This is a genomic window from Cytobacillus oceanisediminis, assembly GCF_022811925.1.
In the GTDB taxonomy this organism is placed as follows: Bacteria; Bacillota; Bacilli; order Bacillales; family Cytobacillaceae; genus Cytobacillus; species Cytobacillus oceanisediminis_D.
Window position 1 is genome coordinate 1,890,932 of the sequence record NZ_CP065511.1, and the last position, 230,686, is coordinate 2,121,617.

Sequence of the window (230,686 nt, forward strand, 5' to 3'; positions counted from 1 at the left end):
GCGGTTGTAGAGATTCCTTCCCCAGTTAAAGGTAAAGTTGAAGAAATCCTTGTTGAAGAAGGTACAGTAGCAACTGTAGGTCAAGTATTGATTACTTTTGATGCTCCAGGATATGAAGACCTTAAATTCAAGGGAGACCATGAAGATGAGGCTCCTAAAGAAGAAAAAACAGAAGCGCAAGTACAGGCAACTGCTGAAGCTGGCCAGGATGTGAAGAAGGAAGAAGCTCCTGCACAAGATGCACCAAAAGAAGGAGTAGTTATTTCCGAGACGGATGTAGATCCTAACCGCCGCATTATTGCTATGCCTTCTGTTAGAAAATACGCTCGTGACAAAGGTGTAGATATTCGCCAGGTAGCTGGAAGCGGCAAAAATGGACGCATCCAGAAAGATGATATTGATGCATTCCAGAATGGCGGAGCAAAAGCTGCTGAAGCCACTGCTAAAGAAGACGCACCAAAAGCTGAAGCAAAAGAAACTGCACCGGCAGCTGCACAGGCGATTCCTGCTGGACAATATCCAGAAACTCGCGAGAAAATGAGCGGAATCCGTAAAGCAATTGCAAAAGCTATGGTAAACTCTAAGCATACAGCTCCACACGTAACATTAATGGATGAAATTGATGTTACGAAACTTGTTGCACACCGCAAGAAGTTTAAAGAAGTTGCAGCTAACAAAGGAATTAAGCTTACATTCCTTCCTTATGTGGTAAAAGCTTTAACAAGTGCATTGCGTGAATTCCCAGCACTTAACACTTCAATCGATGATGCAGCGGGTGAAATCATCCAGAAGCATTACTACAACATCGGTATTGCAGCGGATACTGAAAAAGGTCTTCTTGTACCAGTTGTTAAGGATGCAGACCGCAAGTCTACATTTGCCATTTCAAATGAAATCAATGAGCTAGCTGGTAAAGCGCGTGATGGCAAGCTTGCTCCAGATGAAATGAAGGGTGCTTCATGCACAATTACAAATATCGGTTCTGCCGGCGGTCAATGGTTTACTCCGGTTATCAATCATCCTGAAGTTGCCATTCTTGGAATTGGCCGCATTGCTGAAAAGCCAGTAGTGAAGGATGGAGAAATTGTTGCTGCTCCAGTATTGGCATTGTCACTAAGCTTTGACCACAGAATTATTGATGGAGCAACTGCACAAAATGCATTAAATCACATCAAGCGTTTACTGAACGATCCAGAACTATTGTTAATGGAGGCGTAATAACAAATGGTAGTAGGAGATTTCCCAATCGAAACAGATACTATAGTCATTGGTGCGGGTCCTGGTGGATATGTTGCAGCGATTCGTGCAGCACAGCTTGGACAAAAAGTTACAATCGTAGAAAAAGCTAATATGGGCGGAGTTTGCTTAAACGTTGGATGTATTCCTTCAAAAGCTTTAATCGCAGCAGGCCACCGCTACGAAAATGCAAAGCACTCGGATGTAATGGGTATTACAGCTGAAAACGTAAAAGTTGACTTCACAAAAGTACAAGAATTTAAATCCGGTGTAGTAAAGAAGCTTACTGGTGGAGTAGAAGGTCTTTTAAAGGGCAATAAAGTTGACATCGTACGCGGTGAAGCTTACTTTGTTGATGCGAATACCCTTCGTGTAATGGATGATAATTCCGCACAAACTTATACGTTTAAAAATGCGATCATTGCTACAGGATCTCGTCCAATTGAATTGCCAACGTTTAAATTCTCTAAACGTGTTCTTGATTCAACAGGTGCCCTTGCACTTCAAGAGATTCCAGAGAAAATCGTCGTTATTGGCGGCGGTGTTATTGGAATTGAACTTGGAGGAGCTTATGCGAACTTTGGTTCCCAAGTAACGATTCTTGAAGGTGCAGATGATATCCTTATCGGCTTTGAGAAGCAGATGTCATCTCTTGTCAAACGGAACTTAAAGAAAAAAGGCGTTGAATTCATTACGAAGGCACTTGCTAAAGGTGTTGAAGAGAATGAAAATGGAGTTACCGTTAAGTTTGAAGAAAAAGGCGAAGAGAAATCTCTTGATGCAGATTATGTGTTTGTAATGGTTGGAAGACGTCCAAATACAGACGAACTGGGCTTAGAGCAAGCCGGCATTAAGATGACTGAACGCGGTGTTATTGAAATCGATAAACAATGCCGTACGAATGTAAGCAACATTTATGCTATTGGTGATATTGTTGCAGGTCCTCAATTGGCTCATAAAGCTTCTTACGAAGGTAAGATTGCTGCAGAAGCAATTGCAGGCCATAACGCAGAAATTGATTACTTAGCTATCCCAGCTGTGGTATTCTCAGAGCCTGAATTGGCTTCTGTAGGATATACCGAGCAGCAGGCTAAAGAAGAAGGAATCGAAGTAATGGCAGCGAAGTTCCCATTCGCAGCCAATGGCCGTGCCCTTGCACTTGATTCTACTGACGGTTTTTTAAAGCTAGTGACACGCAAAGAGGATGGCCTTGTAATCGGTGCGCAAATCGCTGGTGCAAGTGCATCTGATATGATTGCTGAGCTTGGATTGGCTATTGAAGCAGGCATGACTGCAGAAGATCTTGCCATGACTATTCATGCTCATCCAACATTGGGCGAAATCACAATGGAAGCAGCAGAAGTTGCTATTGGAAGCCCAATTCATATAGTAAAATAATTAAAAAAATCCTTCCTTGCCAGGGAGGATTTTTTTTGTATATGATGACTACTTTTTGTCCTTTTCATCCATTGCATCGGCAAGCGGATTAATAATCTTCTCTTTAGGTACAGTGCCTTTAATTTCTACAATCACTTTATCTTGATATACCAGCAGCATGGCAGGGCAGTTTTCTACATTATAATTGCTTATATGGCTGGATTCTGATGCTGTTATGACTTTCATATTCTTGATCAGATCCGGATAGCTTCTCTTTAATTCGATGATGGCATCATAATAGGATATTTCCTGTTCATATTGTTTATTATCCGTGAAAAAAATGAGCTGTTTAACACTATCGTCTATCTTCAGCTCTTTTTTTACTTCCTTATGATTGCATGAAGAGGTCACAAACAAGAGTGCAGTAATTAATATCAGCGGCAGACCTTTCATCATTTTGCCCTCACTTTATTATAAATTCCACCGTATGACATAAGATCGTTTTATCTGAAGTAGTATAGAAGTCTCGGTAATTTGCCAGTCTTCTAACAGTTAGTGAGCAATTCATAATAAGCACCTAATATTTATGAGTATTTTATCATATAGTGAAAGAAAATTTTGGCTTGTCATTCAAATGTTACAGAAATGAAAAATAAGAATATCCTTTTCAACATATATTACATACACAAGTGTTTCTTCTATTAAAATAAAGGGTAAGGATTAAAAAATTTGGTGGTGGAGTGCATGAAGATTTATACAGCTCTTTTGCTGCAGATGTTAATTTGGAGCGGATATACTTTCATTGAATGGCTGTCAAAATATGACCAGCTCATATATAAAGTCATTATGTTTTTTGTTTTTTTCTATTTGGCAATAAACATTGGAAATTGGGTAATTAAGTCTGCTAAAAAAACATTTATGGTAACTGTTATGAGCTTAAGCTTATATGCATCTTTCCATTTTGCAATGTCCTACTTGTCTCATTGGTAAAGTTACGAGAAAATATAAAGAATCGGCACCTTTTGCAGGTGCCGATTTTTATTAGGCTTTATCAGCTGTTTTTTTCGGGGTGACTTCTTCTTTAAACGATTTAGCCAGCGATACCACAATTAGAAGCATAATGACGGTAAAAGGAAGTGCAGCTATAATGGAAGCCCTTTGGAGTGCTTCCAGACCTCCAGTCCATAAAAGGATGGCTGCAGATGCTGATTGAATAATGCCCCAGACAAATTTCACTTTACCCGGAGGGTTCAGGCTTCCGTTTGTCGTCTGCATCCCTAGAACAAAAGTAGCTGAGTCTGCAGAAGTAATAAAGAATGTACTGATTAAGAAAATAGCCAATGAGCTAAGAACAGTGCTGAAAGGGAAGTTATCGAACACAGTAAACAGTGCTACTTCCATTCCCTGCTGCTCGATTGTTTCCATGATAGGCTTAGCCTCGAAGAATTCAAGGTATATACCTGTTCCTCCAAAAACAGAGAACCAAAGGGCTCCAAATAGAGTTGGAACAGCAAGCACACCAATGACGAATTCTCTTATTGTCCTTCCACGGGATATTCTGGCTATGAACGTACCGACAAACGGCGCCCAGGCAATCCACCATGCCCAATAAAAAATGGTCCAATCCTGAAACCATGTCAGCTCCTGATCAAAAGGGCTGAGCCTAAAGCTCATGGATGGAAGATTTTGAAGATAAGAGCCAATCGTCGTTGTGAACAGATCCATAATAAAGTTAGACGGACCAACAAACAGCAGAAATAACAATAAAGATATTGCTAAGATAATATTTAAATTACTTAAATATTTTATTCCCTTGTTTAAACCGGTTTGTGCTGAAAACATAAACAAGATCGTTACAACGACAATAATAATTAATTGAGTGGTGAAATTATTACCGATACTGTCGAATATTCCAGAAAGTCCTCCTGAAATCTGAATGGCACCGAGGCCTAATGATGTCGCAACCCCGAAAACAGTTGCAAAGACGGCAATAAAATCAATTAATACACCCAGAGGCCCGTCCACTTTGCTCCCTAAAATTGGCCTCAAAATGGAGCTGATAACTCCCGGTGCTCCTTTTCTGAACTGGAAATAAGCGAGTGCAAGTCCAATGACAGCATAAATAGCCCAAGGGTGAAGACCCCAATGGAAAAAGGAGTATCTCATGGCAGCTCTTGCTGCTTCTGGTGTCTGTCCTTCCAGAAAGGGAGGTGCATAAAAGTGATACATAGGTTCCGACACTCCCCAAAAAACCAGGCCAATTCCCATCCCGGCACTGAAAAGCATGGCAAACCAAGTTAAGTAGCTATATTCAGGCCTATCTGAATCCTTACCCAGACGAATATTCCCATATTTGCTGAATGCTAATAGGATTGAAAAAATTAAAAAGATAGAAGCTGATAAAAGGTAAAACCAGCCGAACTTCTCCAATATGAATCCTTGAACAGTTGCTGTAACAGAATCAAGGTTGCCTTTTGGCAGTATGGTCTCCGGGACAAGTCCCCATAAAATAAATATTGCTGTGAATATGACTGATACCGTAAAAACGGGTGTCAGTTTCTTCATCAAATCCCTCCAATTCTTAATAAAATGAACCTAAATAAAATAATTCTGTAAAACTCCCGATCCTAAAAATGCAGGAAAATAAGTATCCCGCTTTCCTGACAGTTATAGTTTGATTTTTTAAAGCATTTTGAAGCTCAGCAGGGGAGAGCAGCTTCCCGAAAAAGATCGCCTATGTAAAATCCAAAGGATGTATAGATCCAAACTGAATTCTAAATTTTACTTTTGAATGTTCAAAACGGACCTATTTCGGGTAAAATCAGTAGATAATGGTAAGGTGTCAAAAAGGGGAACAACTCTTTTAAAAAGGCCATTTTACATACTAACACTTATTGGGGTGAGTTTAAAGGAATATGCACTAGAGGAGGCCGATATGAGAATAACAGGACTTATAATAGGTGTTTTTTTCTTACTAATTCTGGCTGCATGTACGGATTTTATTGCGGTTGAAAGTAAGCAATCTGAATTGGAAAAAGAAGAGAATAAGCAAGAAAAAAATAATTCGGATGATCATTCTAAAGTTCATGAATCCAAATCGGAGAAGAACAAAGGCGAAGCCGAAGAAGAGCCGAAAGAAGAAGCAGTAACCTTATCAAAGCCGCAATACAAGATAAATTCAAATAATTGGACAATAGAACCAGTGAATCAGGCCAACCCAAAAGTTGTATTACTGACCATTGACGATGCTCCGGATAAAAATGCATTGGAGATGGCCAGGATCTTAAAAAAACTTTCAACGCCGGCCATCTTTTTTGTTAATGGGCATTTCATTGATACTCCGGAAGAAGCAAAAGTTTTGAAGGATATTCATGAACTTGGTTTTGCTATTGGTAATCACACATATAGCCACCCCAACCTGAAAACCTTATCCGAGGCACAGCAATATAAAGAGATTGTTGGTCTTAATGATCGAGTTGAAGAGATTATTGGAGAGAGGCCAAAATTCTTCCGGGCACCATTCGGATCCATTACAGATTACAGCAGAGAGGTTGCTAAAGATGAAAACATGCTCCTTATGAATTGGACATACGGGTATGACTGGGAAAAGGAATATCAATCAAAAGAAGCTTTAGCAGAAATAATGATTAATTCACCTTATTTAGTGAATGGTGCAAATTTATTAATGCATGATAGGCAATGGACAAAAGAAGCATTAGAGGATATTGTGAAAGGGCTGCAGAATAAAGGATTTACGCCAGTCGATCCCGCTCGGATCAGCCAGGAAATAGAATGAGAACAGCAGCTGCTGTTCTCAACGTTTTTTGAAATCAATTATTTTCTGTTATAAAAGTACATGATTCTTCCATTGAAGAGATGTAATTCACCTTGCAGCTTTTTAGCGAGAAATTTGCATAATTCATTTGCTTTACCTTTATCTCCAAATGTTGCACCTTCCGGCAATGTAACCTGTATGTACGCCTGTTCCCGTTCAGAACCGTCATCCTCTCTAACTAATTCTTTATTAATGCCAAGCAATATGGCGTTATATCGGTCATGTTCTGAATTTAGGTAAAACCAGGTTCCTTTTGCTTCAGGCTTCTCTTTAATCTCATAAGGAAAAGCAGCATCATTATATTCCCATTTAATCTGGCTGCCTGTTTTGCCTGTAATATCCTTATAATATAAAAAAAGTTCTTTTAGCTCTTCTGTTGATATATTTTCCTTAACTGATGAAGGAACCAGCTTGATAAAAGAATTAGCTGCCAACTTCTTTCCCCCCATTATCCCCATAATTATGGTAATGAACATTCTCCTTCATTCTAGCATTAGATAAAATCTTATGACAACTTAAAATAGTAAGGTAAATTTAAATTACTTGTCAAAGCGCCTATTTTGAATTATAATAATATTCTAAATACTTATTTAAAAGGAGGAATTTTATGGATTATTTTGAGAAGCTCTATGATGAGCATGAAAACGTGAATGTCCGTTTTGTTGGCTTTACGACCGAGTCAACACGTTATGATTTTGGAATTGTTTATACAAACCTCTTCTTCTCTAAGCCTCTGGTTATTTGTATGCAGACCGGCCGCTCAACTCTCCTCGACCCTAAAGATCTCGAAGACATCGAATACTTGCAAAAGGCATTTAAGCTTGATTTATATGAACAGGCGGCTGATTTAAGCGAGTTTTTCATAGAAGCAATCCCTGGTGCGCGTTTCGAAGAACAATACGATTAAACAATAAAAAAACAGGCCGAATTGGTCTGTTTTTTTTATTATGTCATACTATTAATAAATGTCTATAAATGCTATTAACGTAAATACCAATAAAAAACAATAATTATGTTATACAATTAGGCTTGATAATTTAATAATGTTATATTATTATTGATTTATAGATAAAGCGCTTTCAATTACCACTAAAACTCATTGAAAAGGAGAATGAAAAGATGGGTACAATCGTATGCCAGGCTTGCAATTCAACTATTGATCACTTTGAGGATGAAAAAGTAACTGTATTATATTCAAAAAAATGCAATTGCTGTGACGGAGAAAAAACAGAGAATACTAAAAATAGCCGCTAATAATAAAAAGAGCCTTTCCTAAAAATGGAAGGCTCTTTTGCATTTTTATCTGATGGCCCGGTGCTCTTCAATAACGCGAAGATATTTGAAGTCGTAATCTTCCGGTCCTTGTACTGGAAGTCCCGCTTCCATATTCGTTTTTATATAACGCAGGTTTTCCTTAGTAATGATTTCTCCTGGAATAAATATAGGTATTCCGGGTGGATAAACCATGATGAATTCGGCGATAATTCTTCCTTCTGACTCGTCAAATGGAACCAGTTCTGTATCAGCATAAAATGCGTCACGAGGTGTAAGCGATAAAACGGGAATATCAGGCAGCAGCACTTGAGTTTCAAGCTTTTCAGTATTCCCTTTGCGCTCATTAGCGAGTTCGGCAAGAGCGGAAACTAAAATATCAGCTTCTCTTTCAGTGTCGCCTGGGGTAACGATGCAAAGAATATTATATAAATCGGACATTTCTACTTCAATATTATGATGTTCCCGAAGCCAATTTTCCACATCGAAACCATTCATGCCAAGTTCTTTGACAGAAATAATCAATTTGGTCGGATCGTAGTCATGCGCCGCTTTTGTTTCCAGTATTTCTTCACCGACACAATATAGCCGGTCAATTTCATTGATGCGGCGGCGAATGGATTGGGCCAAATCAATAGTCTTTTGAATAAGTTCCTTTCCTTCAGTGGCAAGACGTTTTCTGGCAACATCCAAGGAGGCAAGCAATAAATAAGAAGTGGAAGTTGTTGTCAGCATGCTTAAAATGGATTGTACCCTTTTGGCCGAAACAAGATTCCCTTTCATATTTAAGATTGAACTTTGTGTCATGGACCCGCCCAGTTTGTGGACTGATGTTGCTGCTAAATCAGCGCCGGCTTGCATGGCTGATAATGGAAGCTCGTCATGGAAGTGAATATGCACACCATGGGCTTCATCCACAAGTACAGGCACATTGTATGAATGGGCTATTTCTACAATTTTTTTTAGATCGGCAGAAATACCGAAATAAGTAGGATTAATCACTAAAACCCCTTTGGCATCCGGATGAAGTTCCAGGGCTTTAGAGACTGATTCAGTTGTTATACCGTGAGATATACCCAAGTTTTCATCAATTTCAGGGTGTATAAAAATAGGGGTTGCCCCTGAAAACACAATTGCAGACATGACGGATTTATGAACATTCCTCGGAACAATGATTTTATCCCCGGGCCCGCAGACAGCCATAACCATGGTCATGATGGCTCCGCTCGTTCCTTGTACAGAGAAGAATGTTTTATCTGCCCCAAAGGCCTCTGCTGCAAGATCCTGTGCTTCTTTTATAATGCCTTTGGGCTGATGAAGATCATCAAGGGGACCAATGTTGATCAGGTCAATAGCGAGTGCATTATCACCAATATATTCCCTGAATTCCGGATCAATCCCGGCACCTTTTTTGTGGCCAGGTATATGAAACTGTACCGGATCCTTTTTTGCGTGTGCAAGCAAACCGCTGAACAGCGGTGTTTTGTATTGAGACAACTTATTCCCACACCTCTTTAATAATAATATTTCAATATGCTCATGTTGTTATAAAACATTTGCATTATAGCATTATTCAATCCCTTTGCATAGAAAGTTTTATTGCATATTCATTCTGTTAAAGCCTGTCTAGTTACCGCTCCTAGGGGCGAAGGACTTGCCAATCCCTTCCAGAAGGAAAGAACACCTCCTTGCAGGGCTCGTCTTATGCTTGTCGTCCCTGGGCAGTCGCCTCCATATTTCGGTTTGCCATTAGTTTTAGAAGTTAACAGGAATTTAAACCTTATAAATAGAAATAAAAAGTTAGGAAGAAATGGAGGGTATATAAATGAACTGGAACACACGTGTGACAGAATTATTAAAAATTAAATATCCAATTATACAGGGCGGCCTTGCCCATCTTGCCTATTCAGATTTGGCTGCAGCTGTTTCAAATGCAGGAGGATTAGGGCAGGTTACCGCAATGTCTCTCAGCAGCCCGGAAAAATTAAGAGACGAGATCCAAAAGGTTAAGAAATTGACAGATAAGCCATTTGGGGTTAATTTTGCTATTGGACAGCATGGAAGGCTATTTTCTCACTACCTGGATGTTGCAATTGAAGAAGAAGTTCCTGTTATTTCTATGACAGGGGGTAATCCTGCGCCTATTTTTGATCAATTAAAGGGTGTAAATGTTAAGAAACTTGTACTTGTGGCGGCAAAACGGCAGGCAGTAAAGGCAGAGGAACTTGGGGCCGATGCTGTGATGGTTGTCGGGCAGGAAGGCGGCGGACATTTAGGCAGGGATGATATTGGAACCTTCGTTCTAGTTCCTCAGGTGGCTGATGCTGTATCCATTCCTGTGATTGCCTCAGGAGGAATCGGAGACGGCAGGGGCCTGATGGCAGCATTAAGTCTTGGAGCAGAGGGCATTGAGATGGGGACAAGATTTGTTGCGACTAAGGAATGCGTCCATGCTTCTGAATTATATAAAAATCGTTTAGTCGAAGGAACAGAAAATGACACAGTAGTAATAAAAAGAACTATAGGTGCACCTGCAAGGGTTATCGCTAACTCATGGTCGGAAAAAATACTCGAAATCGAAAAACAAAACGGCGGCTATGAGCAGTTAAAAGACTACATTAGCGGGAATGCTAATAAAAAATATATATATGAAGGGAACGACCGTGAAGGATTTGCATGGGCTGGACAAGTTATGGGATTAATTAAGGATATCCCCTCTGTTGAAGAACTATTCCAGCGGATCATTACAGAAGGAGAATCAATTAGGGGGAGATGGGTTAAATATTGATAAAATAATGTGAAAATGCATCATGATTATCATAAATGAGGTGAAGTGAAATGGAATATCAGTACCCGATTGACCAGGATTGGTCAACAGAAGAAATAGTTGACGTTATTAAATACTTTGAAAGCATTGAAATGGCATACGAAAAAGGAATTGAGCGGGAACAATTCATGAATGCATATAGACGCTTTAAGGAAATCGTTCCGGGAAAAGCCCAGGAGAAAAACATCTGTGATGAATTTGAAGAACAAAGCGGCTATTCCTCTTACCGGACAGTTAAATTGGCCAAAGAACGTTCAGCAGGGGATAAAGTAAGAATGCAGAAATAGACTTAGTAAAAAAACAAAACCTTCATATTGAAGGTTTTGTTTTTTTGAACTGCCTAATCCACGTTATGCGAAACATGTTTATGCCATTTTGTATAGGGGTAATAAATTTCTAAATACAGATTCAGCTTTTTCAATAAACTGATCAGGTGACAAATGAACGGCATCTTCTCGTGAAATATGATAGCCGCAAAGAATTTCAGCTTTTTTTACATTTTGCAGGCGCTGAAACATGGATTTCAATTCTTCTTTTGACATTTGATTATGCGGAACAGCATCTGGTTTTGTGTGATCGCCGGACCAGACATAATCTTTGGGTATTTCTTTATAAAATTTATCCAGGCTGTTCTCAAAAGACTTGCCTGCAGCAGCTTTATTCGGTGCTTCATAGATGATGGCAAACCAGATGAAGACATGCGTTTCCCATAAACCTATCTGGAAATGAGGAAGCATTTTGTATCCCCTTGCATTGCTTGCAAATGCGACCCAAGTATCATTTGGCGGATTCTTTGTTCTTCTCGCATGCTTAGCAACATGAGGAAACATTTCATCTCCGGACAGGTTTGAGAGAGAGGGTGCAAAATGGCGTCCCAACTCTTCTAACTTTGGCCTAATAACAGATTTTAACCTGTCCATTCTTTCATCAAGTCCATCTATTTTAAAGACATCGAAATCATCGTTTGTAAAACCAGAAAAAGACATAAGCTAACCTCCTATATGCTTTGTCAAATATTGTAGCATAACCTCGAACAATCCAAAAATTTTAAGCACTAATGAAGAGACTAAATAAAGTTTTAGGTTATCGCACAAATTAGTTGCAACTGAGAATTGTCCTTCATATGATAATAGTAAAAATAATCAGAAAATTAAACACTATTGGAAGGGGTGTACTGTCTAATGAAACAACTTATGAATACAGTGAAAAAGAAAAATGGTGATAGGGAAAGAACAGCGGTCTTAAGGCTGGAAATGGATTATGAGTTAGCTACTTTGTTTGATGCCATGTCAGAAAAAAATGAAGATCTCCAGAAGCAATCAAAACTAAAGCTTGAAAAAATCAGGCAGGAACTTCTTAGATTAAAAGCACTTTAAGATGAATTGTGAATAAAGGAGAAAAGGCAGAAAAAATGCAAATGAAAAGAAAGAATAATTAGAAACGGACTCCCTGATTACATGAGGAGTTCGTTTATTATTTTGGCAATTATTTTTAACTGCAAATGATAACCCTCATCATAGGAAAGTATATAACTTGAAGAACCTTGCTAATTCATTTAAGCTAGTTATATTTTAATGATATACCAAGCGGAGGGCGGACCAATGACAAATTGGAGTGAAATTCATACATATGCCAAAGCCTTGATTAGAGAGGCCGGCGAGAATATTAAAAATTCTTTCAGCAAAACTTTGACCATCACCACCAAGTCAAATGCAAACGATTTAGTGACAGATATAGATCAGGAAACAGAACAATTCTTCATAAAAAATATTAATGAAAAATATCCTGGCCATCGAATCCTTGGTGAAGAGGGTTTCGGTGATAAGTTAAGCGATATGGAAGGGATTGTCTGGATTATTGATCCAATTGACGGAACAATGAATTTTGTCCATCAGCAGAGAAACTTTGCGATATCAGTAGGCGTCTATGAAAATGGAAAGGGGAAAATTGGATTAATTTATGATGTAGTCCATGATGAGTTATATCATTGCATGAAGGGGCAGGGTGTTTTCATGAATGAATTGAAACTTCCGCCATTAAAGGAAACGGATGTATCAAAGGCAATAATCGGATTGAATGCTACGTGGGTTACGGAAAATAGAAGAATTGATCCATCACTCCTGGCTCCCCTCGTAAGAAATGCAAGAGGAACCCGATCCTATGGTTCAGCAGCAATTGAAATGGCATATATTGCATCCGGGAGGGTTGATGCATACATAACAATGCGTCTGGCTCCATGGGATTTCGCCGCTGGTGTCATCATGATTGAGGAATTGGGAGGAATTGCAACAACCGTTAAAGGTGATCCGCTGAACTATCTTGAAAACAATTCTGTTTTTGTCTCTAAGCCAGGGTTACATCAGGAAATTATGAAAGAATACTTAAAAAATGGCAATTGGTAATATATCAAGCAGCAGGTTCACAGATGAAGACTTGCCATTTTTTTTAGAGGTCATCAAGGATAGTGCTGCTTGGGAAGAAGAAGAAAAAAGCGGGCATAACCTAAGGGATTATATGGCCAGGTATCAGGAACTGAATGGGGAGTGGAGAATTTGGAGGCTTGATGGAGAACGGATAGCCGTCACATTCCATGTGAATTCATCTCCTTCTAACCGGAAACCATGGCTGGGTACCATTCTGGTTAAGAACAATATTCGCAGGAAAGGTATCGGCACTAAGGTTATCGAGCTGTTAGCCGCAGAATTAAAGGAAAAAGGAGAAAAGTCTTTCTTTGCGGGTGTTCCTGAAAACCGGCACAATTGGATATATTTTTTAGCTGATGCCGGTTTTGAGCAATTCAAAATGGAGGCTTATCCCGATGGAAAAGACTTCTTAATAATGGTCTGTCCATTAATCTGAAAAAGCTGCAGCGCAGAGCTGCAGCTTTTAAGCCGTTTCTATAATAAACCGTCTTCCCTCATTTTCTTCTTTGTTTTGAAACCGTATCCCATTACAAAAATTAAAGCAATGATGGCAAAGATCATCCCTATAATGCTTCTTTCAGCTATAGCAACGCCTATGCCCATCATGCATAGAGCTGCCCCAATCGCAAAGGCTAATAAAGGCCACTTGATTTTGTTCATAAATTTTTTACACTCCCAAGCGGATTATTTTAAGTAAATACTGGCGAAAAATATGTAAAGAGAAAAAAAAAAACAGCAAACATCAGAAATAAATCCTTTTCTACATTATTTTACACAAAAAGCATTTAGGTTTCTATAGTAATTGTGATATAATGTATCAGTTGTGAAAAATGTTGAAAAGTGATTCAGTTTTTATAAATAGGAGGAAATCTTTTGAAATTAAGAGAAGATATTCGAAATATTGCAATTATAGCCCACGTTGACCATGGTAAAACAACATTGGTTGACGAGCTTTTAAAACAGTCCGGGACTTTCCGTTCTAATGAGCACGTGGAAGAGCGCGCGATGGATTCAAATGATCTGGAAAGAGAACGCGGTATTACGATTTTAGCTAAAAACACTGCAGTTAAATATAAAGATACAAGAATTAACATTCTGGATACGCCTGGACACGCAGATTTCGGCGGTGAAGTGGAACGTATCATGAAAATGGTTGATGGTGTTTTATTGGTAGTTGATGCATATGAAGGCTGTATGCCTCAAACACGTTTCGTACTCAAAAAGGCTTTGGAGCAAAAATTAACACCAATCGTAGTAGTAAATAAAATTGACAAAGAATCTGCCCGCCCAACAGAAGTTGTTGATGAGGTTATCGATTTATTTATCGAACTTGGTGCAGACGAAGACCAGCTTGAATTTCCGGTTATTTATGCTTCTGCTATTGCTGGGACTGCAAGTACAACTCCTGATAAACAGGATGATGATATGCATTCGGTTTATGAAGCAATTATTGACCATATACCAGCACCTACTGATAATCGTGAAGAGCCGCTCCAATTCCAGGTTGCCCTTTTAGATTACAATGATTATGTGGGAAGAATCGGAATTGGCCGTGTATTCCGGGGAACAATCAAGGTCGGCCAGCAAGTTGCCTTAATGAAGCTTGATGGTTCGGTCAAGCAATTCCGGGTTACAAAAATCTTTGGCTTCTTCGGCCTTAAGCGCGAGGAAATTCAAGAAGCGTTTCCTGGAGATTTGATCGCTGTTTCCGGAATGGAAGACATCAACGTCGGGGAAACAATCTGCCCTGTCGAGCATCAGGAAGCACTTCCTGTTCTAAGAATAGATGAGCCAACATTGCAAATGACTTTCGTTGTAAATAACAGCCCATTCGCAGGAAGAGAAGGCAAGTATATTACAGCCAGAAAAGTTGAAGAAAGATTGCGTGCCCAGCTTGAGACAGATGTGAGTCTTCGTGTCGAAAATACTGATTCACCTGACGCTTGGGTTGTATCTGGACGTGGAGAACTTCATTTATCAATACTCATTGAAAATATGCGCCGTGAAGGTTTTGAATTGCAGGTTTCCAAGCCGGAAGTAATTATTAGAGAAATTGATGGTGTTCGCTGTGAACCGGTAGAACGTGTTCAAATTGATGTGCCAGAGGATAATACCGGCTCAATCATTGAATCAATGGGTACACGTAAAGGTGAAATGCTTGATATGGTCAATAACGGAAATGGCCAAGTGCGACTAACATTCAACGTCCCAGCCCGCGGACTAATTGGCTACTCCACAGAATTTATGACGCTTACTCGCGGATATGGTATTATCAATCACACATTTGACAGCTACCAGCCTGAAATTAAAGGACAAATCGGAGGCAGAAGCAAAGGTGTGCTTGTGTCCATGGAAAGCGGAAAGTCATCCACATATGGTATTATGCAAGTAGAGGATAGAGGTACCATTTTCGTTGAACCAGGTACTGAAATCTATGAAGGAATGATTGTTGGAGAGCATACTCGCGAAAATGACCTTACTGTCAATATCACAAAAGTGAAGCATGCAACCAACATCCGTTCTGCTAATAAGGATCAAACGAATGTAATTAAAAAGCCGCGTATTTTGACACTTGAAGAAGCGCTGGAATACTTGAATGATGATGAGCTACTTGAAGTAACACCTGAGTCAATCAGACTACGCAAGAAAATTCTTGATAAAAATGAACGTGAAAGAATGGCCAAGAAGAAGAAATACGCTGAAACTAACTAAGGCTAAGAAGGGGAGGAGAGAAGGATATGGATGTTTCACAGCGCCTGTCTTTTTTCGCTGCTTTGTTCAAAGTCCATGAGAATCCCACAACTGGAATGTGGCTTCTATATATAACAATTGTTCTACTGTCCATACTGGTTTTTAAATTGGGGTTTGCCAAGAAACTTCCTATAATAAAATCAGCTGTTATATATACCTTCTTGATTTTAGGATGTACCGTGTTGACATTTCTTGGGGTATTCCTTCCTGTAGCAGAAGGCCTTGTTGTTGCTGCGTTAATTTTGATTATCTATAAAATCCGCCTTCACCAGGAAAAGAAGGAACAGGCAAAGGCGGAATAACCGGGAGAGGCTGAGATGAAATCTTTGCAGGATTCACTGTATAACTGGTTAACGATAAAAATTGTCTGTGATGAACGTCCGGATGATACAGCAGCAGCAGACACAGAAAGAGTGTTTTTTAACATTCTAGCAGAAGAGCATAAGATTTCTGATATCGAAGTTGAAAAAGATGATGTCATGTACTTTGTGCATTATACTAAGGATGAAGAACGGAAGAAGAGCCGTTTTTCCCGTGAATTAATAGAAGTGATGCTTAATCAGATTCAAAATGAACCTGAAAAGTATATGAATTATCCAAAGGATTAAGAAAAGCCGTCCCTAAATGATGTTAGGGACGGCTTTTTTATGCTCTTCGTCTGATTTACCATTCTTCCTCCTGGACTTTGCTTCGATAGAGGTTAAAGTTTCCGGTATCTGCTCTTTTTTGTGTTTTTTCTGTAATTCTTGATTCGCATGGTTTGCACATATATGTGTGAATTGGGCGGTTTCGAAGGCGTTTAGCCTGTAAGGACTCGTTTTCAATTGATTCGATTTTATCACAAAGTACACATTTTACTCGCATAGGACACCTCTTATTGTTTAGCTGTTGTTAATACCATTATAGTATAAGTTAAGGATTGATTCGAATGCTTTGCGGCAAATTAAATTTTTTAGGGTCAGGCCGTATTGGGTTTATTGTGTTAGTTCATATTAGTATAGAAAGCGCAAAGGCTTCAAACAGACTTGAGGAAAAGGATGTTATTGGTTGAAAGAAAAGCGTTATCATACTATGATGAAATTAATAAAGGAGGGAAAAGAATGGCAAATCAGGTAGAACCGAAATTAATTAAACCATTATATGACGAACTGCAAAAGGAACGTTTTGTTACACTTGCCACTGTTGATTTTGAAACCGGCGGACCTAATGTCAATGCGATTTCATGGGTATTGGCAAAAAATGAGGAAACATTGTATTTTGCAGTCGATAACCGTTCCAGGATTGTTCAAAACATAAATAGCAATAACAAGGTTGTTCTGAATATTATTGCGAATGAATCTACATACTCCATCGCTGGTGAAGCTTCGGTTAAGGCAGAAAAGATGGAGGGAGTACCTCTTAAGCTTGCACTTATGGAAATCACTGTGAAAGAAGTCCGTGATGTCATGTTTTACGGGTCTAAAATCACTGTAGAGCCGCAATATGACAAAACATATGATAAAGACGCAGCAGCCCGTTTGGACAAACAGGTTATGGAAGCGATGAAAAATGCTTAGTTCCCCCCTGGGAACTAAGTTTTTTTTGGCTAAAAAAGCGGCAGGCACCTATGCCGCTTAGCTGAAATGGCATAGGTGCCTGTTACCCTTTTATTTATGATAATTCGAATGTTCTTCCTGTTTTTGTTCAAGCTGTTTTTCCTGATTATTGTCGAGCTTTTTCTTGGGATCTTCGGTTGCGTTTTTCTCATTTTTCTTTTTTGGATCAACTAAGTCGGCGGGAACTTCAGGCATAAGCCGGCCCGCGATATCTGCCAGTTCATTCATGATTCCTTGCAAGGGCTCACCGTTTTGAATGTCTTCAGCTATTTCTCGCAGCCTTGCGTTAATATCCGGATCAGCCACTACAATGGCTCTTGCACCATGAGGATCATTTTTGAGGCTTTCGGCAACTGAATATTTAATTGTTCCAACCTCAGAACGGTCGAGGTTTTTGTTCACATCTACTCCGACTATAGCAAAGCGTCCAAGGACAACAGCAGTCGCATCATTCACATTAGGAACTCGGGTAGCCAAGTTGACAAGATGCCTGGAAACTTGCTGTCCAGTTTCCCTGTCAACTTCCTGTATTGTACTATTTTTAACATTTATGGTGTTGGTATTTTGCTGTTCCTGATGGTCTAGCGCCTGATTGTCGTTCATACCGCACCCTGTTAATAGTAATCCTGTCATGCATATCAGCAGCCATCTATTCATATTTGACACCTCCGGCCCATCAAAATTTTCCTTGAAATTGAAAGTGGTCACTTGACTTTTTCAGGTTCAGGAATAATGAGGATTATTTAATGTTATTGTGCAAAATTTCTTCTATCTTTATTCGGCATTACATATATTTTTACCAAGATAGATTTGTCCACTTCATAAGAAAGCCTTTATTCGTATTTATCAACATCTTTAAAAGAATGAATAATATAAACAACAGGATAATATTCCATCAAGATTGAAGGTGATTCTTTCATGAAGCTGCAAATCCGCAAGCAGGGGACCTCGCTTTTGTAATTTGCTTTATAAAGACACAAGAGGAGCAGGAGGCATCATATTGAGTAAAATTTACGTATTAGATACCAATGTCTTGTTGCAGGATCCTAATTCCATATTTTCATTCGAAGAAAATGAAGTAGTCATTCCGGCTGTAGTCCTGGAAGAAGTTGATTCTAAGAAAAGGTATATGGATGAAATTGGGAGGAACGCAAGGCAAGTATCCCGGCTGATTGACAGCATGAGGGAGACGGGTAAGCTGCATGAGAAAATACCTCTTGAAAATGGCGGAAGCCTGCGAATTGAGTTAAATCATAGATCATTTCATGAACTTCAAGAGATCTTTGTTGAAAAAACAAATGATAATCGGATTTTGGCAGTTGCAAAAAACTTATCACTTGAGGAAGAGACAAAAGAAAATGGACGAACAGTAATTCTTGTAAGCAAAGATGCCCTTGTCAGAGTTAAAGCGGATGCTATCGGGCTAATTTCAGAAGACTTCTTAAGTGACCGGGTAGTTGAAAATGATCATTTATATCCTGGGTTTCTGGAAGTCTATATCGGCCTCGATATTATGAACCGCTTTTATGAAAAAGGAGAACTCCCGCTATCAGAGATTGCGAACCATCCTTTCTACCCTAATCAGTTTCTGGTGATGAAAGATGCGCTGGGTTCATCTTCGTCTGCACTTGGTATTGTGGACAAAAGTGGAAAGAAAGTGAAAAAGCTCATTTTTGACCATGATCATATCTGGGGGATCAAGCCCAGGAACGTCCAGCAGACAATGGCCCTCGAGCTCTTGCTGAGAAATGATCTGCCGCTTGTTACGCTTATCGGAAAGGCGGGGACTGGGAAAACTCTTCTGGCGCTGGCATCCGGCTTAATGCAGACAGAAGATTATGGCCAGTACAAAAAATTGCTGGTGGCTCGCCCCATTGTGCCTGTAGGAAAGGATTTGGGATTCCTTCCCGGAGAAAAAGAGGAGAAGTTAAGGCCGTGGATGCAGCCGATTTTTGATAATTTGGAGTACTTGTTTAATGTCAAAAAGCCAGGTGAATTGGATGCAATATTGGCTGGTATGGGCTCTATTGAGGTAGAAGCTCTGACTTATATCAGGGGCAGAAGCATACCAGATCAATTTATCATTATAGACGAAGCGCAGAACCTGACAAAACATGAAGTAAAAACCATTTTAACCAGGGTGGGGGAAGGAAGTAAAATTGTCCTGATGGGAGACCCTGAGCAAATTGATCATCCCTACTTGGATGCTTATAACAACGGTCTCACCTATGTCGTTGAAAGATTCAAAGATCAGGTTATCTCAGGCCATGTCAAGCTTGTTAAAGGTGAGAGATCAGGTCTTGCCCAGCTTGCTGCTGACCTATTATAGCCAGCATGAAGAAGCTTTGAAATCTGCAGACTTTATGCCGGGGGAGGTCTATGTCCGTCTGGCTCCCAAAATAAAAAGGGCGATGCACAATCGCCCTCTCCGGTCATTCCACTCTAAATGCCTTCACTCTTTTTATGGGGGAGTTTTGATTGCTTCCATCTCCATAATAGACATGAACTGGCCCATCTTCTTTTAAAGGCTTTCCATCCTTTGAGAACCCCAATATTAATTCCTCGGCTTGAGGCAGAGTTAATCGGGCCTCCCCATCTTCGCTTTCAATGATAACGATTTCTGCATTCTCCTTCGGTTCTGCATTCATAAGGAATGGTTTAAAAGGGATACCGAATGTCCCTGTAAGAACCTTTTCTTTTTCAAATTTCTTTTCTGTTTTAAGTGTTGGAGGAAATACTGCACCTTCCATGATTTCTCTATCCCAATGCTTTGAGACTGCTTTGGTATATTCCTCAAGTTCATTTTTCCTGTTATATTCTTGAGTAAAGTATGTTGTCAAATCGATTCTTCGATCATCGAATATCCAGACTCCTGGATCTAAGGTGATTTGGTATTTAACGTTTCCTTTAAAGGCAATTATATTCTCCATATTGAACCTCCTGCAGCTCCATGTATGCAATAAGTATGTATGTTTAAGTATACAGATTTTTAAGCTGCTTGTCAGTCGCTCATTTGGTTAAGACGATATTAATGAACTGAACGAATCCTGGAGTGCGCTGATGACATGCCATAATAGCGGTATTCTGCAGAAAAACCAGAATCATTTCTCTTTGGAATCCCTTATTATCCTTGCTTTTTTCCAAGCTTAAGTATAAAATTTATAGATAGGATAATCGCTCGGAAATGGAGGGATTGAAAGTTGGCTTCTGACATGATTATTGATCACAAAGAAAAAGCAAATGCTCTATTAAAGGCGGATGCTGCTAAAATATTAAAATTAATTAAGGTGCAAATGGATAACCTGACTATGCCTCAATGTCCTCTATATGAGGAGGTTCTTGATACCCAGATGTTTGGCTTATCCAGAGAAATAGATTTTGCTGTCCGTCTTGGATTAATTGAAGAGGCTGAAGGCAAGGCTATTTTAGATGAATTGGAAAGGGAGCTATCCATGCTCCACGAAGCCTCAGTAAAAAAATAAAAAAAAACTCAAACATCTTTTAAAGATTGTTTGAGTTTTTTTATAACCGGATGAACTTTTAAAAGGATTGAAATAGTATATCCATAAGGAAAGAATAGTTAAATTTGTATAACTTAATTTAAAATTAGTATGACATAAATATAGAATTTTTTTCATTGCTGTGTTACATTTAAATTAACTTTTCTTTTCTTCAAAGCAGGATATTCAATACTATAGTAGAATAAGTAATAAACTTAGAAGATAAGGGAAGAGGGCTGGATGTTTAAAAAAATATTAAAATCATATGATTATACCCTGATTATTGCAGTAGCCCTGTTATCTGTTTTTGGACTCATTATGGTTTTCAGTGCAAGCATGGTAACAGCTGTGCAGATCTATGGTCAGGAAAGCGACTTTTTTTATAATAAGCAAAAAATGCATTTAATTATCTCAGCAATTGTTTTTATTATTGTCGCTCTATTTCCTTACAAAGCTATGCAAAGCAATAAATTTCTTGTTCCGATGGTGTTCATTTCGTTATTCGGCCTGATTGCGCTATTCATCTTTGGAAAAGTAGCCGGAGGAGCGATGAGCTGGTTTGAAATCGGGAGCAGAAGCCTTCAGCCTGCAGAATTTGTCAAGCTTTCAGTCATTATATATTTAGCAGCTGTCTATGCAAAAAAGCAGCCCTATATTAATGAGTTTAATAAAGGGGTTCTTCCCCCGCTTGCTTATCTGATTCTAGCCGCTTTGCTTGTTGCAGTTCAGCCTGACTTTGGTTCGGCGATGATTATTTTTTTGGTAGCTGCTGCCGTAATTTTTACTTCAGGCATGAATTTCAAAAACATATTTAGACTTGGACTATTCGGAGTTTTGTTAGCTGCGCCTTTTATCCTTCTGTTAAAAGATAAGATATTCGCACCTTATCGAATGGGCAGGGTCGAAGCATTTAGAGATCCTTTTGGTTCAGAATTTGGGTATCAGCTTTCGAATTCCTATATTGCCCTTGGTGCAGGGGGATTAAAAGGGCTGGGCCTTGGTGAAAGTATACAAAAGCTTGGTTATCTTCCTGAAGCGCATACAGACTTCATTATGGCTGTAATTGCTGAAGAGCTTGGGGCATTTGGAGTAGGTTTTGTGATTTTGCTTCTCGGGTATATTGTCCTGAGGGGAATCTTTATTAGTTTAAAGTGTAAAGATGCTTTTGGCAGCTTATTGGCTATTGGCATATCCGCCATGATAGGTATTCAGGCATTCATCAATCTTGCAGGGATTTCCGGTGTTATGCCGCTGACTGGTGTCACACTACCTTTTATCAGCTATGGAGGTTCATCTCTGCTTCAGCTTTCGATTGCAATGGGGATTTTAGTAAATGTATCTATGTTTGTAAATTATGAACAAAAATACAAAAATAACAATGAGCAGACAAAACCGGAATCCATGGAACTGGCTTCTGAAAAATCATTTTCCATTCGTAAATAAGCACAGAAAACTTTTCAGTGCTTTATTTATATATCAATCAGCAGAAGCTGATTACATAATTACTTCCATCTGGGAGCAGTCAATCAAAGTTATTTAGGCCGGCTAGCGGGAAACCCACCCGGCCTCAACTTGAATTTGGCAGAATATTGCCAAAAAATACATAAAGACGGGGTGTTTTGTTTGAGCCGAAGAATTAACAAGGTATTAGTAGCCAACAGAGGAGAAATTGCCATTCGTGTGTTCCGTGCCTGCACAGAGCTGGATATTCGCACGGTAGCCATCTATTCTAAAGAGGACTCCGGATCCTATCATCGCTATAAAGCAGATGAAGCTTATCTGGTAGGGGAGGGTAAAAAACCGATTGATGCCTATCTTGATATTGAAGGAATCATTGATATTGCGAAAAGCAGTGATGTTGATGCCATTCATCCAGGATACGGATTCCTGTCTGAAAATATAGAATTCGCAAAACGCTGCGAGGAAGAGGGCATCATATTCATCGGTCCTGCTTCTAAGCATCTGGACATGTTTGGAGATAAAGTTAAAGCAAGAACGCAAGCACAGCTTGCTGAAATTCCGGTTATTCCAGGCAGTGATGGCCCTGCAGAAAGCCTGGATGAAGTGATTAGCTTTGGCAAAAATCATGGATTCCCGATTATCATTAAAGCTTCACTTGGCGGCGGCGGAAGAGGCATGCGCATCGTAAGGAGCCTGGAAGAAGTAAAGGAATCATATGAGCGTGCAAAGTCGGAAGCTAAAGCAGCTTTTGGCAATGATGAAGTTTATGTTGAAAGATTCATAGAAAGGCCAAAACATATAGAGGTTCAAATCATTGGTGACCATGAAGGAAATATTGTCCACCTATATGAAAGAGATTGTTCAGTCCAGAGGCGTCACCAAAAGGTTGTAGAAGTTGCACCTTGCGTATCCCTTTCTGAAAAATTAAGAGATGATATATGCCAGGCTGCTGTCAATCTTATGAAGAATGTAGACTATATTAATGCAGGAACTGTGGAATTCCTGGTATCAGGTGATCAGTTTTATTTCATTGAAGTAAATCCGCGTGTGCAAGTTGAGCATACGATCACCGAAATGGTAACAGGAGTTGATATTGTACAAACACAAATTTTAGTGGCTGAAGGATACGCGCTGCACAGCAAAGAAGTGGGTGTTCCTGAACAGGAAAATATTCATATTCATGGATTTGCCATTCAATCACGTGTTACAACAGAAGATCCTTTAAATAACTTCATGCCTGATACTGGCCGGTTAATGGCTTACAGATCGGGCGGCGGTTTCGGTGTGCGGCTTGATGCGGGGAACGGGTTCCAGGGGGCAGTGATCACACCATATTATGATTCACTGCTTGTTAAACTCTCAACGCACGCTATGACTTTCCGGCAGGCAGCATCAAAAATGGTGCGGAACCTGCAGGAGTTCCGAATCAGGGGCATTAAAACAAATATTCCTTTCCTTGAGAATGTAGTAAAACACGAGAAATTCTTAAGAGGAGAATATGATACATCATTTATTGATGAAACTCCTGAACTATTCCTGTTCCCGAAAAGGAAAGACCGCGGGACGAAGATGCTGAATTATATAGGGAATGTAACTGTTAATGGATTCCCGGGAATTGAAAAGAAAAAACGTCCGGTATTTGATGAGCCACGGGTGCCAAAATTAAAATACAGCACAGATTACCAGGACGGCACAAAACAAATTTTAGACAATCATGGTCCTGAAGGGCTTGTTAAATGGATTAAAGACCAAAAAGAAGTTTTAATTACTGATACGACCTTCCGTGACGCCCATCAATCATTGCTGGCGACAAGAGTAAGGACAAATGACTTGAAGCATATCGCAGAACCGACAGCAAAATTGCTTCCGGATATGTTTTCCTTTGAAATGTGGGGCGGTGCAACTTTTGATGTTGCGTATAGATTCCTGAAAGAAGATCCTTGGGGAAGGCTGCTGACATTGCGCGAAAAAATGCCAAATGTTTTATTCCAGATGCTTCTTCGTGCTTCAAATGCAGTTGGATATAAAAACTATCCGGATAATGTAATTAGAGAGTTTGTTGAAAAATCAGCCTACGCTGGCATCGATGTCTTCCGGATTTTCGATAGCCTTAACTGGGTTAAAGGGATGGAAGTCGCAATTGACGCTGTCCGCCAGACAGGAAAAATTGCAGAAGCCTCCATGTGTTATACAGGTGATATTTTGGATCCTGCCAGAACAAAGTACAATCTTAAATACTATAAAGATCTGGCAAAAGAGTTAGAGAATCAGGGAGCTCATATACTGGCCATCAAAGATATGGCTGGTTTATTGAAGCCGCAATCAGCCTACACCCTTATTTCTGAATTGAAAGAGACTGTTGACATTCCGATCCATCTTCATACTCATGATACGAGCGGAAATGGAATTTTCACATATGCAAAGGCTATTGAAGCTGGAGTGGATATTGTGGATACGGCTCTAAGCACAATGGCAGGCTTAACATCCCAGCCAAGTGCTAATTCTTTATATTACGCACTGCAGGGGAATAACAGACAGCCAAAAATTGATATCCAGGCGCTTGAGCAGTTATCTTACTATTGGGAGGATGTGCGCAAATACTACCAGGACTTCGAAAGCGGCATGAAGGCTCCTCATTCAGAAGTCTATCAGCATGAGATGCCCGGCGGACAATACAGTAATCTTCAGCAGCAGGCTAAAGCTGTTGGCCTTGGAGATAAGTGGGATGAAGTTAAGGACATGTATTCCCGTGTGAATCAAATGTTTGGTGATATCGTTAAAGTTACACCTTCTTCCAAGGTAGTTGGTGATATGGCGTTATTTATGGTCCAGAATCAGCTGACAGAGCAGGATGTTTTGAATAAAGGCAAATCTCTGGATTTTCCTGACTCAGTTGTAGAATTGTTTGAAGGGTACTTAGGGCAGCCATATGGAGGATTCCCGGCAGAACTGCAAAAGGTCATATTGAAGGACAGGGAGCCAATCACTGTCCGCCCGGGGGAACTTCTTGAAGATGTGGACTTCGATGCTTTAAAAGAAAAACTCTTTAAAGAATTGGGCAGGCAGGTTACAAGCTTTGATGCGATTGCTTATGCACTGTATCCAAAAGTATTTATGGACTATATTAAGACCTGTGAACAGTTTGGTGATATTTCTGTCCTTGACACCCCAACATTCCTATATGGTTTAAGACTGGGTGAGGAAGTGGAAATAGAAATTGAGACAGGTAAAACATTGATAGTTAAATTAGTTTCTATTGGCCAGCCTCAAGCTGATGGCACAAGAATTGTGTATTTTGAGCTAAATGGCCAGCCTCGTGAAGTAAGCATAAAAGATGAAAGCATTAAAGCAACTGTAGCCTCCAAGGCAAAAGCTGATCCGCATAATGAAAGTCATATTGCTGCCAGCATGCCGGGAACTGTAATCAAGGTGCTTGCGGAAAAAGGTGAAAAAGTCGAAAAAGGCGATCACTTAATGATTACAGAAGCTATGAAAATGGAAACAACTGTACAGGCGCCATTCTCTGGAACAGTTAAAGACATCCACGTCTCGAACGGTGAAGCAATTCAAACTGGAGACTTATTGCTGGAGCTGTCAAAATAAAGTGAAACTTCAATCAGTGGGGGTTCTTATCCCCGCTGATTGTTAGTTGAGGCCCACAGGACAAAGAAGGCTTCGTCAGCATGATCTTCGTACGACCAAAAGCGACAGCTTTTGGGAGGAAGTGGGTCACAAAGACGTTGCCACAGGACGTGGCGTTCTTAGTCTTTGTTCTTCTTTTCGGCCTTTACGGGCAGTAAGACTGCGATAAATATAACAAAAGAGCTTCGGCAATTTGCCGAAGCTCTTTTGTTTAAAGCAATTATGGAATGGAAGTAATGGTCGGGATAGCTGATTCATCATTTTTCTCTTTTTCCCTAACAGCTGAAACAGCAAGCTCATTCTTCCTGCTCCGTGAGGATAGAAGGATAAAATAGCTTAATACTCCAAATAAGCAGGAAATAAAGAAAGCGTGGGCAAGAGCTATATACAAATTAAGTCTGGTTAAAACAACTAATGCACCAGCAGCAACCTGCAGCGATACTAAGATAAATGAAATGATCCAGCCCCAATAAACAACTTTCTGTTCCTTGTAATGATTTATTGCAAGATAAGTAATGTAACCGATCCATATAAAAATTAATCCGGCAGCAGCTCGGTGGCCCATTTGCACCCATTCGTACATATTGTCCGGAAGAGCGAAAGAACCGTTAAAGCAAAGCGGCCAGTCTCGGCAGACAAGACTTGCATTAACATGGCGCACAAGAGCGCCAGTGTACACAACTGCATAGCTGTATATAGAAACTCCAATAATATGTTTCCTCATTCTTTTATCAATTATGAGCTTCTCGGCCTCGAATTTCTTATCTACTTCAAAAATAAGCAAAGTCAGAAGCAGTACTGCAGCAAATGATATTAAAGAAATCCCGAAATGAAGGGCAAGTACAAAATCAGATTGCCCCCATACTACTGCGGCCGCTCCAATTAAAGCCTGCAGGACAAGGAAGAAGAACGAAGTGAGTGATAAAAACTTTGTTTCTCTTATATGTCCCATTTTTCTCCATGTCCAAATCGATAATATCAGGACCATGAAACCAACTGAGCCTGAAACAAGTCTGTGCGCCAGTTCGATAACCAATTCAGGAGTAATGTCGCTTGGAACAAATTCGCCATTGCAAAGCGGCCAGGATTTCCCGCATCCCATTCCTGATTCAGTTTTCGTTACCAGGGCACCGCCGAGCAAAATTAAAAGCATGCCGATAGTTGTAAGAACGGCAAACCATTTTAAAGATCGTTGCAAAGCCTTTCACCTTCTTTAAATATTCTATGTCTATCAATGGGGAAACAATTGAATTACTAAGTATTTGTCCGTTATCTATCTTATCAAAGATTCTATAAAAAGCCATATAGTAATGTGCGTCATTTTACTTTTTCGATAGTACAGGAATAAAGCTTTTTTTACAACAGTAATAAAATTTATAAAGTTAATTATAGTAAAAAGGTTGAAACTTGTAATGGAGTTTGCTAGAAATATAAAGGGGTATAAAATGGATAACCCCTGTCGCGGAAAGTATCACAAAATACATAAAAGTGAGTATATTTTTTCTTCTGTAGTTTTCTGAAGCAGTTTTATTATCTCAAAAAACAACCATTCTTTAAGTGAATTTAATTTTTGACACAAATTAGTCATAAATTATTCTAAAAAATTCACAAAGAGTTTTAAAGTGTGATTTAATATACAGAGAAATGGTTTAGTTTCATTTAGATAATAAACAGTTTGAATACATTATTAATGGTAGAAAACTATTAGGATTATTATTCATCCAGGGTTTACCCCTCGTTTTTTATCGCGAACATAGCTTTGCAGGCATTTATGCTTTATAGTAGGTGTAGTGCAAAGAAAGCTTTTATCTGCGATAAGAGATAAAGGAGGAAAAGATATGTCTAACTCACGGGCTTTGAGTGATGCTGCTATTGAGGACAGTGAGCGAAGCCTTCAAAAAGATATACCTGAGACCACAGTTTGGAAGGATTTCCTTGCCCTCATCAAAATAGGGATTGTAAATTCCAATCTGATTACAACCTTCACCGGTCTTTGGCTTGCACTGCATTTTTCCGGAAAGGGATTTTTCAATAATCTTGATCTGGTTCTTTATACAGTCATTGGCTCTTCATTGATTATTGCAGGCTCCTGCAGCTTAAATAATTATATTGACCGCGACATTGATCCATTAATGGAAAGAACAAAAGGGAGGCCAACTGTTACTGGGAAAGTAAACCCGGGCAAGGTTGCACTTTTGAGCTTTCTGCTTATTGGCCTTGGTACGGCCTTTTTAATGTTTACAACAGCAGCGGCAGTTGTAATTGGATTAATTGGCGTTATCAGCTATGTTGTTTTATATACAATGTGGACGAAACGCAGATTTGTATCCAATACGATTGTAGGCAGCATTTCAGGAGCAGTACCCCCGCTGATCGGGTGGGCAGCTGCCGATGGCAATCTCGACCCCATGGCTTGGGTGCTGTTCGCTATCGTTTTTATCTGGCAGCCTCCTCATTTTTATGCTTTAGCAATGAGAAGGGTGGAGGAATACCGGGCTGCGGGAATTCCCATGCTTCCAGTTGTAAAAGGGTTTAAAACTACCAAAAGGCATATTTACATATGGGTTGCAGCATTATTGCCGCTGCCATTTCTTATGCCATCACTTGGATTGCCTTTTTTAATCCTTGCCACAGTTTTGAACATTGGATGGTTATTGACGGGATTATATGCTAGGAAATTTAACAATGATATAAAATGGGCTACATTAATGTTTGTATACTCCCTGCAATATCTGACCATCATGTTTGTAGCTATGGTGATCATCACACTTATCTAACTTAGTTAGGAAATTCTTTCTTTCGCTAGTAACGAGAGAGGATTTATCCATATTTTTTGATCAAACAATTCAAAAAATGAAATTTTTACGAAAGAGGGGTTTGATTAAGCTATGAAAAGGCTTGCAAAGTGGCGTCTTTTTTCTCTGTTTGCAATGATGGCGCTCATTCTTTCCGCTTGCTCCGGCAAACCGTATTTATCTACGCTGAATCCTGCCGGCGAAGTGGCGCAAACACAATTTGATTTGATGGTGTTAAGTACTGCAATAATGGTAGGAGTAATTGTGGTCGTAACAGTAATCTTCTTTATTGTTGTTTTTAAATTCCGCCGCAAGGACGACAGAATTCCAAAACAAGTTGAAGGAAGCCACAAACTGGAAATCATTTGGACTGTTATTCCTATTCTTTTGCTTCTAATTCTTGCTGTACCGACAGTTTCTGCTACCTTTAAGCTTGCAGATGTAAGCCCAATGGAAAAGAAGAATGAAGAAGGTAAAACAGATGCACTTGTTGTTAATGTGCGTGCAAACTTATACTGGTGGGAATTCGAATATCCAAACCAGGAAATTATCACTGGCCAGGAATTAGTTGTGCCAACGGATGAAAAAGTTTATTTCAATCTGATTGCTTCAGATGTAAAGCACTCCTTCTGGATCCCTGCTGTAGGCGGTAAGCTGGATACGAACACTGACAATGTGAACAAATTCTGGCTGAAATTTGATGGTGAAAAGGCTGCTGAGGCTGATAATTTCTTCTATGGAAAATGTGCTGAGCTTTGTGGTCCTTCCCACGCTCTAATGGATTTCAAAGTTAAAGCGGTTCCACGTGATCAATTCGATCAATGGGTAACAGCCATGCAGGACGTTAAAGAACCTAAAAAGGCAGAGACAGATCTTGCTCAAGCTGGTCAGGAAGTCTTCAACAACAGCTGTATCGGCTGTCATGCTGTAACACCGGCTAACACTGCTCCTGAAGCAGCTCGTCTAGCTCCTAACTTAACGAACTTCGGTGATCGTGACCGTATTGCTGGTATCCTGGACCATACTGAGGAAGATCTTAAGGATTGGTTAAGAGATCCAGAGACATTCAAGCCTGGAAATAAAATGACAGGTACGTATGGCGAATTGACTGAAGAACAGCTTGATGCCCTTACAGAATACTTAATGGGCTTGAAAGTTACCGAACAATAGGGGATTTTTGAAAAGGGAGGTAAAATTGTGAGTACCTTAGCACAAAAAAAAGGTTTCGGAGCGGTTTTATGGGATTACTTAACAACAGTTGACCATAAAAAAATCGCAATCCTTTATCTTATAGCTGGCGGATTTTTCTTCTTGCTTGGCGGATTGGAAGCCATGTTCATCCGTATCCAGCTTGCAGTACCAAATAATGACTTTGTAAGTGCCGGATTGTATAATGAGATATTAACAATGCACGGTACAACGATGATCTTCTTGGCGGCTATGCCACTAATTTTTGCTTTTATGAATGCAGTTATGCCACTTCAGATCGGTGCGCGTGACGTTGCGTTTCCATTCTTGAATTCTTTAGGATTCTGGCTGTTTTTCTTTGGCGGAGTTTTCTTGAACCTATCATGGTTCTTAGGCGGAGCTCCAGATGCCGGATGGACTTCTTATGCTTCTTTATCAATTGCTTCTGAAGGGCATGGGATCGACTTCTATGCACTTGGGCTGCAGATATCAGGTGCTGGTACGTTAATCGGGGGTATCAACTTCCTTGTTACCATCATTAATATGCGTGCTCCTGGTATGACATACATGCGTATGCCAATGTTCACTTGGGCAACTTTTGTTACATCTGCATTGATTTTGTTTGCATTCCCTGCTTTAACAGTAGGATTATTCCTGTTAATTTTCGACCGTATGTTTGGATCTAATTTCTTTGATCCGGCAATGGGGGGTAATACAATTATCTGGGAGCACTTCTTTTGGATTTTTGGTCACCCTGAAGTTTACATCTTGGTATTGCCGGCTTTCGGTATTTTCTCTGAGATATTTGCAATTTTCTCAAGAAAGCGCCTTTTCGGATACTCTTCCATGGTATTCGCAACGGTTCTTATTGGATTCTTAGGATTCATGGTATGGGCTCACCATATGTTTACAACTGGTATGGGGCCGATTGCTAACGCAATTTTTGCCGTTGCCACTATGGCGATTGCAGTACCGACTGGTATTAAGATCTTTAACTGGCTATTTACAATGTGGGGCGGAAGCATAACGTTCACAACTCCGATGCTTTGGGCTGTTGCCTTTATTCCTTCATTCGTAGCCGGCGGTGTAACTGGTGTAATGCTTGCATCTGCTGCACAGGATTATCAATACCATGACAGCTACTTTGTAGTTGCTCACTTCCATTATGTTATTGTCGGCGGTGTTGTGTTTGCACTATTTGCAGGTGCACATCTATACTGGCCAAAGATGTTCGGAACAATGCTAAACGAGTTCCTTGGGAAAATTACATTCGTATTATTCTTTATTGGCTTCCATTTAACATTCTTTATCCAGCATTTCCTCGGCCTTTGGGGAATGCCTCGCCGTATCTTCACTTTCCTTCCTGGACAGGGACTTGAAACGGCAAATATGGTTAGTACTGTCGGTGCCTTCTTCATGGCAGCTGCAGTAATCATAATGTTAATTAATATTGTCATTACAAGTGTTAAAAATGAAAAAGTTGGCAATGACCCTTGGGGAGATGGCCGTACTTTAGAATGGGCCATTCCATCACCGCCTCCATTCTACAACTTCAAGCAGCTTCCGCTGGTTCGCGGTCTTGATGCATATTGGCTTGAAAAAATGGAAGGCAAACAAGGCATGTCACCTGCTGAGCCGCTGGGTGATATCCATATGCCAAACAACTCTTTCATTCCATTTGTAATTTCTTTAGGACTATTTGTTGCTGCATTTGGTGCAATGTACCGTGCGGAGCATAGCTGGGGTATTCCAGTATTGATCGTTGGTATGCTTATTACTTTAGGTTCAATGTTTGTTCGTTCTGTTAAGGATGACCATGGATACCACATTCATAAAGAAGATTTGGAAGATAATAATGATAAGGGGGTTAAGGCATAATGGCTGCTGAACAAAAAATGACTTACGAAACATGGCCGGCTTCGCCTGAAAAACAAACCCTCGAAGCCAAGAACAAATTCTTAGGTTTCTGGTTTTTCCTTGGGGGAGAGACGGTTCTATTCGCATCCCTCTTCGCAACATATCTTGCTTTAAAAGACAAAGTGCCTAGCAGTGATATGGCTCTTGCAAAAGATTTGTTTGAAATTCCATTGGCATTCATTATGACAATGCTATTATTAACAAGCTCTTTAACAAGTGTTTACGCAATGTACCATATGAAGAATTTTAACTTCAAAAAGATGCAGCTATGGCTCGGAATTACTGTTTTGCTTGGGCTTGGATTCCTTGGTTTGGAAATTTACGAGTTCAATCACTATGTACATGAATTCCATCATAGCTTCACTAGCAGTGCTTTTGGTTCAGCCTTTTACACTTTAGTCGGCTTCCATGGTGCTCACGTGGCTTTCGGTTTATTATGGATCACTACTTTAATGATCCGAAACAGCAAAAGAGGATTGAGCCTTTACAATGCTCCTAAGTTCTATGTTGCCAGCCTATACTGGCACTTCATTGACGTTGTTTGGGTATTCATCTTCACAGTAGTATATTTAATGGGAATGGTGGGATAAACTGATGGCAAATCAACAACCAAACTCAGGTAACCCAAGAGTAGACATTGAATATAGACGCAAAAAAAGTGCAGAAGAGATGAAACATCAAGTTATCACGTTTGCGCTTATGATCTTCCTGACAATTGTTGCTTTCGTAGCGGCAGGCTATGAAGGATTCTCTGGATGGTTTATTGTACCTTTCATCCTGATTCTTGCGCTCGTGCAAGTAGTTTTCCAATTATATTATTTCATGCATATGAGCCATAAAGGTCATGAAGCACCATCTTTGTTTTTATATTCCGGAGCGTTTGTCGGGTTTATTACAATTATTGCTTTCTTGACAGTTATTTGGTGGTAATTATAAGAGAAAATCGGCTGAAGGCCGATTTTCTTTTTATGTAACGCCAGCTATAGCATTAGCTGAGCAGTTCCCCGATTATTGAGAATGCAGGCAGAAAAGAGTATAATAATACTTGTCAATATCGAAGGCAGATTAAGCATGGCAGGATGCGTTTATGGCAGTTTGAGCAATATTGAATGAGGTGAAAGCATGTCTTTAGAAATATTCGGTTTTCGTGCACTTTGGAGTCCATATTTCTTTTTATTTGTACTATTGATACTTGCTGGTTACTATATGCTAACAATAAAGTACCGCGGAAAGTTCAAAAATAGCGAGCCGTTAACTAGAAGGCAGGGAGTGTATTTTACAGTCGCGATGATCGTGTTATATGCCATTAAGGGCTCCCCGGTTGATCTGATGGGACATTTAATGTTTTATGCTCATATGATTCAGATGGCAATACTGTATCTAGTTGTTCCTCCCCTTGTAGTTATGGGAATCCCTCAGTGGGTGTGGAGAGCAGTGATTAATCACAAAGCTATTAAACCGGTATTCCGTCTTTTTACAAAGCCATTAGTAGCAATAATCCTGTTTAATGGAGTATTTTCCCTGTACCACATACCAGATGTTTTTGATGTGGTAAAAACGGATATGATGCTGCATACTGTGTATACATCTGCTCTGTTCCTGCTTGCAATCTTTATGTGGTGGCCAACGATTAACGAGCTTCCTGAAATGGAGTCCCTTGATGGCCTGAAAAAGGTGGGATATGTTTTTGCCAATGGTGTTTTATTGACACCTGCGTGTGCACTGATCATATTTGCAGATACTCCAATGTACAACACATATTCTGATCCGAATGCCTGGGCGCAGGCCCTTCAGTTGTGTGTTCCTTCTGCGACACTGGCAAGCCTGAACCTCAGCGGACCGGAAATGTTTAATTCAATGTCACTTATACACGACCAGCAGCTTGGCGGGGTAATTATGAAGATCATCCAGGAAATTGTCTATGGCATCATCCTTGCACAAATCTTCTATGCATGGTACAAAAAAGAACAGGAAATTACGCCTTCAGAGGAAGAAACAATGCTAAATCCGCATTTAGTAAAATAAATGGAAGCTCCAGTCAAAGGCTGGAGTTTTTTTTATAAAAATTACTGATTTTGCCTTTTTCTTAACTATGCAATGAAATCTATCACTTACTAATTGATAAATATTGAACATTTAAGGAACTTTTATTAAAAGCCCTTACAGTTTGTTGAAAAAAACAGTGCACTCTACTAAAATTAACTTTGTAATAATCAACAGCATACTACTGAATTTCAAACCGATATTGGAGAGAGGAAGAATTTATGGAATACTCATTGCCTATACTGCCTACCATCAGCACGACTTTTATTGTACTCAGTGCAATCACTGTTGCGATTGGGTGGGTCCAAATTAGCAAAAAGAAGCTTGAAGCTCATAAAAAAACAATGACTTTGGCTGCTGTGTTTGCTGTTATTTTCTTTATCATATATGCCAGCAGAACAGTCTTTATAGGAAATACTGCTTTTGGGGGCCCTGATGATATAAAAATTTATTATACAATTTTCTTAATTTTCCATATTACGCTTGCAACTGTAGGAGCAGTATTAGGAATTATCTCATTATATACAGGCTATAAAAATAAATTGGCAGCACATAGAAAATTAGGCCCGGTTACTAGTGTGGTCTGGTTTTTTACTGGCATAACAGGTGTTGCAGTCTATTTGCTGCTGTATGTTTTCTATCATGGGGGAGAAACAACCTCTGTCATTAAAGCGATTTTGGGTACGTAACAGGTTAAAAAATGCCGCTATCTATTTAGCGGTATTTTTTATGCTCATAATAATGTCCATTCCTATTTAAAAAGGACTTATTAAGTTTATGGCGAATATTTATAATGATATTTAATTGGGAGTGAATTTTGTGTCGGTGAGAAAATTATCAGAGAATGAATATATAGATGCCATGAAGCTTTCCATGTATGCCTTTCAGTACAATGTGCCTGAAGCTGACATCCCAGCCGGGAAGGAACGATTAAAAAATCATTCCATTTTTGGTATCTGGGAAGAGGAAAGTCTGGCTGCCAAGCTACACATTATCCCCCTTAAAGTTCATATTAATGGATTTGAATGGGACATGGGAGGTGTTGCAGGTGTGGCAACATATCCTGAATTCAGGAGAAAAGGGTATGTAAGCAGCCTGATAAAGCACGCTTTGGCCGAGATGGACAAAAAGGGTCAGCTATTTTCGTTTTTACATCCTTTTAATATTTCTTTCTATCGGAAATACGGATGGGAGATATTCACTGAATATAAGAAAACACTTATTAACAAAATAGATTTAGAAATGGCCGGAAAATCTTCAGGGACCATTAAACGATATATCAAGAACCAGCACATAAAAACCATCGAAAAGATTTATAAAGAATATATGCTGCGGTATTCAGGCGGGCTTGTGAGAGACACATATTGGTGGGAGAACTTTGTTTATTCTGACTACCAGATTGCGGTGTACTTTGACGAAGCAGGTGAAGGACAGGGCTATATTTTATTCAAAGTAAAAGACAATAAAATGGATGTCGAAGAATTTGCGGCTTTAAATCAGGAAGCCAGAGTGAATTTATGGAATTTTATCTGTCAGCATGATTCGATGGTTGAGGAAGTAAAGATCATTACATCAGTACACGATCCATTTCCTTATTACCTGAATCAGCCTAATTTAAAAATGGAGGTTTTCCCGTACTTTATGGGGAGAATCGTCAATGCTGAAAAGTGTCTCGGCCAATATTCATTCAATGAAAATAGTGAAAATGTCTTTCTGCATATTGAGGATCACCATGCACCATGGAATAATGGAAGCTACTTAATTGCTGACGAAGGTGTCAGGGTGTTTAAAGAGAAAGAAGGAAGCCAATGCACAAACCCTCCAGCACGAGGTCTGCATATGTCTATCAATGCCCTTTCAGCGATTATAATTGGCTATAAGAGGCCAATGGAGTTATATGATCTAGGTGAAATTAAAGGTCCAAGAAATGATGCAGAAATACTTGAAAGAAAAATTCCTGTGCAAAAATCCTTTTTCTATGACTTTTTTTAAGAAAACTCAGTTGAGATGTATAGATGTATATAGGAAAGAAAAAGCGTCCTAGCGGACGCTTTTTTACTTATTTATAAAGTTTATATTTTGAAATTCATTTTAATAAGTCCTGCTTCTTTTGCGGAATTAAAGGCAATGACCAGTAATGGGCCAATGATGAAGCCCAGTATTCCAATGAGTTTCAGGCCCAGATACATGGCTATTAGCGTAGCAAGCGGAGATAGCCCTATATGGGTGCCCATTACCTTTGGCTCAACTGTCCTGCGGATAATTAAGAGGATGGCTGCAAGAATTGCCAATTGTGTCCCCATAGCTAAATCTCCTGTCAGCAGATGAAACAATGCCCATGGGCCAAGAATGACAATGGAGCCAATAATAGGGATAAAGTCAATAATCCAAATGATTATAGACATGATCAATGCCATTTCTGGATTGATGAATAATAATCCAATCAGGGAAACGATAAAGATAATCACACTTACAAGGAATTGAGCCTTGAAAAAGCCAAATCCGACATAAGAGAGCCGTGAAGTCATAAACTTGACTTTATCTGCTGTTTTTTCTGTAAGGTGATTATACAAGCCTTTCCTTAATCGCGGAAGATCTATTAAAAACAAAAATAAGGCAATCAAGTATACGATGAAACTGACAAGATAATTCGGGATGTTTGTCAGAAGTGCTTTTAAGCTATCAATATTTACGTAAGCGACAAGGTCATTCTTCGTTTTATTCAAGAAGGATTGAATCTGGTTGCTTATTTCATCAACAAGGTCTTTAGGAAGGTCTTTGGCGGCATTGGAAAAGTCCGCTTCTGCCCTGAGCCATGCTTTTGTAATTTCATTAATGTACATAGGAGCATTTTCAACAAGTTTAATGGCTTCAGTAATCACTTTTGTCGTAATAAAGTAGCCTGATAAGCCAATGAAGAGGACAAATCCCAGAAAAGTAATCAGCACGGATACTCTTCGGCTTATTTTTATTTTATTTTGCAGCAGTTTCACAACTGGCTCCAGGATTAATGCTGTAATAAATGCAACAATCAGCGGAACAGAAACAGGCAAAATGAAATAAAAAAGGACAGTTATAAGAATTACAGCAATTAATATTAATAAAAAACGTTTTGTGAATATCGCAGACAAAATAAGTCCCCTTTCCCCATTTTGTTAATCATCAAAAGACCGTAACATTTTGATTATAGTATGCATTAAATATTATAAAAACTAAAAAATAATTGGTTTAAAACTGAGAGATTATTGCCCGGTATATAATAAATCGTACAGAAAGAAGTGAAATAAAGATGCATAATGATCATCTTGACTTCGAGACGATTCAGGCAGCCAGTGATATAATCTCTGCAATCGTAGAATCCAGCCTGCAGGAAAGAGAAAGCGTCATTCCTCTTTATCATGAAAGATTCACATTCTTTAAGAAAATAAAAGACCCGATCTCCATATCTTTTAGGAATACTGAAGTATATTTGAAGATTAAGCTTAACTTAATAAAGGGAAAAAATATTTTGGAGGAAACTCTCCAGATTCAGAAAGAAATCAAAGATGAAATTGTTCATTTAACCGGACTGGAAGTTAAAAGAGTTGATCTCTCAATTCAAAAAATTATACCTGCCGGAAACAGTCTTCCGGAACACTGATTGCTGAATTTTGAAGGTCATACAGCTAATGTAAAAAGACGCATGATGTTCATGCGTCTTTTCCATGCAGAAAATACATTCATTAATCATAATGAAAAAGCAAAAATTACTCAGCGAATTGGTCAATCTCTGCTTTGATCTCACTTAGAATTTTCTCGCATTGACTTACTAATGATTTAGGGAAGCTTTCACCTTCACCGTATTCTATCCCATGCGGATAATAATGCTTGCCAAGCAGGGGAGTCATAAGCTGGATAGTTGCTCTATGTGCTCCTACATCACCTTCAGCAGCATATCCAAACACACGAAGGTAAAAAACACCCTCTTTTAATTCGAATTTACGGTCATATGTAACTCTTTCATAATCCCATTGCCCTTCACGGACCAGACCGTGTGAAAGCATTACTTCATCTAAGCGGGTTAAGTCTGCTTTTTTATTTTCCAGACCTGTGTTTTCAAATTTCATAATTGTCCCTCCTGAAAACAATCCATGGTTCAGATGAACGATCCATGCATAATTTTAACAAGTTTATCTCAAATTTAATAATAGTAGAAAAAAGCGTAACTTGCAACGGATTCATGCAAGAAAACATCCATCTCTCAAAGAACGTTAGTTGAAATGGCATAATTTAAGGACTGGCTGCCTTATCATAAGCAAATAGAAACTTGGAGCTGCCAAACTGTGAAAGGGGAAGCGTCAATTGCAGAAATTCAAAACCATAATTATCTTCTTATTTCTTATATTTTTAACAGCAGATCCTGCGGGCGCTGCAACAGATTACAGGGTTGAGCAAAAGGACACTCTTTGGGAAATTGCGCTAAGATTCCAGCAGGATCTACAAGATATTATTAATAGCAATCCCCAGATAGAAAACCCTGATTTAATTTTTCCTGGTGAAATTATTATCATTCCTGGCCATGGAAGGAAAATTGCCATTCCCAAAATGGATGTGAATGAATATGAGCTTATGGAGCTTGCCAACCAAAAACGAAAAGAATTAAGGCTTAAACCATTATCTGTAGATTTGCATCTGAATGGTGCAGCCAAGAAAAAGTCTTTTGACATGATGAAATTAGAATATGTTTCACATAATTCTCCTACATATGGAAATCCTACAGAAATGTTAAGGAATCAGCAGATTTCTTTTCTGGCCGTAAAGGAGAATATAGGGGCGGGCTATAAAACAGCTGATGAAATGTTTGCTGCCTGGATGAACTCCTCAGTCCACCGGGAAAATATTCTAAGCAAAAAGGCAACACATATTGGTGCTGGATATATTCAAGGAGGCTTGCACGGTCACTATTGGACCATATTCATTGTTGAGAAAAATGAAGGAGGATAAAAAATGGAAAAGATTCGTGATATTATGACCAGCCATGTTGAAAGCTGTTCTCTATTGGACAATGTGTATGAAGTGGCAGTTAAGATGAAAGAATTAAACGTAGGGGCTATCCCGATTGTGGATAATGAAAAGCTAGTAGGAATGATTACTGACCGGGATATCGTTCTTCGCTGTGTGGCAGAAAAACACCCTGCTTCATCCAAAGTAGAAGATATTATGAGCAGCCATTTAGTAACCGTTACCACGGATACAGAGGCTCGGGAAGCTGCACGCTTGATGGCTGAACATCAAATTCGCAGGCTTCCTGTTGTGGAAGGTGACAAGCTTGTTGGAATAGTATCACTCGGTGACTTTGCCGTCCGTCATTTAACAGATGACCAGGCTGGAGAAGCGCTTACTGATATTTCAAAACACGAAAGTGAAGCACAGCATTAAGAGGACACCATTAGGGTGTTCTTTTTTTTAGTAAAACATTACATACAAGACGTTGTGAAAAGAATAGATAAACAATACACCTAATGGTATGATTAATAGTATATACTGCAGAATTTTATTCAGATTCCATTACTCAGTACACCATGCATGTTATACTTTTAAATACATTAAATACAATGAATGAGAGAAGGGAGGGACGGTTCTCTGCGGGCACTTTTTCGAATATTAGTTTTGATTTCCATTTTTCTGGCAGCTGGCTTTTACATTGATATTGGCCGTAATGAGAAAGGGGAAATACTTGTCAATCAGGAAAATACACAGCCTGGTGCAGTTAAGGATATAAATAACAATGACAATAGTTTATCTTCCAATACAGGGTTCCCTGAAAAAGGCTTGGCATCGCTTATGGGAAAATCCGCCGCGGGGCTAAAAGAAAGTTTAGGAGCACCGTCCAGAATAGATCCTTCTTTTTATGGTTACGATTGGTGGATTTATAATAAAAGCAGCACTGAGTATATTCAGGCTGGGGTAAGCAAAAATAAAGTGGTTAGTTTGTTTGCGACAGGTGAAGATGCAGACATTTATCCTTTCAAAATAGGTCAGCCCATTGGTGAATTATATGCATCCGTCTTTTTTGAAACAGATTTCAACCTTAAAGTAAAAGATAGCTCATACCGTTTCGAATTGTCTGAAGATGACCTCAATACAAGGCCGTTGGTTATGGTTGGAGAGTATTTCGCACAGCTGAATATAGATAGATTTACAGGGACGCTCTCCAGTGTGAGGGTAATGGATGCAGCCACCTTAATTAAGCTTCGCCCGTATGAAATGGTTTACCGTGGTGAATTGTTGGAGCCCCCCTTGCCTTCTCCTGCCTTTGAGGAAGATGTAGAGAGAGCGAAAGAAAAGCAAATTCTTGACCTTACAAATGTTATAAGGGTTAGACATCATTTACAGCCGTTGATATGGGATGATATGACTGCAGCTGCAGCTTTTGGCCATAGTAAAGATATGTATGAAAGCAATGACTTTTCGCATACTTCTAAAACTTATGGCGATTTGGCGGACCGGCTTGAAGCTGGAGGAGTCTCATTTGAGGCTGCAGGGGAAAACATAGCTGCAAATTATACGGATGCCCCCGCTGTCGTTGAAGGATGGCTTAACAGCAAAGGCCATCGGGATAGTCTGCTGAACGAAGAATTTACACATCTTGGAGTTGGAGTTTATAAAAAGCATTATACGCAAAATTTCATAAAAAAAGCTGATGGAGAAAGCTAAAATTGAAAAAGAGCCTAAGTATGAGGCTCTTTTTTAGTTTTAGCATTTTGAATACGGCCAACCTGAAAGAAGTCATCCTCCCAATTGCCATATAGGTGAACGGAATCGCCAATTTTTACAGAAGGGATTCTGATATTTTTCATTAAAGGGGTGATTTTTTTAATATTGGAATGCCTGTTGCTCTTTGTTTGGATGGTCAGCTCAAGAACATGTACATAGCGGCTGTAACTATAGCGCTGCCTGTTCTCGCTGATCTGGACGACTTCGCCCGATATTATGGCCTCTTCAGGAACATTTTTTAAGCTTGCCCACTTCTCATAACCCTCACGCATTTCCTTTTTTGTCAGCCAAAAAAAATAAAGGCAAATTATTGGTATAACGATAGCGGTGACCATCTTCCCACCTGCTTTTAATTATTAACGTTTTTCTTTTCGATGATAAAAAAGCTGCCTGTTGCCTGTGCAATTTTTCTTCCATCCGAACGGAGTACATCTGCAGATAATACCATGCTTCTTGTGCCCTTATGGTCAATCGTCGCTCTGCATGTCACGTATTCCCCTTTACCAACTGCAAGATAATGAATGTTTAACTGTGTCGTAACAGCCCCAAAGCCTTCAGGAAGCAGTGAAGCTGCAAGTGTTCCCATGGCAGAGTCAATAATGGTTGCGGTTATACCCCCATGGAGAATGCCGAGCGGATTATTGACTATCTGACTTAAAGGAACAGTCAGAATGCATTCATCCTCAGTTATTTGCCGTTCCATATGAAGAAGTCCGCCGATATAGGAGCTGTTTTGACCGGTCTGTCTTTTATGAAAACCTAAAAGCAGGGACTCTAAAGCGTTTAATTCTTCCTCAGTGGCATTCTTGGTGCACTGTTCAAATAATTCCATAAGATCTCTATTCATTATACTTCACCTTTCGATAACTTTCTGCATTCATATTATCATTAATGGCAGAATTTTTGAATTTATATTAATGACTGAATAGAGCAGGCATTTCATTCACCTTTTCCATTCCTATTCATATGTTATTATAGGCATTTGCATCAGAACGAGGTGATATGGCATGACCAAAACGAAACTTCATCCCTCCGTCGATAAGTTTAAAGAGTTTGTTAAACAGAATCCGCGAATCATCAAGGAAGTCAGGGCTGGAAATACAACGTGGCAGGAATTATATGAGGATTGGTATTTGCTTGGGGAAGAAGATTCAAGGTGGGATTCCTATAGAGAAAACAAAGATGAAGCACAAAAGCCAGAAGAGAAAAAAAGTGACTGGATGGGCAGTATTATGGGTACTCTTAAGCAAATGGATGCGAATCAAATGCAGGGGTACATCAGTAATCTCAGCCAGGCGCTTTCAGCAGTGCAGGGGGTTATTTCCCAATTCCAAGGCGGCGGCCAGAAACCATCAGGAGGCTCAAAGCCAAGTGTGTCTAAACCAAGCAGCCCTTTTACATTTAAAAAGGATTAAGGGGTTAAACAGATGAGAAAAGATATTGTCGAGTATCTTGAACAAAAAAAGGAACTAAAGCAATTTATCCGTGAGCAGCCTCATTGGTATAGAACACTGAGCAGAAATCCAAATGAAATTCAATCTCTTGAAGTGGCCGCGCTGCATTATTACAAAAAAACGATTCCCCACCAAGTTGAAAAGTTTACTAATGGAGTGCAAATGGCTTCCATGATGATGAGCATGTTCCAGGCTATGAATTCTCAATCCAGTTAGGAAGCTTTCTCGTACCCGAGAGAGCTTTTTATTTGTTCTGTCTAGCTCCAAGCCCCTGACTTCTCGAGGTGTCAGCGGTGGGCAAAGCGCTTTCCCTTTTATAATAAAGAGTAAAAATAAGCTGCGGGGCAAACACTATCTTTATGAAATGGTTACGTATGACATCATTAAGGAGTGTAAAATAATGAAAAGGCAAAAATGCATCTTTTTATTGCTGGTTATTTTTGTACTTGCAGCATGCCAGAAAGATATACCAGAACCAGAAACAAAAATGGAAGCCAGTCCCGTAAAAGAAGTTGAAGCAGCATCGATTATGCCTCTTTCAGGCGTGAAAAGCACAACCAAAGATCCTTTTTTTGTCAGGCACCAGGTGAAAGGAAGAGACATTTTCGTTGAATGCATTGTTCAGGACGTTTCCTTTAGGAAACAAAGCAGCAAAGAAAAGGGCAAAATTCTGCTGTATGTAAACGGAAAGAAGAAGGATGAAATCCATTCAGCTGCTTTTATAGTCAAAGGACTTCCATCAGGCAAACATCGAATTGGACTGGAGCTCATAAAAGGCAACAGTGCTGAAGCATCTTCAAAAAGAGAGTTTATTGTGGTGATCCCATAGTTTACTTGCTTTAGCTTTAAACCGTTTCATGATAAAATAAGAAACGGAGGTGAGCTGTTTTGCTTGCTACATTAGAAAGAATGGCTATTTTGGACAAAGCTGACGAAATTGCAGCGATGATTACAGAATCTGAAGAAGCGGAACATTACCGCAAAAGTTTATATAAATTAAAGAACAGCCGTGAAACACAAAGGAAGATACAGGACTTTGTCAAAATGAAAGAACTGTATGAAGAAGTTCAGCGATTTGGCAAATATCATCCCGAATACAAAAGAGTGATGATGTCCATAAGGGAGCTAAAGCGCGACATGGATATGGATGCCCATGTGGCAGAATTCAGAAGAGCCGAAACGGGCCTGCAAAACCTGCTGGATGAGGTAAGCATGCTGATAGGGCGTTCTGTTTCTGAACATATTAAAGTTCCTGCCGGTAATCCCTTCTTTGAATCAAGCTGCGGAGGCGGCTGCGGTTCTGGAGGCAGCTGTGGGTGTTCTGCTTAAAAAAACCAGCATATGCTGGTTTTTGTTTTGGATTAGTACACAGTTTGAACCTTCCCATTGAAAACTGTCATTTTTCTATGCTAGACTAAATAAAACAAACGATCGCTGAAGGGGAAAACTATATGCTTGGTCAAAGGCAAGGAATAATTGTATGGCTTTATTCATTAAAACAGGCGAAAATGTTAAGAAGATTTGGGAATGTGCATTATGTTTCAAAACGGCTGAAATATGTAGTGCTATATTGTGATCTTGCCGATACGGAAACAATTATGGAGAAGATAAATTCCTATTCTTTTGTTAAAAAAGTGGAGCCATCCTATAAGCCGTTCCTTAAAACGGAATTTGAAAATTCCAAACCGGACAAGGCTAAAGAATATGATTATAAGATGGGAATCTAAAAAGGCGTGAGCATAAGCTCATGCCTTTTTGTGAAATTTTTTATTGCAGCGGTGCAATATAGTGATTAAGCCTTAAAATCCCAATCAAATACTGAAAATATAATTCCTTTTCATTAAAAATAACAGAAGGCTTTACTGTCAGCTGAATAATTTCCTTATTCAGGTCTTCCGCAGCATTCGCGAATAATTCATATCGTTTATTTGGTGCTGCCTTTGGATTCGGTATCCCTTCCCGGCAAATATATAAGGGCTGAAATCCGCCAGGGTCTGTTGGCTTCAGGATGACTGCCAGGGAGGTCACTTCTTTATGATCAATGCTCGTATGGAAAGCAGCCATGTGGGACAAACGATGCTTATTTGCCCGGGCGATTTCAATTAATTCATAAATATCAGAGTATCCTTCACCAATTTCTATAAAACGCTGTATCAAAATTAGAACCCCCTTAAAACTCTTAGCATTCACTTCTTAAAAATAAAATGCCTTTTGTCCATCCATACTTTATCATTTCCAGCATAAAAATAGAAGTAGCACCTAAAAAGCAGAGGGGAGAGTGGATGAATGCTTTACCTTTTTCTTTCGATGACATTTCTTCTATGGGCAGCATACTTAGTAAAGTCGGATATTTCTGCAATTGAAAAAAGGCATATTCATCATATGAATGGTTTTGTTGTGGTCTCCATCATCGCAGCACTCAGTGCAAAAGGGATGCTGGCAGCAGCTAATAATATGGATGTCTTTTCCCTGACCCTTGGCGAACTTGAAGAATTTATATCGTCACAAGGTATATCGTTTAATGATTGGGCATTTACCTGCGTAAGTATTGGGGATGTGAACGGTATTTCAGATCATGGTATGGACTATGATATTGCATAAAATGAACTGAGGAATGTGGCGGAGAAATTTTATGATCCTTACTATCACCTGTATTTCCTGAAAAACTCTTTCGGGGCATATAAGATGAAATTTCATACAAATTATACAAAATAAATGTGACGGATGACCTTCCCTTTGGTATTGTTAGGTTAAAAGAAAATTGATTAAGAGGGCATAGCAATGTGGAAGGCATCTTTATTTATTTTTTTAATTTTGTCTGGAATCATTTCAGGCATGCTGTTTTGGCAGTGGCAGGCTTATTCTGAGCATGCGATTGCCTTGGAGAGTTCCGGGGCTATTACACAGGAAATCACAGTTGAAACACGTCTAAAAGAACTTAAAATCACCCAAAAGATACACGGACTCATGGAACAAGAAGAATATAGGCTTGTTATCCCCGACACTCTATTTAAATGGAAATGCAAGAATGGAACCGGAGAAGCCTGTGATTCAGCAGACGAAAATCCTTTTACCTTTTTTTCTTCTGATGATCAGATGACATTTGAGTATGCTGTACCGATAAATGAAAGAAATAAAGCATTATTGTTAACTGATTGGTTTGTGAAAATTCCCGGCAAAAAGGCTGAAGGCTTGTCCATAACTATTTCGGATTCTTTCAAAAGAGAGGGTTCGTGGGCTGCGGGAATCCGGCTAAAAGCCCGAAAGAAATTAGATCATATCGATTATTATTATTTCGAGGGCAAAGGGAATGTTCCAATACTTTACTGGCAGCAAAAACCGCTGTTGAAGAAAGCTATTAACAACGCAGAGGTATACTCAGAAGATATCCAGGCAGCCAGCTTCAATTTCAAGAAACTAAATGAGATTGGAGATTTTCCATTCTTGACGATTATCTTTACTGATCAATACCCTGAATATAAGGATGAAAATATCCTTATTACCTCTCCTCGCACTAAGGTTGCACAGGTGGAAAAAAATCTTATTACTATGCTGTTTCAAAGAAAGTTTTCAGAGGACTCTCAAACCTGGGTAATTGATGTTTTCACAGCAGGCTTATTAGATATGAAACCCAGTTCATCGAAAGGAAGCGCAGTCCTGCAGGAACTGCAGGGCGAGTTAACCGAAGATGAGCTGAAAGCCTTTCTTAGGAAAGTAATAAACGTGAATTCTCTGAATGCAGAAAAGCTAGACAAGCTCTTAAGTGATGTGAAAGGCCTTAACACACATTTTTTCACGATGAATACCAAAAGCGATGCTCCGTTTGTTCCTCTGTATTTCCAGAAAGAAAAAAAGCTATTGGTATCTGGTGCTGAGAAAGCAAGCATTGATTTAATCTATAGGGATGGAAAGAGGCTTCTTCCATTTACAGCGACGATGAAGGCATTAGGATATGAAATTAAGATCCTATCCGGTGAGGAAACGATGCTTTTGTCAAAAGGGAATAACAGTTATCGGTTTTACTTAAATAAAAATGTTTTCATTTATAATGAAGAAGACTATGGACTGCTTGAAAATCCATTAACCAATCAAAACGGAACCGTATTTATGGAAATCCAATGGTTTAAATCACTCTTCGGAGTTACTGCTGAAGAAAGAGAAGGCGAGATTTACCTGACGTCCGATCCAGTCTAAATGAATCCAAAATAAAAAGCCCTGCAGAAAACTGCAGGGTCCTTCTATATCCTTTTCAGGATAGAAGGCAAAGGGAGAGGAGAAACCGGAGGAAGAACTTATGGGGAAACGTAAGTCTTCTCCGCGGTTGGCAACAACATCCTCGAATAGATGCTGTTAATTACATTATTTCCACAATCCTCACGGATATACACTTCATGCTATATTTTTTTTCAGCTGATGATTCCGCTTACAATTTGCCGGGTGGCTACCAATTGTAAGATATGGTAGGATAGGATAGAAAAAAGCAGTTTTCCCATCTCAGCAGTCAGGAAAATTGAAATTTTGCAGGTTAGCGGTGATAGTATGCGAGTGGTATCAGGAACAAGAAAAGGGAAGATATTGAAAGCTGTTCCGGGCAGTTCAACCCGTCCGACTACTGATAAAGTAAAAGAAGCTATTTTTAATATAATTGGGCCGTATTTCGACGGGGGCCTTGGGCTTGATCTATTTGCTGGCAGCGGCGGTCTTGGCATTGAAGCCCTCAGCAGAGGAGCTGACAAGGTCATTTTTGTGGATAGGGATGGAAAGGCCATCCAAACCATCCATGAAAATATTCGGACATGCGGTTTTGAAGAAAAGGTGGAGGTATATCGAAATGATGCGGATCGTGCCATTAAGGCAATATTAAAAAGAGATCTGGTTTTCGATTATATATTTCTCGATCCGCCTTACCGCAAGCAGCAGCTTCTTAAGCTTCTGAAGGTAATTGATGAGAATGATTTGCTTTCGGGTCAGGGAACGATTCTATGCGAACATGGTTCTGATGTGGAGCTCCCTGATACAGTCGGAAGACTGGTTCAGCGGAAACATGAAAATTACGGTATAATTTCTATCTCAATCTACAGCTGGGCTGAATAATACATACTTAGAATGCTAATGGAAAACGATACATAATAAGAACATGACAGGGGGATATCAATGGGAGGCATCGCGGTTTGTCCAGGCAGCTTCGATCCAATAACTTATGGCCATCTGGATATTATTAAGAGGGCTGCAAAGGTATTTGAACAGGTTTATGTAGTTGTATTGAATAACTCTTCAAAAAAACCTCTTTTTACTGTTGAAGAAAGAATTCAGCTGATAGAAGAAGTCACAAAGGATCTTAAAAATGTTAAAGTAGATTCGTTTCAGGGGCTTCTGATGGATTATGCAAAATCGGTTAATGCGAATGCTGTCATTCGGGGCTTGCGGGCTGTTTCTGATTTTGAATATGAAATGCAGATAACATCCATGAACAGAGTCTTGAATGATGAAGTGGAAACCTTTTTTATCATGACTAATAATCAGTATTCGTTCTTAAGTTCAAGCATTGTGAAAGAAGTGGCAAAATATAACGGGGACATATCAGAACTCGTTCCTGACACTGTAGAAAAGGCTCTTAAGAACAAGTTTAGATAATCAATTAGCGGGGTGTCTTTCCCCCTGATTGCACTGGAAAAATATAAAACGGGTGCCCGATTGATAGGTACCCGTTTTTTGTTACCTCTTATCCAAGCGCCTGGCGAGCATAAAGGTATAAACAGAAAGTGCTAGTATGGTTATTAGCGGTCCTGAAGCGGCTATTCCATCTAATAACTTGCCGAAAAATGTATATTTCTCAAAAAATCCGACCGGAATGGCATTGGATGGCTGCTCCGTATTGTAAAAACGTTCATAAATAGGCTGCCAAAGGATGAATGCATAAAAGGCAGCTGCAAAGCCATGAACGATTCTTGCGAAAAAGAATGGCTTGAAATTAATATCAGTTTGGGCCAGGATGCTTGCTACCTGGGCCTGCACGCTAAATCCGCTGAATGCGAGTATGAAGCTGACAATAATGACCTGCTGCATTAATGTTGCCTGCTGAACCTGGCTTGTCATCTGGCTGCCAAGTGTTATTTCAAATAAGCCTGAAATGAATGGGATGCTCATTTCTGCTGGCAGACTAACTATTGACAATACAGCTTCTAAGCCTTTAGCAAGGAATGCCGTGATTCCAAGATGGAATAGAAGTTTGTTAATTACAGAGAATAATATGATAAATCCGCCAATCATCAAAAGTGTTTGGATGGATGACATGACTGCATCTCCAAGAAGCTTGCCTATCGGGCGATTATCTTTTATTCTTGTCCGATGAAGAGCTGATAAGGCTGCCCGTAAAGATGGTTTTGACCTCTTTTCACCAGGGGGAGGCTGCCTGGTTTTTTTTCCGTAGAACCTCATTAATAAACCGACGGTAATATTGCCGAGATAATGAGCCAGGGCCAATATCACACCAAGCTTGGCGTTATTAAAAAAACCAACCGATACAGCACCGAAGATAAACAAAGGGTTTGAACAATTTGTAAAAGAAACCAGGCGCTCTGCTTCTGTTTTTGAGAGCTGTCCTTCCTGCCGCAGTCTTGCGGTCAGTTTGGCACCGGCTGGATAGCCTGAAGCCATCCCCATTGCCCAAACAAACCCTCCAACTCCAGGTACTCTGAATAAAGGCCTCATCAAAGGTTCAAGGAGTACCCCTATAAATTTTACTACACCGAAGCCGATCAGCATTTCTGATACAATGAAGAAGGGCAGCAATGAGGGAAATACAATTTCCCACCACATATTTAATCCCCTGATTGATGCATCAACCGATTCCTGGGGAAAGGAAATTAATGAGATGGCCATTAAGGTTACAGAGAGTGCAAGAGTAACCGTTTTTAATTTGGAACGAAACACGGACAAGCCTCCCTCAAGTTGTACTGACTGTGCAATGATTTTAAACAATGGTAAAATTAAGAAGGGTTTGAATATATATTTTCTCTGGCCTTTTTCATTTAATATCACTTGAATGAACGAAATAAAGGTATACAAGGATCAAATTTTAGTTGTCAAGTCTTGTCCCCATATAACTCAATATACTCATAGAACTTTAAAATAGACCATAGAATTAGGTACAAGCATATGTGAATTTTCATTTGAAGATTTTTATTGTATGCTTCTTTTGGAAATAAAAAGAATAGAATAACTTGAAGGCAAAAGTTCTAATCGGCCATTGGCGTTTTAAGGGGGGAGTCTTTTGCAACGACCGAAAATAGGTTTGGCACTTGGTTCGGGAGGAGCTCGGGGATTCGCCCACCTGGGTGCCATTAAGGTCTTGAAGGAAGCCGGCATACCGATTGATTATATTGCCGGCAGCAGCATGGGTGCCATGGTAGGCTGCTTTTATGGGGCTGGGCTTGATGCTGATCGTTTATATAAGCTTTCAAAAGCATTTAAAAGGAAGTATTATTTAGATTTCACGGTGCCTAAAATGGGTTTTGTTGCAGGTAAACGAGTAAAGGAACTGATCCGTATATTTACCCATGGAAAAAATCTTGAAGATCTCGATATTCCGGTCAATGTTGTGGCTACTGATTTAATGACTGGAGAAAAGGTTGTTTTTAAAAGCGGTCCCATTTCCGATGCTGTAAGGGCGAGCATATCCATCCCAGGCATATTTGTGCCTGAAAGATTAAATGGGCGTCTTTTAGTGGACGGAGGAGTAGTGGACAGGGTTCCTGTGTCTGTTGTTAAAGAAATGGGGGCTGATATTATCATCGCCATCGATGTCTCACATGTAAAATCGAATGCGGAAATCACTTCAATCTATGACGTAATCATGCAAAGTCTGGATATCATGCAGATGGAGCTGGTTACTCACCGGGAAATTGCTTCCGATTTTATGATCAGGCCCCGGGTGGAAATGTATAGTTCCCGAGCATTTACCAATATTGAAGAAATCATCAAAATCGGCGAAGAGGAAACAAAAAAGCATATTGACAGCATTCATCATTACATAACTAAATGGAAGGAGCATCCTGATAGATGAGAAGCAAGTTTTATACCCGTTCCTTCTTGGCTTTGGCAGTTATTCTTCTGGTCAGTTCGTTTTATTATCTGCCTTATTATGTATCAAAGCCAGGTATGGCGAAAGAACTGGAGCCAATTATTGAGGTCGAAAACGGGAATGAAGAACAAGGCACCTTCATGCTGACAACCGTAAAAATGGGCCGGGCTAACATATATGCATACGTTGCTGCTAAATTCAGCAAGTATCAGGAACTATACCCTGTAGAAGAAATACGTTCCGAAAATGAAACAGAAGAAGAATATAATGTACGGCAGCTGCATCTCATGGCAACATCCAAATTGGCTGCTATTGAAACGGCTTATAAAAAAGCGGGCATACCTATTCATTATCATTATAATGGCGTATATATCCTTAATGTGCTGCCTGATATGCCTGCTCACGGCAAACTGCAGGCTGGTGACCGCATCTTTAAAGTGGATGGTAAGGAGTTCAAGTCCTCTGATGAATTTATCAGCATGGTCTCCAATAAGCAGGAGGGCAGTGAAATAACATTAACCTTTGAACGCCAGGATAAGACTAAGGAAACCTCGATTCCTTTAAAGAAACTTAAAGAAACAGGAAAGCCGGGCGTGGGAATCACCCTGGTTGATGACAAAGAAATAGAGGTCGAACCAGCCGTGAATATTGACAGTGAAGAAATTGGCGGCCCATCAGCCGGGCTGATGTTTTCACTTGAGATTTACAATCAGCTTATAAAGGAAGATTTGACTGGAGGCTATAAAATAGCTGGAACCGGAACAATTAATTCGGAAGGGTCAGTCGGAAGAATAGGAGGCATCGAGCAAAAAATAGTGGCCGCTGACAAAGCCGGAGCAGAAATCTTCCTTGCCCCTAATGAAAAAGGAGCAGAAGACTCCAATTATAAAGCCGCTGTTGCAACAGCCAGGGATATCAAGACTGATATGAAAATTATTCCTGTGGACACCTTTGATGATGCGGTTGAATATTTAAGGAGCCTGGATTAAAAGGAGCATGCACCACGCAATGAAAAGCCAGCGGCAATTAAGAAATGCCGCTGGCTTTTCATTTTTATCTGCTGACAAACTATGCTGTCAGTTTATAAAATTAAATAGTTCATGATTTAATCAACCATAATAGGAGGCTGATTAAATTCCTTCTGCATTAGAGTTTGGTCCCGAGCACCCTCTATACCCATTGCATATACCCGGGAAGCTTTGATATCCAAATGCAGCTGATGTGCATTATGTGAAGAAATTCTTGAAATCAGCGGCAGTTTTAAGTCGGATTTATGCATGTTTAAATACTTCCTGCCGTTCTTGGACATCCCCAGAAGATGCAGATATTTTGCTTTTAATGGTTTATTGGGCATCTCTGTTTTTTCTGTATTCGTGAGAATATGCACACAAGCCCGCTGAAGCCTTGTCCAGGTGTACCTCTTCGTTTTAATCTTTTCCATAAACTGCTGAAAACTCTCTGCCTGGAGTGCTGCTGTTAGAAATCTATGCTCCAGGCCTTCCTCCATTTCATAAATGCCCCTTAACTTTTCTGGCTGAAGATGAACCAGACGGAATTTTAAGAAAGGCCAGTATTGTTCCCATTGATGAAATCCGCCAAACTCTTTTTTATAGTGGAGTAAACCTTGATATGTAGTTTCCGGAACATATTGGCGAATGCATTCAATCTCTCCATTCTCGGAAAAAAGTGCTTTTCTGATGCTTGTCGCACTTGCTATGGAATCAGAAGCAAATTGTTCGTCATGGTATCCTGCGCTTTTTCTTGCAACTGTAAAAAGTTCCATCGATGAATATTGTCTGCGGGCTGACTTTAAATACTGAAAGCCAAGAATATTATTTGGTTTTGAAAGGTCAACCAATTCACCTTCGGGATTCAGATCCAGGAATGCCATGGATGTTGCTTTTGGATAGCTGAAGCCGGCATTCAGATGCACTCTGACCTTTTCTTGATAGTCGGTATTATGTTCTTCCAGAAATAATAAAGTTTGGTGGAAGCTTTCCATATTGCCGGATTCGCTTCCGAAGCATAGGCTCCTGCAGCCGGCTGCTTCTAAAATGGATACAGCTCCGCTAGCAAAAATATCTGCCTGCTGAACTGCAAACTGGTATGGAAGCTCAAATACAATATCTGCACCAGCTCTTAGCGCCATTTCTGCACGCTTCCATTTGGAAACTAATGCAGGTTCTCCCCTCTGCAGAAAGTTGCCGCTCATGACAGCAATGATGGTTTCTGCACCTGAGATTTTTTTTGCCTGCTCCAAATGAAAGGCATGGCCATTATGAAAAGGATTATATTCTACAATTACACCTGTTGCATTCATATTGACATACTCCTCGAAAAGGTTTAAAAAGAAATGTATTGGAAAAAGTATTAAGAAACAAAATCTTTAAATCCTGCAAAAACTTTTTTACAAAGAAGCCTTCAATAGTATGATATTAGCTACATTATAGTGTAAAGAAAAAATATTGACAAATAATTATAGGAAGGCTATAATTACCTTTGTTGCCTTGGGGTGATTCGTATGAAATGGACTTTAAGTCAGTTACAAAAATATCGAAGCAAGGATTTTCCCATTGATGAAACTGTCAATGTTGATGAGGTCATGAAATTGAATCCGGAAATACGCGGTGCATCACCAATGCATGTGACGGGCCGTGCGGATATCGATTCTGCCAAAGTGACTTTTCATTTAAATATAAAGGGTCATTTAATACTGCCTTGTTCTCGTACTTTAGTTGACGTAAATTATCCAATTAATGTTGAAACAACCGAAACTTTCCTCTTAAAAGGTCTTGATTATGAGACTGAAGAGGAGGTTCACCAGGTAAAAGGAGATGTGATTGATTTAAATCCGATCCTTCATGAGATCCTTTTACTCGAAGTCCCAATGCAAGTTTTCTGCGAAGACAGCAGTGAAGAAGGAGCTCCTCAATCCGGTAAGGATTGGGAGGTCATTCAGGAGCAGGATAAACAGGATAAAGTAGATCCTCGTCTTGCCGGACTTGCTCAATTTTTTGATCACAATGATCCTTCTTCCGATTCATAACGGAAGAAAAAACAAGAAGCACTTGAAGACACCAGCTTGCTCTGGCCTTCATAACTTTCTTAATGGGTGTGTCCAATTCCTATGGACATCCTCTAATACTCTTTAAGGAGGTGGGAAGAATGGCTGTACCTTTTAGAAGAACATCTAAAACTGCGAAGAGAAAACGTCGTACCCATTTTAAATTACAGGTTCCTGGTATGGTAGAATGCCCAAACTGTGGTGAAATGAAACTTGCTCACCGCGTTTGCAAAGCTTGCGGAACTTACAAAGGAAAAGAAGTAGTTAACGACTAATCCTTTAGATATAAAGCACAAGAACATAGTTCTTGTGCTTTTGTCGTTTTTTAGCATTGGTTTGGCTCATCAAAAAGTACAAGTCTATGTATATTTTTGCTAATATTAAAAATAGTTTAACCAAATACAAGGAGGCAGCCATGAATCCTTACATAATTGAAGAATTCGAGAATGGACTTTTAGTATTTAAGATTAACAGGCCTGAAAAAAGAAATGCCATAAGCTATGAAGTTATGGATGGTCTGGAGATCGCACTTCATAAGGCAGGTGAGAAATCAGTTAAGGCACTTGCGATTACCGGTGAGGGAGACCATGCTTTTTGCTCAGGAGGTGATCTATCTTCCTTTCACAGCTTAAAGACAGAAGATGAAGCATTTGAAATGCTAAGCAGAATGGCTGGTCTTTTAAAAAAAATACTATTCTTGCCAAAACCAACTATTGCCATATTGAATGGAACAGCTGTCGGCGGCGGCTGTGAGCTGGCTGCTGCCTGTGATTACCGGATTGCCAATGCAGGAATAAAAGCCGGTTTTATCCAGGGAACTTTAGCCATAACAACCGGCTGGGGCGGCGGTTCCATCATTATGGAAAAGATGCTTCCTGCCAATGCCATGAGAATGCTGATGGAAGCAAAATTATATTCTGATGAAGAATTAAAAGAATTAGGTTTCATCCATTCTGTCTTTGAAGGGGAACCAATCGACGGGTGCAAGTGCTTTCTGGAAAGAATGCTCAGGCTTGAGAGTGAGGTTTTGGTAGCTTATAAAGACCTTCTTGTAAAAAAGTGGGCTGCAGCTGGCTTAGAAGAGAGAATTGATCAAGAAGTGCGTCGCTGTTCGGTTTTATGGGAGGGAGAAGCGCACCATAATAAAGTTGACAGTTTCCTGAATAAGCATTAAGCATATTCTTCCGTTATAAGCAAAAAACCATTAATTTCCTGGGGATGAATAAAGTTACACTTTATAATATGATATCAGTCTATCTTTTCTAGCATTGGCATATGTATAAAGAAAAACACTAGGAGGGATAAACTGATGTCTTCAACCCGTCAGGATGCTTGGTCTCAAGATGAAGATTTACTGCTTGCAGAAGTTGTGCTCCGTCAAATACGTGAAGGAGGAACTCAGCTTCAGGCATTTGAAGAAGTTGGCAAACAGTTAAGCAGAACCGCGGCTGCCTGCGGATTTCGCTGGAATTCCTATGTAAGAAAACAATATAAATCAGGAATTGAACTGGCAAAAAAACAGAGAAAAGAAATGAAGAAAAACCCGCAGGCTGCCCAAAGGGAACATGAGCTTCCTGCTGTTCCAGAGGAAAAGGAGGAAAAAAGAAATGAAAACTCAGTTCAGGCAAATAAAAGGACTATCGAGTTTGAGGAATTAGTCTCTTTCCTGAAAGAGTTATATGAAAATGCTCAGAAGCCTGCTGTCTCAGAAGATCCTTATCCTAAAAAACGCATTCAGGAGCTTGAGAAGCAAATGTACTACCTGGCAGCTCAAAATGAGAAATTAATTAAAGAATTAAATACGATGGAGCAGGATTACAAAGCACTGGTAGAAATTATGGAAAGTGCAAGAAAGCTTGTCGGTCTTAAAGACGGCACCCGCCACAAAAACTTGAATTTTACTGTGAATCCCGATATAAAGCCTGAGAAGGTGGAGAAATAGATGAACCGTAAATAAATAGAAATAAGCGGACAAAATTAGTCCGCTTATTTAATGCCTTAATTTTAGTAGACAGCAGCTTAATGGGTTTGTTCTTTAACCCCTGCCGGGAACCAGGCCAGCGGATTCTCTCCCAGGTCGCGTTCCATATCATAATGGACGGGTTCGAATCCCATTTTTTCCCAGAAATCTTTCGATTTTACGCGTGGATTTGTTTTAATAGGAAGTCCAATTCCTTTGGCAAATTCTACAAGTGTCTGGCCATAGCCTTTGTTTTGATAGTCAGGCAAGACTTCAAGCTTCCATAACTCCAAATAATCCTGTGCAGGTTCGAAATATCGGTCGAATCTTGCTTCTATCTGGTAAAGGCTCATGCGAGCTACAAGTTTATCCCCAAAATAAATGCCGTAGAAAGGCGACCCGCTGTCATTTTCAATAATATTAGCTTCAAGGTCTTCAAGCATGGAAAGCTCCTGCAGTCCATACTCTTTAAATTTCTTAAACTCTTCCAGTGTTTTATAATTTACTTTTAATTTTTCAACTTTATAGTTCATAAAATCTCCCCCTTAGCCATCGGTGTATAGGACTTCTGCAGATGTAACCGCTTTATAATGCCTTCCTAATAGTTGAAAGGTTTTTTCTATGTCTATTATTATATAACAAGTAAACGAAAAATTCTGCACATATGAAAAACTTAATATATTTTTAGTTTTTTTATAAAAATCAGAAAGCGTTTACAAAATCAGCAGGAAATAGGCAGAAGATTGTAGAAATATATATTATTGCAGGATTACTACAATGAGAAAGGGGACCGAATTGTGCGAAAAATTCTGATTGCCAACAGGGGAGAAATTGCTTTAAGGATAATAAAAACCTGCCGTGAAATGGAAATTGAGACTGTTGCCATATATTCTGATGCAGACAAAGACCTGCCATTTGTTAAAGAAGCTACATATGCTTTCCGTATAGGTGAACCGCCTGTTAATAAATCTTATTTAAAGACAGAAGCCATTCTGGAAATTGCAAAGAGTGAAAATGTGGATGGAATTCATCCTGGATATGGATTTTTATCAGAAAACTCCGGCTTTGCAAGAGCTGTAATTGATGCGGGGATTGCTTTTATTGGGCCAGATCCTGAAACCATTGAATTGATGGGGGATAAAATTGTATCCCGCAAAACCATGAAGGAAGCGGGAGTACCGGTTGTCCCAGGAAGCGGAGAGGGAACATCCACACTTGAGGAAGCATGCGGACTTGCAGATTCTATGGGCTATCCAGTCATGCTGAAGGCCAGTGGCGGAGGCGGAGGAATTGGAATGATGCGCTGTGAAAATGAGCAAGCGCTCGCTAAGTCTTTCGACTCCACAAAAGCCCGTGCCAAAGCCTATTTTGGTTCTGATGAAGTATTTGTCGAAAAATATATAGAGAATGCCAGACATGTCGAAATACAGGTGTTTGGTGATCATCATGGGAATATCGTACATTTATTTGAAAGAGATTGCTCTATTCAGAGGAGACATCAGAAAGTAGTGGAGGAATCACCATCACCTTTCCTTTCAGAGCAAACAAAACAAAAAATGTATGATACGGCTTTGACTGCTGCCAAAGCAGTCAATTATAAAAATGCCGGAACAATAGAATTTATTGTGGATGAGCAGGAGAACTTTTATTTTCTTGAAATGAACACAAGACTTCAGGTTGAACATCCCGTAACTGAACAAGTAACTGGGCTGGATCTTGTAGAGTGGCAGCTGCTTGCAGCAAGAGGTGAAAAGCTGCCGCTGCAGCAAAATAGTATTAAGCAGGTTGGCCATTCAATTGAATTTAGGCTGTATGCTGAGGATCCCGTAAGCTTTATGCCTTCACCTGGCAAATTGTCTAAATTTGAATGGACAGATTCCCCGGGAATACGTGTTGATTATGGATATGCTTCAAATACGGCAGTCAGCCCATTTTATGATCCAATGATCGCAAAATGCATTATATATGGCCAATCAAGGGATGAAGCGATAGAAAATGCCTTACAATTCTTTGATGGACTGAAAATTGAAGGCATTAAAACGAATGCACCATTATTTAAAGAATTATTAAAAGACGAAGATTTCCGTAAAGGGAATTATTCTACATCATTTCTAGCGCAGAAGGCTTTTGCCGTTAACTAAAAGGAGGAAATTACAATGAAAGAAATTACATCATCAATGGCAGGTACTGTATTGAATGTTTTGGTCGAAGCGGGTCAGGAGGTTAATGCAGGCCAGGAAGTATTAATGCTTGAATCAATGAAAATGGAGATTCCGGTTGAAAGCGAAGCTGCTGGAAAAGTAGCTGAAGTGAAGGTAAGCATAGGAGATTTTGTTAATGAAGGCGATGTGCTAATCGTATTTGAATAAGAAGGCTGGGACACGGATATCCAGTGACAGGGGGGCTGGCGCTGAGCCCCGTCTGCTCCGTGCAGCAATAAGCAAGTTTAACGAAGTATGGAAAATTCATATTTTAGGAGGATGGGAATGACCACTGCAAAGACATTAACTGAGACGCTGCAGGAAAGAAGCAGGGTAATAGAAGCTGGCGGACATCCAAAATATCATGAAAAGAATGAATCCCAAAACAAACTCTTTGTCAGAAGACGGCTTGAACTCCTGTTTGATGACGGATTCTACGAGGAAGATGGCAAGTTTGCGAACTGCCAGGAAAGTGATCTTCCGGCAGATGGGGTTGTAACAGCAGTTGGAAGGATAAATGGCCAGACCGTTTGCGTAATGGCTAATGACTCCACAGTAAAAGCCGGTTCCTGGGGTGCGAGGACGGTTGAAAAGATCATCCGTATACAGGAAACGGCAGAGAAGTTAAAGGTTCCGATTCTTTACCTGGTAGACTCTGCCGGTGCCCGTATTACGGATCAGCTTGAGATGTTCCCGAATAGACGCGGAGCAGGAAGAATTTTTTATAACCAGGTAAAACTTTCGGGCATGGTACCGCAGATTTGTCTGCTTTTTGGACCTTCTGCTGCAGGCGGAGCTTATATCCCTGCGTTTTGTGATATCGTTGTTATGGTAGATCAAAATGCATCTATGTATCTGGGTTCGCCAAGGATGGCGGAAAAGGTTATAGGGGAGAAGGTCACCCTTGAAGAAATGGGCGGCGCCCGCATGCATTGTTCTGTCAGCGGCTGTGGTGATGTGCTTGCATATAGTGAAGAAGAGGCTATTGAATCAGCAAGAAAATATTTGGCGTACTTCCCTGCAAGCTTCAAAGAAAAACCAGTGAAGCTCGAGGCGGTAATGCCCAAATCCGGCCGCAGCCTTGAAGAAATTATCCCTAAAAATCAAAATGCCCCATTTGATATGTATGAGTGTATTGATTCCGTAATTGATGAAGGCAGCTTTTTTGAAATTAAGAAACTTTTTGCTGCGGAACTTATTACGGGACTTGCCCGGATAGGGGGGAGACCTGTAGGGATTATTGCCAACCAGCCAAAAGTTAAAGGTGGGGTCTTATTTGTAGATTCTGCTGATAAAGCAGCGAAATTTATTCAGCTTTGTGATGCTTTCCATATTCCGCTATTATTCCTTGCAGATGTTCCTGGATTTATGATTGGGACTAAGGTTGAAAGAGCGGGGATTATCCGACATGGTGCAAAGCTTATTGCTGCGATGAGTTCTGCAACAGTGCCGAAAATTTCAGTTGTCGTCAGAAAGGCATATGGAGCCGGATTGTATGCAATGGCTGGGCCAGCGTTTGAACCTGATTGCTGTATAGCCCTGCCTACAGCACAAATCGCTGTAATGGGTCCTGAAGCAGCAGTAAATGCTGTTTATTCCAATAAAATCAATGCGATTGAAGACCCGAAAGAAAAGGTTAAATATGTACAGGAAAAACAGCAGGAATATAAAGAAACAATTGATATCTATAAGCTTGCCTCTGAATTAATTGTTGACGATATTGTAGCGCCTTCAGAATTAAGAAATGTTTTAATTAACCGTTTTAATCTGTATGAGACTAAAGAATTGACATTCAGCGTCCGCAAACATCCAGTTTATCCAGTTTAATACTTTATCCTTTAAAAAAATCCCTTTTTCGATTTTCGAAAAAGGGATTTTTTTAAAGGATTTAGCTGATGAAAAATGGAATTAAGAAAATAAATATTGGAATTATCGATTAAAACATTCCATTTTACCCATGAATTTATCTTATTTTGTTAAAATATGCTTAAAAAGTAAAAATGGTGGAGTCTGTTATGAGAATAGCTATTATCGGAGGAGGCGCCATTGGCCTTCTGTTTGCCCATTATTTGAATGAAAATCATGAAGTGCGTGTTTATATTAGAAACAATAGTCAATTGCTGAAGCTGCGCATAAATGGACTTACATTTGAGAGAAAAGGCATTTGCAGCAATGCCCCCGTCAAGGCATGCCATTTCAAAGAATGGACGGGGGAAGAGGATTTAACAATCATTGCGGTTAAGCAGTACAGCATTCCTGAAGTTGTAAAGGACTTATTGGAAATGAATACTAGCCAGTCTGGATCATTTTTGTTTTTGCAAAATGGCATGGGGCATTTGAAGTGGGCTGAAATGCTTGAAGCGGATAATCTTTATGTGGGCAGTGTAGAGCATGGTGCTTTAAAGTCAGAGCCTGACACAGTGCTGCATACTGGGATTGGGGTCACCAAAGTGGCTGCTTTAAAGGGAAATCTGGAACTTTTATCGAAAATATCCGATTCGGCATCTTGTTATTTTCCTTTTAAATTTGTCGGGAATCACAAAGAAATGCTAATTGAAAAATTAATCGTAAACTGTGTTATAAATCCGCTCACTGCAGTTCTCCGTGTGAGAAATGGTGAGCTCTTAGCAAATAAATATTATTATCAGCTATTTTTGAAGTTATTTGACGAGGTAAGTACCATATTAGATGTTCCTGATAAAACAGGTGCATTAACCCATGTAAAAAGTGTCTGTGAGGAAACCGGGATGAACAGATCCTCGATGCTTAAGGATATCGAAGAAGGCAGAGAAACAGAGATAGATGCTATTTTAGGCTATATCCTGGAGGAAGCTGAAAAGAAGAAGATGTCTGCTCCATATTCTGAAAGTCTTTATTGTCAGATCAAAGGCAGGGAGTAAAAAGGGGGAAATGAGTTGAACACTGTGTTCTCAAGCTTAATTGCAACATTGGTGACCATACCGCTGCTCGGATATCTGGCTGTTTTTATTATCAGCAAACAAATTACTAAAAAACACAAAAGATCTGTACATATTGCCCTGGATGTCAGCACATTATTATTTATTTTGGCGGTTCACTATTTAATTATCGTAATCTGGGATAAATCCTATTTATGGATGATAGTCCTATCCCTGCTGATTACAGCGGTCACTTTTATTATCATGCATTGGAGAATTAAGCAGGAGATCAATCTGCGTGTCTTATTCAAAGGGTTCTGGAGATTCAATTTTTTACTCTATTTCACCGCTTATATAGTTCTGATGTTAATTGGGCTTGTTCAAAGGGTAACTTCTGTTGTCTTTATTCCATAGTAAGCAGGTCTGAGAACATAATTATTTTACATTTAGAGTTAAAGCATTTAGGTAAGCAAAGTTTTTTTCTTTTCATTTAAGACAATGCTATACTCATAAGATGAAAATAAATTGATCAGCTATGAGAAAGGAAGTTCATTAATGGAGATTCTTAATCTCTCATTGCCGGCAACAAACCGGTTTGCAACAGATTATATTGCACAAACAGAAGAAATTATGCAGTTTTTTCACTATCGTTATAATTCCGACTCTGATTATAAAGCACGGTTAGCTGAACTGAGAGGCCGGTCGTTTATGAGAAATGAACTTTCTCAATATATTGGAGAGTTTATGGATCGATTTCCTTCTTCCCCGGCTGTTCATGACTCACTTAAGAAGCTGAAGCAAGAAAATAGTGCAGTGATTATCGGAGGGCAGCAAGCAGGAATTTTGACGGGACCTCTTTACACTATACATAAAATCATCTCAATCATAAATCTTGCAAAACAGCAGGAAAATGAGCTGGGAATCCCTGTTGTTCCTGTATTCTGGATTGCGGGGGAAGATCATGACTATCAGGAAGTAAATCATATTTTCATCGAGAAGAATAATAAAATGGAAAAAATGACATATCCTGAAAAAGTTTTAGAGAAGAAGATGGTTTCAAATATCCCTTTGAACCGAGAAAAGTGCAGGGCATGGGTGGAAGACATCATTGAGACTTTCGGAGAGACGAAACATACAAAAGATCTCCTTCTGACTTTAGAAGAAATTATTTTGCATTCACAAACCTATGTGGAGTTCTTTGCCGGCATTATCATGCATTTATTTAAAGAAACAGGGCTTCTTCTGGTTGATTCCGGTGACCAAAAGCTTCGCAGACTTGAAAGCAGCATTTTTGGCAAACAGATCAAAGGGTTTGAAGATATTACAAAACGTGTGAAAAGCCAGCAGCAAAATTTAGAGAATGCCGGGTTTCCAAATGCCATTGACTTAAGTGAAAATGCTGCCAACCTATTTTATTATGACGAAAAGCATAAAGAAAGAATACTTTTGGAGTTCAATCAGGAGAAAAAGGTATTTACGGGTAAGGAACACACTCACGAGTTCACAATGAATGAGCTTCTGGAGATTGCAGAAAATCATCCCGAACGACTGAGCAATAATGTGGTGACGAGGCCCATCACCCAGGAATGCCTGTTTCCGGTTCTTTCCTTTATAGCCGGGCCTGGCGAAATTGCCTATTGGGCTGAACTAAAAATGGCATTTGAATGGTTTGGAATGAAAATGCCTCCAATTATGCCCCGTTTAAATATCACTATCTTAGAACGTTCTGTGGAAAGTGATTTGCGAGAATTAGGACTTGATTTGCAGGGCGTGCTTGTATCTGGCACGGAATCAGAGAAAGATGAGTATCTGAGGAGTATTAAAAATGAAAGCATAGAAGCCCAATTCCGAAAAACAAAAGCTCAAGTAAAACAAAACTATGAGCTAATCGAAGAGCTTACAATGAATGAGGTTCACGCCCTTCTACCTATGTTAAAGAAAAATGAAGATCTTTTATTAAGGCAGATAGATTTCATGGAGAATAAAATCCAGAAATCCATCCAGCAAAAACATGAAGTAATTATTATGAAATATGAAAAAGCTGAAAACTCCCTGAGGCCGGGTGGAGTTCCTCAGGAGAGAGTTTGGAATCTTCTCTATTACCTTAATAAATATGGGATGGATTTCCTTGAAGAATTTATTGATTACTCCTTTAATTTTGATGGGACACACAAAGTCATAAAAATTTAATATTCGCCATTATTCTTCGGACCTTTTCCATGCGGATGAGGTCTTTTTTTTGATGAAAAAAGGGTGAATTCCCTTTATCTCCTGACTATTCCACCACATGAAAATCTGTGAAAAAACAGTAAAGACTTTAAAGAAAATGTAATAAAAAGACGAACGGAAAATGGGGGAATACCTTATGGGAAGCAGGATTTTATATGAGGTGGTAGAATAATTAAAAACATGTGGAGGAAAGTGGGGGATTGTGGTACATTTGAGTTAGAAAGTGGGTGCAGTGGGTATGTTCATGGGTGAGTTCCATCACAACGTTGATAATAAAGGCCGTCTCATCGTGCCAGCCAAGTTTCGTGATAACTTGGGTGAAACATTTGTTTTGACACGCGGACTTGATCAATGTTTGTTTGGCTACCCCATGGATGAGTGGAGGCAGCTTGAAGAAAAATTAAAGGGCCTTCCGCTTACCAAAAAAGATGCCCGTGCATTTACCCGTTTTTTCTTTTCAGGTGCCACTGAATGTGAAATTGACAAACAAGGAAGAATAAATATTGCTTCCCCGCTTCTGCAATATGCAAAATTGGAAAAAGAATGTGTAGTGCTGGGCGTTTCCAATCGGATCGAGATATGGGGCAAAAATCTTTGGGAAGATTATTTTGCAGAATCAGAGGAATCTTTTGCTGATATTGCGGAAAACATGATTGGGTTTGATATATAATGGGAATGTTTTAGTAATATAATTTCCCATGATACAAAGATATTTGTTTAGCTCCAGATGCCTATAATGCGTCTCGTGCTTCTCGGATTGGAAAGGTGGATTCATACAACAATGTTTGAACATACAACAGTGCTATTAAAAGAAACAGTAGAAGGCTTAAATATCCATCCTGATGGAGTGTATGTGGATTGTACACTGGGCGGCGCAGGCCACAGTGAATTAATTCTTTCCCAGCTGTCTGAAAAGGGAAAGCTGTACGCATTTGACCAGGATGACACAGCAATTGCTCACGCAAAAGAAAAACTGGCTGAATATGGTGACAGAATTACGATCATCAAAAGTAATTTCAAGTATCTTCAGGAAGAGCTTGCAAACCTTGGTGTTTCAAAAGTAGATGGTGTTTTATATGATCTTGGCGTTTCATCACCTCAATTGGATACACCTGAAAGAGGTTTCAGCTATCATAATGATGCCCCGCTTGATATGAGAATGGATACAGGTGCTGACATTTCCGCTTATGATGTGGTAAACAGCTGGGAATATGGTGAACTTGTGAAAATCTTCTTCAGATATGGAGAAGAGAAATTCTCGAAGCAAATTGCGAGGAAGATTGAAGCAGCCAGGGAAGTTTCCCCGATAGAAACAACAGGCCAGCTGGTTGAACTGATTAAAGAGGCAATACCTGCTCCTGCCAGACGAAAAGGCGGGCATCCCGCCAAACGTGTATTTCAGGCCATCAGAATAGCTGTTAATGATGAACTCGGTGTATTTGAGGACTCTTTGCACCAGGCTATTGACATATTAAATCCCAATGGAAGAATCAGCGTGATTACGTTTCATTCACTGGAGGACCGGATTTGCAAAGCTGCCTTTAAAAAAGCCAGTGAAACACCAAATCTGCCTCCCGGCCTGCCGATTATTCCAGATGAATATAAACCAACCTTAAAGCTTATTAACAGAAAGCCGATTCTGCCTTCAGAAGACGAGCTGGAACACAATAATCGTGCAAGGTCCGCTAAACTGAGAATAGCAGAGAAGCTTTAAGTGAATACGAATACCACAGTAGAGAATAAATAAAAAATTTACAGGAGGGGAATTATGAGCAATTTAGCCCGAAAAATTCAGGAAGAAAAACAATTTGATGTGCAAACCCAGCCCGTCCAGGCTCCCAGGAAATTAAAATCAAAAAAGTCATGGCTTTCCCCCGGGGAAAAAATACTGGGACTTGCTTTCACTGGCATTGTTTGTTTTGGTGCAGTGCAAATGGTTTCAAACCAGGCAGCCATTTACGAAGTGAATAAAGAAATTCAGCAAACAGAGGAAGCAATCCAAACGCAGAATAAAGTGAATACAGATCTGAAAATGCAAGTGAGCGAATTAAGTACATACGAGCGCATTAAAGCAAAAGCTGAGGAAATGGGACTTAAATTCAGCGGAAATAATGTCAAGGTCGTGGAAGATTAATGAAGAAACAGCCAAATATCAATTTTGGAGCAGCGATATTATTTTTAATATTCAGCCTGCTCTTTTTTGTATTAATTTTCCGCTTTGTTTCCATTCAGGTTACAGGTGAAGCAGCGGGACATGCACTTGCAGCAAAAGCTCAGCAAAAATATGAACGTGAAAAGACAATTCAAGCCAAAAGGGGTACTATTTATGACCGCAATGGTGAAGTCATTGCCGAGGATACTATTTCCTACAAGCTTGTAGCAATCCTCGATAAAAGCATGAAGCCGGATTATGTGAAAGACCCTGAAGAAACAGCAGCGGCACTTTCAAAAGCTATTGATCTGGAAGAGTCGGATATATATAGGATCCTAACGAAGAAAACAAAAGATGGGGAAACGCCATTCCAGGTGGAATTTGGTAAAGAGGGGCGCGATCTTCCGTTAAAGACAAAAAGAGAAATTGAAGATATGAAATTACCGGGGATTACATTCATAACTGATTCCAAACGGTTCTACCCAAATGGGGTCTTCGCCTCACATTTAGTCGGATATGTAGAAAAGAAAAAATCGAAGACGAATAAAACCGATACAGTAGGGATGCTGGGCCTTGAACAGAGTTTGAATGATGTGCTCACAGGAAAAGATGGAAAGTTCAGCTATGAAAGCGATATATGGGGCTATCTCCTCCCAAATGGAGATCAAAAAATCCAGCCGGCTCAAAATGGTAAAGATGTGTATTTGACAATCGATAAAAAGATCCAGACTTTCCTCGAAGATTCCATGAATAAAGTAGACGAAGAGTATAAGCCGAAAAAGATGGTTGCTGTAGTCGCGGATGCCAAAACGGGTGAGATTTTGGCAATGGGACAGAGGCCATCCTTTCATCCGAAAACAAAGGAAGGCATTGAAGAGACGTGGCATAATGAAGTGATCGAAAACTCATTTGAGCCCGGCTCCACTATGAAGATCTTTACCTTGGCTGCAGCCATTGAGGAGGGAGAATTTGATCCGAATGAATGGTATAAATCAGGAAGTTATAAAGTAACAGAAAACTCACCTGCTATACGCGACCATAACCAGGGACGGGGCTGGGGCTCCATTACTTATCTTGAAGGCGTTCAGCGTTCGTCGAACGTGGCTTTTGCTAAAATAGTTAAAGAGAAGCTTGGTTATGAAAAATACAGGGAATATATAACAAAGTTTGGATTTGAAAATCCAACTGGAATTGACCTGCCGAATGAAACAGGCGGAAAAATCGCTTACGAGTGGCCGCTTGATAAGGTAACGACCGGATTCGGACAAGGTTCTGCCATTACGCCAATTCAGCAGGTACAGGCAGCTACTGCCATTGCAAATGACGGAAAAATGATGCAGCCTCATGTGATCAGCAGTATTTTTGATGGTGATAAAAATGAAGTCTTAAAAAAAACAAAGCCGGAAGTGAAGGGGAATCCAATCTCAGCAGAAACGGCCAAGAAAACCAGGGATATCCTGGAAACGGTTGTGTCTTCTGAAAACGGAACGGGCTACAAAAGGTATAATATTGAGGGCTACGAGGTTGCCGGAAAAACGGGGACTGCCCAAATCCCTGACCCAAATGGCGGGGGATATTTAACGGGACATGAAAATTTTATCTTCTCCTTTTTAGGCATGGCGCCAAAAGATGATCCTGAACTGATCATCTATGTAGCGGTCCAGCAGCCGGATATTGATCTCAGTACAAACGGTGCTGAGCCGGTTGCCAAGATTTTTACACCGGTTATGAAAAGCAGTCTTCAATATTTAAATATCGAGCCGGCAAAGGAACTAAAGGCAAACTCTGAACAAGCACCTGAAGTGGAAGGGAAAACAGTTCAGGAAGCAAAGGCAGAATTGAAAAAGTCCGGTTTCGAAGCTATTGTACTGGGAAAGGGAAGCAAGGTTGAAAGACAGGTCCCTGGAAATATGTACAATTTGCTGGAAGGAGAACGAGTAATCTTAAAGACGGAAGGCGAGTTAACGGTGCCTGATATGAATGGATGGTCGCTAAGGGACGTTATGAAGGTGGCAAAGCTTGCTGACTTAAAGCTGAATACTGTAGGAAGCGGATATGTGGTGAAGCAAAATCTGAAGGCTGGTTCTGCACTCAGGGAAGGTGACTATTTAATCGTCGAACTTGAGCCGCCTGCAGAGAAATATAATGAGGAAAACCTGGAATCAGAAGAGCAGCAGGAAGAAGAGGAAGCAGTGCTGGATTAAATTAGAACGTACTGCCGGATGAGCGGCAGTGCGTTCTATTCATTTATGTACAAGCATATATTGGAACGAGCCATAATCTAAGGAGGTTCGTCCGTACATGCGTGTTTCAAATGTAACCGTTCGAAAACGGCTGACTGTAGCGTTGTTTGTTGGTATTCTCGTTTTTTTTATTATTGATTTGCGTCTTGGATATGTTCAATTCTTTCTGGGGAATTTGCTTACAGATGGCGCAAAGGAACTATGGAGCAGAGACATCCCTTTTGAACCGGAAAGAGGAGAAATCGTCGACCGCAACGGTGTTCCGCTGGCTACGAATGTCAGTGCCCCAACTGTTTATGTTGTACCCAGGCAAATAAAAGATCCTGCTGATGCTGCAGAGAAATTGGGTGCAGTGCTGAATATGTCAAAAGAAAAAGCTTACCAGCTTATCACAAAAAGAGAATCAAGTGTTAAAATTCCTGAAGGCCGAAAAATTTCCCATGAAAAAGCGAAAGAAATCCGTGCTCTGGAAATTGAAGGCATCTACATTGGAGAAGATTCAAAACGCCATTATCCTTTCGGGAATTATCTCTCGCATGTTTTGGGGTTTTCGGGAATTGATAATCAGGGTCTTATGGGTCTTGAATTATATTATGATGAAGAACTAAAAGGAAAAAAAGGGTCAGTTAAGTTTTATGCGAATGCAAAGGGAGAACGGATGAACGATATGGCGGATGACTACAAGCCGCCGGTTGATGGAATGGATTTAAAGCTCACTATCGATTCAAAGATTCAGACAATCGTAGAAAGGGAACTTGATATTGCCCAGGCTGAATACAACCCTGATGGAATAATAGCAATTGCCATGAATCCGAATAACGGGGAAGTTCTTGCCATGGCCAGCAGGCCCGATTTTGACCCTGCGAATTTCAGGAATGTACCCCCGGAAATTTACAACCGCAACCTGCCAATCTGGAGTACATACGAGCCTGGTTCCACATTCAAAATCATCACTCTGGCAGCTGCGTTAGAAGAAGGCAAAGTAGACTTGGAAAGGGATCATTTCCATGACCCGGGATCTGTTGAAGTTGGCGGTGCCAGACTAAGATGCTGGAAAAAGGGCGGCCATGGCAGCCAGACTTATCTGGAAGTAGTCCAGAATTCCTGTAACCCTGGTTTTGTAGAGCTGGGTGAGCGATTAGGCAAAGAAAAACTGTTTAAATATATCCGTGACTTTGGGTTCGGAGAAAAGACCGGCATCGATCTGCAGGGAGAAGGGAAAGGGATTCTATTTAATCTCGATCGGGTTGGCCCTGTTGAGCAGGCAACTACTGCTTTTGGACAGGGAGTTTCCGTGACCCCAATTCAGCAGGTAGCAGCCATTTCGGCTGCCGTTAATGGCGGAACATTATATACCCCTTATATAGCCAAAGAACTAATTAATCCGGCTACCGGAGAAATACTGATGAAAAAATCACCTGATGCAAAGAGAAAAGTAATCTCAAAGGAAACATCAGATGAAATTCGAAAAGCGCTTGAATCAGTTGTGGCAAAAGGATCAGGAAAAAAGGCATTTGTCGACGGGTACCGTGTAGGCGGTAAAACTGGGACTGCACAAAAAGCGCAAAATGGCCGGTACCTGGAAAATAACCATATAGTATCATTTATAGGATTTGCACCTGCTGATGATCCGCAGCTTGTTGTTTATGTGGCTGTGGATAATCCAAAAGGAACGATTCAATTTGGCGGCGTAGTTGCTGCACCGATTGTAGGGGAGATCATGGGGGACAGCTTGCGGGCCATGGGAGTAAAGCCGCGGAAAAATCAAATTGAAAAAGAGCTGACATGGATGGATTCCCCAATGATAGAAGTTCCTGATATGGTCGGCCTGACAAAGAAGGATCTGGGGGAGCTCTATCTTAACCTGAAAATTGATGCGAGCGGCACAGGAAATACAGTGGTCAAGCAAACGCCTCAGCCTGGCATCAAGCTAAAAGAAGGGTCAACGATCCGGCTGTATTTTGACGACAAATAAGAATAGAACTGAGGGCGGCATCATCCTGCGCCGCCTGAATTTTTTTGTTTGTAAGGAAACCGCAACATACTTTCTGGGTTTGGGTTCTATATATTAAATAGCTAAAAAAGCAATTATCATGTACAATATATATCGCCATCATTTAGAATGTTAGTTTAAGAATTTAAAAATGAATATGACCAGAGGCATTAAAAAAGGATTAGATTGTTCTGTTTAACACGAGAGGATTGGTAGACATGGAATTACATAAATTGCTGCGATTTTTGCAGCCTTATATGACTTATAAAGGGGAAAACCCGGAAATCACAGCGATTGTTAACGATAACCGGAAAGTTACACCTGGAAGTCTGTTTGTTTGTATTGAGGGGTATACGGTGGATGGCCATGACTTTGCAGCTTCTGCTGCTGAAAAAGGTGCAGCAGCTGTCATTGCCCAAAAAGAATTGAATTTGGATATCCCAGTTATAGTGGTAAAGAATACAAAACGGGCCATGGCCGTGCTGGCTGATGCTTTTTATGGACAGCCGAGCAAGCAGCTTCATTTAATTGGCATAACAGGCACTAATGGCAAAACAACAACAAGCCATTTAATAGAGAAAATCCTTGCCGATGCAGGAAGGAAGACGGGCTTAATTGGCACGATGTATACGAAGATTGCCGATGAAACCTTTGAAGTGAAAAATACCACTCCTGAAAGTTTGACTCTGCAAAGTACATTTAGAAAAATGGCAGATGCAGGTGTAGATTCAGCCGTAATGGAAGTGTCTTCGCATGCACTTGATGAAGGGCGCGTTCATGGCTGTGATTTTAATATAGCCGTATTTACAAACCTGACTCAGGATCATCTGGATTATCACAAAACAATGGATGAATACAGGAGAGCAAAAGGGCTGCTTTTTGCCCAGCTCGGAAGCGCCTATAATCATGGAGAGCCGAAGTATGCCATTTTAAATTCAGATGACTCTGCTTCTGCAGAATATGAAAAATCGACGGCTGCTCATGTCATTTCCTATGGGATTGATCAGGAAGCTGACATTCGGGCAATTAATATTCAGATGACTGCTGGCGGTACGGAATTTGACTTAATCTCTCCATTCGGGAAGCATAAGATTTCTCTGAAAATGATAGGCAAGTTTAGCATCTATAATGTTCTTGCCAGTATAGGTGCAGGAATCGCTTCAGGAATATCAATCTCGCAAATCATCAAATCTGCTGAAGAAGTTAAAGGTGTAGCAGGCAGATTTGAAACCGTAGATGCAGGTCAGGATTTTTCTGTGATTGTTGATTATTCACACACTCCGGACAGCCTGAAAAATGCTTTGGAAACGGTAAAGCAATTTGCCCTGAACCGCATTTTTGCCATCGTGGGATGCGGAGGAGACAGAGACAGGTCCAAGCGGCCGCTAATGGCTGAAATTGCATGCCAGTACAGTACAGACCCGATCTTTACTTCTGATAATCCCCGAAGTGAAGACCCGATCCAAATCCTGAGGGATATGGAAGAGGGAGTAAAAGGTGAAAGTTATAAAACAATCGCCGATCGAAAAGAGGCCATTCACTATGCGGTGAAAAATGCCAGTAAAGGAGACGTTATTTTAATAGCTGGCAAGGGTCATGAGACATATCAGCAGGTAGGGAACCAGGTTTTCGACTTTGATGACCGCCTTGTCGCAAAAGAGGCTATAGAGGAGCGATAAAATGTATTTGACGTATCGGGATTTAGCGGAACTGTTTCCGGCCGTAAAAGGGATAAAGGATAATGAGCTGGAATTTCATACGGTCGCTTCGTCCTCTTCCGCCCTGCAGCCAAAAGGAATTTATATTCCTTTTGGAGAGGCCGAAAACCTGAAAGAAGCTATTGAAAAAGGGGCTGTTGCTGCTCTCTGGCATGAGAATGCCAAGACGCCGGCATATACCCCGAATCATTTCCCTATTTTTTATACAAACGACTTAACGAAAGGCTTAAAGGACATCATGAAATTATATATAGAAAAATTAAGCAAATCAGAAGAAAACATGAACACAACTAATTTCCTTATTTCAGGTGAAAAAAGTCTTAAAGAAAACGAAGCAACATATGATATTGCTGTGATGGCTGAAAGATTAGCGGAAGCTGCAGGAAATGACAAGCAGGAAAGGAGGGGATAAGTATGATGGAGCAAGTTATTTTTTTCACAATATTGGCAGGTTTTTTAATTACTGTTTTGCTGTCTCCCATTTTTATTCCCTTCCTGAGAAGATTGAAATTCGGGCAAAGCATCCGTGAAGAAGGCCCAAAATCCCATCAGAAAAAGACGGGTACACCGACAATGGGCGGAGTCATGATTCTTCTTTCAGTCACGGTGACCACGTTGCTTATGACCGGGAAATTTTCAGAACCTACTGTAGAAACATATTTGCTGCTGCTGGTTACACTGGGCTTTGGACTTCTCGGTTTTCTTGATGACTTTATTAAAGTAGTATTAAAGCGCAACTTAGGTCTGACTTCAAAGCAAAAGCTGCTGGGCCAGATTATTATTTCTGTTATTTTTTATTTTGTTTTCAAGCAAAATGATTTTTCAACAGAAGTGCATATTCCGCTGACAGACATTTCGATTGATTTGGGCTGGGGATATGTTTTATTTATTATTTTCTGGCTTGTCGGATTCTCGAATGCTGTCAATCTGACAGATGGACTTGATGGACTTGTCTCTGGGACTGCTGCAATCGCTTTTGGAGCATTTGCGGTATTGGCTTGGAATCAATCCCAATTTGAAGTATCCATTTTTTCTGTAGCTGTTGTGGGAGCGGTATTGGGTTTCCTTGTCTTTAATGCCCATCCTGCAAAGGTGTTCATGGGAGACACAGGATCACTGGCTCTGGGTGGAGCTATTGCGACTATAGCCATCCTGACAAAACTTGAAATCATCCTGATTATTATCGGCGGTGTTTTTGTTATTGAAACTTTATCTGTTATTTTACAGGTGGCATCTTTTAAGACCACTGGGAAACGGATCTTCCGTATGAGCCCGCTCCATCATCATTATGAATTGGTGGGCTGGTCAGAATGGCGGGTTGTCGTTACATTCTGGACCGTTGGCCTATTGTTTGCAATCTTAGGAATCTATATTGAGGTGTGGGTGTAAGTGAAAGAAGTCAATCGCTATCGACATAAAAAAATATTAGTGCTGGGTCTGGCGAAAAGCGGAGTGAGTGCAGCTTCCCTTTTACATAAGCTTGGAGCATTTGTGACTGTTAACGATTATAAGCCTCTTGCTGAAAATCCTGAAGCTCAAGGACTGCTTGAGCAGGGGATTACGGTCATTTGCGGGGGTCATCCAATTGAACTTCTGGAAGAGGGATTTGAGCTGATTGTAAAAAACCCGGGTATTCCTTATCATAATCCAATGATAAAAGGAGCCCTTGAAAAGGGCATACCAGTCATTACAGAAGTGGAGCTTGCCTACCAGGTCTCTGAAGCTCCTTTTATTGCAATTACAGGCACAAATGGAAAAACCACTACAACTACTCTTGTGTTTGACATGCTTCAGGCAGGGAGCAAAATGCCGCTGATAGCAGGAAATATTGGAACAGTAGCTTCAGAGGTCGCCCAGAATGCTGCAGAAGAAAATAATATCGTGATTGAGCTTTCATCGTTTCAGCTGATGGGTATTCAGGATTTCAGGCCGAGAATCGCCATTTTAACAAATTTATATGATGCCCATTTGGATTATCATGGCACAAGAGAAGAGTATCATGCAGCCAAAGCAAATATTACGATGAATCAGACTGAAAAGGATTATTTCATAGTCAATGCCGATCAAAATAAAGTAATGGAAGCCGCTGCACGGTCAGCGGCAAAAATAATTCCTTTTTCAACTTCCAGAGAGCTGTCTGAAGGGGCATATGTCAAAGATGGCTGGATTTACTTTAATGATGAACAAGTGATGGAAAGAAAAGATGTTTCACTGCCAGGAGAGCACAACCTTGAGAATATCCTATCCTCAGTGGCTGCTGCCAAGCTGACGGGAGTCGGGAATGAAGCCATCAGCCAAGTTCTAAGTTCGTTTACAGGAGTAAAGCATCGTCTGCAGTATGTAGGTGAATACCAAAGCAGGAAATTTTATAATGATTCTAAAGCAACGAACATTTTAGCAACGAAGAATGCAGTAGCAGCATTTGATCAGCCTGTCATTCTTCTTGCAGGCGGTCTTGACCGCGGAAATGGCTTTGATGAACTCATCCCATCTCTCAAAAAGGTAAAAGCTCTTGTAACCTTTGGGCAAACAGCTGAAAAGATTGAAAATGCAGCATTGGAAGCAGGAATAAAAACAATTGAGCGTGTCGATAATGTGGAAAAAGCCGTACCTGCTGCCTTTAAGCTTTCAGAGCCAGGAGATGTGATTCTGCTTTCTCCTGCTTGTGCAAGCTGGGACCAATATAAAACTTTTGAGGTTCGGGGAGACATGTTTATAGATGCGGTGCATAAGCTTAATTAAGGGCTTGTCTGCGGGACTATGGAAACGACAGCAAAGGCATACATCTGCTTCGCGTGACATTTAGAGCTTTAATAAGGAACGTATTAAGACTGCCGAAAAACAGGTAAGTTTATTTGCTGCAGGAAATAGGTTCCTTGATAGCCCTAAAACTTGCATTCGAGGTGTTTTCGTTGCCGACCAAAAAAACCACTCCCGATTTTATATTAATGATCGTCACTTTTATGCTGCTTGCTGTAGGATTGACTATGGTATATAGTGCAAGTGCAATTTGGGCAGATTATAAATTTGATGATTCTTTCTTTTTTGCGAAAAGGCAAATGCTTTTTGCCGGAGTTGGAATTATTGCGATGTTTTTTATCATGAATGTGGATTATTGGACCTGGAGAACTTGGGCAAAGGTCTTAATTATTGTCTGTTTTGTGCTTTTGCTCATGGTGCTGATTCCAGGTATTGGAAATGTGCGAAATGGGTCGCGGAGCTGGATTGGCGTTGGAGCATTTTCTATTCAGCCTTCGGAGTTTATGAAGCTTGCCATGATTGTATTTATGGCAAAATTCCTCTCCGAAAAACAAAAGCTGATTACCTCTTTCAGAAAAGGTCTTGTTCCATCTTTAGGGCTTGTATTTTTAGCATTTGGATTAATAATGCTGCAGCCTGATTTAGGCACTGGAACTGTAATGGTGGGTACTTGTGTTGTCATGATTTTTATCGCAGGAGCGAGGATCAGCCACTTTGTCTGGTTTGGCGCTGCAGGCTTGGCCGGATTTGTGGCACTTGTTCTGTCGGCCCCTTACAGGATAAAGCGGATTACTTCATTTCTAGACCCCTGGGAAGATCCTCTGGGCAGCGGATTCCAGATTATCCAGTCCTTATATGCAATAGGGCCTGGAGGATTGTTTGGCCTTGGACTGGGACAGAGCAGACAGAAGTTTTTTTATCTTCCTGAGCCGCAGACAGATTTTATTTTTGCTATTTTAGCTGAGGAACTTGGATTTATAGGCGGATCTTTTGTCATTTTATTATTTGCACTTCTTTTATGGCGAGGCATCCGCATAGCGCTTGGCGCCCCTGATTTATATGGGAGCTTCTTGGCTGTTGGGATCATAGCAATGGTCGCTATTCAGGTAATGATAAATATCGGAGTAGTAACAGGGCTGATGCCTGTTACTGGCATCACACTTCCGTTTCTGAGCTACGGGGGATCGTCATTGACACTGATGCTCATGGCTATAGGGGTTCTGCTTAATATAAGCAGATATGCAAGGTACTAGCGCATTTTATAACATGCATTTTGGAAACCCTGTGAAGCAGGGTTTCTTTTTTGCAGAATAAGAAAGTATAAAATTTTGAACGTCGATAACTGTCTAGCGCAAGCAGCCTACCCCCTTGAGGTGTCGGGGTTGGGCAAGGGCTTCCGCTTTTCTTGGAAGAAACAATATATCCAGCATTGAAGAATTATCAAACTTCTTTGCAATTTTGCACATTATTACATTTCTTTAACATTATGATGTACGTTCCTATCTATTTGTTTTGAATATAGTAGAATAGGGAATAGAGGGGGAGTGTTTTCCGCTCTAACGCTGGATGACCTTCACAAAATCAGAAAGCTTTATATTTGATCAATGGCAGAAAAAATAAAGCTTTCTTTGATAATAGATTCTTTTTTGAGGTGAAAGAATGAAAATTGCTGTTAGCGGCGGAGGAACTGGCGGACATATATATCCGGCACTTGCGCTTATAAGACAAATTCAGAAAGAACATAAAGATGCCGAATTTCTATATATTGGAACTGAAAAAGGACTTGAAAATACGATTGTCAATCGTGAAAATATCCCTTTTAAATCAATACATATAACTGGTTTTAAAAGAAAAATTTCTTTGGAAAATGTTAAAACTGTTTTAAGGTTCCTGAAAGGCGTTCGTGAAAGTAAAAAGATGCTTAAGGAATTTAATGCGGATGTCGTAATCGGCACGGGCGGATATGTTTGTGGTCCTGTTGTATATGCCGCTTCAAAGCTTGGCATACCAACCATTATACATGAGCAAAACAGCGTCCCGGGATTAACCAATAAGTTTTTAAGCAGATATGTTGATAAAATCGCAGTCTGTTTTGAAGAAGCAAAGGCTTTTTTTCCGGAAACTAAAACAGTCATGACAGGGAATCCGCGCGCATCAGAGGTTCTGGGACAGGATGGGATCAGGGGAAGACTATCAGCAGGATTAAAAACCGGTGTCCCTGCTGTGTTAATTTTTGGAGGCAGCAGAGGGGCAAGGCCAATCAATGATGCAGTTCTAAAATCTCTGGCTGAGCTTGGTGAAAAGCCTTATCAGGTTCTATATATCACAGGGGACGTCCATTATGAGGATGTACAAAAAGAAATAGAACTGGTCGGAAGCCCTGAAAATGTAATGATTAAACCATTTATTCACAATATGCCAGAAGTGCTGGCCGGAGCAGACCTGGTCGTATCACGTGCGGGAGCCACCACTTTGGCAGAGATCACTTCTTTAGGAATTCCGAGCATTTTAATCCCAAGCCCATATGTAACAAATAACCACCAGGAGAAAAATGCAAGAGCGCTAAGCGACCATGGTGCTGCAGAACTATTGCTTGAAAAAAAGTTAACAGGGAAAAAGCTTATTGACAGCATCGACCGAATCATCCTCGATAAAGATAAGATGAGTAACATGAAGGAAGCTTCGAAAAAACTTGGAATCCGTGATGCATCAAATAGGCTTTACAAATTAATGGCCGAATTGGTTTCAAATAATGGGAAGTAGCCCTGAATAGAAAATTTGCATAGAATAAATAAATTTAGGCATAGATCAATAGAAAGGGAGGTAAATATGGACGAATTTATCAGCAAGCTTAGAGAATTAAACATCGGTACAGTTAAAGAAAATGAGCCGATGGCTAATCATACAACAATGAAAATTGGCGGACCCGCCGATTTGTTTATTGAGCCTTCTTCCATAGAAAACCTGGCAAAAGCGATGGAATTGATCCATCGCTATGAACTGAAATGGAGAGCAATTGGAAGAGGATCAAATTTGCTCGTATCTGATGGAGGCATTGAAGGTGTGGTTATTAAATTGGGCCGCGGCATGGATCACCTGGATCTTAATGAAACGGAGCTAAGAGCAGGCGGCGGTTATTCATTGGTTGCCCTCTCCACAATTATCAGCAAAAAAGGCTTGTCAGGTCTCGAATTTGCCAGCGGGATTCCCGGGTCTGTAGGCGGAGCAGTTTATATGAACGCTGGTGCTCACGGTTCTGATATTTCACAAATTCTGACCAAAGCACATGTTCTTTTTGAGGATGGAAATATGGAATGGCTCACGAACGAAGAAATGGAATTTTCTTATAGAACATCCGTCCTTCAAACGAAACGTCCAGGGATTGTTCTTGAGGCCGTTTTCCGGCTTACAGAGGGCGACAGGGAAAAAATTTCCTCTGCAATGCAAAAGAATAAGGATTACAGGAAGGAAACCCAGCCCTGGAACTTCCCATGTGCAGGCAGTATTTTCCGTAACCCGCTTCCTGAATATGCTGGCCAGCTGATAGAAAAAGCCGGCATGAAAGGCCATACCATCGGCGGTGCGCAAATTTCCAATATGCATGGGAATTTCATCGTGAATGCAGGAGATGCCAAAGCGGAAGATGTACTTGCATTAATTCAGCATATTAAAGATACAATATTTGATTTGTATGGAGTTAAAATGGAGACAGAAGTGGAAATAATCGGTCGAAAGTAACGGGGAATAATACCTTACGGATACCATTTATTGTGATATAATAATTTATTAGATAACAGTAAATGTAGTAAAAACGGCATGGCTCACATGCCGTTCTCTTCCCTAATTTAGTAATTGCATAAATTGTGCTGGACAAGCTGCTTGATTGTTTTAATTTATTGTCCATGCGCTTTTCTGAAAATATATGAAGGTATGCTCTAAATTTCGATAATTGTCTAGCTCCAGCGCCTGCCCCCTCGAGGTGTCGGGGGTGGGCAAGGCGCTTGCGTTTTTCTTAATGGGGTGATAAAAAGTGGAGAAAAGTAAGGTTGTCTCGCTAGAGGATCGAATACCGAAGCTTAAACAGCAAAGAAAAAAGAAAGCGAACAGAAGACTGATCTTTTTGCTGCTGCTTTTTTTCTCGCTGATTGTTTTAGTTATTTACTTTCAATCGCCCTTAAGCCATATTAAACAAATCAAGGTATCCGGCAATTCAATTTATGATAAAGAAGAAATTATTCAAATCAGCGGTGTTACTGAAAAAACAAATATTTGGAAGGTTGACGAAGAGGGCATTGAGGGTAAGCTTAAAGAGCTGCCTGAAATAAAATCTTCAACTGTTAAAGTTCAGCTGCCAAGCACAATTAATATTAAGGTAGATGAACTGAAGCGCATTGCCTACATAGCTAAAGAGAAGCACTACCTTCCTGTTATGGAGAATGGGAGCATATTAAAGGATGAAAAAGTTGCGGAGATCCCTGTCAACGCTCCTATCCTCAATGACTTTTCTGAGGGTGACATCCTTGATATGATGATTGGGGAGCTTGAATCACTGCCTGAAGAGGTGTTAAATTCGATTTCCGAAATCCATCATTCTCCTAAAAAGACAGATTCCAACCATATTACTTTGTATATGAATGATGGTTTTGAAGTCAGTGCTACTTTAAGAAGTTTCTCAGAAAAAATGGCACACTACCCTTCTATCATAAGCCAGCTGGATCCCGAGAAAAAAGGAATCATCGACTTGGAAGTAGGCTCATATTTTAAAGCTTATGAAACAGAGGGAGCTGAAGAAGTTGAAAAAGAAAATGAAGGTGAAGGGTAATCATGTAATATTCTCCCTGGTGTTTCTAGTACTGGGTTACATGATGGCATTTTCCTATCACCTTACACAGGGAGAAGAAGAAAAGCCGGCATTAAGCGGAAAACAGTGGGAAAGAGATTTGGAACTTCGTAATCAGCTTGTTGAACTGGAGGAAAAAAACAGAGCTCTTCAAAAAGAATTAAATACAAAACAGGAAAACGTTCTTGATATTGAAAAAGAGCTTTCACAGGAAGCCCAGGTTTATTTTAATCTTGCCGAGGATGCTGAGAAGTACAGGATGCATCTTGGCAAAGTAAAAGTAAAGGGCTCAGGGGTGGAAGTAACTCTGGCAGATGGTGATTACGATCCGGATGAAGATAATATTAACAATTATATCGTCCATGAACACCATGTCTTTAAGGTGATTAATGAACTCTATATTTCTGGTGCTTCCGCAGTTGCCATAAATGGCCAAAGACTATCACACAGTTCCTATATTGTTTGCAATGGACCTGTAATAGAAGTTGACGGCTACCAGCATCCTGCCCCTTTTGTCATCACTGCCATTGGTGATGCCGAAGTGCTTTCCTCTGCTCTGAACCTGACAGGCGGAGTAAAAGACACATTGGTAGATGAAAACATCCAATTCACATTAGAGAAAAAGGGCGAAATCATCATGGAACCATTACTGGGTTCGTAAAGCCAAACCAGCATTCGTAAGTAGAAAATTTGTCCACAGAATAATTTATTCGGGAAAGCAAGGTGGAATTAAAGTGGACAGCAAAAAGAAATTCAGCTTTACCTTTATAACAGTTGTAATTGGCTTTATGATTGCCATACAGTTTCAAACAGTTAAGGAACCGGCTGTCCGCGATACAAGGGATACCTGGCAGCTTAGAGCTGATATCCTTAAAGAAAAGGAACTGCAATTAAAACTTTTGCGTGAAATCAGTTCAAATGAAGAAAAAATTGCCCAATATGAAACAAAGCGCAAACAAAGCAAAGAGCAAGTGCTTCGCGATACGCTGGAGGAATTAAAAATGGAAGCCGGATTAAGTGAAGTGACGGGACCAGGCATAATCATAAGCATTGAACCGGTACATGAGGAGCTTCTTCTCGGCAAGCAGGCTGATTCTGTTTCCCCGGATTTGCTCAAGCGGCTTGTAAATGAGTTAAATATGTATGATGCCCAGCACATTTCCATTGGAGGCAGAAGGATCATCAACACTACTGTCATAAGGGATATTAACAGAGAGACCATGATAGACGGATATGCCTTAAATCGCCTGCCTATTGAAGTGAAAGTATTAACAGAGAATGCCCAATCTGCCGAGAAGCTTTTTAATCGCATGCAAGTATCAAATTCTGCCGAAGAATTTTTCATTGACAATCTGCGGGTTAAGGTGGAAAAGTCTGCAGAGCTTATCACGATTCCTGCATATGACGAGGCATTGAGAATCAGATATATGGAGCCTGTGATACCTGACGAAGGAGGCAAATCATAATGTGGCTTCCCGTTTTAGGATTGATCATAGGTGTGATACTTGGACTTATGACAGATATAAAAGTGCCGGATGAATACTCGAATTATCTTTCCATTGCTGTTCTTGCTGCATTGGATACTCTATTCGGAGGGATCAGGGCGCAGCTTCAAAATATTTATGATGAAAAAGTTTTCGTTTCCGGTTTCTTTTTTAACATCCTGCTGGCAGCAAGTTTAGCTTTTCTGGGTGTCCATCTTGGTGTAGACTTGTACTTAGCAGCAGTATTTGCTTTTGGAGTCAGGCTATTCCAAAATATAGCGGTCATCAGAAGAATTTTAATCGCAAAATGGTCCCAAAACAGAGAAAAAACAGAAAAAAATGATATTTAAAAAAGGGAAAATATTAGTTTTGACGAATAATTTTATAGATAAACTAACTTATTAAATCAGACAACAGCAAAAAATGATTGTTGTTCAATAATCGTAATTGTAAAAAAAAGGAGGTGCCAGAGAATGAACAGCAATGAAATATATGTTAGTCTTGACATCGGTACATCCAGTGTAAAAGTAATCATTGGGGAAATGGTCAATGACTCTTTAAATATTATTGGTGTTGGCAATGTACAGTCAGAAGGGTTACGCAAGGGGTCCATTGTTGATATAGACGAAACGGTTCATTCTATTAAAAAGGCAATCGAACAGGCTGAGAGAATGATAGGAATGGAGATAAAAAATGTGATTGTAGGAATTACCGGCAATCATGTTATGCTTCAGCCATCCCATGGTGTTGTTGCAGTCTCGAGTGAAAATAGGGAAATTACAGACGAAGATGTTGCTAGAGTCATAGACGCGGCACAAGTTGTATCAATCCCGCCGGAAAGAGACATCATTGATGTTATTCCAAAACAGTTTATCGTTGACGGATTGGACGAGATCAGTGATCCCCGCGGAATGATTGGTGTGCGGCTGGAAATGGAAGGCACCATTATTACAGGATCGAAAACGATTTTACATAACACCCTGCGCTGTGTTGAACGCGCTGGCCTTGAAATCATGGATATTACACTTCAGCCACTGGCAGCAGGTGCATTTGCTTTATCAAAGGATGAGAAAAGTCTAGGAGTTGCACTTGTTGATATTGGCGGCGGCTCCACAACCATTGCCATATTTGAAAATGGATCTTTAAAGGCAACCAGTGTTCTACCTGTAGGGGGAGACCATATCACAAAAGACTTATCTATCGGACTCCGCACATCTACAGAAGATGCAGAAAATATCAAAACAAAGTATGGCTATGCGTTCTATGACCATGCATCTGAAGATGAGGTATTCAGTGTTCCCATCATCGGAAGCGATCAGCATCAGCAATTTAATCAGCTGGAAATATCAGATATTATAGAAGCGCGGATGGAAGAGATTTTTGATCTTATCCAGCACGAAGTGAAACGTCTTGGAGCAAAAGATCTTCCAGGGGGCTATGTATTATCTGGAGGCGTAGCGAATACACAGGGAATCCTTGAACTGGCACAGGATGTTTTCCAAAATAGAGTCCGCATCGCAATTCCTGATTATATTGGCGTGAGGGAACCGCAGTATACGACTGCTGTTGGATTGATTAAGTTCGCGTATAAAAATGCTAAAATACAGGGCAGAAAAATGGAACAGCCAGTGACTGTCCCTGAAGCAAAAGAAAAACGAGTGCAAAAACCGCAACCGCAACCGAAAACAAAGCCGGAAAAACAGCCGGAAGAAAAAATCACATCAAGAGTTAAAAAGTTCCTCGGATACTTTTTCGAATAACTTGATTTGATTCGCAAGGGTTAGGGAAACGGAATCAAAAGCCATTCGGCGGATAGAAAAAAGCACTGAAAAGCCATTTTGGGAGTGCGTATAAAAAAGCGAATCAAAAAAGGTGTTCTTAGGAATATCGACGAATTAGGAGGATTAGTCATGTTGGAATTTGATACAAATTTGGATTCATTAGCAACTATAAAAGTCATCGGCGTTGGAGGCGGCGGTAACAATGCAGTAAACAGAATGATTGAACATGGTGTTCAAGGCGTTGAGTTTATTGCTGTTAACACGGATGCTCAGGCGCTGAATTTATCAAAAGCAGAAGTGAAAATGCAAATCGGAGGAAAACTTACAAGGGGACTTGGAGCAGGTGCCAACCCTGAAGTAGGTAAAAAAGCTGCAGAAGAAAGTAAAGAGCAGGTAGAAGAAGCATTGAAAGGTGCGGATATGGTATTCGTCACAGCTGGAATGGGAGGAGGGACTGGAACAGGTGCGGCTCCAGTCATCGCCCAGATTGCACGAGATTTAGGAGCTCTTACTGTTGGTGTTGTTACGCGCCCATTCACTTTTGAAGGCCGCAAGCGTTCCACTCAGGCAGCCGGCGGTATTGCTGCTATGAAGGAAGCGGTTGATACGCTGATCGTCATTCCTAATGACAGGCTATTGGAAATCGTTGATAAAAGCACTCCAATGCTTGAAGCTTTCCGTGAAGCGGATAATGTTCTGCGCCAGGGTGTGCAGGGTATTTCCGACTTGATTGCTGTTCCGGGATTAATTAACCTCGACTTTGCAGATGTGAAGACAATCATGTCCAATAAAGGTTCTGCCTTAATGGGTATTGGTGTCGCTGCAGGAGAAAACCGTGCAGCTGAAGCGGCGAAAAAGGCGATTTCATCACCTTTGCTTGAAACATCAATTGATGGTGCACAAGGCGTCTTAATGAATATCACTGGCGGTTCTAATCTAAGCCTGTATGAAGTACAGGAAGCAGCTGACATTGTTGCTTCTGCTTCAGATCAGGACGTGAATATGATCTTCGGTTCCGTCATTAATGAAAACCTTAAAGATGAGATTGTTGTAACGGTCATTGCAACTGGATTTAATGAAGAAGTGATCCAGCCTAAGCCTATGAGGCCAACATTCGGACAGCCTAAATCTTCTCCAGGGATGGGAACGTCTATGAAGCGTGAACCAAAGAGAGAGGAAGCTCCACAAGAATCTGTAAGAAGCAGCCAATCTCAACAGCCGGAAGAAACTTTGGATATCCCGACGTTCCTCCGCAACCGTAACCGCAGAAGATAATATTTGATTGATAAAACCCGTGGAATCAACTCGATTCCACGGGTTTTATCAATTGTTTTGAAGGTTTTTACATAAATAAGCATGGCTTAGAAATATGAGCCATGCTTATTTATATTTATACAGTCTGAGTTTCCTTTAATTGCATAGAAGGCCCAAAGAATTCGTAGCGGATATTATCCTTCTGGAAGCCTGCCTCAAGCAATGCCTCGTACATTGCCTGCATAAAAGGAACAGGCCCGCACATATAAACTATACTATCTTTATTAGGCACTATTGTGTTTAACCAGTCTGAAGTAATATAGCCTTCTTTGCTGAAGGTTTTTTCGGCCTTATCTTTTTCTGTTGGACTTTCATAGCAGAAATATGTTTTTACCAATGGATTCCTTTTTTCAATTTCCTGAACTTCCTCTGAAAATGCATGTACATTTCCGTTGAGTGCAGCATGAACAAAAATAGTCTCATGCTTTACTCCTGTTGCATCGAGATGACACAGCATGCTGTGCATTGGTGTAATACCTACCCCGCCGCTAAGCAGAACGAGAGGATTATCTATTTTATCTAGAACAAATTCTCCAGCAGGAGCACTTATCTCTATACGGTCGCCTTCTTTCAGGTCATTGTGAAGATAGCTGGAAACCTTTCCGTCCGGCTTTTCAGAATTACCTTCTTCTTTCTTTACAGAAATTCGGTAATAAGATTTTTCCGGAGAGTCGGATAGGCTGTATTGGCGGATATGTGTGTATTCCTCTCCTGGAATTATTAATTTCACACTAATGTACTGGCCCGGAAGATAGCTGGAAATATTTCCTCCATCATCAGGGGTAAAATAGAAGGAAGTAATTACATCACTTTCTTTCACCTTTTTTGCAACAGTGAATGTTCTGAAGTCATCCCAGCCTCCTGGCTTATCAGCGGCATCCTCATAAAGGCTCTTTTCTAATCCGATGAATGCATCCGCAATCACACCATATGCTTTAATCCAGGCATCAATAATTTCTTCAGTAGCAGCCTCTTTTAGCACTTCCTTGATTGCAAGAATTAAGTGCTCTCCAACAATAGGATAATGTTCAGGCTTAATGCCTAAAGATCGGTGCTTATGAGCGATTTGTGTGACAACCGGGAGTATAGCTTCCAGGTTATCGATATATTTTGCAGCAGCATATACTGAGTTTGCCAGTGCTTTTTGCTGACGGCCCTGTTTCTGATTAGCATGATTAAAGATGTTCAGCAGTTCAGGGTGATTTGTAAACATTAACTTATAAAAGGTTTTCGTAATATCTTCGCCATGTTTTTCAAGTACAGGTACAGTACTTTTAATAATTTCAATTGTTTTTGTGTCTAGCATATCAGCAAAACTCCTTCTTATTATTTTCACTGTCATTATAGTTGATATTGAAAACAAAAAATGTGATATAAATCACACCCAGCGAAAAAATGAAGGAGCAATAAATAGAAATATAATGACAAAATCCGTTGCGAATAGGGAAAATTTCTATCTTTTTGCATACAGAAAGCGACACACTTCCTTTATTGAAATGCGCTATACTTTTTTCTAACAGAATCATAGCACTTTAAATATACGAGAGAATTTGACCGCTAAAGTCAATCTATCAGATGCTGATTTTATAAAGGGGGAAGATAATTGACGGTCTATTTGGATATTATCTGGGCGTTAAATTTTATGTTTGACAGCCTTCTCCTTTATTTAACAGCCATAATACTAAAACGAGAAATCAGGCTTTGGAGGATTTTTGCAGGCGGCTTAATAGGATCGATCATCATTTTATTAGTATTTACACCATTTAATGAATATTCAAGTCATCCTGTCACTAAATTATTATTCTCGGTTGCAATGGTATTGGCTGTTTTTGGCTTTAAGCGTTTGCGCTACTTTGTAAAAGGGCTCATGACTTTTTATTTTGCTACTTTTTTAGTTGGAGGCTCCTTAATAGGCATTCATTATTTTATTAATTTTGATTTTCAGCTTTCTTCATCCGTCATGCTGGCCAGTGTTAAAGGCTTTGGTGATCCAGTCAGCTGGCTGTTTGTACTTCTTGGGTTTCCTATTGCCTGGCATTTCTCAAAGAGAAACGTTGAAGGAATTGAGATGACAAAAATTCAGTATGACTCTTTAATTATGGTGCGTGTTGTCATCAATGAAACAGAATTCCGTTTCAAAGGCCTGATTGACAGCGGCAATCAGTTATACGATCCCATTTCGAAAATGCCGGTGATGTTTATATCCATTAAAGACAGGCTTGATGAGTACCCGCCTGAAATTATTAAAATCGCAGGGAACCCGGAAGATATCATCATGGGCAGTGATTCAATTGGCGGGGATTGGGAGCATAAAATGAGGGTTATTCCATGTAAGGTTGTTGGACAAGAACACCAGTTGATTATAGGATTCAAGCCTGACCGCATTCTCCTTGAAAAAGAGAATGAAATAATAGAAGCGGAGCGTGGATTAGTTTCCTTTTCCATGCAGCAGCTTTCTGCCGACGATGCGTTTCAGTGCATCGTTCACCCTAAGATGCTCACAGGTACAAGTACAACGAAGCAGGATGCAAAAGTAAGTTAATATACTATACTCTGCAAAAACATAATTTAGAAGGAGGACAAATCATGAAAAAGTTAAAACTTCGCTTATCCTACTATTGGTATAAATTATTGATTAAGCTGGGGATCAAAACAGATGAAGTATATTATATAGGCGGCAGCGAAGCACTACCTCCTCCACTCAGTAAGGAAGAAGAAGAATTGCTCCTGATCAAGCTTCCAAAAGGAGATAAAGCTGCAAGGTCCATTTTAATTGAAAGAAATCTGCGTCTTGTTGTATATATTGCCAGGAAGTTTGAAAATACAGGCATCAATATAGAGGACTTAATCAGCATTGGAACCATTGGGCTTATTAAAGCTGTAAATACATTTAATCCAGAGAAAAAAATCAAGCTGGCTACATATGCATCCCGCTGTATTGAGAATGAAATTCTAATGTATTTAAGAAGGAACAATAAAATCCGTTCTGAAGTTTCCTTTGATGAACCCCTAAATATCGATTGGGATGGCAATGAACTGCTTCTATCCGATGTGCTTGGCACCGAGGATGACATTATCACCAAAGATCTCGAAGCAAATGTTGATAAAAAGCTGCTGTTAAAGGCATTGCATCAGCTTTCGGATCGGGAAAAACAGATAATGGAACTTAGATTTGGCCTCGGATCGGGTGAAGAAAAAACCCAGAAGGACGTGGCAGATATGCTGGGTATTTCCCAGTCCTACATTTCACGTCTGGAAAAACGAATAATAAAAAGACTAAAAAAAGAATTTAATAAGATGGTTTAGAAATTTAAACAGGAATATTTTTTTACAAAATTTTGCAAGGAGAAAACCTAGTGTTTATGATGCTTTGACCGTTTCCCCATCCGGCAGTTGGATTAGCCGGTGCATATTTTTCCTTTCCAAGGAGATACTGTTTTTTGTACAGCAGCTCCTGTGAGGAGGGAAATGGATTGACTCGAAATAAAGTAGAAATTTGCGGTGTTGATACTTCAAAGCTTCCAGTATTAAAAAACGAAGAAATGAGAGAGCTCTTCAAGCAAATGCATAAGGGGGATATAACCGCACGGGAAAAACTCGTCAACGGCAATTTGCGTCTCGTATTAAGTGTGATTCAGCGTTTTAATAACAGAGGCGAATTTGTTGATGACCTTTTCCAGGTCGGCTGTATCGGTCTAATGAAATCTATTGATAATTTTGATCTAAGTCAAAACGTTAAGTTTTCCACCTATGCAGTTCCGATGATCATTGGGGAAATACGCAGGTATCTGCGTGATAATAACCCGATCCGCGTATCACGTTCATTAAGGGACATTGCTTATAAAGCACTGCAAGTAAGAGAACGCTTAATGAGCAAAACATCCAGAGAGCCTACAGCGGAAGAAATAGCAAAAGAGCTGGATGTGCCTCATGAAGAAATCGTTTTTGCATTGGATGCAATTCAGGATCCTGTCTCCTTATTTGAACCGATTTATAATGATGGCGGGGATCCGATCTATGTGATGGATCAGCTGAGCGATGAACGGAACAAAGATATTCAATGGATTGAAGAGATAGCGCTAAAAGAGGGTATGAGAAGACTGAATGAACGGGAAAAACTGATTCTTAGAAAACGCTTCTTCCAGGGCAAAACTCAAATGGAAGTGGCCGAGGAAATCGGCATTTCCCAGGCTCAAGTTTCACGGCTTGAAAAAGCGGCAATCAAACAAATGAATAAAAATATTCAAAGCTAGCAGCCAATTTGGCTGCTTTTTATATTTACCAAACATTTTTCCTATAGGGGCAAACATATATTGAATAAGAACATAAATTGGGAGTGAAGTGTCGATGGTGAAAATATCTGAATTTCAAATGAAGGATGTTGTAAATGTAGCTGACGGCAAAAAGCTTGGAAATATTGGGGATATAGATATTAATATAAATACAGGGAAAATTGAAGCCGTCATTATCGGAGGAGCGGGGAAAGTGTTAGGCTTTTTTGGGAGAGATGCTGATATTGTCATACCGTGGAAAAATATTATAAAAATTGGTGAAGATGTCATACTGGTCCGCTATCAGGATGCGATTGAGCCAAAATATATTGAGGAGGAAGCATAAGAGTTGTTAATGGTGTCATCACTGCCTGCCTTGTGGTAAACTATAGAAAAATATGATGGGGTTAATCGCATGGAACCATTTTCTTTAAAAATGGAAGAGTATTTTGTCATAAAAGAGTGGGCGGATCGTTTTCCTAATATTACGGCCGGTTTTACAACTAAAAATGGCGGCTGCAGCCGTAATGAATACAAAACGCTTAATGTAGGATTGCATGTGAACGACAGCTATGAAGCAGTCAGCCGAAATCGGCAGCATGTGGCTGACTTGCTTGGATTTTCTCATGAAAAGTGGGTTGGTGCTGAACAAACTCATGAAATAAATATAAAAAAAGTTACGAGAAATGATAAAGGTATAGGTGCACTTATTTACGAGGATTCCTTTTCTGGTACTGACGGCTTTTTCACTTATTCTAAAGGTGTCATGCTGACCCTCTGTTATGCGGATTGTGTTCCGCTTTACTTTTTGCATGTAAAGACAGGAGCCATAGGTTTGGCACATGCAGGCTGGAAAGGTACTGTCGGGGGGATTGGCAGGAAGATGGCCGAGCTATTTGCCAAAGAAGGCATGGACTTAAGTGAGGTCCAAGCCGTGATTGGCCCTTCCATTTGCGGAAATTGTTATATAGTTGATGATCGTGTTATTTCAAAAGTGCAAAAAATACTAGAAGATGTCGATATAAAGCCATATAATCAAATTAGTGACAATCAATTCCAGCTTGATTTAAAAGAACTAAACCGGACAATTCTGATAAATGCAGGGATTCCTCATGAAAATATCATGATTACTGATTATTGCACAAGCTGTCATGAAAACTATTTTTTCTCCCACAGAAGAGATAGGGGAAAGACAGGCAGAATGATGAGCTTTATTGGCTGGAAGGAGGAAGTCGGAAGCTAAATGAGAGTAGAAGAAAATTTAAAGCAAATTGAGTCAGCTATACAGGAAGCGTGCATAAAGGCCAACCGTAAGCCAGAAGAAATTACCCTCATTGCTGTTACTAAGTACGTTTCAGCGGAAAGGGCGCAAGAAGCCCTTGAAGCAGGTATTGTTCATTTAGGTGAAAATAGGGATGAAGGACTGCTTGCCAAGTGGGATGTATTAAAGGACAAGCCAACCTGGCATTTTATAGGAACGCTGCAAACGCGTAAAGTGAAAAACATAATTGATAAAGTCGATTTTATACATTCACTGGACAGGCTTTCCCTCGCAAAGGAAATCGACAAGCGGGCGGATCGAAAGATAAATTGTTTTGTTCAGGTTAATGTCTCAGGCGAAGAGTCGAAACAGGGAATAAATCCTGAAGAAGTAGCTGACTTTATTTCATGCCTGGCTGATTATAAAAATCTCAATATCATCGGACTTATGACAATGGCTCCTCTTTCAACAGACGAGGAATTGCTTCGCTCCTGTTTCCGGAAGCTTAAGAACCTGCAAGCAAAGGTAAAAGATCTGGGATTTGATTTTGCTCCTTGTACTGAGCTTTCAATGGGCATGTCCAATGATTTTTCCCTGGCAATTGAAGAAGGTGCCACAATGGTGAGGATTGGTACTGCTTTAGTAGGCCAAAAGAGTCAGGAGGTTTGATAAAATGAGTATAAAATCAAAATTTAAAACATTTTTCTTCCTGGATGATGAATATGACTATAAGGAAGAGGAAATCATCGAAGAAGAAAGAGAGCCGGTGAAGCAGGTGCAGAAGCAGCAGCCAGTTCAAAAACAGAACATCGTCAGCCTCCAAAGTGTGCAGAAATCTTCTAAAGTAGTTCTTGTTGAACCGCGTGTATATGCAGAAGCACAGGATATTGCGGATCAGCTGAAAAACAGAAGAGCTGTCGTTGTCAATCTGCAGAGAATAGAAAAGGATCAGGCAAAGCGGATTGTTGACTTCCTAAGCGGAACCGTTTATGCCATCGGCGGAGATATTCAAAAGATCGGAACTGATATTTTTCTATGTACACCTGACAATGTTGAGGTATCAGGAAACATCTCTCAGCTGATGAAAGAACAAGAATTAGAAAATACGAGGTGGTAGCATTTAATGGAATTAGTATTTGGGATATTGTCATCTGCAATTTATTATTACTCGTGGGCACTGATTATTTATATTTTGCTGTCCTGGTTCCCTAATGCCAGGGAATCAGCTTTTGGGCAGTTTCTTGCAAGGATTTGTGAACCGTACCTTGAGCCTTTCCGCAAAATCATTCCTCCGCTTGGAATGATTGATATTTCTCCAATTGTGGCTATCTTAGTTTTGAGATTTGCCACTGGAGGTTTGCAGCAGCTTTTTTATTGGATTTCATAAGATTACAAACAGGGCTATCAAAATGGCCCTTTTTTATTTGCCTAAAATGGAGGTTCACTTAAATATGACCATTTATCAGCACTTCCGGCCGGAAGAAAAAGAATTTATTGATCAGGTTCTTAACTGGAAGGACCTTGTGGAAAATACATATGCACCAAAGCTTACTGATTTTCTTGATCCAAGGGAGCAGCAAATCCTTAAAAGCGTCATAGGACAGCATTCCGGAATCTTATTTGCTTTATTTGGCGGAACTCCAGATGCTGAGAGAAAGAGAGCCCTGATATTTCCGGATTACTATGAAAGCGATGAGGATGATTTTCAAATTCGGCTCTTTGAACTGGAATATCCAAAAAAGTTTGTAACCATTGAACACCCGCAAGTCCTGGGCAGTCTAATGTCTTTGGGGCTAAAAAGAGGGAAGTTCGGTGATATCCTTTTTGAAGATGACAGAATCCAGTTTTTTGCAGCACAAGAAATTGAAGATTACATCAGCCTGCAGCTGCAGTCAATTGGCAGAGCTTCCGTGTCGCTGAAAAAACAGCCCTTTTCAGAGGCAATCCAATCAGCAGAAGTGTGGAAAGAAAGCTCTATCACCTCTTCATCCTTGAGATTGGACACAGTCATCTCAGCCATCTACAATATCTCCAGGCAAAAATCCCAGCTATATATACAGCAGGGACTAGTAAAAATCAATTGGACGCAAATTGAAAACCCTTCATTTGAATGCCAGCAAAGCGACATCATCTCAGTCAGGGGACATGGCCGTTCCAAAATCATAGAAATAGATGGGAAAACAAAGAAAGACAAATGGAGGATTATTGCTGGGAGGCAGAGATAGCTATTTATTTTTTATAAAATTGAAGGAATTTGAAACAACCTGTCGAATAAATAATCAAAAGGCAACGGAGTCTGCTATAATTAAATGGAACCAGCAGGCTCAAATCAATTTACATAAGATCAACAGACCTGGGAGGTGGCACACATGCCATTAACACCGTTAGATATTCATAACAAGGAATTCAGTAAAGGATTCCGCGGTTATGACGAAGATGAAGTGAACGAATTCCTTGACCAGATCATAAAGGACTACGAAATCCTGATCAGGGAAAAAAAAGAGCTTGAAGAAAAGCTCAATGATACGAACGAACGCATTGGCCACTTTACCACAATTGAAGAAACACTTAATAAATCTATTGTGGTTGCACAGGAAGCAGCAGAGGAAGTAAAGCGCAATGCCCATAAAGAAGCGAAGCTAATCATTAAAGAAGCTGAAAAGAATGCTGACAGAATTGTGAACGAATCCCTATCCAAAGCGAGAAAAATCGCGCTGGATATTGAAGATTTAAAGAAACAGTCCAAAGTATTCCGGACACGTTTCAAAATGCTTGTTGAAGCACAGCTGGATATGCTGAACAACGATGATTGGGATCATTTAATGGAATATAAGCTGGATTCCACTGAACTTAAATCATTAAGAGAAGAAGAATCACTGGCTTGACGAATGCTGGAAATATCGCATATAATTTTAAAACAAAGTAAAATACGATGTTTATCAACAATGAGAGGGACAGTACAGTCTTTTCAGGAGCTTATGTACAGAATGGCATACTCACTCTGTAAGCGAGCCGGGGATGGTGGAAGCCCGGGTATAAGCAAAAGCTGGAAAATCACCCTTGAGTTCCTTGCCGAACGTACAACCATCAGTAGGCCAAGGCGGATCATTCACGTTAAGAATTCTTTGAGCGGATGAAATTTAATCATATTTCATCTACAAGGGTGGTACCGCGGGAGAATATAACCTTCTCGTCCCTTTTTGGGATGAGAAGGTTTTTTGTATTTAACTGTGGTTTTTCTCAGCTCTCATTGGCTATCATGGTATTTAATGAGTTATAAACAGGAGGCAAAGGAATGGATTACAAAGAAAGTTTATTAATGCCAAAAACCGAATTCCCAATGCGCGGCAATCTTCCAAAGCGCGAACCTGAAATTCAGGCAAAATGGGAAGAGATGAATATTTATGAAAAGGTCCAGGAACGGACAGCAGGCCGTCCGATGTTTGTTCTGCATGATGGTCCTCCATATGCAAATGGCGACATCCACATCGGCCATGCGCTGAACAAAATCTTAAAGGATTTCATCGTACGTTCTAAGTCGATGACTGGCTATAATGCTCCATATGTTCCTGGCTGGGATACACATGGTCTGCCAATTGAGCAAGCGTTGACAAACAAAGGCGTAAAGCGTAAAGAAATGAGTGTTGCGGAGTTCCGCAAGCTTTGTGAAGAGTATGCATATGAGCAGATTGACAGCCAGCGCGGTCAATTTAAGCGCTTAGGCGTCCGCGGTGACTGGGAGAATCCTTACATCACTCTAAAGCCTGAGTACGAAGCCCAGCAAATTAAAGTATTTGGGGAAATGGCGAAAAAAGGCTATATCTATAAAGGCAAAAAGCCTGTTTATTGGTCTCCGTCATCTGAATCTGCTCTGGCTGAAGCTGAAATTGAATACAAAGATAAGCGTTCGCCATCCATCTATGTAGCATTTAAAGTGAAGGATGGTAAAAATGTATTGGATCAAGACACTCATATTGTCATCTGGACTACAACTCCATGGACCATTCCGGCAAACCTCGGAATTTCAGTTCATCCGGACCTTACCTATAGTGTAGTTGAGGCAAACGGCAAAAAATTTATGGTTGCTGAAGATTTATTGGCTGCTGTGGCTAAAGAGTTTGAATGGGAAGATTATAAAGTTGTCCAATCGGTAAAAGGGACCGACCTTGAGAATGTAGTTGCCGAGCATCCCCTGTATGGCCGTGATTCCCTTGTCATGCTGGGTGAGCATGTAACAACTGATGCTGGTACTGGATGTGTTCATACTGCTCCTGGCCATGGAGAAGACGATTTCCATGTCGGCATGAAGTACGGGTTAGACGTATTATGCCCGGTTGATGATAAAGGAAACATGACTAGTGAAGCTCCTGGCTTTGAAGGTTTATTCTATGATGCAGCCAATAAGCCAATTACTGAAAAACTAGAGGAAGCTGGCGCTTTATTAAAACTTACTTTTATTACTCACTCTTATCCGCATGACTGGAGAACGAAAAAGCCAGTTATATTCCGTGCTACTGCCCAATGGTTTGCATCCATTAAAGATTTCCGCAATGAACTTTTGGAAGCTGTTAAGGAAACAAATTGGTATCCTGCATGGGGTGAGACCAGACTATTTAACATGGTCCGGGACCGCGGTGATTGGTGTATCTCCCGCCAGCGTGTATGGGGCGTGCCAATTCCTGTCTTTTATGCGGAAAATGGGGAAGAGATTATCACAGATGAAACCATTGAACATGTATCAAATCTTTTCCGTGAACATGGTTCGAACATCTGGTTCGAGAGAGAAGCGAAAGAACTGCTGCCTGAAGGATTTACACATCCGGGAAGCCCGAAAGGGCAGTTTACAAAAGAAACGGATATCATGGACGTTTGGTTCGATTCCGGTTCTTCCCATCAGGCAGTTCTTCTAGAGCGCGACGATTTACAGCGTCCTGCAGATTTATACCTTGAAGGCTCTGATCAATACCGAGGCTGGTTTAACTCTTCACTTTCAACTTCAGTAGCAGTAACAGGAAAAGCACCTTATAAAGGTGTGCTGAGCCACGGATTCACACTTGATGGCGAAGGAAGAAAAATGAGTAAATCCATCGGTAACGTAGTTGTTCCGGCAAAAGTCATGAACCAGCTTGGTGCTGACATTCTGCGTTTATGGGTGGCGTCAGTTGATTATCAGGCTGATGTCCGGGTATCTGATGCTATTCTTAAGCAGGTTGCAGAAGTATATAGAAAGATCCGCAATACGTTCCGCTTTTTGCTTGGAAATCTGGATGATTTTAACCCGGCAACAGACTCGGTTTCATTTGAAAACCTGCGAGAAGTTGACCAGTTTATGCTGGTTAAGCTGAATAAACTGATCAAGAATGTTCGCGAGTCTTATGATCGCTATGAATTTGCCAGCATCTACCATGCTGTCAATAATTTCTGTACATTGGACCTTAGTGCATTCTATCTTGATTTTGCAAAAGATGTCCTTTACATTGAAGCGAGAGATAATGCAGAACGCCGTGCTATTCAAACTGTTCTATATGAGAGCCTCATTGCCCTGACAAAACTTGTTGCACCTATCCTTTCCCATACTTCAGATGAAGTTTGGAGCTTTATTCCGAATGTGAAGGAAGTAAGTGTACAATTGACGGATATGCCTGAATATCAAGAGCTTCCAAACGCGAAGCAGCTGGAAGAAAAGTGGACTGCATTCATGAAGCTTCGCAATGATGTTCTTAAAGCATTGGAAGAAGCGCGTAATGAAAAGGTGATCGGCAAATCTCTGACTGCTAAAGTAACCCTTTATGTAAACGATCAAGCTAAGAGCCTTCTGGATTCAATTCAGGAAAATCTTCAGCAGATCTTTATCGTTTCTGGATTTGAGGTAGCAGGCAGCCTGTCAGATGCACCTGATAATGCTGTGAAATTTGAAAACACAGCAATTGTTGTTTCCAAAGCTGAAGGCGAAACATGTGACCGCTGCTGGACAGTTACTCCAGAAGTCGGCCAGACAGAAGGCTATGATACTCTCTGCCCTCGCTGTGCTGAGGTTGTAAAAAATAATTATAGCCACTTGGCTTAAATATTGGCAGTCCCTCAAATATTTGGGGGACTGTTTTTTTGACAAATGGAGTTCTTTTTTTATCATAATCATAAAGGGGCTTCGGAATTCCTTTTTATAAATAATTCCACCTTCACTAAATGTTGTGCCGTTTGCTAAAAGTTTGCCCGTGTCTGAAATCCGTTCCGAGAAAATAATAAAGTAAACATCACAGAACGGAGGAAACGGCATGGATGCAAAGGCAGAAGGGCTATATACAGAACTCCGTAATACAAGACAGGAAATATTGGAAAGGCTAATGGAAGGCAATAGTTCCGCTTTGATAAAACCTATTTTATTGGAAGAGCTGCATGATATTGAACAAACACTCAGCAAAATTGAATCTGGAAGTTTTGGCAAATGTGAAATTTCAGGTGAGCTGCTTCCGGCAGATTTGCTGCAGGTGATCCCTACTTTAAAAACAATGGAGGACTGCAGCAGGCTGGGGAAATTCTACAGAAAATCTATTTTCCACTGAGTTTAGGCGTGTGCTGTGTTTTTTATTCAGTTTGTGCTAAAATGCAAAGGTAATGATATGAGATATGGGGGTTGCCTTTGTGTTTTATTACATAATTGCATTGTTCGTAATTGCACTTGATCAGTTTACGAAATGGCTGATCGTAAAGAACTTTGAATTAGGGGAAAGTGTTAAAGTTATTGAGGACTTTCTTTATATTACATCGCACCGCAACCGTGGCGCTGCCTGGGGCATCCTGCAGGGGCAAATGTGGTTTTTCTACGTAATAACCGTTATTGTCATAATTGGTATCATTTATTACATTCAAAAAGCAGCCAAAGGCAAATTGCTTCTTGGAGTCTCTTTGGGCCTGATGCTGGGCGGAGCGATTGGAAACTTTATTGACAGGGTATATCGAAAAGAAGTGGTGGATTTCGTAAACACTTATATTTTTGGCTATGACTTCCCCGTTTTCAATATTGCTGACTCGGCGCTGGTCATTGGTGTAGGGTTATTGATGATTCAGATGCTGCTTGAAGAGAGAGAAGCAAAGAAGAAGGAGAAATCTTATGGAGAAAATGGAACACATCATTCCTGATGAACAGGCAGGAGAAAGAATAGATAAAGTGTTATCCACATTGAATGCGGATTGGTCAAGAACGCAGGTTCAGCAATGGATCAAAGGCGGCAATGTTCTTGTAAATGGGCAGAAGCCGAAAACCAATTACAAATGTACGGCAAATGATAAAATTGAAATATCAATTCCTGAACCTGAAGAATTGGATGTCGTGCCAGAAAAAATGGATCTGGATATTTATTATGAAGATAAAGATGTCCTGGTGGTAAATAAACCAAAAGGAATGGTGGTCCATCCGGCAGCCGGGCATGGCACTGGCACTCTTGTAAATGGACTTATGGCACATTGTACAGATCTTTCAGGAATTAATGGGGTCATGAGGCCAGGAATTGTTCACAGAATCGATAAAGATACATCGGGACTTCTTATGGTTGCAAAGAATGATATGGCACATGAAAGTCTTGTGAACCAGCTGATGAATAAAACCGTTACACGTAAGTACCGTGCCATTGTCCATGGAATTATTCCCCACGATTATGGAACAATTGATGCCCCTATTGCCCGCGATCCCAAAGACCGTCAAAGCATGACCGTTGTTGACAATGGAAAACATGCGGTTACGCATTTTCAGGTCCTTGAGCGTTTCAGGGATTTTACACTGGTGGAATGCCAGCTTGAAACGGGAAGAACCCATCAAATCCGTGTTCATATGAAATACATTGGCTATCCTCTGGCAGGAGATCCTAAATACGGTCCAAGAAAGACTCTTGATCTTGGCGGACAAGCACTGCATGCAGGTGTTCTTGGATTTGATCATCCAAGATCAGGTGATTACCTGGAATTTGAAGCACCTATGCCTGCTTATTTCGAGGAGCTATTAGGTAAACTGGCAAATAATCGTTGACAACTGTCCAATTGTGCTATAAGATGACTATAGTTGAATAAGTCCTTTAAAACAGTCCCGTGAGGCTGGGAAGGAAACGGATTGAATAAGGAGAATTGTATCCTTATTCTGCAGCAGCAGAATCGTTTACCCTCTCGCCAGATCGGTGAGAGGGTTTTTTGTATATAACATTAACTGAAGAGAATCAGATAATAGAGGTGATCAGAATGCCGCAGCAAAAAGCAATTGTTTTGGATGACCAGGCAATCAGGAGAGCGCTGACAAGGATTGCTCATGAAATCATAGAGAAAAATAAAGGGATCGAAAATTGCATCCTGATTGGAATCCGTACCAGGGGGATTTACCTTGCGAACCGCCTGGCCGAGCGGATCGAACAAATCGAAGGTGCCAAAATTGATGTAGGCGAACTTGATATCACTCTCTATAGAGATGATCTTACGAAAAAGACCGAAAATCAGGAGCCGCTTGTCAAAGGCTCGGATGTTCCAAAAGATATAAATGATCAGAAAGTGATCCTGGTCGATGATGTTCTTTATACAGGAAGAACAGTTAGAGCCGCCCTTGATGCGCTGATTGACATCGGACGGCCATCTCAGATTCAGCTGGCAGTCCTCGTTGACCGGGGCCATAGAGAGCTTCCTATAAGAGCTGATTATGTTGGGAAAAACATACCAACCTCCAGTTCGGAGAAAATTGTTGTCGAGCTGAAGGAAGTGGATGAAAACGATCAAGTAAGCATTTTTGAAAATTAAATAGCCCTTTTAAATGCAGTCCAGAGAGGCTGGCAAAGGGGAACTCAGCAGAATCAGTCTGTCTTTTGCTGTGCTCTTTTACCCTCTTTGCGACTCTGGCAAAGAGGGTTTTTTAATAAGAATGTATAAATTCTGAAGTTAGATAACTGTCTAGCTCCAGCGCATACCCTCTCGAGGTTACAAGCCAAACCTCCCAAAAAGGCAAAGAACACCTTTCCGTGAGGCTCGTCTTGTGATTGTCGGGGGTGGGCAAGGCGCTTGCGCTTTTCTTAATAAAAAGCAGAGGAGAGATCGGAATGAATAAGCCTATTCTAGATATAAAAGACGTTCCAAACCCAGCCCACTGGCTGACATTAAGTATACAGCACTTATTCGCAATGTTTGGAGCTACCATACTTGTACCTTACTTAGTTGGATTGAATCCTGCCATAGCTTTAATCTCAAGCGGACTTGCAACGATAGCTTTTCTCATCATTACTAAATGGCAGGTACCGGCATACTTAGGATCCTCCTTCGCATTCATTGCCCCGATCATCGCTGCCAAAGCTGCTGGCGGCCCGGGTGCTGCCATGATCGGCAGCTTCATGGCTGGACTTGTGTATGGAGCTGTAGCCTTGATTATTAAAAAAGCAGGCTATCGCTGGATTATGAATCTGCTTCCGCCAATTGTGGTAGGCCCTGTGATCATAGTAATCGGATTGGCATTAGCAGGTACAGCAGTCGGAATGGCTATGAACAACCCTGAAACAGGTGAATACAGCATGCTGCATTTCTCAGCAGCGCTCATCACTTTAGGTGCAACAATCATCTTCTCCATCTATGCAAAAGGAATGCTCAGCATGGTGCCGATTCTTGCAGGTATCATCATCGGCTATGTATACTCACTGGCAGTGGGCCTGATAGACTTCTCGCTTGTACAGCAGGCATCCTGGTTCGAAATGCCGGAATTCTTAATCCCGTTCGCTGATTATGAAGTTAGGGTAACCCTTGATCTGGCACTTCTAATGATTCCGGTGGCTGTTGTGACAATCTCTGAACATATCGGCCATCAGCTTGTCCTTGGAAAAGTAGTTGGGAGAGATTACATTAAAGAACCGGGACTTCACCGCTCCATCCTTGCTGATGGAACAGGAACAATGATCTCGGCATTAATCGGGGGTCCGCCAAAGACAACTTACGGTGAAAACATTGGCGTACTGGCCATCACGAAAATTTACAGTGTCTATGTACTAGCAGGTGCTGCAGTCATCGCCATCATCTTCGGATTCATTGGCAAGGTAACAGCACTCATCAGCTCGATCCCTACTCCAGTTATGGGCGGCGTGTCGATCCTGCTGTTCGGGATCATCGCATCATCAGGATTAAGAATGCTTGTTGACAGCAAAGTGGATTTTGGAAACAACCGTAACCTGGTAATCGCCTCAGTCATCCTTGTACTCGGAATTGGCGGAGCTCATATTGAAATTTGGGCATTCAAACTGGAAGGAATGGCACTGGCAGCAATCAGCGGCGTTCTCCTGAACCTGATTCTCCCTGGCAGAGAAGAGGCTAAGGAAGATATGTTTGAAGCTGAAAACGAAAAAAAAAATAATGTAGCTTAACGCTTTTTAACAAAGTCCAGAGAGGCTTAAAAGGGTGTTGGCGGCAAACTGGCTATACGGTATCTCAGTTTATCCGTATATCTGGCTGCCTCAACTTTGCAGCACCCTGACCAAATCGGCAGGGTGCTTTTTTTGAAGAGGAGGAATAACATGAAACATTTGCTCACTACCTCAGAGTTAGAAATTAAAGAAATCAATACAATACTTGAAGATGCGCAACACTTTTTAAACGGCGGAACATGGACTCCTGAACAAAAGGTTTTTGTCGCCAACCTCTTTTTTGAGAATAGCACAAGAACAAAATGCAGCTTTGAAGTGGCGGAAAGGCGGCTTGGACTGGACATAATCCCATTTGAAGTCAGCACGTCAAGTGTATCCAAGGGTGAGTCACTATACGATACGGTAAAAACGCTTGAAGCAATCGGTGTGCATGCAGTCGTCATCCGCCATAGCCAGGATCGCTTCTTTGACGAATTGGCAGATAAAAGCGGTGTTTCCATCCTGAATGCAGGGGACGGCTGCGGCCACCATCCAACACAATCACTGCTTGACCTGCTGACAATTAAACAGGAATTCGGTTCCTTTGAAGGATTAAAAGTAGCCATCATCGGTGATATTGCACATAGCCGTGTCGCAAGATCTAATGCAGATGCACTTGTCCGGCTCGGTGCGAAGGTTGTTTTCTCAGGTCCAAAAGAATGGTTCAATGAAGAATTGCTTGATAATGGCATGTATGAAGATGTTGACACAGCTATTGAAACTTCTGATGTTGTCATGCTGCTGAGAATCCAGCATGAGCGGCATGAGTCGAAAGCCAATCAAACGGCTGAAGAATACCACCTGGCATATGGCCTTACAGAAGAACGTGAAAGAACTATGAAGCCAAACAGCATTATCATGCATCCGGCGCCAGTAAATCGGGGTGTAGAAATAGCAGATTGCTTGGTGGAATGCGATCGTTCCAGAATTTTCAAACAAATGCAAAATGGTGTGTACATCCGAATGGCTGTATTAAAAAGATCAATTGAACATATTGAAGGGGGAGCTAATCATGTCAACATTAATCAAAAATGGCCAGTTGCTTACTAAGGAAGGGAACTTTGAAAAAACCGACATTTTCATAGAGTCAGGAAAAATCGCCGGGATAGGTGCAGGTATCGAGAAAAAGGCACAGGAAGTGATTGATGCAGAAGGCCTATTGATTGCACCAGGCTTTATAGATCTGCATGTACACTTGCGTGAGCCTGGCGGTGAAAAGAAAGAGACTATTGAAACTGGTACAAAGGCAGCAGCCAAAGGCGGTTTCACAACGGTTGCGGCGATGCCGAATACCCGGCCTGTACCTGATACGAAAGAACAGCTTGAAAAATTGAACAACCGTATTGAGGAGACTGCGTCGGTCAAGGTTCTGCCGTATGCATCAATTACAATCCGTGAGCTTGGCCAGGAATTAACAGATTTTAAAGCACTGAAAGAAGCTGGAGCGTTTGCTTTTACAGATGATGGAGTTGGGGTGCAATCAGCTGCCATGATGCTGCAGGCAATGAGGAACGCCGCAGAGATAAGAATGCCGATTGTTGCGCACTGCGAAGAAAATACCCTCATTAACAAAGGTTCCGTACATGATGGAGTTTTTGCTAAAGAGAATAGTTTAAATGGTATTCCTTCCGTCTGTGAATCAGTGCAAATCGCAAGGGATGTACTCCTTGCCGAAGCTGCTGGCTGCCACTATCATGTCTGCCATATCAGCACTAAAGAGTCCGTCAGGGTGGTAAGAGATGCAAAGCGGGCAGGCATCATGGTAACGGCCGAAGTGACACCTCATCATCTCCTTCTAAGTGAAGAGGATATCCCAGGTCTGGATGCAAACTTTAAAATGAATCCCCCACTAAGAGGTGCAGATGACAGAGCAGCCTTAATAGAAGGATTACTGGACGGCACGATTGATTTTATCGCGACCGACCATGCACCTCATACAGCAGCAGAAAAAGAAGAGGGGATGGAGCTGGCGCCGTTTGGAATTGTTGGACTAGAAACAGCCTTTCCGCTCCTTTACACCCACTTCGTCGAGAAGGGGATATTCACGCTAAAACAGCTGATTGATTTTTTAACAATCAAGCCAGCAGAGGCATTCGGCTTACAATCAGGAAGAGTGGAAGCAGGTAATATCGCAGATCTTGTCCTGCTTGATCTAAACCGCCAGGAAAAAATTGACCCTGCCCAGTTCTTATCAAAAGGGAAAAACACGCCATTTACTGGCTGGGATTGTAAAGGATGGCCGGTTATGACAATAGCAGGCGGAAAAATTGTTTGGAACAGAGGGAGTGTAAGAGCATGAAAAAACAGCTGATTCTGGAAGACGGAACAATTTTTATTGGAAAAGGATTTGGAAGCGATACGAATTCTATTGGAGAGGTAGTATTCAATACAGGAATGACGGGTTATCAGGAAATCCTCTCTGACCCTTCCTACTGCGGACAAATTGTAACATTGACATATCCTTTAATCGGAAATTATGGAATTAATCGAGATGATTTTGAATCAATTTCCCCTGCAATTTCCGGGTTCATTGTTAAAGAAGCAAGCGAGTTTCCTTCAAACTGGAGAAATGAACAATCAATTGATGAATACTTTAAGATGAAAAACATCCCCGGAATTGCTGGGATTGATACTAGGAAATTAACAAGAATTATCAGGCAGCATGGTACGCTGAAAGGTGCTATTTGCAGCATAAGTGAAAGCCCGGAATTAATCATTGAAAAACTGCGTGCAACAAAGCTTCGGAACGATCAGGTTAAGCAAGTTTCCACTCAGACACCTTATCCAAGCCCCGGCCGCGGCAGAAGGGTAGTCCTTGTGGATTTCGGCATGAAACACGGTATCTTAAGAGAATTGAACAAACGGGATTGTGATGTGATTGTTGTGCCTTATAATACAACAGCTGAAGAAATTCTCAGCATGAGCCCGGATGGGGTTATGCTTTCAAATGGACCTGGAGACCCGAAAGATGTTCCGGAAGCCATCATAATGATTAAAGGTCTGTTAGGAAACGTGCCTATTTTTGGGATTTGCCTGGGACATCAGCTTTTTGCCCTTGCATGCGGTGCCAATACAGAAAAAATGAAATTCGGCCATCGCGGTTCAAACCATCCGGTTAAAGATCTGCAAACCGGAAAAGTAGCTTTAACATCTCAAAACCATGGATATTCAGTGGAAGAAAACTCAGTTTCGGGTACTCCTTTGGAAGTAACACATATTGCATTAAACGATGGAACGATTGAAGGCTTAAAACATAAAGAAGTCCCTGCGTTCACTGTGCAATATCATCCTGAGGCTTCACCGGGACCAGAGGATGCAAATGGATTATTTGAACAATTCCTGCAAATGATTGAATCACATAAAGAGGAAGGTGCTGCAGCATGCCAAAGCGTACAGATATAAAAAGCATTTTAGTAATCGGATCAGGACCAATTGTCATCGGACAGGCAGCAGAGTTTGATTATGCCGGAACACAGGCCTGCCTTGCATTGAAAGAGGAAGGTTATCGCGTCATCCTTGTAAACTCAAATCCTGCTACCATCATGACAGATACTGAAATTGCTGACGCAGTATATATAGAGCCGCTTACGCTGGAATTCGTCAGCCGCATCATCCGAAAAGAACGCCCTGATGCCCTTGTACCTACTCTTGGGGGACAGACAGGATTAAACCTGGCAGTAGAGCTTGCTGAATCAGGTGTTTTGGAAGAATGTGGGGTTGAAATCCTCGGTACAAAATTATCTGCTATTCAAAAAGCGGAAGACCGGGATCTTTTCAGAAATCTGATGAATGAACTTGGCGAGCCGGTGCCTGAAAGTGAAATTATCCATAACCTGGAGGAAGCATATAAGTTTGTAAATAGGATTGGCTATCCGGTCATCGTACGCCCTGCTTTCACATTAGGGGGAACAGGCGGGGGAATCTGCCACGATGAAGAGGAGTTAATCGAAATTGTGACAAGCGGCTTGAAGAACAGCCCTGTAACACAGTGCCTGCTTGAAAAGAGCATTGCGGGCTTCAAAGAAATTGAGTATGAAGTGATGCGAGACTCCAATGACAATGCGATTGTTGTCTGCAATATGGAAAACTTCGATCCTGTAGGTGTCCACACAGGTGATTCCATTGTTGTAGCTCCAAGCCAAACTTTGAGTGATCGTGAGTATCAGCTGCTAAGAAACACTTCATTAAAAATTATCCGCGCCCTCGAGATTGAAGGAGGATGCAATGTCCAGCTGGCACTTGATCCGGATAGCTTCAATTATTACATCATCGAAGTTAACCCGCGTGTCAGCCGTTCATCAGCACTTGCATCAAAGGCAACAGGTTATCCGATTGCCAAACTGGCAGCCAAGATAGCGGTGGGGCTGACACTCGATGAAATGATGAATCCTGTCACAGGAAAAACATACGCCTGCTTTGAACCGGCATTGGATTATATTGTCTCAAAAATCCCGCGTTGGCCGTTTGATAAATTCGAATCGGCGAACCGTTCGCTTGGAACCCAAATGAAGGCTACAGGTGAAGTAATGGCGATAGGGCGCACATTTGAAGAATCTCTTCTGAAAGCAGTCCGTTCACTTGAAGCAAACGTTTATCATCTTGAGCTGAAGGACGCTGACCAAATTTCTAATGAATTGATCGAAAAGCGGATTCGAAAAGCCGGCGATGAACGTTTGTTTTATATCGGAGAAGCCATCAGAAGGGGAGTCACCATCGAGACGATCCATGAATGGAGCAGGATTGATCTATTCTTCCTTCATAAGATTAAGAAAATCGTAGATTTTGAGAGTGTATTAACAGAAAATCCTTTTGACCCTGAAACAGGGAAAGCTGCAAAGGAAATGGGATTTGCCGATCTGGTAATTGCCAGGCTGTGGGATTCAAGTGAAATGGCAGTATACAGCTGGAGAAAAGAACATGATATTGTACCGGTTTATAAAATGGTTGATACATGTGCAGCAGAATTTGAATCTGAAACACCGTATTTCTATGGAACATACGAAGATGAGAACGAATCGGATGTAACTGGCCGTAAAAGTGTTGTTGTTCTGGGCTCAGGTCCAATCCGGATTGGCCAGGGAGTAGAGTTTGACTACTCAACTGTCCACGCAGTATGGGCAATCAAGGAAGCAGGCTATGAAGCAATCATCATTAATAATAATCCGGAAACTGTCTCTACGGACTTTAGCATCTCCGATAAGCTTTATTTTGAGCCGCTTACGATTGAAGATGTTATGCACATCATTGACCTTGAGAAGCCAGAAGGTGTAGTTGTGCAATTTGGCGGACAAACGGCTATTAATCTTGCAGCAGATCTGGTAAAGAGAGGAGTGAAAATTCTCGGAACTTCTCTTGAAAACTTAGACCGGGCAGAAGACCGTGATAAATTTGAGCATGCCCTTGCAGAGCTGGGCATTCCTATGCCAAAAGGAAAGACTGCCCTATCTGTGGAGCAGGCAGTAGCGATTGCCGGTGAAATCGGTTATCCCGTGGTTGTCCGTCCATCATATGTACTTGGCGGAAGAGCCATGGAGATAGTTTATAAAGAAGCAGAGCTTCTACATTATATGGAAAACGCTGTAAAAGTGAATCCGGAGCACCCAGTATTAATCGACCGGTATCTGACTGGGAAGGAGATTGAAGTGGACGCCATTTCGGATGGGGAAAATGTGCTCATCCCGGGCATCATGGAGCATATTGAAAGAGCTGGAGTACACTCAGGAGATTCCATTGCAGTCTATCCCCCGCAAAACATTTCAGAGGCAATCAAAGACAAGCTTGTTGAGTATACCGAGAAGATGGCTAGGGGCCTTGGCATTATAGGACTCCTGAATATCCAGTATGTAGTGGCAAAAGGGGAAGTATATGTCCTTGAAGTCAATCCGCGTTCAAGCCGGACCGTTCCTTTCTTGAGCAAGATTACAAATGTGCCAATGGCCAAAATCGCCACGAAGGTTATCATGGGGCAAACTTTGGCTCAGCAGGGCTGCGGATCCGGCCTTCTGCCGGAGAGAAAAGGCGTGTTTGTAAAAGTGCCGGTGTTCTCATTTGCGAAATTAAGAAGAGTAGACATCACTTTAGGGCCTGAAATGAAGTCAACTGGAGAAGTTATGGGAAAAGATTCAACGCTTGAAAAAGCCCTTTATAAAGGCCTTGTTGCTTCCGGCATGAAAATCCAGCCGTTTGGAACGGTACTAATGACTGTCGCAGACAAGGATAAGGAAGAAGCTCTGCAGCTGGCAAAGAGATTTGTATCCATCGGCTACAGGCTAATGGCGACAAGCGGGACAGCTTTATTCCTTAAAACTGCCGGCATTCCTGTAAAAGTAACTGGAAAAATCGGGTCAGAAGGGCCAAACCTTCTGGATGTCATTAGAAATGGCGAAGCCCAATTTGTTATAAATACTCTAACAAAAGGAAAACAGCCTGCCAGAGATGGCTTCCGCATCCGCCGTGAATCGGTGGAAAATGGCGTGCCATGCCTTACTTCTCTAGATACGGCAGAAGCAATCCTTCAAGTAATCGAATCAATGAATTTCTCAGCAGATGCGATGGATAAACCAGAACAAGTCCGGGAGGCGGTTTTATCTTGATCAGACAGGAACAATGCACTGTAATATCGCAAAATAAACTTGCCGAAAACATTTATGAGCTCACCCTTCAAGGTGAGCTTGTTCATGAAATGAAAGAGCCCGGGCAATTTGTGCATTTGAAAATTTCCGGGGGTTTTGACCCGATGCTAAGAAGGCCGATCAGCATTGCTGAGATTTTACCAGATGAAAGCCAGTTTAAGATGATATACCGTGCTGAAGGCAGGGGAACGATCATGCTTTCAGAAAAAAAACATGGCGATTACGCAGATGTATTGGGGCCGCTGGGAAATGGGTTTCCAATCAGTGAAGCTGGCCGAGGGGATACAGCACTTCTTGTGGGAGGAGGAATCGGAGTACCCCCTCTATATGAGTTGTCCAAACAGCTTGTAAGCCGTGGTGTTAAGGTGATTCATGTCCTTGGCTTTCAGTCAGCAAGTGCCGTTTTTTATGAAGAAAAGTTTGCTCAGCTGGGCGAGACCTATCTGGCTACAGCTGATGGAAGCGCAGGAACAAAAGGCTTTGTTACAGATGTTATTAAAAGATTTAATATTAATTTCGATGTTTTATATTCCTGCGGCCCGACGCCGATGCTGAAGGCGCTTGAAAATCAATACTCTCATAAAAACGTATACCTGTCATTGGAAGAACGGATGGGCTGCGGCATCGGGGCGTGCTTTGCATGCGTCTGCCATACAGGGGATGACCCTGATGGATACAGTTATAAAAAAGTCTGCAGTGACGGACCGGTCTTTAAAGCAGGGGAGGTAGTTCTATGAACTCATTAAATGTCAGTCTGCCTGGACTGGAATTAAAAAATCCAATCATGCCTGCTTCAGGATGCTTTGGCTTCGGCAGAGAATTCAGCCAGCTGTATGATTTGAGTCAATTGGGTGCGATCATGATCAAGGCGACAACCTTTGAGCCCCGTTTTGGAAATCCAACACCAAGAGTGGCTGAGACCTCTGCAGGGATGCTGAATGCAATTGGGCTGCAGAATCCCGGACTGGAAAAAGTAGTGAATGAAGAACTGGTCTGGCTTGAACAATTTGATGTACCGATCATTGCCAATGTAGCCGGTTCGCAGGAAGAGGATTATGTTGCGGTTGCCAAAAAAATTTCTGCAAGCCGGAATGTACATGCGCTTGAACTCAATATCTCCTGTCCGAATGTAAAAACAGGCGGAATTGCATTTGGCACTATTCCTGAAATTGCTAAAAACCTAACGAAAAAAGTAAAAGAGGTTTCAGAGGTACCTGTCTATGTGAAGCTTTCACCAAATGTCACAAATATTGTAGAAATGGCAAAAGCAGTGGAAGATGGAGGAGCTGACGGCTTAACGATGATCAACACGCTTGTTGGCATGAGAATCGATCTAAAAACAGGCAAACCGATTTTGGCAAATAAAACTGGGGGACTTTCAGGGCCAGCCATTAAGCCTGTCGCGCTCCGGATGATATATGAAGTGAGCCAGCAGGTGTCCCTTCCGATTATCGGAATGGGGGGCATTGAATCAGCAGAGGATGTCATTGAATACTTCTATGCAGGTGCAAGTGCAGTAGCGATTGGAACAGCTAATTTCGTTGATCCTTTTGTGTGTCCGAAAATTATCGATAGGCTGCCGGAACTTATTGAAAAGCTAGGATATGAACATATTTCAGAATGTGTTGGAAGGAGCTGGAAGAAACATGAAAAAGCCGCTCATTATTGCTCTTGATTTTCCAGGAAAATTGGAAGTTAATCATTTTCTGAAGAACTTTGAAAATGAAAAATTATTTCTAAAGGTCGGCATGGAGTTATTTTACCAGGAGGGGCCTTCTATCGTTCACGATTTAAAAGAACAAGGGCATGAGATTTTCCTTGATCTCAAGCTTCATGATATTCCTAATACCGTTAAAAGTGCCATGAAGCGACTTGCGGGGCTTGGCTGCGATATGGTTAATGTACATGCCGCAGGAGGGAAAGCCATGATGGAAGCAGCACGTGAAGGACTTGAAGCCGGGAGTTCAGGGAAAAGGCCATTTTGTATTGCTGTGACGCAGCTGACAAGCACATCCGAACAGCAAATGAAATCAGAGCAATTAATTCCTGCTTCATTAAACGAATCTGTTCTTCATTATGCCAATCTTGCCAAAGAAGCAGGACTTGATGGCGTAGTATGTTCAAGTCTTGAGGCAAGGGAGATAAGTTCGCGAATAGGATCTTCCTTTTTGACTGTAACACCGGGAATACGCCTTTCATCTGACGACTCCGGAGATCAGAAGAGAGTTGCCACACCTGAATTCGCCAGAAAGGAAGGGGCTTCCGCAATTGTAGTAGGCCGCTCGATTACCAGAGCGGAAAATCCATTTGAAAAGTATATTCAATGCAAGCATTCTTGGGAGGGCGTTCTAAATGAAGCGTAAAATAGCAGAAAAATTATTAGATATAAAAGCAGTTGCATTAAACCCAAACGATCCATTTACATGGTCTTCAGGATTGCGTGCTCCGATCTATTGCGATAACCGTCTGACATTGTCTTATCCTGAAGTTAGAAAAGAAATTGCTGCCGGCCTTCAGGCAATCATTCTGGATAAATTTCCTGACGCAGAACTAATTGCAGGTACAGCAACAGCGGGCATTCCGCATGCTGCCTGGGTAAGTGACATTATGGAACTGCCAATGTGCTATGTCCGCTCCAAGGCTAAAGGCCATGGGAAAGGCAAGCAAATTGAAGGAAAAGCTGACAAAGGCCAGAAGGTTGTTGTTGTTGAAGATCTAATTTCAACAGGAGGAAGTGCCATTACTGCTGTCAAGGCTTTAAGAGAAGCAGGCTGTGAAGTGCTGGGTGTTGCGGCTATTTTTACATACCAGCTGGAAAAAGGAAATGAAATGCTGGCCGAAGAGAAAATCGAAGCATATACTTTGACCGATATTGAAGCTTTGACAGAAGTAGCCGTTGAAAATGGCTATATCCAGGAAAAGGATATGAAGAAGCTGATTGAATGGCGAAAAGATCCTGCTGAGTGGGGAAAAGTAACACAATAAAGCAGTCTTTGACAAATGAAAAAAGCAAGCATCTGAGCTTGCTTTTTTCATTTGTTTACAGACTTTGTTTTAATGACAGAACAGTTTCTTCATCTGGCGTAACGTAAACTGTCTGCTGATGGTCATATATGACAAATCCAGGTTTCGCTCCACTTGGTTTTTTCACATGACGGACTTGGGTGAAGTCAACGGGTACTGAACTGGAATTGCGGGCTTTGCTGAAGTATGCTGCTAGGGATGCAGCTTCAAGAATTGTATTTTCTGCTGGTTCCTTGCTTCGGATAACCACATGTGAACCGGGGATATCCTTTGTATGCAGCCATATCTCATCCCTTGCGGCCAATTTGTTCGTTAAATAATCATTCTGCTTATTGTTTTTTCCAACCAGTATTTCCGTTCCGTCTGAGGCGGAATAGCGGTCTAGAACAGGCTTAAGGTTCTGCTGTTTCTTGTTGCCCCGTTTTTGCCTTTCTCTAATATAACTGCCTTCAACAAGCTCCTCTCTTATTTCAGCAATGTCTCTTGTTGATGCAGTTTCTACTTGCTGCAGAAGAGATTCAAAGTATGACGCTTCCTCTTCTGCTTTCTTAATTTGCTCTTTTACTGCAATTACGGCATTTTTTGCTTTTTGGTATCTTGTAAAATATTTTTGTGCATTCTCTGATGGGGTCTTCTGGGGATCTAACGGAATGATAACTGTCCCGCCATTTTCATCGTAATAATTGAGGACTTCAGCTTCCTTCATCCCCTTTTGAATCGCATAAATATTGGCTGTGATCAATTCTCCATACAATTGATGTTTATCGGCATTTTCTGCTTCATGCAGGGTTCTTTTCAGCTTCTCAATTTTTTTCTCATTCTTTTCTTTCTCATTTACTATAAAACGTTCAAGGTCATTGGATTGCTGTTTGACCCGGTCTCTTTCCGCTTTTCCAAAATAAAAGCGGTCCAGCATTTCGCTCAAGGAATTAAAATCCCGGCTTTCCCCATTTATATGCTGGAGAGGCAATAAATAAAAGCTTTCTTTTTGTTCGCCTGCTGTAATGGCCGGCCTTATGGAATGGTCTTTTAAGAAGCTTACTAATTGCTGGAAGCTATTTGGAACAGTTGTCCTGTTTACAAGACCAGCTTGGTGTATAACTTCTTTTGCAAAAAGCGGTGAGATTCCAGCGAAGTTTGCTACAAGCTGTTTATCAACTTTCCCGCTGTTAAAGTCTATCTTTCGCAGTAAATCATCTTTATCTGCCTCGAAAGGATTCATTTTATCCTGGGACGGAGGGAGAATGTACTCCTGTCCGGGCAAAATTGCACGATGGCTATTAACTGCATAAGATACATGTTTGATGCTGTCGAGAATAATATTGCGGGATTTATCCACCAGTGTAATATTGCTGTGTCTGCCCATAATCTCAACAATGAGCTGTTTATAGGATGTATCACCAATCTCATTCCTGCCTTTAACTTCAAACACGATTATACGGTCAAGCCCGATTTGATGGACATCTTCAAGTATGTAGCCTTCCAGATGCTTTCTTAAAAGCATGCAGAACATCGGGGGCTCTGATGGGTTTTCGTGTGCTTCATTGGTAAGCTGGACTCTCGCATAGCTTGGATGGGCTGACAGCAAAAGCCTGTGATTCCTCCCATTTGCCCGCACAACTAAAATAATTTCATTCTTATAAGGCTGCTGAATCTTATTGATTCTGCCGCCCTTTAAAGTATCTATAAGCTCTTTCGTCATAGCTCTTGTAAACAAACCATCAAATGACATATTGGAACATCCTCTTCTATTAAAAATAACAGCCTATTACATTCTTCAGATATACATTATTCTTTCATTTAAATAATAAAAATCAAGTTTTAAGGCTTGGTTTATTGTCTTCACAAGGCGCTTCCGCTTTTCTAATAATAATAGCATTTTTTTTGACAGGGCTGAATATGCTTTCTTTAGAGTGAGATTGGACAACTCTGCTTCACTTGATTTAGCAGAAGAAGCAGGACGGTCTGCCATCTGGCGGATTCTCTTAAAGTCTGGCTGTGAGTGCTGATGAATTTCTTTACTATTGTATCCCTTCTCCATGCAGCTCATGGCTTTTCTCAAACCACAAAGGAGGAAGTGTGATGTCCGGATGAAGTTCCATGAAATGAATGAAAGGGAGGTTGAGCAAGCCTTAAATACAGATATTAAGGCGGGCTTAACAGAGGATGATGTAAAAAAACGGCATAAACAATATGGGTATAACGAGTTGAAAGAGGGAGAAAAGCAGTCGGCTTTACTCTTATTTTTTAGTCAATTTAAAGATTTCATGGTTCTTGTCCTATTAGCAGCAACCTTAATATCGGGGCTGCTTGGTGAATATATTGATGCAATTGCCATTATTGCGATTGTAGTCATAAATGGCTTTTTGGGCTTCTTTCAGGAGAGAAAAGCGGAAAAGTCTTTACACGCTCTTAAGGAATTATCAGCTCCTCAAGTTATTGCTTTACGTGATGGACAATGGAAAAAGATCCCCTCCAAAGAAGTGGTGGCAGGGGACCTGTTGAAAGTTGCAACAGGAGACAGAATCGGAGCAGATATGAGAATCGTAGAGTCCAATAGCCTGGAAATTGAGGAATCCGCTTTGACGGGAGAATCTCTGCCTGTCCAAAAGAGAACCGGTTCCTTGAAAACTGCTAATCTGGCTATTGGGGATATGGAGAACATGGCTTTCATGGGAACTATGGTAACACGTGGCAATGGGCTGGGTGTAGTTGTCGGAACAGGGATGAATACTGCCATGGGACAGATTGCTGATCTTCTGCAGAATGCGGAAACCATGACCACTCCGCTTCAGCGAAGATTGGAACAGCTGGGCAAAATCCTCATTACGGCAGCGATTTTACTGACTGTTCTTGTCGTTGTGGCTGGTGTGGCGCAGGGGCAGGAATTATATACAATGTTCCTTGCTGGCGTTTCCTTGGCAGTGGCAGCCATTCCAGAAGGACTTCCGGCCATCGTAACGGTAGCTCTGTCGCTTGGGGTACAAAGAATGATAAGAAAAAAAGCAATCGTCCGGAAGCTTCCAGCGGTTGAAACACTGGGCTGTGCATCTGTGATATGCTCAGACAAAACTGGCACTATGACTCAAAACAAAATGACTGTCACGCATCTCTGGAGCGGCGGGAAAGAGTGGAGAGTAGATGGTATCGGCTATGAGCCGCAAGGCCATTTTTATAGAAATGAGAATCAAATTGAACCGAAAAGTGATAAAGCACTCCAGCAAATGCTGATGTTTGGCATGTTATGCAACCATGCTGAAATACAGCAGAAAAATAATGAGTTTGTGATTGATGGAGATCCGACAGAAGGGGCTCTGCTGGTAGCGGCCATGAAGGCGGGCTATAACCGGAGCAGTCTATTAAGCCAATTCCAAATTATCAATGAGTTTCCGTTTGACTCTGCCCGAAAAATGATGAGTGTTGTGGTAAAGGATCATAACGGAAGACAATTCATTGTAACTAAAGGAGCACCCGATGTATTAGTCGGTAAAAGTGAATCGGTTCTTTGGGAGGGAAGGCGGCAGATTCTTTCGAGGGAGCTCTCAGGTGAAATTCAGGGAGCGATAGAAGATCTAGCTTCTCAAGCCTTGAGAACAATAGCGATTGGCTATAAGGAAATCCCCTCAAAAAATGTCATTCTTGATGAAAAAGAGGCGGAGAAGGGATTAACATTTATCGGGCTGCAGGGGATGATTGATCCGCCAAGGCCTGAGGTTAGGGAAGCAGTCAAGGAATGCAAGGAAGCAGGAATTAAAACGATCATGATCACAGGAGATCATGTGATTACAGCCCAGGCTATTGCCAAGCAGTTAGGCATTTTAACACAAGGCTCTAAAGTCCTTCAGGGCAAAGACCTGGCAGAGATGACGGTTGAAGATCTTGAAGATGTGGTTGAGGATGTCGCAGTATTTGCCAGAGTATCGCCTGAGCATAAATTAAAAATTGTAAAGGCTCTCCAGAATAGAGGTCATATTGTTGCCATGACAGGTGATGGAGTCAATGATGCCCCGGCCATTAAAGCGGCAGATATCGGAATATCAATGGGCATTACAGGGACCGATGTTGCGAAAGAGGCATCGGCTCTAGTACTGCTCGATGATAATTTTGCTACCATAAAAGCCGCAATAAAAGAAGGAAGAAATATTTACGAGAATATACGAAAGTTTATCAGATATTTGCTTGCATCAAATGTTGGTGAAATTCTGGTTATGCTGTTTGCCATGCTTCTTGCCCTACCGCTGCCCTTAGTGCCAATCCAGATTCTCTGGGTGAACCTAGTAACGGATGGACTTCCAGCAATGGCTCTCGGCCTTGACCAGCCAGAGGAAAATGTTATGAGGCGAAAGCCAAGGAGCCCTAAGGAAGGTGTGTTTTCGAGAGGGCTTGGCTGGAAAGTGGTTTCCAGAGGATTTTTAATTGGACTTGTGACATTACTGGCATTCATTTTTGCCTATAGAGCAAATCCTGATCATCTTGCGTATGCACAGACAGTAGCATTTGCCACTTTGGTAATGGCACAGCTGATTCATGTATTTGATTGCCGCAGTGAAAAATCCGTGTTCTCGAGAAATCCTTTCGGCAATAAATATTTAGTCTGGGCAGTCATCTCGTCCCTTGCTTTAGTGCTGGTTGTCATATACTATCCGCCGCTTCAGCCAATTTTCCACACCGTCCCTATTGAATTGCGCGACTGGTTTATGATCACAGGACTCTCAGCCATTCCAACATTTTTACTGGCAGGCACATTTTTGGCAAGAAAAACAAAATGAAATATGTTATAATCCTTTAGGTAGTAGAGAAGAACTCTATTACCTTTCTTTTTTGCGCATACATATAAATCTTCGTCATTACTTGATTTTTATACATAGACTGCACAGGCATCTTGCCGCTAACTGAAAGTAATAGTGCTTTTTATAAGCTGTGCTTTTCCCCAAAAGGAAGTGTGAGAAATGGCAGTAAGCATGACTGGTTATGGCAGAAGCAAGAAAGATTCCGGGCAATGTTCCATTACGGTTGAAATAAAGACTGTAAACCATCGTTTTTCCGAGTTTCAGATCAGAATGCCCAGACAGCTGATGCATATAGAAGACAAGATAAAGAAAAAGCTTAACGGGCATATCAAAAGAGGCAGAATCGAGGTTTATATCACCATTGACGGCGATGGCCTGTCCAGCAGGAAAGTTAATGTTGACTGGGAACTATTGGATGAATATTATCAATACATAACTGCAATTCAAACAAAGTACCAAATTTCAACGGATCTATCCATCGGGAATGTCATACGCGAAGAATTGATTGGCATAGAAGAAAAGGAGTCCGGCAATGAGGAATTGAGCCAGCTGGTCCTTTCTGCTGCTGAAGAGGCATGCCTGCAGTTAACGGAGATGAGGAGGCATGAGGGGGATGAGCTGGAAAAAGATCTCCGAAGTCATCTTAGTCTTTTAAGCAACAGGGTCCTCAAGCTGAGAGAGTATGCCCCAAAGGTCGTGCAGCTTTACCGGGAGAGATTGGAAAAGCGTATGAAAGAATTTCTTGACGGCCAGCTGGATGAACCGAGAATTTTAACAGAGGTAGCGATGTTCGCTGATAAAGCGGATATTAGTGAAGAACTGACAAGACTTCAAAGTCATATTAGCCAATTTGAAAAGACACTTCAGCTTTCAGAACCGGCTGGAAGAAAACTTGACTTTATTCTGCAGGAAATGAACCGGGAGGCCAATACAATTGGCTCCAAGGCAAACAGTGCAGATATAGCTGCCGAAGTGGTTGAAATAAAGAGTTTATTGGAAAAAATGAAGGAACAAGTTCAAAATATTGAATAGCAGTTGTTTAGATTCCGGCTCTAGGGGTCAAAATAAATAACTGATGATTGGAGGACCCAAATGTCAATTAAACTGATCAATATCGGATTTGGCAATATTGTTTCTGCCAACCGAATAATATCAATAGTCAGTCCAGAATCTGCCCCGATTAAACGGATCATTCAGGACGCACGTGACCGGGGCTCTTTAATAGATGCTACTTATGGCAGGCGCACACGGGCTGTTATCGTTATGGACAGTGACCATGTCATTTTGTCTGCGGTCCAACCGGAAACTGTTGCGCACCGATTAAATGACCGTGATGAAATTGTTGAGGAAGGGTAGGATTTTATAAATGAAAGAAAAAGGGTTATTGATAGTTCTATCCGGACCCTCAGGTGTAGGAAAAGGAACAGTAAGAAAAGAGATATTTGCTCAGCCTGATACTGCATTTGAATACTCTATTTCTATGACAACGAGATCTCCGAGAGCGGGAGAAATCAATGGAGTTGATTATTTTTTCAAAACGCGTGAGGAGTTTGAAGAGCTGATCAGGCAGGATAAGCTGCTTGAATATGCAGAGTTTGTCGGGAACTACTACGGAACGCCAGTTGATTATGTAAGAGAAACACTGGACCGGGGCAAAGATGTTTTTCTTGAAATTGAAGTTCAGGGTGCACGCCAGGTACGCGAGAAATTCCCGGACGGCTTGTTCATCTTCCTGGTTCCCCCTAGTTTATCAGAGCTTAAGAACCGTATCGTCACCAGAGGGACAGAGACAGAAGATATAATTAACAATCGCATGAGTGCAGCGAAAGAAGAGATTGAAATGATGAACTTATATGATTATGTTGTAGAGAATGATCAAATCGATCTTGCCTGTGAAAGAATAAAATCCATTGTGGTAGCAGAACACTGCCGCAGGGAACGTGTAGAACCTAAATACAAAAAGATGCTGGAGGTAGAATAAATATGCTTTATCCTTCTATTGATTCACTAATGACAAAGATTGATTCTAAATATTCACTTGTTTCTGTTGCTGCCAAGCGTGCCCGCAAGCTTCAGCTCAATGCCAGACCGCAGCTTGAGAGCTATAAATCACATAAAAATGTGGGAAAAGCACTTGAGGAAATTCATGCAGACCAGCTTCATTACCGACTGGGCGAAAAGACGGCCAATGAATCATACGAGTAAAATCGCTGAATAACAACCTTTTAAAAGGTTGTTATTTTTGTTTGAGGTTTTATTAGATGAAAATTCACTGCTCTTCTTGCATAATAAAACTATCATGAAAGCTAATAGCCATTAATGGCCAGTGCTGCTTATAGAAATAATAGTCAGGCCGTTTTTCATAGAGAAGAATTATTTTTTGAGATTGGTGGGGTCATATAATGCTGACTGGAAAGAAAATATTATTATGTGTAACCGGTGGAATTGCTGTTTATAAAGCTGCAGCCTTAACGAGCAAGCTTACGCAGGCCGGAGCGCAGGTGAAAGTTATCCTAAGTGAATCGGCCGCTAAATTTGTTGCACCATTAACTTTTCAGGCGCTATCGAAACATGATGTTTACACCGACACTTTCGATGAAAAAGACTCGAAGGTTATTGCTCATATCGACCTGGCTGATTGGGCCGATTTGATTCTTGTTGCTCCGGCTACAGCAAATGTAATCGGAAAGCTGGCCAATGGAATTGCAGACAATATGATCACAACAACCCTTTTGGCGGCATCATCACCGATCTGGATTGCGCCTGCAATGAATGTACATATGTACAGCCATCCTGCTGTCCAGAAAAATATTGAAACCTTATATCGTTTTGGATGCAGATTCATAGAGCCTTCAGAAGGGTATCTTGCATGCGGCTATGTTGGAAAAGGCAGGCTGGAAGAACCAGAGAAAATTACAGAAACAATTGGAGAATTTTTTAAGCCTTCCAGGTTGGAGCTAACTGGCCGGAAAGTGGTCATAACTGCCGGCCCAACAAGGGAAAAAATTGATCCTGTCCGTTATATTACAAACCATTCTTCGGGTAAAATGGGCTATGCAATTGCGGAAGCAGCTGTATCTGCAGGAGCTGAAGTTGTATTGATATCCGGTCCGGTTACAATTAATGCTCCTGCTGGCTTAAAACTGATAAAGGTAGAATCTGCTGAGGAAATGTATCAAGCGGCAATAAGCGAATTTCATCGTGCGGATGTTGTCATTAAGACCGCTGCAGTCTCCGATTATCGTCCAAAGGTGACTTCTGAGCAAAAAATGAAAAAACAGCCTGGGGATGAAGTATTGGAGCTTGAAAGAACAAAAGATATATTATTCGAACTGGGACAAAAAAAGAAGAAGCAAATCCTTATAGGGTTTGCGGCTGAAACCGAACAGGTTGATGAGTATGCACAAGGCAAACTAAAGAGGAAAAATGCCGATCTGATCGTTGCCAATAATGTAACTTCTGAAGGCGCAGGCTTTGGAACAGACACTAATATTGTTACATTTTTTAAAAAAGATGGGTCTTCGGAAAAGCTTCCGCTTATGTCAAAAAAGGATGTTGCTGTAAAAATTCTTGAAGAAGCTGCGATTTTGCTAAAGGATGAGCATGAATGAATATTGCGAGTGTAATTGTCGATGTACCTGCCAAACAGACTGACCGGGCATTTGACTACAAAATACCCTCTCATCTGAAAGGTGTCATTCTCCCCGGCATGAGGGTTGTTGTTCCATTTGGACCAAGGAAGATCCAGGGGTTTGTAACAGCATTAAAAGCAGAGTCGGATTTTCAGCAGCTAAAATCCATTTCAGAGCCGATGGACTTAAATCCAGTCCTTAACCAAGAGCTTTTAACTCTTGGTGAATGGCTTACAGAAAAAACATTATGCTATAAAATCTCTGCCTTTCAGGCAATGCTGCCTGCAGCATTGAAGGCAAAATACGAAAAGAAGCTTGTAATGGCAAAAAATGCATATAGTAAAGTGCTTCCTGAAAAAGTATGTACTCTCTTCCAGAAAACTGAAGAAATTACATGGGATGATGCAGTTAAGAGCGGAGCTTTGTCGCTTCTTCAAAGGGAAGCATCCCAAGGAAATATCGAAATTATATACCAAGTAAAAGAACGAGTGAAAAAGAAAAAAATAAAGCAGGTATTCGCAGCGGCGGCCCCTAATAATCTTGCTGATTACCTTCAACAGCTTCCAGGCAACGCAACCAAACAGAAAGAAGTGATTGAGTATTTTCTTCATGAGGAGGGACCGGTCGATCAGAAAGAGTTATTTTCCTTGCTTGGAATAACCTCGTCCACCATAAAAGGGCTTATGCAAAAAGGGCTGCTTGGCCAGAGGGACGTGGAAATTTACCGAAACCCATTTGGAGACCGTGAATTCGAAAGAACTGAACCGCTCTCATTGACCGATGGACAGAGAAAGGCCATAATCCCCATCCTTAATTCTATTGAAGATAACAGGCATGAAACTTTTTTGCTTTATGGGGTAACAGGAAGCGGAAAAACTGAGGTGTATCTGCAATCCATTCAGCGAGTGCTTGAGGATGGCAAAGAAGCCATTGTCCTTGTTCCTGAGATTTCCTTAACTCCTCAGATGGTCAAACGCTTTAAGGGCAGGTTTGGCAATCAGGTTGCCGTAATGCACAGCGGCCTTTCAGCGGGAGAAAAGTATGATGAATGGAGAAAGATTCAGCGGAAGGAAGTCAAGGTTGTTGTTGGAGCGCGGTCGGCTATCTTTGCCCCTTTTGAAAACCTCGGAATCATTATCATTGATGAAGAGCACGAAACCAGCTATAAGCAGGAAGAAAACCCAAGATACCATGCAAGGGATGTCGCCATCGAAAGAGCGGGAAATCATAAATGTCCTGTGGTGCTTGGCAGTGCAACTCCCTCATTGGAATCTTTTGCACGAGCACACAAAGGAGTTTACCGTCTCCTCACTCTCGAAAATAGAATGAACAATCAGGCTCTCCCTTCCGTTGATATCATCGATATGCGGGAAGAGCTGCGTGAAGGAAACCGCTCGATGTTCTCAAGGAAGCTCCTCGAAAAAGTTAAAGACCGTCTCGGGAAAAAAGAGCAGATCGTATTATTTTTAAATAAAAGAGGGCATTCCTCATTTGTTATGTGCAGGGACTGCGGATATGTTATTAATTGTCCTCATTGTGATATATCTTTGACTTATCATCGGTATAACCAGCAGATGAAATGCCATTACTGCGGCTATGAGGCACCCGTTCCGAATGCATGCCCGGAATGTGAAAGTGAGCATATCCGTTATTTTGGAACCGGCACTCAGAAAGTGGAAGAGGAATTGGCAAAAATTCTACCGGAAGCGAAGGTAATCCGGATGGATGTCGACACAACCAGCAGGAAGGGAGCACATGAAAAGCTCCTTGATCAATTCCAGGAAGGGCATGCAGATATTCTTCTTGGGACTCAAATGATTGCTAAAGGCCTTGATTTCCCCAATATTACCTTAGTAGGCGTGCTCTCGGCAGACACGATGCTGCACCTGCCTGATTTCCGCTCTTCTGAAAAAACCTTTCAGCTTCTGACTCAGGTAAGCGGGCGTGCTGGGAGGCATGAATTGGAGGGGGAGGTAATTATTCAGACCTACACTCCTGAACATTATAGTATTGAGCTGGCGGGGGAGCAGGATTACGATAAATTTTATGAAAGAGAAATGATGGTCCGCAAAATTCATAGATATCCCCCTTTCTACTATATATCCCTTGTTACCGTCAGCCACGAGGAATTAATGAAGGCTGTTTCGGTAACTGAGAAGATCACGCAGTACATTCAGTCAAAATTATCTGCAGAGAGCATAGTCCTTGGTCCGGTTGCATCGCCGATACCGCGGATCAATAATAGATATCGGTATCAATGTCTGATAAAATACAAGCGGGAGCCGGAACTTGGCCAAGCGCTGAAGAAAATCCTGGATAATTATCAGCAGGATATTTCAACTGGGGGCCTATCCGTCTCCATTGACCTGAATCCATATATTTTAATGTAGTTTCTTAAAGCTGAATAAGATTAGTTTGTTTGAACTTTGAGAACTGTTGGCCCCGCAAGGAACGCTTCGACAGCTTCATATCGCACGACTAAAAGCGTCAGCTTTTTAGGAGGAGCGGCTCAAGAGCTTCCGCTTTTGTGGTTATGAATAAACCCAAATTGGTTGAAAATAGATAAAAATGGAGGAAATGTTTTGGCGGTAAAAAAAATTGTAACTTATCCGGCTGAGATTCTGGAGGCAGAATGCGAACCCGTTAAGGTGTTTGATAAGAAGCTGGGCAAATTGTTAAATGATATGTATGATACGATGATCGAATTCGATGGTGTCGGGCTTGCTGCTCCGCAAATCGGGATTAGCAGGCAAATTGCCATTGTTGATATAGATGATGATTTTGGAACAATTGAAATGATTAATCCGAAAATCCTTGAAACGAATGGGGAACAGACAGGCCCTGAAGGGTGCCTTAGCTTTCCTGGGTTATATGGTGAAGTAACAAGGCCTGAATATGTAAAAATCAAGGCGCAGGATCGCAAAGGGAAATATTTTACCTTCGAGGCTGAGGATTTCCTGGCAAGAGCGATCCTCCATGAAATTGATCATTTGCATGGGGTGCTATTTACTTCAAAAGTTACAAGATACTTGAACGAAGAAGAGTTGGAAGGATTGGAAGCTGAATGACAAAAATCGTATTTATGGGCACACCCGATTTCTCAGTGCCTGTACTGAAGCAAATAATAGAGGACGGATATGAAGTAATCGGAGTGGTTACTCAGCCTGACAGGCCTGTTGGAAGAAAAAAAGTCCTTACTCCTCCGCCTGTAAAAGTCGAAGCTGAAAAACAGGGCATTCCTGTGTATCAGCCCGAAAAAATCCGCCAGCCAGAAGAACTGGAGAAAGTTCTTGCTCTTAAGCCTGACCTGGTTGTCACGGCTGCGTTTGGTCAAATTTTGCCGAAGGAGCTTTTGGATGCACCCAAGTTCGGATGCATAAATGTACATGCATCATTGCTTCCTGAATTGCGCGGCGGTGCACCCATTCATTACTCCATTCTGCAGGGGAAAGAAAAAACAGGAATCACCATTATGTATATGGCAGAGAAGCTTGATGCCGGCGATATTTTAACACAAGTGGAAGTGCCGATTATGGAAAGAGATACAGTTGGCACTCTTCACGATAAACTTAGCGCTGCTGGGTCAAAGCTTCTATCTGAAACACTGCCAAAGCTCCTGAATGGTGAACTCACTCCCATCAGGCAAAATGATGAAGAAGCCACTTTTGCTTATAACATTAAAAGAGAACAGGAAAAAATCGACTGGGGCAAAACTGGAGAAGAAATCTATAACCACATTAGAGGGTTAAACCCATGGCCGGTTGCTTATACAACTTTTGACGGCAAAGTGATTAAAATCTGGAATTCGGAGAAGGTCAAATCTGCTGAAAGCAAAGAACCGGGAACAATTATCACGCTTGAGGAAGATGGAATCGTTGTGGCAGCAGGGAATGAGACAGCCATTAAAATTACTGAACTGCAGCCTTCCGGAAAGAAAAAGATGCCAGCAGAACAATTTTTAAGAGGCTCAGGGTCCCATCTAACTGCCGGCGGCCGTTTGGGAGACACCGAATGAAAAAGCTAAAAAAGAAAAATGTAAGAGAAACTGCACTGGAACTTCTTGAAGCCATTGAAAAAAATCAGTCCTACAGCAATCTTTTACTGAATAACGCCATAAAAAAGAACGAAATTGACCAGAAGGATATCGGGCTTCTTACTGAGCTGACTTATGGTACCCTTCAGCGCCGGATGACACTCGATTTTTACCTGCAGCCGTTTTTGGCAGGCAATAAAAAAATTGAAAGCTGGGTAAACCAGCTCTTAAGACTGACTCTGTATCAGATGGTTTTTCTTGATAAAATTCCCGACCGCGCAGCTATTTTCGAGGCAGTAGAAATAGCAAAACGATGGGGGCATAAAGGAATTTCCGGCATGGTCAACGGCGTGCTCAGGAACGTTCAAAGAAAGGGGCTTCCTGATCTTGAACAAATTGAAGACAGTGTTGAACGCCTTTCCATAGAGACCAGCCATCCCGCGTGGCTGATAAAAAGATGGACCGATCAGCTTGGGTTTGAAGAAACAAAGAAAATGTGTGAAATTAACTTGACTGCTCCACTTCAGACTGCAAGGGTAAATGAGGTAAAGGCTTCCAGGGAAGAATGCCTGTTACTTCTAAAGGAAGAAGGATTTGAAGTGGAACCAAGTCCGTTTATACCAATTGCCATTAAATGTTTAAGAGGCAACCTGGCCAATTCCCGTGTCTTCAAAGATGGCCTGATTACTATCCAGGACGAAAGCTCCATGCTTGCTGCTTATGCCCTTGGAGGAAATCCAAATGAAAAGATCCTGGATGCCTGCGCAGCTCCCGGAGGAAAAACCACTCATATAGCAGAAAAACTGCAAAATACAGGACAGGTCATTTCACTGGATCTTCACGAACATAAAGTAAAGCTGATTAATGATAATGCCGATAGACTGGGACTATCAAATATTAAGACAAATGCCCTTGACAGCAGAAAAGTCCAGGAGCATTATGAAAAAGAATCTTTTGACCGCATTTTAGTGGATGCCCCATGTTCAGGCCTTGGAGTTATGAGAAGAAAGCCGGATATGAAATACACAAAAAAAGAAGATGATTTATATCATCTCCATAAGATTCAAAGAAATCTTTTGGATGCCGTTTCACCTTTGCTGAAAAAAGGTGGTATTCTTGTTTATAGTACGTGTACAGTGGACAAGGAAGAAAATCAGCACGTTGTCCAGTCGTTTTTAAAGGATAATGCGGAATTTGAGGGAGATGTATCTGTTCGTGAGCGAATGCCTAACGCAATTGCTCCGTTTATAGAGGGTTTTGAACTGCAGATTTTACCGCAGGATATTGGTTCGGACGGGTTTTATATTGCCTGTCTGAGAAAGAAGGTGCAATAAATGGAACAAAAAGCAGCAGAGAAAATAACAGCAGCCGAACAAAAACCATCCATTTATACTTTACAGCTGCATGAGCTGAAAGATTGGCTTAAAGAAAATAATGAGAAAGCTTTCAGGGCTGAGCAAATTTTTGATTGGCTATACACAAAAAGAGTCACATCATTTGAAGATATGACGAACCTGTCAAAAGGGTTAAGAGATACGTTATCAGCAAATTTTTCGCTGACAACTCTTAAAACGATCATTCAGCAGGAGTCAGCTGATGGGACAATAAAATTTTTATTTGAACTTCATGATGGCTATTCGATTGAAACTGTACTGATGAGGCATGACTATGGTAATTCGGTATGTGTAACTACTCAGGTGGGCTGCCGAATCGGCTGTACATTCTGTGCTTCAACTTTAGGAGGATTAAAACGTAATCTTGAAGCAGGAGAAATCGTTGCTCAGGTCGTAAAAGTACAACAGGCACTGGATGAGACAGATGAACGGGTCAGCTCGGTTGTTATTATGGGGATCGGTGAGCCATTTGATAATTATGACAGTATGCTGTCATTCCTTAAAATTATCAACCATGATAAAGGGCTGAATATCGGTGCACGCCATATCACTGTTTCGACAAGCGGAATCATCCCAAAAATCTATAAATTTGCAGATGAAAATATGCAGATCAATTTCGCGATTTCATTACATGCTCCAAACACCGAAATCAGAAGCCGCCTGATGCCAATAAACAGAGCTTATAAGCTGCCGGACCTTATGGATTCAATCAGGTATTATATAAATAAGACAGGCAGACGGGTGAGTTTCGAATATGGCTTATTCGGAGGGGTCAATGACCAGGTGGAACATGCTGAAGAGCTGGCAAAGTTAATAAAAAATGTAAAGTGCCATGTTAACCTGATCCCAGTAAACTATGTGCCTGAACGAGATTATGTGAGGACACCCAAGGATCAAATTTTTGCTTTTGAAAAGGCACTGAAGAACCACGGCATTAATGTAACCATTCGCAGGGAGCACGGTCATGATATAGATGCAGCATGCGGACAACTTCGTGCAAAGGAGCGAAAAGAGGAGACGAGGTGACAGAATGAAAGCTGTTTTTATGACAGATCAAGGCAAAGTCAGGCAGCATAATGAAGATAATGGCGGCATCTATGTGAACAGCAAGGGGCAGCGCCTTGCCATCGTAGCAGATGGCATGGGCGGCCACCGTGCTGGCGATGTGGCAAGCGAAATGACGTTAACAAGTTTAAAAGGATTCTGGGACCAGACAGATGACTTTCAGACTGCCGGAGAGGCGGAAGGATGGCTGCGGAAGCACATTGCAGAGGTCAACACCATTCTTTATGAACATTCAAAAGAAAATGAACAATGTGAAGGCATGGGAACAACTGTTGTTGCTGCAATATGTACCGATCGTTTTGCCACAATTGCCAATATCGGCGACAGCAGATGTTATATCTTGAATGAATCGGGTTTTCAGCAGCTGACGGAAGACCATTCCCTGGTGAATGAACTTGTAAGGTCCGGCCAGATTACCAAGGAAGATGCTGAGCATCATCCAAGAAAAAATGTGCTCCTCCGGGCATTGGGAACTGAAGCAGCGGTTGAGATGGATATCAAAACCATTACGTTTGAAGAAGGCGATTTATTATTATTGTGCTCTGACGGTTTGTCCAACAAGGTAGCTGTGGCTGAAATGAGTGAAATCCTCAAAAGCGGACGAACACTGGAGGAAAAAGCCGCAGTGCTGATTGAACAGGCCAATAATAATGGCGGCGAAGACAATATAACGCTCGTGATTGCTGAGTATGATGAAAGCAATGAGAGCGGGATGATAAATGATGATTAAGGGAAGAAGATTAAGCGGCCGCTATAAGATTCTTGATATGATTGGCGGAGGCGGCATGGCAAATGTCTACCTGGCCCATGATATGATTCTAGATCGAGATGTAGCCGTGAAAGTGCTTCGGATGGACTTTGCCGAAGATGAAGAATTTATCCGCCGTTTTCATCGTGAAGCCCAGTCAGCTACCAGCTTAGCCCACCCGAACATCGTCAATATCTATGATGTTGGCGAAGAGGATTCAATTTATTATATTGTGATGGAATATGTAGATGGACAAACGTTAAAGCAATACATACAGCAAAATAGCCCAATTCGCATAGATGATGCGCTGGAAATAATGAAACAGCTGACCTCTGCCATATCTCATGCACATCAAAACCATATCATACACCGGGATATTAAACCGCATAATATTCTGATAGATAGGCATGGTAATGTTAAAATTACTGATTTCGGAATTGCCATGGCATTAAGCGCTACCAGTATAACACAGACCAATTCTGTTTTAGGTTCTGTTCATTATCTTTCTCCGGAACAGGCCAGGGGGGGGATGGCCAACAGAAAGTCTGATATCTATTCCCTTGGCATTGTTATGTTTGAGCTTTTGACAGGCAGGCTTCCTTTCTCAGGTGAATCCGCTGTATCAATAGCTCTCAAACATCTGCAGTCAGAGACACCTTCCCTTAAGAGATGGAATCCCTCCATACCGCAAAGTGTTGAAAATATCGTTTTGAAAGCGACAGCTAAAGATCCTTTTCACAGGTATGATTCCGTTGAAGAAGTGGAAGAGGATATCAGAACAGCTCTTGAGCCCGAAAGGCTTCATGAAGAAAAGTTTATGGTCCCAATTGACGATGATGCTACAAAGGCAATCCCTGTTATTACAGATGACCGCCCATATCAAAGCATGGACGAAACACTTGTACATGCAAAGGATCCAAAGGGAGACACGCAGCCTGTGGCAAAACCTCTCCCTGAAAAGAAGAAGAAGGAAAAAAAGAAGAAAAAGAAATGGCCAATTATTCTGGTGTCAGTCTTTTTGTTTATGGCTGTATTAGGCGTCCTGGCCATAACTGTGTTCCCCGATCTTATTGAGCCCAAGGATATCCAGGTACCTGATGTGTCAGGTAAAGAGGTGGAAGATGCAGTAGCAGAGCTTATTGCCGCAGGGTTTACGGTTAGGGATACAAAGCCGATAAGTGACCCTGATGTGGAAGAAGGTCTGGTAGTTAAAACAGATCCGAAAGCAGGCAGAAACGTAAAAGAAGGAACTTCCATTGATATCTATGAAAGTACTGGCAAGGAAAAATTTGAATTAGCCGATTACCAGGGCAGGCAATATGATGATGCAGTCCGCTTGCTTGAGAGCAAAAATTTTAAAAGCATTGAAAAAACAGAAGAAAATAATGAGAGTGAGCCAGCTGGGACAATCCTGGACCAAAACTTCTCAGAAGGCGATCTTGTCGTTCCTGAAGATACGGTATTGATTTTCACTGTCAGCAAAGGCCCGGCACCACTTGCCTTAAAAGATCTGCGCGGCTATAACGAAAAGGGGCTGGAGGAGTACGAAGAATCGTCCGGATTAAAAGTAGAATATGGTGAAGAAGAATTTCATGAGGAAGTCCCTGAAGGACTAGTCATCAAACAGGACCCGGCACCAGGCACAAACCTGACAAGGGGGCAGAAAGTGACGGTGGTTCTTTCAAAAGGGAAAAAAGAACTTCTTCCTAAAACAGAAAATATTGAGATCAGCGTTCCATATGAGCCTGCAGCCGAAGGTGAGCCAAATGAAGTTCAGATAATCATCAAGGATATGAATAATCCTGGTTCTGAACCAGTTCATACAGAGCTTATTTATGAAGATACTGTAATACCAATTGATATAACGATTGCTCCTGGACAGAATGCCACTTACAAGGTTCTGCGGGATGGCCAGGTTTTTGAAGAAAAGGAAATCCCTTATCCGGAAGAAGAATCATAAGTAAGGAGTGTTGCTATGCCTGAGGGCAAAATTATTAAAGCCTTAGCCGGGTTTTATTATGTTTTAAGCGGAGATGAAACCATTCAGTGCCGAGGCCGCGGAGTTTTCCGGAAAAATAAGGTTAACCCGCTAGTCGGTGATGAAGTTGTGTTTCAGGCAGAAAGTATTACAGAAGGATACATCTTAGAAGTAAAAGAACGGAAAAATGAGCTGATCCGTCCCCCAATTGCAAATGTTGATCAGGCCATTCTTGTGTTTTCAGCTGTTGAACCAGGCTTCAGCACCTCTCTATTAGATCGTTTCCTGGTGCTGGTTGAATTCAATCATATAAAGCCAATCATCTGCATTACTAAAATAGACCTGACAGACGAAGATGAGTATAAGGAAATTCAGCAATATGCATCAGATTACCGCAAAGCCGGCTATGATGTTTTGCTGACTTCCTCCGAAACAGAAGAAGGCGTTAAAGACTTAATGCCATATCTGGAAGGCGAGATATCCGTATTTGCAGGACAGTCAGGTGTGGGGAAATCTTCTTTATTAAATGTGTTAAGACCAGACTTAGAGCTGAAAACAAATGATATTTCTTCACATTTGGGCAGAGGAAAGCATACAACCAGGCATGTAGAGCTGATAGAGGTTGGAAAAGGGCTTGTTGCTGATACCCCGGGATTCAGCTCCCTTGAATTTACAGATATTGAATTGGAGGATCTCAATTATTGCTTTCCAGAAATTCAGGAGAAAAGCGACCTATGCAAATTTAGAGGCTGCCTGCACATGGCAGAACCGAAATGCGCTGTAAAGGCCGCCAGTGAAAACGGTGAAATTCCTTCCTACAGATATGAGCATTACAAAACCTTTCTGCAGGAAATAAAAGATAGAAAGCCGAGGTATTAATTCATGGTAAAAATCGCACCTTCTATTTTATCGGCAGACTTTTCTAAATTGGGAGAAGAGATTAAAGATGTAGAGCGCGGCGGCGCTGATTATATTCATGTCGATGTAATGGACGGCCATTTTGTACCGAATATTACAATTGGTCCATTAATTGTTGATGCAATCCGTCCTGTGACAAAACTGCCCCTGGATGTTCATTTGATGATAGAAGATCCGGATAACTACATTGAGGCATTTGCTAATGCGGGGGCAGATTATATCACTGTACATGCAGAAGCTTGCAAACACCTTCACAGAACAATTCATTTTATTAAATCTTTTGGCGTCAAGGCAGGAGTGGTTCTTAACCCGGCTACACCAGTTAATATGATAGAGCATGTTATTGATGATATTGATATGGTATTGCTTATGTCTGTTAATCCTGGTTTTGGAGGACAAGAATTCATCCATGGCGTTCTTCCTAAGATTGAGGCCGTTAAGAAAATGGCTGACGCAAAAGGTCTAAATATTGAAATTGAAGTGGACGGCGGAGTGAATGAAGAAACAGCACAATTGTGCATTGAAGCTGGAGCCAATGTGCTTGTTGCCGGGTCGGCAATTTATAATCAGAAAGACAGAGCCGGGGCGATTGCTGCTTTAAAAGGTTCGAAATAAAAAAGGGCCAGCTGGAATACAGCTGGCTTTTTGACAAAATAAGTTAATATAATATTTTGAAGGTCGATAACTGTCTAGCTCCACCGCCTACCCCCTCGAGGTCACAAGCCAATCCTCCCATAAAGGCAAAGAACGCCTTTCCGTGAGGCTCGTCTTGTGCTTGTCGGGGGTGAGCAAGGCGCTTCCGCTTTTCTATATCATGAATGGAGCAATGTGAAATGATTATAAATATTTTAGCTGGCGGCCCTGAGGATTTGCTGCCTGAACTGTCTTCGTTCAGTGTTGCTGCTGACATTTGGGTCGGGGTAGATAGAGGAGTGCTTACACTCATTCAAAATGGCATACAGCCGACAATGGCATTTGGCGATTTTGATTCTGTTTCAAATGAAGAACTATTAATCATTGAAGAAAAAGTAAAAGAGCTGAACAGGTTCAAGCCGGAGAAAGACGAAACCGACATGGAGCTTGCCCTGAATTGGGCACTGGGCCAAAATCCTGAAAAAATCCGATTGTTTGGCGCCACAGGCGGCCGGCTTGACCACTTATTTGCAAATATTCAGCTGTTAATAAAGCCTGTACTTGCAAAAAACCTTGTTTCTGTCGAAATTATTGACAAAAAGAATAAGATTTATATTAAAGGTCCAGGTGAATACATCATAAAGCAAAATCCAAAATTCAAATACATTTCTTTTGTCCCGATCACAATGGAAATTAAAGGCCTCACATTAAGAAATTTCAAGTATCCGCTCACGGATCGAACTGTCCCTGCCGGCTCTACTCTTTGTATCAGCAATGAACTTATTGATGATTGTGGTACTTTTTCTTTTACTGAAGGCATATTAATGGTTGTAAGAAGCAAGGATTAAGCGCCGGGCCTGTGCTGCCCTGCAAGGTGCTGGGGAGCAGGATATAAGTCTTAGCATGAATTGCTTTCTGATCATTTTTTGTATTCATGAGTACTCATCTTTCATTATTTGAATAAGATGGTAAAGACGATTTAAGGACAGAATGGATGCGTAAGATCGTGAGGAGGGACACGAGTAATGAGATTTTATACAATCAAACTTCCTAAATTTTTAGGGGGCATTGTGCGTGCCATGTTAGGGACCTTCAAAAAGGGGTAAACACCCATAAATGAAAAAGAAAATAGCATCAAAACTGGGCACCTCTCTGGGGTGCTTTTATTTTTTGACTGAATGGGGGAGAATGATAGTGGATTATAAAAAGGAAAATAAAAAGGACATCCTAAAAGGATGTCCCTGAGCAGATTAAACTCGCTCAACTTTACCTGATTTAAGTGCTCTTGCAGAAACCCAAACACGTTTAGGTTTACCGTCTACAAGAATACGTACCTTTTGAAGGTTAGCACCCCAAGTACGCTTGTTAGCGTTCATCGCGTGAGAACGTGCGTTACCTGAAGTTGTTTTTTTACCAGTTACAACACATTTGCGTGGCATGTATGTTTCCCTCCTTACTAAAAGCATAAGCTGAAACTATTTTTCAATGCTTTCATTTGCAATTGTCAGATTCATCCATCTGAATTAATGAGGAATTCCTTTTCGGATTTCGACATTAAAAGATACTTTAATAATTTATCATACAACCCTTCTGATTGCAATAGTTTGCTTTCAAGAAAATTTCCTTGACATAGGGGCATGGAACATGAGCTATAATAGAGATGGGGAAGTATGACTTTCAATATTACAGCCCATATAGTAAAATATCATAAGGTATGCATAAAGCTTTGGAGTTAGAAAAATCGCTGCCCTGCTGAAAAGGATGCATTCTCCTTTAACAGCAAGCTTGCCTCCATTTTAAAATTTAGGGGGAACGCCAGCGCTTTCGTAAATCGAGAACGCTTGAAGAAGCTTTTATTAAAAGCAATTTCCAAAGGGGGAACGAACCATGTCCATCGAATTAAAAACGAATTTCGGGCAAATTGATATCTCTAATGACGTAATTGCAACAATAGCAGGCGGAGCAGCAGTTGACTGCTACGGCATCGTAGGGATGGCCTCTAAAAATCAAATTAAAGATGGCCTTACAGATATACTTCGAAAAGAGAATTTTACCCGCGGTGTAATTGTCCGCCAGGAAGAAGATGAAGTACATATCGATATGTATATTATTGTAAGTTACGGAACGAAAATTTCCGAGGTTGCCCACAATGTGCAATCTAAAGTGAAATACACCCTTGATAAAACAGTTGGGCTTAGCACGGACTCGGTTAATATTTACGTTCAGGGAGTTCGTGTAACGAACCCGTAGTGAGGAGGAAAGACTTGTGTCAAAAAGAGATTTAGATGGGAAGCTTTTTGCCGAAATGGTCATACAAGGAGCGAACCATTTATCTGCTAATGCAAAATTAGTGGATGCGTTAAATGTTTTCCCTGTTCCTGATGGAGACACAGGAACGAACATGAATTTGTCAATGACTTCCGGTGCAAAGGAAGTAAAAGCTAATATTCAGGAACATATTGGGAAGGTGGGCTCTGCTCTTTCTAAAGGTTTGCTGATGGGGGCCCGCGGGAACTCTGGAGTAATTCTCTCCCAGCTGTTCCGAGGCTTCTCGAAATACATTGAACAGAAATCATCCATCAATGGTAAAGAGTTTGCTGATGCCTTGAATTCAGGTGTAGAGACTGCTTATAAAGCAGTGATGAAGCCAGTTGAAGGAACAATCTTAACCGTTGCTAAAGATTCCGCTAAAAAAGCGGTGCAGGCTGCAAAAAATGAAGATGATATCATAGTGATTATGGAGGAAGTTTTAAAAGAAGCAAGGGCTTCTTTAAACCGCACTCCGGATCTTCTTCCAGTCTTAAAAGAAGTTGGGGTTGTAGACAGCGGCGGCCAGGGTCTTGTTTTTGTATATGAAGGATTCCTTGCCGAGCTCAAGGGCGAAAAACTTCCTGATACACCAGCAGCCCTTCCCAAGATGGATGACCTGGTTAGCGCAGAACACCATAAAAATGTTCATAGTTTTATGAACACTGAAGATATTGAATTTGGTTATTGCACTGAGTTTATGGTCAAGTTCGAAACTGAAAAGCTATCTGCTAATCCTTTCTCAGAAGACAAGTTCCGCCAGGACTTAAGCAAATATGGCGACTCGCTTCTTGTGATTGCGGATGAACAGCTTGTAAAAGTACATATCCACTCTGAACAGCCGGGGGATTGCCTGACATACGGACAGCGCTACGGCAGCTTAATCAATATGAAGATTGAAAACATGCGCCAGCAGCACACCAATTTGATCGAAGACGTCCCTACTCCTTTGGCAGCTGAAGCTAAGCCAAAGGAAAAGCAGGAGTACGGAATCGTGACAGTATCAATGGGAAGCGGGATTGCAGGTCTTTTCCGAAGTATTGGGGCACACGCAGTCATTGAGGGCGGCCAGACGATGAATCCCAGTACGAAAGATATCGTAAAGGCCATCAAAGAAGTGAATGCCAAGAAAGTAATCATTTTGCCTAACAATAAAAATATCATCATGGCTGCACAGCAGGCTGCAGAAGTGACTGAAGAAGAAGCAGTGGTTGTTCCTTCCAAGACCGTTCCTCAGGGAATGGCAGCCCTGCTTGCTTTTAACCCAAGTGCCGGTCTTGCAGAAAATGAAGAAGGCATGACAGACGCCCTTCAGCATGTGAAGACAGGCCAAATTACATTTGCTGTCCGTGATACAAGCATCGATGGCCTTGAAATTGAAAAAGATGATTTCATGGGCATCGCAGATGGGAAAATTGTTGTCAAGAACAAGGATAGAGTTCAGGCTGCCAAAGATCTTCTCGATGGAATGATTGATGAAGACTCTGAGATCCTAACCGTATTAAAAGGTGAAGATGCGGCAGAAGAGGAAGTGGAGGCACTTATCAGCTATATTGAAGATAAGTATGAAGATGTTGAAGTCGAAGTCCATGATGGCAAACAGCCGCTGTACTCTTTTATTTTCTCAATTGAATAACCAATAAACAAAGCGAGGGCCCAGCCTTCGCTTTTGTCCATTTTAAACGTTTATATTTTAGTGAGCTTCGGAAATATTAATTTATTTGGTTAAAGATTACTTACTTGCATATTTAAATTGTAATGTGCTAGGTATAAAGCAGGCGTTACATAAGCCTGCAGTTAAAAGTAATTGAGCAGGGAGGGGTGGCGGACTGCCTTAAGAAATTATATTTGGCAGCCGTTCAATAAACGTGAATCCAAATTATAACCAGTCTGTTACAGCTGTTAAAGGCATTGGAGAGGAAACAGCAGAATCACTTGCTGAAATGAATATAATCACTGTAAAAGACTTGCTTGAATATTTTCCATATAGATATGAGGATTACAGGCTCAAGGACCTGGAAGAGATTAAGCATGATGAAAGAGTAACTGTGGAAGGAAAGGTCCATAGTGAACCTTCACTCGCCTATTATGGAAGGAAACGGTCCAGGCTGACTGTGAGAGTTCTTGTAGGCAGATATCTGATACAAGTGGTCATGTTTAATCAGCCATATTTAAAGAACAAAATTACATTGAACGAAACTGTTACAGTGACAGGCAAATGGGACCAGCACCGCCAGATCATTACAGCCAATGAATTAAAAATAGGAAATGCCTCCAATAACAAGGATTTTGAGCCGGTTTACGCTGTGAAAGGAAATATCACTGTCAAGGGAATAAGACGTTATATTAAACTGGCTTTTTCACAGTATGGGAATGAGATATCAGAAACTTTGCCTGAAAAATATCTTTTGCAATATAGGCTTTTAAATAGGCGAGATGCTATGAGATCGCTTCATTTTCCTGCCAATGATCAGGAACTTAAACAGGGGAGACGGCGTTTTGTTTATGAAGAATTCTTCTATTTTCAATTAAAAATGCAGGCATTAAGAAAGATTGAAAGAGAGCAGTCTAAAGGGATTGCGCAAGCTTATGATCTTTCGAGGCTGATGGGATTTATAGACTCCCTGCCATTTGCATTAACCAGCGCCCAGAAAAGGGTAGTTAATGAGATCCTGTCTGATATGAAATCGCCTTATCGGATGAACAGGCTACTGCAGGGGGATGTTGGTTCCGGCAAAACGGCTGTTGCGGCGATCGCACTATTTGCCAGCAGGACAGCAGACTTCCAGGGAGCTTTAATGGTTCCGACCGAAATCCTGGCAGAGCAGCATGCGGAATCTTTAAAGACGATGCTTGAGCCATTTGGCTTGCGATGTGAACTCCTGACAAGCTCCGTCAAAGGAAAGCGCAGAAGAGAAATTCTTCAGCATCTTAAGGATGGAGAAATTGATGTTCTTATAGGCACACATGCACTTATCCAGGAAGAAGTGGAATTTAATAAACTGGGACTTGTTATTACTGATGAACAGCATAGATTTGGTGTCGGGCAGCGGCGCATCCTCAGGGAAAAAGGCGAAAATCCAGATGTTCTGTTTATGACTGCCACGCCAATCCCGAGAACATTGGCCATTACTGTTTTTGGGGAAATGGATGTTTCCATTATTGATGAAATGCCGGCAGGGCGAAAAGCGATTGAAACCTATTGGGCAAAACCTGAAATGCTTGATAGGGTACTTGGCTTTATGGAAAAGGAGCTTTCAGCAGGCCAGCAAGTATATGTGATCTGTCCCCTAATTGAGGAGTCGGACAAACTGGATGTTCAAAACGCTATAGATGTCCATGCAACATTGATGCATCATTTTCATGGCCGCTATGATGTCGGCCTCATGCATGGCAGGCTTCATCCAGATGAAAAAGAAAATGTCATGAAGGCTTTTAGCCGAAATGAAACTCAAATTCTTGTTTCTACTACGGTTGTCGAGGTGGGTGTAAATGTCCCAAATGCAACGATGATGGTGATCTATGATGCCGAGCGGTTTGGACTTGCACAGCTGCACCAATTAAGGGGCAGGGTAGGAAGAGGAGATAAACAATCTTATTGTGTTCTTTTAGCTGACCCCAAATCGGAAGTTGGAAAAGAACGCATGAAAATCATGACAGAAACCAATGACGGATTCGCTCTAAGTGAAAAGGACCTGGAGCTGAGAGGGCCTGGGGACTTTTTCGGAAAAAAACAAAGCGGGCTCCCGGAATTTAAAGTCGCCGATATGGTCCATGATTACCGCGCTCTCGAAACCGCCAGAAACGATGCAGCTTCTCTTGTTGAATCCCCTGAATTCTGGTATTCAGATGAGTACCTTCCTTTGAAAAATTATTTAAAGGAAACAGGAGTGCTGGAAGGGGAAAAACTGGACTAGGATTAAGGGTAAACAAGCAGATTGCAGAAAAGTTCTTTCTTGCAATCTGCTTTTTTTGATTATATACTACTATTAGTACCTAGTCTTAATATCTCGGACGGTGGGATTTTTAATGAAAAGAAATAAAAAAGAACGCCAGCATTTATTAACGGACACAATAAAAGAAAATCCATTTGTCACGGACGAGGAACTTGCAGAAAAGTTCTCTGTAAGCGTCCAGACAATCAGGCTCGACCGCTTGGAATTATCTATTCCGGAATTGCGGGAGCGAATCAAGCATGTTGCTGAAAAAACTTTCGAGGATGAAGTCCGATCTTTACCCATAGAAGAAATAATCGGTGAAATAATAGATATAGAATTGGATAAAACGGCAATATCCATTTTTGATGTGAAAAATGAACATGTTTTCAAGCGAAATGGAATAGCCCGGGGTCATCACTTGTTTGCACAGGCCAACTCACTGGCGGTTGCTGTTATAAATGATGAACTGGCATTGACTGCAAAAGCCAATATTCAATTTACAAGGCCAGTGCGATTAAGTGAACGTGTAATAGCAAAAGCCAAGGTCCTTACAATTGATATTGACAGCGGAAGGACGATTGTTGAAGTCAATAGCTTTGTGAATAACGAACAGGTATTTAAGGGAGAATTCGACATGTTCAGAAAAAAATAATCACTAAAGGATGAAGCATCATGAAAATTTCCATAGACGCAATGGGAGGCGACAATGCACCAAAGGAAATTGTCCTTGGCGCAATGAAAGCTGCCGCAGAGTTTAAGGATATATACATTACCCTTGTTGGCGATGAGTCAAAAATAAAGGAATACCTTACTTCAAACGAGCGTATTGAGATTTTACATACAGATGAAGTCATCTTGCCGGATGATGAACCAGTGAGAGCTGTACGCAGAAAGAAAAATGCATCAATGGTGCTTGCAGCACAGCTTGTCTCAGACGGTAAAGCTGATGCATGCATTTCTGCAGGAAACACGGGTGCTCTTATGGCAGCAGGCCTTTTTGTGGTAGGAAGGATTGAAGGCATTGAACGGCCGGCATTATCACCTACGCTTCCAACGATAGGCGGGGAAGGGTTCCTTTTGCTGGATGTAGGGGCGAATGTAGACGCGAAACCTGAGCATCTTCTTCAATATGCGATTATGGGATCCATATATACAGAAAAGGTCCGGGGTGTTTCCAATCCGAGAGTGGGCCTTCTTAATATCGGAACTGAAGAGAAAAAAGGCAATGAGCTGGCGAAAAATACATTTGACCTTCTGAAGAATGCTGATATCAATTTTATCGGCAATGTGGAAGCGCGCGATTTGCTTGAGGGAGCTGCAGATGTTGTAGTGACAGATGGCTTTACCGGCAATATGGTGCTAAAGACAATTGAGGGTACTGCTCTATCTGTATTTAAAATGCTAAAAACAGCTCTGACCAGCAGCTTTAAAACGAAATTGGCAGCAGCTGCCTTAAAGCCTGATTTATACCAGCTTAAATCCAAGATGGATTATTCGGAATACGGCGGTGCTGGATTATTTGGATTAAAGGCGCCGGTTATTAAGGCTCATGGTTCCTCAGATGCAACAGCTTTATTCAGTGCAGTCAGACAGACCAGGAATATGGTAGAAAACAATGTCGCTCAAACGATTAAGGAAGCAGTTGAAAAAGAATCAGAAAAAACAGCCATTAAATAAACTTATTTTACTTAGGGGGAAGCACGATGGGTAAAATCGCCTTTTTATTTCCTGGCCAGGGATCGCAGGCTGCAGGAATGGGAAAAGCACTAGCCGAACAGGATGAGAAAGTAAAATCATTTTTCGAAAGTGCTGATCAAAAACTTGGCTATCCACTATCAGAACTTATTTTTGAAGGGCCTCAGGAAAAATTAACGCTAACAACAAATGCCCAGCCGGCATTGTTGACTACTAGCATTGCCATCCTTGACTACTTTAAAAGATCGGGTGTAACACCTGATTTTGTTGCTGGCCACAGCCTTGGAGAGTATACTGCACTCGTTTCAGCTGAAGCTATATCCTTTGAGGACGGTGTTTATGCAGTCCGTAAAAGAGGAGAGTTCATGGAAGAAGCAGTTCCTAATGGCGAGGGAACAATGGCAGCGGTACTGGGACTTGACAGGGACAAGCTTACTGCAGTCACAGAAGAGGTTACTGCAGGCGGCAATCCGGTTCAGCTCGCAAATTTAAACTGTCCTGGACAGATTGTGATTTCAGGTTCAAGGGCGGGTGTTGAACTAGCTTCTGCAAAGGCTAAAGAAGAAGGTGCCAAGCGTGTGCTTCCACTGGAAGTAAGCGGTCCTTTCCATTCTGAATTAATGAAGCCTGCTGCGGAGAAGTTCAGGCAAATCCTGGACGAGATTGAGATCAAAGATGCAGCTGTTCCTGTCATTGCAAATGTTACGGCTTCTGAAATGACTTCCGCTTCAGAAATAAACAGCAGATTGATTGAACAGCTGTATTCTCCTGTACTCTGGGAGGATTCAATCCGCAAAATGATAGAGCTTGGAGTAGATACATTTATTGAAATAGGACCTGGAAAAGTACTGTCAGGCTTAGTGAAAAAGGTTGATCGTTCCCTCAAAACGTATGCCGTTTCCGATGCTGAATCCTGGCAGGCAGTTACAGAATCCTTGAAGGAGGAATTGAGATGAAGCTAGAGGGAAAAGCCGCTTTAGTAACGGGAGCTTCCCGCGGAATCGGAAGAGAAATCGCTTTGGGTCTTGCTAAGCAAGGAGCAGATATCGCGGTTAACTATTCCGGAAGTGAGGCGAGGGCGAACGAAGTCGTTGATGAAATAAAAGCATTAGGCAGAAATGCATTTGCTGTCCAATGCGATGTGTCCAGCAGTGATTCCGTGGCAAGCATGGTAAAAGAAACAGTAGAAAAGTTTGGCAAGCTTGATATTCTGATTAATAATGCTGGGATTACGAAGGATAACCTGATTATGAGAATGAAGGAAGACGAATGGGATGATGTAATTAACATTAACCTGAAAGGTGTGTTCCTTTGTACAAAAGCTGTTACAAGGCAGATGATGAAACAGCGCAGCGGGCGCATTATCAATATTTCTTCGATTGTTGGAGTCAGCGGCAATCCTGGTCAGGCTAATTATGTCGCTGCCAAATCAGGTGTTATTGGCCTGACAAAGACCTCTGCAAAGGAACTTGCATCAAGAGGCATAACGGTCAACGCCATTGCACCAGGTTTTATCACAACTGATATGACTGATAAGCTGAACGTGGATGTAAAAGAGCAGATGCTTAAGCAAATTCCTTTGGCGCGTTTTGGCGACCCTGCAGATATTGCGAATGTTGCAGTGTTTCTTGCTTCCGAGGACAGCCGCTATATGACAGGACAAACCCTTCATGTTGATGGCGGAATGGTCATGTAATTTGTAACAGGCTTGTAATGCAAAATTTTTTATAAAACCTTTCAATAAAGGCTTAAAATAATCTATAATACTTGAGGGGAGGTGAACGAGCATGGCAGAAGTATTAGAACGTGTAACAAAGATCATCGTGGACCGTCTTGGTGTTGAAGAGTCTGAAGTAAAATTGGAAGCTTCTTTCAAAGATGATCTAGGTGCTGATTCCCTTGATGTAGTAGAATTAGTAATGGAATTAGAAGACGAGTTCGACATGGAAATTTCTGACGATGATGCTGAGAAAATCGCAACAGTCGGTGACGCTGTAAATTACATAAAGGCTAGCCAATAATCGTTAGGTGAAACACTCTGCAGTGAGGGCATCCCCCTCGCTGCAGCAATTTTTTATCAGCAGATGTTTACTGTCCGGTGTTACCTGTGGGATAGAAGGCAGCATGAGAAAAATCTGCAGCCCGGAAGCAGGTGGCTGTGGACAGTAAATATGTAAGGCAAAAGCTCCGTTGAATAACGGGGCTTTCTTCTGTGAAGATGGCTGTACCCATATGAAACTAAAATTGCTTGTAAATAGAAGTTTTTTTGCGTTTTTCATCTTTATTACGTAAACTTAGGGAAGACCATTTAAGCTTTTTGCTTAAGCAGAATATTAATTTTTAGCAAGGTGGATGCATTATGCGCAGCAATAAGGATAAGGAAAGAAAATCATTTCGCGCAATCGAAAAACAATTTAAAGAATTCCAAACGGAAATCGGAATTCAATTTGAAAATGAAAAATTATTAAAACAAGCTTTTACCCATTCATCTTATGTGAATGAGCATCGGAGAAAGCCCTATGAAGACAATGAAAGGCTGGAATTTTTGGGGGACGCTGTCCTGGAACTGACTGTTTCAAAGTTCCTTTACCTAAAATATCCTATGATGAGCGAGGGGGAATTAACAAAGCTGAGGGCTGCGGTTGTCTGCGAACCATCCCTGGTTTCATTTGCCCACGAATTGTCATTCGGCAGCCTTGTACTGCTTGGAAAAGGGGAGGAAATGACAGGAGGAAGAACCCGTCCGGCCCTGCTTGCAGACGTATTTGAAGCCTTTATAGGTGCACTATACCTGGATAAAGGATTAGATACGGTTGTCGGTTTTTTGGAAAAAGTTGTTTTTCCGAAGATTGATTCAGGTGCTTTTTCGCATGTGATGGATTTCAAGAGCCAGCTGCAGGAACTTGTACAGCGGGATGGTGCAGGTGCAATTGAATATAAAATCCTTCAGGAAAAAGGGCCTGCCCACAATCGTGAATTTGTTTCCACTGTTTCACTAAATGGCAGGGAGCTTGGGACAGGCACTGGCCGATCAAAGAAAGAAGCGGAACAGCATGCAGCCCAAATGGCCCTTGAAGTATTAAAGAATCATATCAAGTGACATCAAAGAATAGAAACTTGGAGGAGACAGAGGGGGAGCAAGGTTGTTTTTAAAAAGGCTTGATGTTATTGGATTTAAGTCATTTGCTGAACGGATAACGGTTGATTTTGTTCCTGGCGTCACGGCAGTTGTAGGTCCAAATGGAAGCGGAAAAAGCAATATTACAGATGCAATACGCTGGGTATTGGGTGAACAATCAGCTAAGTCCCTTCGCGGCTCGAAAATGGAGGATGTCATTTTTGCTGGAAGTGATTCCCGGAGAGCGCAGAATTTTGCTGAGGTGACGCTGACCCTTGATAACGGAGATCAGGGTCTGCCGATCGAATACAGCGAAGTCAGTGTTACAAGAAGGGTCTACCGATCTGGAGACAGTGAATACCTAATCAATAAGCAAACATGCAGACTTAAAGATATCGTAGATTTATTTATGGATTCAGGCCTTGGCAGGGAAGCTTTTTCAATCATAAGCCAGGGCAGGGTTGAAGAAATTCTAAACAGCAAAGCTGAAGAACGCAGGACCATATTCGAAGAAGCGGCAGGCGTACTTAAATATAAGACAAGAAAGAAAAAAGCGGAAGGCAAACTTTCTGAAACCCAGGATAATTTAAACAGGGTGAATGATATTCTTCATGAACTGGAAAGCCAGGTAGAGCCTTTGAAAATTCAGGCTTCGATTGCGAAAGATTATCTGCATCAGAAGGAAGAGCTGGAGAAAATAGAAGTTGCCCTTACAGTTTATGAGATAGAGGAACTGCATTCAAAATGGGAGCAGCTTTCACGTCAGCTTGAACAGCATACTGAAGATGAAATGAAGCTATCGGCAGTTATCCAGAACAAAGAAGCGAAAATGGAAGAGTTAAAGGATCATATTTCCGCAATTGATGAATCAGTAAATGATTTGCAGGACGTCCTCCTTCATGCCAGTGAAGAGCTGGAAAAACTGGAAGGCAGAAAAGAAGTCCTAAAAGAGCGAAAAAAAAATGCCAGCCAGAATAAAGACCAGCTTCATAGAAACATGGAAGAACTTTCTATGAAGATAACTGAGTTAAAAGAGCAGGAAGAAAAGCAGTCGGCTCTAAAGGGGAAAGTGAAGACAGAAGCAGTTAAGCTTCAGAAAGCATTAAAGGAAAAGCAGGATCAGCTCAAACTCTTCAGTGAAAATACGGAAGAAAAAATTGAATCGCTGAAAAGTGATTATATTGAAGTGTTAAATAGCCAGGCGGCTTCAAGAAACGAACTGCAGAATATTGATCAGCAGCTGAGCCAGCAGGGTCAGCGCAGCTCTAAGCTTGAAATGGATAACGAAAAGTATATTGCCGACCGCAAGAAAAACGAAGAGAAAAAACAAAAGATACAATCAGACCTTGAAAGCCTGCAAAAGGAATTAGAGAGTCAGGTACATGTATTCCGAACTGAAGACCGCAAGCTTGAATCATTAAAGAATAATTATCAAAAGCAGGAAAAAACATTGTATCAGGCTTATCAGTATTTGCAGCAGGCAAAGTCCAGGCAGGAAATGCTTGAAGAAATGGAAGAAGACTTTTCGGGCTTTTTCCAAGGGGTAAAGGAAGTATTGAAAGCAAGGGGCAGCAAGCTGCAGGGAATTGAAGGAGCGGTAGCGGAATTAATTCAGGTGCCAAAAGAATACGAAACGGCGATTGAAACTGCTCTTGGCGGTGCCATGCAGCATATCATCGTACAGAATGAGCAGGATGGGAGAAGTGCCATCCAATTCCTGAAAAAGAATTCATACGGCAGAGCAACTTTCCTGCCGTTAAGCGTAGTGAAGGGGAAAAAGCTTAACACCGGGCAACTGCAATCGGTTCAAGGCCACCCCGCCTTTATTGGTGAAGCTGCTTCACTGATCCAGTTTGAAGGAAGGCATCAGTCCGCTATTGAAAACTTGCTTGGCAATGTGATTATTTCCCGGGACCTTAAAGGAGCCAATGAACTGGCGAAGCTGCTTCAATACCGTGTGAGACTCGTTACAATTGATGGAGATGTGGTGAATCCCGGCGGATCCATGACCGGCGGAGCTGTGAAACAGAAAAGCACTTCAATCCTTTCACGTAAAGGTGAACTTGAAGAGCTGAAATCCCGAATTGTGGATATGGAATCCAAAACAGCTAATCTTGAAAAACAAGTGAAACTGCAAAAAAGCGAAATTCAAAAACAGGAAACACGAATTGAACAGCTTAGAAAAACTGGTGAAGAGCTTCGTTTGATGGAACAGAAGGTAAAAGGAGAGCTTCTAGAAGTAGAGTTTGAGGAGAAAAGCATTAATGAGCGCCTATCTCTTTATGATATGGACAAAGCACAGTTTTCGGAAGATAGAGAAAGACTGCTGATCAGAAAGAGTGAGCTGGCAGATCTATTGGAGCAGCAGCAAAAACAAATAGCTGATCTTGATAATGAGATTAAAGCATTAACAGAAAGAAAAAACACCCAGCAGACGTCAAAGGAAACTGTGGTATCTGAAATAAATGAGCTGAAAATCAGCTTCGCTTCCAAGAGTGAGCAGTTGAATCATGCTGAGGACAAGCTAGCCGCAATAAATTCAGAGCTTGCTGTTAACAGGGAAAAGCTGAAGACAGTAAAAGAAGATTTAGAATTGCTCTCATCCGAAATGACGAATAGCTCTTCAGGTGAGCAGCATCTGGAAGAGGCAGCACAGCAAAAATTAAAGGAAAAGAATGAAACGCTTGAATTAATTGCTTCAAGAAGGGATGAGCGCTTAAAGCTCCAAACATCTTTAGAGGACCTGGAACTTGAGGCAAAAGAATTAAAACGCCAGCATAAAGGTCTGGTAGAAGTTTTGAAAGATGAGGAAGTTAAGCAGAACCGGCTGGATGTTGAGCTGGAAAATAGGCTGAATCATTTAAGGGAAGAATACTTGCTGTCTTTTGAAGGTGCTAAAGAAGAATACCCGCTGCAGATTGAGATTGACGAAGCACGAAAAAAAGTAAAACTCATAAAGCTGGCAATCGAAGAGCTTGGGGCTGTAAACCTCGGAGCAATCGAAGAATACGACAGAGTATCTGAACGATATGAATTCCTGCTTGAACAAAAAACAGACCTTCAAGAAGCGAAAGATACGTTATTCCAGGTTATTGATGAAATGGATGTTGAAATGAAAAGGCGATTTGAAGAAACGTTCGAAGGTATCCGTTTTCATTTTGAGTCGGTTTTCCAATCTTTATTCGGTGGCGGCAGAGCCGATTTACGCTTGACCCAGCCTGATGATTTATTGAATACTGGTGTGGAAATTGTCGCACAGCCTCCAGGCAAGAAACTGCAAAACCTTGGATTATTATCGGGGGGAGAAAGGGCGCTTACAGCAATTGCATTGCTATTTTCCATTTTGAAAGTCCGTCCTGTTCCATTCTGTATTCTCGATGAAGTAGAGGCAGCTTTGGATGAAGCGAACGTCCAAAGGTTCAGCCAATACTTAAAGAGATACAGCGACGAAACCCAGTTCATCGTGATCACCCACAGAAAAGGAACAATGGAAGAAGCGGATGTCCTTTACGGTGTAACCATGCAGGAATCCGGTGTTTCCAAACTGGTATCTGTGCGTCTGGAAGAAACCAGGGAATTAATTACTCAATAGCAGCTTTAATGCGGGACAGCGCATAACACCTGTTCCGCGCTTATACATATTGCTTTTATAAGGAAGTGAAAACATGAGTTTCTTTAAAAAACTAAAAGAAAAAATCACAATGCAGACAGATAGTGTTACTGAAAAGTTTAAAGACGGATTAACCAAAACGCGCGATAATTTTTCAAATAAGGTAAATGACCTTGTTTCCAGGTACCGTAAAGTGGATGAGGAATTTTTTGAGGAACTGGAAGAAATCTTAATTGGGGCGGATGTCGGATTTGACACTGTCATGGAACTGGTGGAAGAGCTGAGAAGGGAAGTAAAGCGCAAGAATATTCAGGATCCTCGCGATGTGCAGGCTGTCATCTCAGAGAAGCTTGTAGAAATATATGACAGCGCAGGCGAAACCTCCACAGAATTAAATATTCAGGCAGAGGGACTAACGGTTATCCTGTTTGTTGGTGTTAACGGAGTCGGAAAAACGACGACGATCGGAAAACTTGCCCATAAGTTCAAAAATGAAGGGAAAAATGTCCTGCTTGCAGCAGGCGATACCTTCCGTGCAGGAGCGATTGAACAGCTTGAGGTGTGGGGCGAACGTGTCGGCGTTGATGTCATTAAGCAGGGAGCTGGCTCTGACCCTGCAGCTGTCATGTATGATGCCGTTCAATCTGCAAAGTCGCGCAAAGCCGATATTTTAATATGTGACACTGCGGGACGCCTGCAGAACAAAGTCAATCTGATGAAAGAATTGGAGAAAGTTAAGCGTGTAATTGAAAGGGAAGTACCTGGTGCCCCGCATGAGGTATTGCTTGTTCTTGACGCTACAACTGGACAAAATGCCATGATTCAGGCTAAGACCTTCAAGGAAGCCACTAATGTTTCTGGTATTGTTCTTACAAAGCTGGATGGAACTGCAAAGGGCGGCATCGTTCTTGCAATCAGAAATGAACTTGAAATCCCGGTGAAATTTGTAGGCTTAGGAGAAAAAATGGATGACCTGCAGGAATTCAATGCAGAACAGTATGTCTATGGACTCTTTGCCGACATAGTCGAAAAAGAAGCAGAAGAAGAAGAGGAAGAATAAGAATTGATAAACAGCCGGAGAGCGAGTTCTCCGGCTGTTTTTTTATCTTGGAAATGATATAAATTTTAATATAAAAAATAGTTTGAAATTTATATTTTTTAGTGTAAAATTACACTACGTTGATAAATTTCTTTCAAATCAGGTCTGACAAACTAATTAAATAAGTATCCACAGGAACTTTTTGTCAGTAAGCTGCGTCTATACTATGGAAGAAGTCATCAGACTGGCAATAATTTATAGTTATAAAGACTGCCTATAAAAAAACAAAAGGCTGATACTTACGATTTTTAATGGGGGAGATTGGGTTGCACGGAAAATTAAAAGTGATCATTATGGCTTTATTCTGCTTTGTGTTAATGTTTCATCCATTCCAATCAGCAGAAGCTGCCAGCACAGACATCAAAGTTTCTCTAGATGAGGGCTTTGGCGGAAAAGTGAAAAGAGGAGAGGGGTTCCCTCTGCGGATTAAGATGGAAAATTCAGGTGAGGCATTTAGCGGGAATTTGCTGATAAGTTACCATCCATCCTACAATACGAGCGGTACGGTTACTGTAAAAGTAGAGCTTCCTGCCGGAACAGCTAAGGAATACCTGGTTTCCATCCCAGGCATGACGGAGGATCACCCTTCCATGTATCAGAACATTCCATTGCTGACTCTTTATGAAGGAGATTGGAAAGACGGAAAAAAGGTTAGTTTTAAAGGTGAAAATACATTAAAGCCAAAATTTATAGATATGGCAACTGAAGTAATTGGTGTTCTCAGTGAGAACTATGACCGTGTAAAAGAATTAAGGACGCTTCCTTCCAAATCGATGATTGAACTTAATAAAGAAGATTTGCCGGATGACGCAACAGGATTGGAAACGCTTGATTATTTGCTGATTGATGAATACAAGATTTCCCAGCTTAGTGACAAACAGCAAAAAGCTATAAGGGACTGGGTTTACAACGGTGGAGCATTGATTGCCGGAGGCGGACCTGATGCAAGCGGCGCCTTTGGAGAGCTATATTCTTTGCTGCCAATGAAATCTGAAAACGAGGCCGCCGGTGCAGTGAAATTCCTGCAGGCAGCAAAGGGAGAGGAGCCGGATTTTAAAGAGCTAAACTTCTTTACTGGTCCAATTGATACGGGTGCAGAAGTTATCGCTGAAAGCGGTGATCTTCCAGCAGCATTGAAAAAGGAGTATGGAAGCGGGACGATCTTGCAGACAGCTTTTTCACTGGGAGATGAGCCTTTATCTTCATGGCAGGGATACGACATATGGTTTGCAGAATTTATTAATCAGGCAACTGGTGCCGGCGTTGGATCCAGCCCATATTCTCAGGATTACCTGGACCAGCTGTATTGGGAATTTGCAGAAGTGAATGAATTCTTTCCTGCATCCAATTTTTCAATCGGGCAGCTTATTGGACTTTTTGCCGGTTATATTATTCTGATAGTGCCTGTTCTTTATTTTGTATTAAGAAAGCTTGATAAACGGGAGCATTCCTGGTGGATCATTCCTTCCATAGCCATATTAATGGGTGCAGCTGTCTTTGGAATGGGGGCTAAAGATAGAATTTCTCAGCCGCAGCTGAACCAGATGGGGATATATAAAGTGAATAACAATCTGCTTACCGGTTATCAGGCTTCAACCCTGCTGTCAAATAAAAGCGGTGAATATATCCTCTCAATGCCAAAAGGCGAATTTAATGCAGTGGTTTATTCAAACAATTCCACTTCAACTGATCCCCTTAAAGGCGGAATCATGGCTGAAAAAGTAAAAAACAATGAGATTATTTTCCCTGAGGTAGAATATTGGTCATCCAAAACAATTTACGGAAAGGCCCAAACAGAAATCAATGAGAAGTTTAAAGCGGACCTCACCCTTAAGGAAAAAAGATTAACTGGAACAATCAAAAACGAAAGTAAGTATGATTTTGAAGACTTATATATTTGGTCAGGCAATGAAGCAATTAAATTAGGGCCAATCAAGAAAGATGAGACAATTAAAGTGGATAAAACCATAAAGCAGTCCCTGCTGAGCAGACCATATGGAGGAACTTTTAATGTGGCATACCCTGCCAATGGTCAAAATGATATAAATAGGTTAAGAAGAGAAAAGCTTGAATACGCCTCCACTACATTTCTGCTTGGGGATGTTGCTCAGCCAGTCCTTGCAGGCATTACAAAAGAATCAATTATTGATGTAGCAATGAGAGGGAAGAAGGAAAAACAGAATAACACAAATATGATCCTTCAGCCATTTGAGGCCATAAATGAGTTCTCCGGATCCTTTACACTGAAAGATGGAATGATGGCAGCTGATTGGAATGTGATTCAGGGCCAGATTTATGAAAAAGGCATGGGGAGCACGAATGCAGAAATGATGCTTGAAGACGGAGAATATGAATATACTCTCAGCCTTCCGAAGCAGCTAAAAGAGAAAACATATAGATTAGAAGAAATCTCGGTAAGGATCAATAGCCAAAACGTACAGTATTCGATAAAAAACCATAAAACTGGTGAGTGGCTGCCGATTGAACCGGATCAAAGGAGCATAAAGCTGACAAGTAAAGATGACTTAATCCAGTTTGTTTCAAAAGAAGGCCGTTTTATTATGAAGCTGAATAAATCAGCTCAGGGTGATCCTTTCGTTCAATTGCCGGCTGTTACGATCAAAGGGGAGGTGGCAAAATGATCGAAATTATTGATTTATCGAAAAGATACGGAAAATTTACAGCAATTGATTCTTTAAATTTAAATATAGAAAAAGGCAGTGTATTTGGTTTTGTCGGACAGAATGGCGCAGGAAAATCCACAACCTTCTCCATTTTAGCAACCTTACTTGCCCCCACTTTGGGCTCTGCTTACGTAAACGGGTATGATGTTCAAAAGGAGCCAAAGCTCGTGAGGAAGCAGATTGGCTATATGCCGGATTTCTTCGGGGTTTATGACCAGCTTAAGGCTGATGAATATCTGCACTTCTACGGTGCGAGTTACGGCATACCATTAGCAGAACGCGAGAAGCTGATTCCGCAGCTTCTCGACCTAGTTAACTTGTCAAATAAAAGAGAGTCATATGTAGACCTATTATCAAGAGGCATGAAGCAGCGTCTCTGCCTGGCCAGGTGCCTTATCCATGATCCTGAAGTGCTGATTCTGGATGAACCTGCATCAGGACTTGACCCAAGAGCAAGGGTTGAAATGAGGGAAATATTAAAAGAATTGAAAAACATGGGCAAAACAATTTTAATATCTTCACATATTCTGCCTGAACTTGCAGAAATGTGCGATACCATCGGCATTATTGACCAGGGAAAACTGGTGGCTCAGGGGTCTGTTGCTGATATTCAGTCACAGCTGAGGGGAGAAAGGCTGATTATTGTAAAAGTTCATGGAAGTGCAGAAAAGGCCGTCTCCTTTTTTGAAGATGATCCTAATATATTCAAATTGGCTTTGCTTGAAGAGGGAGCATCTTTTCAGTTTATTTATAAAGGGACAGCTGAAGAACAAACAGAACTGCTGAAAAGAGCCATTTTAAATAATTTGGCGATCACCAGCTTTGCTGAAGCAGAAACGGATCTGGAAGATGTCTTTATGGAAATTACAAAGGGAGTTGAGCTGACATGAAGAATTTAGTTGTAAATCCTGTTCTGAATAAAGAGTTTAAGCTCCGCTTCCGCAGTTTTAAAAGCTACCTGGGGGTACTCTTTTACCTCTTGGCATTAGGGCTGATCATTGTTGGTTTTATCTTTATAGAATCATTGTCAAATAACATGCAGGGCTTTTTTAAACCTGATCAGAGCCGGACAATGTTTATGGTTCTATCTATATTGCAGCTTGGCTTAATTCTGTTTATTACTCCCGGTCTGACAGCTGGGGTTATCAGCAGTGAAAGAGAGAGGCAGACCTTAAATATCATGCTCACGACGACCCAAAGCTCTTCAAGCATTATATTGAGCAAGCTGATCTCTTCCATTTCATATTTGATTTTGCTTATTGCGGCAAGTTTGCCTCTTTATAGCTTTGTATTTTTATTTGGAGGTATTTCCCCAGGTCAGCTGCTTACGACAATGGGATTTTATTTATTTACAATCCTGGTTTATGGAAGCATCGGGGTCTTATTTTCAACGCTCATTAGAAAAACAATTGTCTCGATGGTTACCACCTATGGGGTTACTTTATTTCTAGCAGGAGGAACGGCATTCCTGACTTTGATTTTTATGCAATTAACCAATGCATATGGCTATACAGGGACTCAGCCAACAAATCCTCTTGCATACTTCCCGGCTATGCTCAATCCGGTCATTATTCTGATGAGCACCTTTGAGCCGGAAATGACCAATGAAATTACTAGATCAACAGGCATTGAATTTCCTTTATGGATTTCATACTTAATTTCGTACACATTGATTTTCATTGGAGCTATTCTGCTGAGCATAAAAAAACTCCGTCCCAATATGAAAAAGGGCTAGTATTTATTCGGGCAAATCCCTGGAGACGGGATTGCCCGTAAATTTTAATAAGGGAATGATATCGGTGGAAAACCGCAATCAATATCTTAGACTTTTAAAACCGGTAAAAAGACAGCTCCTATTTCAGCTGATCGTTAAGGAATTCCAGGTGTTCCTTTTATCAGCTGCTGTCTTGGCCATTTTTCTTATGGTGGCAGCAAGATTTTTTGTTATCCCATTTCTGCAAAACTATCTTCTGCTGATTTTATTTCTGTCTGCTCTTTATGCAGCTTTTCGAACTTGGAAGAAGCGCCCTGACATGATACAGGCTGCATCATTGTATAACACGTTTGTAGCGGAAGACAGGGTCATTACAGCCCATTCTTTCCTTCACGATGATGGCATTCTGGCAAGATTGCAGCTGGCAGATGCAGTAAAGCATATGAAAAAGGTGCACCATCAGGTTTTAAGCAGGAAGAAACCTTTCATTCTTCCCAAACCTATTCTAATGTTTTTGTCTTTTCTTGGTTTGGCAGTGCTCTTATACATGATTCCGGGCGAGAAAATGGAATTGGCGCTAAAACAGGAGAAGGAAATCAAGATAGTTGAAGAAGCTAAAGAGAAACTTGAGAAAAAAGCTGAGAAAGAAAAGAATCTTGAAGTGAAAAAAGTATTAGAAGAAGCAAAAGAAAAGATTGCAGAAAAAAAGTCAGCTGAGGAAGCATTGAAAGAATTAAAGAAGCTAACAAAAAGCTTAGAGTTAAAGGCAATGAAAGAAAAAGAAAAATCAATAGCCCTGGAAAATATGAAAAATAATCTTGATAAGAGCGGGTTAGAACAATTAAGCCGAATGCTGAAAGAAAAAGATCTGGCTTCCTTTAGGGAAGAGTTGTCAAAGCTTGATAAGCAGAGGACGGAACTTGATGAGGATCAAAGAAATGCCTTGAAAGAGCTTACTGGCAGTGAAGCACAGTTGTCTGAAGAAGAGCTGTCAAGTCTCCTGGATCAGCTCGAAAAGGCATTGCAATCAGAAGAGCTTTTTAAACAGCTGGCTGCAGCACAAGATGCTTTGCAGCGGTCAGGGGTTTCTTTACAGCAGCAAATGGCTTCGAATGGAATGACGCCGGGACAGCTCGCGTTTGCGCCGCCTGGCCAGCCCGGCAGTTCAGAAAACGCTTCCAATACGCCTCAGCAGGGGCAGCAGAATAATTCAAATCAGCAAAATAATCAAAATCAAGCTGGCAATAGCTCAAACAGTGGCAATGGCAGCGGATCGGGTTCAGGAAGCGGCTCAGGAAATGGTTCGGGATCTGGTACTGGGGCTGGCTCAGGGAATGGGTCAGGCAGCGGTCTTGGAGGAGGTGCCGGGCTCGGACAGGGATCCAGGGATCTGCTCACCATTCCATCTGGCATGGAAGGGAAGACGAATATTGAAAATGACAATGGCAGCCTTGGACAGGGGAGTCCAGGACAGCAGCTTGAAAGGGAAGGTCCTGTCTTAAAAGGAAATATCAGACCTTACAGTGAAGTTTTCGGGAACTATGAAAAGTCGTACAGACAGAGTACAGACCGGTATAAACTTCCGGCTGATTTAGAGGAAATCGTTAAAAATTATTTTACAAGTATAGATCCTGACAAGGAGTGACTTCAATGTCCGCAACACAGGAAAAAGAACAGCAATTCGCACAAGCAGCAGATATTATTGCAAGAGTGAAAGATGAAATTCAATCATTCATAGTCGGCCAGGAAGAAGTAGTCGAACATGTATTATGGAGCATATTCTCAGGAGGGCATGTTTTGCTCGAAGGTTTGCCTGGGCTGGGTAAAACCATGCTGATTAAAACCATTGCAGAAGTGCTGGATCTCAAATTTTCGCGCATTCAATTCACCCCTGATATTATGCCATCCGATATAACCGGAACCATGCTGCTGCAGCCTGATGAAGCAGGCTGGCAAACATTCAGTTTTCATAAGGGGCCCATATTCGCAAACATCATCCTTGCAGATGAAATTAACAGGGCAACACCAAAAACACAAAGTGCCCTGCTCGAGGCAATGGGAGAAAAAACCGTCACTATAATGGGCGAAACCAAAAAGATGGAAAAGCCATTTTTTGTACTCGCAACTCAAAATCCGATTGATATGGAAGGGACTTACCCCCTGCCGGAAGCACAAACGGACCGGTTTTTATGCAAGGTGAATGTTGCCTATCCGACAAAAGAAGAATTAAAAGAAATTGCCCGGAGGACTACGGGGACGCAAAAAACTCATTTAAATAAAGCCGCCGGATTGAAGGATGTCATGGCTCTTCAGGAGCTTTCGAGAGAAATTCTCCTATCAGATGAAATCCTGGATTATGCTGTTTGGATGATCACTTCCACGCACCCGGATTCAGAGGGTGCACCAGAAACAGTGAAAAAGCACGTCCAATATGGCAGCGGTCCACGCGGCCTTCAGAGTCTGATATGTATGGCAAAAGCAAGAGCCATGTGCTCCGGTCGATTCCATGTATCAATAGGAGACATTAAAAACGTTGCCTATCCGGTTTTGAGGCATCGTCTTATTTTGAACTTTGAGGGAGAAGCAGCGGGTATTTCAGCGGATTCGATTATTGAAGCTTTGTTAAACGAAGCTTCCTGGGGAGCTAAGAGCTGATGAACAGCCATCATGCTCTTCTTGCAAAGCTTCAAAAACGAAAGATTGCTGCAAAGACAAGGAAAAGAGGATTTCATTCAGGGTCCAGGCAATCCCATAAATTCGGATCTTCCATGGAATTCTCTGATTTCAGGGCCTATCAGCCTGGTGACGATATTAGACAAATAGATTGGAATGTCTATGGCAGAACACAAAAACATTATATTAAACGCTTCCTGGATGAGCAGGAGCTTTCTATTGCAGTTTACCTGGATGCAACGTCTTCAATGACAAAAATCCAGCAGAAATGGGAATATGCCAAATCGCTGGCATCAGCTTTGAGCTTTATGGTGCTTTCAAGTGAAGACCGGCTTTTCTTTTCAGCTGTTTCTTCTGCAGGGGTGCAGCCTATCAAAAGGAAAGGCTCTGTTTACAGCAGGCGAACATTCATGGAGATCCAAAAAATTGAACCTGCAGCTCTGTCCACAAACTATCTAAGCTGTCTGAAAGAAACTCTTTCTAAACATCAGCAGCTTGCTGTAATAATAGCAGATGGCTTTGAGCCCCTTCAGGAATGGGAAAACCTTTTTAGGAAGCTCAGGGGGTTAAAACAGGAGTTCTGGCTATTTCAGGTGCAGGCAGATGAAGAGCTGAACCCTGCATATTCTGGAGATATTAAGTTAATTGATAGTGAAACAGGGACAGCAGTAAATGTCAGCATGAGCCCTTCCATATTAGCTGAATATGAAAAGCGCCTAAAAGAACATAATGAACAGCTTGAGATTTTATGCAAACGGTATGGCGGCCAGTATATCTTTGCCCCGGAAACAAGAGATCTTCAGACCGTTCTTTTCAGGGATCTGTATGCGAAGGGGCTGGTCAGGTGAGGACACAATGCAATTCTTAAATCCTATCTATTTTATTTTATCCATTTTTATAGGAGCAGTTATCCTATTTTATTTCTTTCGTAAGCAGTACATGGAAAAGACCATTTCATCCAATCTGCTTTGGGAGCAGGTGCTGAACGAATGGCAGGCCTCCCCTTGGCTGAAAAAGCTTCAGCAGAATCTATTATTTTGGCTGCAATTATTGGCTCTGATCCTATTGATGCTGGCCCTTGTTCGCCCATTTTGGCTTGAGGATTCTTTAAAAGGGAAACATTTAATCATCATTATAGACCCATCCGCCTCTATGTCGGCTGAACACGGAGGAAAGAGCCGTTTTGAAATCGCAAAAGAGGAAATCCTTGACCTTGCCGGCAAGCTTAATGGCCAGCAGGTAACCTTGATTAAAGCAGGAGAGAAAAATGAGATCCTATTAAGTCGTGAAGATGATCCAAATGCCATTCGCAGAACCATTGATGGGCAAAAACTTACTTATGAACATGAAAATATGGATAAAGCCCTCTTATTGGCAGGTTCCTTATCTTCAGGAAAAGACACAGCTCTTCATATTTTTTCAGATTCGGCTGTAAAAAATGATTTAATGGAGGAACTGGCTGGCCTATACACTGTTGTACATAATATTGGAGAGGATGCAGGGAACGTCTCGCTGCAATCGTTTGGGACAGCTGCAGCTGGTGATGGTATCTCAGCCATTGCGGTGATAGAAAACCAGTCTTCCGGAAATATAGAAACAGGTTTTACCGTCCAATTTGAGGATGAAGTCTTGTTTGAGCAAAATTTATCATTGAAAGCAAATGAACAAACAACCGTACAGATTAAAAACCTGCCTGAAAAACCTTATTATGAGGCATCCATTTCCATTAATGACGGCTACAGTGCAGATAATTTCGCTGCCTCTATTTACACAGACCCAAAACCAAAGGTTTACACTATGGGGGATGTAAATCCATTTGCGGTGAAGGGCTTTCAAACCATAGGAGCCGAATTGCTGCAGACAGATCCAGCTGCTCTCAAAGGTTTTGAAATGAAGGGTGTTGTTGTAGCAGAAGGAAGCACAATATCGGAACTTCCAGAGCTGCCAATGATCTTTTTTAACACAGGCAAGGAAAAAGCAAAACTTAAAGAGGTAATTTCGGGGGATGAGGATCCTTTATTTGAATATGCAGACTTTGACCGTGTGTATATCAGTTCCGCTTCCGCTGCATTGAAAGGGGAATGGGAGACTGTTTTGAAAAGTGGAGACATTCCTTTAATCCAGAGGGGAATGCAGAATGGACAGCCAATTATTATTGTCAATTTCGATCTATCCGACACAGATTGGCCACTCCTGCCAGGTTTTCCGATCTTTTTGTATAACTCTTACCAGTGGTTATCCCAGCAATCAGATTTCCTCGGATATTTCAGCGCCGGGGAAGAGAGATGGATAAATATTGGCAATGGAAATGGAAGCTGGGAGATTTTCAATAATAAAGACGAAAATCTATACTCCCTTGATCTAAACAAAGAAAACTTTAAAGCTCCTGTGATTCCGGGAACTTACCAGGCAGTATCAGGAAATCAAATTTATTATTTTTCTGTCCTTCTGGATGAAAGGGAGAAATATGCAGGAATAGAAGAATCTTTCACATTGAATGAAAAATCATCTGAAAAAAACAGCATGATCCAAAGGCCGAACGAAAGCCTCTGGTTCTGGCTGGCGTTAATTGCTTTTTTACTTATTGCTATCGAATGGGAGGTATATCGCCGTGGGCATCGAGGTTAAATATCCCTTCCTGTTTCTGCTCCTGATTCCTGCTGTCATTATGGTCTATTTGTTTATTCGAAATTACAGGGCAAAAGGAAATGAAAAATTTTGGGTTGCCAGTCTAAGACTAGTCATTTTCTCATTGTTAATTTTTGCACTGACCGTCCCGCAGGTCCTCCTTCCGGTTAAGGGGCAGACTGTCGTATATCTGGCAGACCGCTCTGCAAGCATGGGTGCAAATGAGGAAGCACTTGCCTGGATAGAAAACAGTGCCAGCCACAGAAAAAGTGAGGACCAATTTGCGGTGGCGGCTTTTGGCAAAAATGTAGTGCTTGAACAGAATTTGGGCAGGAACCGTGAAGCTATTACCGAATTTAACGGGAAAGCAGACGATTCACAATCGAATCTGGAAGCAGGCCTGCAATATGCCGCTTCACTCATTCCGAGGGATTCTTCAGGCAGAATTGTCTTAATGACGGATGGAAATGAAACGTCGGGCAAAAGCCTGGAGGCTACCTCAGTTTTAAAGAATCGGAATATCGAGATTGACCATGTGCCATTAAGATCAGCAGCAGGTGATGATGTATCAATTTCAGAATTAAAGATGCCTCCTTCACTTTATTTAGGAGAAGAGGCTCCGATTACAATAGAAGTTACCAGCAATATTGCCAAAGAAGCTGATATCAGATTATCTGTAAATCATAAAGAAGTTTTAAAGGAAACCGTTCAAGTGAACGAAGGGAAAAATGTATATACTTTTACTCACAAAGCAGATACTGCAGGGTTAACGGTATATAAAGCAGAGATAGCTGCTGAACGGGATGCCTTCTCTGAAAACAATACACTTCACTCGGTTGTAAATGTTAAGGGAACCCCAAAGGTCCTGATCGTACAAGGGGAGGACGCAGGTGATATTGCGAATCTGTTAAAAGGTTCAGGCCTCGAGACAGACACTGTTCTTCCAGAGAAGCTTCCGACCGTTCTCTCAGGTTATTTGCAATATCAGTCGATTATTTTTAATAATGTTCCTGCAACTGTTATCTCAGAGCAGCAAATGACGTTGATGGAGAAGGCAGTTAAGGAATTCGGCACCGGTTTTATTATGTTCGGCGGTGAAGAAAGCTTTGGGCTGGGGGGCTATTTTAAAACTCCGATTGAGAAATTGCTGCCGGTGGATATGGATATCAAGGGCAAGAAAGAAATGCCTTCCTTAGGCCTGGTATTAGTTATGGACCGTTCTGGAAGCATGGCCGGGAATAAAATTGAATTGGCGAAAGAGGCGGCTGCCCGTTCAGTGGAACTGCTGCGTGAAGAAGATACACTCGGATTCATTGCATTTGATGACCGGCCATGGGAAATCCTTGAAACCGAGCCTCTCAAGAATAAAAAGAAGGCAATTGAAAAAATCAGATCCATCACACCAGGCGGGGGGACAGAAATCTTTACTTCCCTGGAACAAGCCTACAGTGAGCTTGAAGATCTGCAGCTTCAGAGAAAGCATATTATCTTGCTGACAGATGGCCAATCTGCCACAAATGGAGACTATGAGCTTTTAATCGAAAGCGGGAAAGAGAAGAATATCACTCTTTCAACTGTTGCACTTGGTCAGGATGCTGATAGAGGGCTGCTTGAAGATCTTGCGGGAATGGGGTCAGGGCGTTTTTACGATGTTACAGACTCTTCCGTCATTCCGAGTATATTATCACGCGAAACCGTAATGGCTACGAGAACCTATATCGAAGACAATCCATTTTATCCAAGTGTTCAGCCCTACCCAGACTGGTCCTCACTCTTTGAAAAAGGTGTTCCAGAAATGAATGCCTATATAGCTGCTACGGCCAAGCCGCGAGCACAGGTGCCGCTGTTAAGTGAAAAAGAAGATCCAGTACTTGCTGAATGGCAATACGGAATGGGGCGGGCTGCTGCCTTTACATCCGACTCCTCAGGCAAATGGTCAGGAGATTGGGCCCGATGGGAAAAGTGGCCATCATTTATTAATCAGCTTGTCACCAAAACCCTGCCGCAATATGAAAGTGAACCATACAGGGTTGCTGTTGAGAATAAGGATGGCAATACAGTGCTCAGCCTGGAGTCTGCGGCAAGCATATCTTTGCCAATTGAGGCTTCCATCGTGTCGGAAACGGGCGAACAGATAGAAGCCAATATAAAGCTCACTGCTCCAGGTAAATATGAGGCGACAATGCCTGAAAGTGCAGGAATGTATTTTTTAAATATTAAACAGACAGATCAAAATGGGAATATACAGGTTCATCAGACTGGTTTTACTATTCCCTATTCAGAAGAGTATTTGCAAAAGGGAACAAATAAAGAGCATTTGGAGTCACTCTCAAAAATGACTGGCGGCAAGGAGCTTGAAAGCGGAGGAGAAGCTTTCCGACCCCTGAAAAAACCAGCAAGCACCAAACAGCCAATCAGCGAGTGGCTGCTTCTCGCTGCATTCCTGATCTTTTTTTCAGAAATCGCTGTAAGGCGCTTTGGCTTAACTGCTATCGCTGCGAGAATTTTGAAGAAAAACAGAAAGAAAAAGGAAAAGCCAGAGGCGCCTATGAAAATTCAAAACCTTAAATCTTCCAGGGAAAAACAATCTCCTTCCATGCAGATGCCTGATAAACTTCAAGGGGAAACTTCTGTAAAAGAAACACCGGAAAAAACAAAAGAAAAGAAAAAACCAAACCGGCCAAAACCAGCAGCAGAACCCTCGCCGAAAGAAAGAGAAGAACGCATGAAAAGGCTGCTGGATGCAAAAAACAGGAAAAAGTAAGTGGGATTTTTCAATAAAGTATGCTGGATTTAAAAAAGTATTATAGATCGCTGAGTTGATTGGAGCGGAGGGCACTTGACTCCTGCGGGAGGAGAGGGAGCGGGAGACCCCGCAGGCGAAGCCGAGGAGGCTCCCGTTCCTCCCCGCGGAAAGCAGGTGCACGCAGCGGAAATCAACGGGCTAAATTATAAAAAAAAATAAAATGAATAATTAACCCTGTAAAGATATTTTCTTGACATGCTATGAACTTCTATGTAAACTTACTTTGTAAAGGCTTTTCACTTAACAAGGGGGAAAAGGGATGCTCGAAAAAACAACGAGGATGAACTACCTATATGATTTCTATCAATCGTTGTTAACTCCTAAGCAGAGAAGCTATATGTCCCTGTACTACCTGGATGATTTTTCGCTTGGAGAGATTGCCGAGGAATATGATGTTAGCCGGCAAGCGGTATATGACAACATTAAAAGAACAGAAGCAATGCTTGAAGAGTATGAAGAAAAGCTATTATTATTTCATAAATTTCAAGAGCGCAGCAAGCTGATTGCAGAAATAAAAGAGATGCTTAAGGAAGGATCCCCTTCCCGAGATGCATTGGAAGAAGCAGTGGCAGAGCTTGAGAAATTAGATTAGGAGGCGGCATATATGGCATTTGAAGGATTGGCCGACCGACTGCAAAATACAATTCAGAAGATCCGCGGAAAAGGCAAAATTAATGAAGCGGATGTAAAAGAAATGATGCGTGAAGTCCGTCTCGCCCTTTTGGAAGCAGATGTAAACTTCAAAGTCGTCAAAGAGTTTGTCAAGAAAGTCAGCGAACGCGCTGTCGGGCAGGAAGTATTAAAGAGCCTGACGCCAGGACAGCAGGTCATTAAGGTTGTTAAAGAAGAATTAACGGAACTGATGGGCGGAGAGCAAAGTAAAATTGCTGTTTCCAATCGCCCTCCGACAGTCATTATGATGGTCGGTCTTCAGGGTGCCGGTAAAACTACTACAACCGGAAAGCTTGCAAACCTGCTCCGCAAAAAGTATAACCGCAATCCGATGCTGGTTGCTGCAGATATTTACCGCCCTGCGGCGATTAAACAGCTCGAAACGCTTGGCAAACAGCTGAATATGCCGGTCTTCTCCCTTGGCGATCAAGTCAGTCCTGTTGAAATTGCAAAACAGGCAATCGCAAAGGCAAAAGAGGATCACCATGATTATGTTCTGATCGATACAGCAGGAAGACTGCATGTGGATGAAGCCTTAATGGATGAGCTAAAGCAAATCAAAGAGCTTTCCAATCCAGATGAAATTTTCCTTGTTGTAGACGCCATGACCGGTCAAGATGCGGTTAATGTAGCGCAAAGCTTCAATGATCTGCTGGGTCTTACTGGGGTTGTCCTGACGAAGCTGGATGGCGATACCCGAGGCGGTGCGGCTCTATCCATTAGATCCGTAACAAACACGCCGATTAAATTCGTCGGTCTTGGCGAAAAGCTGGATGCGCTTGAAGCGTTCCATCCAGAACGGATGGCATCCCGTATATTAGGTATGGGAGATGTCCTATCCCTAATTGAAAAAGCACAGGCCAATGTGGATGAAGAAAAGGCAAAAGAGCTTGAGCAGAAGATGCGCACTGCTTCCTTCACATTTGATGATTTTTTGGATCAGCTTGGACAGGTTCGGAATATGGGGCCGCTGGATGAGCTTCTGAAAATGATGCCTGGCGCCAACAAAATCAAAGGCTTGAATAATATCCAAATCGACGAGAAGCAAATCACTCACGTTGAAGCGATTATTAAATCGATGACAAAGGAAGAGAAAACTCATCCGGAAATCATCAATTCAAGCCGCCGCAAACGGATTGCCAAGGGAAGCGGAAGAACCGTTCCTGAAGTCAACCGTCTGCTGAAGCAATTTGAAGACATGAAAAAGATGATGAAGCAAATGGCTGGCATGCAGCAAAAAGGCAAGAAAAAAGGCGGATTTAAGCTTCCTTTTAACCCTTTTTAGTAATGTCTAGCTCCAGCGCCTGCCCCCTCGAGGTCACAAGCCAATCCTCCGAAAAAGGCAAAGAACGCCTTTTCGAAAGGCTAGTCTTGTGCTTGTCGGGGGTGAGCAAGGCGCTTGCGCTTTTCTAGTCAATTAAGCTTTTCATAAGATGTAAAGAAAAAAACCTTTACAAACTAATTAACTATCTGATATTATACTATCTTGTGTGAAACTATTCGGAGGTGCTTTTTAAAATGGCAGTAAAAATTCGTTTAAAGCGTATGGGTGCTCACAAAAACCCTTTCTATCGTATCGTTGTAGCTGATTCTCGTTCTCCTCGTGACGGACGTTTCATTGAAACAGTAGGAACTTACAACCCGGTTGCTCAGCCAGCGATCGTTGAAATCAATGAAGAGTTGGCTCTTAAATGGCTTCAGACAGGCGCTAAGCCATCTGATACAGTACGCAACCTTTTCTCTAAGCAAGGCATTATGGAGAAATTCCATAACGCTAAAAACGGTAAGTAATTCACTATAAGATGAAAGAGCTTATCGAAACGATTGTTAAGCCCCTTGTTGATTTTCCGGAAGATGTTCAAGTGAATGTCCAAGAAGAGGATCAGCGCGTAACCTATCAGCTTTCCGTCAACAAGAATGACATGGGGAAAGTAATTGGGAAGCAAGGGCGCGTTGCGAAAGCAATACGGACCGTTGTCTATGCAGCAGGTTCATCAGAACAAAAGAAGATCTTTTTAGAGATCATCGAATAATTATCCTGCAATTGAGCAGGTATTACCAAAAAAGGAGGGGCTTCCCCTCCTTTTTTTACAATCTAAAAATATAAACATCGCCAACTAAGAATTTGACAGCAGTCAGTAAAGCCGTTTTTTAATCGGATCAATTTGGGAGGCGCTGTACATGAACATTATTCAATCGGTTACAGTTAAGCAGGTACTGACAGAGAACAGCAAGAAAGAACTGCTGGAAGGCTATATGGCCAAAAAAAAGCAGCTGCAGAAAGAAAGTGATCAGCTGAGGTTTGAACTGAAAAAACAGGAAAAAACCAAAAAACTGCATCCGGCCAGTCTAAAAAAGCATTTTGAAAAGGAAATTCAAATGAGGCAGGAAAAAGTCCAGCTGCTCGATTTTCAAATAGAACAATTACATATGCTACCATTAGGAAGCGAATTAAAAGAAAAAGAAGTCCAGGCGATTATTGAGGTTCAAAAGGGTACCCGCTGGGAAGACATAGAAAAAGGGAAAACCATCATCATAAGAGATGGAATTGTTGATGAAATACGCTAGAGGTGATAGTACATGCAGAAATGGTTCAACGTAGGAAAAATCGTGAACACTCATGGCATTAAAGGGGAAGCGAGAGTCATTTCCAAAACAGACTTTGCAGAAGAAAGGTATAAGCCGGGAAATAAACTTTATTTGTTCATGCCTGACGCAAAAGGTGATCCAATTGAGCTGACAGTGAAAACTCACCGTAGCCATAAATCATTCGATCTGCTTACCTTTGAAGGATACGAAAATATTAATGCAATTGAAAAAATGAAGGGCGGCATCCTGAAAATTTCAGAAGATCAGTTAGGCGATCTTGAAGAAGATGAATTTTACTACCATGAAATCATAGGGTGTACTGTTGAAACACTTGATGGAGCGGAAGTAGGTAAAATCAAGGAAATTCTTTCTCCTGGAGCAAATGATGTATGGGTAATCAAAGCAAAAGGCGGGAAGGAAATCCTGATCCCGTATATTGAAGATGTTGTTAAGGAAGTTAATGTGGAAGACAAACTTGTGAAAATTAATGCGATAGAAGGATTGCTTTCATGATGAATATTGATGTGCTCACGTTGTTTCCTGAAATGTTTGAAGGAGTTTTTGGGCATTCCATTTTAAAAAAAGCGGCTGAAAATGAAGCAGTGAAATATAATGTGGTCAACTTTAGGGAATATGCCGATAATAAGCACAAAACCGTAGATGATTATCCATATGGCGGAGGGGCGGGAATGGTTTTAAAACCGCAGCCCATATTTGATGCTGTAGATGATCTTCGCAGTAAAAGCGGGGCATCTCCGAGGGTTATTCTTCTGTGTCCTCAAGGAGAACGCTTTACACAGAAGAAAGCTGAAGAGCTTGCAGAAATGGATCACCTGATTTTTGTTTGCGGCCATTACGAGGGGTATGATGAAAGAATTCGGGAACATGTTGTAACCGATGAAATTTCAATTGGAGATTTTGTGTTGACTGGAGGAGAGCTCGGAGCCATGGTCGTAATCGATAGTGTTGTCCGATTGCTTCCTGGTGTGTTAGGCAACGAAGAATCACACATGAAAGACTCTTTCAGCACAGGTTTTCTTGAACACCCTCATTATACCCGTCCGGCGGATTTCAGGGGAATTAAAGTGCCGGATGTCCTTATGTCAGGTAATCATCGCCTTGTCGAAGAGTGGCGAGCCAAAGAATCCTTGAGAAGGACGTATGTAAGGCGTCCTGATCTTCTTGAGGATGCAGAATTAACAAAAGAACAGCAAAAATGGCTAGAAGAAATAAAAAAAGAAGATAAATAACATTGAAGTTGCCGTCCAAGTATGGTATGATACTTTTTGTGACTTAGGCTGAACTTGTTCAGTTTACGTCTGATAAAGATGTTCCGCTGCAAACATATAGGTTGTGCAAGAGCGTCTGCTGAGAGGAGTTGAAAACGATGCAAAAATTAATTGAAGAAATCACAAAAGAACAGCTTCGTACAGACCTTCCGTCTTTCCGTCCTGGTGATACTGTACGTGTACACGTAAGTATTGTTGAGGGAACTCGTGAGCGTGTACAGGTATACGAAGGTGTTGTGATTAAGCGTCGTGGTGGTGGAATCAGCGAAACTTTCACAGTTCGTAAGATTTCTTACGGTGTAGGCGTTGAGCGTACATTCCCTGTACACACACCTAAGATTGCGAAGCTTGAAGTTATCCGCCGCGGTAAAGTCCGCCGTGCGAAACTTTACTACCTGCGTAACCTTCGCGGTAAAAAAGCTCGTATCAAAGAAATTCGATAATAAAGAAAAGAAGGAGCTTGTTAATCAAGCTCCTTTTTCTTTCATGCAACAGCAGAATGCAAATAATATTACATAAATGTTAAATAATATATAAATAAGATTCCCATCGTGTTTATTAAGATGAATTTTTGTACAATAAAACAATAGAAATCACTTACTGCGGTACAAGCAGGGATATAAGCATAATTTTTGACGGAAGAATGGTGGGGAAGGCTATGGCAAAAAAGAAAAATGAATTGTGGGAATGGACAAAAGCTCTTGTAATCGCAGTCCTGTTAGCGGCAGTCATCAGATATTTTTTATTTGCGCCGATTGTGGTTGACGGCTTGTCCATGATGCCAACATTGCATGATCAGGATCGAATGATTGTTAATAAGTTCAGTTATAAGATTGGAGAGCCGGAGCGCTTCGACATCATTGTTTTCCATGCACCGGAAAACAAAGATTACATCAAAAGGGTAATAGGTCTTCCTGGAGATAAGATTGAATATAAAGATGATACTCTTTATGTTAATGGAAAAGCTTATGAAGAGCCATACCTGGATGAATATAAGAAGCAGGTAATCGATGGTCCGCTGACGGAGCCGTTTACTTTAAAAGAAAAGATAGGACAGGAAACAGTGCCAGAAGGCCACTTATTTGTAATGGGTGACAACCGCCGCTTCAGCAAGGACAGCCGTCACATTGGCCCTGTTGCAATGGAAGAAGTACTGGGCGATGCCGGAGTAATATACTGGCCTATAGAGGACATTCGCATCGTTGATTGATGATTCTTTGTTTTATAAATACATATCGGATGGAGGTGCCAGCTTTGACGATCCAGTGGTTTCCCGGTCATATGGCAAAAGCCCGCAGGCAGGTTACAGAAAAATTAAAACTGGTCGATATCATCTTTGAGCTCGTTGATGCAAGGATCCCTTATTCATCACGAAATCCGATGATCGATGAAATTATTCAGCACAAACCCCGGCTTGTTTTATTGAATAAAGCTGACATGGCTGATAAAGAAGCGACAAAAAAGTGGATCAAACATTTTGAAGATAAGGGCATAAGGGCTCTTGCGATAAACTCACAGGCGGGACAAGGCATGAAGGAAATCGTCTCCGCGTCTCAGGGGATTTTGCAGGAAAAGTTCGATCGTATGAAAGCGAAGGGTGTCAAGCCTAGAGCAATCCGGGCCATGATTGTAGGTATTCCAAACGCTGGAAAGTCCACCCTTATCAATCGCCTGGCCAAAAAGAATATAGCCAGGACAGGAAATACTCCCGGCGTTACGAAAGCCCAGCAATGGATAAAGGTAGGGAAAGAGCTGGAGCTTCTCGATACCCCTGGGATCCTATGGCCAAAATTTGAAGATCAGGAAGTAGGTCTTAAGCTTGCTCTGACTGGAGCAATAAAAGATACTATATTAAATCTTCAGGATGTTGCAGTATATGCCCTGCGCTTTCTCGGCGATAAATATCCAGATCGCCTGAATGGGCGATATCAGCTTGATGAAATCCCGGAAGATATTGTTGAAGTGTTTGATAAAATTGGCAGGCTGCGCGGCTGTCTGATGGGCGGCGGCGAAATTGATTATGATAAGGTAACAGAGCTGGTAATCAGAGAATTCCGTTCTGAAAAATTGGGGCCAATCACTTTGGAACTGCCTGAAGAGATGGCAGTTCGGAGTGAAGCTGAATAATTTAGATGAAGACCTTCTGTCCACAGGAGGCCTTTATTTTTTTGAAAAAATGCCGATACATACATTAAATTGAAAAGGAGATGGCCATGGCAAAGTTAACCATTCGCCAAATAGAAGAAAAGATCAAAACAATTAAGGTAGAGGATGACCCTTTCCTTCACTCTATAAAACATGATGACAGAAAAGGCGTACAGCAGCTTTTAGCAAAATGGCATTCCCGAAAGCTGCAGCAAAAGAAGATAATTGAAAAGCATAAAGAAATGACCCAGTATGAAGTTCGGTACAGGAGCCAGGGTTTTCAGTTTATTGCCGGAATAGATGAAGTAGGCAGGGGGCCTCTTGCAGGGCCAGTGGTAGCTGCAGCAGTTATTTTGCCTGAAGACTTCTGCCTGCCGGGTTTAGATGATTCAAAAAAGGTGCCTGAGAACAAAAGAGGAGAATTTTTTGAGATAATTAAGGCTAAGGCTGAGGCATTCAGCGTTGGAATCATTGAGCCTGAAGAAATCGACCGCATCAATATATTTGAAGCGACAAAAAAGGCAATGTTATCAGCAATTGAAGGGCTGAACCCAAAACCAGACTTCCTGCTTGTAGATGCCGTCAAACTTTTAACTCCATACCCAATGGAAGCAATCATTAAGGGAGATGGCAAAAGCATATCGATTGCTGCAGCCTCAATCATAGCTAAAGTCACGAGAGACAGAATGATGGCTGAAATAGGTACAGAGTTTCCCCAGTATGGATTCGAGAAAAATATGGGCTATGGGACGAAGGAGCATCTTGAAGCCATCACACTTCATGGAATTTCTCCTTATCATCGAAAGAGCTTTGCGCCAATAAAAGATCTTATTAGTGAAATAGAATAGAAGGTGAAGGCATGAAGCCGTCTGATATTATCCAAAGAATCATAAGGAATGACCAGAACAATGCAGTAAAAACAGCTGCATTTAGACCTGGGCAAATTGTCAGCGGAAAAATAGTAAAGCTATTTCCGAACCAGACGGCAGAGGTGCAAATCGGGTCTCATAAAGCGATTGCGCAGCTTGAAACCCCTTTGTCAGCCAACAGCAGATATTGGTTTAAAGTTGAGCCAGGTGAGGGAATGCTGCGCTTAAAGGTAATGGAGTCAGCAAACAGACCAGGTGCGGCAGCTCCGGCTGAAAGCCTTCTAAGCCAGCTGGGAATGCAGTTATCCAGAGAAAATAAAATGCTTATTCAATTTTTTCTTAAAGAACAGCTTCCAATAACAGGTGAAACATTAAAAATGGCATCTGAATGGATCAAGGAAAGCCAATCTGCTGAAGATGGCCTGAGGACAGTAAAAGAGCTGATTATTAGGCAGCTTCCTTTATCAAAGGATATTTTTACAGCGCTATCCTCAGTCTTGCATGGGGACTCTCTTTCTTCGCTTATGGGAGAATTACAGGAGGAGTTAAAGGGTGCTGATTTATCATTCAAAGGGCAGCAAATATATTCGCTCCTTGGGGATCTGACAAAGACTTCAAGAGAAAAACTAGGCCAGCAGGCTATATTCAGATTGTTTTCTGAGTGGCTGAATACAAAAAACCAGGCAAGTTCAAACACTGCTTTCCAGCTCCTGAAAGTATTGGGGCTGATGCCGGGTGAAGCGGATGAGGATACGGCTCTAAAGCAGCTTACGGAAGGAAGCATCCAAAATAAACCGATTAGTCATGTCCTGACAGAACTTCTGAAAGCAAATGAATCCGGAAACAGGCAGGAATTTATATTGAACTTGGCCAAGCTTAATGGGTTTATTTCACAAAGATCGGAAAGCAGTGGACAAGCTCAAACATTAGAAACCTTATTCAATGATATTCGAAATGGAAAGATTTCTTTTCCTGCAGAAAAGAATTTGCTTAACACCCTTTTCAAATCAGCTCTTTCTCACACATTAAATGCTGATTTGGGCCAATTATTGTCAGATGCACCTGGGTTAAAGCAGGCTGCTGTTCAGGCGGGGAGATTACTGGCCGGTGAGAAGCCTTCGGCAGCAGCGGCTCTCACACTGCAGGAAAAGACAATGCTGGAAGAACTGAAAAATAGCCTGCGAACAGAGTTGAATTTTACATATGACCAGCGGAATATTCATAGTGAATTAAAGAGAATAATCAGAACATTGGGGCTTTCTCATGAACATGACATTCTAAATTTATTAAAACATCACGATGAGGGAGCAGCCGAAAAGCTGGACACCCTTAAACCGCTCCTAATGGGCCTCTTAAATGAAGAAACTTCACATTCAGCTAAAGATGCAGCCGAACGGCTACTGCATAAATTAACCGGCTTTCAGGCTCTCTCACAGGAATCCGGTCCATTGCAGCACTATATCTTTCAGCTGCCGGTTTCCTTATGGGGGAAGATCTCCGATTTGACAATGCAGTGGAGCGGCCGGAAAACGGAAGCGGGAAAAATTGATCCCAGCCATTGCCGGGTTATATTTTATTTGAATTTGGAACATCTGAATGAAACGGTTGTCGATCTTCAAGTCCAAAACAGAATCATAAATATTTCAGTTATTAATGAGCACAAAGAAATAAAGACCTTAACAGCTTTATTTGCCGCTGACTTAAAAGAAAATCTTTTAAAATTAAATTATAAGCTGTCCTCAGTTTCCTTCCAAAAGCCGGAGTCTGCGGGAGATTCACTTTTGGCAAGAGAAACAATGACATCGATTGTGCAATCAAATCAATTCAGCGGAGTAGACATAAGGATATGAAAAAAGATCATGATAGACAAAGGAAAGAAGCGGTAGCATTAACCTATGATCCTGTGAATCAGGGTGCTCCAAAAATATCTGCAAAAGGAAAGGGCCTGGTTGCTGAGAATATCCTTGCAAAAGCTAAGGAACATGATATTCCGATTCAGGAAGATCCGGCCCTTGTGGAGCTTCTTGGCAAGCTTAACATCAATGAGGGAATACCAGAAGAACTTTATCAGGCTGTTGCTGAGGTGTTTGCTTTCATCTACAAGGCTGATCAGGAAGCTGGGAAGAGGGAAAATAAACAATAATCTATTCTGGTAAACCAATATGGTTCTTTCTCAGTGAATCATTTCGAAGGGATGAGAGCGGGATTTTACTTGAGTCTAATAGAAAAGAAAACTGTCGAAAAGTCAGTTTTTCTTTATTTTAAAAAAATATTTTTATGATAAATTATGTTCAAAACATCTATTATGACAGGGTTTCTGCACTTTTTAATATTTTTAATTTTTAAAGAAATATAATATTTTAGAGTAAATGGTAGACAAGGGTTGTGTCATTTTATAAAATGAAAGCGCAGTCTATTTTTTTGAAGAGTTAGATAGGAGGATGGGAAATGAATATACATGAGTATCAAGGTAAAGAAGTCCTCAGACAATACGGGGTAGCAGTTCCGAACGGAAAAGTGGCATTTACAGTAGAAGAAGCTGTTGAAGCTGCTAAAGAACTTGGCACTGAGGTATGTGTGGTTAAGGCACAAATCCACGCCGGAGGACGCGGTAAAGCTGGCGGTGTAAAAGTTGCCAAAAATCTTGACGAAGTTCGTACATATGCAGGTGAAATACTGGGAAAAACACTTGTTACACATCAAACAGGCCCGGAAGGCAAGGAAGTAAAACGTTTACTGATTGAAGAGGGCTGTGACATTAAGAAGGAATATTATGTTGGGCTAGTATTGGACCGCGCAACATCACGCGTAGTTTTAATGGCTTCTGAAGAGGGCGGCACAGAAATCGAAGAAGTGGCTGAACAGACGCCTGAAAAAATCTTCAAGGAAGAAATCGATCCTGTACTTGGTTTAACAGCATTCCAGGCGCGCAGAATCGCTTTTAATATCAATATCCCATCAAAGCTTGTCGGACAAGCTGTTAAATTCATGATGGGCTTATACAGAGCTTATATTGAAAAAGATTGCTCCATCGCTGAAATCAATCCATTAGTAGTGACTGGTGACGGCAAGGTAATGGCTCTTGATGCAAAGCTGAACTTTGATTCAAATGCTCTTTACCGTCAAAAAGATATCATGGCTCTTCGTGACCTTGAAGAAGAGGATGCAAAGGAAATCGAAGCATCAAAATATGACCTGAGCTATATTTCCCTTGATGGAAACATAGGCTGCATGGTTAACGGTGCAGGATTGGCGATGGCTACTATGGATATCGTTAAGCACTATGGCGGAGACCCGGCCAACTTCCTTGATGTTGGGGGCGGAGCAACTGCTGAGAAGGTTACTGAAGCTTTCAAAATCATCCTTTCTGATAAAAACGTAAAAGGTATTTTTGTTAATATCTTTGGCGGAATCATGAAGTGCGACGTCATCGCCACTGGTGTAGTGGAAGCAGCGAAGCAAGTAGGCTTGAATGTGCCTTTAGTTGTACGTTTGGAAGGTACGAATGTTGAATTGGGCAAGAAGATCCTTGCTGAATCCGATATCGATATCATCGCAGCTGAATCAATGGCTGACGGCGCACAAAAAATCGTTTCTTTAGTAGGCTAAGAATCAAAATTGAGCGACCGTTCAGTGCCAAAGTAATTTAGCGGATTCCGAATGGCATTTTTGCCTGAAAGATTTTTGCTGAAGCCTTTTAAGCGCAGGATGGCACTCTTTAGACCAGAAAGGAGAATTAACGTGAGCGTATTTATTAATAAAGATACTAAAGTTATAGTTCAAGGGATTACTGGTTCAACAGCCCTCTTCCATACAAAGCAAATGCTTGAATACGGAACGCAAATTGTCGGCGGTGTAACTCCGGGTAAAGGCGGTACTGAAGTAGAAGGTGTTCCTGTCTTTAATACTGTGGAGGAAGCTGTTAAGGCGACAGGTGCCAATGCCTCCGTTATCTATGTTCCAGCTCCATTTGCTGCAGATGCTATTCTTGAAGCGGTAGATGCAGAATTGGATCTAGCCATTTGTATCACTGAGCATATTCCTGTATTGGATATGGTTAAAGTTAAGCGCTATATGGAAGGCAAGAAGACTCGCCTTGTAGGTCCTAACTGCCCTGGTGTTATTACTCCTGATGAGTGTAAGATCGGCATTATGCCTGGATACATCCATACTAAAGGTCATGTTGGGGTTGTTTCCCGTTCTGGAACATTGACTTATGAAGCGGTACACCAGCTTTCACAGGCTGGAATCGGCCAGTCTACTGCTGTTGGAATCGGCGGAGACCCGGTTAACGGAACAAACTTCATCGATGTATTAAAAGCATTTAATGAAGATCCGGATACTTATGCTGTAATCATGATTGGTGAAATCGGCGGAACAGCTGAAGAAGAAGCTGCAGAGTGGGTTAAAGCGAATATGACTAAGCCAGTTGTAGGCTTCATCGGCGGACGCACTGCACCTCCAGGAAAGCGTATGGGCCATGCCGGCGCAATTATTTCAGGAGGCAAAGGAACAGCTGATGAAAAGATCCGTGTTATGAATGAATGCGGTATTCAAGTAGCGGACACTCCATCCGTAATGGGTGAAACCCTGATAAAGGTTTTAAAAGAAAAAGGCCTTTATGATGAGTGTAAAACCCATTAATTCTAATTGAATAACTTAAGAATAGTCCCTCTATTTGAGGGACTATTTCTGCATTGTGAAAACCGGTTATCCCCGCCTATACCCCGCTTTTTAAAAAATTCAGGAGGCTCCCCATGAAAGAATTTAATATGAGGCTCACCCATCTCCATCATTGCAGAGGAATGAGCTGGAAGATGATTTTTTACATTTTAAAGAAAGATCCCCAATTAAAATTTATGTATAATGATGCAACGCGCCGAATGATGCCCCAAATATTCACCACTCAAGATTCTCTTTCAAATGCACTCCAAGATCTTCATTCCGATCGAATCCAGAAACAAATCCGCCAATACTCACCAAATGGCATTAGAACCATTACTATTTTTGATGAGGAATATCCAAGGCTATTAAAAGAAACGTACCAGCCGCCATGGGTTATTTATGCGAGAGGTGATATCGGTCTTCTGAATAGCGGAACTCACCTGGCCGTTGTGGGATCCAGACAGGCAACAGAGTATGGAGAAAAAGCCATTCAATACATGTTTCCCAAGCTTATTGAAAAAGGGATTATTATTGTAAGCGGGCTGGCGGCTGGCATTGATGCCATTGCGCATAAGGAAGCAATCAAAAATAAAGGGAAAACAATTGGTGTCATAGCTGGCGGATTGTTCCATATTTATCCCCAGGCAAATCAAAAGCTAGCATATGAAATGATGAAAAATCAGCTGGTTATTTCTGAATATCCGCCAGACACAAGACCTTCAAGATGGCAGTTTCCAATGAGAAACCGAATCATCAGCGGCATTAGCAGAGGCACACTGATAATCCAGGCAAAAAGCAAAAGTGGCTCCCTTATCACAGCTAATTATGCGGTTCAAGAAGGAAGAGATGTCTTTGCAGTCCCCGGAAATATATTTAGCCCGTTTTCAGGGGGAACCAATGAATTAATTCAGCAAGGAGCCAAACTGGTAAAATCAGCTGAAGATATTTTAGAAGAATTCCTTTACTGATCAGTCAATGAAATAGGAGCCTTGTTATTAATTAAGTGCTCCTTTTCTTACATCAGCTCATATTAAATGTGTTAATTTAGAGGATTTTTTACAAAAAGGTTGAAATTCTATTAAAACTGTTATACATTTTGCAACAGGTATTATGGAAAGAAAAAGACTGCTTCTTTATTCATTTTAGAATTTTTTCTTGGAAACGTTTGCGGAAATATTCCGCTTAAGTTTGACAAACTTGAATAGAATGTAGAATAATAATGAATATTTCAATACGCAAGCAGTAAAGCTGATGATAACAGCAAGCTGACGAAGAATAATTCATATTAATTCAAATATGCTAAAAGACACTTAAACCGCTCCTCAGGATATAAATATCCAACCTGAGGCTGTTTTATAGGTTAATGATAAATGAAAGCAGGCAGGTTTAACCGGGTAACAAATACCGCCTTTCAAGATTGATTTTGCCTGAATGTTTAAAAATCCCTCTCAAGGAGGACTATTGATGTCAGAGTTTCTTGTAATCGTTGAGTCACCTGCAAAGGCAAAAACGATTGAGCGTTATTTAGGAAAAAAATATAAAGTTAGAGCTTCCATGGGACATGTCAGGGATCTTCCTAAAAGCCAAATGGGCATAGATGTGGAAAATAATTTTGAACCAAAATACATAACTATTCGTGGGAAGGGCCCTGTTTTAAAGGAACTTAAGTCAGCGGCCAAAAAAGCCAAGAAAATTTATCTCGCGGCTGACCCCGACAGAGAAGGGGAAGCGATTGCCTGGCATTTGGCACATAGCCTGGACATGGATATTACATCGGACTGCCGTGTTGTTTTTAATGAAATTACGAAAGACGCCATTAAAGAATCTTTTAAGCATCCAAGGCCAATCAACATGGATCTTGTTGATGCCCAGCAGGCAAGACGGATGCTGGACCGGTTAGTCGGTTATAATATCAGCCCGTTATTATGGAAGAAAGTGAAAAAAGGATTAAGTGCGGGCAGAGTACAGTCTGTTGCAGTCCGTTTGATTATCGACCGCGAAAAGGAAATTAAGGACTTTATACCAGAAGAGTACTGGTCCATTGACGGAGAGTTCCTAAAAGGAAAAACAGCCTTCGATGCAGCTTTTTACGGGTTGGAGAATGAAAAAGTGGAATTGAAGTCTGAAAGCGATGTTCAAAATATATTAAGTAAAATGAAGGGCAATAAATTCAAGGTGGTATCGGTTACCAAGAAGGAAAGAAAACGGAATCCTGCCGCCCCTTTTACTACGTCCTCACTTCAGCAGGAAGCTGCAAGGAAATTAAATTTCCGTGCCAAGAAAACCATGATGCTTGCACAGCAGCTTTATGAGGGAATTGATCTAGGCAAAGAAGGAACTGTCGGTTTAATTACTTATATGAGAACTGATTCAACACGCATATCTGAAATTGCGCAAAATGAAGCTGCAGATTATATTCAAAACTCTTACGGGAAAGAATTCCTGCAGGGTGAAAAGAAAAAAGAAAAGAAAAACAGCAATGCCCAGGATGCTCATGAGGCCATCCGCCCGACGAGCACATTAAGGTCGCCTGCAAGTTTAAAAGAATACTTGTCGCGTGATCAGCTTCGATTATACAGGCTCATTTGGGAACGATTTGTTGCAAGCCAGATGGCACCAGCCGTTATGGATACAATGAGTGTGGATTTAAAGAATGGAGAAGTGATTTTCCGTGCAACAGGGTCAAAAGTGAAGTTCCCTGGATTTATGAAGGTCTATGTTGAAGGCACAGATGATCAGTCAGAGGAAAAAGATAATATGCTCCCAGACCTGAAGGAAGGGGATGAAGTCCTTAAAAAAGACATCGAACCCAAACAGCACTTCACACAGCCTCCTCCAAGGTATACTGAGGCAAGACTCGTAAAAACACTTGAAGAACAGGGGATTGGGCGGCCATCCACTTTTGCTCCGACTCTTGATACAATTCAAAAACGGGGTTATGTTGCTCTGGACAATAAACGTTTCGTTCCGACTGAACTGGGGGAAATTGTTCTTGAGCTAATCATGGAATTCTTCCCTGAAATCCTTGATATCGAGTTTACTGCAAAGATGGAAAAAGACCTGGACTATGTTGAAGAAGGCAAAGTCAACTGGGTGCAGATCATTGATGAATTCTATAAAGATTTTGAAAAGCATCTTGAAATAGCGGAAAAAGAAATGCAGGAAGTCGAAATTAAGGATGAACCTGCAGGTGAAGATTGTGAGCAATGCGGAAATCCAATGGTGTTCAAGATGGGGCGCTATGGAAAATTCATGGCATGCAGCAATTTCCCTGACTGCCGCAATACCAAACCGATTGTAAAGGATATAGGTGTGAAGTGTCCGAAGTGCAAAGAAGGAAATATAATAGAAAGAAAAAGCAAAAAACGCCGGATCTTCTATGGCTGTGACAGATTCCCTGAATGTGACTTTATTTCATGGGATAAGCCCCTGCCAAGAAGCTGTCCAAAATGTGATAACCTTCTAGTTGAGAAAAAACTCAAAAAAGGTGTCCAGGTTCAGTGTGTTGAATGCGACTATAAGGAAGAAAAGCAAAGTTAAGGGTGGGCTTAAATGCTCACTCTTTTCTATTGAGGGATGTGCATCCAGAATACTTCCAGCCCGGTTTCTTTCTTTCGTTTATCCCAAAGTATAGCAGCTGCAAATCGTTCACGAAACTTTTTTATTTTTAAATCGTATAGTAAAATGGCAAAATGAATAAGAACAGGGTAAAGTAAGAGAGACTGTTTTTAAAAATATAAATTAATCATGACATTGTCATCATAAGTATATATGGAGGTTCATTTTATGAGAGATACAGTAGTAAATGTAATAGGAGCGGGTTTAGCAGGCAGTGAGGCTGCGTGGCAGCTGGCCAACAGGGGAATAAAAGTAAACCTCTATGAAATGAGGCCAGTAAGGCAGACTCCTGCCCATCACACAGATAAATTTGCAGAGCTTGTCTGCAGCAACTCTCTGCGTGCAAATACTTTAACAAATGCAGTCGGGGTATTAAAAGAAGAAATGCGGAAGCTGAATTCTGTTATCATCCATTCAGCTGACAGCAGTGCCGTTCCTGCCGGGGGAGCATTGGCAGTTGACCGCCATGATTTTGCCGCTCGTGTAACGGAACAAGTCAAAAACCATCCGAATGTAACGGTAATTAACGAAGAAGTGACAGATATTCCGGAAGGGCCAACTGTGATCGCTACTGGACCGCTGACAAGTGAAGCCCTATCCGGAAAATTAAAAGAGCTGTCCGGAGAAGATTATTTATATTTTTATGATGCGGCTGCTCCAATTTTAGAAAAAGACTCAATTGATATGAATAAAGTTTATTTGAAATCACGTTATGATAAGGGAGAAGCGGCATATTTGAATTGCCCTATGACAGAAGAAGAATTTGACCGTTTTTATGAGGCTCTTACCTCCGCAGAAACAGTTCCGTTAAAGGAATTTGAAAAGGAAATCTTTTTTGAGGGCTGTATGCCAATAGAGGTGATGGCAAACAGGGGAAAGAAAACCATGCTTTTTGGCCCGATGAAGCCGGTAGGTTTAGAAGATCCGAAAACAGGAAAAAGGCCATATGCAGTTGTTCAGCTTCGACAGGATGATGCTGCCGGAACACTTTATAATATTGTAGGTTTTCAAACTCATTTGAAATGGGGGCCGCAAAAAGAAGTAATCCGCTTGATTCCAGGTCTCGAAAATGCTGAAATAGTAAGGTATGGCGTTATGCACCGGAATACATTTATCAACTCTCCAAAAGTCCTGCGCGCAACATATCAGTTCAAGAACCGGGATGATTTATTCTTTGCAGGGCAAATGACAGGGGTTGAAGGGTATGTCGAATCTGCTGCCAGCGGACTTGTGGCAGGCATCAATGCTGCAAGACTTGTTAAAGGAGAAGATCCTATAGAGTTTCCTCATGAGACTGCGATTGGAAGCATGGCGCGTTATATTACTACAGCTAACCCAAAAAGTTTCCAGCCTATGAACGCTAATTTTGGTTTATTTCCTGAACTTCCTGAAAAAATCAGAGGGAAAAAAGAAAGAAATGAAAAACATGCGGAAAGAGCATTAGGAACAATTCAGAACTTTGTGAAAAATTTGTAAATTATGTTGCGTTGGGCTGCTTAATTGTGATACTATTTAGTAGCCCTTGCGAGGTGAACATTTAATGTCTGAAAATGTGAACGTTTCTTTAAAGTTGTTTATTGAATATTTACAAATTGAGAAAAATTATTCACAATATACAATTGAGCATTACCAGCATGATATTAGTGAATTTTTTATGTTCATGTCTGAACAAGCCATTGCAGATTTAACAAAAGTCGAGTATCAGGATGTCAGGATATATCTTACTGATCTATACGATAAAAAGATGTCCCGTAAGTCTGTTGCCAGGAAAATATCAAGCTTAAGGAGCTTTTTTAAATTTTTGCTCAGAGAAGAGAAAGTGGCTGAAAATCCTTTTGCACTTGTTTCCATTCCGAAAGCGCAGAAAAAGCTACCGGAATTTTTCTATGAGGAGGAAATGAAGCAGCTTTTCGATGCTTGTGAAACAAGTACTCCTCTAGGGCAAAGAAATAAAGCACTTCTTGAACTATTGTATGCAACCGGCATCCGCGTCAGCGAGTGCAGCCAAATCCGCTTAAAAGACCTGGATATGTATTTATCAACGGTTCTTGTCCGCGGCAAGGGCAGTAAAGAGCGGTATGTCCCTTTCGGAAGCTTTGCCCAGGACGCACTTGACACATACATAAACCATGGACGTAAAGAATTGCTTTCTAATGGGAACGTGCAGGATAATTTGTTTCTGAATGCCCGAGGCGGTCCGCTTACAGCAAGGGGAATCAGGACTATACTGGATAAGATTATCGAGAAATCATCCTTATCAGGCAAAATCCATCCCCATATGCTTCGCCACACATTTGCGACGCATTTAATGGCAAATGGGGCTGATATGAGAACAGTTCAGGAATTACTTGGACACGCATTTCTATCTTCAACCCAGGTATATACACATGTTACGAATGAATACTTGAAAAAAACTTATATGGCCCATCATCCGCGGGCGTAGCAGAAGAATGTAATTACCGAACAGTCTGCAGAAAAAATCAAAGGCAATATGCTCCAAAGGAGGAGTCTTTCATGTCCGAATTTCATGCTACAACAATATTTGCTGTGCATCATAATGGAGAATGTGCAATGTCCGGCGACGGCCAGGTTACCTTTGGAAATGCAGTTGTGATGAAACACACTGCAAGAAAAGTCAGAAAGCTATTTAATGGTAAGGTGCTGGCTGGATTTGCAGGCTCAGTAGCCGATGCATTTACTTTATTCGAAATGTTTGAAGGAAAGCTTGAAGAGTATAATGGAAACCTTGAGAGAGCAGCTGTGGAGCTTGCAAAAGAGTGGAGAAGCGATAAGGTTTTGCGCAAACTCGAAGCAATGCTTATTGTTATGAATACGGATAGTCTGCTGCTTATCTCCGGTACAGGTGAAGTTATTGAGCCGGATGATGGGATTCTGGCTATTGGATCAGGTGGCAACTATGCTCTTGCAGCTGGACGATCTTTAAAGAGATTTGCAGGCGAACACTTGTCAGCAAGAGAAATTGCGAAGGCCTCACTTGAAATGGCTGCGGAAATATGTGTATATACAAACCACAACATCATTGTGGAAGAACTCTAATAAAAGGAGTGCTGTTGCATGGGTAAAGGAACAAATTTAACTCCCCGCCAAATTGTTGAGCGTTTGGATCAGTTTATCATCGGTCAAAAAGATGCAAAAAAAGCAGTCGCTGTTGCACTTAGAAATCGCTATCGCCGCAGCTTGCTTGAAGAAAAATTGCGGGATGAAGTAAATCCTAAAAATATACTGATGATCGGCCCGACTGGAGTCGGAAAAACTGAAATTGCGCGCAGAATGGCTAAATTGGTCGGTGCCCCATTTGTCAAAGTGGAGGCAACCAAATTCACGGAAGTCGGATATGTGGGAAGGGATGTTGAATCCATGGTCCGGGATCTTGTGGAAACATCCGTCCGTTTGGTTAAAGAAGAAAAGATGGCCAGTGTAAAGGAAAGAGCAGAAGATAGTGCCAACCGCCGCATACTGGAACTGCTCGTACCGGGTGCCAAAAAGGCAGCTAATTATAAAAATCCTCTTGAAATGCTATTTGGCGGAGGTAATGATCAGCAGCAGGATACGTATCAGACAGAAGATTTAAACCTCCAGGAAAAGCGCAAGATTGTAAAAGAAAAGCTTGCACTTGGCGAATTGGAAAATGAAGTTATTACCGTAGAAGTAGAAGAGCAGCAGCCTTCCATGTTTGACATGCTGCAGGGCTCAGGTATGGAGCAAATGGGCATGAATATGCAGGATGCCCTGAGCAGCCTTATGCCAAAGAAAAGGAAAAAAAGAAAACTGACTGTACGGGAAGCGAGAAATATCTTAACAAATGAAGAAGCCCAAAAGCTGATTGATATGGACGAAGTCAGCCAGGAGGCTGTATTCCGCGCTGAACAGTCAGGAATTATTTTCATCGATGAAATCGATAAAATAGCCAGCAAAAACAGCGGCGGTTCTTCGGCTGATGTTTCAAGGGAAGGGGTTCAAAGAGACATTTTGCCGGTGGTAGAAGGTTCAACAGTAGTAACCAAATACGGTTCTGTAAAGACAGACCATGTATTGTTTATTGCTGCCGGGGCATTCCACATGGCTAAGCCTTCAGACCTGATTCCTGAATTACAGGGACGTTTTCCGATCCGTGTGGAGCTCACGAAGCTAACCGTTGAAGATTTCTATAAAATACTCGTTGAGCCTGATAATGCATTAATAAAACAATATGAAGCATTATTGGTAACTGAAGGTATACAAATTGAATTTTCTGACGATGCTATTCGTAGGATTGCTCAATTTGCATTCGAAGTTAACCAAAATACAGATAATATCGGTGCAAGGCGTCTTCATACCATCATGGAAAAACTGCTGGAGGATTTATCGTTTGAAGCACCGGATATCACAATGGAAAAAATCACAATTACCCCTCAGTATGTCGAGGAGAAACTGGGAGCCATTTCCCGCAATAAGGATCTAAGCCAGTTTATTCTATGACCCATTGTTTAATGGTCCAGGTCATAGGGTACACGAGGAATGTATCTTAATTTTTATAAGAATGATTCAATAAGCAATAAGATAATTAATCTTAACAAAATATATGTTTATGGGTTGTAGCAAATAGGAGGAAATACAATGGATTTATTAACAAAAACAAGAAAAATTAATGCAATGCTTCAAAGAGCTGCCGGAAAACCGGTTAACTTCAAGGAAATGTCAGAAACACTAAGTGATGTAATCGAAGCAAATATCTTCGTAGTGAGCCGCAGAGGTAAACTGCTTGGATTTGCTGTAAATCAGCAAATTGAAAATGAGCGCATGAAGCAAATGCTGGCAGATCGTCAATTCCCTGAGGAATACACTAAAAATTTATTTAATATCCAGGAAACTTCATCAAATCTGGATGTAGAAAGTGAATATACTGCATTCCCAGTTGAAAACAAAGATCTTTTCGCAAATGGTTTGACTACAATTGTTCCTATCATCGGCGGCGGTGAGCGTCTGGGCACATTAATTCTTGCCAGATTGCTGGAACAGTTCCATGATGATGATTTAATTCTTGCTGAATATGGTGCTACTGTTGTTGGTATGGAAATCCTTCGTGAAAAAGCGGAAGAAATTGAAGAAGAAGCACGTAGCAAGGCGGTTGTGCAAATGGCAATCAGTTCTCTTTCATACAGTGAGCTGGAAGCGATCGAGCATATCTTTGAAGAGCTTAACGGCAACGAAGGGCTTCTTGTAGCATCGAAAATCGCTGATCGTGTAGGCATTACGCGCTCTGTAATCGTAAATGCCCTAAGAAAACTGGAAAGTGCAGGAGTTATTGAATCTCGTTCATTAGGTATGAAAGGTACTTATATCAAAGTTCTTAACGATAAGTTCCTGGTTGAATTAGAAAAACTTAAATCAAACTAATATAGTCCGCTAAAAACCCGTCCTTAAATGACGGGTTTTTTATTACAAATAGATTACATATTTTATTGGTAAATTTATGCATTTTTATCATTTTTATAAGGATTTTAGTCTTATTTTACATAATTAGTTATTGCGGTGTTTATATTGAATACCCCAAAATACCTACAAGCGAAATATATAATAAAATTAGATGGGAGAATGAATCCCTGTGTTATTGGTAATTATTAGAAAAAATCATTATAACTTTCAGCATATTTAAAAGATTTGTCGAAAATAGGACAAAAGAATCATTAAAATTAACCTTATGTTCATAGACATATTATTTCATATTCATTACAATAATGTTTATGATGACATATTTTGTCCATTATCACCAAATTTCTACAATAATTACCAAGATAAAATTGTTTTTATATGAGGTGTTATGATTGAAACTGTTTTCAGGCACTATATCAACTTTAGAACAAGCATTGGATTACTCTTCGCTTAAGCAAAAGGTAATATCTCAAAATATTGCAAATGCGGATACTCCAAACTATAAAGCAAAAGATGCAAGCTTTAAAGAGGCTTTTCAGAGCGCTCTAAATGGATCAATGGAAGCAAACAAAAGTGATTTCAGGCATTACGACTTTAAGAATGGATCATCCTCAGGACAAGGTGTAGTGACAAAACGCAATGCTTCGTACAATCATAATGGCAATAGCGTAGATGTAGATAAGGAAATGGCTGATCTGGCTGCAAATCAGATTTATTATAATGCAGTGATTGAACGAGTAAGCGGTAAGTTTTCCAGTCTGCAAAATGTATTGCGGGGAGGCAAATAGTAATGTCTATGTTTCATAGTATGAATAACACAGCATCGGCTCTTACTGCCCAAAGGCTCCGCATGGATGTAATTTCTTCGAATATGGCCAATGCGGACTCTACCAGAAGTGTGAATGGCGATGAACCCTACAGAAGGAAGTCAGTAGTATTGGAACCGAAAGAAGGTCAATTTTCCTCTTTTTTAAATTTGGCAATGAGCCGAAAAGGCGGAAGCTCTGCAGGAAACGGTGTAAAGGTCTCAGGAATTGTAGAAGATCGAGAGACGCCAACTAAAATGGTTTATGATCCAACACATGTCGATGCTAATGAGAATGGATATGTTGAAATGCCAAATGTGGATCCTTTAAGAGAAATGACGGATCTAATGAGTGCAACAAGATCTTATGAAGCCAATGTAACTGTTTTTAATGCCTCTAAAGGCATGATGATGAAAGCTTTGGAAATCGGCAAATAAGGGGAACGTTAAATGAATACTGTAACTTTTATGCCAGTGAATGCTTTAAAGCCTGCTGAAAATCAAAAGACTCATACATATACAGCATTCGATGCTCAGCAAAGTTTTTCGTCCGTTTTAAAGCAATCAATTGAAAAAATTAATAATGCGCAGATTCAGTCAGATGTTATGACTGAAAAGCTTGCTAAGGGAGAAAACGTCGACCTTCACCAGGTGATGATTACATCACAAAAAGCGAGCATTACTATGCAGGCTGCGCTGGAAATTAGAAATAAAGTAATTGAAGCCTATCAGGAAGCGATGAGAATGCAAGTCTAATTCTTAAATTTTAAAAAATTGAAAGAATCCACTGAATGGTGAGGTTTTTTCAATTTTTTAATGAATGAAAATGATTAAAGCTAAAAACTAGTTAAGGCGGTTATTAGCTTAGACAGAATAACCGGAGGATTGTGATGAATGAGACGCTACAGAGATATATAGGTAAAGTGAAAGAATACTGGGGCAGCAGGACAAAAAAACAGAAGACGGTTATGATTGGTGCTGCTGCAATATGTATATTGCTGATTGCGGCTGCCGCGATCCTAAGTACCAGGACTACTCTCGTTCCCCTATACAGCAATTTAACACCATCGGAGACTGGGACGATAAAAGAAAGTCTCGATACCAGGGGCGTTGTATCAGAAATCGCAGATGGCGGAACAACGATCAAGGTTCCTGAAGAGGTAGTAGATACTCTGAAAGTAGAGCTGGCAGCAGAAGGAATTCCGAAATCCGGAAGCATTGATTATTCGTTTTTCAGCCAAAATGCCGGCATTGGCATGACTGAAAACGAATTTAATGTCCTAAAGCTGGAAGCAATGCAGACTGAACTTGCGAATTTGATGAAAGGGATCGATGGAGTAAACGATGCCAAGGTAATGATAAACCTGCCAGAGAAAGGCATTTTTGTAAATGATTCTTCTGAGGAAGCATCTGCCTCTATTGTTCTTAACACCAAACCAGGCTACCAATTTGAAGAATCGCAAATCCAGGCGCTTTATCACCTGGCTGCGAAAAGTATACCAAATCTTCCCACTGATAATATCGTCATTACTAATCAGTTTTTTGAGTATTTTGACTTAAAAAATAAACAAAATTCTTCACCTGAAAGCACCTTTGCAGCACAGCACGAAATTAAAAAAGAGATAGAACGCGATGTACAGCGGCAGGTGCAGAATATGCTGGGCACTTTAATGGGGCAGGATAAGGTTGTTGTATCTGTAACCGCCGATATTGATTTTACCCAGGAAAACAGAGAAGAAAACCTCGTTACACCTGTTGATGAAGAAAATATGGAAGGTATAGCTATTAGTGTTCAGAAGATTACGGAAACGTTTACTGGCAATGGCGATGCTGCTGGAGGATTTACGCCGGCTGGCGGCAGCGATGAACCTGCAGGCACTGATTCGGCTACTTATCAGGAAAGCGGAAATTCTAATGGGGATTATGAACGGATAGAAGAAACTATTAATAATGAAGTAAATAAAATCCGCAGGGAGATTGTCGAAAGTCCGTATAAAGTCAGGGACCTGGGCATTCAGGTTATGGTGGAACCGCCGACAGCTGATGATCCTGCATCACTTCCGCAGGAAAGAATTAATGATATTACACAAATACTTGGGACTGTTGTTCGTACAACCATTAATAAGGATGCCGCAGCTGATGCTGAATTAACAGATGAAGCAATTCAGGATAAAATTGTCGTCTCCGTACAGCCTTTCAATGGTAAAGTTGAGTTTTCTAATGAGACTATCACCAGCATTCCTTGGTGGATATATGCAATCGGCGGCGTACTGCTTTTAATCATTGCTCTATTAATCTTCCTTTTTGTTAAAGCGAGAAAGAGGCAGAAGCAAGAAGAAGAAGAGATGGAAGCACAAGCTGCAGAGACAATCAATCTTCCGGATGTAAATGAAGAGCATGAAACAGAAAGTACAATGAGACGCAAGCAGCTGGAAAAAATGGCGAAGGAAAAGCCTGAAGACTTTGCAAAACTGCTTCGCACTTGGATCGCAGAAGACTAAGGAGGATGAAAAATGCCAAAAAAAGAGCAAAGAGAACTAACAGGTAAACAAAAAGCGGCAATTCTTCTTATTTCACTTGGTCCTGATGTTGCATCCTCTGTTTATAAACATTTAAGCGAGGAAGAAATTGAGAAATTGACCCTGGAAATCTCCGGGGTCAGAAAAGTTGATTCGTTTGCTAAAGAAGAAATACTTGAAGAATTCCATCAAATTGCCCTGGCACAGGACTATATCACTCAGGGCGGGATTGGTTATGCAAAAACAGTTCTCGAGAAAGCACTCGGTACCGAGCAGGCTTCAGCCATTATTAACAGACTGACATCTTCTCTGCAGGTAAGGCCATTCGATTTTGCCAGAAAGGCAGATCCGGCACAAATCCTGAATTTTATTCAAAATGAGCATCCGCAAACGATCTCATTGATATTGTCCTATCTTGATCCAGCGCAGGCCGGGCAAATCCTTTCAGAGCTGCCGCAGGAAATGCAGGCGGATATTGCAAGAAGGATTGCCGTTATGGATAGCACATCACCTGAAATTATCAATGAAGTTGAACAGATTCTTGAGAGAAAGCTGTCTTCTACTGTAACACAGGATTATACTCAGACCGGCGGCATTGAATCGGTTGTGGATGTTCTTAATGGGGTTGACCGGGCGACAGAAAGGACTATTCTGGATGCGCTGGAGATTCAGGATCCAGAGCTTGCTGAGGAAATTAAGAAGAGAATGTTTGTATTTGAGGACATCGTTACCCTTGATAGCCGCGCCATACAGCGTGTTATCCGCGACTGTGAAAGTGAGGACCTCATGCTTTCATTGAAAGTCTCCAGTGATGAAGTTAAGGAAATCGTCTTTAAAAATATGTCATCCAGAATGGTTGAAACCTTTAAGGATGAGATGGAATACATGGGTCCTGTGAGATTAAGAGATGTTGAGGAAGCCCAATCAAGAATAGTCGGCATTATCCGAAGATTAGAAGAATCAGGAGAGATCATCGTCGCTCGCGGCGGAGGGGATGATATTATTGTCTAGGCTTATTAAATCATATTCTTCCGCAGTGCCAAAAGAAGAAAAGAAAGTCATTTCTATCAGACTGCTGCAAAGCAAATTAAACCATATTGAAGATGCATCTGAGCAAAACGCGGCTAGAACAGATGAAGAGCTTCAAGCAATGCTGAACAGTGCCCGTGCGGAAGCTGAGAGGATTGTAAATGCTGCGAGAATAGATTCAGAAAATAAAACTCGGCAAATGGACGAGCAGCTCGAAGCGCTGGAACAGGAAAAACAAAAGGTTCTTGAGGAAGCCCGCTCTGAAGGATTTGCTGCTGGCGCTGATGAAGGCAGACAAAGCGGTCTCAGGGAATACAGTGAACTGATCCATATGGCAAGAGAAGTTATAAACTCAGCCAAACATGATTATCAGCAGCATATCGAATCATCAGAACAGACCATTCTAAATTTGGGATTAAAGGTTGCAGGAAAAATTCTTGGAGAAGTTCTTGATCAAAATAGTGACCAATTCCTTTCCATTGTAAAAAGAGCACTAAAGGAAGCGAGAGAGTACACTGAGATTCAGCTCCATGTACACCCTATGCATTATGATTTGATTCTATCCCATAAGGATGAACTAATCCGGGTATTTCCAAAAGAGACAGATTTATATATTTATCCAGATGAGGAACTAAGCAATACAAGCTGCATAATTGAATCAGCAAATGGACGAATTGAAGCCAGTGTTGACAGCCAGCTGGAAGAAATAAAAAGAAAACTCTTTGAGATGCTGGAGAGTGAGGCAAATTGAAACTTGAACAGCTGATCAATGAGGTGGATAAAATTGATAGCTTTAAGCGTTTTGGAAGAGTAAAAAGAGTAGTCGGTTTGATGATTGAATCTCAAGGTCCGGAAAGTTCTATTGGGGATGTATGCATTATTCATATAGGCAAAGGACGTACAAGAAGGATCCAGGCGGAAGTAGTCGGTTTTAAGAATGAGAATGTGATTCTTATGCCTTATACAGATGTACAGGATATTTCACCAGGCTCTCTTGTCGAGACAACCTCGAGGCCACTTGAGGTGAAAATTGGTCCAGCTCTTATTGGACAGGCAATAGACTCACTGGGACAGCCTCTCGATGAGGCAAATTTGCCAAAGGGTTTGACGCCAGTCCTAACTGAACAAACGCCTCCTAATCCGCTGAAAAGGCAGCCAATCTCTGAACCTATTGAAGTAGGAGTAAGGATGATCGATAGCCTGCTGACAGTTGGAAACGGGCAGCGGGTCGGGATTTTTGCCGGAAGCGGTGTAGGGAAAAGTACACTTCTTGGAATGATAGCCCGGAATACCAATGCAGATTTAAATGTGATCGCTCTTATTGGCGAGAGGGGCAGAGAGGTTAGGGAGTTTATTGAGAGGGACCTAGGACCGGAAGGTTTGAAGAGATCCATCGTAGTTGTAGCTACTTCAGACCAGCCGGCACTCATGAGAATTAAAGGGGCATACACGGCCACAGCAATTGCTGAGTATTTCAGGGACAAAGGCTTAAATGTCATGTTAATGATGGATTCAGTAACCCGGGTGGCTATGGCGCAGAGGGAAGTCGGCCTCGCAGTCGGTGAACCGCCAACAACAAAAGGGTATACGCCTTCTGTTTTCGCGGTCCTTCCTAAGCTGCTTGAAAGAACAGGAACAAACGAATATGGCTCTATAACTGCATTTTATACCGTATTGGTGGACGGTGACGACATGAATGAACCAATCGCTGATACAGTCAGGGGAATACTGGATGGACACTTTGTTCTAGACCGGGCGTTAGCGAACAAAGGGCAATATCCGGCTATAAATGTCCTGAAAAGTGTAAGCCGGGTTATGAACCATATTGCAGATGCCTCCCATATAAAATCAGCTGAAAAAGTAAGAGAAATGCTGAGCACATATATAAATGCAGAGGATTTAATTAATATTGGAGCATATAAGCGCGGGTCATCGATGGAAATAGACGAAGCCATTCGATTATATCCTTCGATTATCTCTTTCTTGAAACAGGAAACGAATGAAAAAATTTCTATCTTGGAAAGCATTGGCCAATTAAAAGGATTAGCTGGAAAAGGGGAATAAAAATTGCAGTATCAATTTAAGTTCAATAAAATCCTGAAGATAAAAGAAAGAGAAAAAGATCAGGCGATTGATGTATACAATCAGGCTGTCAAACGATTTGAAGAAACTGCCAAGAAACTGTACGATCTTCTGAAAAAGAAAGAAGATCTGGAAGAATATCAGCAATCAAGGCTGGCTGAAGGACTACCGGTTCAGGAAATCAGGCATCACCAGCATTTTGTGAGCAGCCTTGAGAAGACAATTGACCATTATCAAAAAATGGTCGCCAATGCACGCACCCAAATGAATTTCCAGCAGGAAAAACTAATGGAAAAGAATATTGAAGTAAAGAAATATGAAAAAATGCAGGAAAAAGATTTAGCTGGCTTTTTGGAAAGCATGAAGCAAGCAGAAGGAAGGCAAATGGATGATATCTCGATTCAGCTGTATATGAATCGGGGAAATTAGGTGGTTAAATGGAAAGAATGCCAGAAGAACAAGAGACACCCAAAACAAGCAGGTTTCAATGGTTTATATTCGCTTTCTTGATCCCGATCCTTTTTGGAATTACTGTAGCCCTGCTCGTTTTCACACTATCAGGAAACAACATTTTTGAAACAGCCAGAGAATATAGCCAAAAGGTGCCATTTTTAGCTGCCATTTTTGATGAGAAAAACTCCCGTTCACAGGAAGTGATGGAGGAGCAGCTTATCGGACTGCAGGCAGAAGTTAAAGATCGTGAAGCAAGGATATCTCAGCTGGAAAGCCAGCTTGACAGCAAAGACTTGGAAATAGAGAGAGCAGGACTTGAAAAGCAGAGGCTTGAAGACGAAATCAGCGAGCTTACGGCTATAAAGGAAGAAAACAAGCGAGCATTTAAAGATATCGTAAAGACCTATGAAAATATTTCCGCTAAAAAAGCAGCACCCATTTTAACTGAGATGAAGGATGAGGAAGCTGTAAAAATATTATCAAATATTAATTCTGACACGCTGGCTGCCATTATGGAGAAGATGAACCCGGAAGATGCCGCACGGTATACAGCGCTCCTGACCGCAGCCAAAGAAAAAAGCGGATCAGATAATTAACACCAAGTCTTGAGAGGAGGTGAAACTAAGTGCAAATTGGAGGATTAGGATTTATTCAGTCACAATATTCATCCGAAGATAAAATATCTCCGCAAGATACAGGCAGCACTGGTTTTGGAAGTCTCTTCTTTGCTTTAACCGGTACCGCCAAACTGCAAGCAGAAAGCTTACCTGCAGCAGCTGATGGGGAGAAGATCGAACAGTTAAAAGAAATAATGGAGTTTCTTAAAGTGAGTGAGATCACCGAATTAGAAAACGGAAGCGAGCTTCTGGAGAAGGTTTCCTTTCAAACAGAAACTGATATCATAGAGGTCATTTCAGAGCAGCTGAATCTTTCACAGGAAGAATTGGTGCAGATGTTAGAGGGTTTTACGGACCAGGTTCTGCCAGGTGTAAAGCTTAAAGATGTTTATTCTATAGAAGATTTAGATGATGTCAGCAAAATCCAATTATTAATTTCAGCAATCTCAAATTTTGATCAAACAGAAGGCATGATCCTGCAGGGAAAAGATTTTAGCGGAGCATTAAAAGTTTTGAAATTGTATGACATTCTGTCTGCAAAGAAGGATTTTTTCAGCAGCAAAATGAATCTGAAGGATTTTCTAAATCATGTCCAAATAAAAGTTGAGGGGCTAATAAACAGTACTTCTGTTGATAAAGGCAGTATTATACAAAAAGTTATTACCCCGCTTGCAAACGAATTGAACACTGCAAAACAACAAAATAACTCTGCTAATGAAAATTCGAGTCAGGCAGCATTTAAAATCATAAACAGACCGGAAACTGCTTTGCAGGGATTTATTCAGGTTCAATCATTTTCAAAATCGGAACAGATGGCTCTGCTGAATCCGCAGGGAAGGACAGTAAGCCCAGATCAGCTTATGCAGCAATTTGAAAACATATTATCCAAGAGCAGCTTTCTCAAAACGGGAGGAACACAAAAGTTATTTATCAAACTGAATCCTGACCATCTTGGAGCGCTGCGCATAGAGCTTATTCAAAAGGACTCTGCGATGATTGCCAGGATACTTACATCAACTGGCTCAGCCAAAGAAATTCTTGATTCACATATTAATGGTCTAAAACAGGCCTTCAGTTCACAAAACATTCAGATTGAGAGAATTGAAATCTCTCAGCAAATGACGCAGCAGGATCGCTCCTTTAACAGGGATCCCCAGCAGCAGGAACAGAGGCAGCAGCAGAACAAGGATGAAAATAATCCGCAGCCTGAGAGAGAATTTAACAGCTCGTTTGAAGAAGCTCTTCTTAATACAGAAGCATAGGAGTGATAGTAATTGGCAAACACAATAGATTCTTCCCTAATGCTATCAAACTACCAAAGCCAAACTCGAAAAACTGGCTCAGATATATTAGGCAAAGATGATTTTCTTAAGATTCTAATGACACAGCTGCAAAACCAGGATCCAATGAACCCTATGCAGGACAAGGACTTTATTGCGCAGATGGCAACCTTTTCGTCTTTGGAGCAGATGACTAATATGAATAAGACGATGGAGAAATTATTGGCTTTTCAGGAGCAGAACCAGCTAATGACTTACAATAACTTTTTAGGCAAAAATGTCACCTGGCATAAATTGACTGAATCAAGTGAACCAAACCAGGATCCAATTATTGAAGAAGGAACTGGAAGAGTAGTTTCTATCCAGTATAAGAATAATACAGCAGTATTTATTTTGGATGATGGAACGAAGCTTGAACCTGCAAATATTTCTCAACTAAATGAATAAAAGGAAGTGAGTGGGTGGATAAACTTATTTTTCGTCCGATCCACACCCAGCCGGTAATTACACCAAAAGGGAATGCTGTTCAAACTTCTAAGCAATCACATAATAAATTCTCTGCCCACCTCCAAACAGCCTTGCAGACTGAAGGTAATTTAATTGTCAGCAAACATGCAAAGCAGAGACTTGAACAGAGAGGTATACAAATAAGTGCAGAGCGGTGGCAGCAAATTGAAGATAAGATACAGGAAGCCAAGGAAATGGGTGTTAAAGAATCCTTGGTATTGCTCGATAACGCAGCACTTGTAGTCAGTGCCAAGAATAATACAGTAATCACTGCGATGGATCGTAAAGAATCTCGAACACAAATATTCACTAATATTGATGGAACTATAATTCTGGATCAATAAAAACAACGGCTGGACCTTTTAAGGAAGCCTTAGCTGCCGACTGACAGAAGCAGCATAAAAGAGAGGAGCAAATATTAATGCTACGTTCAATGTATTCAGGTATAAGCGGGATGAAAAACTTTCAGACAAAGCTGGATGTTATTGGGAATAATATTGCGAATGTTAATACATTTGGATATAAAAAAGGTCGCGTGAATTTTAAAGATATGGTAAGTCAGACTATTTCAGGTGCAACAGGAAGTGGAGATAACTCGGGCGGTATAAATCCTAAGCAGGTAGGTCTTGGTTCGCAATTATCCTCTATAGATACAATTGATACACAGGGGAGTCTGCAAACCACTGGCCGTGTATTGGATATAGGGATTCAAGGTGATGGCTACTTGATGGTTCAGCGAGGGAATAACACCTATTATACCCGCGCTGGAAATTTGTATCTTGATGATGATGCAAACCTCGTTACGGCATCAGGAGATAAAGTAAAAGGAGCTGATGGGGCAGCTATCCAATTAAATGGAGGGGATGCTACCGTTATTAAGAGCTTAAGTATATCGAATGACGGAACTATAAACTTCTTAATAGACGGGAACGATACACTGCAGGCTGCCGGACCAATTGGAATAGCACGCTTTAATAATAATGGAGGTCTTGAAAAAATTGGAGACAATCTATATAAGGACACTGTAAACTCAGGCGATGCAGTCCCATTAACCCCAGGAGAAGACGGTGCAGGAGTACTCGTTTCTGGGACCCTGGAAATGTCCAATGTAGACCTATCAGAGGAATTCACTGAAATGATTACAGCACAGCGCGGGTTTCAGGCAAACACCCGGATCATTACAACATCAGATGAAATCCTGCAGGAGCTTGTTAATTTAAAACGATAATCTAAAGGAGGGTCAGGGCTGAAGGCACAGGATCTTTAGCCCTGAAAATGAACATTGATTAAAGTATCTCGCCTGAACGGCAAATCTTTTGTATTAAATGCTTTGTACATAGAAACAGTAGAGTCTTTTCCAGATACGACGATTACGCTCACTAATGGAAAGAAGTATGTTGTAAAGGAATCTGAAGATCAAGTCATGCAATCGATTTTAGGATTCTATCAATCTGTTAATCTTCTGGGGCAGCAGCTGGCGGAGGGAAATGAAAATGAAGAACAATAAGCTGTTAATGATAATGGTAATGATGCTTGTAGCGATCACACTTGTAGGAGCTATTGCCCTGGTGATTGTCATGAAATTTTCGGGTGATGATGAAACAAAAGAGCCAACCATTGATGAAGTGCTGGAGGCCTCTGTTGATATCCCGCAAGTTACAGCCAATTTAGCGAGTGATGATTATATCAGGATTTCTTTTAAAATCCAGACTGAAAACAAAAAAGCTAAAGAGGAATTACAGAAAAGAGATTTTCAGGTGAAAAATCTCATCATTCAGGAATTGTCTGAAATGAAAGCAGAGGATATACAGGGGAAAGAAGGCCAAATCAAGCTGCAGGAAGATTTGAAAACCAAGATAAACGGTTTAATGCAAGAAGGAAAGATCGTTCAGGTGTACATTACTGAATCTCTCCTCCAGTGATAACCAAATAACTAACTGCAATAGATGGAGGTGAGGATTCATGTCAGGTGAGGTTTTATCGCAAAGCGAGATTGATGCACTGCTCTCCGCTCTCTCTACCGGAGAAATGGATGCAGATGAACTGAAAAAAGAACAAACAGAGAAAAAAATAAAAGTTTATGATTTTAAGAGAGCATTAAGGTTCTCTAAAGATCAAATTCGCAGCTTGACAAGAATACATGAGAATTTTGCCCGGCTCTTAACCACCTTTTTTTCTGCGCAGCTGAGGACCTATGTGCAGATTTCGGTTGCTTCTGCGGATCAGATACCATATGAAGAATTTATCCGGTCCATCCCGAAAATGACAATACTTAATGTAATTGAAGTGCCGCCTCTTGATGGAAGAATTCTTATGGAAGTGAATCCAAATGTCGCCTATGCCATGATGGATAGGCTGATGGGCGGCAGGGGGACAAGCATAAATAAAGTTGATAATTTAACAGAAATTGAAACAAAAATCATGTCTGCTACTTTTGAAAGGGCATTTGAAAACTTAAGGGAAGCCTGGAGCACAATCGCGGATATTGATCCGCTTTTGGCTGATTTTGAGGTAAATCCGCAATTTCTGCAAATGGTCTCTCCAAATGAAACAGTCGTCGTTATTTCATTAAACACGACCATTGGGGAAACAAGCGGGATGATTAATATATGTATACCTCACGTCGTTCTCGAGCCCATTATTCCCAAGCTGTCTGTACATTATTGGATGCAGACGGACAAAAAGGAAAGGGAGCCCGAGGTCATTGCCCGGCTTGAACGAAATATTCATAAAGCTGAAGTTCCAGTCATATGTGAACTCGGCAGTTCCGACATAGCCATTCAGGATTTCTTATCTCTTGATATTGGAGATGTCATTGAGTTAAATCAGGGGATTGACCAGGCGCTCACAATAAAAGTCGGGAATATTCCAAAATTCATCGGACAGCCTGGAAAAATGAACAAAAAAATGGCCGTGCAAATTTTAGGCACTGTGAAAGGGGGAGATGAGGATGATGAGTGATGATATGCTTTCGCAAGATGAAATTGATGCTCTGTTAAGGGGAGCAGCTGGCGACAGCGATGAAACAGAAAGTTATAATGAGGCATTTTTTCAAACCGAAGATTATCTGTCCCATATGGAGCAGGATGCGTTAGGGGAAATCGGCAATATCTCATTTGGGAGCTCTGCAACAGCATTGTCTACATTATTGAATCAGAAAGTTGATATCACAACTCCAGCTGTTTCAGTTGTTTTGCGTCAGAAATTAGCTGAGGAATTCCCACATCCTTATGTAGCAATTCAGGTGAATTATACGGAAGGTTTCTTCGGAAGCAACTTGCTTGTAATTCAGCAGTCGGATGCAGCCATCATTGCTGACTTGATGCTTGGGGGAGATGGAACCAACCCGGCTGAACTAATGGGTGAAATTCAGTTAAGCGCGGTTCAGGAGGCAATGAACCAGATGATGGGTTCTGCAGCTACTTCGATGTCAACCATCTTTGGAAAAAAGGTTGATATTTCACCGCCTGCAATCGATATTCTTGATTTGCCGCAGGGAGAAGGTGCTGATCGAGTTCCTGCTGATGACATGCTTATAAGGATTTCATTCCGATTAAAAATAGGAAGTCTGATCGACTCGAATATTATGCAGCTGCTTCCTCTGGAATTTGGCAAAAGCCTAGTAAATGAATTATTAAATCCGGGTCAGGATCTTCCAGCAGTTAGCGCTGTTTCTGAAGAGAAGCCATCAGCTCAAGGACAGCCCGATTTTCAGGAAAGCCATCTTTCGTTTGATAAGAAAACTGAAGTACACTCAGGGGGATTTGACCAGCCATACACTCAAACAGGTTATTCCGGAGAGCAGCCGGCATATTCACAGCCGGTTATGAATCAGGCATCAAACCCTCAAAGCTATATACCGGCTCAAAACCAGGCTCAGCAATCCGGTCCACAGCATTTCGGAGGCTCTTATTCAAATGGAGTGCAGCCGAATGTACAGCCTGCAGCCTTTTCGAGCTTTGAACCATACCACATGCAGGAGCATGAAACAAAGAATTTAGATATGCTTTTGGACATACCGCTTCAGGTAACGGTCGAACTCGGAAGGACCAAACGTTCAGTTAAGGAAATTCTTGAACTGTCTTCAGGATCGATTATTGAACTGGATAAACTTGCTGGTGAACCTGTTGACATTCTGGTGAATAACCGATTAATCGCCCAGGGGGAAGTGGTTGTCATTGATGAAAACTTTGGTGTGAGGGTTACAGATATTATCAGCCAGAGCGACCGAATAAAAAAACTAAGATGATAAGCGGGGGTTATTAAAATGGCACATAAAATTTTAATAGTTGATGATGCAGCTTTTATGCGAATGATGATAAAAGATATTTTATCCAAGAATGGCTATGAGGTAGTGGGTGAAGCTGCTGACGGTGCACAAGCTGTTGAAAAATATAAGGAAACTCAGCCTGATCTTGTCACAATGGATATTACCATGCCGGAAATGGATGGAATTACAGCTCTAAAAGAAATTAAAAAATTAAATCCGAGTGCAAAAGTCATTATGTGTTCTGCTATGGGCCAGCAGGCAATGGTCATTGATGCCATTCAGGCTGGCGCCAAGGATTTTATCGTAAAACCTTTCCAGGCTGATAGAGTGCTTGAGGCAATCGGCAAAACTTTGGGCTAGTGATTATTCTTTTTAGAGGGTGCAAAATGGTGTTGAATGTAAAGAAAGTAATTTCTTTGCTGCTGTTGTTTTCAATTGTTCTGCTGGGCGTGCAGCCGCTGGCCCAGGCAGAGCAATTGAATAATAGTGTTAAAGAATGTATGGAAAATCCTGAGGAATGCGAGAAACAGGAAACAAAAGAAACAAAAGAATCAAAGACAGACGAAGGGCAGACTCAGCAGGATAAAAGCGGCACAATTGGTCTTACTTTTTGGGACTTCATAAAGATGATATTAGCAACAGGCTTCACTATCGGACTTTTGTATGCTCTTCTAAAGTTCATTAACAAAAAAAGCAAGGTATATAACAGGTCGCAGTTAGTTGAAAACCTCGGCGGTACAGCTTTAGGTGCGAACAGGTCAGTTCAGCTGATAAAAGTGGGAAATCGCATTTTTGTAGTAGGGGTAGGAGAAAATATTCAGCTGTTAAAAGAAATAGACGATTCGGAAGAATACAGTCAAATCATCAAAGAGCATAATGACAAACTGGAACAGCTTATCCGTCCAAGCGATATTGTGACAAAGGTGATGAAAAGAACACAGCAAACAGAAGGAAGCAAGCAAGACAGCCCAAACTTCAGCGCGATGCTCGGGATTCAGCTGGATGATATCAAAAAGGGCAGAAAGAAACTGTTTGATGAGTTAGAAAGAAAGGGCCAGAAGAAAGATGAATGAATTCATGGAGTTTTTTAATAGCAGTTCTCCTGAAAATGTATCTGCATCTGTGAAGCTTTTTTTATTGCTGACGGTACTTTCTCTCGCGCCCAGTATTCTAATTTTAATGACGTGCTTCACAAGGATTGTCATCGTTCTTTCCTTTGTCAGAACGGCGCTGGCTACTCAGCAAATGCCGCCGAATCAAGTTTTAATCGGCTTATCCTTGTTCCTGACATTCTTTATAATGGCACCGACAATGCAAGAAGTGAACGAACAGGCTTTAACACCTTTATTTAATGAAGAAATAAATCTGGAAGAAGCTTATGAAAAAGCTTCAGTCCCTTTTAAAGAGTTTATGAGTGCCCATACAAGGCAGAAAGATTTGGCTTTATTTCTTGAATATTCCGGGGCGGAAGCTCCAGCTTCCATTGAAGATATCCCCCTTACGAGCCTTGTACCGGCATTTGCCATAAGTGAAATCAAGACAGCTTTCCAAATTGGATTTATGATTTTTATTCCATTTCTCGTAATCGACATGGTTGTAGCCAGTGTATTAATGTCCATGGGGATGATGATGCTTCCTCCGGTCATGATTTCTTTGCCGTTTAAAATATTATTATTTGTACTTGTAGACGGCTGGTATTTAGTAGTTAAATCCCTTTTACAAAGCTTTTAAGCAGGTGAACATTCAGAATGACTCCAGAAACAGTTATATCCATTGCAGAAAGAGGGATTATCACCGTTCTTATGATTTGCGGTCCCTTGTTAATTCTGGCTCTAGTAGTGGGCTTGGTTGTCAGCATCTTTCAGGCAACAACTCAAATTCAGGAACAGACGCTGGCATTTATTCCTAAGATCGTAGCGGTCCTAGTCGGTGTTGTTTTCTTTGGGCCATGGATGCTTAGCCATATGCTCTCTTATGCAAATGAAATTTTCTCTAATTTGACCAGGTTTGTTGGCTGATGACATGTTAGATTTTCTGCCTTCTTTTCCTGCCTTTTTACTTATTTTTGTAAGGGTGACATCTTTCTTTTTAATGATGCCCCTTTTTTCATACAGGTCCATCCCGGCTGCACATAAAATTGGCCTTGGCTTCTTTCTGGCATGGATAATGTTCTTGGGAATGGATGTGCCAGTGCTTGAAATTGACGGCACTTATTTTCTTTTGATAATCAAGGAAGCATTGGTAGGGCTGATCGTCGGATTTATTGCGTATTTGATTCTTTCTGCGATTCAAATTGCGGGGGGATTCATTGATTTCCAGATGGGTTTTGCCATTGCAAATGTCATTGATCCTCAGACAGGCGCGCAAAGTCCATTAATGGGACAGTATTTGTATACGATAGCTCTCTTTTTTCTATTAACTGTCAATGGGCACCATTTAATGCTTGATGGAGTGTTCTACAGCTACAATTTTATCCCTCTGGATCAGGCATGGATTTCTTTTGGGGATGAGGATATGGCTGAATATGTCATAAAATCCCTGAATACGATGTTCGTTATTGCCTTTCAGATGTCCATTCCTGTTGTCGGCAGTCTATTTCTTGTAGATGTAGCATTAGGGATTGTCGCCAGAACAGTTCCGCAGCTGAATGTTTTTGTCGTCGGCCTTCCTTTGAAAATTGGCGTTAGTTTTATTGTTCTAATCATTGTTATGAGCGTATTAATGTATTCTGTTTCCCTTGCGTTTGAAACGATGCTGCAGACAATGAGAGGGCTTATGGAGCTTATGGGAGGTTCATAGAATGAAGTTATTGCTATCTTTAGATCTCCAGCTTTTTTCCGGAGAAAAAACAGAAAAAGCCACACCGAAAAAGAGGCAGGATTCCAGAAAAAAAGGACAAGTAGCAAAAAGCCAGGATGTAAATACAGCCATTGTCCTTCTGGCGGTGTTTCTGTTTTTGCTGTTTGCCGGTTCGTATTTGAAGAATATCATCCTATATATTTTTACGCATTCATTTAATGATTATATGATGATGCCGCTGACTGAGGCGAATATACAGGTGATCTTTCTTGATGTCTTAAAAGAATTGGTGCTTTTTTTAGGTCCAATCATGCTGGTTGCTATGCTGGCGGGTATTGCTGGAAACTTCATGCAGGTGGGAACTCTTTTTTCAACTGAAGCAATTCAGCCTAAATTGGAGAAACTGGATCCAATAAAAGGATTCAAGCGGATTTTTTCCATGAGAGCGATTGTGGAGCTGCTGAAGTCGATGCTCAAAATTGCTTTTGTGGGTGTCGCTGCGTTTGCTGTTTTATGGTTAAGAATAGATGAAATATTAATTCTTTCTCAAAAATCGGTTGGAACGGCAATGGTCACACTTGCCAGCCTGACCGTTCAAATGGGTTTAATTGCTTCAGCGGCACTCCTGTTTTTATCCGTCCTGGATTATCTGTATCAAAAATATGATTTTGAAAAGAACATCCGAATGTCAAAACAGGATATTAAAGATGAGCACAAAAATATTGAAGGGGATCCATTAATTAAATCCAAGATTAAACAGAGGCAGCGGGAAATGGCGATGAGAAGGATGATGCAGGAAGTCCCTAAAGCGGATGTGGTCATCACCAATCCAACTCATTTTGCCATAGCCCTGAGCTACGATGAATCCAAAAGTGATGCTCCCATTGTAGTAGCGAAAGGCGTTGACTTTGTTGCTCAAAAGATTAAATTAATCGCAAAGGAACATGATGTGATTGCTGTTGAAAACAGGCCGCTTGCCAGGGCGCTATACAGCCAGGCGGAAATAGGGCAGGCCATCCCTGAGGAATTTTTTAAAGCTGTCGCAGAGATTTTAGCTTATGTGTACAGAACCAAAAACAAAATTTAACCAGTTAAATATTTATTAGAAATAGCTGGTCTTAGGAAGCTGTTGAATGGCTGCCAAGGCGTTTCCGCTTTTTGTAAAATAAGAAAGTATATCTTTGAACTGCGATAACTGTCTAGCTCCAGCGCCTACCCCCTCGAGGTGTCGGGGGTGAGCAAGGCGCTTGCGCTTTTCTAGTAAGGAGAGAGTTTCAATGCAAGTAAGAGACTTATCAGTATTGATGAGTGTAATTCTAATAGTAGCCATGCTTATTATCCCTTTTCCGCCTTGGCTTTTAAGTGTACTGATAATCATTAATATTGCGCTTGCACTTATGGTTTTGCTGACAGCCATGAATATGAAGGAAGCGCTCGAATTTTCCATTTTCCCTTCCTTAATATTGTTAATGACTTTATTCAGGCTGGGGTTAAATGTTTCTACGACCAGATCCATTCTATCAGAAGGGGAAGCCGGAAAAGTTGTTGAAACATTTGGCTCTTTCGTAACAGGGGGAAACGTCATTGTCGGTCTCGTTGTATTCTTAATACTCATCATTATCCAGTTTATCGTCATTACTAAGGGATCTGAGAGAGTCTCCGAAGTAGCAGCGCGTTTTACTCTTGACGCGATGCCAGGTAAACAAATGAGTATCGACGCAGATTTGAATGCAGGTATGATTTCAGAGCATGAAGCCAGGGAACGCCGCGAAAAAATCAGCCGTGAATCTGATTTTTACGGTTCAATGGATGGTGCGAGCAAATTTGTAAAAGGTGACGCTATTGCGGGAATCATTATAACTCTAATAAACCTTCTGTTCGGTGTGGTCATCGGGATGATGCAGCTCGGGCTTCCGTTTGGAGAGGCAGCCATGAAATACTCGACGCTAACGGTTGGTGACGGAATTGTCAGCCAAATCCCGGCACTGTTAATTTCCACTGCAACGGGTATTGTGGTAACAAGGGCAGCATCTGATGGAAATATTGGTAAAGATATTACTTCCCAGCTGTTTGCTTATCCGAAAATGTTATATGTTACTGGCGGAACTATTATTCTTTTAGGTTTACTGACACCAATCGGGCTCGTGCTAACCTTGCCGATTGGCGGTTTAATGATTTTCGGGGGTTACACGATTGCAAAGACTCCCCAGCCTGATAAAGAACAATTGCTGGAGATGGAAGAAGAATTTGAAACCGATGAAATGAAAAGTCCTGAAAGTGTGGTTAACCTCTTAAATGTAGATCCGATTGAATTCGAATTTGGCTATGGGCTAATTCCTCTTGCCGATACGAATCAGGGCGGCGACCTTCTGGATAGGATTGTTATGATCAGAAGGCAGCTGGCGGTCGAATTGGGGCTTGTCATACCTGTCGTAAGGATACGTGACAATATTCAGCTGCAGCCGAATGAATACAGATTGAAGATTAAAGGAAATGAAATGGCACGCGGCGAGCTTCTGCTCGATCATTATTTAGCCATGAGTCCTGGTATTGAAGATGATAGCATCGAAGGTATTGATACGATTGAGCCATCATTTGGTCTGCCGGCTAAATGGATAACAGAAGAAATGAAAGAGCAGGCAGAAATATTTGGATATACAGTCGTTGATCCTCCATCTGTTGTTTCTACTCATATTACAGAAGTAATAAAAAGCAATGCCCATGAATTATTAGGCCGCCAGGAAACAAAACAGCTGATTGACCATGTCAAGGAAAGCTATCCAATCCTTGTTGACGAGGTGACCCCAAATCCATTGTCAGTGGGTGAAGTTCAAAAGGTACTTGCGAAATTATTAAGGGAAAACGTTTCAATCCGGAATTTGCCGGTTATTTTTGAAACACTTGCTGATTTCGCAAAATCTACGAGTGATACAGACCTTCTTACCGAGTATGCCCGTCAGGCTTTGGCCAGACAAATTACTAACCAGTTTTCACAGCAGGGTGACTCTATAAAAGTCGTAACCCTATCAGGGAAAGTCGAGAAAATGGTTGCAGAAGGCGTTCAGCAGACAGAGCATGGCAATTATTTATCCATGGACCCAACGGTATCGCAGAATATTCTGGAATCCATTGCTTCGCAGGTGGAACAGCTTTCACTGATGGAGCAGACGCCAATTGTCCTTTGTTCCCCAGCAGTCAGAATGTATGTAAGGCAATTAACAGAAAGGTATTTTCCGCAAGTACCGATTCTTTCCTATAACGAACTGGAAGCAAATGCGGAAGTTCAAAGTGTCGGGGTGGTGAATATTGATTGAAGGTAAAAAAGTTTATGGCAGCATCGATGCCTGATGCGATGAGACAAATCCGTGCGGAGCTAGGCAAGGATGCTGTAATACTAAATTCGAGAGTAGTATATACCGGCGGAGTTCTAGGCTTTTTTAAAAAAAGGAATATTGAAGTGATGGCCGCGGTGGACTCGAGTCAGGAATTAGAGCATAAGCCTGCAGTAAAGCCTGGAGCGGTCCCGGCTCCTTCAGACCATAACAAAGGGAATGCAGGAGAAGCTCAATTTTCCAGTTCGAAAACTTCAGATGATCTGATTAGAGAGATAAGCAGCCTGAAACAGATGTTGTCTTCTATGGCCAGTTCACAGCAGGCAAGTCCTGTTTACCCTGAAGCGATAAGAAAAGTCCTGTTCATTCTTGATGAGCAGGAAATTGAAAAGTCCGTTCAGGATCAGGTGCTTCAAGCATTGCTGGAAAAGTGGTACTTGTGTAGTGCGAACGCTAAGGATTCTGAAATAGTGGCCTGGCTGCACGATGAACTTGTAAAGCAAATTGGGGATATTCCATTCAGCGGGATTTCTTTCAGCAAAAAATATATCAATGTAGCAGGCCCAACAGGTGTAGGAAAAACCACTACATTGGCAAAAATGGCAGCAGAGTGTGTAATTAAACATAAAAAAAAGGCTGCATTTATCACAGCCGACACTTATAGGATAGCAGCGATTGATCAATTAAAAACCTATGCAAGTATCCTGAATGTACCTTTAGAAGTTTGCTATACAATAGAAGATTTCAGACATGCAGCGGATAAACTGAAAGAATATGATGTGGTTTTAATTGATACAGCAGGGCGGAATTTCAGAAACAAACAGTATGTAGAAGATTTAAAGAATGTCATTGATTTTGAGAATGATATGGAAACCTTTTTAGTGCTTTCGCTTACCGCGAAACAAAAGGATATGGAAGATATTTATAACCAGTTTTCCATTATAGACATTGATAAGCTTATCTTTACAAAGGCAGATGAAACGTCAACTTATGGTTCCATGTACAACATAATTCATAAATACAAAAAGGGTGCCGCTTATATTACAAATGGACAGGATGTTCCTGATGATATCCTGATGGCAGGACCAGAGGTTATTGTTAAACAACTAATGGGGAATAAGAAATGAACGATCAGGCAGAAAGGCTAAGAGCCAGGCTGAAAGAAGAAGACAGCCGAAATCATCAATTTAAAACAATAGCAGTTGTAAGTGGAAAAGGGGGAGTAGGGAAATCCAATTTCTCATTGAATTTTTCCATTTCCCTATGCAAAACCGGCCACAGGGTATTGTTATTCGATTTGGATATTGGTATGGGAAATCTTGAGATTCTAATGGGAAGGTCGGCTAAATATTCAATTGCTGACTTTTTAGAAAAGAATATCCCGCTGAAAAATATTATTTCTGAGGGACCTCATGGACTTGACTATATTGGCGGAGGGACTGGCCTCTCGCATTTTGTGAAACTGAATGATGAGCAAATTTCAAGATTCACAGGAGAACTTGCTAATCTCATCCAAAATTATGATTATATCATCTTTGATATGGGTGCAGGCATTACAGAAGAATCGGCGAAGTTCATACTCTCAGTCCAGGAAATTGCGGTTATTACTACACCCGAACCAACGTCTATCACTGATGCATACTCTGTAATGAAGCATATACATCTTTTGGATGATAAAATCCCATTTCATTTGGTCATTAATCGTTCTGAAGGAGAGAGAGAAGGGCAGGAAACGTATAAGAGGATTTCTGATGTCGTATCAAGATTTTTAGGGAGGGAAGCTGACCTCTTAGGAATCATTCCGGATGATCGCAGCATACAGCAGGCTGTTAAACGGCAAATCCCTTTCATTTTGCATCAAGGGAATTCAGCTGCTTCAAAAGCAATTCGGAATATGACTGAGAAAGTTGGCGGCAGGCCTATCGGCCATACTGGTGAACTCCCTTCTGTCCAATTTATTTCAAAGCTGAAAAAATTTCTTTTTAATAGGGGGTGAATCAGCATGAAGACAGTCAAAGTGCTTGTAGTAGATGATTCAGCCTTTATGAGAAAACTGATTGCGGATTTCCTATCTGCAGATGACAGAATTCAAGTTGTCGGCACAGCCAGAAACGGGGAAGAGTGTCTAAGGAAGATAAAAGAATTAAATCCTGACGCAGTAACCATGGATGTTGAAATGCCGGTTCTAAATGGCCTGGAAGCTCTCAAAATTATCATGAAGACCATGCCGGTCCCTGTAGTGATGCTTTCAAGCACAACGAATGAAGGTGCTGAAAACACCTTCACAGCCATGGAATATGGTGCAGTAGATTTTATTGCGAAGCCATCCGGGCCAATCTCACTGGACCTGCATAAAATAAAGACTGAATTAACAGAAAAAATAGTGCAGGCGAGCAATGCAAATATCAAAGGTCTGGTTAAATTTTCAGCTATTGGAAAAAAACCTGACGTACTCCAGCAAAATTATAGTAAAATAGAACCAGTACAATATGTTCAGCTCAGCCGTTCTGCTGGCAAATCGAGCCCGAATTTCAGACACCTAATTTGCATAGGTACTTCCACAGGCGGACCGCGGGCTCTTCAAAAAGTGCTAAGTGACCTCCCTGGAAATCTTAACGCACCTGTCCTGATTGTTCAGCATATGCCTGCCGGATTTACGAAATCGCTGGCTAGCAGACTAAACGGTTTATCAGATTTATCGGTAAAGGAAGCCGAGGAAGGGGATATTCTTCAGAACGGCACGGCATATATAGCTCCAGGAGGCTTTCATCTGACAGCAGCAAGATCAGGCAAGGATCTTGTAATTCATCTGGATAATTCACCGCCAAGGAACGGACACAGGCCTTCGGTTGATGTGATGTTTGAGTCCTTAGGTGAAATTAATGGGATTCAAAAAATTGCTGTCATCATGACAGGAATGGGAGCAGATGGAAAAAATGGCCTGATGGCATTGAAGAAAAACGGTGAAGTAAAGGCCATTGCTGAATCAAAAGAAACATCGATTGTATTTGGAATGCCGAGAGCAGTGATTGAGTCCGGTCTGGCAGATGATGTGCAGAATATTGAACGTATAGCAGAATCCATATTGAAATTTGTTTAAAGCCGAGGGGTGCAGGCACATGGAGATGAATCAATATTTAGAGGTATTTATTGAAGAAAGCAAGGAGCATTTGCAGGCGTGCAATGAACAGCTTCTTGAATTAGAGAAAAATCCTGAAGATATTAAAATAGTTAATGAGATATTCAGGTCAGCGCATACTCTAAAAGGCATGTCAGCCACCATGGGGTATGAAGATCTAGCAAATCTAACCCATCAAATGGAAAATGTGCTTGATGCAATCAGAAATCAGAAAATTAAAGTAAATGCTGAAATTCTGGATGTCGTTTTTCTGGCTGTTGATGATCTTGAAGCAATGGTCCAGTCAATTGCAGAAGGCGGTGACGGCAAAAGGGATGTTTCCGAAGCAGTAGAGAAATTAATGCTGATCGAAAAAGGGGAAAGTCCGGCGCAGTCATCAGCAAGAGCTGAAACGGCAGCAGCAATTGCAGAACCGCAAGGACTGATCAAGAGTACATATGATGATTTTGAATGGACAGTTATTCAGCAATCGAAGGAGCAGGGCTTTGAGTCCTATGAAATATCAATAGCATTGCGGGCAGATTGTCTGCTGAAAGCTGCCAGAGTATATATGGTTTTTGAAGTACTTGAGAAGAGCGGGGAAGTAATCAAAGCAACCCCTTCAGTTGAGCAGCTCGAAGAAGAGCAATTTGATCAGGAATTTTCCGTAACAATTGTGACAAAAGAAACAACTGAAGATATCCGTCAGAAACTTTTGAAGGTATCGGAAGTGGAAAGAATAGAAGTGCTGCCGCTATCTATGGGGAACTGCAGCCCTCAAGAAGCTGTGAAAGTGGAACAAGCTGCACTGCCTGCCGCGGAAGAGGCCACAGAGGCTGCTCCAGAGATGCCAAAAGAGGAAAAGAAAGCCCCGGCAGCAAAGCAAGTCAGCAATAAAACGATTAGGGTGAATATCGAAAGATTGGATATTCTTATGAATCTGTTTGAAGAATTGGTGATTGACAGGGGACGGCTTGAACAAATATCCAAGGAATTAAACAATCAGGAACTGCATGAAACGGTTGAGCATATGTCAAGGATCTCAGGAGACCTTCAGAATATTATTCTGAATATGCGCATGGTCCCAATCGAAACAGTATTTAATCGTTTTCCAAGAATGGTCAGACAATTGGCAAGAGATTTAAATAAAATGATCAACCTTGAAATTGTCGGGGCAGAAACTGAACTTGACCGGACGGTTATTGATGAAATTGGCGATCCGCTTGTTCACTTAATCCGAAATGCACTGGACCATGGGGTTGAAACGCCGGAAGTCCGCATAGAAAATGGAAAAAGTGAAGAAGGAAATGTCGTATTAAAGGCATATCACAGCGGCAATCATGTGTTCATTGAAATAGAGGACGATGGTGCAGGCATAAACAAAGATAAGGTTATAAAGAAAGCACTGAAAAACGGCATCATTACTGAGCAAACGGCTTCCACTCTTACGGACAAACAAGCTTATGAACTGATTTTTGCTTCTGGCTTCTCGACTGCGGATAAAATCTCAGATGTTTCCGGACGGGGTGTGGGGCTTGATGTTGTAAAGAATACAATCGAGTCATTGGGAGGATCAGTTTCAATTGATTCAAAAGTGGGACAGGGATCCATTTTCTCCATACAGCTGCCATTAACCTTATCCATTATTTCAGTCATGCTCGTTGAGATTGAGAAGGAAAAATACGCAATCCCTCTATCGTCTATTATTGAAACAGCTATTATCAGAAAAGAAGACATCTTAAGTGCACATAATCAAAAGGTGATTGATTTCAGAGGAAAAGTGGTTCCGCTCCTTTCTTTGAAGGAAATCTTTGAGGTGCCATCCGAGAGTCATGAAGAAGAATTCATTTCCGTTGTCATCGTCAGAAAAGGGGAAAAGATGGCCGGGCTTGTTGTAGATTCCTTTATTGGACAGCAGGAAGTGGTTTTAAAATCCCTTGGAAACTACTTAACCAGCGTGTTTGCCATTTCCGGTGCAACCATTTTAGGTGATGGACAGGTGGCCCTGATAGTAGACTGCAATGCATTGATTAAATAAATTAATTTTGACGTTTATAAAGGAGTGAACAGGATGACTGAGACGGCAGCCGCGGATTTAAAATTGATTGTATTTCAGCTGAAAGATAAAGAATATGCGATTCCGGTTAATCAGGTGCGTTCAATTGAAAAGGTTGAGCATATAACCCGGGTTCCACGAACTGCAGGCTTTGTAAAAGGTGTAATCAATTTACGGGGTGTTGTGACGCCGATCATTAGTCTCAGAAGCAGATTTAATCTGGAAGAGGCTGAATATAATGAGCATTCACGAGTAATTATCGCGGTATTGGATGATAAGGAAGTCGGGCTGATTGTAGATTCTGCAAATGATGTCATTGATGTTGCCTTTGAATCTATTGAACCCCCGCCGGAGGTAATCGGTTCTGAAGAGGCCGATTTTATCAAGGGTGTAACGAAAATCGAAAAGCGATTATTTATCCTGATAGATTTGGAAAGAGTCCTGAATCCTGAAGAATTGACAGCCCAGGATGGACAAGGGATAGCAGGATGAATTTTTTAGACAAGAACATCAGCAGCTTGAAATTGGATATTCTTAAAGAAATCGGGAATATTGGAGCAGGGCATGCGGCGACTGCATTATCAACGCTTCTCAATAAAAAAATTGATATGTCTGTGCCGGATGTGAAAATTGTTTCTTTTGATGAAATGATCGATATGGCTGGAGGGGCAGAAAATGTAGTGGCCGGGGTGTTTCTAAGGATAGAAGGAGACGCCCCAGGCAGCATGTTTTTTGTCCTGCCTCTTGAACAGGCTGAAATCTTCATTCGTGAACTGCCTGGAAACATACCTTTCTGTGCAGATGAATTGCCATATGATGAACTTGCCCTATCGGCACTGCAGGAGCTTGGAAACATTCTCTCAGGTTCTTATTTATCTTCTTTATCGGATTTTACCAAACTATCACTTTTTCCTTCAGTGCCGATGCTAAGCATTGATATGGTGGGAGCAATAATAGGTACGGGGCTGCTGGAAATTTCACAGGTGAGCGATTTCGCCATCGTCATTGATACAGCTTTAAATGAAGAATTTCAAAATACGGATGCTGTAAATGGCCACTTTTTTTTGCTTCCTGATCCTGAATCTTTTCAAATCATTTTTAAGGCCTTGGGAGTCCCGGATCATGAATAATCTTATTGAAGTTGTAAAAGTAGGCATCGCAGATATGAATATTGTTAAAACCCCCAGCTTAATAAGGACATCAGGACTTGGTTCCTGTGTAGGTGTGGTTCTTTATGACCTTAGTGCAGAAATTGCCGGGCTTGCACATATTATGCTGCCTGATTCATCTCTTGCCAAAGGTACGAGCTTTAATTCAGCTAAATATGCTGATACTGCAATCAGGGACTTAGTGAGCCTTCTGGCGAAAAGTGGGATAAGACCTTCAGGATTAAAAGCGAAGATTGCCGGTGGAGCTCAAATGTTCAAGTACTCCTCCGGAAGTGATTTAATGAGGATTGGCCCAAGGAATGTAGAGGCGGTAAAACAGGAACTTTCATCCTTGAAAATTGCCATTTTAGCTGAAGATGTGGGGGGCCACAGCGGCAGAACAATCGAATTTAACCCTCAATCAGGCGAACTGATGATTCGGACTGTAAACAAAGTTCAAGTGATTATTTAAGCGCATGTTTTAAAGTATGTGCAGTTTTTAAAGAATCAGCTTTTTTATTCCGCTTTAAAAAATCTGTAAGCAAAATTCGCAAATTACTAGATTATCACCGCCAGCCATAAAAGCTGATTTTTCTCCGGCTTATTTTTAAATCTCTCCAATAACCTCTTCGAAGAACACGTCCCCTCTTTGTTGGTTAAAAGTGAGCGGTGAAGACGGAAGTTAATATTTTTATAGGAAACATTTTGATATACTGACAACAATAGTTAATAGAAATGGAAACGTTTGAGGAGGATGGCCATGGCAGACCTGATAACAGAAGAAAGCACATACTGGGCTAAATGGGTCGACTCTCGTGATGCTCAAGCGGGGAATTTTCTTGTGAAAAAATATTTGCCTCTTGTAAGCTATCATGTACAGCGGGTATCCGCTACCCTGCCGAAGAATGTTTCAAGAGATGACATTCGAAGCCTGGGGCTAATGGGGTTATATGACGCGCTGGAAAAATTTGATCCTGCAAGAGATTTGAAATTTGATACATATGCTTCTTTTCGCATTCGCGGTGCAATTCTGGATGGATTAAGAAAAGAAGATTGGCTTCCCCGAAGTACGAGGGATAAAGCGAAAAAAATTGAAACTGCCATTGAGAAGCTGGAGCAGCGGCTGATGCGCAATGCAACTGTACATGAAATTGCTGAAGAAGCAGAGATGCAGGAAGATGAAGTGTATTCTGTTATGAACGAACAATTTTACGCAAACATCCTTTCAATTGATGAACAGCCCGATGCTGAAGAAAAAGATGGAAGTTACTACATTAAGGATGAAAAAGCAATTATTCCAGAAGAAAAGGTATTAAAGAATGAAATTTTGGAAGAAATGGCTGAAAAAATCTTACAATTAAATGAAAAAGAGCAGCTGGTGCTAAGTTTATTTTATAAAGAGGAATTAACACTGACAGAAATTGGCGAAGTAATGGGCTTATCTACCTCCCGTATATCTCAAATACATTCAAAGTCAATTTTTAAGCTGAGGCAGCTGCTGGAAAAAGCAATATAACCTTATGTCATTTCTTTCTACAAAGGAAGGAATCAGCATGGAAAATCAATTTCAAATTATAGTCGATCCTCAACGCTTAGCTGCTTTAATTCAGCCGTTAGATATTAATAAGCTGGATGGAGCCGTTCACCATGAAAATTTGCACAAACTGCTTGCTGACGAAAAGATCACACTCGGTGTGAGCGAAGAAATAATCCAGAGAATCTGCAAAGATCCTTTCTCAGTGGAATATCCCATTCTATTAGCAAAAGGAATACCTGCAGAAAACGGCAGTGATGCATACCTGTTAAATGAAGTCACTTTTGACCAGCAAACGAGGAAAAAGGGATTTAATTTTAGAGATGTTCTCCATATTCCTTCTGTTAAAAAGGGACAGCTCCTGGCATCTGTTATTCCTTCTACCCCCGGTGCTCCCGGAAAAGATATTTTTGGACAGTCCGTACCGGCAAAGAATGGAAAATCTTTAAGAGTCAAAGCAGGAAAGAATGTATTTGTAAATGGCGACAAATATTATTCGCTATTGGATGGTCAGGTTAGTTTTACTCCAAACAGCATTTCTGTAAATCCGGTGTTTGAAGTGATTGGCGACCTTGACTTGAAAACCGGGAATATAAATTTTGTTGGGAATGTTATGATACGCGGCAATGTTCCTGCCGGTTATGAGATTAAAGCTGGAGGCGACATCATTGTTACCGGTCTGGTGGAAGGCTCTTTGTTGCAGGCGGATGGCAATGTGCTTATTTCTGGCGGAATTTCCGGCAGTCATAAAGGTTCAGTTATATCGGGAGGTTCTGTTCAGGCAGCATACCTAAATCAGGCAAAAGTAACTGCTGAACAGGACGTAATAATAACAAAATCAATCCTCCACAGTCATGTTCATGCTGGCGGAGCGATTAGGTGCAGCGGCGCATTGGTCATTGGAGGTAAGCTTCTGTCCGGCTCTGATATGGAGATTAAAGAACTGGGCAATCACTTATTTACTAAGACGGAGCTTTTTGCAGGGATGAACTCCAATTTGGATAAGGCCGAAAAAGAGCTCTTAAACGAATCAGCCAAACTGCAGGAAACAATCAAAAAGCTGGATAGTATTGAAGGAAGACTGACAGAAATGGCCAGGCTTACAGGAAAGCTGTCGGAAGAGCAAAGAACCATTATACTCAAACAAAGGGCCACAAAAGCCCATTTGCAGGATAAATTGACCAAAATAAATGAAGAGCTTGCCGAACTGGAAAAAGAAAAAGATGAAAAAATGAATGCTTCGATTCTTATTTATGGAAAGGTCTATCCAAACACTTCTATGCATTTTGGAAAATATTCAAAAGTGATCCGGCAGACAGTCAAATCTTTTAAGTTCCATTTTTCAAAGGGAGAAATAAGAAGTGATCCTTTAGAAACAGCGAAAAACGATCCTTTATTAAGGAAGTGATCTGGGATGAGTTTAAAATCAATAGAACTGCAGATAGCACTGCCAAGAACGTTTGACGCAGGTAAAATCCAGGATCAGCTTCAGCAGAGGGGACAGACAATCAGCGGGTTTGCTGCCGAAAGTACACGGGAAAATGGTGAGAAGCAGCGGACGACCGTGATAAAACATGAGCAGAAACAAAATGTCAATCTTGGCAATGATGACAGCGAAAGCCAAAAAGAGGCCGGGGGACATGATCGGAAAGAAAATCAGAAAAAAGACAGCAATGACAAACAGAACCATCCGTACAAAGGGAAGGTTATTGACTACAGCGGATAGAGGGATATCATGACAGCTTTTCTATTAGCTATTAGCCTGCTGCTGAATATTGTAGCGTTATTAGCCATTATTTTGCTGTTTCTGCGTCAGAATAAATTAATGGAAACAGAGAAAAAACAGGAGAAAGTGCTTGTTGAAATGGAAGAGGTTATATCTTCTTACCTTATTCAAATGAAGGAAGAAAACGATGATTTTATTAACAAATTTTCGCAGATAAATGCTAAAAACCAAATATCTGTAAAAGAAAAAAGTATCCGGTTAAATACGGAAGGAAAAAGTGATGAACATATAGCTAGTGCTGATGAGAAATCAATACGAATAGCCAGAGCATCCGTATTCCAGGCATCTAAAGCCTACAAAAATAATTTAAGGGCTTCAGAGGAAGAATTGAATGAAACAGAAGGTTTAACATCTATAAAGGAAGCTGAATCTGTAATGCAGTCAGACAGCAGTCAGCGGGCTAAAGAAGCGATTTTTTCATCAATGGAAGATCAAGTGTTTGTGATGAAAAAACAGGGAATGAATGTGGAGGATATTGCAAAGAAATTAGGAAAAGGGAAGACAGAAATCGAGTTAATGCTTAAATTTCGTCAAAATCAGCAAGAATAGCTTGATTGTGGAAAACACTTATGCTATATTAACAAATGGTGTTAATACACACGCTTATGGATTTAGCCGGATGGTGCTGTTCACATGCAGTTGCCGGCTGAAAATGATATGGGCGGAGGAAATAAAAACCATTAGGAGGAAACACAAATGTCAGTAATTTCAATGAAGCAATTGCTTGAAGCTGGTGTACACTTCGGACACCAAACACGCCGCTGGAACCCTAAGATGAAGAAATATATCTTCACTGAGCGTAACGGCATCTACATCATCGACCTTCAAAAGACTGTTAAGAAGGTAGAAGAGGCTTACAACTTCGTTAAGGAGCTTGCTGGAAACGGCGGTACAATCCTTTTCGTAGGAACTAAGAAACAAGCTCAAGATTCTGTTAAAGAAGAAGCAATCCGTTCTGGTATGTTCTATGTGAACCAGCGCTGGTTGGGCGGAACTTTAACAAACTTTGAAACAATCCAAAAGCGTATTGCGCGTTTAAAGGATATCGAAAGAATGTCTGAAGACGGAACTTTCGAAGTTCTTCCTAAAAAAGAAGTTGTTCAATTGAAGAAAGAGCAAGAGCGCTTAGAGAAGTTCTTAGGCGGAATCAAAGACATGAAGAGCCTTCCAGATGCTCTATTCATCATTGACCCGCGCAAAGAGCGAATTGCTGTTGCAGAAGCACATAAATTAAACATCCCTATCGTTGGTATCGTTGATACAAACTGTGATCCGGATGAAATTGATGTTGTAATTCCTGCAAACGATGATGCTATCCGTGCTGTTAAATTGTTAACAGGCAAAATGGCAGATGCTATCCTTGAAGCTAAACAAGGTGAAGAAGTTACAACTGCTTAATAGAAAAGCGGAGGCGCCTTGGAGCGCAGGAGCTGTACTGCTCTAAGGTGCTTTTTTCTTGATTTAAAGAAGGTGATAAGAGGGAGCACCCTTTATCACCTTTTTTTAAAGAAAAGCCAAAGTTTAGTTTTCCATACAGCTATAAATGGTAAAGATATTATTACATAACTCATTAAGGAGGATCTCATAATGGCAATTACTGCTCAAATGGTTAAAGAACTTCGTGAAAAAACAGGCGCAGGCATGATGGACTGCAAAAAAGCACTTCAGGAAACTGATGGTGATATGGAAAAAGCAATCGACTTCCTTCGTGAAAAAGGAATCGCTAAAGCTGCTAAGAAAGGTGACCGTATTGCTGCGGAAGGTCTTACTTCTGTTAAAGTTGACGGAAACGAAGCTGTTATCCTTGAAGTAAACTCTGAAACAGATTTCGTTGCAAAGAACGAAGGATTCCAAACTCTTGTAAAAGAAATCGCTGAGCATTTGCTTGCTAATAAGCCGGCTTCTGTAGAAGAAGCAGCTGGCCAGACAATGGCTAACGGTGCAACTTTAGAATCTCACATCAACAGTGCGATTGCTAAAATCGGAGAAAAGCTTTCTCTTCGCCGCTTCGAAATCAAAACAAAAACTGACAGCGATGCTTTCGGTGCTTACCTTCACATGGGCGGACGCATTGGTGTGTTAACAGTTCTTGAGGGAACAACTGACGAAGATGCAGCGAAAGATGTTGCAATGCATATTGCTGCCCTAAACCCTAAATATGTATCTCGTGATGAAGTATCACAGGACGAAGTAGAGCGCGAGCGTCAAGTGTTAACTCAGCAAGCTCTTAACGAAGGCAAGCCTGAGAACATCGTTGCTAAGATGGTTGAAGGGCGCCTTGGCAAATATTTCGAAGATGTTTGCGTAAACGACCAGGCTTTTGTTAAAAACCCTGATCAAAAAGTAGGCAAATTCGTTGAATCTAAAGGCGGAAAAATCCTTGAGTTCGTTCGCTACGAAGTTGGAGAAGGCATCGAAAAGCGTGAGGACAACTTCGCTGAAGAAGTAATGAACCAGGTTAAGAAGTAATTTTTGAATATTAATTAATTCAGCTATGATTCAGGGAACACTTTGTGTTCCCTGTTTTTCAAGAATGAGATAAAATTAAAGAAGCTATGGTGAGTTTTTATACTACATATGGAGGTTCTTATGAGCAGCCCTAAATACAAACGCGTGGTCTTGAAATTAAGTGGAGAAGCTTTAGCAGGAGAGCAAGGTTTCGGAATTAATCCTTCAGTGATTAAATCAATTGCTGCACAGGTTAAGGATCTGGCTGCATTAGGTGTTGAGGTTGCCGTTGTTGTCGGCGGCGGAAACATCTGGCGCGGAAAGATCGGAGAAGAAATGGGTATGGACAGAGCAAATGCCGACTATATGGGAATGCTTGCTACTGTCATGAACTCATTGGCGTTGCAGGATAGCCTCGAGAATCTCGGAGTAGAGACGAGAGTTCAAACCTCAATCGAGATGAGGCAGGTCGCTGAACCGTACATCCGCAGAAGAGCCATCCGCCATCTTGAGAAAAAGCGGGTTGTGATCTTTGCTGCAGGAACCGGAAATCCTTACTTCTCTACTGATACAACAGCAGCATTGCGAGCTGCAGAAATTGAAGCAGAAGTAATTCTAATGGCGAAAAACAATGTAGATGGCGTTTATTCAGCTGACCCTCGCATTGATAAAAATGCTAAGAAATATGATGAGCTTTCCTATCTTGATGTATTGAAAGAAGGATTGGCTGTCATGGATTCTACAGCTTCATCTTTATGCATGGATAACAACATTCCATTAATTGTGTTCTCAATTATGGAAAAAGGCAATATTAACCGCGCCGTAATGGGTGAAACAATCGGAACAATCGTTAGGGGGAAAAAATAATGCCAAAACAAGTTATTGCAGATGCAAAAGAAAGAATGACTAAAGCAATTTCAGCTTACACAAGGGAGCTTGCGAGCATCCGTGCAGGTAAAGCAAATGCTTCATTGCTTGATCGCATCACTGTTGATTACTATGGTGCGCCGACTCCTGTAAATCAGCTTGCCGGGGTGTCTGCTCCAGAAGCACGCCTTTTAGTCATTACTCCTTATGACAAATCCATTCTTGGAGAAATTGAAAAAGCCATTCTTAAATCTGATATCGGCTTAAATCCGTCAAATGACGGCAGTGTTATCAGACTGGCTATTCCTCAGCTTACTGAAGAACGCCGCAAAGAGCTCGTAAAGGTTGTCAAAAAAGAATCTGAAGACGCCAAAGTTGCTATCCGGAATGTTCGCCGCGATGCCAATGATGACCTTAAGAAGCTTGAGAAAAATGGGGAGATCACAGAAGACGATCTTCGCGGTTTTTCTGACGACATTCAAAAACTTACTGATGACCACATCAGTAAGATTGACGAATTAACAAAAGAAAAAGAAAAAGAAATTCTTGCAGTCTAATGACTCTATACTGAGAACCCTCTATCAATAGGGGGTTCTTTTACTCTTTGGGAGCATACATAATCAGATCGTGTGTTTATGCGCTGACTTCGCTGAAATATGCGCAGAAGTATAGCATTCCTATCCTGAATTTAGTTTCTTGTAACATACTCTTTTATAGAGATATATTTAATTATTTTTGGTATGATATTATCATGCGGAAAGAGGCAATATCATAATTTTACCATTAGAATAATCTCTAAAAGATACTATGACTGAATATCAGCTATCAATCAGCGGGGAAAAACCCCCAATGACTGAAGTTTCACTTTATCTTTTATCGGAGGATTAACCTATTTTAAAGGAGCAGACTTATGTTTGATAAAATGAAGTTATGGAAGTCCCAAAACAGTTCTTCCGATCTCCGAGAGAGAGTTGAAAAAATAAAAGAATTGCAAATTCCTGAGCATGTTGCCATCATTATGGATGGAAATGGAAGATGGGCAAAAAAAAGAGCTCTTCCAAGAGTTGCCGGCCATCATGAGGGAATGAAGGTTGTCCGAAAAATCACCAGATTTGCAAGTGATATTGGAGTAAAGACCTTAACTTTATATGCATTCTCTACTGAAAATTGGAAAAGGCCTAAAATGGAAGTGGACTTTCTTATGAAACTGCCTGAGGAATTTCTGGGAACTTTCCTTCCAGAACTGATAGAAGAGAATGTGCAAGTAAGAATGATTGGTTATTTTGACCACTTGCCTGCCCATACCCGCAATGCAGTTTCCAAAGCGATGGAAGAGACAAAGAATAACACCGGCCTGGTGTTGAACTTTGCACTTAATTATGGAAGCAGAGCCGAAATACTCGAAGCCGTCAAGCATGTCTTAAATGATTGCAAAAGTGGTATAATGGATGAAAATGAATTAAATGAAGAAAAATTCTCATCCTACCTCATGACGGGCGGGCTAAAGGATCCCGATCTGCTGATTCGTACAAGCGGTGAAATCAGATTAAGCAATTTTATGCTTTGGCAGCTTGCATACACAGAATTCTGGTTTACGGATGTATTATGGCCGGATTTCAATGAAGAGCAAATGCTCGAAGCAATCGAGGTATTCCAAAGCCGCCAAAGGCGTTTTGGGGGAGTACAATAAAGGTGTTGAAAAATTGAATGAAGCAGCGTATTATCACAGCAATTATATTTGGTGCAGTCCTCCTGCCAGTCATTATCTATGGAGGCATGCCAATCATCATCCTGGCATACTTGCTGGCATCCATTGCACTATATGAACTATTGAAAATGAGAAATTTAAGCTTATTCTCGATTCCAGGCATTATTTCTTTACTATTATTGTGGATTTTCCTTTTGCCTAAAGAATTTCACTCAATCCTGGATGATTTGAATTATACAAAAATTGAGGTAGCTCTTTTTGGGGTGCTTCTTTTCTTAACGTATACGGTTGCAACAAAAAATAAATTTACTTTTGATGATGTGGCTTTTTCGACTATGTCTACTTTATATGTTGGCATTGGGTTTTACTATTTTATGGAGACCCGCTTCGCAGATCAGGGTCTGACATATCTCTTTTTTGCATTATTCCTTATTTGGGCAACAGATTCAGGTGCCTACTTTATAGGGAAAGCGATGGGAAAGAAGAAGCTTTGGCCTGAAATCAGCCCGAATAAGACTGTGGAAGGTTCACTTGGTGGTGTAGTCTGTGCTCTTGCCGTGGCGGTATTATTTATTATCTTCACAGATATTGATGAGTCCATGCTGGGATTATTAGTGATTACAGCCATCTTGTCAGTGTTCGGGCAAATAGGGGACTTAGTGGAATCAGCATTAAAGCGTCATTATAACGTAAAAGACTCAGGAAATATTCTGCCTGGCCATGGCGGGATTCTGGACCGTTTTGACAGCTTATTATTCGTCCTGCCATTGCTCCACTTTTTTCACTTGCTGTAAAGCAATGGGCAGAGAGCAGCTTACGAATATTAGATAACTGCCTAGCTCCAGCGCCTGCCCCCTCGAGGTCATAAGACGATCCTCCCAGAAAGGCAAAGAACGCCTCTCCGAGAGGCTCGTCTTATGCTAGTCGGGGGTGGGCAAGGCGCTTCCGCTTTTCTTATAGGAGGAGACTATGAAACATATCAGTTTAATGGGTGCAACAGGGTCGATTGGGACACAGACCCTTGATATCATTAAGGAACACCCAGAGGAATTTAAGCTAGCAGCCATGTCTGCAGGCAGAAATATAGATCTTGCCCGGAAAATTATCTCTGACTTTCAGCCAGAACTTGTTTCACTATCAGAAAAAAGTTCTGCAGATATTCTTAAAGCTGAGTTTCCCGGCATAACATTTACATATGGACATGAAGGTTTGATAGAAGTAGCTGTTTACCCAAAATCTGAAATACTGGTTAATGCAGTTTTAGGCAGCGTAGGACTTGATTCCACATTGCAGGCGATTGAGGAAAAGAAGACAATAGCTATCGCAAATAAGGAAACCCTTGTGACTGCCGGCCATCTGGTCATGGAAGCAGCAAAGCGAAACGGTGTAATGCTTCTTCCTGTAGACAGTGAACACTCAGCTATTTTTCAATCCCTGCAGGGGGAAAAAGAGAAAAATATTGAAAGGCTCATTTTGACAGCTTCTGGAGGAAGCTTCAGAGACCGCTCCCGCAAGGAATTAGAAAATGTGACAGTTGAAGAGGCGCTTAATCATCCGAATTGGTCAATGGGAGCAAAAATCACCATCGATTCTGCAACTATGATGAATAAGGGACTTGAAGTAATTGAAGCACATTGGCTTTTCTCCATGGATTACAGTAAAATAGATGTCCTTCTTCACAAAGAAAGCATTATCCATTCCATGGTGGAATTTCATGACAGCAGTGTAATCGCACAGCTTGGCACTCCGGATATGAGAGTACCAATTCAATATGCTTTAACTTATCCTGAAAGGCTCCCGCTCCGAACAGCAAACCGGCTGAATCTTGCTGAAATTGGCAAACTCCATTTTGAAGAAATGGACTTTGAACGCTTTCGCTGCCTGAAGTTTGCCTATGAAGCCGGAAAAGCTGGCGGATCAATGCCAGCTGTATTAAATGCAGCAAATGAAGCTGCTGTTGCTGCATTCTTAGATGGAAAGATTACCTTTCTGCAAATAGAAGATTTCATCGAAAGAGCACTGGGCAGCCATGACATTATCTCAAATCCAAGTCTTGATGAGATCCAGGAAACAGATTTGGAAACGAGGAAATATGTTAACTCGCTTCTATAAGCTTGCGTTCAAATGCTGAATGGTGGAAGCAGATATAAATTTCAATAACACTCACCAGCGCATTTGAACAACCTCTAAAAAAAGGTGGTTAAAACTTGAGTACAGTAATAGCCTTTATTGTTATTTTCGGGGCACTGGTATTTTTCCATGAACTGGGACATTTAATATTTGCAAAAAGAGCAGGAATTCTCTGCCGCGAGTTCGCTATTGGATTCGGCCCTAAAGTGTTTTCCTTTAAAAAAGATGAAACAGTTTATACGATTCGTTTATTGCCAATAGGCGGGTTTGTGCGCATGGCCGGTGAAGATCCCGAGATGGTGGAAATTAAACCTGGCTACCGCATTGGCCTGATCCTTGATGACAACGAGGAAGTAAGCAAAATTATTTTAAATAATAAAGATAAATATCCAAATGCAAGAATAGTTGAAGTTGAAGCTGCTGATATTGAGCATGCCCTTGAAATTAAAGGATATGTTGAGGGCGAAGAGGAAGAGTCAATTCAATTTTTTAAAATCAGCCGTTCAGCCGTACTGGTTGAGGATGGAACAGAAACGCTCATTGCCCCTTATGACCGTCAATTTGCATCAAAGACATTGGGCCAGAGAACTATGGCGATTTTCGCAGGTCCAATGATGAATTTTGTTCTTGCTTTTATCGTTTTTGTTCTAATAGCCTTATTGCAGGGAATTCCAACTAATGAACCTGCACTGGGCAAGCTGACCCCTGATGGTGCAGCTTATGAAGCTGGGCTTAAGGAAGGCGATTTGGTTCAAAGTGTTGATGGAGCAGAAATTTCAAGCTGGTCAGATGTGGTAGAAATCATTAGACAGAATCCAAGTGAAGAATTGGAGTTTTTGGTGGAAAGAAACGGCCAGGAGTATACAATACCGGTTACTCCAAAGGTTCAGGATGTTGAAGGCGAAAAGATTGGAATTATTGGCGTATATAGTCCAATGGAGAAATCACCTTTAAAGGCCATTACCTATGGAGCTAAGGAAACCTATTTCTGGACTAAAGAGATTTTTGTCATGCTAGGCAAGCTTGTCACTGGACAGTTCTCAATTGATGCATTATCAGGCCCGGTAGGAATCTATGTTTCAACAGATACAGTAGCCAAATCCGGCATCTATTACCTAATGAAATGGGCAGGAATCCTAAGCATAAATCTGGGAATTATGAACCTGCTTCCAATTCCGGCTCTCGATGGCGGAAGATTAATGTTCTTTGCTGTTGAAGCTGTAAGAGGGAAGCCGATTGACCGCCATAAAGAGGGGATGGTCCACTTTATTGGGTTTGCCCTTTTAATGCTATTAATGCTAGTGGTCACTTGGAATGATATTCAGAGATTTTTCCTGTAAAAACTTAGCTGAGCTGCATGCAGAAGAAGTGGGAGGGCTCTGGTCTCAGGAAGCTATTAGCTTTTTCTGAAGTCCGGGGGACCCTTCTTTTGTTGAAAAGCAGATTCGATACATATTTTTAATTGAGGTGCAAATAAATGAAACAGAGCATGACGCTTATTCCTACATTAAAAGAAGTGCCAGCAGATGCGGAAACAAGAAGCCACCAATTATTGCTTAGGGCTGGTTTTATCCGCCAGAACGCAAGCGGAATTTATAGCTATATGCCTTTAGCGAAAAAAGTTCTGCAAAAGGTTGAAGCGATTATCAGGGAAGAAATGGACAATGCAGGGACTGCCGAGCTTCTGATGCCAGCCCTTCAGCAGGCTGAACTATGGCAGGAGTCCGGGCGCTGGTATACATATGGACCTGAACTGATGAGAATGAAGGATCGCCATGAGCGAGAATTCGCTCTGGGTGCCACTCATGAAGAAGTGATTACCAGCCTGGTTCGTGATGCCGTAAAATCATATAAGAAATTACCATTGGCTCTTTATCAGATTCAGACAAAATTCCGTGATGAGAAGCGTCCTCGCTTTGGGCTTCTTCGCGGGCGTGAGTTTATCATGAAGGATGCTTATTCATTTCACTCAAATCAAGAAAGCCTTGATGAAATGTATGATAAACTTTATACAGCTTATTCCAATGTGTTCAGACGCTGCGGCCTGAATTTCAGAGCTGTCATTGCTGACTCGGGTGCAATGGGCGGTAAAGATACACATGAATTCATGGTTCTTTCTGAAGTTGGAGAAGATACGATCGCTTACTCAGATACTTCCGACTACGCTGCCAATATTGAAATGGCCCCAGTCATTGCACAATACTCAAAGAGCAATGAGGAACCTAAGGAATTGGAAAAGGCAGAAACAGAAAACCAAAAAACGATTGAAGAAGTTTCATCTTTCCTGAACGTGGCTAAAGAGCAGTGCATAAAGACGCTTCTTTTTAAAGCTGATGAAAAATATGTTCTTGTTCTTGTCCGCGGCGACCATGAAGTAAATGACATCAAGCTTAAAAATCTGCTTGAGGCCGCTGCCGTGGAGCTTGCTGGTGCCGAAGAGACGAAGCAAATTCTCGGCTGTGCTGTTGGTTCTTTGGGACCTATTGGAGTGAAGGATATTGATATCATTGCCGATCATGCAGTGGAAGCCATTGTGAATGGTGTATGCGGCGCCAATGAAGAAGGAATTCATTATATCAATGTTAATTCAGAGCGTGATTTCAATGTAACCCAATATGCAGATCTCCGTTTCATTCAAGTGGGCGACCCTTCACCAGATGGACAAGGAACGATTCAATTTGCCAAAGGAATTGAAGTTGGACATATCTTTAAGCTGGGCACTCGCTATAGTGAAGCGATGGAAGCGGCTTATTTAGATGAAAATGGAAGAACACAGCCAATGATTATGGGCTGCTATGGCATCGGAGTTTCCCGCACTATGGCTGCCGTTGCCGAACAGTTCAACGATGAGAATGGTTTTATCTGGCCTCGCTCAATGGCTCCATTCGACTTGCATCTCGTCCCTATTAACATGAAAGACGAAGCTCAGGCTGCAGTTGCTGAGGAATTATATACAATGTTAAAGCGGGATCGCTATGAAGTATTAATGGATGACCGCCAGGAGCGTCCAGGTGTCAAATTTGCAGATTCCGACCTTATCGGCTTGCCAATCCGCATAACTGTCGGCAAAAAAGCTTCTGAAGGCATCGTCGAAGTGAAAGTAAGAAAAACAGGTGAAATGCATGAAATTCACAAAGATCAGCTTGCCGAAAAAATCGCTGAAATGATGTCAGCACTATAAAAAATATGGGCAGTGTTCCTTAGAGTTAGAGACGAAAAAACGGGTTCCAAAATGGAATCCGTTTTTTCAATCACGATCTGATTCGATATGTTATAATTAAGTCCGTCTGTCTATTTCAAAATATGACGGTGCTTATTTATTTTTCAGTTTTCTAACATTGAAACAATAATTCTAATGCTGAGTTGATTGGAGCGGAGGGCACTTGACTCCTGCGGGAGGAGAGGGAGCGGGAGACCCCACAGGCGGAGCCGAGGAGGCTCCCGTTCCTCCCCGCGGAAAGCAAGTGCCCGCAGCGGAAATCAACGGGCAGAATATTGAAGCAAAACAAGGATTATAACAAAAGTGTAAAACATAGAAACAAAGTTTATTGGATGGGAGAGAGAAAGATGAGCGAACCTTCTAGATTTCAGCTCTTGCTCCAGCAGATGCAGCTAACTGAAGATGCCTTTGTGCAGCACTTTCATGATGCCCAGATTGAAAGGGTCATAGTCGAAAGACAGTCACGGAAATGGCATTTTTATTTTGCCTTTCCAAAGATTGTGCCTTGCAGTGTATATAGCCGCTTCACAGATCAGCTGGAAAAGACATTTTCCCATATCGCAGAAATTTCTTACAGCATAACTGTGAAAAATCAGGATTTTACTGAAAAGCTTGTACTTGAATACTGGCACAACTGCATCAAAGAAATGGATGGCATGGCGCCGCCGCTCATAAAGCTTTTGAATGAACAGGTTCCATCTGTACAGGGAAACAAACTTATCATTAAGGTCCGAAATGAATTGGAAGGATTGTCTATCAAGAAGAAGTATGCCGGCACTATTTCTGATGTTTTTCAAGTTTTTGGCTTTCCGGCCTTAACAGTTGATACAGAAGTATCTTCAGAAGGGTCCAATGAAGAATATGAAAAATTCATGGAGGCCAAACGCAAAGAAGACCAGGAGCGCGGTCTCCAGGCTGCAATCGAGATGCAGAAGAAAGAGGCCGAAGCAGAATCAGCAGATTCTTCAGCACCTCAGGGGCCGCTTACAATTGGTCTTACCATTAAAGACGATGCAGATTACCGCAAATTGATTGATATAGTTGATGAAGAGCGCCGAGTAGCCGTTGAAGGCTATGTATTTGCTGCTGAAACGAGAGAGCTCCGCAGCGGCAGGACACTCTTAACTTTCAAAATTACTGATTATACCAGCTCCATTCTTGTAAAAATGTTCTCGCGGGACAAAGAGGATGCTGCTTTATTTCAGCATGTTCAAAAAGGTATGTGGCTAAAGGTCCGAGGCAGTATACAAAACGATACATTTGTCCGTGACCTGGTAATGATCGGGAACGATATCAATGAAATTAAACCTATTCAAAGACAGGATACATCGCCTGCTGAAGAAAAAAGGGTTGAACTTCATCTTCATACACCGATGAGCCAAATGGATGCAGTTTCATCTGTCAGTGCACTGGTTTCACAGGCGAAAAAGTGGGGACACAAAGCTGTTGCCATTACAGACCATGCTGTTGCTCAATCATTCCCTGAAGCCTATGGTGCCGGAAAAAAGAATGATATAAAGATCTTATACGGAATTGAAGCGAACCTTGTGGATGACGGTGTGCCGATTGCCTATAATGATGCGCATCGAAAGCTTACCGAAGATACCTATGTTGTATTTGACGTTGAGACAACCGGCTTATCAGCTGTATATGATACTATCATTGAGCTTGCTGCAGTTAAGATTCATGATGGGGAAATCATTGATCGGTTTGAATCCTTTGCAAACCCTCATCACCCGCTGTCGGCAACAACGATCAACCTGACTGGAATCACAGATGATCAGGTGGAGAATGCACCGGAAGTGGAAGAGGTTCTGAAGAAGTTCCATGAATGGACAGGAGATGCTGTTTTAGTAGCCCATAATGCTTCCTTCGACATGGGTTTCCTTAATGTCGGCTATAAAAAAATGGGCATAGGCAAAGCGCCTAATCCTGTTATTGATACTCTTGAACTCGCGCGCTTTTTATATCCGGACATGAAAAATCACCGTCTGAATACGCTTGCCAAAAAATTTGATGTTGAACTCACCCAGCATCACCGTGCCATATATGACGCGGAAGCAACGGGTTATCTGCTTCTTAAAATGCTTAAGGGTGCAGATGAAAAAGGGATCGAATATCATGATCAATTCAATGATAATATGGGACAGGGAAATGCCTATCAGCGGGCAAGACCGGCGCATTGCACCCTGCTTGCACAGACAGAAGAAGGCTTGAAAAATATTTTTAAACTCGTATCCATCTCGCATCTTGAATACTTTTACAGAGTGCCGCGCATTCCGAGGTCAGTCCTGCAAAAGCATCGTGAAGGTATTCTGGTTGGATCGGGATGCGACAAAGGCGAAGTTTTTGAAGGCATGATGCAGAAATCTCCAGATGAAGTGGAAGATACAGCGCAGTTCTATGATTATCTTGAAGTGCACCCAAAAGCCGTCTATGCACACCTTTTGGAGCTTGAACTTGTAAGAGATGAAAAAGCGCTTGAAGAGATTATCGGCAATATTGTAAAACTGGGGGATAAGCTTGATCTGCCGGTAGTCGCGACCGGCAATGTCCATTACCTGAATCCAAATGATAAAATCTATCGGAAAATCCTTGTTAATTCACAGGGAGGCGCGAATCCTCTGAATCGCCATCAGCTTCCAGATGTTCACTTCAGGACTACCAATGAAATGCTTGATGCTTTTTCATTCCTTGGAAAAGAAAAAGCGAAGGAAATTGTGGTAGAGAATACGAACAAAATAGCGGATATGATTGAAGAAATTAAGCCGATTAAAGACGATTTGTATACGCCAAAAATTGAAGGCGCAGATGAAGAAATGCGCAGCATGAGTTACGGAATGGCAAGAAAAATATATGGTGATCCGCTTCCTGAGATCGTTGAAGCCCGCCTTGAAAAAGAACTTAAGAGTATTATCGGGCATGGGTTCGCGGTTATCTATCTTATCTCTCATAAGCTTGTAAAAAAGTCACTGGATGATGGCTATCTTGTTGGTTCCCGTGGATCAGTCGGCTCCTCTTTTGTTGCGACGATGACCGAAATAACTGAAGTAAATCCGCTGCCTCCGCATTACGTTTGCCCGGAATGCAAGACATCCGAGTTTTTCAATGACGGGTCAGTTGGCTCCGGTTTCGACCTGCCTGATAAAGACTGCCCGAACTGCGGAGCAAAATATAAAAAAGATGGACATGATATCCCGTTTGAAACGTTCCTTGGTTTCAAGGGAGATAAGGTTCCCGATATTGACTTGAACTTTTCGGGGGAATACCAGCCGAAGGCCCATAACTATACAAAGGTGCTATTCGGGGAGGATTATGTATACCGTGCAGGAACAATCGGTACTGTGGCAGACAAAACAGCTTATGGTTACGTCAAAGCATACCAGCAGGATAATAATCTTCAAATCAGGGGTGCCGAAATTGACAGGCTGGCGTCCGGCTGCACAGGGGTAAAGCGGACAACCGGACAGCACCCGGGCGGTATTATTGTTGTGCCGGATTACATGGATATTTATGATTTTTCGCCTATTCAGTTCCCTGCTGACGACCGGACATCTGAATGGAAAACGACCCATTTTGACTTCCATTCAATTCACGATAATCTATTAAAACTCGATATACTGGGGCACGATGATCCGACCGTCATAAGGATGCTTCAGGACCTTAGCGGAATTGATCCAAAAACGATTCCGACAGATGACCCTGAAGTAATGAAAATCTTCAGCGGGCCGGAATCGCTTGGTGTGACAGAAGAGCAAATCATGTGTAAAACCGGAACACTTGGCATACCGGAATTTGGTACGCGATTTGTCCGCCAGATGCTTGAAGATACAAAGCCGACCACTTTTTCAGAACTTGTCCAGATTTCAGGTCTTTCTCATGGTACGGATGTTTGGCTCGGAAATGCCCAGGAATTGATCCATAATAATATTTGTAACTTAAGTGAAGTAATCGGGTGCCGTGATGATATAATGGTTTATTTAATCTATCAGGGTCTGGAGCCTGCTTTTGCTTTTAAGATTATGGAATCGGTCCGTAAGGGTAAAGGCCTGAGCGATGAGATGGAAACGGAAATGAGAAAGAATGAAGTGCCGGAATGGTATATTGATTCCTGCAAAAAGATTAAATACATGTTCCCTAAAGCCCATGCGGCTGCCTACGTATTAATGGCTGTCCGGATTGCGTACTTTAAAGTTCACCATCCGCTTCTTTACTATGCAGCATATTTCACTGTCCGCGCAGAGGACTTTGACGTTGATGCCATGGTTAAAGGATCCCAGGCGATACGTGCGCGCATCGAAGAAATCAATGCAAAGGGACTTGATGCTTCTACGAAAGAAAAAAATCTATTAACTGTAATGGAGCTGGCTTTGGAAATGAACGAAAGGGGCTTTAACTTCCAAAAGGTGGACTTATACCGCTCAAGCGCAAGTGAGTTTATCATTGAAGGAAATTCTTTGATCCCGCCGTTTAATTCCATTCCAGGATTGGGTACAAACGCAGCATTCAATATTGTTAAAGCAAGAGAAGAAGGAGAATTCCTATCCAAAGAAGATCTGCAGCAGCGCGGAAAAGTGTCCAAGACAATTATCGAGTATCTGGATAACCACGGCTGCCTGGAATCCCTTCCGGAACAAAATCAGCTTTCTCTATTCTAAAAAAGAGAGCAGCCATATGTTCCAAACCCTTCTGCTGACAGCTATTCCATTTGCATAAAAAAATTGGTTATGGTATAGTTTTATTGGAAATACTAAGAATAACTCTCGCAAAAGGAAGAGTGGGGCAACCCACTCTTTCGTGTTGTGTACGGTTTTTTCCTAATATCGGATCTATGTTAAAACTATATGTTAATTAAAGTTTAGCAGAGCCAATATCTAATTTATTAATGTAAAACAAGAGCTAAGAATCCAGTAAAAAGGAGGGAAATGAATGAGCAAAGTGACTGAAACGGTGGAACAACTGGTCACCCCTATTGTGGATGAACTTAATTTAGAATTAGTCGACATTGAATATGTAAAAGAAGGGAAAGACTGGTTCCTTCGCGTATTTATTGATAAAGAAACTGGTGTTGATATCGAGGAATGCGGAATGGTCAGTGAAAGGCTAAGCGAAAAGCTTGATGCTGAAGATCCGATTCCTTACAACTATTTCTTGGAAGTTTCATCACCGGGAGCTGAACGCCCTCTAAAGAAAGACAGTGATTTTGTTAAAGCAGTCGGCAAGAATGTTTTCGTTAAAACATACGAGCCGATTGATGGAGAAAAGACGTTCGAAGGTGTGTTAATCCAATTCGACGGGGAGACCGTTACGGTTGAAGTGAAAATCAAAACAAGGAATAAAAGGATCGAAATTCCTTATGAGAAGGTAGCGAATGCCCGTTTAGCCGTTGTTTTCTAATGACGGCTGATTGCGGGCTTGCTTATTAAGAAAAGCGGAAGCGCCTTACCCACGAAGGAACGCAGACTAAGAACGCCACGTCCTGTGGCAACGTCTGCATGACCCCCATCCTGGGGGCCTCACCTCGAGGGGGTAGGCAGCTTGCGCTAGACAGTTATTGACGTTCAAAAACCAATACTTACTTGTCTTATTAATAAAAGCAAATTGCTACTTTAGCGTTGATCATTTTTATAAGAGAAATAAAGGGGGATATAAATCTCATGAGCAGTGAACTTTTGGATGCTCTGACATTGCTTGAGAAAGAAAAAGGCATTTCTCGCGATGTGATTATCGAAGCAATTGAAGCTGCATTGGTGTCAGCCTACCGCAGAAACTTTAACCAGGCACAGAATGTGCGCATTGATTTAAACCTAGGAAACGGAACGATGAGAGTCTTTGCACGCAAAGAGGTAGTGGATGAAGTATTTGATCCGCGTCTTGAAATCTCAGTTGAAGATGCTCAAAAGATCAACCCGAACTACCAGGTGGAAGATGTCGTTGAAATGGAAGTAACTCCTAAGGACTTTGGGCGCATCGCTGCCCAAACGGCCAAACAGGTTGTTACGCAGCGTGTCCGTGAAGCGGAGAGAGGCATCATTTATTCTGAATTTATCGACCGTGAAGAAGATATCATGACGGGAATTGTTCAGCGTACAGATCCTAAGTTCATCTATGTGAGCCTTGGAAAGATTGAAGCGATCCTTCCGGCAAACGAACAAATGCCAAATGAGCGTTATCAGCCCCATGACCGCATTAAAGTCTTTATTACTAAAGTAGAAAAGACAACAAAAGGACCACAAATCTTTGTCAGCAGAACGCATCCTGGCCTGCTGAAGAGATTATTTGAAATTGAAGTGCCTGAAATTTATGATGGAACTGTTGAAATCAAATCCGTTGCCCGTGAAGCAGGGGACCGTTCTAAGATCTCCGTTCATTCAGACAATGAAGAAGTAGATCCGGTAGGTTCATGTGTAGGGCCTAAGGGCACACGCGTACAGGCGGTAGTAAATGAGCTTAAGGGTGAAAAAATTGATATTGTAAAGTGGTCTTCTGATCCGGTCGTTTTCGTTGCCAATGCACTAAGTCCATCTAAGGTGCTTGACGTAATCGTAAATGAAGATGACAAAGCGACAACAGTTGTAGTCCCAGATTATCAGCTATCCCTGGCAATCGGAAAGCGCGGCCAGAATGCAAGACTTGCAGCCAAGCTTACAGGCTGGAAAATTGACATCAAATCAGAAACAGATGCTCGTGAAGCCGGAATTTACCCACGGGATGAAACACTGTTGAACTTTGATAATGATGATTATGAAAACGAAGATTACGAAAATGAGGCAGACTTCGATTTTCAGGATGAGCTTTTAGAGGGAAAAGAATAGGGAAGAGGTGAATGATCGTGAACAATCGTAAAAAAGTTCCTTTGCGAAAATGTGTCGCTACCGGTGAAATGAGGCCGAAAAAAGAACTCGTTCGCATCGTTCGCTCCAAAGAAGGGGAAGTGTCTGTAGACCCGACCGGAAAAAAATCAGGGCGCGGGGCTTATCTTTCCAAAGAAAAGGAAGCAGTTTTGTTAGCAAAGAAGAAGAATATCTTAGCCAATCATTTAGAAGTTTCCATAGATGATGCTATCTATGAAGAACTCTTGGAGTTAATAGAGAAGGAGAAACGGCAATCCAAATGAACTCAAATCAATGGATGTCATTGCTTGGCTTAGCCAATCGGGCACGGAAAATTACTTCGGGAGAAGAGCTTGCTGTTAAAGAGATCAGAAACGGCAAAGCAAAGCTTGTTTTGCTGTCTGCAGATGCATCCGCAAATACGGCAAAGAAAGTTACAGATAAATGTAAATCATTTGGGGTTCCTTATAAGCTTATTCAAAACCGGGAAATGCTCGGTAAGGCTATAGGGAAGGAAGCCCGCGTTGTTGTGGCAGTGTTAGATGCCGGATTTGCAAAAAAGCTGTTAACGTTGCTCGATTAATACTAGCGGGGGTGAAAGTATGAGTAAAATGCGCGTATATGAATATGCGAAAAAACATAACATTTCAAGCAAGGATGTTATTACAAAATTAAAAGACATGAATATTGAGGTTTCCAATCATATGACTACGATTGAGCCGGCTGCAGTCCAGAAACTTGACGGCATCTTTATCAAGAATGACAGCCAGTCACAAAAGCAGAGCAAACCTCAAAACCAGCAAAAACCGCAAGGAAATCAAAAACCGGCTTCAAATAATAGTGCTGCCAACACTACAGCTGCTAAAAGCAAGCCTCAGAATAAACCAGGTGAAAACAGAAACCAGGGACAGGGCAGCCAGTCCGGCAAAAGCTTCTCCGGAAATAACCGGGGCAATAGCAACAATAGAAACAATAATAACAACAACCGAAACAATAACCGAAACAACAATAAGAATAAAAACAACAAAGGCAAACAGCAGCAGCAGACTCATGTGGCCCCAGCTCCTAAAAAGGTGAAGGAGCTTCCTTCAAAAATTACTTTCAGCGAATCACTGACTGTAGCGGAACTGGCAAAGAAGCTGCACCGCGAACCTTCTGAAATCATTAAAAAGCTATTCATGCTTGGTGTTATGGCAACCATTAACCAGGATCTTGACAAAGATGCCATTGAGCTGATTGCAGGTGAATACGGTGTAGAAGTAGAAGAAGAGATACTGGTTGATACAACTGATCTTGAAGTATACTTCACAGAAGATGAAAATGCTGAACTAGTGGAACGTCCATCTGTTGTAACCATCATGGGACACGTTGACCATGGTAAAACAACATTGCTTGACTCCATCCGCAACACGAAAGTAACAGCAGGAGAAGCAGGCGGAATCACTCAGCATATCGGAGCTTATCAAGTTGAAGAAAACGGCAAAAAGATTACTTTCCTTGATACTCCTGGACACGCTGCGTTCACGACGATGCGTGCCCGCGGTGCGAAGATTACCGATATTACAATTCTCGTTGTTGCAGCAGATGACGGTGTTATGCCGCAAACGGTTGAAGCAATCAACCATGCAAAAGCAGCAGAAGTGCCAATCATTGTGGCTGTTAACAAAATGGATAAGGAAGCAGCAAATCCTGACCGTGTTATGCAGGAATTGACTGAACATGGCCTAGTTCCAGAGGCATGGGGCGGAGACACAATCTTTGTTCCAATCTCAGCTATTAAAGGCGATGGAATTGATGAACTGCTTGAAATGATTCTTCTTGTAGGTGAAGTGGAAGAATACAAAGCAAATCCCGACCGCAATGCCGTTGGTACAGTTATCGAAGCACAGCTTGACAAAGGACGCGGTTCAGTTGCGACCCTCCTTGTGCAAAACGGTACATTGAAGGTAGGAGATCCAATCGTTGTCGGTAACTCATTTGGACGTGTCCGTGCAATGGTTAATGATCTTGGCCGCCGTGTGAAAACTGCCGGACCTTCAACACCTGTTGAAATTACAGGTCTTAACGATGTTCCTCAAGCCGGTGACCGCTTCGCTGTCCTTGATGATGAAAAGACAGCCCGCCAGATTGGTGAAGCTCGTGCCCAGCAGGCATTGCAGGCCCAAAGAAACGAAAAGACAAGAGTAAGTCTGGATAACTTGTTTGAACATATGAAACAAGGGGAAATGAAAGACTTAAACATCGTTGTTAAAGCGGACGTTCAAGGTTCAGCGGAAGCATTAACTGCTGCCCTTCATAAAATTGATGTAGAAGGTGTTAATGTTCGTATCCTTCATACAGGTGTCGGTGCCATTAACGAGTCTGACATCACTTTAGCTGCAGCTTTCAATGCTATTGTTATCGGATTCAATGTCCGTCCTGACAATAATGCGAAACGTGCAGCAGATGCAGAAAATGTTGACATCCGCTTGCACCGCATCATCTACAAAGTAATCGAGGAAATTGAATTGGCGATGCAGGGTATGCTTGATCCTGAGTTCGAAGAAAAAATTATCGGCCAGGCTGAAGTACGCCAGACGTTCAAAGTTTCCAAAATCGGTACAATTGCAGGTTCGTATGTCACAGACGGAAAAATCACTCGTGACAGCGGTGTTCGCTTAATCCGCGATGGAGTTGTTATTTTTGAAGGGGAAGTTGACGCTCTTAAGCGATTCAAAGATGACGCTAAAGAAGTAGCCCAAGGCTATGAGTGCGGTATTACCATCAAAAACTTCAATGACGTTAAAGAAGGCGACGTTATCGAAGCATATATTATGGAAGAAGTGGAACGTTAATGATAATTGGGCTTGCAGCCTGTGAATGTATCATTTATGACACACATTCTTTGAAAGAAAAACGGGCTGTTTTGCAGCGGATTTTAACCCGGCTGAAGCAAAGATACAATGTATCTGTATCTGAGGTGGACTATCAGGACCTATGGCAGAGGACAAAAATTGCCATTGTGGCCGTTTCGTCCACCCAGGTTTCAACGGAACACGAGCTGCAAAATGCGCTGAAGATGATTGATTCGTTCCCGGAAATTGAACGGACAATTACAGATTTAGAGTGGCTTTAAGAAGAGGTGATATAGAATGAGCCTTAGAGCAAATCGAGTTGGAGAACAAATGAAAAAAGAACTGGGCGAAATCATCGGCCGGAAAATAAAGGACCCGCGGGTTGGATTTGTAACAGTCACCGATGTTCAAGTTACCGGGGATCTCCAGCAGGCAACCGTATTTATCTCTGTTCTGGGTGATGAGGAACAGAGGGAAAATACGCTTCGCGGGCTGGCTAAAGCAAAAGGCTTTATCCGATCTGAAATTGGCCAGAGAATCCGGCTGAGAAAAACACCGGAAATTCTATTCGAATTTGATGAATCAATTGACTACGGAAACCGTATAGAATCATTGCTCCATCAAATTCAGGACGAAGGCCGTTCCAAAGATGAGGAACGCTCCAAAGAAGAAGAATAATGGAATGGATAGACATTTTGTCTATCCATTTTTTTCTAATTAGACAAGAAAGTTTAAATTTGAACGTCGATAACTGTCTAGCTCCAGCGCCTACCCCCTCGAGGTCACAAGCCAATCCTCCCAAAAAGGCAAAGAACGCCTTTCCGGGAGGCTCGTCTTGTGCTTGTCGGGGGTGGGCAAGGCGCTTGCGCTTTTCTAATCACAAAGACAAGGTGGTACTTAATATGGAAGGAATTTTACCGCTTTTTAAACCAAAAGGAATGACATCCCATGATTGTGTCTTCAGGCTGCGGAAGATTTTGCGTATGAAAAAAATCGGCCATACCGGCACACTTGATCCTGACGTAACTGGGGTACTCCCAATCTGTCTCGGGAGAGCAACAAAGGTGGCTGAATACATAACAGATGCAGGAAAGTCTTATGAGGGAGAAGTCAAAATAGGCTTTTCTACGACAACAGAAGATGCCTCCGGAGAAGTCGTGGAGAGAAAAGATGTTGCAGCACCTATTTCCAGAAATCAGATAATGGAAGTTCTTAAAAGCCTCACCGGGGAAATTACGCAGACACCTCCTATGTATTCAGCAGTAAAAGTGAATGGGAAACGCCTCTATGAATATGCAAGACAGGGAATAGAAGTGGAACGGCCGTCCAGGAAAGTTACTATTTACTCTATCGAACTGCTCGATGACAGAGAAATGTTTGAGGGTGAGAATATTACCCTTCGTTTCCGTGTAGCCTGCAGCAAAGGAACATATATCCGTACGCTTGCTGTCATGATTGGGAGTGAACTGGGATACCCAGCCCATATGTCCGAGCTGGTTAGAATCCAGTCTGCCTCATTGACACTTGATGACTGTCTGACTTTTGAAGAAATAGAAGACAGAGTAGAGAAGGGGACAATGGCCGAGGTTCTTCGACCTATGGAAGCTGCGCTTTCTCATTTGCCGAAATTTCAAATAAGTGATAAAGTAGCAGAGAAAGTAAAAAATGGGGCTGTATTAACTATCCCTGATCATTTACTCGACACCAAGGGCCCAATCGCATTGGAAGCAAAGGAAGGCCTTGTTCTGGCGATTTATGAGCATCACCCCCGCAAACCTGGGTTAATGAAGCCAGTAAAGGTGTTAAGGAATGATCAATAAGCACTCGTTAGAAAGCTGTGCATTTTTATAGGTCCAGGCTCTGTAGAGAAAAGGTGAATTAATAATATGGAAGTTATTCATATACATCATCCCCACCGATTGGATAGAACCGACATGCCTGAAATGGCAATAGCACTTGGATATTTTGATGGTGTTCATTTGGGTCATCAGAAAGTCATCCGTGAAGCAAAATCTTTAGCTGAACAAAAAGGATTAAAAAGTGCTGTTATGACATTTGACCCGCATCCATCGGTTGTTTTGGGGAAAAGCGTTCAGCATGTGGAGTATATTACGCCTCTTGAGGATAAAATTGCTATCATGGCTGATCTGGGCATAGATTATTTGATTATCATCAATTTTACAAGGGAATTTGCAAATCTTCTGCCACAGGAGTTTGTTGATCAATACCTGATTGGTCTTAATGCAAAGTATGTCGTAGCAGGCTTTGATTATTCTTATGGGCGGATGGGGCGCGGCACAATGGAAACACTGTTGTTCCATTCGAGGGATCAATTTGAATATTCGGTGGTTGCAAAGCTTGCAAAAGAAGATGAAAAAATCAGCTCTACGCTAATAAGGAAATACATCCGGGAAGGGAAAACAGCTGAGCTTCCCGACCTTTTAGGAAGATATTATAAAACATCAGGAATCGTTATCCATGGCGATAAGAGAGGCCGTACAATCGGCTTTCCTACGGCGAACGTGGATGTTTCTGATGACTGCATCATTCCTCCGCCCGGTGTATATGCTGTGAGATTCTCAGTAGATGGAAGCTGGTATGAAGGTGTCTGCAATGTTGGCTACAAACCTACCTTTAATAAGGAAAAAGGGGACAGGCCGTCTGTTGAAGTCCATATTTTTGATTTCTCTTCAGATATTTATGGCAGGAAAGTTACTGTTGAATGGCATAAACATCTTAGAAGCGAAAGGAAGTTTGCTGGCGTTCAGGAATTAATCGCCCAAATTGCGAAGGATAAACAGCAGACTGAGCAATATTTTGAGAAAAACAGGGTTTAGCCTTGCTTTTTGTCATAAAAAGTTGTATTCTAAGTAACGTACCAAATGAACCTTTGCTTGGCAAGTCGAGTCACCGACGCTTGCTCAGTAACAGGGGATTGAAAATTTAGGAGGTGAACCGGATGGCAATCACTAAAGAACGTAAAAATGAGCTAATCAATGAGTTCAAAACTCATGAAAGCGACACTGGATCTCCAGAAGTTCAAATCGCTGTCCTTACTGAAGAAATCAACAATTTGAACGACCATTTACGTACTCACAAGAAAGACCACCATTCACGTCGCGGTCTTTTGAAAATGGTTGGTAAGCGCCGTAACCTATTAACTTACCTTCGCAACAAAGACGTTGCTCGTTACCGTGAGTTAATCAATAAGCTTGGCTTACGTCGATAATCAACAGAAGCGGGATTTTTTCCCGCTTTTTTATTAGCTTTAAAAACTTGAATTTTGTTCCTAATCATGTACATACATAAGTTATTCTTATTTTAGCAAACGGAAAAATTGAGCATACTATAAGATGCCTAATTTTATTATGATTAAAGAGCATTTCATGCTTTTATATAAAACTGGACTGCTGGCAATGCAGAGCTCATAAGCCTCTGCTGCTGCCATGGCAGGATTATCTGCAGCTTATGCAGGTTAAATAACAATTGAACGGACCAGGCAGAATTAACGCCTGTCCTTAAGTGAAAGCAGAGAGGGGTACAAATATGGGACAAGATAAACATGTCTACAGCCTTGAGTGGGCTGGGCGCAAATTGACCGTTGAGATTGGCCAGCTGGCTAAACAGGCTAACGGTGCGGTTTTAGTGCGCTATGGCGATACTGTAGTATTAAGTACTGCTACAGCATCAAAAGAACCGAAAAATCTGGATTTCTTTCCGCTGACAGTTAACTATGAAGAACGTTTATATGCTGTTGGTAAGATTCCGGGCGGTTTTATTAAGAGAGAGGGCCGTCCAAGTGAAAAAGCGATTTTGGCCAGCCGATTGATTGACAGGCCAATCCGTCCATTATTCGCTGACGGTTTCAGAAATGATGTACAGGTTGTAAGCATGGTGATGAGTGTGGATCAAAACTGCTCATCTGAAATGGCTGCAATGTTTGGTTCATCATTAGCCCTTTCTGTGTCGGATATTCCATTTGGCGGACCGATTGCAGGGGTCAGCGTAGGGCGCATCGGTGGAGAATTCATCATTAATCCATCTGTGGACCAGGCTGAAAAGAGCGATATCAGCCTTGTTGTAGCCGGTACAAAAGATGCGATTAACATGGTAGAAGCAGGTGCAGATGAAGTGCCTGAAGAAACAATGCTTGAAGCGATTATGTTTGGCCATG

230 protein-coding genes and 1 other annotated feature (2 of these 231 cut by a window edge) are annotated in these 230,686 nt (G+C 41.3%); of the genes, 208 read left to right on the top strand and 22 right to left on the bottom strand.

Annotated features, from left to right (window positions below):
* Window positions 1-1,218, top strand: the 3' portion of a protein-coding gene (locus IRB79_RS09735) for a dihydrolipoamide acetyltransferase family protein (protein ID WP_243508271.1). Its footprint begins 129 nt before the window's first position; only the last 1,218 of its 1,347 coding nucleotides appear in the window; its start codon lies off the left edge, out of view; the stop codon is at window positions 1,216-1,218.
* Between the two features lie 6 nt (window positions 1,219-1,224).
* Window positions 1,225-2,634, top strand: coding sequence for a dihydrolipoyl dehydrogenase (lpdA, locus tag IRB79_RS09740; RefSeq protein WP_243508272.1), 1,410 nt, complete (start codon window positions 1,225-1,227; stop codon window positions 2,632-2,634).
* 48 nt (window positions 2,635-2,682) lie between these two features.
* Here lpdA and IRB79_RS09745 read toward each other — a convergent pair whose 3' ends face one another.
* The gene (locus IRB79_RS09745) at window positions 2,683-3,069 is read right to left on the bottom strand and encodes a small peptidoglycan-associated lipoprotein (protein ID WP_243508273.1); all 387 of its coding nucleotides are present in this window, start codon (window positions 3,067-3,069) and stop codon (window positions 2,683-2,685) included.
* A gap of 288 nt (window positions 3,070-3,357) precedes the next feature.
* On the opposite strand from IRB79_RS09745, the gene IRB79_RS09750 reads away from it, so the two are divergent.
* Window positions 3,358-3,603 carry a hypothetical protein gene (locus tag IRB79_RS09750; protein ID WP_009330977.1) on the top strand — a complete coding sequence of 82 codons (246 nt, stop codon included), beginning with the start codon at window positions 3,358-3,360 and terminating at the stop codon, window positions 3,601-3,603.
* A gap of 51 nt (window positions 3,604-3,654) precedes the next feature.
* On the opposite strand, the gene IRB79_RS09755 is transcribed toward IRB79_RS09750, so the two are convergent.
* The gene (locus IRB79_RS09755) at window positions 3,655-5,178 is read right to left on the bottom strand and encodes a glycine betaine uptake BCCT transporter (RefSeq protein ID WP_243508274.1); all 1,524 of its coding nucleotides are present in this window, start codon (window positions 5,176-5,178) and stop codon (window positions 3,655-3,657) included.
* A gap of 370 nt (window positions 5,179-5,548) precedes the next feature.
* Here IRB79_RS09755 and IRB79_RS09760 point away from each other — a divergent pair, with 370 nt between their 5' ends.
* On the top strand, window positions 5,549-6,409 hold the full coding sequence (locus IRB79_RS09760; protein ID WP_243508275.1) for a polysaccharide deacetylase family protein: 861 nt from the start codon (window positions 5,549-5,551) through the stop codon (window positions 6,407-6,409).
* Between the two features lie 38 nt (window positions 6,410-6,447).
* Here IRB79_RS09760 and IRB79_RS09765 read toward each other — a convergent pair whose 3' ends face one another.
* Window positions 6,448-6,882: a DUF1885 family protein gene (locus IRB79_RS09765; protein WP_243508276.1), complete on the bottom strand. Its 435-nt coding sequence runs from the start codon at window positions 6,880-6,882 to the stop codon at window positions 6,448-6,450.
* 173 nt (window positions 6,883-7,055) lie between these two features.
* Here IRB79_RS09765 and IRB79_RS09770 point away from each other — a divergent pair, with 173 nt between their 5' ends.
* Window positions 7,056-7,355 (top strand): DUF3055 domain-containing protein, encoded by a 300-nt coding sequence (locus IRB79_RS09770; protein ID WP_009330973.1) that lies wholly within the window; start codon window positions 7,056-7,058, stop codon window positions 7,353-7,355.
* 212 nt (window positions 7,356-7,567) lie between these two features.
* On the top strand, window positions 7,568-7,702 hold the full coding sequence (locus IRB79_RS09775; protein WP_243508277.1) for a GapA-binding peptide SR1P: 135 nt from the start codon (window positions 7,568-7,570) through the stop codon (window positions 7,700-7,702).
* Window positions 7,703-7,747: 45 nt separating this feature from the next.
* Here the strand turns inward: IRB79_RS09775 and IRB79_RS09780 are convergent, their stop codons facing one another.
* Entirely contained in the window at window positions 7,748-9,217 is a 1,470-nt protein-coding gene (locus tag IRB79_RS09780; protein ID WP_221877667.1) for an aminotransferase class I/II-fold pyridoxal phosphate-dependent enzyme, read from the bottom strand.
* Between the two features lie 328 nt (window positions 9,218-9,545).
* Between IRB79_RS09780 and IRB79_RS09785 the strand changes: the two genes are divergently transcribed.
* Window positions 9,546-10,508, top strand: a complete 963-nt coding sequence (locus tag IRB79_RS09785) for an NAD(P)H-dependent flavin oxidoreductase (RefSeq protein WP_243508278.1) — start codon at window positions 9,546-9,548, stop codon at window positions 10,506-10,508.
* A 50-nt stretch (window positions 10,509-10,558) separates the two neighbouring features.
* Entirely contained in the window at window positions 10,559-10,834 is a 276-nt protein-coding gene (locus IRB79_RS09790; protein WP_113881800.1) for a UPF0223 family protein, read from the top strand.
* A gap of 78 nt (window positions 10,835-10,912) precedes the next feature.
* Here the strand turns inward: IRB79_RS09790 and IRB79_RS09795 are convergent, their stop codons facing one another.
* On the bottom strand, window positions 10,913-11,533 hold the full coding sequence (locus IRB79_RS09795; protein ID WP_243508279.1) for a YktB family protein: 621 nt from the start codon (window positions 11,531-11,533) through the stop codon (window positions 10,913-10,915).
* A gap of 195 nt (window positions 11,534-11,728) precedes the next feature.
* Here IRB79_RS09795 and IRB79_RS09800 point away from each other — a divergent pair, with 195 nt between their 5' ends.
* The 3 genes from IRB79_RS09800 to IRB79_RS09810 all read left to right on the top strand — a co-directional run bounded on the left by IRB79_RS09800 (window position 11,729) and on the right by IRB79_RS09810 (window position 13,406).
* The gene (locus tag IRB79_RS09800) at window positions 11,729-11,923 is read left to right on the top strand and encodes a hypothetical protein (protein WP_035328635.1); all 195 of its coding nucleotides are present in this window, start codon (window positions 11,729-11,731) and stop codon (window positions 11,921-11,923) included.
* A 225-nt stretch (window positions 11,924-12,148) separates the two neighbouring features.
* A complete protein-coding gene (locus tag IRB79_RS09805) occupies window positions 12,149-12,949 on the top strand; it encodes an inositol monophosphatase family protein (RefSeq protein ID WP_243508280.1) in 801 nt (266 codons plus the stop codon).
* Window positions 12,936-13,406: a GNAT family N-acetyltransferase gene (locus IRB79_RS09810; RefSeq protein ID WP_243508281.1), complete on the top strand. Its 471-nt coding sequence runs from the start codon at window positions 12,936-12,938 to the stop codon at window positions 13,404-13,406. The genes IRB79_RS09805 and IRB79_RS09810 overlap by 14 nt, the downstream gene beginning before the upstream one ends.
* A 38-nt stretch (window positions 13,407-13,444) precedes the next feature.
* Here IRB79_RS09810 and IRB79_RS09815 read toward each other — a convergent pair whose 3' ends face one another.
* Window positions 13,445-13,630, bottom strand: coding sequence for a YlaF family protein (locus IRB79_RS09815; RefSeq protein WP_243508282.1), 186 nt, complete (start codon window positions 13,628-13,630; stop codon window positions 13,445-13,447).
* 213 nt (window positions 13,631-13,843) lie between these two features.
* Between IRB79_RS09815 and typA the strand changes: the two genes are divergently transcribed.
* From typA to IRB79_RS09830, 3 genes are read left to right on the top strand one after another with little or no spacing between them, the layout of a single operon-like run.
* The gene (typA, locus tag IRB79_RS09820) at window positions 13,844-15,682 is read left to right on the top strand and encodes a translational GTPase TypA (RefSeq protein ID WP_243508283.1); all 1,839 of its coding nucleotides are present in this window, start codon (window positions 13,844-13,846) and stop codon (window positions 15,680-15,682) included.
* A 26-nt stretch (window positions 15,683-15,708) separates the two neighbouring features.
* Window positions 15,709-16,023 carry a YlaH-like family protein gene (locus tag IRB79_RS09825; protein ID WP_009330961.1) on the top strand — a complete coding sequence of 105 codons (315 nt, stop codon included), beginning with the start codon at window positions 15,709-15,711 and terminating at the stop codon, window positions 16,021-16,023.
* Window positions 16,024-16,038: 15 nt separating this feature from the next.
* Window positions 16,039-16,329 (top strand): hypothetical protein, encoded by a 291-nt coding sequence (locus tag IRB79_RS09830; protein ID WP_243508284.1) that lies wholly within the window; start codon window positions 16,039-16,041, stop codon window positions 16,327-16,329.
* A gap of 55 nt (window positions 16,330-16,384) precedes the next feature.
* Here IRB79_RS09830 and IRB79_RS09835 read toward each other — a convergent pair whose 3' ends face one another.
* On the bottom strand, window positions 16,385-16,585 hold the full coding sequence (locus IRB79_RS09835) for a YlaI family protein (RefSeq protein WP_243508285.1): 201 nt from the start codon (window positions 16,583-16,585) through the stop codon (window positions 16,385-16,387).
* 236 nt (window positions 16,586-16,821) lie between these two features.
* Between IRB79_RS09835 and IRB79_RS09840 the strand changes: the two genes are divergently transcribed.
* Complete coding sequence (locus tag IRB79_RS09840; RefSeq protein WP_243508286.1) at window positions 16,822-17,277, top strand: pyridoxamine 5'-phosphate oxidase family protein; 456 nt, start codon at window positions 16,822-16,824, stop codon at window positions 17,275-17,277.
* 90 nt (window positions 17,278-17,367) lie between these two features.
* On the opposite strand, the gene IRB79_RS09845 is transcribed toward IRB79_RS09840, so the two are convergent.
* Complete coding sequence (locus tag IRB79_RS09845) at window positions 17,368-17,973, bottom strand: YhcN/YlaJ family sporulation lipoprotein (protein WP_243508287.1); 606 nt, start codon at window positions 17,971-17,973, stop codon at window positions 17,368-17,370.
* Window positions 17,974-18,313: 340 nt separating this feature from the next.
* Between IRB79_RS09845 and IRB79_RS09850 the strand changes: the two genes are divergently transcribed.
* Window positions 18,314-19,645, top strand: coding sequence for a PhoH family protein (locus tag IRB79_RS09850; RefSeq protein ID WP_243509334.1), 1,332 nt, complete (start codon window positions 18,314-18,316; stop codon window positions 19,643-19,645).
* A gap of 103 nt (window positions 19,646-19,748) precedes the next feature.
* Here IRB79_RS09850 and IRB79_RS09855 read toward each other — a convergent pair whose 3' ends face one another.
* Window positions 19,749-20,246: a molybdopterin-binding protein gene (locus tag IRB79_RS09855; protein ID WP_243508288.1), complete on the bottom strand. Its 498-nt coding sequence runs from the start codon at window positions 20,244-20,246 to the stop codon at window positions 19,749-19,751.
* A gap of 270 nt (window positions 20,247-20,516) precedes the next feature.
* On the opposite strand from IRB79_RS09855, the gene IRB79_RS09860 reads away from it, so the two are divergent.
* The 3 genes from IRB79_RS09860 (at window position 20,517) to pyc (ending at window position 25,880) form a co-directional block, all read left to right on the top strand.
* The gene (locus IRB79_RS09860) at window positions 20,517-20,798 is read left to right on the top strand and encodes an Fpa/YlaN family protein (protein ID WP_019381685.1); all 282 of its coding nucleotides are present in this window, start codon (window positions 20,517-20,519) and stop codon (window positions 20,796-20,798) included.
* 258 nt (window positions 20,799-21,056) lie between these two features.
* A complete protein-coding gene (locus tag IRB79_RS09865) occupies window positions 21,057-22,259 on the top strand; it encodes an FtsW/RodA/SpoVE family cell cycle protein (RefSeq protein WP_243508289.1) in 1,203 nt (400 codons plus the stop codon).
* Between the two features lie 180 nt (window positions 22,260-22,439).
* A complete protein-coding gene (gene pyc / locus IRB79_RS09870; RefSeq protein ID WP_243508290.1) occupies window positions 22,440-25,880 on the top strand; it encodes a pyruvate carboxylase in 3,441 nt (1,146 codons plus the stop codon).
* Window positions 25,881-26,139: 259 nt separating this feature from the next.
* On the opposite strand, the gene IRB79_RS09875 is transcribed toward pyc, so the two are convergent.
* Window positions 26,140-27,117, bottom strand: coding sequence for a COX15/CtaA family protein (locus IRB79_RS09875; RefSeq protein WP_243508291.1), 978 nt, complete (start codon window positions 27,115-27,117; stop codon window positions 26,140-26,142).
* 640 nt (window positions 27,118-27,757) lie between these two features.
* On the opposite strand from IRB79_RS09875, the gene cyoE reads away from it, so the two are divergent.
* The 8 genes from cyoE (at window position 27,758) to IRB79_RS09915 (ending at window position 35,854) form a co-directional block, all read left to right on the top strand.
* Entirely contained in the window at window positions 27,758-28,696 is a 939-nt protein-coding gene (gene cyoE, locus IRB79_RS09880) for a heme o synthase (protein WP_243508292.1), read from the top strand.
* Window positions 28,697-28,807: 111 nt separating this feature from the next.
* Window positions 28,808-29,884: a cytochrome c oxidase subunit II gene (gene coxB / locus IRB79_RS09885; RefSeq protein ID WP_243508293.1), complete on the top strand. Its 1,077-nt coding sequence runs from the start codon at window positions 28,808-28,810 to the stop codon at window positions 29,882-29,884.
* Between the two features lie 27 nt (window positions 29,885-29,911).
* Entirely contained in the window at window positions 29,912-31,780 is a 1,869-nt protein-coding gene (gene ctaD / locus IRB79_RS09890) for a cytochrome c oxidase subunit I (RefSeq protein ID WP_243508294.1), read from the top strand.
* On the top strand, window positions 31,780-32,409 hold the full coding sequence (locus tag IRB79_RS09895; RefSeq protein WP_026581549.1) for a cytochrome (ubi)quinol oxidase subunit III: 630 nt from the start codon (window positions 31,780-31,782) through the stop codon (window positions 32,407-32,409). The genes ctaD and IRB79_RS09895 overlap by 1 nt, the downstream gene beginning before the upstream one ends.
* A 4-nt stretch (window positions 32,410-32,413) precedes the next feature.
* Window positions 32,414-32,749, top strand: a complete 336-nt coding sequence (ctaF, locus tag IRB79_RS09900) for a cytochrome c oxidase subunit IVB (protein ID WP_159346059.1) — start codon at window positions 32,414-32,416, stop codon at window positions 32,747-32,749.
* 192 nt (window positions 32,750-32,941) lie between these two features.
* Entirely contained in the window at window positions 32,942-33,844 is a 903-nt protein-coding gene (gene ctaG, locus IRB79_RS09905) for a cytochrome c oxidase assembly factor CtaG (protein ID WP_243508295.1), read from the top strand.
* Between the two features lie 239 nt (window positions 33,845-34,083).
* Window positions 34,084-34,551, top strand: coding sequence for a DUF420 domain-containing protein (locus IRB79_RS09910; protein WP_206836040.1), 468 nt, complete (start codon window positions 34,084-34,086; stop codon window positions 34,549-34,551).
* Between the two features lie 130 nt (window positions 34,552-34,681).
* A complete protein-coding gene (locus IRB79_RS09915) occupies window positions 34,682-35,854 on the top strand; it encodes a GNAT family N-acetyltransferase (protein ID WP_243508296.1) in 1,173 nt (390 codons plus the stop codon).
* A gap of 80 nt (window positions 35,855-35,934) precedes the next feature.
* Here IRB79_RS09915 and ytvI read toward each other — a convergent pair whose 3' ends face one another.
* Complete coding sequence (gene ytvI / locus IRB79_RS09920) at window positions 35,935-36,993, bottom strand: sporulation integral membrane protein YtvI (protein WP_243508297.1); 1,059 nt, start codon at window positions 36,991-36,993, stop codon at window positions 35,935-35,937.
* Window positions 36,994-37,151: 158 nt separating this feature from the next.
* Here ytvI and IRB79_RS09925 point away from each other — a divergent pair, with 158 nt between their 5' ends.
* The gene (locus IRB79_RS09925; protein WP_243508298.1) at window positions 37,152-37,502 is read left to right on the top strand and encodes an Asp23/Gls24 family envelope stress response protein; all 351 of its coding nucleotides are present in this window, start codon (window positions 37,152-37,154) and stop codon (window positions 37,500-37,502) included.
* Window positions 37,503-37,608: 106 nt separating this feature from the next.
* Here IRB79_RS09925 and IRB79_RS09930 read toward each other — a convergent pair whose 3' ends face one another.
* The gene (locus tag IRB79_RS09930) at window positions 37,609-37,968 is read right to left on the bottom strand and encodes a YugN family protein (protein WP_221877688.1); all 360 of its coding nucleotides are present in this window, start codon (window positions 37,966-37,968) and stop codon (window positions 37,609-37,611) included.
* 235 nt (window positions 37,969-38,203) lie between these two features.
* On the opposite strand from IRB79_RS09930, the gene IRB79_RS09935 reads away from it, so the two are divergent.
* The 3 genes from IRB79_RS09935 to IRB79_RS09945 all read left to right on the top strand — a co-directional run bounded on the left by IRB79_RS09935 (window position 38,204) and on the right by IRB79_RS09945 (window position 40,558).
* Window positions 38,204-38,845 (top strand): CAP domain-containing protein, encoded by a 642-nt coding sequence (locus IRB79_RS09935; protein WP_243508299.1) that lies wholly within the window; start codon window positions 38,204-38,206, stop codon window positions 38,843-38,845.
* 3 nt (window positions 38,846-38,848) lie between these two features.
* Window positions 38,849-39,280, top strand: a complete 432-nt coding sequence (locus tag IRB79_RS09940; protein WP_243508300.1) for a CBS domain-containing protein — start codon at window positions 38,849-38,851, stop codon at window positions 39,278-39,280.
* Between the two features lie 180 nt (window positions 39,281-39,460).
* Window positions 39,461-40,558, top strand: coding sequence for a CAP domain-containing protein (locus tag IRB79_RS09945; protein ID WP_431833416.1), 1,098 nt, complete (start codon window positions 39,461-39,463; stop codon window positions 40,556-40,558).
* Between the two features lie 14 nt (window positions 40,559-40,572).
* Here the strand turns inward: IRB79_RS09945 and IRB79_RS09950 are convergent, their stop codons facing one another.
* A complete protein-coding gene (locus IRB79_RS09950; RefSeq protein ID WP_243508302.1) occupies window positions 40,573-40,953 on the bottom strand; it encodes a hypothetical protein in 381 nt (126 codons plus the stop codon).
* Window positions 40,954-40,967: 14 nt separating this feature from the next.
* A complete protein-coding gene (locus IRB79_RS09955) occupies window positions 40,968-41,465 on the bottom strand; it encodes a PaaI family thioesterase (RefSeq protein ID WP_243508303.1) in 498 nt (165 codons plus the stop codon).
* Between the two features lie 160 nt (window positions 41,466-41,625).
* Here IRB79_RS09955 and IRB79_RS09960 point away from each other — a divergent pair, with 160 nt between their 5' ends.
* The 5 genes from IRB79_RS09960 to IRB79_RS09980 all read left to right on the top strand — a co-directional run bounded on the left by IRB79_RS09960 (window position 41,626) and on the right by IRB79_RS09980 (window position 43,799).
* The gene (locus IRB79_RS09960; RefSeq protein WP_243508304.1) at window positions 41,626-42,033 is read left to right on the top strand and encodes a YlbD family protein; all 408 of its coding nucleotides are present in this window, start codon (window positions 41,626-41,628) and stop codon (window positions 42,031-42,033) included.
* A gap of 12 nt (window positions 42,034-42,045) precedes the next feature.
* Window positions 42,046-42,288, top strand: coding sequence for a YlbE-like family protein (locus IRB79_RS09965; protein WP_009330929.1), 243 nt, complete (start codon window positions 42,046-42,048; stop codon window positions 42,286-42,288).
* A 184-nt stretch (window positions 42,289-42,472) separates the two neighbouring features.
* Complete coding sequence (locus IRB79_RS09970) at window positions 42,473-42,901, top strand: hypothetical protein (RefSeq protein WP_243508305.1); 429 nt, start codon at window positions 42,473-42,475, stop codon at window positions 42,899-42,901.
* A 59-nt stretch (window positions 42,902-42,960) separates the two neighbouring features.
* A complete protein-coding gene (locus tag IRB79_RS09975; protein ID WP_243508306.1) occupies window positions 42,961-43,401 on the top strand; it encodes a YlbF/YmcA family competence regulator in 441 nt (146 codons plus the stop codon).
* Window positions 43,402-43,523: 122 nt separating this feature from the next.
* Window positions 43,524-43,799, top strand: a complete 276-nt coding sequence (locus IRB79_RS09980) for a YlbG family protein (RefSeq protein WP_009330926.1) — start codon at window positions 43,524-43,526, stop codon at window positions 43,797-43,799.
* Between the two features lie 40 nt (window positions 43,800-43,839).
* Here IRB79_RS09980 and IRB79_RS09985 read toward each other — a convergent pair whose 3' ends face one another.
* Window positions 43,840-44,229, bottom strand: coding sequence for a DUF7147 family protein (locus IRB79_RS09985; RefSeq protein WP_243508307.1), 390 nt, complete (start codon window positions 44,227-44,229; stop codon window positions 43,840-43,842).
* Window positions 44,230-44,358: 129 nt separating this feature from the next.
* On the opposite strand from IRB79_RS09985, the gene IRB79_RS09990 reads away from it, so the two are divergent.
* The 4 genes from IRB79_RS09990 to coaD all read left to right on the top strand — a co-directional run bounded on the left by IRB79_RS09990 (window position 44,359) and on the right by coaD (window position 47,706).
* Window positions 44,359-44,673: a hypothetical protein gene (locus IRB79_RS09990; protein ID WP_243508308.1), complete on the top strand. Its 315-nt coding sequence runs from the start codon at window positions 44,359-44,361 to the stop codon at window positions 44,671-44,673.
* A gap of 180 nt (window positions 44,674-44,853) precedes the next feature.
* Complete coding sequence (locus IRB79_RS09995; RefSeq protein ID WP_243508309.1) at window positions 44,854-46,266, top strand: stalk domain-containing protein; 1,413 nt, start codon at window positions 44,854-44,856, stop codon at window positions 46,264-46,266.
* A gap of 345 nt (window positions 46,267-46,611) precedes the next feature.
* Entirely contained in the window at window positions 46,612-47,166 is a 555-nt protein-coding gene (gene rsmD, locus IRB79_RS10000) for a 16S rRNA (guanine(966)-N(2))-methyltransferase RsmD (RefSeq protein ID WP_243508310.1), read from the top strand.
* A 60-nt stretch (window positions 47,167-47,226) separates the two neighbouring features.
* Complete coding sequence (gene coaD / locus IRB79_RS10005) at window positions 47,227-47,706, top strand: pantetheine-phosphate adenylyltransferase (protein WP_243508311.1); 480 nt, start codon at window positions 47,227-47,229, stop codon at window positions 47,704-47,706.
* A gap of 81 nt (window positions 47,707-47,787) precedes the next feature.
* On the opposite strand, the gene ylbJ is transcribed toward coaD, so the two are convergent.
* A complete protein-coding gene (gene ylbJ, locus IRB79_RS10010) occupies window positions 47,788-49,005 on the bottom strand; it encodes a sporulation integral membrane protein YlbJ (RefSeq protein ID WP_279401055.1) in 1,218 nt (405 codons plus the stop codon).
* Between the two features lie 340 nt (window positions 49,006-49,345).
* Here ylbJ and IRB79_RS10015 point away from each other — a divergent pair, with 340 nt between their 5' ends.
* Entirely contained in the window at window positions 49,346-50,137 is a 792-nt protein-coding gene (locus IRB79_RS10015; RefSeq protein ID WP_243508312.1) for a patatin-like phospholipase family protein, read from the top strand.
* Entirely contained in the window at window positions 50,134-51,144 is a 1,011-nt protein-coding gene (locus IRB79_RS10020) for a SepM family pheromone-processing serine protease (RefSeq protein WP_243508313.1), read from the top strand. Before IRB79_RS10015 ends, IRB79_RS10020 begins: the two co-directional genes overlap by 4 nt.
* Window positions 51,145-51,260: 116 nt before the next feature.
* Here the strand turns inward: IRB79_RS10020 and IRB79_RS10025 are convergent, their stop codons facing one another.
* Window positions 51,261-52,475: a nucleotidyltransferase gene (locus tag IRB79_RS10025; RefSeq protein WP_243508314.1), complete on the bottom strand. Its 1,215-nt coding sequence runs from the start codon at window positions 52,473-52,475 to the stop codon at window positions 51,261-51,263.
* Window positions 52,476-52,676: 201 nt separating this feature from the next.
* Between IRB79_RS10025 and IRB79_RS10030 the strand changes: the two genes are divergently transcribed.
* The 4 genes from IRB79_RS10030 to IRB79_RS10045 all read left to right on the top strand — a co-directional run bounded on the left by IRB79_RS10030 (window position 52,677) and on the right by IRB79_RS10045 (window position 55,161).
* Entirely contained in the window at window positions 52,677-53,201 is a 525-nt protein-coding gene (locus tag IRB79_RS10030; RefSeq protein WP_243508315.1) for a YceD family protein, read from the top strand.
* Window positions 53,202-53,320: 119 nt separating this feature from the next.
* Window positions 53,321-53,494 carry a 50S ribosomal protein L32 gene (gene rpmF / locus IRB79_RS10035; protein ID WP_009791160.1) on the top strand — a complete coding sequence of 58 codons (174 nt, stop codon included), beginning with the start codon at window positions 53,321-53,323 and terminating at the stop codon, window positions 53,492-53,494.
* 140 nt (window positions 53,495-53,634) lie between these two features.
* The gene (locus IRB79_RS10040; RefSeq protein WP_243508316.1) at window positions 53,635-54,393 is read left to right on the top strand and encodes an enoyl-CoA hydratase/isomerase family protein; all 759 of its coding nucleotides are present in this window, start codon (window positions 53,635-53,637) and stop codon (window positions 54,391-54,393) included.
* Between the two features lie 135 nt (window positions 54,394-54,528).
* Complete coding sequence (locus IRB79_RS10045) at window positions 54,529-55,161, top strand: RsfA family transcriptional regulator (protein WP_243508317.1); 633 nt, start codon at window positions 54,529-54,531, stop codon at window positions 55,159-55,161.
* Window positions 55,162-55,238: 77 nt separating this feature from the next.
* On the opposite strand, the gene IRB79_RS10050 is transcribed toward IRB79_RS10045, so the two are convergent.
* Window positions 55,239-55,712 carry an N-acetyltransferase gene (locus tag IRB79_RS10050; RefSeq protein WP_243508318.1) on the bottom strand — a complete coding sequence of 158 codons (474 nt, stop codon included), beginning with the start codon at window positions 55,710-55,712 and terminating at the stop codon, window positions 55,239-55,241.
* A gap of 264 nt (window positions 55,713-55,976) precedes the next feature.
* Between IRB79_RS10050 and IRB79_RS10055 the strand changes: the two genes are divergently transcribed.
* The 24 genes from IRB79_RS10055 (at window position 55,977) to ftsZ (ending at window position 82,752) form a co-directional block, all read left to right on the top strand.
* The gene (locus IRB79_RS10055) at window positions 55,977-57,320 is read left to right on the top strand and encodes an acetyl-CoA carboxylase biotin carboxylase subunit (protein WP_243508319.1); all 1,344 of its coding nucleotides are present in this window, start codon (window positions 55,977-55,979) and stop codon (window positions 57,318-57,320) included.
* A 15-nt stretch (window positions 57,321-57,335) separates the two neighbouring features.
* Complete coding sequence (locus IRB79_RS10060) at window positions 57,336-57,548, top strand: acetyl-CoA carboxylase biotin carboxyl carrier protein subunit (protein WP_009330910.1); 213 nt, start codon at window positions 57,336-57,338, stop codon at window positions 57,546-57,548.
* A gap of 117 nt (window positions 57,549-57,665) precedes the next feature.
* A complete protein-coding gene (locus IRB79_RS10065; protein WP_243508320.1) occupies window positions 57,666-59,207 on the top strand; it encodes an acyl-CoA carboxylase subunit beta in 1,542 nt (513 codons plus the stop codon).
* A gap of 188 nt (window positions 59,208-59,395) precedes the next feature.
* Entirely contained in the window at window positions 59,396-60,280 is an 885-nt protein-coding gene (locus IRB79_RS10070) for a 2-dehydropantoate 2-reductase (protein WP_243508321.1), read from the top strand.
* Between the two features lie 24 nt (window positions 60,281-60,304).
* Window positions 60,305-60,691: a DUF3397 domain-containing protein gene (locus IRB79_RS10075; protein ID WP_312027182.1), complete on the top strand. Its 387-nt coding sequence runs from the start codon at window positions 60,305-60,307 to the stop codon at window positions 60,689-60,691.
* A gap of 141 nt (window positions 60,692-60,832) precedes the next feature.
* Window positions 60,833-62,467 (top strand): bacillithiol biosynthesis cysteine-adding enzyme BshC, encoded by a 1,635-nt coding sequence (gene bshC, locus IRB79_RS10080; RefSeq protein WP_243508322.1) that lies wholly within the window; start codon window positions 60,833-60,835, stop codon window positions 62,465-62,467.
* 277 nt (window positions 62,468-62,744) lie between these two features.
* Window positions 62,745-63,176, top strand: a complete 432-nt coding sequence (gene mraZ / locus IRB79_RS10085) for a division/cell wall cluster transcriptional repressor MraZ (RefSeq protein WP_243508323.1) — start codon at window positions 62,745-62,747, stop codon at window positions 63,174-63,176.
* Between the two features lie 111 nt (window positions 63,177-63,287).
* Window positions 63,288-64,220 (top strand): 16S rRNA (cytosine(1402)-N(4))-methyltransferase RsmH, encoded by a 933-nt coding sequence (gene rsmH, locus IRB79_RS10090; protein WP_243508324.1) that lies wholly within the window; start codon window positions 63,288-63,290, stop codon window positions 64,218-64,220.
* 54 nt (window positions 64,221-64,274) lie between these two features.
* Entirely contained in the window at window positions 64,275-64,640 is a 366-nt protein-coding gene (ftsL, locus tag IRB79_RS10095; RefSeq protein ID WP_243508325.1) for a cell division protein FtsL, read from the top strand.
* A complete protein-coding gene (locus IRB79_RS10100) occupies window positions 64,640-66,862 on the top strand; it encodes a penicillin-binding protein (RefSeq protein ID WP_243508326.1) in 2,223 nt (740 codons plus the stop codon). Before ftsL ends, IRB79_RS10100 begins: the two co-directional genes overlap by 1 nt.
* Before the next feature lie 97 nt (window positions 66,863-66,959).
* Window positions 66,960-68,876: a stage V sporulation protein D gene (locus IRB79_RS10105; RefSeq protein ID WP_243508327.1), complete on the top strand. Its 1,917-nt coding sequence runs from the start codon at window positions 66,960-66,962 to the stop codon at window positions 68,874-68,876.
* A gap of 236 nt (window positions 68,877-69,112) precedes the next feature.
* Complete coding sequence (locus IRB79_RS10110) at window positions 69,113-70,573, top strand: UDP-N-acetylmuramoyl-L-alanyl-D-glutamate--2,6-diaminopimelate ligase (RefSeq protein WP_243508328.1); 1,461 nt, start codon at window positions 69,113-69,115, stop codon at window positions 70,571-70,573.
* 1 nt (window position 70,574) lies between these two features.
* Window positions 70,575-71,024 (top strand): hypothetical protein, encoded by a 450-nt coding sequence (locus tag IRB79_RS10115; RefSeq protein WP_243508329.1) that lies wholly within the window; start codon window positions 70,575-70,577, stop codon window positions 71,022-71,024.
* Between the two features lie 2 nt (window positions 71,025-71,026).
* Window positions 71,027-72,001: a phospho-N-acetylmuramoyl-pentapeptide-transferase gene (gene mraY, locus IRB79_RS10120; RefSeq protein WP_243508330.1), complete on the top strand. Its 975-nt coding sequence runs from the start codon at window positions 71,027-71,029 to the stop codon at window positions 71,999-72,001.
* Window positions 72,002-73,354, top strand: coding sequence for a UDP-N-acetylmuramoyl-L-alanine--D-glutamate ligase (gene murD / locus IRB79_RS10125; protein WP_243508331.1), 1,353 nt, complete (start codon window positions 72,002-72,004; stop codon window positions 73,352-73,354). It begins immediately after the preceding gene.
* Between the two features lie 170 nt (window positions 73,355-73,524).
* Window positions 73,525-74,625, top strand: a complete 1,101-nt coding sequence (spoVE, locus tag IRB79_RS10130) for a stage V sporulation protein E (protein ID WP_243508332.1) — start codon at window positions 73,525-73,527, stop codon at window positions 74,623-74,625.
* A 406-nt stretch (window positions 74,626-75,031) separates the two neighbouring features.
* Window positions 75,032-76,135, top strand: a complete 1,104-nt coding sequence (gene murG / locus IRB79_RS10135; RefSeq protein WP_243508333.1) for an undecaprenyldiphospho-muramoylpentapeptide beta-N-acetylglucosaminyltransferase — start codon at window positions 75,032-75,034, stop codon at window positions 76,133-76,135.
* Between the two features lie 66 nt (window positions 76,136-76,201).
* On the top strand, window positions 76,202-77,110 hold the full coding sequence (gene murB, locus IRB79_RS10140; RefSeq protein ID WP_243508334.1) for a UDP-N-acetylmuramate dehydrogenase: 909 nt from the start codon (window positions 76,202-76,204) through the stop codon (window positions 77,108-77,110).
* 292 nt (window positions 77,111-77,402) lie between these two features.
* Window positions 77,403-78,194 carry a cell division protein FtsQ/DivIB gene (locus IRB79_RS10145; RefSeq protein WP_243508335.1) on the top strand — a complete coding sequence of 264 codons (792 nt, stop codon included), beginning with the start codon at window positions 77,403-77,405 and terminating at the stop codon, window positions 78,192-78,194.
* Window positions 78,142-78,873, top strand: coding sequence for a DUF881 domain-containing protein (locus IRB79_RS10150; protein ID WP_243508336.1), 732 nt, complete (start codon window positions 78,142-78,144; stop codon window positions 78,871-78,873). The genes IRB79_RS10145 and IRB79_RS10150 overlap by 53 nt, the downstream gene beginning before the upstream one ends.
* A gap of 73 nt (window positions 78,874-78,946) precedes the next feature.
* Complete coding sequence (locus IRB79_RS10155) at window positions 78,947-79,678, top strand: DUF881 domain-containing protein (protein WP_243508337.1); 732 nt, start codon at window positions 78,947-78,949, stop codon at window positions 79,676-79,678.
* Window positions 79,678-80,046, top strand: a complete 369-nt coding sequence (locus tag IRB79_RS10160) for a small basic family protein (RefSeq protein WP_019381715.1) — start codon at window positions 79,678-79,680, stop codon at window positions 80,044-80,046. Before IRB79_RS10155 ends, IRB79_RS10160 begins: the two co-directional genes overlap by 1 nt.
* 123 nt (window positions 80,047-80,169) lie before the next feature.
* Window positions 80,170-81,456, top strand: a complete 1,287-nt coding sequence (gene ftsA / locus IRB79_RS10165; protein ID WP_243508338.1) for a cell division protein FtsA — start codon at window positions 80,170-80,172, stop codon at window positions 81,454-81,456.
* A 150-nt stretch (window positions 81,457-81,606) separates the two neighbouring features.
* Window positions 81,607-82,752, top strand: a complete 1,146-nt coding sequence (gene ftsZ / locus IRB79_RS10170; protein WP_113881869.1) for a cell division protein FtsZ — start codon at window positions 81,607-81,609, stop codon at window positions 82,750-82,752.
* Window positions 82,753-82,867: 115 nt separating this feature from the next.
* Here ftsZ and hmpA read toward each other — a convergent pair whose 3' ends face one another.
* Window positions 82,868-84,097: an NO-inducible flavohemoprotein gene (hmpA, locus tag IRB79_RS10175; RefSeq protein WP_243508339.1), complete on the bottom strand. Its 1,230-nt coding sequence runs from the start codon at window positions 84,095-84,097 to the stop codon at window positions 82,868-82,870.
* Window positions 84,098-84,394: 297 nt separating this feature from the next.
* On the opposite strand from hmpA, the gene spoIIGA reads away from it, so the two are divergent.
* The 24 genes from spoIIGA (at window position 84,395) to pyrE (ending at window position 108,355) form a co-directional block, all read left to right on the top strand.
* On the top strand, window positions 84,395-85,333 hold the full coding sequence (spoIIGA, locus tag IRB79_RS10180) for a sigma-E processing peptidase SpoIIGA (protein ID WP_243508340.1): 939 nt from the start codon (window positions 84,395-84,397) through the stop codon (window positions 85,331-85,333).
* Window positions 85,334-85,377: 44 nt separating this feature from the next.
* Window positions 85,378-86,097 (top strand): RNA polymerase sporulation sigma factor SigE, encoded by a 720-nt coding sequence (gene sigE / locus IRB79_RS10185; RefSeq protein ID WP_243508341.1) that lies wholly within the window; start codon window positions 85,378-85,380, stop codon window positions 86,095-86,097.
* A 167-nt stretch (window positions 86,098-86,264) separates the two neighbouring features.
* Window positions 86,265-87,044 carry an RNA polymerase sporulation sigma factor SigG gene (gene sigG, locus IRB79_RS10190; protein ID WP_026041699.1) on the top strand — a complete coding sequence of 260 codons (780 nt, stop codon included), beginning with the start codon at window positions 86,265-86,267 and terminating at the stop codon, window positions 87,042-87,044.
* Window positions 87,045-87,138: 94 nt separating this feature from the next.
* Window positions 87,139-87,408 carry a YlmC/YmxH family sporulation protein gene (locus tag IRB79_RS10195; protein ID WP_243508342.1) on the top strand — a complete coding sequence of 90 codons (270 nt, stop codon included), beginning with the start codon at window positions 87,139-87,141 and terminating at the stop codon, window positions 87,406-87,408.
* A 69-nt stretch (window positions 87,409-87,477) separates the two neighbouring features.
* Window positions 87,478-88,305, top strand: coding sequence for a peptidoglycan editing factor PgeF (gene pgeF, locus IRB79_RS10200; RefSeq protein ID WP_243508343.1), 828 nt, complete (start codon window positions 87,478-87,480; stop codon window positions 88,303-88,305).
* Window positions 88,306-88,992: a YggS family pyridoxal phosphate-dependent enzyme gene (locus IRB79_RS10205; protein WP_243508344.1), complete on the top strand. Its 687-nt coding sequence runs from the start codon at window positions 88,306-88,308 to the stop codon at window positions 88,990-88,992. It abuts the gene before it with no gap.
* Between the two features lie 4 nt (window positions 88,993-88,996).
* Window positions 88,997-89,440 carry a cell division protein SepF gene (locus tag IRB79_RS10210; protein ID WP_009330849.1) on the top strand — a complete coding sequence of 148 codons (444 nt, stop codon included), beginning with the start codon at window positions 88,997-88,999 and terminating at the stop codon, window positions 89,438-89,440.
* Window positions 89,441-89,446: 6 nt separating this feature from the next.
* Window positions 89,447-89,710, top strand: a complete 264-nt coding sequence (locus IRB79_RS10215; protein ID WP_009330847.1) for a YggT family protein — start codon at window positions 89,447-89,449, stop codon at window positions 89,708-89,710.
* 64 nt (window positions 89,711-89,774) lie between these two features.
* Window positions 89,775-90,548: a YlmH family RNA-binding protein gene (locus IRB79_RS10220; RefSeq protein ID WP_243508345.1), complete on the top strand. Its 774-nt coding sequence runs from the start codon at window positions 89,775-89,777 to the stop codon at window positions 90,546-90,548.
* A gap of 144 nt (window positions 90,549-90,692) precedes the next feature.
* Window positions 90,693-91,208 (top strand): DivIVA domain-containing protein, encoded by a 516-nt coding sequence (locus tag IRB79_RS10225; protein ID WP_243508346.1) that lies wholly within the window; start codon window positions 90,693-90,695, stop codon window positions 91,206-91,208.
* A 51-nt stretch (window positions 91,209-91,259) separates the two neighbouring features.
* Window positions 91,260-91,524: a binding site (T-box leader), on the top strand.
* A 94-nt stretch (window positions 91,525-91,618) separates the two neighbouring features.
* Window positions 91,619-94,390, top strand: a complete 2,772-nt coding sequence (ileS, locus tag IRB79_RS10230) for an isoleucine--tRNA ligase (protein ID WP_243508347.1) — start codon at window positions 91,619-91,621, stop codon at window positions 94,388-94,390.
* Window positions 94,391-94,598: 208 nt separating this feature from the next.
* Complete coding sequence (locus IRB79_RS10235) at window positions 94,599-94,886, top strand: hypothetical protein (protein WP_243508348.1); 288 nt, start codon at window positions 94,599-94,601, stop codon at window positions 94,884-94,886.
* A gap of 79 nt (window positions 94,887-94,965) precedes the next feature.
* Window positions 94,966-95,463 (top strand): signal peptidase II, encoded by a 498-nt coding sequence (gene lspA, locus IRB79_RS10240; protein ID WP_243508349.1) that lies wholly within the window; start codon window positions 94,966-94,968, stop codon window positions 95,461-95,463.
* Window positions 95,435-96,346, top strand: a complete 912-nt coding sequence (locus IRB79_RS10245) for an RluA family pseudouridine synthase (RefSeq protein WP_243508350.1) — start codon at window positions 95,435-95,437, stop codon at window positions 96,344-96,346. Before lspA ends, IRB79_RS10245 begins: the two co-directional genes overlap by 29 nt.
* A 206-nt stretch (window positions 96,347-96,552) precedes the next feature.
* The gene (pyrR, locus tag IRB79_RS10250; RefSeq protein ID WP_113881881.1) at window positions 96,553-97,098 is read left to right on the top strand and encodes a bifunctional pyr operon transcriptional regulator/uracil phosphoribosyltransferase PyrR; all 546 of its coding nucleotides are present in this window, start codon (window positions 96,553-96,555) and stop codon (window positions 97,096-97,098) included.
* Between the two features lie 296 nt (window positions 97,099-97,394).
* The gene (locus tag IRB79_RS10255; protein WP_243508351.1) at window positions 97,395-98,699 is read left to right on the top strand and encodes a solute carrier family 23 protein; all 1,305 of its coding nucleotides are present in this window, start codon (window positions 97,395-97,397) and stop codon (window positions 98,697-98,699) included.
* Between the two features lie 150 nt (window positions 98,700-98,849).
* Complete coding sequence (locus IRB79_RS10260) at window positions 98,850-99,788, top strand: aspartate carbamoyltransferase catalytic subunit (RefSeq protein WP_243508352.1); 939 nt, start codon at window positions 98,850-98,852, stop codon at window positions 99,786-99,788.
* The gene (locus IRB79_RS10265; RefSeq protein WP_243508353.1) at window positions 99,751-101,037 is read left to right on the top strand and encodes a dihydroorotase; all 1,287 of its coding nucleotides are present in this window, start codon (window positions 99,751-99,753) and stop codon (window positions 101,035-101,037) included. Before IRB79_RS10260 ends, IRB79_RS10265 begins: the two co-directional genes overlap by 38 nt.
* Window positions 101,034-102,140, top strand: a complete 1,107-nt coding sequence (locus tag IRB79_RS10270; RefSeq protein ID WP_243508354.1) for a carbamoyl phosphate synthase small subunit — start codon at window positions 101,034-101,036, stop codon at window positions 102,138-102,140. The genes IRB79_RS10265 and IRB79_RS10270 overlap by 4 nt, the downstream gene beginning before the upstream one ends.
* A complete protein-coding gene (gene carB / locus IRB79_RS10275) occupies window positions 102,119-105,331 on the top strand; it encodes a carbamoyl-phosphate synthase large subunit (protein ID WP_243508355.1) in 3,213 nt (1,070 codons plus the stop codon). Before IRB79_RS10270 ends, carB begins: the two co-directional genes overlap by 22 nt.
* On the top strand, window positions 105,331-106,107 hold the full coding sequence (locus tag IRB79_RS10280; protein WP_275723996.1) for a dihydroorotate dehydrogenase electron transfer subunit: 777 nt from the start codon (window positions 105,331-105,333) through the stop codon (window positions 106,105-106,107). The genes carB and IRB79_RS10280 overlap by 1 nt, the downstream gene beginning before the upstream one ends.
* Window positions 106,104-107,045 carry a dihydroorotate dehydrogenase gene (locus IRB79_RS10285; protein WP_243508357.1) on the top strand — a complete coding sequence of 314 codons (942 nt, stop codon included), beginning with the start codon at window positions 106,104-106,106 and terminating at the stop codon, window positions 107,043-107,045. Before IRB79_RS10280 ends, IRB79_RS10285 begins: the two co-directional genes overlap by 4 nt.
* Window positions 107,017-107,733 carry an orotidine-5'-phosphate decarboxylase gene (gene pyrF, locus IRB79_RS10290; RefSeq protein ID WP_243508358.1) on the top strand — a complete coding sequence of 239 codons (717 nt, stop codon included), beginning with the start codon at window positions 107,017-107,019 and terminating at the stop codon, window positions 107,731-107,733. The genes IRB79_RS10285 and pyrF overlap by 29 nt, the downstream gene beginning before the upstream one ends.
* On the top strand, window positions 107,723-108,355 hold the full coding sequence (gene pyrE / locus IRB79_RS10295) for an orotate phosphoribosyltransferase (protein WP_243508359.1): 633 nt from the start codon (window positions 107,723-107,725) through the stop codon (window positions 108,353-108,355). The genes pyrF and pyrE overlap by 11 nt, the downstream gene beginning before the upstream one ends.
* Window positions 108,356-108,410: 55 nt before the next feature.
* Here pyrE and IRB79_RS10300 read toward each other — a convergent pair whose 3' ends face one another.
* Both IRB79_RS10300 and IRB79_RS10305 read right to left on the bottom strand, forming a co-directional pair.
* Window positions 108,411-110,126, bottom strand: coding sequence for an Rqc2 family fibronectin-binding protein (locus IRB79_RS10300; RefSeq protein WP_243508360.1), 1,716 nt, complete (start codon window positions 110,124-110,126; stop codon window positions 108,411-108,413).
* A 45-nt stretch (window positions 110,127-110,171) separates the two neighbouring features.
* Window positions 110,172-110,444, bottom strand: coding sequence for a hypothetical protein (locus tag IRB79_RS10305; RefSeq protein WP_243508361.1), 273 nt, complete (start codon window positions 110,442-110,444; stop codon window positions 110,172-110,174).
* Window positions 110,445-110,484: 40 nt separating this feature from the next.
* Here IRB79_RS10305 and IRB79_RS10310 point away from each other — a divergent pair, with 40 nt between their 5' ends.
* The 17 genes from IRB79_RS10310 (at window position 110,485) to spoVM (ending at window position 128,691) form a co-directional block, all read left to right on the top strand.
* Window positions 110,485-113,163 carry a calcium-translocating P-type ATPase, SERCA-type gene (locus IRB79_RS10310; protein WP_243508362.1) on the top strand — a complete coding sequence of 893 codons (2,679 nt, stop codon included), beginning with the start codon at window positions 110,485-110,487 and terminating at the stop codon, window positions 113,161-113,163.
* 180 nt (window positions 113,164-113,343) lie between these two features.
* Window positions 113,344-114,216: a YicC/YloC family endoribonuclease gene (locus tag IRB79_RS10315; protein ID WP_243508363.1), complete on the top strand. Its 873-nt coding sequence runs from the start codon at window positions 113,344-113,346 to the stop codon at window positions 114,214-114,216.
* A 60-nt stretch (window positions 114,217-114,276) separates the two neighbouring features.
* The gene (gene remA / locus IRB79_RS10320) at window positions 114,277-114,540 is read left to right on the top strand and encodes an extracellular matrix/biofilm regulator RemA (protein WP_009330821.1); all 264 of its coding nucleotides are present in this window, start codon (window positions 114,277-114,279) and stop codon (window positions 114,538-114,540) included.
* A 10-nt stretch (window positions 114,541-114,550) separates the two neighbouring features.
* Entirely contained in the window at window positions 114,551-115,165 is a 615-nt protein-coding gene (gene gmk, locus IRB79_RS10325) for a guanylate kinase (RefSeq protein ID WP_243508364.1), read from the top strand.
* Between the two features lie 2 nt (window positions 115,166-115,167).
* Complete coding sequence (rpoZ, locus tag IRB79_RS10330) at window positions 115,168-115,389, top strand: DNA-directed RNA polymerase subunit omega (RefSeq protein ID WP_009330819.1); 222 nt, start codon at window positions 115,168-115,170, stop codon at window positions 115,387-115,389.
* A 197-nt stretch (window positions 115,390-115,586) separates the two neighbouring features.
* Window positions 115,587-116,795, top strand: a complete 1,209-nt coding sequence (gene coaBC / locus IRB79_RS10335; RefSeq protein ID WP_243508365.1) for a bifunctional phosphopantothenoylcysteine decarboxylase/phosphopantothenate--cysteine ligase CoaBC — start codon at window positions 115,587-115,589, stop codon at window positions 116,793-116,795.
* Complete coding sequence (priA, locus tag IRB79_RS10340) at window positions 116,792-119,206, top strand: primosomal protein N' (RefSeq protein WP_243508366.1); 2,415 nt, start codon at window positions 116,792-116,794, stop codon at window positions 119,204-119,206. Before coaBC ends, priA begins: the two co-directional genes overlap by 4 nt.
* Window positions 119,207-119,398: 192 nt before the next feature.
* On the top strand, window positions 119,399-119,884 hold the full coding sequence (gene def, locus IRB79_RS10345) for a peptide deformylase (RefSeq protein WP_243508367.1): 486 nt from the start codon (window positions 119,399-119,401) through the stop codon (window positions 119,882-119,884).
* On the top strand, window positions 119,881-120,831 hold the full coding sequence (gene fmt, locus IRB79_RS10350; RefSeq protein WP_243508368.1) for a methionyl-tRNA formyltransferase: 951 nt from the start codon (window positions 119,881-119,883) through the stop codon (window positions 120,829-120,831). The genes def and fmt overlap by 4 nt, the downstream gene beginning before the upstream one ends.
* Entirely contained in the window at window positions 120,828-122,183 is a 1,356-nt protein-coding gene (rsmB, locus tag IRB79_RS10355) for a 16S rRNA (cytosine(967)-C(5))-methyltransferase RsmB (protein WP_243508369.1), read from the top strand. The genes fmt and rsmB overlap by 4 nt, the downstream gene beginning before the upstream one ends.
* Complete coding sequence (rlmN, locus tag IRB79_RS10360; RefSeq protein WP_243508370.1) at window positions 122,184-123,269, top strand: dual-specificity RNA methyltransferase RlmN; 1,086 nt, start codon at window positions 122,184-122,186, stop codon at window positions 123,267-123,269. It abuts the gene before it with no gap.
* 4 nt (window positions 123,270-123,273) lie between these two features.
* Window positions 123,274-124,038 (top strand): Stp1/IreP family PP2C-type Ser/Thr phosphatase, encoded by a 765-nt coding sequence (locus IRB79_RS10365; protein ID WP_243508371.1) that lies wholly within the window; start codon window positions 123,274-123,276, stop codon window positions 124,036-124,038.
* Window positions 124,031-126,016 (top strand): Stk1 family PASTA domain-containing Ser/Thr kinase, encoded by a 1,986-nt coding sequence (gene pknB / locus IRB79_RS10370; protein ID WP_243509339.1) that lies wholly within the window; start codon window positions 124,031-124,033, stop codon window positions 126,014-126,016. Before IRB79_RS10365 ends, pknB begins: the two co-directional genes overlap by 8 nt.
* 15 nt (window positions 126,017-126,031) lie before the next feature.
* Window positions 126,032-126,913, top strand: coding sequence for a ribosome small subunit-dependent GTPase A (rsgA, locus tag IRB79_RS10375; protein WP_243508372.1), 882 nt, complete (start codon window positions 126,032-126,034; stop codon window positions 126,911-126,913).
* A 3-nt stretch (window positions 126,914-126,916) separates the two neighbouring features.
* On the top strand, window positions 126,917-127,567 hold the full coding sequence (gene rpe, locus IRB79_RS10380) for a ribulose-phosphate 3-epimerase (RefSeq protein ID WP_243508373.1): 651 nt from the start codon (window positions 126,917-126,919) through the stop codon (window positions 127,565-127,567).
* 218 nt (window positions 127,568-127,785) lie between these two features.
* Window positions 127,786-128,433, top strand: a complete 648-nt coding sequence (locus IRB79_RS10385) for a thiamine diphosphokinase (protein ID WP_243508374.1) — start codon at window positions 127,786-127,788, stop codon at window positions 128,431-128,433.
* A 177-nt stretch (window positions 128,434-128,610) separates the two neighbouring features.
* Complete coding sequence (gene spoVM / locus IRB79_RS10390; RefSeq protein WP_019381739.1) at window positions 128,611-128,691, top strand: stage V sporulation protein SpoVM; 81 nt, start codon at window positions 128,611-128,613, stop codon at window positions 128,689-128,691.
* A gap of 144 nt (window positions 128,692-128,835) precedes the next feature.
* Here spoVM and rpmB read toward each other — a convergent pair whose 3' ends face one another.
* Window positions 128,836-129,024, bottom strand: a complete 189-nt coding sequence (gene rpmB, locus IRB79_RS10395; RefSeq protein WP_019381740.1) for a 50S ribosomal protein L28 — start codon at window positions 129,022-129,024, stop codon at window positions 128,836-128,838.
* 448 nt (window positions 129,025-129,472) lie between these two features.
* Between rpmB and IRB79_RS10400 the strand changes: the two genes are divergently transcribed.
* The 97 genes from IRB79_RS10400 to pnp form a co-directional block, all read left to right on the top strand.
* On the top strand, window positions 129,473-129,835 hold the full coding sequence (locus IRB79_RS10400) for an Asp23/Gls24 family envelope stress response protein (RefSeq protein WP_009330806.1): 363 nt from the start codon (window positions 129,473-129,475) through the stop codon (window positions 129,833-129,835).
* Between the two features lie 16 nt (window positions 129,836-129,851).
* The gene (locus IRB79_RS10405; protein ID WP_243508375.1) at window positions 129,852-131,528 is read left to right on the top strand and encodes a DAK2 domain-containing protein; all 1,677 of its coding nucleotides are present in this window, start codon (window positions 129,852-129,854) and stop codon (window positions 131,526-131,528) included.
* 232 nt (window positions 131,529-131,760) lie between these two features.
* Complete coding sequence (recG, locus tag IRB79_RS10410; RefSeq protein ID WP_243508376.1) at window positions 131,761-133,809, top strand: ATP-dependent DNA helicase RecG; 2,049 nt, start codon at window positions 131,761-131,763, stop codon at window positions 133,807-133,809.
* Window positions 133,810-133,921: 112 nt separating this feature from the next.
* Window positions 133,922-134,482: a transcription factor FapR gene (gene fapR / locus IRB79_RS10415; RefSeq protein WP_221877765.1), complete on the top strand. Its 561-nt coding sequence runs from the start codon at window positions 133,922-133,924 to the stop codon at window positions 134,480-134,482.
* Window positions 134,483-134,502: 20 nt separating this feature from the next.
* Window positions 134,503-135,507, top strand: coding sequence for a phosphate acyltransferase PlsX (gene plsX / locus IRB79_RS10420; RefSeq protein ID WP_243508377.1), 1,005 nt, complete (start codon window positions 134,503-134,505; stop codon window positions 135,505-135,507).
* Between the two features lie 26 nt (window positions 135,508-135,533).
* Window positions 135,534-136,481 carry an ACP S-malonyltransferase gene (gene fabD / locus IRB79_RS10425; RefSeq protein ID WP_243508378.1) on the top strand — a complete coding sequence of 316 codons (948 nt, stop codon included), beginning with the start codon at window positions 135,534-135,536 and terminating at the stop codon, window positions 136,479-136,481.
* Entirely contained in the window at window positions 136,478-137,221 is a 744-nt protein-coding gene (gene fabG / locus IRB79_RS10430) for a 3-oxoacyl-[acyl-carrier-protein] reductase (RefSeq protein ID WP_243508379.1), read from the top strand. Before fabD ends, fabG begins: the two co-directional genes overlap by 4 nt.
* 91 nt (window positions 137,222-137,312) lie before the next feature.
* Entirely contained in the window at window positions 137,313-137,546 is a 234-nt protein-coding gene (locus IRB79_RS10435) for an acyl carrier protein (protein WP_009330799.1), read from the top strand.
* 338 nt (window positions 137,547-137,884) lie between these two features.
* Entirely contained in the window at window positions 137,885-138,625 is a 741-nt protein-coding gene (rnc, locus tag IRB79_RS10440) for a ribonuclease III (protein WP_206836291.1), read from the top strand.
* Window positions 138,626-138,668: 43 nt separating this feature from the next.
* A complete protein-coding gene (smc, locus tag IRB79_RS10445; protein ID WP_243508380.1) occupies window positions 138,669-142,235 on the top strand; it encodes a chromosome segregation protein SMC in 3,567 nt (1,188 codons plus the stop codon).
* Between the two features lie 73 nt (window positions 142,236-142,308).
* On the top strand, window positions 142,309-143,313 hold the full coding sequence (gene ftsY, locus IRB79_RS10450) for a signal recognition particle-docking protein FtsY (protein WP_243508381.1): 1,005 nt from the start codon (window positions 142,309-142,311) through the stop codon (window positions 143,311-143,313).
* 305 nt (window positions 143,314-143,618) lie between these two features.
* Window positions 143,619-145,994 carry a hypothetical protein gene (locus IRB79_RS10455; RefSeq protein ID WP_243508382.1) on the top strand — a complete coding sequence of 792 codons (2,376 nt, stop codon included), beginning with the start codon at window positions 143,619-143,621 and terminating at the stop codon, window positions 145,992-145,994.
* A complete protein-coding gene (locus tag IRB79_RS10460) occupies window positions 145,991-146,926 on the top strand; it encodes an ABC transporter ATP-binding protein (RefSeq protein ID WP_243508383.1) in 936 nt (311 codons plus the stop codon). The genes IRB79_RS10455 and IRB79_RS10460 overlap by 4 nt, the downstream gene beginning before the upstream one ends.
* Window positions 146,923-147,771, top strand: coding sequence for an ABC transporter permease (locus IRB79_RS10465; RefSeq protein WP_243508384.1), 849 nt, complete (start codon window positions 146,923-146,925; stop codon window positions 147,769-147,771). Before IRB79_RS10460 ends, IRB79_RS10465 begins: the two co-directional genes overlap by 4 nt.
* 55 nt (window positions 147,772-147,826) lie before the next feature.
* The gene (locus IRB79_RS10470; RefSeq protein ID WP_243509341.1) at window positions 147,827-149,395 is read left to right on the top strand and encodes a hypothetical protein; all 1,569 of its coding nucleotides are present in this window, start codon (window positions 147,827-147,829) and stop codon (window positions 149,393-149,395) included.
* 5 nt (window positions 149,396-149,400) lie between these two features.
* On the top strand, window positions 149,401-150,405 hold the full coding sequence (locus IRB79_RS10475) for an AAA family ATPase (RefSeq protein WP_243508385.1): 1,005 nt from the start codon (window positions 149,401-149,403) through the stop codon (window positions 150,403-150,405).
* Window positions 150,405-151,271, top strand: coding sequence for a DUF58 domain-containing protein (locus IRB79_RS10480; RefSeq protein ID WP_243508386.1), 867 nt, complete (start codon window positions 150,405-150,407; stop codon window positions 151,269-151,271). The genes IRB79_RS10475 and IRB79_RS10480 overlap by 1 nt, the downstream gene beginning before the upstream one ends.
* Before the next feature lie 7 nt (window positions 151,272-151,278).
* On the top strand, window positions 151,279-153,051 hold the full coding sequence (locus IRB79_RS10485; protein ID WP_243508387.1) for a vWA domain-containing protein: 1,773 nt from the start codon (window positions 151,279-151,281) through the stop codon (window positions 153,049-153,051).
* Window positions 153,035-155,815 (top strand): VWA domain-containing protein, encoded by a 2,781-nt coding sequence (locus IRB79_RS10490; RefSeq protein ID WP_243508388.1) that lies wholly within the window; start codon window positions 153,035-153,037, stop codon window positions 155,813-155,815. The genes IRB79_RS10485 and IRB79_RS10490 overlap by 17 nt, the downstream gene beginning before the upstream one ends.
* Before the next feature lie 301 nt (window positions 155,816-156,116).
* Complete coding sequence (locus tag IRB79_RS10495; RefSeq protein WP_243508389.1) at window positions 156,117-156,449, top strand: putative DNA-binding protein; 333 nt, start codon at window positions 156,117-156,119, stop codon at window positions 156,447-156,449.
* 12 nt (window positions 156,450-156,461) lie between these two features.
* Window positions 156,462-157,814, top strand: a complete 1,353-nt coding sequence (gene ffh, locus IRB79_RS10500) for a signal recognition particle protein (RefSeq protein ID WP_243508390.1) — start codon at window positions 156,462-156,464, stop codon at window positions 157,812-157,814.
* A gap of 233 nt (window positions 157,815-158,047) precedes the next feature.
* Window positions 158,048-158,320 (top strand): 30S ribosomal protein S16, encoded by a 273-nt coding sequence (gene rpsP, locus IRB79_RS10505; protein WP_009330784.1) that lies wholly within the window; start codon window positions 158,048-158,050, stop codon window positions 158,318-158,320.
* Window positions 158,321-158,331: 11 nt separating this feature from the next.
* Entirely contained in the window at window positions 158,332-158,562 is a 231-nt protein-coding gene (locus tag IRB79_RS10510) for a KH domain-containing protein (RefSeq protein WP_009330783.1), read from the top strand.
* Window positions 158,563-158,710: 148 nt separating this feature from the next.
* Window positions 158,711-159,097 (top strand): YlqD family protein, encoded by a 387-nt coding sequence (locus IRB79_RS10515; protein ID WP_009330782.1) that lies wholly within the window; start codon window positions 158,711-158,713, stop codon window positions 159,095-159,097.
* A 12-nt stretch (window positions 159,098-159,109) separates the two neighbouring features.
* On the top strand, window positions 159,110-159,631 hold the full coding sequence (gene rimM, locus IRB79_RS10520) for a ribosome maturation factor RimM (RefSeq protein WP_243508391.1): 522 nt from the start codon (window positions 159,110-159,112) through the stop codon (window positions 159,629-159,631).
* The gene (gene trmD, locus IRB79_RS10525; RefSeq protein WP_243509344.1) at window positions 159,631-160,368 is read left to right on the top strand and encodes a tRNA (guanosine(37)-N1)-methyltransferase TrmD; all 738 of its coding nucleotides are present in this window, start codon (window positions 159,631-159,633) and stop codon (window positions 160,366-160,368) included. The genes rimM and trmD overlap by 1 nt, the downstream gene beginning before the upstream one ends.
* 137 nt (window positions 160,369-160,505) lie before the next feature.
* Entirely contained in the window at window positions 160,506-160,850 is a 345-nt protein-coding gene (rplS, locus tag IRB79_RS10530; RefSeq protein WP_009330779.1) for a 50S ribosomal protein L19, read from the top strand.
* 215 nt (window positions 160,851-161,065) lie between these two features.
* Window positions 161,066-161,617 (top strand): signal peptidase I, encoded by a 552-nt coding sequence (lepB, locus tag IRB79_RS10535; RefSeq protein ID WP_035328928.1) that lies wholly within the window; start codon window positions 161,066-161,068, stop codon window positions 161,615-161,617.
* A 44-nt stretch (window positions 161,618-161,661) separates the two neighbouring features.
* The gene (gene ylqF / locus IRB79_RS10540) at window positions 161,662-162,534 is read left to right on the top strand and encodes a ribosome biogenesis GTPase YlqF (RefSeq protein WP_243508392.1); all 873 of its coding nucleotides are present in this window, start codon (window positions 161,662-161,664) and stop codon (window positions 162,532-162,534) included.
* Window positions 162,535-162,620: 86 nt separating this feature from the next.
* Window positions 162,621-163,400, top strand: coding sequence for a ribonuclease HII (locus tag IRB79_RS10545; protein WP_243508393.1), 780 nt, complete (start codon window positions 162,621-162,623; stop codon window positions 163,398-163,400).
* Between the two features lie 11 nt (window positions 163,401-163,411).
* On the top strand, window positions 163,412-165,271 hold the full coding sequence (locus IRB79_RS10550) for a hypothetical protein (protein ID WP_243508394.1): 1,860 nt from the start codon (window positions 163,412-163,414) through the stop codon (window positions 165,269-165,271).
* A complete protein-coding gene (locus IRB79_RS10555; protein WP_243508395.1) occupies window positions 165,268-165,564 on the top strand; it encodes an EscU/YscU/HrcU family type III secretion system export apparatus switch protein in 297 nt (98 codons plus the stop codon). The genes IRB79_RS10550 and IRB79_RS10555 overlap by 4 nt, the downstream gene beginning before the upstream one ends.
* 305 nt (window positions 165,565-165,869) lie before the next feature.
* Window positions 165,870-167,030: an ADP-forming succinate--CoA ligase subunit beta gene (sucC, locus tag IRB79_RS10560; protein WP_243508396.1), complete on the top strand. Its 1,161-nt coding sequence runs from the start codon at window positions 165,870-165,872 to the stop codon at window positions 167,028-167,030.
* 132 nt (window positions 167,031-167,162) lie between these two features.
* On the top strand, window positions 167,163-168,065 hold the full coding sequence (gene sucD, locus IRB79_RS10565) for a succinate--CoA ligase subunit alpha (RefSeq protein ID WP_243508397.1): 903 nt from the start codon (window positions 167,163-167,165) through the stop codon (window positions 168,063-168,065).
* Between the two features lie 113 nt (window positions 168,066-168,178).
* Window positions 168,179-169,054 carry a DNA-processing protein DprA gene (gene dprA, locus IRB79_RS10570; RefSeq protein WP_243508398.1) on the top strand — a complete coding sequence of 292 codons (876 nt, stop codon included), beginning with the start codon at window positions 168,179-168,181 and terminating at the stop codon, window positions 169,052-169,054.
* Window positions 169,055-169,550: 496 nt separating this feature from the next.
* Window positions 169,551-171,626, top strand: a complete 2,076-nt coding sequence (topA, locus tag IRB79_RS10575; RefSeq protein ID WP_243508399.1) for a type I DNA topoisomerase — start codon at window positions 169,551-169,553, stop codon at window positions 171,624-171,626.
* A gap of 246 nt (window positions 171,627-171,872) precedes the next feature.
* Window positions 171,873-173,180, top strand: a complete 1,308-nt coding sequence (gene trmFO, locus IRB79_RS10580; protein ID WP_243508400.1) for an FADH(2)-oxidizing methylenetetrahydrofolate--tRNA-(uracil(54)-C(5))-methyltransferase TrmFO — start codon at window positions 171,873-171,875, stop codon at window positions 173,178-173,180.
* 64 nt (window positions 173,181-173,244) lie between these two features.
* Entirely contained in the window at window positions 173,245-174,147 is a 903-nt protein-coding gene (xerC, locus tag IRB79_RS10585; RefSeq protein ID WP_243508401.1) for a tyrosine recombinase XerC, read from the top strand.
* Between the two features lie 71 nt (window positions 174,148-174,218).
* Window positions 174,219-174,761 (top strand): ATP-dependent protease subunit HslV, encoded by a 543-nt coding sequence (hslV, locus tag IRB79_RS10590; protein ID WP_009330767.1) that lies wholly within the window; start codon window positions 174,219-174,221, stop codon window positions 174,759-174,761.
* Window positions 174,762-174,779: 18 nt separating this feature from the next.
* Window positions 174,780-176,183 (top strand): ATP-dependent protease ATPase subunit HslU, encoded by a 1,404-nt coding sequence (gene hslU, locus IRB79_RS10595; protein ID WP_243508402.1) that lies wholly within the window; start codon window positions 174,780-174,782, stop codon window positions 176,181-176,183.
* A 138-nt stretch (window positions 176,184-176,321) separates the two neighbouring features.
* Entirely contained in the window at window positions 176,322-177,101 is a 780-nt protein-coding gene (gene codY, locus IRB79_RS10600) for a GTP-sensing pleiotropic transcriptional regulator CodY (protein WP_243508403.1), read from the top strand.
* 428 nt (window positions 177,102-177,529) lie between these two features.
* A complete protein-coding gene (gene flgB / locus IRB79_RS10605) occupies window positions 177,530-177,925 on the top strand; it encodes a flagellar basal body rod protein FlgB (protein ID WP_243508404.1) in 396 nt (131 codons plus the stop codon).
* A 2-nt stretch (window positions 177,926-177,927) separates the two neighbouring features.
* Window positions 177,928-178,380: a flagellar basal body rod protein FlgC gene (gene flgC / locus IRB79_RS10610; RefSeq protein ID WP_243508405.1), complete on the top strand. Its 453-nt coding sequence runs from the start codon at window positions 177,928-177,930 to the stop codon at window positions 178,378-178,380.
* A gap of 12 nt (window positions 178,381-178,392) precedes the next feature.
* Window positions 178,393-178,698 (top strand): flagellar hook-basal body complex protein FliE, encoded by a 306-nt coding sequence (gene fliE, locus IRB79_RS10615; RefSeq protein WP_206836372.1) that lies wholly within the window; start codon window positions 178,393-178,395, stop codon window positions 178,696-178,698.
* 134 nt (window positions 178,699-178,832) lie between these two features.
* Window positions 178,833-180,443 carry a flagellar basal-body MS-ring/collar protein FliF gene (gene fliF, locus IRB79_RS10620; protein WP_243508406.1) on the top strand — a complete coding sequence of 537 codons (1,611 nt, stop codon included), beginning with the start codon at window positions 178,833-178,835 and terminating at the stop codon, window positions 180,441-180,443.
* 12 nt (window positions 180,444-180,455) lie between these two features.
* A complete protein-coding gene (gene fliG / locus IRB79_RS10625; protein WP_206836377.1) occupies window positions 180,456-181,472 on the top strand; it encodes a flagellar motor switch protein FliG in 1,017 nt (338 codons plus the stop codon).
* Window positions 181,456-182,241 carry a flagellar assembly protein FliH gene (gene fliH, locus IRB79_RS10630; protein WP_243508407.1) on the top strand — a complete coding sequence of 262 codons (786 nt, stop codon included), beginning with the start codon at window positions 181,456-181,458 and terminating at the stop codon, window positions 182,239-182,241. The genes fliG and fliH overlap by 17 nt, the downstream gene beginning before the upstream one ends.
* Window positions 182,238-183,554, top strand: a complete 1,317-nt coding sequence (gene fliI / locus IRB79_RS10635) for a flagellar protein export ATPase FliI (RefSeq protein WP_243508408.1) — start codon at window positions 182,238-182,240, stop codon at window positions 183,552-183,554. The genes fliH and fliI overlap by 4 nt, the downstream gene beginning before the upstream one ends.
* Window positions 183,555-183,557: 3 nt before the next feature.
* Window positions 183,558-184,001, top strand: a complete 444-nt coding sequence (gene fliJ, locus IRB79_RS10640; RefSeq protein WP_243508409.1) for a flagellar export protein FliJ — start codon at window positions 183,558-183,560, stop codon at window positions 183,999-184,001.
* 8 nt (window positions 184,002-184,009) lie between these two features.
* Complete coding sequence (locus IRB79_RS10645; protein ID WP_243508410.1) at window positions 184,010-184,621, top strand: MotE family protein; 612 nt, start codon at window positions 184,010-184,012, stop codon at window positions 184,619-184,621.
* 29 nt (window positions 184,622-184,650) lie between these two features.
* The gene (locus IRB79_RS10650) at window positions 184,651-185,904 is read left to right on the top strand and encodes a flagellar hook-length control protein FliK (RefSeq protein ID WP_243508411.1); all 1,254 of its coding nucleotides are present in this window, start codon (window positions 184,651-184,653) and stop codon (window positions 185,902-185,904) included.
* 12 nt (window positions 185,905-185,916) lie between these two features.
* The gene (gene flgD, locus IRB79_RS10655) at window positions 185,917-186,369 is read left to right on the top strand and encodes a flagellar hook assembly protein FlgD (protein WP_243508412.1); all 453 of its coding nucleotides are present in this window, start codon (window positions 185,917-185,919) and stop codon (window positions 186,367-186,369) included.
* Between the two features lie 14 nt (window positions 186,370-186,383).
* Window positions 186,384-186,773, top strand: a complete 390-nt coding sequence (locus tag IRB79_RS10660) for a TIGR02530 family flagellar biosynthesis protein (protein ID WP_243508413.1) — start codon at window positions 186,384-186,386, stop codon at window positions 186,771-186,773.
* Window positions 186,774-186,850: 77 nt separating this feature from the next.
* Window positions 186,851-187,657: a flagellar basal body rod protein FlgG gene (gene flgG / locus IRB79_RS10665; RefSeq protein WP_221877808.1), complete on the top strand. Its 807-nt coding sequence runs from the start codon at window positions 186,851-186,853 to the stop codon at window positions 187,655-187,657.
* A gap of 54 nt (window positions 187,658-187,711) precedes the next feature.
* Window positions 187,712-187,936 (top strand): flagellar FlbD family protein, encoded by a 225-nt coding sequence (locus tag IRB79_RS10670; RefSeq protein ID WP_221877809.1) that lies wholly within the window; start codon window positions 187,712-187,714, stop codon window positions 187,934-187,936.
* The gene (gene fliL / locus IRB79_RS10675; protein ID WP_243508414.1) at window positions 187,923-188,351 is read left to right on the top strand and encodes a flagellar basal body-associated protein FliL; all 429 of its coding nucleotides are present in this window, start codon (window positions 187,923-187,925) and stop codon (window positions 188,349-188,351) included. The genes IRB79_RS10670 and fliL overlap by 14 nt, the downstream gene beginning before the upstream one ends.
* 40 nt (window positions 188,352-188,391) lie before the next feature.
* Window positions 188,392-189,390 carry a flagellar motor switch protein FliM gene (gene fliM / locus IRB79_RS10680; protein ID WP_243508415.1) on the top strand — a complete coding sequence of 333 codons (999 nt, stop codon included), beginning with the start codon at window positions 188,392-188,394 and terminating at the stop codon, window positions 189,388-189,390.
* Window positions 189,380-190,678 (top strand): flagellar motor switch phosphatase FliY, encoded by a 1,299-nt coding sequence (fliY, locus tag IRB79_RS10685; RefSeq protein ID WP_243508416.1) that lies wholly within the window; start codon window positions 189,380-189,382, stop codon window positions 190,676-190,678. The genes fliM and fliY overlap by 11 nt, the downstream gene beginning before the upstream one ends.
* Before the next feature lie 18 nt (window positions 190,679-190,696).
* Entirely contained in the window at window positions 190,697-191,059 is a 363-nt protein-coding gene (locus IRB79_RS10690; protein ID WP_206836421.1) for a chemotaxis protein CheY, read from the top strand.
* Between the two features lie 26 nt (window positions 191,060-191,085).
* A complete protein-coding gene (locus tag IRB79_RS10695) occupies window positions 191,086-191,772 on the top strand; it encodes a flagellar biosynthetic protein FliO (protein WP_243508417.1) in 687 nt (228 codons plus the stop codon).
* Window positions 191,765-192,430, top strand: coding sequence for a flagellar type III secretion system pore protein FliP (fliP, locus tag IRB79_RS10700; RefSeq protein ID WP_243508418.1), 666 nt, complete (start codon window positions 191,765-191,767; stop codon window positions 192,428-192,430). The genes IRB79_RS10695 and fliP overlap by 8 nt, the downstream gene beginning before the upstream one ends.
* Before the next feature lie 17 nt (window positions 192,431-192,447).
* Window positions 192,448-192,717, top strand: a complete 270-nt coding sequence (fliQ, locus tag IRB79_RS10705) for a flagellar biosynthesis protein FliQ (protein ID WP_009330744.1) — start codon at window positions 192,448-192,450, stop codon at window positions 192,715-192,717.
* Between the two features lie 4 nt (window positions 192,718-192,721).
* On the top strand, window positions 192,722-193,498 hold the full coding sequence (gene fliR / locus IRB79_RS10710) for a flagellar biosynthetic protein FliR (protein ID WP_243508419.1): 777 nt from the start codon (window positions 192,722-192,724) through the stop codon (window positions 193,496-193,498).
* A 1-nt stretch (window position 193,499) separates the two neighbouring features.
* Window positions 193,500-194,585: a flagellar biosynthesis protein FlhB gene (flhB, locus tag IRB79_RS10715; protein ID WP_243508420.1), complete on the top strand. Its 1,086-nt coding sequence runs from the start codon at window positions 193,500-193,502 to the stop codon at window positions 194,583-194,585.
* Window positions 194,586-194,775: 190 nt separating this feature from the next.
* Entirely contained in the window at window positions 194,776-196,812 is a 2,037-nt protein-coding gene (flhA, locus tag IRB79_RS10720; protein WP_243508421.1) for a flagellar biosynthesis protein FlhA, read from the top strand.
* Entirely contained in the window at window positions 196,809-197,957 is a 1,149-nt protein-coding gene (gene flhF, locus IRB79_RS10725) for a flagellar biosynthesis GTPase FlhF (protein WP_243508422.1), read from the top strand. Before flhA ends, flhF begins: the two co-directional genes overlap by 4 nt.
* Window positions 197,954-198,826, top strand: coding sequence for a MinD/ParA family protein (locus tag IRB79_RS10730; RefSeq protein ID WP_243508423.1), 873 nt, complete (start codon window positions 197,954-197,956; stop codon window positions 198,824-198,826). Before flhF ends, IRB79_RS10730 begins: the two co-directional genes overlap by 4 nt.
* 6 nt (window positions 198,827-198,832) lie before the next feature.
* The gene (locus tag IRB79_RS10735) at window positions 198,833-199,930 is read left to right on the top strand and encodes a protein-glutamate methylesterase/protein-glutamine glutaminase (RefSeq protein WP_243508424.1); all 1,098 of its coding nucleotides are present in this window, start codon (window positions 198,833-198,835) and stop codon (window positions 199,928-199,930) included.
* 19 nt (window positions 199,931-199,949) lie between these two features.
* Entirely contained in the window at window positions 199,950-201,986 is a 2,037-nt protein-coding gene (locus IRB79_RS10740; protein WP_243508425.1) for a chemotaxis protein CheA, read from the top strand.
* Window positions 201,987-202,019: 33 nt separating this feature from the next.
* Window positions 202,020-202,496: a chemotaxis protein CheW gene (locus IRB79_RS10745; RefSeq protein WP_243508426.1), complete on the top strand. Its 477-nt coding sequence runs from the start codon at window positions 202,020-202,022 to the stop codon at window positions 202,494-202,496.
* Window positions 202,493-203,134 carry a chemotaxis protein CheC gene (locus tag IRB79_RS10750; protein ID WP_243508427.1) on the top strand — a complete coding sequence of 214 codons (642 nt, stop codon included), beginning with the start codon at window positions 202,493-202,495 and terminating at the stop codon, window positions 203,132-203,134. Before IRB79_RS10745 ends, IRB79_RS10750 begins: the two co-directional genes overlap by 4 nt.
* Window positions 203,127-203,624 carry a chemotaxis protein CheD gene (locus IRB79_RS10755; protein WP_243508428.1) on the top strand — a complete coding sequence of 166 codons (498 nt, stop codon included), beginning with the start codon at window positions 203,127-203,129 and terminating at the stop codon, window positions 203,622-203,624. The genes IRB79_RS10750 and IRB79_RS10755 overlap by 8 nt, the downstream gene beginning before the upstream one ends.
* Before the next feature lie 288 nt (window positions 203,625-203,912).
* A complete protein-coding gene (locus IRB79_RS10760; RefSeq protein WP_243508429.1) occupies window positions 203,913-204,668 on the top strand; it encodes a FliA/WhiG family RNA polymerase sigma factor in 756 nt (251 codons plus the stop codon).
* Window positions 204,669-204,705: 37 nt separating this feature from the next.
* A complete protein-coding gene (locus IRB79_RS10765; protein WP_243508430.1) occupies window positions 204,706-206,094 on the top strand; it encodes a flagellar assembly protein A in 1,389 nt (462 codons plus the stop codon).
* Window positions 206,095-206,100: 6 nt separating this feature from the next.
* Window positions 206,101-206,412 carry a hypothetical protein gene (locus IRB79_RS10770; RefSeq protein ID WP_243508431.1) on the top strand — a complete coding sequence of 104 codons (312 nt, stop codon included), beginning with the start codon at window positions 206,101-206,103 and terminating at the stop codon, window positions 206,410-206,412.
* A 9-nt stretch (window positions 206,413-206,421) separates the two neighbouring features.
* Entirely contained in the window at window positions 206,422-207,021 is a 600-nt protein-coding gene (locus IRB79_RS10775; protein ID WP_243508432.1) for a DUF6115 domain-containing protein, read from the top strand.
* Between the two features lie 147 nt (window positions 207,022-207,168).
* Entirely contained in the window at window positions 207,169-207,870 is a 702-nt protein-coding gene (gene rpsB / locus IRB79_RS10780; protein WP_009330721.1) for a 30S ribosomal protein S2, read from the top strand.
* 189 nt (window positions 207,871-208,059) lie between these two features.
* A complete protein-coding gene (gene tsf / locus IRB79_RS10785; RefSeq protein ID WP_061791039.1) occupies window positions 208,060-208,941 on the top strand; it encodes a translation elongation factor Ts in 882 nt (293 codons plus the stop codon).
* 120 nt (window positions 208,942-209,061) lie between these two features.
* Entirely contained in the window at window positions 209,062-209,787 is a 726-nt protein-coding gene (gene pyrH / locus IRB79_RS10790; RefSeq protein ID WP_009330717.1) for a UMP kinase, read from the top strand.
* Complete coding sequence (frr, locus tag IRB79_RS10795) at window positions 209,787-210,344, top strand: ribosome recycling factor (RefSeq protein WP_221877829.1); 558 nt, start codon at window positions 209,787-209,789, stop codon at window positions 210,342-210,344. The genes pyrH and frr overlap by 1 nt, the downstream gene beginning before the upstream one ends.
* Window positions 210,345-210,697: 353 nt before the next feature.
* The gene (locus IRB79_RS10800; protein ID WP_243508433.1) at window positions 210,698-211,477 is read left to right on the top strand and encodes an undecaprenyl pyrophosphate synthase; all 780 of its coding nucleotides are present in this window, start codon (window positions 210,698-210,700) and stop codon (window positions 211,475-211,477) included.
* Window positions 211,478-211,494: 17 nt separating this feature from the next.
* Window positions 211,495-212,289 carry a phosphatidate cytidylyltransferase gene (locus tag IRB79_RS10805; protein ID WP_243508434.1) on the top strand — a complete coding sequence of 265 codons (795 nt, stop codon included), beginning with the start codon at window positions 211,495-211,497 and terminating at the stop codon, window positions 212,287-212,289.
* Between the two features lie 175 nt (window positions 212,290-212,464).
* Complete coding sequence (locus IRB79_RS10810) at window positions 212,465-213,607, top strand: 1-deoxy-D-xylulose-5-phosphate reductoisomerase (protein ID WP_243508435.1); 1,143 nt, start codon at window positions 212,465-212,467, stop codon at window positions 213,605-213,607.
* A 95-nt stretch (window positions 213,608-213,702) separates the two neighbouring features.
* Window positions 213,703-214,965: an RIP metalloprotease RseP gene (gene rseP, locus IRB79_RS10815; RefSeq protein ID WP_243508436.1), complete on the top strand. Its 1,263-nt coding sequence runs from the start codon at window positions 213,703-213,705 to the stop codon at window positions 214,963-214,965.
* Window positions 214,966-215,102: 137 nt separating this feature from the next.
* On the top strand, window positions 215,103-216,806 hold the full coding sequence (locus tag IRB79_RS10820; RefSeq protein ID WP_243508437.1) for a proline--tRNA ligase: 1,704 nt from the start codon (window positions 215,103-215,105) through the stop codon (window positions 216,804-216,806).
* Window positions 216,807-217,192: 386 nt separating this feature from the next.
* A complete protein-coding gene (locus IRB79_RS10825; protein ID WP_243508438.1) occupies window positions 217,193-221,503 on the top strand; it encodes a PolC-type DNA polymerase III in 4,311 nt (1,436 codons plus the stop codon).
* A gap of 271 nt (window positions 221,504-221,774) precedes the next feature.
* Entirely contained in the window at window positions 221,775-222,242 is a 468-nt protein-coding gene (rimP, locus tag IRB79_RS10830; RefSeq protein ID WP_243508439.1) for a ribosome maturation factor RimP, read from the top strand.
* Window positions 222,243-222,502: 260 nt separating this feature from the next.
* The gene (gene nusA / locus IRB79_RS10835) at window positions 222,503-223,660 is read left to right on the top strand and encodes a transcription termination factor NusA (RefSeq protein ID WP_243508440.1); all 1,158 of its coding nucleotides are present in this window, start codon (window positions 222,503-222,505) and stop codon (window positions 223,658-223,660) included.
* Window positions 223,661-223,677: 17 nt separating this feature from the next.
* Window positions 223,678-223,962 carry an RNase P modulator RnpM gene (gene rnpM, locus IRB79_RS10840; RefSeq protein WP_009330705.1) on the top strand — a complete coding sequence of 95 codons (285 nt, stop codon included), beginning with the start codon at window positions 223,678-223,680 and terminating at the stop codon, window positions 223,960-223,962.
* Window positions 223,959-224,261 (top strand): YlxQ family RNA-binding protein, encoded by a 303-nt coding sequence (locus tag IRB79_RS10845; RefSeq protein ID WP_009330704.1) that lies wholly within the window; start codon window positions 223,959-223,961, stop codon window positions 224,259-224,261. The genes rnpM and IRB79_RS10845 overlap by 4 nt, the downstream gene beginning before the upstream one ends.
* 19 nt (window positions 224,262-224,280) lie before the next feature.
* A complete protein-coding gene (gene infB / locus IRB79_RS10850; RefSeq protein ID WP_243508441.1) occupies window positions 224,281-226,512 on the top strand; it encodes a translation initiation factor IF-2 in 2,232 nt (743 codons plus the stop codon).
* The gene (locus IRB79_RS10855; protein WP_009330702.1) at window positions 226,512-226,793 is read left to right on the top strand and encodes a DUF503 domain-containing protein; all 282 of its coding nucleotides are present in this window, start codon (window positions 226,512-226,514) and stop codon (window positions 226,791-226,793) included. The genes infB and IRB79_RS10855 overlap by 1 nt, the downstream gene beginning before the upstream one ends.
* A 16-nt stretch (window positions 226,794-226,809) precedes the next feature.
* The gene (gene rbfA / locus IRB79_RS10860; protein WP_221877841.1) at window positions 226,810-227,190 is read left to right on the top strand and encodes a 30S ribosome-binding factor RbfA; all 381 of its coding nucleotides are present in this window, start codon (window positions 226,810-226,812) and stop codon (window positions 227,188-227,190) included.
* 224 nt (window positions 227,191-227,414) lie between these two features.
* The gene (gene truB / locus IRB79_RS10865; protein WP_243508442.1) at window positions 227,415-228,332 is read left to right on the top strand and encodes a tRNA pseudouridine(55) synthase TruB; all 918 of its coding nucleotides are present in this window, start codon (window positions 227,415-227,417) and stop codon (window positions 228,330-228,332) included.
* A 66-nt stretch (window positions 228,333-228,398) separates the two neighbouring features.
* Window positions 228,399-229,349 (top strand): bifunctional riboflavin kinase/FAD synthetase, encoded by a 951-nt coding sequence (ribF, locus tag IRB79_RS10870; protein ID WP_243508443.1) that lies wholly within the window; start codon window positions 228,399-228,401, stop codon window positions 229,347-229,349.
* A 122-nt stretch (window positions 229,350-229,471) separates the two neighbouring features.
* Window positions 229,472-229,741: a 30S ribosomal protein S15 gene (gene rpsO / locus IRB79_RS10875; protein WP_009330698.1), complete on the top strand. Its 270-nt coding sequence runs from the start codon at window positions 229,472-229,474 to the stop codon at window positions 229,739-229,741.
* Between the two features lie 317 nt (window positions 229,742-230,058).
* Window positions 230,059-230,686, top strand: partial view of a polyribonucleotide nucleotidyltransferase gene (pnp, locus tag IRB79_RS10880; protein WP_243508444.1) — the 5' end (the start) only. Its footprint extends 1,493 nt past the window's final position; only the first 628 of its 2,121 coding nucleotides appear in the window; its start codon is at window positions 230,059-230,061; its stop codon lies beyond the right edge, outside the window.

What these genes read in the sequence shown, in the direction of transcription:
- IRB79_RS10210 (WP_009330849.1), top strand. Translation starts at nt 88,997, where the DNA reads ATGAGTATAAAATCAAAATTTAAAACATTTTTCTTCCTGGATGATGAA.
- IRB79_RS10040 (WP_243508316.1), top strand. Translation starts at nt 53,635, where the DNA reads ATGAATCCTTACATAATTGAAGAATTCGAGAATGGACTTTTAGTATTT.
- IRB79_RS10690 (WP_206836421.1), top strand. Translation starts at nt 190,697, where the DNA reads ATGGCACATAAAATTTTAATAGTTGATGATGCAGCTTTTATGCGAATG.
- IRB79_RS10050 (WP_243508318.1), bottom strand. Translation starts at nt 55,712, where the DNA reads ATGAACTATAAAGTTGAAAAATTAAAAGTAAATTATAAAACACTGGAA.
- rpmF (WP_009791160.1), top strand. Translation starts at nt 53,321, where the DNA reads ATGGCTGTACCTTTTAGAAGAACATCTAAAACTGCGAAGAGAAAACGT.
- IRB79_RS10100 (WP_243508326.1), top strand. Translation starts at nt 64,640, where the DNA reads ATGAAGAAACAGCCAAATATCAATTTTGGAGCAGCGATATTATTTTTA.
- IRB79_RS09965 (WP_009330929.1), top strand. Translation starts at nt 42,046, where the DNA reads ATGAGAAAAGATATTGTCGAGTATCTTGAACAAAAAAAGGAACTAAAG.
- IRB79_RS09810 (WP_243508281.1), top strand. Translation starts at nt 12,936, where the DNA reads ATGGCAATTGGTAATATATCAAGCAGCAGGTTCACAGATGAAGACTTG.
- IRB79_RS09830 (WP_243508284.1), top strand. Translation starts at nt 16,039, where the DNA reads ATGAAATCTTTGCAGGATTCACTGTATAACTGGTTAACGATAAAAATT.
- fliG (WP_206836377.1), top strand. Translation starts at nt 180,456, where the DNA reads ATGCCAAAAAAAGAGCAAAGAGAACTAACAGGTAAACAAAAAGCGGCA.
- IRB79_RS10805 (WP_243508434.1), top strand. Translation starts at nt 211,495, where the DNA reads ATGAAGCAGCGTATTATCACAGCAATTATATTTGGTGCAGTCCTCCTG.
- IRB79_RS10305 (WP_243508361.1), bottom strand. Translation starts at nt 110,444, where the DNA reads ATGAGCTGCATGGAGAAGGGATACAATAGTAAAGAAATTCATCAGCAC.
- spoVM (WP_019381739.1), top strand. Translation starts at nt 128,611, where the DNA reads ATGAGATTTTATACAATCAAACTTCCTAAATTTTTAGGGGGCATTGTG.
- IRB79_RS10195 (WP_243508342.1), top strand. Translation starts at nt 87,139, where the DNA reads ATGGTGAAAATATCTGAATTTCAAATGAAGGATGTTGTAAATGTAGCT.
- IRB79_RS09845 (WP_243508287.1), bottom strand. Translation starts at nt 17,973, where the DNA reads ATGAATAGATGGCTGCTGATATGCATGACAGGATTACTATTAACAGGG.
- rimM (WP_243508391.1), top strand. Translation starts at nt 159,110, where the DNA reads ATGCAGAAATGGTTCAACGTAGGAAAAATCGTGAACACTCATGGCATT.
- IRB79_RS10845 (WP_009330704.1), top strand. Translation starts at nt 223,959, where the DNA reads ATGAACTCAAATCAATGGATGTCATTGCTTGGCTTAGCCAATCGGGCA.
- flgC (WP_243508405.1), top strand. Translation starts at nt 177,928, where the DNA reads ATGTCTATGTTTCATAGTATGAATAACACAGCATCGGCTCTTACTGCC.
- lpdA (WP_243508272.1), top strand. Translation starts at nt 1,225, where the DNA reads ATGGTAGTAGGAGATTTCCCAATCGAAACAGATACTATAGTCATTGGT.
- hslV (WP_009330767.1), top strand. Translation starts at nt 174,219, where the DNA reads ATGTCCGAATTTCATGCTACAACAATATTTGCTGTGCATCATAATGGA.
- fliE (WP_206836372.1), top strand. Translation starts at nt 178,393, where the DNA reads ATGAATACTGTAACTTTTATGCCAGTGAATGCTTTAAAGCCTGCTGAA.
- IRB79_RS10020 (WP_243508313.1), top strand. Translation starts at nt 50,134, where the DNA reads ATGAGAAGCAAGTTTTATACCCGTTCCTTCTTGGCTTTGGCAGTTATT.
- coaD (WP_243508311.1), top strand. Translation starts at nt 47,227, where the DNA reads ATGGGAGGCATCGCGGTTTGTCCAGGCAGCTTCGATCCAATAACTTAT.
- dprA (WP_243508398.1), top strand. Translation starts at nt 168,179, where the DNA reads ATGAAAGAATTTAATATGAGGCTCACCCATCTCCATCATTGCAGAGGA.
- topA (WP_243508399.1), top strand. Translation starts at nt 169,551, where the DNA reads ATGTCAGAGTTTCTTGTAATCGTTGAGTCACCTGCAAAGGCAAAAACG.
- IRB79_RS10265 (WP_243508353.1), top strand. Translation starts at nt 99,751, where the DNA reads ATGTCAACATTAATCAAAAATGGCCAGTTGCTTACTAAGGAAGGGAAC.
- IRB79_RS09775 (WP_243508277.1), top strand. Translation starts at nt 7,568, where the DNA reads ATGGGTACAATCGTATGCCAGGCTTGCAATTCAACTATTGATCACTTT.
- IRB79_RS10205 (WP_243508344.1), top strand. Translation starts at nt 88,306, where the DNA reads ATGAGAGTAGAAGAAAATTTAAAGCAAATTGAGTCAGCTATACAGGAA.
- IRB79_RS09800 (WP_035328635.1), top strand. Translation starts at nt 11,729, where the DNA reads ATGAAACAACTTATGAATACAGTGAAAAAGAAAAATGGTGATAGGGAA.
- murB (WP_243508334.1), top strand. Translation starts at nt 76,202, where the DNA reads ATGGACGAATTTATCAGCAAGCTTAGAGAATTAAACATCGGTACAGTT.
- ftsA (WP_243508338.1), top strand. Translation starts at nt 80,170, where the DNA reads ATGAACAGCAATGAAATATATGTTAGTCTTGACATCGGTACATCCAGT.
- IRB79_RS10510 (WP_009330783.1), top strand. Translation starts at nt 158,332, where the DNA reads ATGAAAGAGCTTATCGAAACGATTGTTAAGCCCCTTGTTGATTTTCCG.
- IRB79_RS10775 (WP_243508432.1), top strand. Translation starts at nt 206,422, where the DNA reads ATGACAGCTTTTCTATTAGCTATTAGCCTGCTGCTGAATATTGTAGCG.
- flhA (WP_243508421.1), top strand. Translation starts at nt 194,776, where the DNA reads ATGCAAGTAAGAGACTTATCAGTATTGATGAGTGTAATTCTAATAGTA.
- tsf (WP_061791039.1), top strand. Translation starts at nt 208,060, where the DNA reads ATGGCAATTACTGCTCAAATGGTTAAAGAACTTCGTGAAAAAACAGGC.
- infB (WP_243508441.1), top strand. Translation starts at nt 224,281, where the DNA reads ATGAGTAAAATGCGCGTATATGAATATGCGAAAAAACATAACATTTCA.
- IRB79_RS09815 (WP_243508282.1), bottom strand. Translation starts at nt 13,630, where the DNA reads ATGAACAAAATCAAGTGGCCTTTATTAGCCTTTGCGATTGGGGCAGCT.
- fliM (WP_243508415.1), top strand. Translation starts at nt 188,392, where the DNA reads ATGTCAGGTGAGGTTTTATCGCAAAGCGAGATTGATGCACTGCTCTCC.
- IRB79_RS09790 (WP_113881800.1), top strand. Translation starts at nt 10,559, where the DNA reads ATGGAATATCAGTACCCGATTGACCAGGATTGGTCAACAGAAGAAATA.
- IRB79_RS09750 (WP_009330977.1), top strand. Translation starts at nt 3,358, where the DNA reads ATGAAGATTTATACAGCTCTTTTGCTGCAGATGTTAATTTGGAGCGGA.
- IRB79_RS10270 (WP_243508354.1), top strand. Translation starts at nt 101,034, where the DNA reads ATGAAAAAACAGCTGATTCTGGAAGACGGAACAATTTTTATTGGAAAA.
- lepB (WP_035328928.1), top strand. Translation starts at nt 161,066, where the DNA reads ATGGCAAAAAAGAAAAATGAATTGTGGGAATGGACAAAAGCTCTTGTA.
- rpsP (WP_009330784.1), top strand. Translation starts at nt 158,048, where the DNA reads ATGGCAGTAAAAATTCGTTTAAAGCGTATGGGTGCTCACAAAAACCCT.
- IRB79_RS09925 (WP_243508298.1), top strand. Translation starts at nt 37,152, where the DNA reads ATGCATAATGATCATCTTGACTTCGAGACGATTCAGGCAGCCAGTGAT.
- priA (WP_243508366.1), top strand. Translation starts at nt 116,792, where the DNA reads ATGAATATTGCGAGTGTAATTGTCGATGTACCTGCCAAACAGACTGAC.
- trmD (WP_243509344.1), top strand. Translation starts at nt 159,631, where the DNA reads ATGAATATTGATGTGCTCACGTTGTTTCCTGAAATGTTTGAAGGAGTT.
- IRB79_RS10460 (WP_243508383.1), top strand. Translation starts at nt 145,991, where the DNA reads ATGATCGAAATTATTGATTTATCGAAAAGATACGGAAAATTTACAGCA.
- IRB79_RS09805 (WP_243508280.1), top strand. Translation starts at nt 12,149, where the DNA reads ATGACAAATTGGAGTGAAATTCATACATATGCCAAAGCCTTGATTAGA.
- fabG (WP_243508379.1), top strand. Translation starts at nt 136,478, where the DNA reads ATGAAGCTAGAGGGAAAAGCCGCTTTAGTAACGGGAGCTTCCCGCGGA.
- codY (WP_243508403.1), top strand. Translation starts at nt 176,322, where the DNA reads ATGGATTTATTAACAAAAACAAGAAAAATTAATGCAATGCTTCAAAGA.
- IRB79_RS10745 (WP_243508426.1), top strand. Translation starts at nt 202,020, where the DNA reads ATGACTGAGACGGCAGCCGCGGATTTAAAATTGATTGTATTTCAGCTG.
- IRB79_RS10060 (WP_009330910.1), top strand. Translation starts at nt 57,336, where the DNA reads ATGAAAGAAATTACATCATCAATGGCAGGTACTGTATTGAATGTTTTG.
- rlmN (WP_243508370.1), top strand. Translation starts at nt 122,184, where the DNA reads ATGGAACAAAAAGCAGCAGAGAAAATAACAGCAGCCGAACAAAAACCA.
- IRB79_RS10065 (WP_243508320.1), top strand. Translation starts at nt 57,666, where the DNA reads ATGACCACTGCAAAGACATTAACTGAGACGCTGCAGGAAAGAAGCAGG.
- IRB79_RS10515 (WP_009330782.1), top strand. Translation starts at nt 158,711, where the DNA reads ATGAACATTATTCAATCGGTTACAGTTAAGCAGGTACTGACAGAGAAC.
- IRB79_RS10750 (WP_243508427.1), top strand. Translation starts at nt 202,493, where the DNA reads ATGAATTTTTTAGACAAGAACATCAGCAGCTTGAAATTGGATATTCTT.
- IRB79_RS09770 (WP_009330973.1), top strand. Translation starts at nt 7,056, where the DNA reads ATGGATTATTTTGAGAAGCTCTATGATGAGCATGAAAACGTGAATGTC.
- IRB79_RS10150 (WP_243508336.1), top strand. Translation starts at nt 78,142, where the DNA reads ATGAAACAGAGGGAGCTGAAGAAGTTGAAAAAGAAAATGAAGGTGAAG.
- IRB79_RS10045 (WP_243508317.1), top strand. Translation starts at nt 54,529, where the DNA reads ATGTCTTCAACCCGTCAGGATGCTTGGTCTCAAGATGAAGATTTACTG.
- flgG (WP_221877808.1), top strand. Translation starts at nt 186,851, where the DNA reads ATGCTACGTTCAATGTATTCAGGTATAAGCGGGATGAAAAACTTTCAG.
- ctaF (WP_159346059.1), top strand. Translation starts at nt 32,414, where the DNA reads ATGGCAAATCAACAACCAAACTCAGGTAACCCAAGAGTAGACATTGAA.
- IRB79_RS09940 (WP_243508300.1), top strand. Translation starts at nt 38,849, where the DNA reads ATGGAAAAGATTCGTGATATTATGACCAGCCATGTTGAAAGCTGTTCT.
- IRB79_RS10365 (WP_243508371.1), top strand. Translation starts at nt 123,274, where the DNA reads ATGAAAGCTGTTTTTATGACAGATCAAGGCAAAGTCAGGCAGCATAAT.
- plsX (WP_243508377.1), top strand. Translation starts at nt 134,503, where the DNA reads ATGAAAATTTCCATAGACGCAATGGGAGGCGACAATGCACCAAAGGAA.
- IRB79_RS09950 (WP_243508302.1), bottom strand. Translation starts at nt 40,953, where the DNA reads ATGGTCACCGCTATCGTTATACCAATAATTTGCCTTTATTTTTTTTGG.
- IRB79_RS10070 (WP_243508321.1), top strand. Translation starts at nt 59,396, where the DNA reads ATGAGAATAGCTATTATCGGAGGAGGCGCCATTGGCCTTCTGTTTGCC.
- frr (WP_221877829.1), top strand. Translation starts at nt 209,787, where the DNA reads ATGCCAAAACAAGTTATTGCAGATGCAAAAGAAAGAATGACTAAAGCA.
- pgeF (WP_243508343.1), top strand. Translation starts at nt 87,478, where the DNA reads ATGGAACCATTTTCTTTAAAAATGGAAGAGTATTTTGTCATAAAAGAG.
- carB (WP_243508355.1), top strand. Translation starts at nt 102,119, where the DNA reads ATGCCAAAGCGTACAGATATAAAAAGCATTTTAGTAATCGGATCAGGA.
- IRB79_RS10470 (WP_243509341.1), top strand. Translation starts at nt 147,827, where the DNA reads ATGATATCGGTGGAAAACCGCAATCAATATCTTAGACTTTTAAAACCG.
- IRB79_RS10495 (WP_243508389.1), top strand. Translation starts at nt 156,117, where the DNA reads ATGCTCGAAAAAACAACGAGGATGAACTACCTATATGATTTCTATCAA.
- fliF (WP_243508406.1), top strand. Translation starts at nt 178,833, where the DNA reads ATGAATGAGACGCTACAGAGATATATAGGTAAAGTGAAAGAATACTGG.
- IRB79_RS10755 (WP_243508428.1), top strand. Translation starts at nt 203,127, where the DNA reads ATGAATAATCTTATTGAAGTTGTAAAAGTAGGCATCGCAGATATGAAT.
- trmFO (WP_243508400.1), top strand. Translation starts at nt 171,873, where the DNA reads ATGAGAGATACAGTAGTAAATGTAATAGGAGCGGGTTTAGCAGGCAGT.
- flhB (WP_243508420.1), top strand. Translation starts at nt 193,500, where the DNA reads ATGAAGTTATTGCTATCTTTAGATCTCCAGCTTTTTTCCGGAGAAAAA.
- IRB79_RS10765 (WP_243508430.1), top strand. Translation starts at nt 204,706, where the DNA reads ATGGAAAATCAATTTCAAATTATAGTCGATCCTCAACGCTTAGCTGCT.
- ctaG (WP_243508295.1), top strand. Translation starts at nt 32,942, where the DNA reads ATGTCTTTAGAAATATTCGGTTTTCGTGCACTTTGGAGTCCATATTTC.
- IRB79_RS10030 (WP_243508315.1), top strand. Translation starts at nt 52,677, where the DNA reads ATGAAATGGACTTTAAGTCAGTTACAAAAATATCGAAGCAAGGATTTT.
- IRB79_RS10740 (WP_243508425.1), top strand. Translation starts at nt 199,950, where the DNA reads ATGGAGATGAATCAATATTTAGAGGTATTTATTGAAGAAAGCAAGGAG.
- rpsB (WP_009330721.1), top strand. Translation starts at nt 207,169, where the DNA reads ATGTCAGTAATTTCAATGAAGCAATTGCTTGAAGCTGGTGTACACTTC.
- IRB79_RS09855 (WP_243508288.1), bottom strand. Translation starts at nt 20,246, where the DNA reads ATGGAGAATATAATTGCCTTTAAAGGAAACGTTAAATACCAAATCACC.
- IRB79_RS10215 (WP_009330847.1), top strand. Translation starts at nt 89,447, where the DNA reads ATGGAATTAGTATTTGGGATATTGTCATCTGCAATTTATTATTACTCG.
- IRB79_RS09760 (WP_243508275.1), top strand. Translation starts at nt 5,549, where the DNA reads ATGAGAATAACAGGACTTATAATAGGTGTTTTTTTCTTACTAATTCTG.
- IRB79_RS10400 (WP_009330806.1), top strand. Translation starts at nt 129,473, where the DNA reads ATGTCCATCGAATTAAAAACGAATTTCGGGCAAATTGATATCTCTAAT.
- remA (WP_009330821.1), top strand. Translation starts at nt 114,277, where the DNA reads ATGTCAATTAAACTGATCAATATCGGATTTGGCAATATTGTTTCTGCC.
- IRB79_RS10115 (WP_243508329.1), top strand. Translation starts at nt 70,575, where the DNA reads ATGTATTTGACGTATCGGGATTTAGCGGAACTGTTTCCGGCCGTAAAA.
- IRB79_RS10760 (WP_243508429.1), top strand. Translation starts at nt 203,913, where the DNA reads ATGGCAGACCTGATAACAGAAGAAAGCACATACTGGGCTAAATGGGTC.
- IRB79_RS10220 (WP_243508345.1), top strand. Translation starts at nt 89,775, where the DNA reads ATGACCATTTATCAGCACTTCCGGCCGGAAGAAAAAGAATTTATTGAT.
- IRB79_RS10300 (WP_243508360.1), bottom strand. Translation starts at nt 110,126, where the DNA reads ATGTCATTTGATGGTTTGTTTACAAGAGCTATGACGAAAGAGCTTATA.
- ileS (WP_243508347.1), top strand. Translation starts at nt 91,619, where the DNA reads ATGGATTACAAAGAAAGTTTATTAATGCCAAAAACCGAATTCCCAATG.
- IRB79_RS09755 (WP_243508274.1), bottom strand. Translation starts at nt 5,178, where the DNA reads ATGAAGAAACTGACACCCGTTTTTACGGTATCAGTCATATTCACAGCA.
- pyrR (WP_113881881.1), top strand. Translation starts at nt 96,553, where the DNA reads ATGCCGCAGCAAAAAGCAATTGTTTTGGATGACCAGGCAATCAGGAGA.
- IRB79_RS09980 (WP_009330926.1), top strand. Translation starts at nt 43,524, where the DNA reads ATGCTTGGTCAAAGGCAAGGAATAATTGTATGGCTTTATTCATTAAAA.
- rpoZ (WP_009330819.1), top strand. Translation starts at nt 115,168, where the DNA reads ATGCTTTATCCTTCTATTGATTCACTAATGACAAAGATTGATTCTAAA.
- ffh (WP_243508390.1), top strand. Translation starts at nt 156,462, where the DNA reads ATGGCATTTGAAGGATTGGCCGACCGACTGCAAAATACAATTCAGAAG.
- IRB79_RS10730 (WP_243508423.1), top strand. Translation starts at nt 197,954, where the DNA reads ATGAACGATCAGGCAGAAAGGCTAAGAGCCAGGCTGAAAGAAGAAGAC.
- IRB79_RS09865 (WP_243508289.1), top strand. Translation starts at nt 21,057, where the DNA reads ATGTTTAAAAAAATATTAAAATCATATGATTATACCCTGATTATTGCA.
- rbfA (WP_221877841.1), top strand. Translation starts at nt 226,810, where the DNA reads ATGAGCCTTAGAGCAAATCGAGTTGGAGAACAAATGAAAAAAGAACTG.
- IRB79_RS10310 (WP_243508362.1), top strand. Translation starts at nt 110,485, where the DNA reads ATGAAGTTCCATGAAATGAATGAAAGGGAGGTTGAGCAAGCCTTAAAT.
- IRB79_RS10245 (WP_243508350.1), top strand. Translation starts at nt 95,435, where the DNA reads ATGGAGAAAATGGAACACATCATTCCTGATGAACAGGCAGGAGAAAGA.
- IRB79_RS10105 (WP_243508327.1), top strand. Translation starts at nt 66,960, where the DNA reads ATGCGTGTTTCAAATGTAACCGTTCGAAAACGGCTGACTGTAGCGTTG.
- rsmB (WP_243508369.1), top strand. Translation starts at nt 120,828, where the DNA reads ATGAAAAAGCTAAAAAAGAAAAATGTAAGAGAAACTGCACTGGAACTT.
- nusA (WP_243508440.1), top strand. Translation starts at nt 222,503, where the DNA reads ATGAGCAGTGAACTTTTGGATGCTCTGACATTGCTTGAGAAAGAAAAA.
- sigE (WP_243508341.1), top strand. Translation starts at nt 85,378, where the DNA reads ATGAAAAAGTTAAAACTTCGCTTATCCTACTATTGGTATAAATTATTG.
- sucC (WP_243508396.1), top strand. Translation starts at nt 165,870, where the DNA reads ATGAATATACATGAGTATCAAGGTAAAGAAGTCCTCAGACAATACGGG.
- IRB79_RS10110 (WP_243508328.1), top strand. Translation starts at nt 69,113, where the DNA reads ATGGAATTACATAAATTGCTGCGATTTTTGCAGCCTTATATGACTTAT.
- IRB79_RS10485 (WP_243508387.1), top strand. Translation starts at nt 151,279, where the DNA reads ATGCAATTCTTAAATCCTATCTATTTTATTTTATCCATTTTTATAGGA.
- IRB79_RS09945 (WP_431833416.1), top strand. Translation starts at nt 39,461, where the DNA reads ATGAGAGAAGGGAGGGACGGTTCTCTGCGGGCACTTTTTCGAATATTA.
- rsmD (WP_243508310.1), top strand. Translation starts at nt 46,612, where the DNA reads ATGCGAGTGGTATCAGGAACAAGAAAAGGGAAGATATTGAAAGCTGTT.
- IRB79_RS10545 (WP_243508393.1), top strand. Translation starts at nt 162,621, where the DNA reads ATGGCAAAGTTAACCATTCGCCAAATAGAAGAAAAGATCAAAACAATT.
- IRB79_RS10385 (WP_243508374.1), top strand. Translation starts at nt 127,786, where the DNA reads ATGATTATAAATATTTTAGCTGGCGGCCCTGAGGATTTGCTGCCTGAA.
- IRB79_RS10025 (WP_243508314.1), bottom strand. Translation starts at nt 52,475, where the DNA reads ATGAATGCAACAGGTGTAATTGTAGAATATAATCCTTTTCATAATGGC.
- pyrH (WP_009330717.1), top strand. Translation starts at nt 209,062, where the DNA reads ATGAGCAGCCCTAAATACAAACGCGTGGTCTTGAAATTAAGTGGAGAA.
- mraZ (WP_243508323.1), top strand. Translation starts at nt 62,745, where the DNA reads ATGTTCATGGGTGAGTTCCATCACAACGTTGATAATAAAGGCCGTCTC.
- IRB79_RS10260 (WP_243508352.1), top strand. Translation starts at nt 98,850, where the DNA reads ATGAAACATTTGCTCACTACCTCAGAGTTAGAAATTAAAGAAATCAAT.
- IRB79_RS10810 (WP_243508435.1), top strand. Translation starts at nt 212,465, where the DNA reads ATGAAACATATCAGTTTAATGGGTGCAACAGGGTCGATTGGGACACAG.
- IRB79_RS10825 (WP_243508438.1), top strand. Translation starts at nt 217,193, where the DNA reads ATGAGCGAACCTTCTAGATTTCAGCTCTTGCTCCAGCAGATGCAGCTA.
- xerC (WP_243508401.1), top strand. Translation starts at nt 173,245, where the DNA reads ATGTCTGAAAATGTGAACGTTTCTTTAAAGTTGTTTATTGAATATTTA.
- ftsY (WP_243508381.1), top strand. Translation starts at nt 142,309, where the DNA reads ATGAGTTTCTTTAAAAAACTAAAAGAAAAAATCACAATGCAGACAGAT.
- fapR (WP_221877765.1), top strand. Translation starts at nt 133,922, where the DNA reads ATGAAAAGAAATAAAAAAGAACGCCAGCATTTATTAACGGACACAATA.
- pknB (WP_243509339.1), top strand. Translation starts at nt 124,031, where the DNA reads ATGATTAAGGGAAGAAGATTAAGCGGCCGCTATAAGATTCTTGATATG.
- IRB79_RS09930 (WP_221877688.1), bottom strand. Translation starts at nt 37,968, where the DNA reads ATGAAATTTGAAAACACAGGTCTGGAAAATAAAAAAGCAGACTTAACC.
- IRB79_RS09840 (WP_243508286.1), top strand. Translation starts at nt 16,822, where the DNA reads ATGGCAAATCAGGTAGAACCGAAATTAATTAAACCATTATATGACGAA.
- rsmH (WP_243508324.1), top strand. Translation starts at nt 63,288, where the DNA reads ATGTTTGAACATACAACAGTGCTATTAAAAGAAACAGTAGAAGGCTTA.
- IRB79_RS10645 (WP_243508410.1), top strand. Translation starts at nt 184,010, where the DNA reads ATGGAAAGAATGCCAGAAGAACAAGAGACACCCAAAACAAGCAGGTTT.
- rpmB (WP_019381740.1), bottom strand. Translation starts at nt 129,024, where the DNA reads ATGCCACGCAAATGTGTTGTAACTGGTAAAAAAACAACTTCAGGTAAC.
- IRB79_RS10225 (WP_243508346.1), top strand. Translation starts at nt 90,693, where the DNA reads ATGCCATTAACACCGTTAGATATTCATAACAAGGAATTCAGTAAAGGA.
- IRB79_RS10160 (WP_019381715.1), top strand. Translation starts at nt 79,678, where the DNA reads ATGTGGCTTCCCGTTTTAGGATTGATCATAGGTGTGATACTTGGACTT.
- IRB79_RS09785 (WP_243508278.1), top strand. Translation starts at nt 9,546, where the DNA reads ATGAACTGGAACACACGTGTGACAGAATTATTAAAAATTAAATATCCA.
- rimP (WP_243508439.1), top strand. Translation starts at nt 221,775, where the DNA reads ATGAGCAAAGTGACTGAAACGGTGGAACAACTGGTCACCCCTATTGTG.
- rsgA (WP_243508372.1), top strand. Translation starts at nt 126,032, where the DNA reads ATGCCTGAGGGCAAAATTATTAAAGCCTTAGCCGGGTTTTATTATGTT.
- murG (WP_243508333.1), top strand. Translation starts at nt 75,032, where the DNA reads ATGAAAATTGCTGTTAGCGGCGGAGGAACTGGCGGACATATATATCCG.
- hmpA (WP_243508339.1), bottom strand. Translation starts at nt 84,097, where the DNA reads ATGCTAGACACAAAAACAATTGAAATTATTAAAAGTACTGTACCTGTA.
- IRB79_RS09995 (WP_243508309.1), top strand. Translation starts at nt 44,854, where the DNA reads ATGTGGAAGGCATCTTTATTTATTTTTTTAATTTTGTCTGGAATCATT.
- pyrF (WP_243508358.1), top strand. Translation starts at nt 107,017, where the DNA reads ATGAAAAAGCCGCTCATTATTGCTCTTGATTTTCCAGGAAAATTGGAA.
- IRB79_RS10555 (WP_243508395.1), top strand. Translation starts at nt 165,268, where the DNA reads ATGAAAAAAGATCATGATAGACAAAGGAAAGAAGCGGTAGCATTAACC.
- IRB79_RS09745 (WP_243508273.1), bottom strand. Translation starts at nt 3,069, where the DNA reads ATGATGAAAGGTCTGCCGCTGATATTAATTACTGCACTCTTGTTTGTG.
- coaBC (WP_243508365.1), top strand. Translation starts at nt 115,587, where the DNA reads ATGCTGACTGGAAAGAAAATATTATTATGTGTAACCGGTGGAATTGCT.
- IRB79_RS10255 (WP_243508351.1), top strand. Translation starts at nt 97,395, where the DNA reads ATGAATAAGCCTATTCTAGATATAAAAGACGTTCCAAACCCAGCCCAC.
- fliP (WP_243508418.1), top strand. Translation starts at nt 191,765, where the DNA reads ATGAATGAATTCATGGAGTTTTTTAATAGCAGTTCTCCTGAAAATGTA.
- fliL (WP_243508414.1), top strand. Translation starts at nt 187,923, where the DNA reads ATGAAGAACAATAAGCTGTTAATGATAATGGTAATGATGCTTGTAGCG.
- ribF (WP_243508443.1), top strand. Translation starts at nt 228,399, where the DNA reads ATGGAAGTTATTCATATACATCATCCCCACCGATTGGATAGAACCGAC.
- IRB79_RS10435 (WP_009330799.1), top strand. Translation starts at nt 137,313, where the DNA reads ATGGCAGAAGTATTAGAACGTGTAACAAAGATCATCGTGGACCGTCTT.
- IRB79_RS10235 (WP_243508348.1), top strand. Translation starts at nt 94,599, where the DNA reads ATGGATGCAAAGGCAGAAGGGCTATATACAGAACTCCGTAATACAAGA.
- ftsZ (WP_113881869.1), top strand. Translation starts at nt 81,607, where the DNA reads ATGTTGGAATTTGATACAAATTTGGATTCATTAGCAACTATAAAAGTC.
- mraY (WP_243508330.1), top strand. Translation starts at nt 71,027, where the DNA reads ATGATGGAGCAAGTTATTTTTTTCACAATATTGGCAGGTTTTTTAATT.
- IRB79_RS10820 (WP_243508437.1), top strand. Translation starts at nt 215,103, where the DNA reads ATGAAACAGAGCATGACGCTTATTCCTACATTAAAAGAAGTGCCAGCA.
- IRB79_RS10735 (WP_243508424.1), top strand. Translation starts at nt 198,833, where the DNA reads ATGAAGACAGTCAAAGTGCTTGTAGTAGATGATTCAGCCTTTATGAGA.
- ftsL (WP_243508325.1), top strand. Translation starts at nt 64,275, where the DNA reads ATGAGCAATTTAGCCCGAAAAATTCAGGAAGAAAAACAATTTGATGTG.
- hslU (WP_243508402.1), top strand. Translation starts at nt 174,780, where the DNA reads ATGGGTAAAGGAACAAATTTAACTCCCCGCCAAATTGTTGAGCGTTTG.
- IRB79_RS10315 (WP_243508363.1), top strand. Translation starts at nt 113,344, where the DNA reads ATGGCAGTAAGCATGACTGGTTATGGCAGAAGCAAGAAAGATTCCGGG.
- fliY (WP_243508416.1), top strand. Translation starts at nt 189,380, where the DNA reads ATGATGAGTGATGATATGCTTTCGCAAGATGAAATTGATGCTCTGTTA.
- IRB79_RS09825 (WP_009330961.1), top strand. Translation starts at nt 15,709, where the DNA reads ATGGATGTTTCACAGCGCCTGTCTTTTTTCGCTGCTTTGTTCAAAGTC.
- IRB79_RS10800 (WP_243508433.1), top strand. Translation starts at nt 210,698, where the DNA reads ATGTTTGATAAAATGAAGTTATGGAAGTCCCAAAACAGTTCTTCCGAT.
- pyrE (WP_243508359.1), top strand. Translation starts at nt 107,723, where the DNA reads ATGAAGCGTAAAATAGCAGAAAAATTATTAGATATAAAAGCAGTTGCA.
- IRB79_RS09895 (WP_026581549.1), top strand. Translation starts at nt 31,780, where the DNA reads ATGGCTGCTGAACAAAAAATGACTTACGAAACATGGCCGGCTTCGCCT.
- IRB79_RS10855 (WP_009330702.1), top strand. Translation starts at nt 226,512, where the DNA reads ATGATAATTGGGCTTGCAGCCTGTGAATGTATCATTTATGACACACAT.
- rplS (WP_009330779.1), top strand. Translation starts at nt 160,506, where the DNA reads ATGCAAAAATTAATTGAAGAAATCACAAAAGAACAGCTTCGTACAGAC.
- IRB79_RS10475 (WP_243508385.1), top strand. Translation starts at nt 149,401, where the DNA reads ATGTCCGCAACACAGGAAAAAGAACAGCAATTCGCACAAGCAGCAGAT.
- IRB79_RS10480 (WP_243508386.1), top strand. Translation starts at nt 150,405, where the DNA reads ATGAACAGCCATCATGCTCTTCTTGCAAAGCTTCAAAAACGAAAGATT.
- IRB79_RS09960 (WP_243508304.1), top strand. Translation starts at nt 41,626, where the DNA reads ATGACCAAAACGAAACTTCATCCCTCCGTCGATAAGTTTAAAGAGTTT.
- fmt (WP_243508368.1), top strand. Translation starts at nt 119,881, where the DNA reads ATGACAAAAATCGTATTTATGGGCACACCCGATTTCTCAGTGCCTGTA.
- IRB79_RS10285 (WP_243508357.1), top strand. Translation starts at nt 106,104, where the DNA reads ATGAACTCATTAAATGTCAGTCTGCCTGGACTGGAATTAAAAAATCCA.
- bshC (WP_243508322.1), top strand. Translation starts at nt 60,833, where the DNA reads ATGGAGATTCTTAATCTCTCATTGCCGGCAACAAACCGGTTTGCAACA.
- rpsO (WP_009330698.1), top strand. Translation starts at nt 229,472, where the DNA reads ATGGCAATCACTAAAGAACGTAAAAATGAGCTAATCAATGAGTTCAAA.
- fabD (WP_243508378.1), top strand. Translation starts at nt 135,534, where the DNA reads ATGGGTAAAATCGCCTTTTTATTTCCTGGCCAGGGATCGCAGGCTGCA.
- IRB79_RS09990 (WP_243508308.1), top strand. Translation starts at nt 44,359, where the DNA reads ATGCTTTACCTTTTTCTTTCGATGACATTTCTTCTATGGGCAGCATAC.
- fliH (WP_243508407.1), top strand. Translation starts at nt 181,456, where the DNA reads ATGATATTATTGTCTAGGCTTATTAAATCATATTCTTCCGCAGTGCCA.
- IRB79_RS09955 (WP_243508303.1), bottom strand. Translation starts at nt 41,465, where the DNA reads ATGAATAGAGATCTTATGGAATTATTTGAACAGTGCACCAAGAATGCC.
- fliQ (WP_009330744.1), top strand. Translation starts at nt 192,448, where the DNA reads ATGACTCCAGAAACAGTTATATCCATTGCAGAAAGAGGGATTATCACC.
- IRB79_RS09970 (WP_243508305.1), top strand. Translation starts at nt 42,473, where the DNA reads ATGAAAAGGCAAAAATGCATCTTTTTATTGCTGGTTATTTTTGTACTT.
- fliR (WP_243508419.1), top strand. Translation starts at nt 192,722, where the DNA reads ATGTTAGATTTTCTGCCTTCTTTTCCTGCCTTTTTACTTATTTTTGTA.
- IRB79_RS10770 (WP_243508431.1), top strand. Translation starts at nt 206,101, where the DNA reads ATGAGTTTAAAATCAATAGAACTGCAGATAGCACTGCCAAGAACGTTT.
- rpe (WP_243508373.1), top strand. Translation starts at nt 126,917, where the DNA reads ATGGTAAAAATCGCACCTTCTATTTTATCGGCAGACTTTTCTAAATTG.
- truB (WP_243508442.1), top strand. Translation starts at nt 227,415, where the DNA reads ATGGAAGGAATTTTACCGCTTTTTAAACCAAAAGGAATGACATCCCAT.
- IRB79_RS10550 (WP_243508394.1), top strand. Translation starts at nt 163,412, where the DNA reads ATGAAGCCGTCTGATATTATCCAAAGAATCATAAGGAATGACCAGAAC.
- IRB79_RS10465 (WP_243508384.1), top strand. Translation starts at nt 146,923, where the DNA reads ATGAAGAATTTAGTTGTAAATCCTGTTCTGAATAAAGAGTTTAAGCTC.
- coxB (WP_243508293.1), top strand. Translation starts at nt 28,808, where the DNA reads ATGAAAAGGCTTGCAAAGTGGCGTCTTTTTTCTCTGTTTGCAATGATG.
- IRB79_RS09835 (WP_243508285.1), bottom strand. Translation starts at nt 16,585, where the DNA reads ATGCGAGTAAAATGTGTACTTTGTGATAAAATCGAATCAATTGAAAAC.
- gmk (WP_243508364.1), top strand. Translation starts at nt 114,551, where the DNA reads ATGAAAGAAAAAGGGTTATTGATAGTTCTATCCGGACCCTCAGGTGTA.
- rnc (WP_206836291.1), top strand. Translation starts at nt 137,885, where the DNA reads ATGCGCAGCAATAAGGATAAGGAAAGAAAATCATTTCGCGCAATCGAA.
- IRB79_RS09795 (WP_243508279.1), bottom strand. Translation starts at nt 11,533, where the DNA reads ATGTCTTTTTCTGGTTTTACAAACGATGATTTCGATGTCTTTAAAATA.
- IRB79_RS10695 (WP_243508417.1), top strand. Translation starts at nt 191,086, where the DNA reads ATGGTGTTGAATGTAAAGAAAGTAATTTCTTTGCTGCTGTTGTTTTCA.
- cyoE (WP_243508292.1), top strand. Translation starts at nt 27,758, where the DNA reads ATGTCTAACTCACGGGCTTTGAGTGATGCTGCTATTGAGGACAGTGAG.
- IRB79_RS09910 (WP_206836040.1), top strand. Translation starts at nt 34,084, where the DNA reads ATGGAATACTCATTGCCTATACTGCCTACCATCAGCACGACTTTTATT.